This is a genomic window from Pseudotabrizicola formosa, from assembly GCF_002900965.1.
In the GTDB taxonomy this organism is placed as follows: domain Bacteria; phylum Pseudomonadota; class Alphaproteobacteria; order Rhodobacterales; family Rhodobacteraceae; genus Pseudotabrizicola; species Pseudotabrizicola formosa.
The window spans coordinates 1,083,282-1,305,717 of sequence record NZ_PJOM01000002.1 but is presented as its reverse complement, the minus strand read 5'-3'; the positions used below and the strand labels follow the sequence as shown (position 1 = coordinate 1,305,717).

The window sequence follows — 222,436 nt, the reverse complement described above, 5'->3', positions numbered from 1 at the left end:
CGCAGGGCATCGCGTGCATCGGTCAAATGAATCATCCTGCCACCTCTACCCCGTCAACCCTGCTGCCCGGCGTCAGAGCGGCGGCGCAAGCTTGCGGGTCCGCGCCGTCGCAGGCCGACACCCCGTTCAGCAGCACCTGTCCCAGATCATCGCAGGCCAGCCCTGCCACATCAAACTGCCGTACCCTCTGCCGCCCCTGTGGCAGGGCGGCGAAATCGAACAGCGTGAATTGCGCCACCTGACCCGCCTTTGTGAACAGGACCGCCTCGATCACCAGACGGGTGATGTCGGTCGTGGTTTCGTTGTCGGCCACGAAGGTCAGCCGGCAGGCCTCTGGCTGCGCCTCCACGGTGTTCAGGCTGATCTGCAGATCCTGCGGCACGTTTTGTGCCTGGACAGGGCCTGCGGCGATGGCAAATGCCACCGCCGCCCCGGAAAGCCGGGTTACCATGTCAGCGCCTTGGCAAAGCTGACCTTGAAGGTCCGCCCGCGCCCACGGTCTGCCGACAGGTTGTTGCGGAAATCGCGGTCCAGCACATTTTCGACCGCAAGCTGCACGTCAAAGCCGTCCAGCGCCCCCGACTGCGGTTTGAACGAGACGAACAGATCATGCGTGGCATATCCGGCATAATCGGTGGTGGTAATCGCCCCGGTGCCGTTGTTGCGGCTGGATGTGGTGATGCCGTCGACAAAGGTTCCGCGCCAGCCGTATTCGATGCCCCGATCCGGAACGCGGCCCCCAAGGGTCAACGCCAGCTGATCTGCCGGGGTGGTGTTCAGGGTATAGCCGAAATCGCGGTCCTTGCCCGACACATGCGAATAGGCGATGCGGCCAAAGAGGCGCTCGGCCTCATACCCGGCCTCGATCTCTGCGCCCTGAAACTTTGCCCGGGCCACGTTGCGGTGGAAGACGGTATCGCTATTGGCCGTGGTGGTGATCAGATCATCGATGCGGTTGTGGAACAGCGTCGCCTTGATCTGCAGGCTGTCATCGGCCGCGAACAGGCCCTGACGGGTCCATGACAGGCCCAGTTCGACGTTGGTGGCCTGTTCCTTGTTCAGGTCCAGCGCCGCAGCCTTGGTGGCGGAGTAGGAATAAAGCTCGTCCAGTGTCGGCAGCCGTTCGGTCCGCGCAACCGAGCCGAACACCGACAGGTCATCGGTGATCTTGTAAAGCGCCGCGAATGTCAGGGCGGTCGCATTGTCCTTGACCTGAGCACCACCCGGAATCGCTTCCCCCGGCTTGCGGTTGCCAAAGTCCACCCGCGCCCCGGCGATCAGGGTCAGGCGGTCACCCAACAGCAGTTCGGACTGGGCATAGACCCCGACCTTGCGGTCGCTGCCTTCGGGGTGAAAGCCCAAGGGGCCCGCGCTGTCGGCGATGCGCTTCTGGTCTGTGGCCTGCAGGCCGAAGGTCAGGAAATTTTCCCATCCGGCCCCTTGCATGCTGGCTGTGTTCTCCACCTTCAGCATCGTTGTGCGATAGGCGTAATCAACGTCACAAAAGACGTTCGCCTGCGACAGCACCGGCAAACAGACCTGCGGCGCGCCGGTCAGATCACGGGCATTGCGTTGCACCACACGCGTGTCGGACCACGCCAGCTGGACCTTGGGGTTCAACCAGTCCAGATCGGTTGTTGCCTGCCATTCCGCGCTGACGGTGGTATCGGTCGTGTCCCGGTCCACGATGCCGAAGGCATTGGCAATGGCATTGCCGCCGCCGGTCTGCGACAGGGTGGCATTGTCGTTGTCGGACTCGAAACGCTGCATCGACAGGCGCAGCGTCTGGGTCTCGCCCAGCTGGAACGCCCCTTTGACAAGCGCCGAGGGTGAAGACCCTTCGGTGCCGCGCAAGGTGTTGCCAGCCCCGTCCTTGTAATCGTTCGATGTGCGGTAGCCCAAGGCCGCCAGAAACTCGGCGCCCGGTGCCGTGCGCAGCGCCAGGATGCCCTGGGCCATCAACCCGTCGCCATTGCTGTCATAGCCGAATTTCAGCCTGGCCGCGCCAGTCTTGCCTTCGGGGATGAAATCGGAGGCATCCTTGGTTTCGAAATTCACCGTGCCGCCGATGGCCCCCGAACCGTAGAGCACGGCTGATCCCGGCCCGCGCAGCACCTCGACCCGGCGATAGAGTTCTGGGTCGGTGAAGAAAGATCCCATGCGGTATTGCTCGTAGAACTTCGGCACCCCATCGACATTGACAATGATGCGCGCCTCGCTGGCGGTCTGTTCGGTGGTGCCGATGCCGCGGATGTTGAAGGCGGTGCCCAGCGGACGGTCTGATCCTGCGGTCTGTACCCCCGGCACATTGCGGAAGATCTGGCCAACGGTGGCGGGCTGTTCGCGGTCGATGTCTTCCTGTTCCACCGAGGTCACGGCTTGCGGTGTGTCGATCGCCACTTTCTGCTGGCCGGCCCCCAGGATCAGGCGGCCCAGAAAGGTGCCGCCCTCTGAGTCTTGTGCGGTGGCCGGTGCGGCGATGGCGATGATGGCGGCGGTGGTCAGCAGGCGGGCAAGCCCCGGAATGATGGCGTGCCCCGGCATGTGCGGTTGCATTCAGTGTCCCCTTGGTCGCGACGGTTGTGGTCGGCTGGCGGAACGCTGGCACCCTGCGGGATCGCTCTTGACCCCGTTCGACTCGGCTTCTAGATTGTCCGAGTAAATTCGTCAAGTATTGCGCCGCGCCATCCAGCCGTGGGGTCACCCCCCCGCCAGACATGCGACAGCCTTCCCGCGTCACAGCCCATGTCCAAGGATGACCCCATGCTGCTTTCCCCCGATGTGATCGAACGGATCACCCATGCCCGCACCGAATTTCCCAAACTGCGCGAGCGCGATCTTGCGGCTGCCATTGGCTTGTCAGAGGCGCAGCTGGTTGCGGCCGAGGCCGGCGGCGCGGCGACCCGGATCAACGCCGATCCGGCGCTTTTGCTGCCACATGTCTGCCAGATGGGCGATGTCATGGCTCTGACCCGCAATGACAGCGCGGTGCATGAACGCCGCGGCGTGTACAAGAATTTCCACTCCGGCGCGCATGCGTCGATGGTGCTGGGCGACGAGATTGATCTGCGGATCTTTCCGCGCCATTGGGTGCATGCCTTTGCCATCCGGCGCGAAACCGATCAGGGCGTGAAGCGCAGCCTTCAGGTGTTCGATGCCGCGGGTGATGCCGTGCACAAGGTGCATCTGGGAGCAGAGTCTGACAGTGCCGCCTTTGATGCGGCGGTGGCCGATCTGGCCTTGCCGGTGGATGCCCCGTTCGAGATCACCGCCCGCGCGGCCCCGGACGCGGCGCGCATTGCCGAAGACAAGATCGACGCGCTGCGCAGCGAATGGGCGCAAATGACCGACACGCATCAGTTTCTGGCGATGGTGCGCAAGCTGAAGATGAACCGGCTGGGGGCGAACCGCGCTGTCGGGGCCGATTTTGCCAGGCAACTGCCGGTCGAGGCTGTGTCCTGGGCCCTGGAGCGGTCCGCGCAAGAGGCCCTGAAGATCATGATCTTTGTCGGCAACGACGGCTGTATCCAGATCCATTCCGGCCCGGTGCAGCGCATCGCGCCAATGGGGCCATGGCAGAATGTGCTCGACCCCCGGTTCAACCTGCATCTGCGCGCCGACCACATTGCCGAGGTCTGGCTGGTGTCCAAACCGACCAAACGTGGTCCTGCCATCTCGGTCGAGGCCTTTGACGCCAAAGGGCAGCTGATTTTGCAGATGTTCGGCAAGCGGGCGGAAGCCGACACCGATACCTCGGGCTGGGACCGGATGGCGCAGGGGCTGGCCGCAGAGGTGGCGGCATGAGTCGCTTGCGGTTTGTAACAGTGGGCGGCATTCATGCCGCGCTGACGGGCGCTGTCTTGGTGTTGGCCCTGTCCGGCCTTGCCCGTGCCGAGGAAGGTCCGCGCCGCGTGATTGCCGCAGGCGGATCGGCGGCGGAAATCGTGTTTGCGCTGGGGCAGGGGGATCGCCTGATCGCCCGGGATACCACGTCGAGCTTTCCCGAAGCGGTGCTGGCCTTGCCCGATATTGGCTATGTCCGTCGGTTGTCCCCGGAAAACCTGATCGCGATGGCCCCGGATCTGATCCTGGCTGAACATGATGCCGGACCGCCGGAAACCATTGATCTGCTGATCCGGGCCGAGGTGCCGTTGGTGAGCCTGCCAGAAGCAAAGACTCCGGCGGATGTGCTGGCCAAGATCACGCGCGCCGCCGAGGCGCTTGGCGTCCCACAGGCCGGAGCGGACCTTGCCGCCCGGACCCAGGATGACCTGGATGCAGCGGCCCGGGCGGCGGCAGCGATGCCCGCGCGCCCGCGTGTGCTGTTCGTGCTGTCCTTGCAAGGCGGGCGGATCCTGGCGGCGGGCACGGATACGTCAGCGGGGGCGATGATCGCGCTGGCCGGGGGCGTCAATGCGGTGGAGGGGCTGTCTGGCTACAAACCCCTGACCGACGAGGCGGTGATTGCAGCGGCCCCCGATGTCATTCTGGCGATGGACCGCGGTGGCGAGTTGGCGGTGGAAGCGGCGGACTTGCTGGCGCACCCCGCGCTGGCCCTGACCCCGGCGGGGCAAAGATCGCAGGTGGTGCGGATGGATGGGCTTTACCTTCTGGGCTTTGGCCCAAGGACGGGTGCTGCCGCGCTGGAACTCAACGCGGCCCTGCGCCAAGCCCTTGCTGCGGAGCGCGGGTGATGGTGGCGCTGGATGCTGTGCGCCTGTCCGGCGACCGCGACGCGCAGGCGCGCAATGCGATGCTGGCGCTGTCGGTGGCGTTGCTGCTGACCGCGGGTCTCAGCCTGTCGCACGGGGCCTCGGAGGTTTCGTTGGGGTCTTTGCTTCACGTTCTGGTGTCCGGACAGGCCATGGCCGATCAGGACAGGCTGATCCTGTGGGAGATCCGGCTGCCCCGGATGCTGACCGGTGTGCTGGTGGGCGCTTCGCTGGCGGTTGCGGGGGCGGTGATGCAGGGTCTGTTTCGCAACCCGCTTGCCGACCCTGGGCTGGTGGGCGTGGGTGCGGGCGCGGGGCTGGGTGCGGTGCTGGCCATCGTGCTGGGCGGGCTTGCGCCGGTCTGGATCACGCAGGCCATGGGCTATCATCTGGTGCCTTTGGCGGCCTTCTTCGGCGGCTGGGTGTCGACCCTGCTTTTGTACCGGGTGGCCACACGGTCGGGGCGCACCTCGGTGGCGACGATGTTGCTGGCAGGAATTGCGCTGGGCGCGCTGGCCGGGGCGGCGACCGGGGTGCTGGTCTATATCGCTGATGACCGGCAGTTGCGGGATCTGACCTTCTGGGGCCTTGGCAGCCTTGGCGGTGCAAGCTGGCCCAAGGTGCTGGCGGCAGGACCGGTGATGGCGCTGGCGCTGCTGGCCGCCCCCTTTCTGGCGCGGGGCCTGAACGGGTTGGCGCTGGGCGAAGCTGCGGCGCATCACATCGGCCTGCCGGTGCAGCGGGTCAAGGCCGTGGCGATCCTGACCGTGGCGGCAGCGACCGGGGCGGCGGTGGCCGTGTCGGGGGGCATCGGCTTTATCGGCATTGTCGTGCCGCATCTGCTGCGGCTGGCGACCGGGCCAGACCATCGGTTCTTGCTGGTCAATGCCGGACTGGCGGGGGCGACGCTGTTGCTGCTGGCCGATCTGATCGCGCGCAGCATTATCACACCGGCCGAACTGCCCATCGGTATCGTCACCGCCACGCTGGGCGCGCCGGTGTTCCTGTGGATACTGCTGCGCCGTCGTGGATTGGTGGATCTGTAAATGCTGAGCGCAAAGGATATCCGGGTGTCTCTGGGCAAGACGCCCGTGCTGCACGGCATCAGCGCAGAGGCGCTGCCGGGCGAGGTGACGGTGATCGTTGGCCCGAATGGATCAGGCAAGACCACCCTGTTGCGTGCCCTGACCGGCGATGTGCCTTTCGCCGGGCAGGTCCAGCTGAACGGAAAGGATTGCGCGCGCCTGCGTCCGTGGGAACTGGCCGCGGTGCGCGGTGTGCTGCCACAGGCGTCTGTTATGGCCTTTCCCTTCACCGTGGCCGAGGTCGTGCGCCTGGGCCTGACCGCCGCTGCCCATGCCGGGCGGGCCGATCTGGTGCCACGCGCCCTCGCCGCCGTTGATATGGAAGGGTTCTCGGCCCGGTTGTATCAGGAACTCTCGGGCGGCCAGCAGGCGCGCGTGCAACTGGCCCGCGTGCTGGTGCAGGTCTGGGAGCCGGTGGTGGACGGCGTGCCGCGCTGGCTGTTTCTGGATGAACCTGTCGCCAGTCTGGACATCGCGCATCAACTGGGCGTGGTGCAGCTGATGCGCGCCTTCGCCCGGCGCGGGGGCGGGGTCGTGGCGGTCCTGCACGATCTGAACCTGACGGCGATGGTGGCCGATCGCGTCTGGCTCATGGACCAGGGGCGGCTGACCGGGCAGGGCAGGGTGGCAGAGGTTCTGACCGACGCCGCGCTGGAACGGGCCTATGGCTGCCCGCTGCGGGTCGGACGTCTGCCACCGCAGGGTGGTTGGTTCGCGCTGCCGCAGGCGGCCGGCGCAGCCTAGGCGGCCACACCCCTGCGTCACACCAGGCGCAGGGGAGGTTGGCCTGTCGTGCCGTCACGGGCTTTGCGACACGCCGATCACCGTGCCATACAGGCCAAACGCGGTGGACCAAAGCGCTGCTGCAACACTCATGACCGCAAATCCGCCACACAAAAGCACAGGCTCGCGGGGCACGCCGTCGCGCCCCGCTGAAGGTTTCATCGCCGTGGGCGCAGGAACAGCCGGGCTATGGGCGCGATCAAGGCGAACAGAACCGCCAAGACGAGAACGGCAGATATCGGGCGCTCGACAAAGATCATCGGACTTCCGAAGGACAGCAGCAATGCCTGCCGCAGCGAGGTTTCCATCAGGGGGGCCAGGACCAGGGCCAGAACCAGCGGTGCCCGGGGGATGTCCAGTTTCATCATCACCCACCCCAACAGACCAAAGAAGATGCACATCCAGACGGTCGCCATCGTCAGGGTTGCAGCATAGGCCCCGACCAGAGAGATCACCAGAATCCCGGGGGCGAGATAGACATAGGGAATGCGCAACAAGGCCGCGAAGACAGGAGCCATGGGCAGGTTCATGATCAGAAGAAACACATTGCCCAGCACCATCGACGCGATCAGCGCCCAGACCAGAGTGCTTTCCTGTGTCATCAGCATCGGTCCGGGTTTGATCCCATGCAGGATGAGCGCAGCCAGCAGCACGGCAGAGCTGGCATTGCCCGGAATCCCAAGCGACAGCATCGGGATCAACGCGCCGTGCGCTGCCGAGTTGTTTGCCGCTTCGGCGGCCGCCACACCGTCAATGGCCCCGGATCCGAACTTTTCCGGCTGTTTCGAAAACTTGCGTTCGGCAAGATAGGACAGCAAGGATGCGACAGAGGCACCCGCACCCGGCATGATGCCAACAAACAAGCCGATGACGCCGCCGCGCAGGATGGAAAACCGGCAGGTTGTCCAGTCCTCTGCGGTCAACCACATATCCTTGAGCCGGGTCCGGATGGGCTCCAGCTTCTCGGTGCGCTCCAGCGAAGACAGCACCTCGGCGATTCCGAATACACCGATTGCAACGGGTATGAAGTCGATCCCCTGGTACAATGCCGGTATGCCAAAGTTCAGGCGCGGCGTTCCAGTCAGGGGGTCAACCCCCACCAAGGCCACCATCAGTCCCAGCACCCCGGCCAGCAACGACCTGATCGGGGTGCCACCCAGACTTCCCACCGCGATGATCCCAAGCAAGGCCAGCAAAAAGTATTCAGGCGCGTTGAACCTGAGCCCGACGCTGGCGAGCGGCGGCGTGATGATCGCAACCGCAATGACGGCTCCGACACCCGCGATAAAGGAACCGATGGCGGCAATCGACAATGCCGCGCCGGCCCGGCCCTGGCGCGCCATGGCATGGCCATCCATCGCCGTCATCACGCCGGAGGCTTCGCCGGGGACATTGATCAGAACCGACGTAAGAGTGCCGCCATATTGGCCGCCATACATGATCCCGGCCAACATCATGATCGCCGTTGCTGGTTCCAGACCAAAGGTCAGCGGGAGCAAAAGCGCCATTCCGGCCGCCGGGCCGAGACCCGGCAACGCCCCCACAACTTGCCCCATCAAGACACCGAGGAAGATGAACAGCAGGTTTTCGGGCAAGAAGGCAACGGCGAACCCTTGCATCAAGGCGTCTATCATCAGTTGGCTTCCCTTGGATGAATCGGCATCAGAAGAACGGCGCGGGCAAAGGCACGCCGAGCCAGCGCGCAAAGATCATCTCTATCCCGACCGAGATGATCCCGGCGGTCACCAGCGACGGCAGAGCGGCGGCCCGCTGAACGATCAGCAGCTGGAACAGAATGAAGATTGCAACCGCAGGGACCATCCCAAGCACCGGTATCATCAATCCAAGGATGATGAGCGCGATCAGGGTGGCCCCCACCCGACGCGCCCCCGGCGCGTCGGGCAGGTCTGGCGCTCCTGCGTCGGTGCCACGCCACTGCGTGAGCAGCAGCGTGGCAGACAGAACGATTGCAGCCCCTGCCAGCCATCCGGGAAGGAACCGCGCCCCAGGCGTCATTCCATCCCAGAACCGCAACCCCTGGGTTCCCAGGATCACACCAAGCGCGAGGGTGATCATGAAAATGGCAGGTGCCGCCATAAGGAACTTTGTCATGGGCCTTTCCCCGCCTGCACCCGGCCTATTTTGCCAGTCCGATCTGTGTCAGGACTGAGCGGAACGTGTCCTGTTCCGCCGCAAAATAGCTTCCGGCTTCGTCGAGCGCGTAGAAGTTGCCAAGCTGCAGGTTTGCGGCCAAACCGTCTTTCCAGCGCTGGGTTTCGGTGGCCTGACGGAATTTGTCAGCCCACCAGGCTGCCACCGCAGGGTCCAGATCGGCGGGTCCGCCCACGCCCCAGAACTGGGTATAGACCACATCCACCCCCTGTTCGGTTGCGGTCGGAATGTCGGCGACGCCCGGCTCGCTCCGGCGCTCTGCCGACAGAATACCGAGCGGCTTTGCCGTTCCCGCGCCGATCTGTTCCATGCCTTCCGACAATGTGGCAAAATGCAGTTCCACATTGCCGCCAAGGAAGGTTGCCCGGGCCGCACCACCGCTTTCGTGCGGAATATAGGTGAGCGTGATGCCGGCGGCCGTTTCGATCAGACCGGTCGCCACATGATCATTGCCGCCCGATGCCCCACCGGCCACGCGCACGCGGCCCGGATTTTCCTTGGCAAAAGCAACCATGTCCTGCAGTCCGGCCCAGTCGCTGCCAGGCGTCGTCAACAGCATCAGCTCCGACTGGATAAATCCCGCAATCGGCGTGATCTGGTCGATCACCGAAGGCGTCCCCTGCACAATCGGCGTCGTGAACACCGGGGATGCCAGGGTCAGAAGGGTGTTTTCATCGCCCGGTATCCCCAGAACATGATTGTAGGCGTTTGAATGGCCAGCACCGCTGCGGTTCTGAACCACGATCGGGTTCTCCACGATGCCTTCTTCATTCATGATCTGGGCCACCGTGCGCATGATGACGTCCGGCGATCCGCCCGCGCCTGCGCCGACGGTGAATTCAATCGGCCCGACAGGTGCGCGCATTTCCTGCGCGACGCCCGTGCCAACAGACAGGGCCAACGCCATTGCAACGGTAAGTGTCAGTGTCTTGCTCATAGCCATCTCCTCCCAAAGACTGCAGTTGATCTTCTTCCTCCGTCCGCTCCTCTCGGAGCATGGGAATTCATGTATCGTGAACCGACTCGTGAAACAGTTCCGCGGGGCTCAGCCTCCTGTGTGCCAGATGTTGCTCTACAGAATAGCGGCAGACTGTCTCCAGCTCTGGCAAAGCGGCTTGATAGCCGTAGGGCCAGTAATTCTTGCCCATCGTTCCCAATGTGCGTTCCATCGCCGCGTTGAACCACGGCAGGCTCAGACGGTTGGCAGACCCCAGCCAGATATCCTGCAGCCGTGTCAAAGCCATGTCGCGCGCTTTGCTGAAGGCGTTGAAAAGCGCCCGTGGCAGATCTGGATGCGCCGCAACCAGCGATTTGCGCACGGCCAGCAAATGCATGATCGGGAAGAACCCGGTCCGGCGGTGATATTCTTGCTCGGCCGATGCAAAGTCCGGGATGATGCGGGTGATTGCGGGGTTGCCGTCCAGAAACGCCCGGGGTGGGTTCGGCGCCAGCAGGGCATCTATCTTGCCGTCCAGCAAAAGGCCTTGAAGGGTCTGGCCATCCTGAATGGGGGTGATGGACAGCGATGGCGGTGCGTCAAGCTCCAACCGTTCGTGGCGCACGCCCTGATCAAGGGCTCCCGTTCGCCAGATGATATCAGATGCGTTGAGACCGTGATCATCCTTAAGGATGCCCCGCATCCACAGCGCCGCAGTCATCTGGTATTCGGGCACACCGACGACCCGCCCCTTCAGATCGGCCAGGGTCGCGATACCACTGCCGGTGCGGGCAAAAAAACCGTTGTGTCGGAAAGAGCGGGCCAGAAACACGGGGATCGCGGTATAGGCACATTCTCCGCGTGAGGTTTGCAGCACATAGCTCGACAGCGAAATTTCCGTGACATCGAACCGTGCTTCCCGAACGGCGATAGGAAACAGCTTGCTGGTTGGCAGGATATGCGGGTCTACCTCGAAGCCCGCGACGGGAACCTCGCCGGTCAGAACCGGCATCGCCCGGTCGTGGTCCCATGAGGCAAGGGTCAGGCGGGTCATTAAACCCTCCCCTTGGTCGGACGGGCCGCCGTCTGCGCCCGCAATGTCTTGCTGAATGATGACCCGATGCGCATCGCGATAAGCCTCAACCTGAACTGGAACACTTGGCTGACCCTCTGCAGCCGTGGAGCCTTAATCTTGCGCAGCTTGAGGGGCCGGACAACTGGTGAATATTGACAGCTGCTATGCAGATCGTGCACATCAAAGGACATCCTCGGGAGGCACGTGACGTGGGACGATCAAAGATCACGGGGGTTTTGCCCCGTATGCCGCTGGAAGTCCTCCGCTACGTTGTTCTGGTTGCAGAACACGGATCGTCGCTGGCAGCCTCTCAGATCGTCAACCTGACCCCATCCAGTCTGAGCCGAAAGATCGCCTTGCTGGAAAGTGAACTGGGTGTCGTGCTGTTCGACCGCCATTCGCGCGGGATGCGGCTGACACCGACAGGGCATCTGGTTGTCGAAGCGGCGCGCCAGATGCTGCATCGCATGGACCGGCTGGCCGCCGACATTGACGAGGTCGAATCCGAGGGGCACGGGACGGTGCGCATTCACGTCTCGCAATCGCTGGTCGAGCGGTTTTTGATGCCCTGCCTGATCCGCATGGCCAAATCCTATCCTCTTATGCGCACCCAACTGCACATCGCGGCGGGGCGCCAAGCCGAACGCGCCTTGGTGCATGATCTGGCGGATTTCGCCTTGGTGGTTACTGCGCCCGACCACCCGGATATCGAAATAGTGGCGGAACGACCCAACCGGATCGTCGCCGTCGTCGGCGAGAGCCATCCTTTGGCCGGTGCCAGCAGCATTAATATTGCGGAACTTGTCGCGCTGCCGTTTGCGGCCATGCCGCCAAGCTATACCAGTCGCGTCGCCTTCAACTCGATCGTCCCAAATCAGCACCGGGATGGTCAGCCGCACATGACGGCAAATTCCATTCCCGCTCTGAAAGCCTATGCCCGGTCTGGCATCGGAATAGCGGTAATGCCGGAAGTGGCGGTCTGGGAAGAGGACCGCGACGGGGACCTGATACCGATCGCGATTTCCGGTCTTGATGATTCCTCGACCCGGATGTGTCTGTGTCGGCGAAAATCACGCACCCTCGGTCCGGCAGCAGAGCGGTTTCTGACGGCGCTGGTGGCCGAGTTTCAACTGGCGTCACCCAGTGCCATGCCACCTGATCGGGGCAATGGCGCGGGCCGGCCGTCCGAAGGTGGTCGGGTGACTCTCAAATCCCGCGCTGCGGCAGAATGATCTAGGAATGCGCCACCGCGGTCGGCATGCATCTCGAATGGGTGAAGATCAACATTCCCGCGCGGTCATGCGGGCAGCGGAGCCGGTAGACCGCTCCCCAAAACCTGCCCCCCGCGAGCAGATGCTGAGGGGGGCAGTGATCGAGGTGCGAGCGCTTTCGGATTAAAGCAGATCCAGCAGTTTTCGTGCCGCTTCTTCCGATGATGCGGGGTTTTGGCCGGTGACCAGCTTGCCGTCGGTGACGACGTAAGATGCCCAGTCTGCACCTTTCTCATACAGGCCACCGTTGGCTTTCAGCATGTCTTCCACCAGGAACGGCACCACATCGGTCAGGCCGGCGGCGTCTTCTTCGGTATTGGTGAACCCGGTCACGGTCTTGCCCGATACCAGCGGCTTGCCCTCGGCATCTTTGGTATTCTTGAACACCGCTGGCGCATGGCAGACTGCGGCGACGGGGCGGTTGGCTGCGGCGAAGGCTTCGATCAGCTTGATACTGTCGGCATCCTCGGCGAGATCCCAAAGCGGGCCGTGACCGCCGGGATAGAAGACCGCATCAAAGTCATGCGCCGAAACCGTCGACAGCACGACAGTATCCGCCAGATCGGCCTGCGCTGCCTTGTCGCCCTTGAAGCGTTTCGTGGCATCGGTCTGTGCATCTTCCGCGTCGCTGGTGGGGTCCAGCGGCGGCTGGCCGCCCTTGGGCGAGGCCAGTGTCACCTCCGCCTTTGCATCCTTGAAAACATAATAGGGGGCAGCGAATTCCTCGAGCCAAAAGCCGGTCTTCTTGCCCGTGTCGCCGAGCGTGTCATGTGAGGTCAGAACCATAAGGATTTTCATCGAAAAGCAGCCTTTCAGAATGCTGTGATTAAGACGGCGCGCGTGACGACAGGTGTGCCGAAGGCCTCGCCCTTGCGCAGACCAACGCGTGCCGACGGTGCGCGTTCCAACCTGTCGCGCATTTCCTCGCGATCAAGACCCACAGCTGACCAGAGCCACGCGGCAACCTGCGCAAGTGTCAGGTGCGCGCCGCCCGGTCCGCCGCTATTCCATCGGCAGCCAGCGGCCCTGGCCGGGCGTGCCCTCAAGGACACGGCGACGGATCACACATTTGCCGCGCGACAAGACCGTGACCGGCAGGCCAGTGACCGTTGTGCCCTCAAAAGGGTTGTAACCCACATTGTCGCTCAGATCGTTGGCCTTGTAGGTGTAGGAAAGGTCTTTGTCCCAAAGCGCCAGGTCTGCATCAAAGCCCGGCGCGATCTGACCCTTGTGGCGAAGCCCGAAAGCCCGCGCAGGGGCAGTGGCGGTGACAAAGACAAAATGCTCCAGCGACATCCGCCCTTTTGTCACCATCGCGTCAAACATCAGCGGCATACGCGTTTCAAGACCCGGCATGCCATTGGCGATGCGGTTGAAGGGTGCCTCCCTGCCATTGGCAAATTTTCCGGTCTCGTCCATGCGGTACGGGGCGTGATCCGATGTGACAAGGGTGATCGTCTCGTCGCTGAGCCCGTCCCAGAGTGCGGCCTGGTCATCGGCGGTCCGCTGCGGTGGGGAGCAAAGAAAGCGCTCTGCTCTGGGCTGGTTCAGGATATCGCTGGTCATGAACAGGTAATGGGGGCAGGTTTCTGCCTGCACTGGCACCCCTCGGGCAATCGCATCGCGAATGATGGCAACGCCTTCACGGGTCGAGACGTGAAAGATCATGATCCGCGCGCCGGTGAATTCCGCAAAGCGGCACATCCGGTCAATCGCTTCGATCTCGGCCGCGCGCGGGTGCGAGGCGGCGTGATACCTGGCGGCTGTCTTGCCCTCGGCAATCAGTTTCTCGGTCATATGGCGGATCAAGCCGTCATTTTCGGCGTGGAAACAGACAAGCGCCCCGTGGTCTTTTGCAACGCTCAGAATGTCGAGGATGGATTTGTCATCCTGCCGGACCTTGTCATAGGTGGTGAAGATCTTGATCGAGCGATGCCCTTCGGCGATCAGCGCGGGAATGTCATGCTCCAGATTGCCATTGGACGTGTCCGAGACGATCATGTGAAACGCATGGTCGATCAGCGCACCCTTGCGCGCAAGCGCGGCATAGTCTTTGACCACCGTCGCCATCTTGTGGCCGGGGTGTTGCGCGGCAAAGGATACGACGGTCGTTGTGCCGCCCATCGCAGCCGAGCGGGTTGCCGTCTCGAAGGTGTCTGCATTCAGCAGACCCGCGCCTGAGACCTGTTCGATATGGCAGTGGGTGTCTACACCGCCCGGCAAGACCAGAAGGCCGGTTGCGTCGATTTCGGACTCTGCCCTGACATCGATCCGGTCTGCGACCGCCCTGATCTTGCCGTCAAGGATGCCGATATCCGCAGGGCCGGTGCCTTGGGAGTGCACGACAGTGCCCCCCCGGATGATTGTGTCATAGAGCTGCTTTTCCATCATCGACCGCCGCTGCGTTGCATGCTGATATACCAAGTGTATACTAAATTGTGTCGCATTTATATGCTAGGTGCAAGCAACACGGCGGTATCGGGATGATCAGGGGGAATGCGATGGCCGAAACAGCGAAAACTTTGGGCAGTTCGGCCTATGAGCGGATGAAGGCGATGATCCTGGATGGGACTTTGTCGCCCGGATCACCGCTGCGCGAAAACCATTTTGCGGACCAGCTTGGCGTGTCCCGCACGCCGGTGCGCGAAGCGATCAGCCAGCTGATCAGCGAAGGGCTTGCAACCCGCACGTCCGGCGGTGCCCCCGCCGTAAACCGGGTGTCGTTGCAAGACATCATGGAAATCCTTCATGTCCGCAGTCTATTGGAATGCGAGGCGGCCCGAAAAGCCGCCGTTTCGGGAAAAAACACGGATGATTTGGTGGAAATGCGGGCAAGGGTCAGCGCATTTCTGGCCGGTCCACGGCCCAGCCCGGGCGATCATTACGCGCTGGATAAAGAGCTGCATCTGAAGATTGCCGAATTGGCGGGGTCGCGTCTGCTGGGGGAACTGATCGAAGGCTTGAAGATCAAGACGCGGATGTATGACCAAGGCTCCATTCCGGAACGATTCGAGCCCGGCTGTCATGAACACATCGCCATTATCGATGCGATTATGGGCGGCAACGCCGAAGGTGCAGCCGAGGCGATGCGACTTCATCTCAAGAAAGTGCGCGAGTCGATCATTTCGCACATTTATCACCCGTTCTGACGAAATTCACAGGGCCTCTGACCGCAGAGGGGGCACAGCTTTGTTGACTCGGTGTTCTTCGTGTATACAGTCGGGATACATGAACCAGCACCGGGTGGACAGATGACCTTGCCAGCACCACAACGACCCGCAGACGGGATCGTGCTTGCCATCACCTTTCAATATTACCGCGACCTGAAGACCGCGATGGCCTTTTACGAGGATGTGCTGGGCCTGACGCTGGCGATTGATCAGGGATGGTCGAAAATCTACCGGATCGACGGTCAGGCCCATATCGGTCTGGTCGATGAAACCCGCGGCATGCAGAACTGGGCAGCGGCCAAGACCTGCCAGCTCTGTCTGCGCGTGCCCGATGTTGACGCCTGGCATGCATGGGCCGCTCACTGTGGCGTCGATGGCCTGACTGCACCGCGTGATAGCGCCGAACTTGGTATCCGCGCCTTCGTGATGAACGATCCCGAAGGCTATCAGATCGAAGTGCAGACGGCCAAGCCCGGCCACTGATCCTCTTTGCCTTCAACAATAATCACGAGAGGCGGCAAACCGTCTCCTCCTTACCTCGCGATGCGCGACCAACAATGGAGTGTCTATGAAGATCCTGTCTCAAACAGCTTGGCGGTGTTACACGCTTGGCGCAGCGATTGTGGTCGTTGCGGCCGGCGCGTCTTTCGCCCAGACGAAATCGCTGACCATCGGCCTGACCGCGGACCCCAGCCATCTTTACCCGCTTGCCGGGGAAGAGCTGTCCTCCAACATCATGTATTACCATCTGTATGATCCGCTTGTGTCCCGCAGCGCCGATCTGGAATTCGGCCCCGGTCTGGCAGAAAGCTGGGAGCGGGTGGATGACACCACCTGGCGGTTCAAGCTGCGCGAAGGTGTCACCTTCCACAACGGCAATGCCTTCACCGCCGCAGATGTGGTGTTTTCGGTGGAAAAGGCGCGGGCATCCATCCGGCCCGATCTGGTGGCAAGCATCGCATCGGCCACGGCGATCGACGATCTGACGGTGGAAATCAAGACCCCGCAACCCTATGCGGTCTTGCCAAACGATCTGGCCGAATTGCTGATCCTGGACGAGGAATACACCACCGCCACCGGCGATCAGGACATGGACCTGAAGCCGATGGGGACGGGGCCTTACAAGCTGCAGGAATGGATCAAGGAGGAGCGGCTGGTTCTGTCGGCCTTTGCCGACTACTGGGGCGGCGCGCCAAAGATCGAAACCGTGACCTTCCGGCCCATCACCAACCCGGCCACACGCACGGCGGCCTTGCTGACCGGTGAAGTGGATGTGGTGCAGGATCTGGCGGTCCGCGACGTTGACCGGGTCCGCAACGAGGCCGGTTTCGAGGTGGTGACGCGGCCAAGCCTGCTGAACGTGGTCCTGGGCATGGATACGCGCGAAACATCGCCCACCATCGACGGCCCCAACCCGATGACCGACCAACGGGTGCGCGAAGCCATTGCGCGGGCCATTGATGTGGATGCGATCAACAAGATCGTCATGAACGGTCTGGCCACGCCAAGCGCGCAATATGTGCCGGACTCGCATCTGGGATTTGTCGAGGGCATGGATTTCCGCCAGATGTATCCGCTCGATATCGAAAAGGCCAAGGCACTGCTGGCCGAGGCGGGGTATCCTGACGGCTTCACCATGACCCTGGACGCGACCAACAACCGCTATGTGAACGACGCGCAGATTGCACAGGCCTTGGCGTCAATGCTGGCGCAGATCAATGTCACGCTCAATCTGAACATCATGCCGAAGTCGAATTTCTGGGGCTACATCCGTGTGCCCTCCGAAAATTCCAGCTTCATCATGAGCGGCTGGGATGTGCCATCGGGCGATGCCGGGTCAATGTATCAGGCCCTGTTCTACAGCCGTGACAAGAAGGAAGGCTATGGTCAGGTGAACCGTGGATCTTACTCGAACCCGGCGCTTGATGATCTGGTCGATCAGGCGGATTCCACCCCCGATGTGACCGAGCGGGATGCAATCCTGCAAGAAGCGACCAAGCTGCTGATGGCGGACATTCCGATGATCCCGCTGCATTATGAACAGGATATCTATGGTGTGCGGGACGGTGTCACCCTGACCCCGCGCGCAGACAAGTTCCTGTCTGCCTTTGAAATGGACGTTGAATAATCCCGATCGTCCACGGCCCCGGCCTTGCCCATGGGGAAGGCCGGGGCCTTTCCTGACCCCGCAGACAAGAAAAGTCAGTATTCTGATATGCTTGGATATCTTATCAAAAGACTGATCCAGATGCTCTTGGTGCTCTGGATCGTGTCTCTGGTCGTGTTCCTGATGATGAGCTTTACCGGCGATCCGGTGTTCATGATCGTGCCCATCGACGCAACCGATGACCAGATTCAGCAGGCACGGCGTATTCTGGGCCTCGATCAATCCTTGCCGGTGCAATACTGGATTTTCATCAGCAGTCTGGTGCAGGGCGATTTCGGTCAGTCCTATGTGTTCCGCCAGCCGGCCCTGGCGCTGATCCTGGAACGGATGCCCGCCACGGTTGAAATGGTTCTGGTGGCGATGGTTCTGGCCGTCGTGGTGGCGATCCCGCTTGGGGTCTATGCGGGGGCAAATCCGAACGGCAGGCTCAGCCGCATCATCATGGCCGGGTCACTCTTGGGCATATCCTTGCCGGGCTTCTGGGTCGGCATGGTGCTGATCTACTTCTTTGCGGTGCATCTGGGCATATTTCCCTCTTCCGGGCGCGGTGAGACCGGCGAGGTGTTCGGGGTGCGGACCAGCCTTGTCACCTGGAACGGCTGGCATCACATCATTCTGCCTGCGGTGACCCTTTCCCTGGCGACCATGGCCATTCTGTTGCGGATGACGCGTGCCGGAATGATGGAGGTGGCGCGGCAGGATTACATGAAATTCGCCCGCGCCAAGGGAGCAACCCGTCAGGATGTGCTGTACAAGCACGGCCTGAAAAACGCGCTGATCCCGGTTGTCACCATCTTTGGCCTGCAGCTGGGGGATCTGATTGCCTTTGCGACCATCACCGAGACGATTTTCTCATGGCCGGGGATGGGCAAGCTGTTGATCGACTCGATCTACCGCGCCGACCGCCCGGTGATCGTGGTCTATCTGATGCTTGTGGCCCTGATCTTTGTTGTCATCAACTTTCTGGTCGATCTGGTCTACACGCTGATTGACCCTCGCATCACATTGAAATGAGGGGCGCATGACCAGCTTCGTCCAGACTGAATTCTTCCACAACTACCGGCGCAGCACCTCTGCCGTCGTGGGCAGCGCGCTGATGCTGGCCTTTGCTTTCGCGGTGACGGCGGGGCCGTTTCTGGTGGATCAGAACCCCTATGACATTGCCGCACTGAACCTGATGGACAGTTACAAACCGCCGGTCTGGCTGGAAGGCGGCGATCCGCGGTTCTTGCTGGGCACCGACGGGCAGGGGCGCGATGTCTGGGCATCGATCCTGTATGGCGCGCGGATTTCGGTGTTCATCGGGCTGGTGGCGATGATCGCCTCCTGCGTGATCGGCACGGTGCTGGGGCTGATCGCAGGGTTTTATGGCGGGATTGTCGATTCCGTCATCATGCGGATCGCCGATATCCAGCTGTCGTTTCCGTCAATCCTGATTGCGTTGTTTCTGATGTCGGCCGTGGGAACGGGCGTGGACAAGGTGCTGATCGCACTGACCGCCGTCGGCTGGGTGGTCTATGCCCGCACGGTGCGTGGGGCGACCCTGTCCGAGATCAAGAAGGAATATGTGCAGGCGGCCAAGGTGGCCGGGCTGCCCAACTCCAAGATCATCCGCAAGCATGTGCTGCCCAATGTGATGACACCCCTTATCGTGATCGCCACCATTCAGGTCGGAACCTTCGTGCTGATCGAGGCATCGCTCAGCTTTCTGGGGGTGGGAGTGCCGATCACCCAGCCGTCGCTGGGGCTCTTGATCAAGAACGGGTTTGACGTGCTGTTCAGCGGGTTGTGGTGGACATCAGTGTTCCCCGGTCTTGCCATCATGACGCTGGTCTTCGGCATCAACCTCTTTGGTGACTTCTTGCGCGACGAATTGAATCCGAGGCTGAAATGACGGTGCAGACCCAACATGCCCTATTGGCGGTGCGGGATCTGCGCACCTATTTCCATACGTTTTCCGGCACGGTCAAAGCCGTCAACGGTGTCAGTTTCGACATCGGCGAGGGCGAGATCATGGGGCTGGTCGGGGAAAGCGGCGGCGGAAAATCCGTGGTCGGCTTTTCGATCCTTGGGCTGATCGACAGCCCCGGTCAGATCATGGGCGGCCAGATCCTGCTGAACGGCGAGGATCTGGTGACCGCCGGCGAAGACCGCTTGCGCCAGATCCGGGGCCGCGAGATTTCGATGGTGTTTCAAGACCCGATGACATCGCTGAACCCGCTGCACACGGTGGGCCAGCAGATGGATGAAGTGTTGCGGCTGCATTCCGATCTGGATGCGGCAGCGCGCCGCAAGGCCTGTGTCGAGATGTTGGAAAGCGTCGGCATCAGCCGGGCGGCAGACCGGTTGGGGGCCTATCCTCACCAGTTTTCCGGCGGGATGCGGCAGCGGGTCGTGATCGCCATTGCCATGCTGGCAAAACCGCGTCTGATCATCGCGGACGAGCCGACCACAGCGCTGGACGTGACCATCCAGAGCCAGATCCTCAAGCTGATGCGCCAGCAGATCGCGGCGCGCGGGGCCTCGATGATCCTGATCACCCATGATCTGGCCGTTGTGTCGGAAATGGCTGATCACATCACGGTGCTGTATTGTGGCAATGTGGTCGAACGCGGTCGCACACGCGACCTGATCGAAACCCCGGCGCACCCCTATACCCGCGGCCTGATCGACAGCATTCCCGATCCGGCAAATCGCCACCCGCGGCTGAAGCAGATCCCGGGAACGGTGCCCGATATCCGTAACCTGCCGAAAGGCTGCAATTTCCGCGACCGCTGCCCGCGCGCGCAGGCGCTTTGTGCAGTGGAAGAGCCACAGTTGCGCCCACAGAACGCCTCGCAATGGGCGGCCTGCCATTACCCCTTGCAGCCGGGAGATCTTGCGTGAGCGATGCCCTGCCCATACTCGAGGTCCGCGACCTCAAAATGCATTTTGACATCGGCGGGGGGCTGCTGGATCGGCTGAAGATCAGCGGCTCCGGCGTCAGGATCGACAAACCCGTTGTTCATGCGGTGAACGGCATCAGTTTCTCGATCCGGCGCGGAGAGATCATGGCGCTGGTCGGGGAAAGTGGCTGTGGCAAATCGACCGTCGCCAAGACGATTGCCCGCATCCATCAGCCCACGCAGGGCGAGATCCGCATCGATGGCGAGGATATTGCCAGCTACGGCTTTGCCAAGATGCTGCCGGTGCGGGCGCGGATGCAGATGATCTTTCAAGACCCCTATGCCTCGCTCAACCCGCGGCAGCGGGTCAGGGATATTGTTGCCGAACCCTTGCTGCAGCAGACCCGGACGGCCGAAGAGCGCAAGGCTGTTCCGGCCCGGATTGAAGCACTTCTGGCCAAGGTCGGGCTGAGCGTGGAACACGGCGGGCGCTATCCGCACCAGTTTTCGGGCGGGCAGCGGCAGCGGATCGGCATCGCACGGGCGCTGTCGGTGATGCCGGGGCTGATCATCGCGGATGAGCCGGTGTCGGCGCTTGATGTCTCGATTCAGGCACAGATCCTGAACCTGATGATGGATCTGCGCGACGAATTCGGGCTGGCCTATCTGTTCATCAGCCATGATCTGTCGGTGGTTCACCACATCGCAGATACGATCGGGGTGATGTATCTTGGGTTTCTGGTCGAAACTGCGCCGCGTGATGTGCTGTTCTCCCATCCGCGCCACCCCTATACCCGGGCTTTGCTGTCAGCGGCGCCCAGCATCAAGGAACGGCGCGATGTTGATGAGATCACGCTGAACGGCGAGGTGCCCTCAGCGCTGACCCTGCCATCGGGCTGCTGTTTCCGCACCCGCTGTCCCTTTGCATGGGAGCGCTGCGCGCAAGAACGGCCTCGGCTGGCCGATGTTGGTGGGGGGCAAAAGGTGGCCTGCCATCTTGTGGAAGAACCGGACAGGGACAGACCATGACACGCATTGCTCAAGCCAGGGTCGGGCTGCAGGACCCGCATGATTGTACCGATGCCAGCGACACGCTGACGATGTATCACGCGGTCTATGACACGCTGGTGCGCCGGGTCGGGCAGGACTATGTGCCGCATCTGGCGCGAGACTGGCAAGTGTCGGACGACGCGGTGCAATGGACCTTCCACCTGCGCCCCAACGTCACCTTTCATGACGGAACGCCTTGTGATGCATCTGCGGTTGCCGCGTCGCTGGCGCGCATGGCCCGCGAAGACAAGGGCTATACTTTGGGGGCTCCTGCGGTATGGCGGCAGTATCTGGGCAATGCCGGGCTGAAGGTGGCGGATGCGGTTACCCTCGTGGTGACATTGCAGGCCCCGATGGCCGATCTGCTGGACGTGCTGGAGCAGGCCTTCATCGTCGCCCCCTCAGCCTTTGCGGCCTTGGATGCGGGGGATCATGGGTGCCAGATCGGGTCTGGCACCTATCGCATCACCCAGACTCTGCCCGGGCAGATCACGGCAGAGCGCCGGGATGGGCATTTCGCCGGGACGCCCGCCAATCCGGGAATCACATGGCTGGCCGTGCCAGACCCGGCGGAGCGGTTGGCCTTGCTGGAAAACGGCACGGTTCAGGTGGCAAACGGGCTGGACTTTGTGCAATCACAACGACTTGGTGCCATGCGGCACGTCTATTTGTCGCCGGTGGCGATCATCTATCTGCTCAACGCGGCCCGGGGTCCGTTGGCCGATGCGCGGGTGCGCAAGGCTTTGACGCTCTGTGTGGATCGTGACGCGCTGGTGGAAACGGTCATGTCCGGTGCCGCCCAGCCTTTGCACGGTTTCGTCAGCCCGGTCCATTACGGGGCAGGGCAGGGTGACGGCGCGGGGCTGGACCGCGACACTGCCCGCGCCCTGCTGGCCGATGCGGGCTATGGCAATGGCCTGACGCTGGAGGTCGACTGCCCGACTCGTCTGCCTGATGAGGCCGAACGCCTGACCGCCGCGCTTGGCGATCAGCTGGCCGAGATTGGCATCACCCTGCGCGTGCACGTTCACACCGAGCGCGAAGACTATGCCCATATGGTGCGCCGCAAAGAGATCCGCGATTTATGCGTCTTCGATTCAAGCCCGATGAGCACCTACCGGGTCCTTTATGAAAAGATCGACTCGCGGATCGCGGGGGCGTGGTGGCAGGGCTATGCCAATCCGCAGATAGAGGCCTTGATCGACAAGGGCCGCGTCACCCCCGACCGCGCCGCCCGCGCCGACATCTGGCGCGCGGCTTATGCGCTGCTGCAGGATGATCCGGCCTGGCTGACGCTGTACAACCCGCTGCGGGTCATCGGATTGGCGGGCAGCAACCCGGACTTTGCAATGCCCGCAGACGGGGTAATCGACGTGGCGCGGTTGCCCGAACTGAGAGAGGGTTGAGGATGCGCGCAGATACTCTGGTAACAGGCGGTGTTGTGGTCACGATGGACCCGGCCCGCCGTGTGATTGCAGATGGTGCGGTTGCGGTTCTGGATGGTAAGATCATCGCCATCGACACCGCGCAGGCCTTGCGCGGGTCGGTCGAGGCGACCGAGACGATTGACGCCAGCGGCCATATCATCATCCCCGGCCTGATCGACGTGCACGCCCATGCGGGCCACGGTCTGGTGAAATCCATGGGAATGCACGGCGGCGCGCGCTGGGAAGACATCTGCGGCGAAGTCTACACCCAGGCCTCGCCCCCTGCGTTCTGGTATGCCGAGGCGCGGCTTGCCGCGCTGGAGCGGCTGCGGTTCGGCGTGACAACGGGGGTTTCGCTGCTGGGCGGTGGCGATACCATCATGCGGACCGATGATCCCGCCCATGCCGCCGCGCATTGCCGCGCCGTGGTCGAGGTCGGCACCCGCAGCATGGTCGCGGTCGGTCCCACCCGCCCGCCCCATCCGCGCAGCTATGCCGAGTGGTCGGATGGCACGCGGCAAAGGTACGACGTCGGCTTTGACCGCCAGTTCCAGACCTGCAGCGAGATCGTCGATGCCTGGCACGACACCCATGACGGGCGCATCCAGATTGCGATGCTCTACCCGGTGCTGCGTGATGAGCATGAGCGGGACATGACAGCCCAAGACTATGCCGCCGCCTGTGATCAGGTTCAGCGCATCAGGGCGTTCGCCCGCGACCGCGGTCTGGTCTTTACCCAGGACGGGCACTGGCGCGGATCGGTGCGGCGCGCCGAAAAGCTGGGGTTGCTGGGGCCGGATGCCTTGCTGTCGCATTGCATTGACCTGCATGATGACGAGATTGCCCTTGTAGCACGAACCGGCACCAAGGTGGCGCACAACCCCTCGGCCATTGCATCGATCATGGGGCGCTGCCCCGCCACCGAACTGATGGCGGCAGGGGCCTGCGTGGCATTGGGGTCGGATGCAACGGCACCAGACCGCTCGGGCGACATGTTCCGCCACATGCAGCAGGCGATGCATTATCACCGCACCTTCTTTCGTGATGCCTCGGTGCTGCCCATCGGCAAGGTGCTGGAGATGTGCACCATTGGCGCTGCGCAGGCGCTTGGCCTGGCCGACCGGATCGGATCGATCGAGACGGGCAAGGCCGCTGATCTGGTCATGGTGGACCTGCGCAAGCCCCATCTCTACCCGCCAAACATGCCGCTGCACCGGCTGGTGTGCTTTGCCAATGGCAATGACGTGTCTTCGGTCATGGTTGGGGGCCGGATGGTTTTGCGGGACGGCCGGGCCACGCAGGTCGACGCGGCGGACGTGTTGAACGATGCTGCATCACAGGCCGCGCAGATGATCGCGCGGATCGGGGCGGCGGCAGATCTGGAATTGCCCGCAGACTTCTGGGGCGAAAAGGGGCATCAGCGATGACGATCTATGTGATCAATCCCAACAGCAGCCAGCATGTGACAGATGGCATTACCCAAGCCGTCAATCCGATGCGGGCCATCAGCCACGTGCACATCGAGGCGCGCACCCTGGCCGAAGGACCGCCGGGCATTGAAACCCAGGCCCATGTCGACGGGGTGGTCGGCCCCTTGCTGGCCCATTGTGCGGCGCTGGAGGCCGAGGCAAGCGCCTTTGTCGTCGCGTGCTATTCCGATCCGGGCCTTGCCGCCCTGCGCGAGCAATCGGCGCGGCCTGTGTTGGGCATTGCCGAAGCCTCGATCCTGACGGCGATGATGATGGGGCAGCGCTTCGGCATCCTGTCGATCCTGTCACGCAGCATTCCGCGCCATATGCGCTATATCGGTGCCATGGGGGTGATGGACCGGCTGGCGGCCGATCTGCCGCTGGAGCTTGGGGTGCTTGACCTGCAAGACAAGGCGCGCACCTTCGAGCGGTTGACATCGGTTGGCACCCGCCTGCGTGACACTGCCATGGCGGATGTGGTCATTCTGGGCTGTGCGGGAATGACGGCCTTTCGCACCGATCTGGAAGAGCATCTTGGCATTCCCGTGGTGGAACCCTGTCAGGCCGCCGTCGCCATGGCGATCGGGCGCGTCGCATTGCAAAAGACACTGAAGGACAGAACATGACCCAGCTTACCATCACTGCGCGCGGCGTTTTCGTGATTGCCGTCACACCGTTTCACCCTGATGGCCGCATCGATATGGAAAGCTGCGATTCCATGGTTGATTTCTACCTTGAGGCTGGCGCAACAGGGCTGACCGTTCTGGGGATGATGGGCGAGGCCCCCAAGTTGACGGTTGAGGAGTCGCGCGACGTGGTTGCGCGCATTCTGGCGCGTGTGGCGGGGCGCGTGCCCGTGGTGGTGGGCGTCTCCGCCCCCGGCTTTGCGCAAATCAAGACCCTGACCACGATGGTGATGGATCTGGGGGCCGCTGCCGTGATGGTGGCCCCCCCTTCCAGCCTGCGCACCGATGATCAGATCCTGACCTATTTCCGACAGGTGGCAGAGCTGATCGGCGACGTTCCGTTCGTCTTGCAGGATTTTCCCTTGGTCACGAACGTGCAGATGTCGGCAGGAGTGATCGCGCGCATCGTGAATGAGCATGAGACCTGTGTCTGCCTCAAGCACGAGGATTGGCCGGGTCTGGAAAAGATCACCACCCTGCGCCGCGATGGTGTGTTGAACCGCCGCATCTCCATTTTGTGTGGCAATGGCGGGTTGTTCCTGCCCGAAGAAATGGCACGCGGGGCCGATGGCGCGATGACCGGATTTGCCTATCCCGAAATGATGACCGGGGTTGTCAGGCTGTTTGACGCGGGCCAGATGGACGCCGCGCGCGATCTGTTTGACGCCTATCTGCCGCTGGCCCGCTTTGAACAGCAGCCGGGTCTGGGGCTGGCGATCCGCAAATACGTTCTGGCCAAGCGCGGTGTGATCGCGCATGACAGCCTGCGCAAACCCGGGGCTGCGCTTTCGGCGCAAAGCCGGCAAGAGGTCGATGCCTTGATCGCACGGCAGGACGCACGACTGAAGGAGCTGAACTGATGGATCTGGGACTCGCCGGAAAACGCGCGCTGGTGCTGGGCGCCAGCCGGGGCCTTGGCAAGGCGATTGCGCAATCGCTGGCCTCTGAAGGGGCTACGGTTTTCGCCGCCGCCCGCAGTGTCGAGAAAATTGAGGCCTGGTCGGCTGGGCTGGCTTCGGTCCACCCGGTGAAACTTGATCTGTCGGATCTCAGCACCGTCGATGCGGTCGCGGACAGGCTGTTGGCCGAGGGGGGTGTCGACATCATCATCAACAACAGCGGCGGCCCGCCGCCCGGAACCGCGCAAGGCGCAGAGCGCGGGGCATGGATCTTGCATTTCGAGGCCATGGCGGCCAATCTCTTTCATCTGACCGCCCGCTTGCTGCCGCCGATGCAGGACCGCAAATGGGGGCGGGTGATCTCGATCACCTCATCGGGTGTCGAACAGCCGATCCCCAATCTTGCCTTGTCAAACGGGGTGCGCTCGGCGGTGGTGGGCTGGTCCAAGACCCTTGCCAACGAAGTGGCCGCTGATGGCATTACCGTGAACGTGGTCCTGCCCGGCCGCATCCATACAGAACGGGTGGACGAGCTGGATGCCGCCGCCGCCAAGCGGACACAGACCGATGTTGCAGAGGTTGCGGTGAAATCCCGTGCGACGATCCCGGCGGGACGCTACGGCAAGCCCGAGGAATTTGCCGATGTCGTGACCTTTCTGGCGTCAGACCGCGCGGGATATGTCACGGGGTCCCGCATCCGGATCGACGGCGGCGCGATCAAGGCAATCTGAAGCGTTGTCTATGCCATCGACACAGGTCACGGTCTAGCACGGCCCTGCGCGAATCCGAGAGGGTGGCGTCCTGTGTAATGTGCAGAAGGGCCTTGGGCGCAGCACAGTGCGTCGCCCGAGGCAGAGGAAAGGCCAGACTTATCCCCGTTGCTGCCTCTCGCTGCAACGGGAAGACCGCGTATCTGATGCCAATGCAGGACAGCGCCTGCCGTGGATAGGCGGCAAGCGCCTCTTGCTCAGACTAGCCCAGCATACGCTTGAACGCGCGCTTGGTGATGATTGCGGACATATCCTTGGGCACTCTCCGGCGATACTGACCGCCGCCCGATTTGGTCCGTTCAATGTGCGTCAAGGTGAGCCCAATGTGTGCCTCGCATGTGCTCGAATGTGCACCGAGAGGGACCGCAAGTCACTCAAAACCTTGATATATTTCCATCTTCTTTGGGAAAATGGCTCCGGCGGTAGGGATCGAACCTACGACCAATTGATTAACAGTCAACTGCTCTACCGCTGAGCTACGCCGGAACACGTGGGCCGTATAGCAAGTGGTTTTGGGGGCGTAAAGGGGCATTGGGGAAAAATCGTCATCCAGCATCAGTTGGTGTGAAGATTGTGTCGGGGCCGGGCAGGTCGGTGCATGCCAGAAGGTTTCTGTGTTCGAGATCAATAAGATGGGCCAGAACGTTCCTTTGGGCGGCGGGCAGCAATGCGGCCGGTGTCCCGTGATATATGCTGCGGGCAAGCGTCGCCGCGTTTGCGGGCCTGGTGCGCAGCGCGGCCAGCACCTCGGCTTCGCGGGCGCGGCGATGGTCTGCAAGCGCCTGCAGTCGCCCCGCCACGTCGCAGACCGGATCGCCATGGCCGGGCAACATCAGACGCCATCGCTCCTCCATCAGGCGGTAGAGTGAGGCCATATAAGCCCCCATATCCCCATCGGGTGGCGAGATCAGGCTGGAGGCCCAGCCCATGGCGTGATCGCCCGACAGCAGCACATCGCCAAAAGCGACACAGATATGTCCGCCCATATGACCCGGCGTGTGCAGGATGCGCAGGCCCTTTCCGGCGCAGGGCAATACCGCGCCATCCGCCACGCACCGGTCGGGACGGAAGGCGTGATGCGCCCCTTCACCGCCACCCGCAAGCCCGCCTGCCACCAGCCTCGCCATGACCGGGCTGCGCCCCGATGCGGCATCGCCAAAGGCAAGCACCGGAGCAGAGGCCAGGGCCGCAAGAGGACGGGCCGCAGCAGAATGGTCCTTGTGCGCATGCGTGACCACAATGGCCGTGACCCGCTCTGCCGGGGCCAGCGCGGCCAGGATCACAGCGATATGCGACGGATCTTCCGGGCCGGGATCAACCACGATCACATCGGTGCCGCGCCCAAGGATATAGGTGTTGGTGCCCGGCCCGGTCATTGGCGAGGGGTTCGGGGCCAGAATGCGCCGGATATCGTCTGTGATCCAGTCCACCACACCTGCCTGCACCGTGTTGCCCGCTTTCATTTGCCCGTTTGCCCGGCTAGGCTAACGCCATGCGCCTCAGCCTCAAGCCCTTTTTGCCCCGCAGCCTGTTCGGCCGTGCCGCGCTGATTCTGGTGGTGCCGATCGTTACCGTGCAGTTGATCGTCTCGGTCGCCTTCATTCAGCGGCATTTCGAAGGGGTCACGCGGCAGTTGGTGCATGGCGTGGTGGTCGAACTGACCCTGCTGCGCAACGCGGTGGAACAGGCCGACAGCCCCGAAGCCGCCCGTGCCGCGGTGCGGCCCCTTGCCCGGACGGTGGAGATGACCGTTGTTCTGCCCACCCCAGAAATTGCAGCCTCCGATCTGCGCGGCTGGGCCGATCTGACGGCGGGGCCGGTGATCACGGAATTGCGCAACCGCTTGCCGAATATTCTGTCGATTGATCTGGCCAGCCGGAAGGGCACCGTGCTTTTGGCCGAACAGACGCGGCATGGCCCGATGCTGGTGTCCTTGCCGCGATCGCGGGTGTCGGCGTCTAACCCGCATCAGTTGCTGGTCATCATGATGTTGTCTTCGGTTCTGATGACATTGATCGCCTATATGTTCCTGCGCAATCAGCTGCGTCCCATCAAGCGATTGGCCGAGGCGGCGGCGGCTTTTGGCAAGGGGGATGCCGTGCCTTACCGCCCGCGCGGCGCGTTGGAGGTGCGGGCGGCCGGGGCGGCGTTTCTGGACATGCGCGCCCGGATCGAGCGGGCGATCGAGACACGCACCTTGATGCTGTCAGGCGTCAGCCATGACTTGCGCACGCCGATCACCCGGTTGCGGCTAGGTCTGTCGATGCTGCCCGAGGATGAAGATACAGCGGCCCTGCTGTCGGATGTGCGCGAGATGGAGCGGCTGGTCGATGCGTTTCTGGCCTTTGCCCGGGGCGACGCGATGGAAGAGCCGGTGGCCGCCGACCCGGCCGAGATCGGCCGCCAGATCGTCGAAAACGCCGAACGCTCTGGCCAGAGCATAGACTACGAGTCGCTTCTTGCCGGTCCGGTCGAGATGCGCATGCGGCCGCAAGCGGTGCAGCGGGCAGTGGAAAACCTGATCGGCAATGCGCTGCGCCACGGCACCTCGGTCAGGCTCACGCTGTCTGCCACCGAAAGGGGGGTGCGCTTTGTGGTCGAAGACAATGGCCCCGGGATTCCCGAAACCCAGCGCGAGGCGGCGATGGCCCCCTTTGCCCGGCTTGGGGCCGCGCGCGACCCCAACCATGGCGGTGGGGTCGGTCTGGGCCTGTCGATTGCGGCCGATGTGGCGCGCAGCCATGGCGGGCGGCTGATGCTGGGCCGGTCGGACGCCTTGGGCGGATTGCGGGCGGACCTGTTTCTGGCGCGTTAAAGCGTGACCGCCTCGCCAAGCGGGGTCACAACATGCCCCCCGGCGGCATGGGCATCCTCGGCGTCATGGGTGACCAATATGGCGGGAAGCCCTTCGGTCCGGATCCGCGACACCACAAAGTTGCGGATCTGCACGCGCAATGATGCATCGAGACGCGAGAAGGGTTCGTCCAGCAGCAGGGCACAAGGTCTGGCCAGCAGCGTCCGCATCAAGGCCACGCGGGCGCGTTGACCGCCTGACAGGGTGGCCGGATCGCGCGGCGCAAAGCCGGACAGGTCGGCCTGATCCAGCGCGGCATCGATTGCGGCCCGGCGCGCAGCCCGGCCCTTGACCGATGGCGGCAGCGCAAAAGCCAGATTGTCGCCCACCGACAGATGCGGAAACAGCACATCATCCTGAAACAACAGGCCGACGCCGCGCTTGTGCGGGGGCAGGGTGGTGATATCGCGTCCGGCCAGCAGGATCTGCCCCTCTGCACGGAAGGCTGGGGCGAGCGTGCCCATCATCGCGGCAAGTGCCGTGGACTTTCCAGATCCCGAAGGCCCCATGATCGTCAGGACGTCGCCGGGGGCGACCTGCCGGGTCAGATTGACCACCAGCCTGCTGCCAGTGGTGATGCGCAGTCCGTTCAGCTGCAATGTGCCGGTCATGCCGTCACCGCCATACCGCGCCGGTTGCGAAACAGCCAGGCAGGGACCAGCAAAGCCAGGGCAAACCCCGCGGCAGGCAGCAGCATCTGCAGCAGGGCATAGGTGCCGATCAGCCTGCGATTGCCCCCGGATGACAGGGCAACAGCTTCGGTCGTCACTGTCTCGACCCGCCCGCCACCGATCAGCAGCGTCGGCAAGTATTGTCCGACCGACACAGCCATCCCCACGGCTGCCGCCGTCAGCACCGGGCGCAGCAGCACGGGCAGGCGCAAGCGCCAGAACACCCGCGCCGGTGTGGCCCCCAGCGACAGCCCGGCCACCGACAGGCGTGTGTCCCACGCCCGCCAGCTTGGGGCCAGCGACAAAAAGACATAAGGCAGCACAAACACCAGATGGGCGGCAGCCACGGCCAGCCAATGCCCTTCGATCCCGCTGCGCAGGGCTGCAAATTGCAGGCCCGGCAAAAAGGCCACCTGCGGCACCAGAAGCGGCAGGTACAACACCCAAAGCGACCGCGCGTCGGGAGAGAGGGCATAGCGGTGTTCTGCCTCCAGACAGGCGAGCACCAGGGCCAGCGACAGGGTTGTGGCGGTCACCGCGATGCCAAGCGTCAGCGCCCCGGTGCGCGCCAGATCGGGGGCAGCGCGCGCCCATGTGGTCAGCGTCAGAGTATCGGGCAGGGCTGCTGGGAACGACCACAACCCGGCCACCGACCAGGTCGCCAGCCCCGCCAGACCCAGACCCAGCGCCCCCGCCGTCACCGTTCCGGCACCGATCGCAAGGCTGCGGGCGATGGCGTCCAGCGCATGGGCGCGCAGACCTGCCCGTGCCAACGACACCATCCCCCGGCGTGCCAGACGCTCCAGCCCCCGCCAACCCGCCAGCGCAAGCACCACCAGCCCCAACTGCAGCACCGCCCCGGCAGCGGCCGTGGCCTGAAAGCGCAGCGTGGGGTCGGCCATCCAGATCACCACCTGCGCCGACAGCGTGTTGGGGCGCGTTGGGCCAAGGATCATCGCCATTTCGACAGCGGTCATCGAATAGGCCAGAACTGCGTAAACTGGCAGCCGCAATTGCCTGTAAAGACTTGGCAATACAGAAATCACAAAGGCCGCGATCCGCCCCGCGCCCAGACTTTGCGCCACATTCATCCGCCGCGCCCCATCGGTCTGGGGCAAGGCGGCAAGGGCCATCAGAAACAGAAACGGCACCTCTTTGGTGACCAGTCCAAGCGTCAGTGACAGACCATATGGGTCATTCAGGATCAGCAAATCGGGTGGTTGCTCCCATCCGGTGGCCCAGGGTGACAACAGCCGGACAATCCAGCCCGATGGCGCGATCAGAAAGGCCAGCCCAAGCGCCGCGGCCGCATGCGGCACCGACAGCAAAGGGGCCAGCACATGCTGGATCAGCCCGAAAAACCGCGTGCCCCAGAGGCTTGCCACCAGCACAAGCGTGATCGCGAGCGACATCGCCGTAGCGCTGACCCCGGTGGTCAGCGAGAGCAGGGCCGCAGGGCGCAGGCCGGGCCAATCAAGAAGGGCGTGAAACCCGTTGGCATCATTGGCAAAAGCCGGAATCAGAGTGCCCAAGAGACCTGCCGCCACCGGCAGGATCAGCAAGGCAAGTGTCAGGCGGGGGGCCCACCGCAGCAGGCCGCCCGTGATCATTGGGCAACGCCGTAGCGTTCCACCCAGTCCTGCCCGATCCGCACCATCCAGCTGGCATGCGGTTCCAGCAAAGCAGGGCCCAGATCTTCGGGCGACAGGGTGGCCAGGCCAAGTTCGAGCGCGTCAAACCGTGCGCGGTCGGCGTCGGAAAGTGAAGAAAGGTCCAGAACCGTTTGGAATCCAATCACATTCGGATCTTGCGCCCGGGCCTGGATCTCGGGGTCGAGGAGCAGGTTGGCAATCACCTGCGCCCCTGCCTGATGCGTGGCGTTGAACGGGATGGCGACGAAAGACGCGTTGCCGATGGTGCCGCTGTCGAAGGTGAAGGTGCGCACGGTCTCTGCCAGAGTGCCCGCCGCAATCTCGGCGCTCGCCCGGCCGGGGTTCAGGGCAAAGCCGATGTCCACCTCGGCATCGGCCAAGAGCTGTCCCAGCGCGGGTTCGTTCTGCGGATAGGCTGCACCCGAGCGCCACAGCGCCGGGGTCACGGCATCCAGCCAGGCCCACAGTGGCGCCACGGTCGCCTCATAGGTGGCCTCATCCAGCGGTAGCTGCATCACCGACGGATCAGAAAGCGTGCCGTAGGCCACCTGCTTGAGAAAGGTGGTGCCCAGATAATCGGGCGGCTGCGGATAGGTGAAGCGGCCCGGATTTGCAAGGATCCAGTCCTTGAGCGCCGCAAGGCTGCGCGGCGGTTCGGCCAGGCGGGTGCTGTCATATTCAAACACCAGCTGCGCCATCGCCCAGGGGGATTCGTACCCCATCGTCGGCAGGGTGAAATCAGTGACGACGGCAGGCTTGCCGGCCACATCCACCAGCGGCCAGTTCGGCAAATTTTCCGCAAAGGGGCCAAACAGCAGGCCCTGATCCTTCATGGCGGCAAAATTCTCACCATTGATCCAGATCAGGTCAACCGCCCCTCCGGCCACGGTACCTGCGTTGCGCTCGCTCAGCACCCGCGCGACCGCATCGGCGGTGGAGGCAAGTTTGACATGCGCCACTGTCACCCCATGGCGGGCCTCGGCCTGTTCGCCAACGAAGGTGATGAAATCATTGATCTTCGGATCACCGCCCCAGGCATGCCAATAGACCGTCTGGCCGCGGGCCTGTTGCAGAACATTGTCCCAATCTGCCTGCGACTGTGCCTGCGCCGGCAGGGCCAGCAGGGCGGCGGCGGTGATCAGGAAATGGCGTCTGTGCATGGAAAACCCCTTTGGAAGGGCCTCATCCGGCCCGGTCTGCGTGTCGCAGGATACAGCTTCGGGATAGGCAGGGCAGGGCCGGGCACGCAAGTGAAATTCTTTGCAGACAAGTCTTCGTGACGCCCGGACACAGTTGCGCTACCCGATGTAACGATCGCATGCTTTGTTCCGAAGGCAGGGGGCGACAGGGCAAGGACGGAGTGCATACCATGCTTGACGGAACCATGCGGCAGTTGATCGACCCCCCGCTGAACAAGGCCGGCCGCTGGCTGGCCGCACGCGGGGCGACGGCGGATGGGGTGACGCTGCTGGGCCTTGTGGCCGGGCTGGTGGCGGCGGTGATGCTGGCCCTGGGCCTTCCGGGCTGGCTGGCGCTGCTGCCTTTGTTGACAGGGCGGCTGCTGGATGGGCTGGATGGCGCCGTGGCGCGGGCCACCTTCAAGACCGACTTTGGCGGCTATTTCGACATTTTCTGTGATTTCGTCTTTTATGCCGCGATTCCGCTGGCCTTTGTCATCCGCGACCCTGCGGCCAATGCCGTGGCTGGCGCATTTCTTTTGGCCGCATTCTATACAAATGCTGCCAGTTTTCTGGGCTATGCCATCATCGCGGCCAAACGCCGCATGACCACAACCCAGCAGGGGGAAAAGTCGCTCTATTACGCGGTTGGCCTGCTGGAGGGAACGGAAACCATCGCCTTCTTTGCGCTGATCTGCCTGATGCCGTCGCTGTTTGCGCCCGCCGCACTGATCTTTGGCGGCCTGTGTCTGATCACTGCTCTGGCGCGGGTGGTCCTGGCGCGCCGTGCCTTTTTCGATGCGCCGTCAGGGCGGGATTAGACCAGTCTGCGCGCGGCCTGATGAAAGCGGAAAAACCCGTGTGTGGCATGCGGCCAAAGGGAAGCATCATAGGGCCGCATCGCCCGGATCAGCCGGATATTCTCGGCCGCCAGCCGTTTGTCGAGCGAGGCCAGCAGCCCCGCCACCGGGCCGACCGGGGCAAAGGGCGTTACCACCTGCAAGGCGGCGCTCTGCCGCGCCCAGGCGACCAGCGCGTCAACCGCGCCCGGCCCCTGAACCGGGCCGTGCAGGCTGGACAGATCCGGTGCCAGACGGCGGCTGCAATCTTCCACCGCGCCGCGGACGAAGGTCTTGATCAGCGGCGAGACGGGCCGGGGCGAGCGGGCATCCGGGGCCACCAGAAAGGCCGTGGACTGCGGCCGCAGGCCAGAGGTCAGCAACCAGTCGGGCGACAGGTCCTCTTCGTGCAGCAGCAAGGCGGTCGGCAGGTGCCGGTCCCAGGCGCCGCCCTGCGGGCAGGGGCCGGGCACCGGGTTTGACGGGCCGGCAACGGCAAAGGACTGTTCCGCAAGCCCTTTGGGCCAATGTGCCCCATCGCTGAGCGATGTGATCACCTCGGCTTTGGCAAGATAGGCTTTGCCGGGGGTGTGCAGCCCCGCAACCCAGCGCCAGGACAGGGTGTTCGAGGCCGGATCGCCATCCAGCAGGTGGCGCAAGAAGAAATCCGCCCCCAGTTCCCAAGGCAGATGCAAGGTGAAGATCCAGATCGAGGCAAAGCACATCCGCTGGTGATTGTGCAGATAGCCCGTGGCGGTCAGCGCGCGGGCCCAGTCATCAAAGCCGTCAATCCCGGTGCGTCCTTCGCAGGCGGCCTCATAGGTATGGGCAAGATCGCGGTCGCGGTCCAGCCTGGCCAGCCCGGCGTAAACCCCGGCCTGGGTTTCGCGCCAGACCTGAGGGCGCATTTCCAGCCAGCCTTTCCAATAGGCCCGCCACAGGATTTCGGCCACAAACACATCGGCATGCGCCCCATGCCGGGCGCGGGCCTGATCGATCACCTCGGCCTCTGTCAGCAGCCGGTGCCGCAGATAGGGGGACAGGCGTGAGACGTGATCATGGCCCGGACGGTGCAGGTTGCGCAGCTTTGCATAGTCCTCGCCCGCCATCGGCAGAAATTGTGCAAGCCGGTCAAGGCCGCTGGCGCGCGTTGCGGCTGCAGGGGGAGGGGTCATCATCATTGTCGTCGACAGGTAGTGCAGGTACCGGCGTGATCAAGCCTGCGCGCGCCCGCTGACCAAGCCGGTGATCCGAGGAAAACACCACCTGCCCTTGCAGCCCCCGCATCGCACTACTAAGACTCTGTCAACCACCGCCCGATATTCACCGATCAGACATCCAAGAGGCAGGCCCCCCATGCGCGATCCCGTTGATTACTTCACGAATAACCTTGTCCCCATGGTTGTCGAACAGACCAGCCGGGGGGAGCGTGCCTATGATATCTTCTCGCGCCTGCTCAAGGAGCGGATCATTTTCGTGAACGGGCCGGTCCATGATGGCATGTCCACCCTGGTGGTGGCGCAGCTTCTGCACCTTGAGGCCGAGAATCCGTCGAAGGAAATCTCGATGTACATCAACTCGCCCGGCGGGTCGGTTGTGGCGGGGATGAGCATCTATGACACGATGCAATACATCCGGCCCAAGGTCTCGACCCTGGTCTGCGGGTTGGCGGCGTCGATGGGATCGGTGATAGCCGTGGGTGGGGCCAAGGGGCAGCGTTTCTCGCTTCCGAACGCGGAATTCCTGGTGCACCAGCCTTCGGGCGGCATGCAGGGCACGGCGGCGGATATCATGATTTCGGCCCGCCACATCGAACAGACGCGTGAGCGGATGTATCAGCTTTACATGCGCCACACCGGGCAGGACTACGACACGGTCCGCGCCGCGATGGAGCGGGACAAGTGGATGACCCCGGAAGAAGCCAAGGAATGGGGCCATGTCGACGAGATCGTGGCCAACCGCGAAAAGCTTGACGACACATCGAAGTGACGCTTTGCCCTCCGGGCGTTCGGTCCGGGGGGCAATTTGACATTGTGGAGGGTCCGGGCTTGGCCTAGACTTATCCAGACAAGGCTTGAGGAAACCCATGGCGAACAATTCCGGCGACAGCAAGAACACGCTTTACTGTTCCTTCTGCGGCAAGAGCCAGCACGAGGTGCGAAAGCTGATTGCCGGGCCCACAGTGTTCATCTGCGATGAATGCGTGGAACTGTGCATGGACATCATCCGCGAAGAGACCAAGGCCACTGGCCTGAAATCGACCGACGGGGTGCCCGCGCCGCGCGATATCTGCAAGGTGCTGGATGATTACGTTATCGGCCAGGTCCATGCCAAGCGCGTGCTGTCAGTTGCGGTGCACAACCATTACAAGCGGCTGAACCATTCGTCGAAGTCCGATATCGAACTGTCAAAGTCCAATATCCTGCTGATCGGCCCCACCGGCTGCGGCAAGACGCTGCTGGCCCAGACGCTGGCACGGATTCTGGATGTGCCCTTCACCATGGCCGATGCGACAACTTTGACCGAGGCAGGCTATGTTGGCGAGGATGTCGAGAACATCATCCTGAAATTGCTGCAAGCCTCTGAATATAACGTGGAGCGTGCGCAGCGTGGCATCGTCTATATCGACGAGGTCGACAAGATCACCCGCAAGTCCGACAATCCGTCGATCACCCGCGATGTGAGTGGCGAGGGCGTGCAGCAGGCGTTGTTGAAGATCATGGAAGGCACCGTGGCATCGGTGCCGCCACAGGGCGGGCGCAAGCATCCGCAGCAGGAATTCCTGCAAGTGGACACCACCAACATTCTGTTCATCTGCGGCGGGGCCTTTGCAGGTCTGGAAAAGATCATCGCACAGCGCGGCAAAGGGTCGGGCATCGGCTTTGGGGCCGATGTGAAAGACCCGGATGGCCGCGGCGTGGGCGAGTTGTTCAAGGAGCTGGAGCCGGAAGACCTGCTGAAATTCGGGCTGATCCCGGAATTCGTCGGTCGTCTGCCGGTGCTGGCCACCCTGACCGATCTGGATGAAGCGGCGCTTGTCACCATCCTGACCGAGCCGAAGAATGCCTTGGTCAAACAGTATCAGCGCCTGTTCGACATCGAAGGCGTCAAGCTGACCTTTACCCCCGATGCGCTGATTGCCATTGCCAAGCGGGCCATCAAGCGCAAGACCGGTGCACGCGGTCTGCGCTCGATCATGGAAGATATCCTGCTGGACACCATGTTCGAACTGCCGGGGATGGAGGGCGTTCAGGAAGTCGTCGTCAAGGAAGAGGCGGTGAATGCCGGGGCCAAGCCGATCATGGTTTACACCGAGGCACCGAAAAAGAAAGAAACGGCCAACGCTGGCTAAAGGTCGGCTGGCGCGATCGGGCTGACAAAAGCGCGGGGGGCCTTTCCCGCGCTTTTGGTTTTTTTGCAGAAAGTCTGTGTGAAACATAAGGCTGATTTTTCGCGTTAAACCCGCCCATCCCTCTGCCAAAGGCACCCGTCAGTCGTCTGCAGACCCTAGACCTTTCCCGTCCTTTCGGCCATATCAGGGGCAAGCAACCGGAGGCTCCCGATGTATTTCCTCAAGCGCCTGCTCACATGGTGGAACAGCCAGACCATCGGCACCCAGATCTTTACGGCCCGCAAAGGCATAAAGGTGGGCGAGGATGATCAGGGAAACCTGTATTACCAGACCGCCGATGCAAAGAAGCGCTGGGTGATCTACAATGGTGAGATGGAGGCGACCCGCGTCTCGCCCGACTGGCATGGCTGGCTGCACTTCACCTGGGATCAGCCGCCCACCAAGGCTCCGCTGACCCATAAGGTCTGGGAAAAGCCGCATCAGGAAAACCTGACCGGAACCCTGGGGGCCTATGCGCCTGCCGGGTCTCTGCGGCGCACGGCCCCCGTGGCGCGCACCGATTACGAAGCCTGGCAGCCGGAATAATGGCGTCGGAACGGGCTGAAATACTGGCAGGCGCGGCCGTGCTGGCCGTGGCGGTCGGGTTTATGGCCTATGCCGCTCAGTCTGCCGGTCTGCTGGCCCGCGGGTCTGAGACCTATCCGCTGACGGCCAGTTTTCGCGCGATGGACGGAATCAGTGTGGGCTCTGACGTGCGCCTGGCTGGCATAAAAGTGGGCAGCATCAGCGATCTGCGCCTGAACCCGCAGACCTTCTTTGCCGATGCCACGATTCAATTGCGCAACGACATTCTGCTGCCCGATGACTCTGCGATCCTGATTTCCTCCGAGGGGCTGTTGGGCGGCAATTTTGTCGAGATCCTGCCCGGCGGGTCGCTGGACAATTACGCGCCCGGAGATGAGATCGAAGACACCCAAGGCGCGGTCAGCCTGATCACCTTGCTGATGAAATTCGTCGGCGGTGGGTCTGATGCGGCAGGAGGTGCGGAATGATCCGGATCCTGGCTTTGGCCCTTGTTCTGATCTGCCCGTTGCAGGCTGGCGCGCAAGAGATGGAAACCGCCCCCGGCGGCACTCTGCGGTTGCTGGACAAGGTGACCGGGCGGGTGGTGGATCTGGCCCTGTCACGCGGGCAATCGGTCCAGCAGGGTCGTGTGGGCGTTCAACTGGACGAATGCCGCTATCCCCGCGACAACCCCGCCGCAGATGCGCAGGCGCATCTGACGGTGGTGGATATTGCGGCGGGCACCACGGTGTTTTCCGGTTGGATGCTGGCCTCCAGCCCGGCGCTGTCGGCGATGGACCATCACCGCTATGACATCTGGGTCTTGTCTTGCGACTCGGGCTTTGTGGCCCCCGATGTGACCGCACCAGAGGAAGACCCAGACGCGCCGCTGGAAGAGATCAACGAAGGATAGGGCGCATAGCCGGGCGGGTCGAAGCGGGCCACCCGTCCAAGGGCGTGTTGCAGCCGCGCATGATAGGCCGCGCGCGAGATTTCCTTTGCGCCAAGGCTGGCCAGATGCGGCGTCAGAAATTGGGTGTCAAACAGGGTGAAGCCACCCGCGCGCAACCGGTGCACCAGCCAGGCCAGCGCGATCTTTGACGCATTCGTGCGGCGCGAGAACATCGACTCGCCAAAGAACGCCGCGCCCAGCACCACACCGTAAACCCCGCCAATCAGGTCTTCCCCCTCCCACACCTCCAGGCTGTGGGCATGGCCCTGGCGGTGCAGGGTCTGGTAAAGCTCGGTCAGCCGGTCGTTGATCCAGGTTTCCGGCCGGTCGGCGCAGGCCGCCAATACGCCCGCGAAATCGGTGTTGACCGTGACCTGGTACCTGTCGCGCAAAATAGCGCGGTGCAGGCTGCGCGAGATATGGAAGCCATCGAGCGGAAACACGCCCCGTCTGCGCGGGTCGATCCAGTGCATCTCCGGGTCGCTGGCGGACTCTGCCATCGGAAACACACCCATGGCATAGGCGCGCAGCAGCATGTCGGGGGTTATGGTCTGGACAGGCATCATCCTTGTCCTGGCACCGGGCAGGGTGGAAAAGGGGGCCGCTGGCCCCCTTTCATCACTGGCCGAACTGGGCTGCCAGCCATTTTTCCAGCCAGTGAATGTTGTAATCCCCGGCTTGAATGTCGGGCTCGTTCAACAGCGCTTCGAACAGCGGGGTGCTGGTGTCAACGCCGTCGATGATCAGCTCGCCAAGCGCGCGGCGCAGGCGCGCCAGCGCCTCGGGCCGGTCACGGCCATGCACGATCAGCTTGCCGATCAGGCTGTCGTAATAGGGCGGGATCGAATAGCCGGAATACAGCGCGCTGTCCATCCGCACGCCAAAGCCGCCCGGCGCGTGGAACATCTTGACCTTGCCGGGGCAGGGCGAGAAGTTCGGCAGTTTTTCTGCGTTGATCCGCACCTCGATGGCATGGCCGTTGATTTCCAGCTCGTCTTGCGTGAACGACATCGGCAGGCCAGAGGCGACGCGGATCTGTTCGCGCACAAGGTCAACCCCGAAGATATATTCGGTGACCGGGTGTTCAACCTGCAGGCGGGTGTTCATCTCGATGAAATAGAACTTGCCGTCTTCGTACAGGAACTCAACCGTGCCTGCGCCGATGTAATTGATCTTGGCGACCGCATCCGCGCAGATCTTGCCAATCTCGGCCCGCATCTTGGGGGTGATCGACGGGCCGGGCGCCTCTTCAAACACCTTCTGGTGGCGGCGCTGCAAGCTGCAGTCACGCTCCCCAAGATGCACAGCGTTGCCCTTGCCGTCGCCAAAGACCTGAATCTCGATATGGCGCGGTTTTTGCAGGTATTTCTCGATATAGACTTCGTCATTGCCAAAGGCGTTCTTGGCCTCTGACCGGGCGGTGCGGAAGGCAACCTCCAACTCGGCTGCGTTCTTGGCCACCTTCATGCCGCGCCCGCCGCCCCCGGCGGTCGCCTTGATGATGACCGGAAAGCCGATTTTCTCGGCCACGCCAATGGCTGTTTCAAAATCGGCCACCCCGCCATCGGACCCCGGCACAACCGGTATCCCCAGCTCCATCGCGGTGACCTTGGCGGTGATCTTGTCGCCCATGATGCGGATATGTTCGGCATTTGGGCCGATGAAGGTCAGGCCATGATCTTGCAACGCCTGTGCAAAACTGGCGTTTTCCGACAGGAAGCCATAGCCCGGGTGCACGGCTTGGGCACCCGTGATCTCGCAGGCCGAAATGATCGCGGCCTTGTTCAGATAACTGTCCGTGCTGGCGGCAGGCCCGATGCAGATCGACTCATCGGCCATCCGCACATGCATGGCATCGGCATCGGCGGTGGAATGGACGGCGACCGATTTGATCCCCATTTCGCGGCAGGCGCGGATCACGCGCAGGGCGATTTCCCCCCGGTTGGCGATCAGGATTTTTTCAAACATCGGCGTCACTCGATGATCAACAGCGGTGCGCCGAATTCAACGGGCGTGCCATCCTCGACCAGAATGCGCTTGATGGTACCGGCGCGTGGGGCGGGAATATGGTTCATGGTCTTCATCGCTTCGATGATGAGCACGGTCTGACCCTCGGCCACGGTGGCCCCGATGGTGATGAAGGGCGTGGCACCGGGTTCGGCGGCCAGATAGCAGGTGCCGACCATGGGCGAGGTCACCGCACCCGGATGCTGGGCCGGGTCTTCCATCGCCGCCGGTGCGGCTGCGGGGGCTGCGGCGGTGGGAGGGGCTGCGGCATAGACCGGGGCGGGGCCAGCCACCTGCGTGGTCACGATATTGGCCTGCTTGACCACACGCACCTCAAGACTGTCGTCTTCGCCATATTCGCGCTTCACGCTCAGCTCGGTCAGCTCGTTCTTGTTCAGAAGTTCTGCAAGGGCCGAGATAAAGGCCACATCTGCGTCGGGGGAATGTTTGCTCATGCCGTCCTCTGGTTGGCTTTTGTGCCAGTTGGTGACCGATCTGTCCGGGCGCAAGGGCCGGGTGTCGGGGCTGTCCGCTTATAGCCCGCGTTTTCCGGCGAGAAAAGCACCCATTCGGTTGCGCAATTTTTGGGCAGTCTGGCGCGCAAGTCCCGGAATTTTGCTGCGCGCCAAAATTTACCGTTTGATAAAAAAATGGACCTGTGCCAGCTTTTTTCCAAAGAACAACCAAAAAGGGGAGACGACCGCCCATGACCAACAGCCCGCTGACGCCCGGCATTGTGCCCAGCCGTCTGCCAGCCGACCGGATCGCCCGGAACTTTGCCGACCACACGCCGCCGCTGGATGCGCATGAGGCGCTGGTGGCCGCGGACCGCTGCTATTTCTGCCACGACGCGCCTTGTGTCACGGCGTGCCCCACCAGTATCGACATTCCGCTGTTCATCCGCCAGATCGCCACCGGCACGGCCGAGTCTGCGGCGACCACGATCTGGACCCAGAACATTCTTGGCGGCATGTGCGCCCGGGTCTGCCCGACCGAGACGCTGTGCGAAGAGGTCTGCGTGCGCGAGGTGGCGGAAGGCAAGCCGGTGGAAATCGGGCGGCTGCAACGCTTTGCCACCGATACGGCGATGGCGCGCGGGTTGCACCCGTTCACCCGCGCGGCCCCGACCGGAAAAACGGTGGCCGTGGTGGGGGCGGGGCCTGCGGGGATGGCCTGTGCGCACCGGCTGGCGCTGCACGGGCATGATGTGGTGGTCTATGAACGCCGCGCCAAACCGGGTGGGCTGAACGAATACGGCATTGCCAGCTATAAAACGACGGGCGGGTTCGCGCGAAGGGAGGTGGATTGGCTGCTGCAGATCGGCGGCATCACGATAAAGACCGGGGTGGAACTGGGCCGCGACATCTCGCTCGACGGGTTGCTTGCACTGCATGACGCGGTGTTTCTGGGCATTGGTTTGGGTGGGGTCAACGCCCTGCGCGCAAGTGGCGAGGACAAGGCGGGCGTCACCGATGCGGTCGATTTCATCGCCGAGCTGCGTCAGACCACCGACCTGACCACCCTGCCGATTGGCCGCGATGTGGTGGTGATCGGCGGCGGTATGACGGCGGTGGACGCCGCCGTGCAAAGCAAGCTGCTGGGGGCGGAAAATGTGACCATCGTCTATCGCCGCGGGCAGGAGAAGATGGGCGCCAGCACATATGAGCAGGAGCATGCCACCAGTGCAGGGGTGCGCATCATCTGCAATGCGGCCCCGGTGGCCGTGCATGGCAATGGCGCGGTGCGCGAGGTGGAATTCGGCTATATGGCCGACACGCCCGAAGGGCTGAAAGCCACCGGAGAGACCTTCCGGCTGAAGGCCGATCAGGTGTTCAAGGCGATTGGCCAGACCTTGACCGGCGCGCCTGACGGCGCGGCGCTGGAGGGCGGCAAGATCGCGGCACTGCCCGCACGGGTCTGGGCTGGCGGCGATTGCACCGGCGGCGGCGAAGACCTGACGGTGACGGCGGTGGCGCAGGGGCGCGACGCGGCAGAAGATATTCACATGTTTCTGAGGGGGTAAGCACAATGGCCAACCTGACAACCGACTTCATCGGCATCAAATCCCCCAACCCGTTCTGGCTGGCCTCGGCCCCGCCCACGGACAAGGAATACAACGTCCGTCGCGCGTTTGAGGCAGGCTGGGGCGGGGTGGTATGGAAAACCCTTGGGTCCGAGGGGCCGCCGGTGGTGAACGTCAACGGCCCGCGCTACGGTGCCGTCTGGGGTGCCGACCGCCGCCTTCTGGGGCTGAACAACATCGAGCTGATCACCGACCGCCCGCTGGAGGTGAACCTGCGCGAGATCAAATCGGTCAAGCGCGATTACAAGGACCGGGCGCTGATCATCAGCCTGATGGTGCCTTGCGACGAGCAGTCTTGGAAGGACATCCTGCACCGGATCGAGGATACCGAGGCCGACGGGGTGGAGCTCAACTTCGGCTGCCCGCATGGCATGGCCGAGCGCGGGATGGGCTCTGCCGTGGGGCAGGTGCCCGAATATATCGAGATGGTCACGCGTTGGGTGAAACAGCACAGCCGGATGCCCTGCATCGTCAAGCTGACACCCAACATCTCTGACATCCGCAAACCGGCAGAGGCGGCCAAGCGTGGCGGGGCGGATGCGGTGAGCCTGATCAACACCATCAATTCGATCACCTCTGTCAACCTTGACAGCTTCAGCCCGGAACCGATGATCGACGGCAAGGGCACCCATGGCGGCTATTGCGGTCCGGCGGTCAAACCCATCGCGCTGAACATGGTGGCCGAAATTGCGCGGTCTCCCGAGACCCATGGCCTGCCGATTTCCGGCATCGGCGGGGTGACGACATGGCGCGATGCGGCAGAGTTCATGGCGCTGGGGGCAGGCAATGTGCAGGTTTGCACCGCAGCCATGACCTATGGTTTCAAGATCGTGCAGGAAATGATTTCTGGCCTGTCGCAGTACCTGGATGAAAAGGGCATGGCGTCGACGGCCGATCTGGTGGGGCGTGCGGTGCCAAATGTCACCGACTGGCAATTCCTGAACCTGAACTATGTGACCAAGGCGCAGATCGATCAGGACGCCTGCATCAAATGCGGACGCTGCTATGCCGCCTGCGAGGACACCAGCCATCAGGCCATCGCCATGAAACCGGGCCGGGTGTTCGAGGTGATGGATGACGAATGCGTTGCCTGCAACCTTTGCGTCAATGTCTGCCCGGTGGAGAATTGCATCACCATGGTCGAGATGCCCAAAGGGGCGGTGGACCCGCGCACGCAAACGCCCGTGGGCGACTATGCCAACTGGACGACGCATCCGAACAACCCGAGCGTCGCAGCAGAATAGGGCGGGGGTCGCCCCGCAGCACCCTTTTACCTCACCGCGCGCCGGGGTTTTGCAACCTGCGGCGCGCGGCATCCACCATCCGTTTCTGCGTGGTGGCGGTGCGGTTGCGCAGATGCATCGCGGCATAGACCGGCTGGCGGATCACCGGTGCGTCGGTGACCATGTGAAACCCGCCCGCTGCCACCAGACCCTGCGCATGGCTTTCCATCACATAGCCCGCCCCGCCCAAACTGTGCAGCAACAGCGCCACGGCACTGCTTTGCCCGACGGACAGCGGGGCGGCATGCAGGAATGGCAACAGCTGCCGGTGCGCGGCCTCGAATGCGGGGGAAAAGTTGGCGCAAATATAGCGGTCCGGGGTCAAGTCTGACAGGCTGGTGGGCTCGGTGCAAATCAGCCGGTAGGGAATGTCGGGCAGCGACTGGAAAAACAGGTCCGGCTGTGGTTTCGGGGTGAAGAGGATGGCGAAATCCAGCGCCCCCGTGACCAGATCGGCGCACATCTGGGTGGAATAATCGGGTTCGACATAGAGCGCCGCCTGCGGCAACATTCCCCGGAACGCCGCAATCAGCGCCCCCAGATGGTCGGCCACCAGATCGTTCTGAATGCCGATCCGCAAGGTCAGCGCCGCCGTGCCGGAATCGGCCACCGCGCGCCGCGCCATCATCCATTCCTGCCGCAAAAGCCGCGCATGCGGCTCGAACTTCAGCCCTTCGGTCGTAAGCTGCGTGCCGGCGCGCGACCGGGTGAACAGCCGCGCGCCAACCGCCTGCTCCAGCGCCACCACCCGGCCCGAGACCGTGGATTGCGTCAGGCCAAGACGCTCGGCACTGCGGTTGAAGCTGCGGGTCTCGATCAGGTCGAGGAAGGTGTCGATCAACTCGATCTGCATCGCGGGCTCCTGCGGCTGGCCCCGGGCCTTGCCGACCACTCCGGGGGGGGCCGGGGCGTGGCAAGCCTGATCGGGATTTCCGATTAATAGGGGCAAAAGGGGCGAATTGAAAGGCTGTGCCAGCGCGCGCAGACTGGCGGCGCAAGTCAGCGGAGAAACGGTATGGCAGGTCTGCCCGGCAGCGCGCGTGTGGTGATTATCGGAGGGGGCGCTGTGGGGGCGTCTGCCTTGTATCATCTGGCCTTGGCTGGGTGGCGGGACGGCGTGCTGCTGGAGAAGAACGAGCTGACGGCAGGCAGCACCTGGCATGCGGCAGGCAATGTGCCGACCTTTTCGGCCAGCTGGTCGATCATGAACATGCAGCGCTATTCGGCGAGCCTCTACCGGACCTTGGGCGACCGCGTCGGCTATCCGATGAATTACAACGTCACCGGGTCGGTGCGGCTGGGGCATTCTGCGGAACGCCTGCTGGAATTCCGCCGTGTGGCGGGGATGGGGCGCGCGCAGGGGATGGATCTGACGGTGCTTGGGCCGGAGGAGATTCGTGCGCGCTATCCATTCGTGGAAACCCATGACCTGACCGGCGCGCTGTACGATCCCTATGACGGCGACATTGACCCGGCACAGCTGACACAGGCGCTTGCCAAGGGCGCGCGCGACATGGGCGCGCATGTGGAGCGGTTCTGTCCGGTGACGGCGGCGGAATGGACCGGAACCGAATGGGTGCTGACCACACCCAAAGGGCAGATCCGGGCAGAATATGTGGTGAATGCGGGCGGCTATTATGCGGCCGAGGTCGGCCGGATGTTCGGCCGCCGGGTGCCGATGATGGTGATGAGCCATCAATACATGCTGTTTGATGCCATCCCGGAACTGGAGGCCTGGACACGCGAGGTCGGCCACAAGCTGCCGCTGCTGCGCGATGTGGATTCCAGCTATTACCTGCGTCAGGAAAAGATGGGCTTCAACCTTGGCCCTTATGAAAACCCCTGCCGCGCGCATTGGGCGACGCCCGATGACCCGATGCCCGACGACTTCAGCTTTCAGCTGTTCCCCGACGATCTGGAGCGGCTGGAGTTCCAGATCACCGACGCCATGGCGCGGGTGCCGTTGCTGGCCGGGGCCCGTCTGCAAAAGGTGATCAACGGGCCAATCCCCTACACGCCCGACGGCAACCCGCTGATCGGGCCGATGCCGGGGGTGCCCAATGCGTTCGAGGCTTGCGTCTTCACCTTTGGCATCTGTCAGGCCGGCGGAGCGGGCAAGGTGTTGGCGGAATGGGTGACGCAAGGCGCGACCGAATGGGACATGTGGTCCTGCGATCCGCGCCGCTTTACCGGGTTCGAGGATCACGATTACTGCGTCGCCAAGGGGATGGAGGTCTACGGGCACGAATATGCCATGCATTTCCCGCACCATGTCTGGCCTGCGGGGCGGATGAAGAAAGTCAGCGCCGTGCATGACCGCGTGGCGGCGCTTGGTGCGCAGCTCGGGCCGTATAATGGCTGGGAACGGGCGCTTTGGTACGCGGGTGATGGGGATGACACCTCGGAGGCCGCTCAGCGGACATGGGCGCGCAAGGGGCCTTGGTTCCGCGCGGTGCAGGCGGAATGCGCGGCGGTGCGCGACGCCTGCGGTATCCTCGATCTGCCGGGGTTTTCGCGCTTTGTGATCCGGGGGCCGGGGGTGGCGGAGTGGCTGGGCCGCCAGATCACCGGCAAGGTGCCATCCGTGGGGCGGCTGGGGCTGGCCTATTTCGCCGATGACAAGGGGCGGATCGTGACCGAGATGTCTGTGGCGCGGTTGGCCGAGGACAAACTCCTGCTGATCACCGCCGCCACCGCGCAGGCGCATGACAAGGACTGGCTGCTGCGGCATCTGGATCCGGGGCTGGCGCTGGAGGATCAGACCGAGGCCTGGTCCACGCAGATCCTGACCGGGCCGAAGGCGCGGGCGGTGCTGGCGGGGGTGACGGAGGCAGACCTGTCGCGGCCCTGGCTGACGTGGCAAGACGCACGGATTGCCGGGGCGGAGGTGCTGCTGATGCGGGTCAGTTTCGCGGGGGAGCTGGGGTGGGAGATCCATTCCCGCACGGAAGATACGCCAGCGGTCTGGGACGCGATCTGGGGCGCAGGTCAGGGGCATGGGTTGCGGCCCTTTGGCATGTTCGCGCTTAATGCCTTGCGGATCGAAAAGGGCTATCGGGCATGGAAGGGCGATCTGTCCACCGATTACACCGTGCTGCAAGGCGGATTGGAGCGGTTTGTGGACTGGTCTAAGCCGGAGTTCCGGGGCCGGGCGGCGTTGATGACGGAGCGGCAGGCGGGCGTGACCAAGCGGTTTGTGACCCTGCGCATCGACGCGGGCGATCTGGACCCGCCCTATATGGCGACCCTCTGGAAGGGTGATGCAGTGGTGGGCGAAGTTACCAGTGCAGCCTTCGGGCACCGGGTGGGGGCCTGTCTGGGCCTTGGCATGCTGCGCGCCGATCTGGCGGTGCCGGGCCTGGTGCTGGAGGTGGAGGTGTTCGGCGACAGGGTGGCGGTGGAGGTGCTGCCGGAGGGGCCGGCGTGGGATCCGGGGAACCTGCGGTTGCGCGGCTGAGAGGACAGGACCGGGGGTTTCACACCCCCGGACCCCCGTGGGATATTTTTGAACAGATAATGAGGTTTGACGTGGGTTTGCCGGACAAGGCGCGGGCGGTGATCATCGGGGGTGGCATTTCGGGCTGTTCCGTCGCCTATCATCTGGCGAAGGCCGGGTGGACCGATATTGTGCTCTTGGAGCGCAAGCGGCTGACGAGCGGCACGACATGGCATGCGGCGGGTCTGATCGGCCAGCTGCGCGGCAGTGCCAACATGACCCGGCTGGCGCGCTATTCGGCAGGGCTTTATGTCGGGCTGGAAGCGGAGACCGGGATTGCCACGGGCATGCGGCAGGTGGGGTCGATCTCGGTTGCCTTGACGGCAGACCGGATGGAGGAGCTGCGCCGGCAAGCGACGCTGGCGCGGATCTTCGATGTCGAGGTGGGGGAGGTTTCGCCCAGCGAGATCAAGGCGATGTATCCGCATCTTGAAGTGGGCGATGTGCTGGGCGGGGTGCATCTGCCGTTGGACGGGCAGTGCGACCCGGCCAATATTGCCATGGCTTTGGCCAAGAGCGCGCGGATGCGTGGCGCGGTGATCGCCGAAGGGGTGGTGGTGACCCGGGTCACCACGGCAGGGGGCCGGGTGACCGGGGTGGAATATACCGGGCCGGAGGGGCCGGGGCATATCGCCGCCGATGTGGTGATCAACTGCGGCGGCATGTGGGGGCGGGATCTGGCGGCGCTAAATGGGGTCACGGTGCCGCTGCATGCTTGCGAGCATTTCTATCTGGTGACAGAGCCGGTGACGGGTCTGGGACATCTGCCGGTGCTGCGGGTGCCTGATGAATGCGCCTATTACAAATCCGATGCCGGCAAGATGATGCTGGGGGCCTTCGAGCCCAAGGCCAAGCCCTGGGGGATGGGTGGTATCCGGGCGGATTTCGAATTCGATACACTGCCCGAGGACTGGGATCATTTCCAGCCGATCCTGGAGGCGGCAATGGCGCGCATGCCGCTGTTCCAGAGCGCTGGCATCCATACCTTCTTCAACGGGCCAGAGAGTTTTACGCCCGATGACCGCTATTATCTGGGGGAGGCACCGGAACTGGGCGGCTATTGGGTGGCGGCGGGGTATAATTCCATCGGCATCGCCTCATCCGGTGGGGCTGGGATGGCGCTTGCGCATTGGATTACCGAAGGCGAGCCGCCGTTCGACCTGTGGGAGGTGGATATCCGCCGGGCGCAGCCGTTCCAGAAGAACCGGCGCTATCTGAAAGAGCGGGTGAGCGAGACGCTGGGGCTTTTATATGCCGACCACTACCCGTACCGGCAGATGGCGACCAGCCGGGGTGTACGGCGCAGCCCGCTGCACGAAGCGCTCAAGACGTGCGGCGCGGTCTTTGGCGAGGTGGCGGGATGGGAGCGGGCGAACTGGTTTGCCGATGCGGGGCAGGAGGCGGCCTATCAGTATGGCTGGGGCCGGGCGAACTGGTGGGGCAACCAGCGCGCCGAGCATCTGGCGGTGCGCACAGGCGTCGGCCTGTTTGACATGACCAGTTTCGGCAAGATCCGGGTCGAGGGGCGCGACGCCTGCGCCTTTCTGAACCGGGTCTGTGCGGCGCAGGTCGATGTGGCGCTGGGCCGCGTGGTCTACAGCCAGATGCTGAATGCGCGCGGCGGGATCGAGAGCGATCTGACAGTCACCCGCCTGTCGGAGACGGCGTTTCTGCTGGTGGTGCCGGGGGCGACCTTGCAGCGTGATCTGGCCTGGCTGCGGCGGCATCTGGGAGACGATTTTGCCGTGATCACCGATGTGACAGCGGCGGAAGCGGTGCTGTGCCTGATGGGGCCGCAGGCGCGTGAGGTGCTGGGCCGGGTGTCGCCGCAGGACTTTGGCAATGGTGCGCATCCCTTTGGGACGGCGCGGGAGATCGAGATCGGCATGGGTCTGGCCCGGGCGCACCGGGTGTCTTATGTGGGGGAACTCGGCTGGGAGCTTTATGTGCCCACCGATCAGGCGGCGCATGTGTTCGAGGCTTTGCGCGAGGCCGCGCCGGAGATGAAACTGTGTGGGCTGCATGCGCTGGATTCGTGCCGGATCGAGAAGGCCTATCGCCATTTCGGCCATGACATCACCGATGAGGATCACGTGCTGGAGGCGGGTCTGGGCTTTGCCGTCAGCCGCAAGAAGCCGGCATTCATCGGCCGCGACGCCGTGCTGCGCAAGGCGGAGGCAGGGCTGACCCGGCGGATGGTGCAATTCCTGGTGCGCGATCCGGGGGCGATGATCTTTCACAACGAGGCCATCGTGCGGAATGGAAGGATCGTCGGGCCGGTGACAAGCGGCAATTATGGTCATGCTTTGGGCGGAGCCGTGGGCTTGGGCTATGTGCCGTGTTCGGGGGAGACCGAGGCGGATGTCCTGGGATCAACCTATGAGATCGAGATCGCCGGGCGGCGCTATGGGGCGGAGGTGTCGCTGGTGCCGATGTATGATCCGGGGTCTGAACGGATGCGCGCGTGACCGGTGTTGGACCGGGGGTTTTCCACCCCCGGACCCCCGGAGGATATTTACGAACAGATATTGAAACAGGGGCGTGGCAATGAGTGATCTTGGCGAAGTGTGTGAGCCGTTGCGTGCGAAGCGGTCGGGCGGTCGGGGGGCGCGGGTGGCGTTGCGCGCGGCACCCTTGTCGGAAGCGATGCGCCCCATCCGGCCCGGAATGCCGGGCGGGCAGTACCGGCCGCTGACCGATGCGGGCATGGCGCGCATTCACCAGGCGGCCTTGCAGGCGCTGGAAGAGATCGGGTTGTCACAGGCCCCACCCTCGGGCGTGGCAGTGATGACGGCGGCGGGGGCGGTGCTGGGAGATGACGGGCGGCTGCGCTTTCCGCGCGCGCTGGTCGAGGACATGCTGGCGGTGGCGGCGCGCGACATCACGCTCTATGCCCGCGACCCGCGCCATGACATGCATCTGAGCGGCAGCAAGGTGCATTACGGCACGGCGGGCGCGGCGGTGCATATCGTCGACCCGTTCACGCTGGAGTACCGCGACAGCACAGCGCAGGATCTTTATGATGCCGCAAGGCTGGTGGATAACCTCGACAACATCCATTTCTATCAGCGCACCATGGTCTGCCGCGATGTGGTGGACAACCGCGACATGGATCTGAACACGCTTTATGGCTGTCTGGCCGGGACCGTGAAGCATGTCGGCACGTCCTTCAGCGACCCGTCCCATGTCGCCGATTGTTTTGACATGCTCTACATGGTGGCGGGGGGCGAGGAGAAATGGTTGGAGCGGCCGTTTGTCAGCAATTCCAATTGCTTTGTCGTGCCACCGATGAAGTTTGCCGAAGAATCCTGCATCACCATGGAAGACTGCATCCGGCGCGCGATGCCGATGCTTTTGCTGAGCGCGGGGCAGGCCGGGGCGACGGCACCGGCACCGATTGCGCTGACCATCGTGCAGGCGGTGGCAGAATGTCTGGCCGGCGTGGTCTATGCCAATGCGATCAAAAAGGGCGCGCCCTGCATCTTTGGCACCTGGCCCTTCGTCAGCGATCTGCGCACCGGGGCGATGTCGGGCGGATCCGCCGAGCAGGCGCTGCTGACCGCGGGCTGCGCGCAGATGCACCGGTTCTATGACCTGCCCGGCGGGGCGGCGAGCGGGATTTCCGACAGCAAGCTGCCCGACATGCAGGCCGGGTGGGAGCAGGCGATCACCAACACCCTGGCCGGTCTGGCGGGGTTGAACCTGTGCTACGAGGCGGTGGGGATGCATGCCTCGCTTTTGGGGTTCTGTCTGGAATCGCTGGTGCTGGGGGATGATCTGCTGGGGCAGGCGATGCGCTGTGTGCGCGGCATCGACGTGACCGAGGACTCGACCTCCATCGAGGCGATGAAAGAGGTCTGCCTGGGCGGGCCGGGGCATTACCTTGGGTCAGACCAGACCCTGCGCTTGATGCAGACCGAATACACCTATCCGATGGTGGGCAACCGGATGAGCCCGAAGGAGTGGAACGAGGCAGGCAAGCCGCAACTGCTCGACAAGGCGGTGGAGCGCAAGAATGCGATCCTCGCCAAGGCCGGGTGCCGGGTGGCCCCCGAGATCGATGCGGCGATCCGTGCGAAATACCGGATCCATTTCCAGTGAGGCGTATCATGGGCGGAGAAACAGCGTGAAGATCGGCTATATCGGGCTTGGCAATCTGGGCGGGCATCTGGCGGCCAGCCTGATCCGCGCGGGGCATCAGGTGGTGGTCCATGACCGTGACACCGCGCTTGCCGAACGGCACCGCGCAATGGGGGCAGGGGTGGCGGACAGCCCGGCCGATCTGGCGGGCCGCGTGGATCATGTCTTCACCTGCCTGCCCTCTCCGGCCGTGTCCGAGGCGGTGCTGGCGCAGGTGTTGAGCACGGCGCGGCCCGGGATGACATGGGTGGAAAATTCCACCCTTGGCCGCGATGACGTGATCCGGCTGGCGGAAGTCGCGCAGGCGGCTGGCCTGCGGATGCTGGAGGCACCGGTGACGGGCGGCGTGCATCTGGCGGCGCGCGGGGAAATCACCGTGCTGGTGGGCGGCGACGCCGATTTGCTAGATCTGCACCGCGCCGCGCTGATGGCCATCGGCAACCGGCTGTTCCACATGGGGCCGCTGGGGTCGGCGGCGGTGATCAAGGTGATCACCAATATGCTGGCCTTCATCCATCTGGTCGCGGATGGCGAAGCGCTGATGTTGGCTCGCCGCGGGGGCTTGGATCTGAAAACCGCATGGGAGGCGATTGCCGCCTCATCGGGCAGCAGTTTCGTGCATGAAACCGAAGGCCAGCTGATCCTGAACGGCAGCTATGACATTGCCTTCACTATGGATCTGGCGCTGAAGGATCTGGGCTTTGCCATGGGGTTCGGGCAGGAATTCGGCGTGCCGCTGGACCTGGCGGGCCAGACCATGCAGACCTTTGTCAAGGGTCGTGCGGCCTATGGCGGGGCGGCGCAATCGACGCAGATCGTGAAGCTGCTGGAAGACGCGCTTGGCACCGATCTGCGGGCCGAAGGGTTCCCGGCCCGGCTGGAGTAGATGGCCCCATACTCCCGGAGGGTCTGCCCCCGCTCCACCAGCCTACCGCCAGATCGGATTGGACCAAGCCCGCTTGCCCGCACTGTCCATCAGCGTCACCCGCAGCCAGGGGCTGTTGCCAAAGCGGGAGAGGTCCATCTCGGCGCTGGTCATCGAATGGCCATGGACCGCGCGGGCAGCGGTGCCTTGACCTTGCACGATCATGGCGGCGACGGCGCTGCTCTCGACCTCGATCCGGTCATCGAACAGGCGAATGTCGCGCAGTTCTGGGCCCTGGCTGGAATAGAAGTCACCGGCTTTGAGGGCCGAGAGCAGGGCCTCGGGCGTGTTTTCGGGCGCTTTCACCATCACCCAGCCGCCAAAATGGTCCGGCTCATGGAAATGCGCGTCGTCTGTGGCGATCATGGTCAGGCGGCGGCCTTCAGACAGCAGCAGGTCGGCGATGGCGGCGCCATCGGGGCGGTCGCAGCCCATGGCGCAGCCGTGGTTGTAGATCTCCACCGCATGGGCGGCGGTCACGCCGCGCGCGTCCGCCAGTGTCAGGCCAGACCATTGCGGATGGGCAATGGCGACAAAGGCTCCGGCCTCGACTGCACGAGCGGCCAGCGCGGCGGCGGATTCCTGCCCGGGTTTGGCGTGAAAATCCGGGCTGTCAGAGGGCGGAAAATCCGCGGGCAGGCCGACGGCGAGGATATGCCACAGCTCGCCATTCGCCATCGCACCGGAATGGAGTTCGGCCCCAAGGATGGTCGTGAACCCTTCGGTCCGGTACGGCAACGTATCAACGATCGGAAAATCATAACACCCGACGAAATGATCGGTCAGCGCCAGAAAATCATAGCCTTCTGCACGATAGCGACGGCACACCTCTTCGGGCGGCAGCACGCCATCGGACCGGGTGGAATGGGTGTGCAGATTGCCGCGCCAGAAACGACCGGCGGTGGAAAAGGCGGATGGACGGATCATGGGCGGCGGCTTTCTGAAAGGGCACTGCCGCGGCACGCTAGCCGCGGCAGGTGACCGTTTCAAGACGCTGTCACCCCAGTGTCACCAGCGCATGCCGCTTTTTCCCCGCCGTCAGTTTGAGCGGTTCGGCCAGATCGCCCGCGCCAAAGCGGCGGCCGCTGTCGGTTACGATGTCATCATTGACCCGCGCCCCACCTTCCGAGATCAGGCGCTTGGCGTCCTTGCCGCTGGCCGACAGGCCCGCGCGCACAAAGAGCTGCACGATGCCGATGCCATCCGCGATTTCTGCAGGTGCCAGGGTCACCGTGGGCAGATCGTCGCCGATGCCGCCCAGTTCGAACACCTCGCGCGCGGTGGCTTCGGCGGCCTGTGCGGCCTCTGCCCCGTGCAGCAAAGTTGTGACCTCATTGGCAAGAATGACCTTGGCCGCGTTGATCTCGGCCCCTTGCAGGGCACCCAGACGCTCACACTCCTCCACCGGCAGTTCGGTGAACAGCTTGAGGAAGCGCCCCACATCGGCATCGGTGGAGTTGCGCCAGAATTGCCAGAATTCATAGGGCGACAGCATCGCGCCATTGAGCCAGACCGCGCCATTGGCCGATTTGCCCATCTTGCGCCCGTCGGATGTGGTCAGCAGCGGTGTGGTCAGCCCATAGACTTCATGGTCCACCACCCGGCGCGTCAGATCGACACCATTGACGATATTGCCCCATTGATCCGACCCGCCCATCTGCAACAGGCAGCCATAGCGGCGATTGATTTCAAGGAAATCATAGGCTTGCAGGATCATGTAGTTGAATTCAAGGAAGGACAGCGATTGCTCCCGGTCCAGCCGTGACTTCACCGAGTCAAAAGACAGCATCCGGTTGACGCTGAAATGCCGCCCGATGTCGCGCAGGAATTCGAGGTAATTCAGATGATCCAGCCATTCGGCATTGTTGAGCATGATGGCGTCGGTCGGCCCGTCGCCATAGCTCAGGTAGCGGGCAAAGACCTGCTGCATGCCGGCGATGTTTTCGTCGATCTTTTCCGGCGTCAGAAGCGGGCGTTCCTCGGCGCGGAACGACGGATCGCCCACCTTGGTGGTGCCGCCGCCCATCAGGGTGATCGGCTTGTGGCCACATTTCTGCAACCAGCGCAGCACCATGATGTTGAGCAGATGCCCCACATGCAAGGATGCCGCCGTCGCATCATAGCCGATATAGGCGGGCACGACCCCGGATCGAAATGCCTCGTCCAGCGCCTGATAATCCGTGCAATCGGCCAGAAAGCCCCGGGTCATCATCACGCGCATGAAGTCTGATTTCGGATGGTAGGTCATGTCGTCCTCGTGTCATAGACTGTGGGGGGGTATAGCGGCGGCCGGCGGGTTTGAACAGATGGGGGGGCTTGGAAAGATGCGAGTGACAGGGGCCATCTGGGCTTTGGGGGCGATGTCAGGCACCTCGCTGGACGGGGTGGATGCGGCGATGGTGCTGACCGACGGGCAGTCGATTGCACAATTCGGCCCAGATGCCTACCGGGCCTATAGTCAGGCAGAGCAGGATGTGATCCGCGCCGCCTTTGGCCACTGGCCGGGGGACGCGGGGGTGGATGAGGCGGCGGCGGTGGTGGAAACCGCCCATGCGCAGGTGCTGTCGCGGTTTTCGGGGGCGGATGTGGTGGGGTTCCACGGCCAGACATTGGCGCATGACCCCGCCGGGCGCGGCACGCATCAGGCTGGCAGCGGGGCCTTGCTGGCGCAGGTGCTGGGGGTGCCGGTGGTCTGGGATTTCCGCAGTACGGACGTGCAGATGGGCGGGCAGGGCGCACCGCTGGCCCCGTTCTTCCACCACGCCTGCGCCCGCTTTGCCGGGCTGGATGCGCCGGTGGCCTTTCTGAACCTTGGCGGGGTCGGGAACCTGACATGGGTGGACCCAAGGGTTGCGCGGCCCGAAGATCCGGGCGCATTGCTGGCCTTTGACACCGGGCCTGCCAATGCGCCGGTCAATGATCTGATGCTGCAGCGGCGCGGCCTGGGGCAGGATCTGGGCGGGGCACTCGCCGCTTCCGGGATGGTGGACGAGGCCGTGGTAGAGGCCTTCCTGTCGCATCCGTATTTCTTCAAGATGCCGCCAAAGTCGTTGGACCGGAATGGTTTTCCCGGCCTGTTGTCCGCCGTCGCGCCCTTGTCTGATGCCGATTCCGCCGCCACCCTTGTCGCCTGTGCCGCCGCCGCAGTCGCGCGCGGGGCCGAGCATTTTCCGCATCCCGTCTCGCGCGTTCTGGTCTGTGGCGGCGGGCGGCACAATGCGGCGCTGATGGCGCAGCTTGCCGCACGACTGGGGGTGGAGGTCGACCCGGTAGAGGCCATCGGGCTGAACGGCGACATGCTGGAGGCGCAGGCCTTTGCCTATCTGGCCGTGCGGGTGATGCGCGGCCTGCCCACCTCGGGCCCGGCCACCACCGGCGTGCGCGCGGCGGTGGGGGGCGGCCAGATCAGCCGGCCCTAGGCTTTCAGTCTTCGGTCAGCGGCAGGTCGGGCAGGCGGCGGGCGGCCTCTTTGCGGGCAAAGGTTTTCAGGCCCAGACCGGGGCCATCCATGAATTCGGCGGCGCGGGCGGGGTCATGCTTGGCCAATGTGTCGATCCAGTCGGCAATCGCCTTCTGGATGAACCAGTTGCGATCTGTCACCAGATGCTCGGCCCAGATCAGCCCGGTTTCGCGCGCGTCATATTCGGCGTCTTTCAGATTGTTCAGCTTGGCAAAGGGCAGCAGCATCTGCAGCGCAGCGCGCCGTGCCCAATGGCTTTCACTCTCGACCCACTGTTCCAGATCGGACAGACGGGTCAGGTCGGCCACCACCCGCTTTTGCCCAGCAGTGGTGACCAGATCGGCCAGTGCCCAGACATCCAGCTCCTCCACCCACATGCAGATCACCGTCCACGCCCGGTTGTCGGGGCGCAGGCGGGCTTGGCTCAACAGCTTCGCGGCAGCAACGCGCGCGTCATGCACATTGGTGTTCCACAATCCTTCGGCCAGCGACACCCGCCCCTCGACCGACAGATCGGCACGCCATTGGGCCACATGCGCGTCGATCTGCGCCGGGGTCAGCCCCAGATAGCGGCGCCCCGAATCTGCGGGGGCCTTGTGATAGGCGGCGGCTTCGGCGGCCTTGGCCGGATGGGCCACAGTCTCCAGCGCTTCCAGCGCCTGGTAGGGGGTCATGGGCGCTTGCCCCGTGCTGTCTGTGCCACCGATATTTCCCTTTACTGCCGGATTTCGAACCGGATGGACCCTACAGGAATACCGGCGCGGGAGACAACCGCATCATTCACGATCACCCCGTCCTCGCGCAGATAGATCACATCGGCAAAGCCGAGCCGGGTGACGCCTTCATTTGATTTGAAATCGGCGGTGTAGGTCAGCCGCACCTCGCCGTTTTCCTCGATCACGGTGGCTTGCCCCACCGTATCCTCGCGCCGCCCGGTCCAGCGGCCGGGGCCGTTGCGGTCAAACACCCAGGTCAGACGGTCGGTCTGGCCGTCGTCATAGACAAAATCCTCGACCACCGTCATTCGCTGGCCGCCGCGCGACAGCCGCCCGTCCAGCCGCGCATCAAAGCGCCGCTCATCCCCGGTCAGCCAGACGCGGAACAGGCCCTTGCCGCGTTTGCGCCCGACAAAGGCCGCGTCCAGCGTTACGGGGCGGGTGGGAACAGTGGGCGAGGCCGGGGCCGAGGCGCAGCCGCCAAGGGCCAGCGCGCCAAGCAGGAACAGGCGACGGTGCATCTTATCCTCCGGGTTGTTGCCTCGCGCAGATAGCGCGCGCTATTCCACAGTCACGGATTTGGCCAGATTGCGCGGTTGGTCCACATCGGTGCCCTTGGCGATGGCGGTGTGATAGGCCAGCAATTGCGCCGGTACCGCATAAAGGATCGGCGCAAAGATCGGGTCCACCGCGGGCATGGTCAAGGTGGCCCAGGTGCCGGGCCCTGCTTCGGCCAGCCCGGCGGCATCCGAGATCAAGAGCACCTTGCCGTGCCGCGCCATCACCTCTTGCATGTTCGACACGGTCTTGTCGAACAGCGCATCGCGCGGGGCCAGAACGATGACCGGCACCTGTGCATCAATCAATGCGATGGGGCCGTGCTTGAGTTCCCCCGAGGCATAGCCCTCGGCATGGATATAGCTGATTTCCTTGAGCTTCAGCGCGCCTTCCAATGCCATCGGATACATCGGGCCACGTCCCAGAAACAGGATGTCCTGCGCCCGGGCCAGCTCTTCGGCGAGCTTGGCAATCTCTCCCGATTGGCCAAGCGCGTGGTTCATCAGCCCCGGAAGCGCGTGCAGCGCCGCCAGATGCGCGGCAAGGGCAGCTGCATCAAGCCGCCCCCTGTCCACCCCGGCCTTGAGCGCCATCAGCGCCAGCACCATCAGCTGCGAGGTGAAGGCCTTGGTCGAGGCCACCCCCACCTCGACCCCCGCCAGGATCGGCAGGGTCAGATCGGATTCGCGCGCAATGGAGGAGGTGGGCACGTTGACCACCGAGACAACCTTGGCCACCTTTTCTTTCGCATAGCGCAAAGCTGCCAGCGTGTCGGCGGTTTCGCCCGACTGGCTGACGAAGACGGCCCATTGATCGGGGGACAGCGGCGGCTCACGGTAGCGGAATTCCGACGCAATATCGATGTCGCAGGGCAGGCCCGCCAATGCCTCAAACCAGTATTTGGCGACATGGCAGGCGTAGGAGGCTGTGCCGCAGGCGACCAGCACCAGACGGTCCACCCCGGTAAAGTCCACGCCTGCGGGCAGGTGTAGGGCGGGGTTCACCCCGCCCTGCGAGGCGCCTTGCGTATAATGCTGCAACCCTGCCGCCAGCACCACCGGCTGTTCGGCGATTTCCTTGGCCATGAAATGCTTGTAGCCGGCCTTTTCGATCCGGGTGGCGTCGATCTGGATGCGGGTCTCGGCGCGGTTGGCGCGGCGGTCGTGATCGTCAAAGATTTCGGCCCCGGCACGGGTGACCACCGCCCAGTCCCCTTCTTCCAGATAGGTGATGCGGTCGGTCATCGGCGCAAGCGCGATGGCATCCGAGCCCACGAACATCTCGCCCTCCCCATGGCCAATCGCCAGCGGGCTGCCCTTGCGCGCGGCGATCAGCAGATCATCCTGACCGTCGAACAGAAAGCACAGCGCAAAGGCCCCGTGCAGGCGCTTGACGGTCTGGCGCGCGGCCTCTGTCGGGCTGGCCCCGCCGTCCATCGCCTGCTGCACCAGCAGCGCCACGGTTTCGGTGTCGGTCTGGCTTTCCTGCGCATAGCCCGCCGTTGCCAGGTCCGCGCGCAGCTCCCGGAAGTTTTCGATGATCCCGTTATGCACCACCGCCACCGGCCCGGCCTTGTGCGGATGCGCGTTGACCACCGTGGCGGCCCCATGGGTGGCCCAGCGGGTATGGCCAATGCCCGCCTTGCCCGCCAAGGGGTCATGCACCAGCAGGTCCGACAGATTCACCAGCTTGCCCACCGCGCGGCGCCGGTCCAGCCTGCCGTGGTTCACCGTGGCGATGCCTGCGGAATCGTAGCCGCGATATTCCAGCCGCTTGAGCGCCTCGACCAGCAGGGGGGCCACTTCATGATTGCCCAGAACGCCGACAATTCCACACATGGTTTATCCTTTGGCCTTTGCGGCCTTGAGGGCGCGCAGCCGCGCAAAAAGCTTGGTCGCAAGTCCGGGTTTGGTCACCTGCCGGGCGCGGCCTACCGCCAGTGCCTCGGCCGGCACATCTTCGGTGATGACAGAGCCAGAGGCGGTCATCGCATGGTCGCCCACGGTAACAGGGGCCACCAGCATGGTGTCCGACCCGATGAAGGCGTTCTTGCCGATCCGGGTGCGGTGCTTCATCACACCATCATAATTGCAGGTCACCGTGCCCGCGCCGATATTGGTATACTCACCGATATCGGCATCACCGATATAGGTCAGGTGGCCGATCTTGACGCCTTCGTCCAGAATGGCGTTCTTGATTTCGACGAAATTGCCGACATGCACATCTTCGGCCAGTTCGGCCCCCGGGCGCAGGCGGGCGAAGGGGCCGACGGTGGCGCCGCGGCTGATGTGGCAGCCTTCCAGATGGCAGAAGGCTTTGATCTCGGCCCCGGATTCCACGGTGACGCCGGGCCCGAAGATGACATTCGGCCCGATGATGGCATCGCGGCCCACCACAGTGTCGAGCGCAAAGAACACGGTTTCCGGTGCGGTCAGGGTGACGCCGTTTTCCAGCGCCTCGGCGCGGGCGCGGATCTGAAAAGCGCGTTCGGCGTCAGCCAGTTGCGCCCTTGTGTTCACACCAAGCGTTTCCTCCTCGGGGCAGATCACCACGCCTGCCGACAATCCGCGTTTGCGGGCGAGTTCCGGCAGATCTGTCAAGTAGTATTCCCCCGCCGCATTGGCGTTGCCGACTTGGCCCACAAGGTCGAACATCAATTTCGCATCGGCACAGATCACCCCGGAATTGCAAAGGGTTATCGCGCGTTCTTCATCTGATGCGTCCTTGTACTCGACAATCTTTTGCAGATTTTCCCCCTCGGCCACCAAACGGCCATAGCGGCCCGGATCGGCGGCGTGAAAGCCCAAGACCACCACCGCATGGCGGGCGCGGGCGGCCTGCATCGCCTCCAGCGTCTCTGGCCGCACGAAAGGCGTGTCGCCATAGAGCACGATCACATCACCCGAGGCATCGGCCAGCAGGGGGGCGGCTTGCGCCACGGCATGGGCGGTGCCCTTCTGTTCGGCCTGCACCACGGTCAGCGCGTCTTCGTCAAAGGCCAGCGTGGCCTTGGTCACCGCATCCGCCCCATGCCCGGTGACCACCACCACCCGCTCGGGTGCCAGCGCGCGGCCCGCCTGCATTGCATGATGCAACAGGGGGCTGCCCGCCACAGGGTGCAGCACCTTGGGCAGGTCGGAATTCATCCGCGTGCCCTGACCTGCTGCCAGAATGACCAAGGATACCGGCATACTGCCCCTTTCTTTCTTGTTGCCTCCGTTTTACCCATGGGGCCGGGGGCCGCAAGGCCCGTGTTCCTCACGCAAGGTTACAGTCTATGCGCACTGTCGTTTTCGATCTGGACGGCACCCTTGCCGATACCAGCGATGATCTTCTTGCCGCTGCAAATGCCTGTTTTCAAAGGCTGGGCCATGGCGACATGCTGGGCCCCGACGATAGGCTGACGGCCTTTCACGGCGGGCGGGCGATGCTGCGCTTGGGCTTTTCGCGGCTGGGGTCGGTCGAGGAGGGGCAGATCGACGCGCAGTACCCGGTGCTGCTGGAGGCATATGGGCAGGCGATTGCGGTGCATACAAAGCTGTATCCGGGGGCGGTCGAGGCGGTGGAGGCCCTGCGCCGCAAGGGCATTGCCGTGTCGATCTGCACCAACAAGCCCGAAGCTCTGGCCGAAGAGCTGACGCTGCGGCTTGGCATTCGCGGCCTGTTCGGGGCGCTGATCGGCGCCGATACCCTGCCCACCCGCAAGCCCGATGCCGCGCCCTATATTGCGGCGGTGCGGCAGGCAGGCGGCACGGTCGGCCGGTCGATGCTGATCGGCGACACCGAGACCGACCGCAAGACCGGGCTGGCCGCCGGGGTGCCGGTGGCGCTGGTCACCTTTGGCCCTGAAGGGCGCAGCATCGCGCGGCTGCAGCCCGAGGCGCTGCTGGATCATTTTGACGATCTGCCCGAGCTTGCGACGCGCCTTTTGGCCTGAGGCTCAGGGCAGGAAGCTGCGCCGGCACCACAGCGCCGTATCGCCGTATTCCTTGACCAGTTCTGCGGGTGTGCGGCTGGTCATGATCCGGTCAAACCGCTGCACCATCGCCCGGCGGCGCTGCTCTTCGGTGCCCGGTACCTGATCGAGGATCACCAGTGCCGCCCGCTGCGCCGTGTCGCGCATATTGCGCGCAATTTCGCCCATGTCATACAGGGTCGAGGACACGATGAACAACATGGCCGAGCAATGCAGCGCCTGCGCCGCGCGGCCTTCGATGATCAGATCGGCCTGCGCCGGCGCTGATTGCGCGGCATTGGCGAAGGACAGCGCCAGACAGGTGGCGATGCAGAGGTGGCGCATGGGGTCTTCCTTTTTCCTGAACCTACCGTGACACAGTGACCCCTCCGCGCCAAGCCATTGACGATCCGGCGATTGCGACACATGTTCCCCGGCATGGAACGGTTCACCGGCAGCTTTACCCAACAAGAGCCCATCCCCGAAGCGGGGATCGCGGCAGCGATGGATATTCTGCGGCACGGGCGGCTGCACCGCTATAACACTGCGCCCGATGAAATCGCGCAAACCGCGCTGCTGGAACAGGAATTTGCCGCCTTTACCGGCGCGCGCTACTGCCTTGCGGTGGCTTCGGGCGGCTATGCGATGGCCACCGCCTTGCGCGCCTTGCAGGTGGGGCCGGGGGAGGCGGTGCTGACCAATGCCTTCACGCTGGCCCCGGTGCCGGGGGCGATTGCCAGCATCGGCGCGCGTCCGGTGTTCATCGAAACCACGCCCGACCTGACCATTGATTTTGCCCATCTGGAGTCGATGGCGCTGTCTACCGGCGCGCGGGTGCTGATGCTGTCGCACATGCGCGGGCATCTGTGTGACATGGACCGGCTGATGGCGCTGTGTGACCGTCTGGGCGTGAAGGTGATCGAGGATTGCGCCCATACCATGGGTGCGGCGTGGAACGGCGTGCCTTCGGGCCGGCATGGGGTGATCGGCTGCTATTCGACGCAGACCTACAAGCACATGAACTCGGGCGAGGGCGGTTTGCTGGTGACGGATGACGCCGATCTTGCGGCGCGGTCGGTGCTGCTGTCGGGCAGCTATATGCTGTATCCCCGCCACCGCGCGGCCCCCCCGCCCGAGGTATTTGAGGGCTTGCGGCTGGACATTCCCAATATTTCGGGCCGGATGGACAATCTGCGCGCGGCGATCCTGCGGCCGCAGATTGCATTGCTGCCAGACCGCGCGGCGCGGTGGCTGGCGCTTTACCGCGCGGTGGAACAGGGGCTGGAGCAGACCAACGGCTTGCGCCTGATCCCCCGGCCGGATGCCGAACAGTTTGTGCCCTCAAGTTTCCAGTTTACGCTGCCGGGGTGGGAGCCTGCACGGGTGGCCGCGCTGATCGCGCGCTGTGCGGCACGCGGGGTAGAGCTGAAATGGTTCGGTGCGCCGGACCCGGTGGCCTTCACCAGCCGCTATGACCATTGGCACTATGCGGCCCCCCGGCCCCTGCCGCAGACCGATGCGGTGCTGGCGGGGCTGATCGACATGCGGCTGCCGCTGACCTTTACCCCGGCGGATGCGGCCATGATCGCAAGGATCATCCGGGCCGAAGTGCTGAGCCTGAGGCAGGGCGAGATTTCCCCGGTTGCGGCGCTGCCCTTGGGCGACTGACGGGCCGTTCCCTGCGTCGAAACAGTTAACCTTACGATTCGCGTGCCGCAGCGCAGCAAGTATCTGGAACTGCAAGGCATGCCTTGTGCCCGGTTTTCGGGGTGTGACGATTTTCACCCTGTATTGTGGCGTGTTTTCGATACCCTGTCCGTTGACCCCGCTGGGGGAGCAGAGTAAACGGGTGCGCAAGAGTGCAAGCGGGTCGCCAGCATCCGCAGCTCGCAGTCGCCAGCCGAAGGAGCATCTCGTGGACGCACTTCTCCGAGAGTATTTTCCGATCATCGTTCTACTTGCACTTGCAATCGGACTGGGGCTTGTTCTGCTTCTGGCCGCCGCAGTGCTTGCTGTCCGCAATCCCGACCCGGAAAAGGTGTCGGCCTATGAATGCGGATTCAACGCCTTTGATGATGCCCGGATGAAATTTGATGTGCGGTTTTACCTCGTGTCAATCTTGTTTATCATCTTTGATCTGGAAGTCGCCTTCCTGTTTCCCTGGGCGGTTGCCTTTGGTGAAATCAGCATGACGGCGTTCTGGTCGATGATCGTGTTCCTGGGCGTGCTGACGGTGGGCTTTGCCTATGAATGGAAGAAGGGGGCCTTGGAATGGGAGTGATGGCAGGAGCCAACACGGCGGGCGGCGACATGGAGGTTGCCACCCAGGCCCTGAACCGTGATCTGCAGGACAAGGGGTTCTTGCTGACCTCGACCGAAGACATCATCAACTGGGCCCGGATCGGCTCTTTGCACTGGATGACTTTTGGCCTGGCCTGCTGCGCGGTAGAGATGATGCACACCTCGATGCCGCGCTATGATGTGGAGCGCTTTGGCGTGGCACCGCGCGCCAGCCCGCGCCAGTCTGACGTGATGATCGTGGCGGGCACGCTGACCAACAAGATGGCCCCGGCGCTGCGCAAGGTTTACGATCAGATGCCAGAACCGCGCTATGTGATCTCGATGGGCTCCTGCGCCAATGGCGGCGGCTATTATCACTACAGCTATTCGGTGGTGCGCGGTTGTGACCGGATTGTGCCGGTCGATATTTATGTGCCCGGCTGCCCGCCCACGGCCGAGGCTTTGCTTTACGGCATTTTGCAGCTGCAGCGGAAAATCCGCCGCACCGGCACCCTGACCCGCTGAGGAGAACATCATGTCCGAAGCCCAAGTCTCGGAAGCGCTGCAAGAGTTGGCCGCCCATATCGCGATGCGCCGGCCCAATGATGTGCTGGCCTCGCATGCTGCCTTCGGCGAGCTGACGCTGGAGGTGGTGAGCAGCCACATCGCTGATTTTGCCGATTTTCTGCGCACCGATGCGGCGTGCCGCTTCTCATCATTGGTGGATATCACGGCGGTGGATCACCCCACGCGCGAGCGGCGCTTTGATGTGGTGTACCATTTTCTGTCGATGTATCAAAACCACCGCATCCGGGTGAAAATCGCGGTGGGTGAGGCGGATATGGTGCCATCGCTGGTCGGTGTGCACCCCAGCGCCAATTGGTTCGAACGCGAAGTGTTCGACATGTTCGGCATCCTGTTTTCCGGCCACCCCGATCTGCGCCGCATCCTGACCGATTACGGCTTTCGCGGTCACCCGCTGCGCAAGGATTTTCCGACCACCGGTTATACCGAAGTGCGCTATGACGAGGCGCAAAAGCGCGTGGTCTATGAGCCGGTAAAGCTGGTGCAGGAGTATCGGCAGTTTGATTTCATGTCCCCCTGGGAAGGCGCGCAATATGTGCTGCCCGGGGATGACAAGGCGGGGGCCAAATAGATGGCCCGCGACCAAAAGGGAGCAGTCTGATGGACGGCGATATCCGCAAGAACAGCTATGACGACGGTTCCACCGATTTTGAGACCGGTGAACAGAAGATCCGCAATTTCAACCTGAACTTCGGCCCGCAACACCCTGCGGCGCATGGCGTTTTGCGTCTGGTGCTGGAACTGGACGGTGAAATTGTCGAACGCTGCGATCCGCATATCGGCCTGCTGCACCGTGGCACCGAAAAGCTGATGGAGAGCCGGACCTATCTGCAGAACCTGCCGTATTTTGACCGGCTGGACTATGTGGCGCCGATGAACCAGGAACACGCCTGGTGTCTGGCGATTGAAAGGCTGACCGGTACAGTTGTGCCGCGCCGGGCGTCGCTGATCCGGGTGCTGTATTCCGAGATTGGCCGGGTGCTGAACCATCTGTTGAACGTGACCACCCAGGCCATGGATGTGGGCGCGCTGACCCCGCCGCTTTGGGGGTTCACCGCCCGTGAAGAGCTGATGGTGTTTTATGAACGGGCCTGTGGCGCGCGTCTGCATGCCGCCTATTTCCGGCCCGGCGGCGTGCATGTTGATCTGCCCGATGCGCTGGTGGAGGACATCGATCTTTGGGCGACCAATTTTCCCAAGCTTCTGGATGACATTGAAACCCTGCTGACCGAAAACCGCATTTTCAAGCAGCGCAATGCCGATATCGGGATTGTCACCGAAGAGGATATCCTCAAATGGGGCTATTCGGGCGTGATGGTGCGCGGGTCCGGTCTCGCCTGGGACTTGCGCCGCGCGCAACCCTATGAATGCTATGACGAATTCGACTTCAAGATTCCGATCGGCAAGAATGGCGACTGCTATGACCGCTATCTGTGCCGCATGCAGGAGATGCGGGAAAGCACGTCGATCATCCGGCAGGCCTGTGCCAAGCTGCGCGTGGAAAAGGGCGATGTGCTGGCGCGCGGCAAGATCACCCCGCCCAAGCGGGGCGAGATGAAGACCTCGATGGAAGCGCTGATCCATCACTTCAAGCTCTATACCGAAGGCTTCCACGTGCCCGCCGGAGAGGTCTATGCCGCCGTTGAAGCCCCCAAGGGCGAATTCGGTGTTTATCTGATGGCCGATGGCACCAACAAACCCTACCGCGCCAAGATCCGCGCGCCGGGGTTTTTGCACCTGCAATCCATGGATTATATCTGCAAGGGGCATCAGCTGGCTGATGTCTCTGCCATCATCGGCACGATGGATGTCGTGTTCGGGGAGATCGACCGCTGATGCTGCGCCGCCTTCACAAAGACCAGCCTGCCTCGTTTGAATTCACGCCCGCAAACCTTGCCTGGGCGCAGGGGCAGATTTCCAAATACCCCGAAGGGCGTCAGGCATCGGCCATCATCCCGCTGTTGTGGCGTGCGCAGGAACAGCATGGCTGGCTGACGCGTCCGGCGATCGAATATGTGGCCAACATGCTGGGCATGGCCTATATCCGCGCGCTGGAAGTGGCGACCTTCTACTTCATGTTCCAGCTGCAACCGGTTGGATCGATTGCGAATATCCAGATTTGCGGCACCACGTCCTGCATGATCTGCGGGGCCGAGGATCTGATCGCCGTCTGTCAGGAGTTAATTGCCAAACAGCCGCATACCGTCTCAGTTGATGGCAAGTTTTCCTGGGAAGAGGTGGAATGTCTGGGGGCCTGTTCCAACGCCCCGATGGCCCAGATCGGCAAGGATTACTATGAGGATCTGACGCCCGAAAAGCTGCGTGATCTGATCGCGCGGTTCAGCGCCGGAGAGGTTCCGGTACCGGGGCCACAGAATGGGCGCTATGCCTCCGAACCGTTGACCGGGCTGACCAGCCTCAAAGAGCATGAGGCGGGGCGCAAGCCCTATAACGCAAGCGCACAGCTGGCGGTGGATATCGGCGAAACCGTCAAGCGCATTGACGGGACTGAAGTGCCACTGACCACGCCCTGGATCGCCCGGCCCGAAGCGCCACACGGCTCTGGTGCGCCCGATGATCTGCCCAGCGAACCGAAACCCGGCGCAGGCATCCCTGCGGATGCAACCGGTGCCACTGTGCAGGAGGCCCCGGCGAAATCCGCCGGCAGGCCGATTTCAAAAGGTGAGCCAGCCAGCACGCCGACCGAGGTTGCGGCCGCGCCAGAGACCGTGCCGTCCAAGGATACGCAAGACGGCGTGGCCCTGCCGCCGGAACCCGGCATTGCGCCGCACGTGCCTGCGGGCGAGAAGCCGCAAGGTCTTGCCGAGCCACGCGGTGGGGCAGCCGATGATCTGAAGATCATCGAGGGCATCGGCCCGTCGCTGGAAAAGCTGTGCCATGACCTGGGGATCTTCCATTTTGACCAGATCGCCGCCTGGTCTGAGGCGGATATTGCCTGGATGGACCAGAACCTCAAAGGCTTCCGGGGCCGGGTCAGCCGGGACAAATGGGTGGCGCAGGCAAAGATCATCGTAACCGAAGGTCTGGACGCATTCCGCATCCGGGCCAAGACCAACGATTACTGAGGGCATGGCATGACCCGGCCAGATCCGAAGCGTGACATGAGCACGGCTCACAAGGCCCGGCTTGTGGCCTTTGTACTGGCGGGGACGATGGTGTTGTGGATGGGCGCGCAATTTGTGGGCGGACAGATGGGGTGGGATCCCCGCTATGTCTTTCTGTTCGATTTTGCCGCGATTGCCGCGTTCTTCTGGGCGCTGGTTGTGACGTATCAGATCTGGCGCAGTCGTCAGGGTTGAAGGAAGGGGCAAGCAATGCTCAAGGATAAGGACCGCATCTTTACCAACCTTTACGGGATGCATGACCGCAGCCTTGCGGGGGCAAAGGCGCGCGGCCATTGGGATGGCACCGCCGAGATCATCGCGCGCGGTCGCGACAAGATCATCGAGCAGATGAAGGCATCGGGCTTGCGCGGGCGCGGCGGGGCAGGGTTCCCGACGGGTCTGAAATGGTCATTCATGCCCAAGCAGTCCGATGGGCGGCCCGCCTATCTGGTGATCAACGCCGATGAGTCGGAGCCGGGAACCTGCAAGGACCGCGAGATCATGCGGCATGATCCGCATACGCTGATTGAAGGCGCGTTGATCGCGTCTTTCGCGATGAATGCCAATGCCTGCTACATCTACATTCGCGGCGAATACATCCGCGAGAAAGAGGCGCTGCAGGCGGCAATCGACGAATGCTATGACGCCGGGATGCTGGGGCGGAATGCCGCAAAATCCGGCTGGGATTTCGATCTGTACCTGCACCACGGGGCCGGGGCCTATATTTGCGGCGAAGAAACCGCGTTGCTGGAAAGCCTTGAGGGCAAGAAGGGCATGCCGCGGATGAAACCGCCGTTCCCGGCGGGTGCAGGGCTTTACGGCTGCCCGACCACGGTGAACAACGTCGAGTCGATTGCGGTTGTGCCCACCATTCTGCGGCGCGGGCCGGAATGGTTTGCGGGCTTTGGCCGCCCGAACAACGCGGGCACCAAGCTGTTTGGCATCTCGGGCCATGTGAACGCACCTTGTGTTGTCGAGGAGGCAATGTCGATCCCGCTCAAGGAACTCCTGGAACGGCATTGTGGTGGCGTGCGCGGCGGGTGGAAGAACCTCAAGGCGGTGATCCCCGGCGGGTCGTCGGTGCCCTTGCTGACGGCGGCGCAATGCGATGATGCGATCATGGATTTCGACTGGCTGCGTGAGCAGCGGTCAGGTCTGGGCACGGCGGCGGTGATCGTGATGGATCAGTCCACCGATGTGATCAAGGCGATCTGGCGCTTGTCCAAATTCTACAAGCACGAAAGCTGCGGCCAGTGCACGCCCTGCCGTGAAGGCACTGGCTGGATGATGCGGGTGATGGACCGTCTGGTGCGCGGTGAGGCCGAGGTGGAGGAGATCGACATGCTGATTTCCGTGACCAAGCAGGTTGAGGGGCATACGATCTGTGCCTTGGGCGATGCGGCGGCCTGGCCCATCCAGGGTCTGGTGCGGGCGTTCCGCGATGAGATCGAAGACCGGATCAAGGCCAAGAAAACCGGGCGCATCAGCGCCGTTGCTGCGGAGTGATGCGGATGGCGGCAGCCCTTTCCCTGACGCTGGCCCTTGGGGCCTGCGTGCAGCCGGCCCCGCAGGGGACCGGTCAGGGTGCGGTTGCGCCAATGCCCTTGCGGGTGACCAATAATGGCCAGCCGTTCGGGATGCATGAAGGCGCTGCCGCGCGCCGGGTGGCGGATGCCACCTGTGCCGCCGAAGGCCGGCGCTTGCGCCCCGGGATCTATGACCGGTTCGAGGCAGGTACCTGGGTCTATGTCGGGGGGTGCGCCTGATGCGCTATCCGATAACGGCCCAAGATCGCGTGATGGAACAGGCTTGTCATCGCATATCCGGGGCGGCAGTGCCTATGTCCTTGGCATGGACTGCCAAGGAGGCCGTGATGAAACTGGTTCCGATGATGATTGCCGCCCTGATGCTGGCCGCGCCTGCTTTTGCGCTGGTGCCGATCAATCAGGAAAAGCGGATCAATGACACGCTGCGCAGCGGGTTCATTGCCGATGCGATTGCCGACAATTGCCCGACGCTGGAACCGCGCCGGTTGCGCGCGCTCAATGAGCTGTTGAAGCTGCGCGACTATGCCCTGTCGCAGGGCTATAGCGCCACCGAAGTGCGCGCCTTTGTGGAAGACAAGACGGAAAAGGCACGGGGCAAGGCAGAGGCGGCAGCCTGGCTGGCCAGCAAGGGTGCCGTTCCGGGTGAGGCTGGCGCCTATTGCGCCGCGGGTGAGGCAGAGATTGCGCGCGGCAGCCTTGTCGGCGCATTGCTGCGGTCAACCAGATGACCGGGACAGAGAGATTTCGCCGGGCGCAAAGCCAGGCACAGAACACGGCACAGAACAGGGCGCCGGGGCGGGTGATCCACCCCAGCGCCACGATGGCTGCGGAGTAAGCAGATGACGAACCTGAAAAAGATCAGCATTGACGGCATCGAGGTCGAGGTGGATGGCGCGATGACCATCATCCAGGCGGCCGAGGTGGCAGGCGTGGAAATCCCGCGCTTCTGCTATCACGAACGTCTGACGATTGCCGGCAACTGCCGCATGTGTCTGGTCGAGGTTGTGGGCGGCCCGCCGAAACCGGCGGCAAGCTGTGCCATGCAGGTCCGCGATCTGCGCCCCGGCCCGAATGGTGAGGCGCCGGTGGTGAAAACCAACAGCCCGATGGTCAAGAAGGCCCGCGAAGGGGTGATGGAATTCCTGCTGATCAACCACCCGCTGGATTGCCCGATCTGCGATCAGGGTGGCGAATGTGACCTGCAGGATCAGGCCATGGCTTACGGCGTCGATTTCAGCCGCTACCGCGAGCCGAAGCGGGCAAGCGAAGACCTGAATCTTGGCCCGCTGGTGGCCACCACGATGACACGCTGCATTTCCTGCACCCGCTGCGTGCGTTTTACCTCGGAAGTGGCTGGCATCACCCAGATGGGCCAGACCGGGCGGGGCGAGGATGCCGAGATCACCAGCTATCTGAACGAGACGCTGAACAGCAACCTTCAGGGCAATATCATCGATCTGTGCCCGGTCGGCGCGCTGACCTCGAAACCCTATGCGTTCACGGCGCGGCCGTGGGAGCTAACCAAGACCGAATCCATCGACGTGATGGATGCGCTTGGCAGCAACATCCGCATCGACACCAAAGGGCGCGAGGTGATGCGCATCCTGCCCCGTAACCATGACGGCGTGAATGAGGAGTGGATTTCCGACAAGACCCGCTTCATCTGGGACGGGTTGCGCCGCCAGCGGCTGGACACGCCCTATATCCGCGAGAACGGTCGGCTGCGCAAAGCCGGTTGGGGGGAGGCCTTGGCCGCCGCAGCCGCTGCGATGACCGGCAAGAAGGTGGCGGCGATTGTCGGCGATCTGGCCCCGGTGGAGGCTGTGTTCAGCCTCAAGCACCTCGTCGAAGGTCTTGGCGGCCGCATCGAATGCCGCACCGATGGCGCGAAACTGCCGATCGGCAACCGCTCGGCCTATGTCGGCACGGCGGCGATTGAAGATATCGACACGGCACGCGCGATCATCCTGATCGGAACCAATCCCCGCGATGAGGCCCCGGTGCTGAACGCCCGCATTCGCAAGGCGTGGAGTGCGGGGGCAAACGTGACCCTGATCGGTGCCGCCGTGGATCTGACCTATGACTATGGCCATGCCGGCGATGACCGCGCGGCACTGGTCAAGGCGGTGTCTGAAGCTGCGGCAACCGAAGGGGCCGTGGTGATTGTCGGTCAGGGGGCCCTGAACGAGGCTGATGGCGAGGCGGTGCTGTCGCAGGCGATGAAACTGGCCGAAGGCATGGGCGCGAAACTTCTGGTGCTGCACACCGCCGCGGCCCGGGTGGGGGCAATGGACGTGGGTGCCGTGACCGATGGCGGTCTGTCTGCCGCGCTGGATGGGGCAGAGGTTGTCTATAACCTTGGCGCCGATGAGGTGGACATCAAGGCCGGTCCCTTCGTGATCTATCAGGGCAGCCATGGGGATCGGGGCGCGCACCGCGCCGACCTGATCCTGCCCGGTGCCGCCTATACCGAGGAAGGCGGCCTGTTCGTCAACACCGAGGGCCGCCCGCAACTGGCGCTGCGCGCCGGTTTTGCGCCGGGCGAGGCCAAGGAGAACTGGGCGATCCTGCGGGCGCTGTCGGCGGAACTGGGGGCCACGCTGCCTTGGGATTCTCTGGCGGGGTTGCGGCGGGCGCTGGTCGCGGCGCATCCGCATCTGGGCAAGATCGATCAGCTGGCCGAAAATGCCTGGACCCGCATCCCCCTGCGCGAACCTGCCCGCGCCAGTTTCCGGCTGCCGGTGCAGGATTTCTACCTGACCAACCCGATTGCGCGGTCCTCTCAGGTGATGGCAGAAATGTCAGCGCTTGCGAAAACCCGGCACGCGTCCCCTTTGGCGGCGGAATAACAGATGCCCCACGCAACCGCCCTTGCCAGCCTGACCGCCGCTTTTGCGGCGCTGTCGGCTTGTGCCGGGACCGGGACCGTGGCACAGGGCGGCATCAATCCGTCCTATCAGGGCATTCAGACCGTGCTGCTACAAGATGACATGGTCAGCTTTCGTGTCGCGCTGGATGGCGCGCGCGGGAATGAGGATGTCGAGGCTTATGGCCGCTGTGCCGCCGCACAATATGCGCTGATCCGGGGCTACGGTTTTGCGCGGCATGTGCGCACCACGGTGGCGAAGGCTGGAAATACCTGGCGGGGGGACGCGGTCTATTTGATCTCGGCCGCCCTGCCACCCGGGCTGAAAACAATCGACGCCGAGGTGACGGTGCGCGATTGCGGGGCGCTCGGGATACCGACGATATGAAGATGAGAGGCTGAGAATGTCTGATTTTCTGGCAACGCCAATGGGCACGCTGGTTCTGGTCGCGGCGCAAAGCCTGCTGATCGTGGGCTTCGTGATGATCAGCCTGTTGTTTCTGGTCTATGGGGACCGCAAGGTGTGGGCCGCCGTGCAGATGCGGCGCGGGCCCAACGTGGTGGGGGCCTTTGGCCTGCTGCAATCGGTGGCCGATGCGCTGAAATATGTGGTCAAGGAAATCGTGGTGCCTGCGGGGGCCGACCGCGCGGTGTTCTTCATGGCACCGATGCTGTCTTTCGTGCTGGCGATGCTGGCCTGGGCGGTTATTCCCTTCAACGCGGGCTGGATTCTGGCCGATATCAACGTGGCCCTTCTGTTTGTGTTCGCGGTGTCCTCGCTTGAGGTGTACGGCGTGATCATGGGGGGCTGGGCGTCCAACTCCAAATACCCGTTCCTCGGGTCGTTGCGCTCTGCGGCGCAGATGATTTCCTATGAGGTGTCGCTGGGTCTGATCATCATCGGCATCATCATCTCGACCGGATCGATGAACTTTTCGGCCATCGTGGCGGCGCAGGACGGGGCTTACGGCTTGTTTTCGTGGTACTGGCTGCCGCATCTGCCGATGGTGGTTCTGTTCTTCATCTCTGCCCTGGCCGAAACCAACCGTCCGCCGTTCGATCTGCCAGAGGCTGAATCGGAACTGGTGGCCGGGTTCATGGTGGAATATTCCTCGACGCCTTACCTTTTGTTCATGGCGGGCGAATATATCGCCATCTTCCTGATGTGCGCGCTGATGAGCCTGCTCTTTTTCGGCGGCTGGCTGTCGCCCATTCCGGGGCTGCCTGATGGCTTCTTCTGGATGTTCATCAAGATGGCGTTCTTCTTCTTCCTGTTCGCCATGGTGAAAGCCATCGTGCCACGCTATCGCTACGACCAGCTGATGCGGATCGGCTGGAAGGTGTTCCTGCCGCTGTCATTGGCTTGGGTCGTGCTGGTGGCTTTCCTTGCGAAATTCGAAGTTCTGGGCGGCGCTTGGGCCCGCTGGACGATTGGGGGCTGATCATGGCAAACATCGACTGGAACCGCGCAACCCGGTATTTCCTGTTGCAGGATTTCATCAAGGGCTTTGCTCTGGGGTTGAAATACTTTTTCGCACCGAAAGACACGCTGAACTATCCGCATGAAAAGGGGCCCTTGTCGCCCAGGTTCCGCGGTGAACACGCGCTGCGCCGCTATCCCAATGGTGAAGAGCGTTGCATCGCATGCAAGCTGTGCGAGGCGGTCTGCCCGGCGCAGGCCATCACCATCGATGCCGAACCGCGTGAAGACGGCAGCCGCCGGACCACGCGCTATGACATCGACATGACCAAGTGCATCTACTGCGGATTTTGCCAGGAAGCCTGCCCGGTGGATGCCATTGTCGAAGGCCCGAATTTCGAATTCAGCACCGAAACCCGCGAGGAGCTGTTCTACGACAAGGAAAAGCTGCTCGACAATGGCGCGCGTTGGGAGGCGGAGATTGCCCGCAATCTCGAACTCGACGCGCCCTACAGGTGAGCGCGATGACCGAAGCCTATACCAGAATGCTGCAGCAGATGATGGAGCAGGGGCAAAAGATGGCAAGCGCCTTCATGCCCGGCATGGACACCATCGATCCGAAGGCTTTTGAAAAGCTGTTTCCGGCGATGCCGAAAGAGCTGCTGGAAATGTGGTTCGGCAAGACCTTCAACCCCGAAGGTCTGGATGCCCGCACCCGGTTTCTGGTGACCATCGCCGCCCAAACCGTGCTTGGCCCGATCGGTGAGCCGCAATTGCGGGTGACCATCAAGAACGGTCTCGCCGCCGGGGCCACGCAGCGCGAGATTGCCGAAGTGATCTGGCAGATGAGCATGTTCGGTGGCCTGCCCGCCACGCAAAAGGCATTGGAAATCGCGCAGAGCGTCTTTGCCGAGACTGAGGAGAGTGACACATGACTGTCGCGGATTATGCCTTTTATGCCTTTGCCATCGTTGTGGTGGCAGCCGGGCTGATGGTGACCCTCAGCCGCAACCCGGTGCATTCGGTGCTGTGGTTGATCTTGGCCTTTCTGTCCTCTGCGGGGCTGTTCGTTCTCTTGGGTGCAGAGTTTGTGGCGATGCTGCTGATCATCGTCTACGTCGGTGCGGTCGCGGTGCTGTTCCTGTTTGTGGTGATGATGCTCGACATCGACTTTGCCGCACTCAAGGGCGAGATTGCCCGCTACATGCCACTGGGTCTGCTGATTGGCGTGGTGCTGCTGATGCAGCTGTCCTTGGGCATCGGGGCCTGGGTGCAGGCCGAGGGCGCAATGGGGCTGCGGCAGGCGGTGGCACCGGAGATGGATCAGGTGGAAAACACCCGCGCCTTGGGGCTGCTGATCTATGACAAGTATCTGCTGTTGTTCCAGCTCTCGGGTCTGATCCTGCTGGTTGCCATGATTGGGGCGATCCTGCTGACCCTGCGCCACCGCAAGGATGTGAAGCGCCAGAACGTGCTGCATCAGATGTGGCGCGATCCGGCGAAGGCGATGGAGCTGAAGGATGTGAAGCCGGGGCAGGGGCTCTGAGGCTTGCGAAAATGGGGTAGGGCGGGGTTAACCCCGCCTCTGCGACAAAGACAAAACGGGGCAAACACCCGGAGGGACTAGGATATGGTTGGTCTGGAACATTACCTGACAGTCGCGGCGGCGCTGTTCGTCATCGGCATCTTCGGCATCTTCCTGAACCGGAAGAACGTGATCGTGATCCTGATGTCGATCGAGTTGATGCTGCTGGCCGTCAACATCAACATGGTCGCGTTTTCAAGCCATCTGGGCGATCTGGTCGGGCAGGTGTTCACCATGTTCATCCTGACCGTCGCGGCCGCCGAGGCGGCGATTGGCCTTGCGATTCTGGTGGTGTTCTTCCGCAACCGTGGAACGATCGACGTCGAAGACGTCAACGTGATGAAAGGCTGACCCCATGGCAACGATCATCCTTCTTGCGCCGCTGATCGGCGCGCTGATCTGCGGCTTTGGCTGGCGCATCATCGGTGAACGCGCCGGGCAGATCATCGCCACGGCGCTGGTGTTTTTGGCGGCGTTCCTGTCTTGGGTCATCTTCCTGACATTCGACGGCGAGATGTACCGCGTGGTGCTGCTGCGCTGGATTGAGAGCGGATCATTGGGCAGCGAATGGGCGATCCGCATCGACCGGCTGACCGCGATCATGCTGGTGGTGGTAAACTCGGTTTCGGCGCTCGTGCACCTGTATTCCTTCGGCTACATGGCGCATGACGACAACTGGACCGAGCGGGAGCATTACCGGGCGCGCTTCTTTGCCTATCTGTCGTTCTTTACCTTTGCCATGCTGATGCTGGTGACATCCGACAACCTTGTGCAGATGTTCTTCGGCTGGGAAGGCGTGGGCGTCGCGTCCTATCTGCTGATCGGGTTCTATTACAAAAAGCCAAGCGCCAATGCCGCTGCCATCAAGGCTTTTGTGGTCAACCGGGTGGGCGACTTTGGTTTCGCCCTTGGCATCATGGCACTGTTCTTCCTGACCGACTCGATCCGCTTTGATGAGGTCTTCGCGGCCGCACCAGCGCTTGCGGAAACCAGCATCCGTTTCCTCTGGACCGATTGGAATGCGGCAAACCTGATCGGGGTGCTGTTGTTCATCGGCGCGATGGGGAAATCGGCGCAGCTTGGCCTGCACACCTGGCTGCCCGACGCGATGGAGGGGCCGACCCCGGTGTCGGCGCTGATCCACGCGGCAACGATGGTGACGGCGGGTGTGTTTCTGGTCTGCCGCATGTCGCCGGTCTATGAATATGCGCCAAGCGCCATGGTGATGATCACCGTGCTGGGGGCTGCGACCGCCTTTGTCGCTGCGACCATTGGCCTTGTGCAGAACGACATCAAGCGCGTGATCGCCTATTCGACCATGTCGCAGCTGGGCTATATGTTCGTGGCGGCGGGTGTGGGGGTCTATTCGGTGGCGATGTTCCACCTGTTTACCCACGCCTTCTTCAAGGCGATGCTGTTCCTTGGCGCAGGCTCGGTGATCCATGCCACGCATCATGAACAGGACATGCGCAACTACGGCGGTCTGCGCAAAAAGATCCCCTACACCTTCTGGGCCATGATGATCGGCACGCTGGCCATCACCGGGGTGGGCATTCCGCTGACCCATATCGGCTTTGCCGGTTTCCTGTCGAAAGATGCGGTGATTGAATCGGCCTTTGTCGGCAATCAGGGCGCGTTCTGGTTGCTGGTGGTTGCGGCCGGGATGACCAGTTTCTATTCCTGGCGTCTGATGTTCCTGACCTTCTATGGCAGCAACCGGGCCGGAACGGTGGGGCATGGGCATGGTCACGGCCATGACGATCACCACCACGAGCCGCATGAAAGCCCCAAGGTCATGCTGATCCCGCTGGGGGTTCTGGCGCTTGGCGCGATGTTTTCGGGCATGATCTGGTACAGCGTGTTCTTTGGTGACGAAGACAAGGTGCGCAACTGGTTCGGCATGGACGCGGCGCATCATCAGGCAGAAGAGCATGCCGCCGCCCCGGTTGAAGGCGCTACAGCGCCGGCCCCGTCAGAAGGCGCTGTGGTTTCGACCGAGGCTGCGCCCGTCGCAGGTGCCGCAACTGCTGTGGCAGATGTCCCTGCGGTTGCGACCGAAGAGGTGGCCACGGCAGAGGCCGCGCATACCGCCAGTGTTGCCCCCAAAGGCGCCATCTTCATCGGGCCGGACAATACCGTGCTGCATGATGCGCATTATGTGCCGAAATGGGTGAAGGTCAGCCCGTTCATCGCCATGGTGCTTGGCTTTGCGCTGTCCTGGCTGTTCTACATCAAGAACCCGTCGCTGCCCGGCCGTCTGGCCGCCAACCAGCGACCGCTCTACCTGTTCTTGCTGAACAAATGGTACTTTGACGAGCTTTATGACTGGGTCTTCGTGCGCCCCGCCAAGTGGCTGGGTGGCTTCCTGTGGAAGCGCGGCGATGGGGCAGTGATAGACGGGTCGATCAATGGTGTGGCCATGGGGCTGATCCCTTTGCTCACCCGCCTCGCCGGTCGGGCGCAGTCCGGCTATGTGTTCCACTATGCCTTCGCCATGGTGATCGGGGTTGTGGCCCTGATCACCTGGCTCACGCTGTCCGGCGCGCAGTAAGGGGGCGAAAGAGACTTTATGGACAACCTGCTTTCCATCATCACCTTCATCCCCGCCGTGGCCGCCGTCATCATGGCGCTGTTCCTGCGCGGCAATGACGCCGCTGCGCAACAGAATGCCAAATGGCTGGCGCTCTTGGCCACCGCAGCCACGTTCCTTGTGTCGCTGTTCCTTTTGGCCGGGTTCGAACCTGCCAATACCGGCATGCAATTCGTCGAGGAATATGACTGGATCCTTGGCCTGCAGTACAAGATGGGGGTAGACGGCATCTCGGTCCTGTTCGTGATGCTGACCACCTTCCTGATGCCGATCACCATCGCGTCGTGCTGGACGGTGGAAACCCGCGTCAAGGAATACATGATCGCCTTCCTGATGCTGGAAACCCTGATGCTGGGCGTGTTCTGCGCGCTGGATCTGGTGCTGTTCTACCTGTTCTTCGAGGCGGGTCTGATCCCGATGTTCCTGATCATCGGCATCTGGGGCGGCAAGGAACGCATTTATGCCGCCTTCAAGTTCTTCCTCTACACCTTCCTCGGCTCGGTGCTGATGCTGGTGGCGATGATCGCCATGTATTGGGATGCAGGCACGACGGATATTCCGACTCTGCTGACCCATAATTTCACGTCAGATACGTTCAGCCTGTTCGGCATCCCAATCATCGGCGGGTTGCAGACCATGCTGTTCCTGGCCTTCTTTGCCAGCTTTGCGGTGAAAATGCCGATGTGGCCGGTGCACACCTGGCTGCCCGATGCCCACGTGCAGGCCCCGACGGCAGGCTCGGTAGTGCTGGCGGCGATCCTGCTGAAAATGGGCGGCTATGGCTTCCTGCGGTTTTCCCTGCCGATGTTCCCGGTCGGCTCCGATGTGATGGCCCCGCTGGTGCTGTGGATGTCGGCGATTGCGATTGTCTACACCTCGCTCGTGGCACTTGCGCAGTCGGACATGAAGAAACTGATCGCCTATTCGTCCGTCGCCCATATGGGCTATGTGACCATGGGGATCTTTGCCGCCAATCAGCAGGGGATTGACGGCGCGATTTTCCAGATGATCAGCCACGGCTTCATCTCGGGCGCGCTGTTCCTCTGCGTCGGCGTGATCTATGACCGGATGCACACCCGTGAGATCGACGCCTATGGCGGTCTGGTCAACAAGATGCCGGCCTATGCGATGATCTTCATGTTCTTCACCATGGCCAATGTCGGTCTGCCGGGCACCTCCGGCTTTGTCGGCGAATTCCTGGTGCTGGTGGGGATCTTCCAGGTCAACACCTGGGTTGCGGCGGTGGCGACCACCGGGGTCATCCTTTCGGCGGCCTATGCCCTGTGGCTGTATCGCCGGGTGGTGATGGGTGAGCTGATCAAAGAGGCGCTGAAGTCGATCACCGACATGACCCGCCGGGAGAAGGCCCTCTTTGCGCCTTTGGTGGCGATGACCCTGCTTCTGGGCATCTACCCGGCGCTTGTCACCGACATCATCGGCCCCAGCGTCACCGCTTTGGTGACAGATTATCAGGCCGCGATCCCCGTTTCGGGTGCATCGCAGCTTGCGCAGCAGTGAAGGAGCGGGGATCATGACCGCAGTCGATTTCAATACGATCCTGCCGGAATTCCTTCTGGCTGCCTTCGCGCTTGGGGCGCTGATGTTCGGGGCCTATTTCGGCAAGGACAAGACCGCCGCCACCCTGGTCTGGGCGACATCGGGCCTGTTCATCGCCCTGGCCCTCTTCATCGGCTTTGGCACCGAGGGCGAGCGGATGGCCTTTGGCGGCCTGTTCACCGATGATCCTTTCGCGCGCTTTGCCAAGGTGATCATCCTTGTCTCTGCCGCCTGCGTCATGGTGATGGCGCAGGACTATATGCAACGGCGTGACCTGCTGCGCTTTGAGTTTCCCATTCTGGTGACGCTGGCCGTGATCGGGATGATGGTGATGGTCTCGGCCGGCGATCTGATGACGCTGTACATGGGGCTGGAGCTGCAGTCTCTGTCGCTGTATGTCGTGGCCGCCATGCGCCGTGACAGCACCAAATCGTCGGAAGCGGGGCTGAAATATTTCGTCCTTGGCGCACTGTCGTCTGGCCTTTTCCTCTACGGTGCCTCACTGGCCTATGGCTTTGCCGGCACCACCCAGTTTGCCGGCATCCTGTCGACGCTGGGGGGGGATACCCCGGTCGGCCTGACCATCGGCCTGGTGTTCATGCTCGCCGCCCTGGCCTTCAAGGTCTCGGCAGCACCGTTCCACATGTGGACGCCCGATGTCTATGAAGGCTCGCCCACACCGATCACCGCTTTCTTTGCCACCGCGCCCAAGGTGGCCGCCATGGCATTGATCGCGCGGCTGGTGCATGATGCCTTCGGCGGCATCCCCGGCGAATGGACCCAGGTGCTGGCAGCACTTGCCGTGGTGTCGATGTTCCTCGGCGCGATTGCGGCAATCGGGCAGCGCGACATCAAGCGCCTGATGGCCTATTCCTCGATTGCCCATATGGGCTATGCGCTGGTTGGCCTTGCCTCGGGTACAGCCGAAGGCGTGCAGGCCATGCTGATCTACATGGCGATCTACGTCACCATGAACGTCGGCACCTTCGCCTTCATCCTGTCGATGGAGCGGGATGGTCGCCCGATCACGGATATCCAGTCGCTGAACATGTTTTCCAAAAAGGAACCGCTCAAGGCGCTCGCCCTGCTGGTGCTGATGTTCAGCCTTGCCGGTGTGCCGCCGATGCTTGGCTTTTTCGGCAAGTTCTATGTGCTGAAAGCGGCGGTTGATGCGGGCATGGTCTGGCTGGCGATTGCCGGGGCGGTCGCCTCGGTGATCGGGGCGTTCTACTACCTGCGGATCGTGTTCTTCATCTACTTCGGCAAGGACGGCGAACCGGCGGACAGCAACATGGCTCCGGTGCAATGGCTGATGATGGTCGGTGTGGCGGTCATCATGGTGCTGGGCATCGTCAACCTGTTCGGGATCGAGCCTGTTGCAGCGCTCGCCGCCGAAGCCCTTGTCCGATAGACCTTGGCCGGCAGGCGTTGGACGCAGCCTCCTGCCAGAGGTTGACAGCACCAATGCCGAGGCCTTTCGTCGGGCCCCGCAATGCGCGGGGCCCGAATGGATACTGGCGGCGACACAGTCCGCAGGCCGGGGCCGCCGGGCCCGGCCCTGGGCCAGTCCGCGCGGCAATTTTTACGCGACCTACTGCATGCAAAGCAGGGAGTCGCCGCAGTCTCTGGCCTTGCGCAGCTTTGTCGCCGCCCTTGCCCTGCATGACGCCTTGAGCGCGGTGACCGGCACGCCGGAGGCGCTTGCGCTGAAATGGCCCAATGACGTGCTGTTGTCGGGCGGCAAGGTGGCGGGCATTCTGCTGGAATGCCAAAGCGGGCTGGGCCGCCAGACCCTTGCCATCGGCATCGGCGTCAATCTGATCGGCCATCCGGATGCGGCCCAGGTCGAACCCGGGGCCACCCCCCCGGTCTCGGTGCTGTCGGAAACCGGTCAGCGCGTTACGCCCGAGGCGTTTCTTGACGCCCTCGCTGCCGCCTACGCCCGGTGGGAGGCTACCTTTACCACCATGGGCTTTGCCCCGATCCGCAGCGCCTGGCTGGCCCATGCTGCCCGTCTGAATGAGCCGATCCGCGCCCGCACCGGCACAACAGACCATCATGGCATCTTCGAGACCATCGACAACTCCGGCAACCTGATCCTGCGTACCCCGCAGACCAGGCTTGCCATCCCCGCTGCCGAGGTGTTCTTCTGATCCTCGACCTTATTATCTGTTCTGAAATATCCCACGGGGGTCCGGGGGTGTGAAACCCCCGGTCCTGTCCGATCTGCAAGACCAAACGCCCGGAATCCATGCCCATGCTTCTCGCCATCGACTGCGGCAATACCAACACCGTGTTCTCCGTCTGGGATGGCGCGCGCTTCATTGCCACCTGGCGCATCGCCACCGATCACACCCGCACGGCGGATGAATATTTCGTCTGGCTGTCGTCGCTGATGATGATGACGAAGACCGAAGCCACAATCACCGAAGCCATCATCTCCTCTACCGTTCCGCGCGTGGTGTTCAATCTGCGGGTGCTGTGTGACCGCTATTTCGGCTGCCGGCCGCTGGTGGTGGGCAAGCCGGACTGTCGCCTGCCGGTGCCGCCGCGGGTGGATCAGGGCACGACCGTGGGCCCCGACCGGCTGGTCAACACCGCGGGCGCGCATGACCGCCATGGCGGTGATCTGATCGTGGTCGATTTCGGCACCGCGACCACCTTTGACGTGGTCGATACCGATGGCGCCTATGTGGGGGGTGTGATCGCGCCCGGTGTGAACCTGAGCCTGGAGGCGCTGCATATGGCCGCCGCCGCTTTGCCGCATATTGATGTGGCCAAGCCCGCCAAAGCCATCGGCACGAATACGGTGGCCTGTATGCAATCCGGGGTGTATTGGGGATATATCGGGCTGGTCGAGGGCATCGTGCGCGAAGTGCGCCGCGAGCGCGACCGTCCCACCAAAGTTATTGCGACCGGGGGGCTTGCCTCCTTGTTCGCGCAAGGCACCGATTTATTTCACATGATCGAGGATGATCTGACCATGCATGGCCTCGTCCTGATCCACGACTACAACAAGGAAACTGCATGAGTGTGAACCGTCTGATCTATCTTCCCCTCGGTGGCGCGGGTGAGATCGGGATGAACTGCTATGTCTATGGTTATGGGCCCGAAGGGCGCGAACGGCTGATCGTCGTTGATCTGGGGGTCACCTTCCCCGATATGGATGGCAGCCCCGGCGTCGATCTGATCATGGCCGATATCTCCTGGCTGGAGGCGCGGGCCGACCGGATTGACGGTATCTTCATCACCCATGCGCATGAAGACCATATCGGTGCCCTTGGCCTGTTGTGGCCCAAACTGAAATCCCGCGTCTATGCCCGCCGCTTTACCGCCAGCATCGGCAAGCTGAAGCTGGATGAGATGGGCCTGCCGCTGGATGTCATCACCACGGTCGATCCGCGCCCTGCCATCGTTCAGGCCGGCCCGTTCGACGTGCAGTTCGTGCCGGTCAGCCATTCCATTCCCGAGGCGAGTGCGCTGGTGATCGATACACCCGCAGGCCGTATCTTCCATTCGGCCGATTTCAAGATCGACCCCAATCCGGTGGTGGGCGAGCCGTGGAGTGACGAAGCGATCAAGGCCATCGCCGAAGAGCGCCCGATCAAGGCGTTGATGTGCGATTCCACCAATGTGTTTTCCACCCATCCGGGGCGATCGGAATCCACGCTTGGCACCGCCCTGCGTGAGCTGATCGCGTCGCGTAGCGGCATGGTGGTGGCCACCACCTTCGGGTCCAATGTGGCCCGGTTGAAGACGCTGGCGGAGGCCGCGCGCGCCTCGGACCGGTCGATCTGTGTGCTGGGCCGGTCGATGCGGCGGATGTTGTCGGTCTCGGAAGAAACCGGCGTGCTCAACGGCTTTCCGCGTCTGGTCTCGCCCGAAGAGGCGCTGGATATTCCGCGCGGCAACCTCATGTTGCTGGTGACCGGCAGCCAGGGTGAGCGGCGGGCCGCCTCGGCGCAGCTGAGCCGTGGCAAATATCTGGGCTTGCAGATGAAGGAAGGGGATACCTTCCTGTTTTCGTCCAAGATCATTCCGGGCAATGAACGCGGCGTCTACAAGATCATGAACGCGTTTTCCGAAATGGGCGTTGACGTGGTGGACGATTCGAACGGGCTCTATCACGTATCGGGCCATGCCAACCGCCCCGATCTGGAGCATGTGCACCGTCTGCTGCAGCCCGACATGCTGATCCCGATGCATGGCGAACACCGCCATCTGCGTGAGCATGTCAAGATTGCGACCGAGGCCGGCATTGCCGCCGAAGTCGCCACCAATGGCATGATGATGGACCTAACCGGAGATGCGCCGACCGTTGTCGAATATATCGAAACCGGCAGGCTGTATCTGGATGGCAATGTGCTGATTGGCGCGCTGGATGGCGTGGTGCGCGACCGTATTCGCATGGCGCTCAACGGGCATGCGATGGTGACGGTCATTCTGGACGAGTCGGATGAACCGCTGGGCGAGGCCTGGGTCGAACTTTCCGGCCTGCCGGCGGTTGGTCGCGGGGAACGCAATCTGGCCGAAACGCTGGAAGCCGACCTGTCGGCCTATCTGGACTCCGCCGGCCCCAAGGTGCTGCGCGATGACGCCAAGCTGGACGAGGCCCTGCGCCGGATCGTGCGCCAGGTGTCGATGGAAGAGATCGGCAAGAAGCCGGAAGTGACCGTGGTGGTCAGCAGGTTGCAGGCCGAATAGCTGGCCCCCTACGGCAGCACATAGAAAAAAGGCCCTGCAGCGATGCAGGGCCTTTGGTCATTCTGAGGATGCGAAGTGCCGCGCCTCAGCCATCGGTGCCGGTGGCCGGTTCCTCTTCGGCGTCATCCGCCGTGACAGAGGTGATCTTGAAGCTGCGCAGGATGAAATCGGGCACATGATCGCCCATGCCCACCACGGAATGCTCGCGGCGGTCACGCCCGCCATCGCGGCGATCATCACGACGGTCATCCCGGCGGTCGCGCGCGGGCGCGTCCTCCCGACGGTCACCGCGGCGGTCTTCACGCACCGGGGCATCATCGCGCCGTTCAGATCTGCGCTCTTCGCGGCGCGGGGCAGGGGCGGCTGCGGGGGTTTCCGCCACCACCTCCACCGCGACGGGCTGTGCAATCGGTTCCATGCTGGCGGGGGCAGCGTTTTCGTCGCGCTTGGGTTTGCGGTTGCGGTCACGCTCACGCGGTTTGCCACGCCCTTCGCCCCGCGCCTCGCGCGGTTTGTCGGAAGATGCTTCGTCCAGCCCCGTCAGCGCGCCCTCTGGCACCACACCGCGCGGAATCGGCAGTTTTACCAGCGATTCGATGGCCGACAGGTATTTGTCATCGTTTGGCACGGCAATCGTATAGGCCTTGCCCAGACGCCCGGCGCGTCCGGTGCGGCCGATGCGGTGCACATAGTCTTCGGGGTGCGACGGCACGTCGAAGTTGAACACATGGCTGACCGCCGGAATGTCCAGACCGCGCGCGGCAACATCAGAGGCCACCAGCAGGTGCAACGACCCGTCGCGGAAGGCATCCAGCGTCTTCATGCGCTGCGACTGTTCCAGATCGCCATGGATGGGGGCCGCGTTGAAGCCATGCGCCTTCAACGACTTGGCAACCACATCCACATCCATCTTGCGGTTGCAGAAGATGATCGCGTTGGTACAGCTATCGCCTTCGCCCTTGATCAGGCTGCGCAGCACGGCGCGCTTTTCGGTAAAGCTGCGGTCGCGGCGGGTGGGGGTGAACTGGATCAGCGCCTGTTCGATGGTGGTCGAGGCCGAATTCTGCCGCTCTACTTGCACCCGGGCCGGGTTGGTCAGGAAGGTGTTGGTGATCCGCTCAATCTCCGGTGCCATGGTGGCGCTGAAGAACAGGGTCTGGCGGCTGAACGGCGTCAGCTGGAAAATGCGTTCGATATCAGGAATGAAGCCCATATCCAGCATGCGGTCGGCTTCATCCACCACCATGATTTCCACGCCGGTCAGCAGCAGTTTGCCACGCTCAAAGTGGTCAAGCAACCGGCCCGGCGTTGCAATCAGCACATCGACGCCCCGGTCGATCAGCTTGTCCTGTTCGCCAAACGACACGCCGCCGATCAAGAGCGCCTTGGTCAGCTTGGTGTGCTTGGCATAGGTGTCGAAGTTTTCCGCCACCTGGGCCGCCAGTTCGCGCGTGGGGCACAACACCAGTGACCGTGGCATCCGCGCGCGGGCGCGGCCACGGCCCAGCCGGGTGATCATCGGCAGGGTGAAGCTGGCGGTTTTCCCGGTGCCGGTCTGGGCAATGCCCAAGACATCACGCCCTTCAAGCGCGAAGGGAATCGCCTGTTCCTGAATGGGGGTCGGGGTTTCATAGCCGGTATCAATAACGGCTTGCAGAACGCGCGGGTCCAGCGCGAGGTCAGAGAATTTTAGCATCAGCGTCCTTTGGTTGCGGGATCGGCCCGCAAATCATGAAAAGGGACGCATGCAATCCGGCGCCCCGGCAATGGCCCGCCGTATACGAGCATGGCACCGCTTATCGCAAAACCCGCCTCAGGTCAATGTGGCGGATTTTAAGGCAGATGACGCAACCAAAACCTTGATTATGCGTTAATGGCCCAAGTGCGATTAGGACCAGTCGCCCGCGCATGCTACGCTTTGTTTGCGATACAGGCGCGCAGCCGATTGAAAGGGCCTCTATGCTGATCCGTTATGGTTATGACTTTACCCTGTTCTGCGCGGCCGAAACCCCGGTGGTGACCATGGTCAGTGCCCGCCCCGAGCGCAACGGTGACATGCAACGGCCCGAAGTTCACACCCGTTCGCCCGATGTGCCCGAAGAGGTCTATACTGACAGCTTCGGCAACATCTGCCGCCGCTTCACCGCACCGGCCGGAACCATACGGCTGCAAGGCGAAGGGTTCATGTATGACAGCGGCGCACATGACCCTGTCTGCGCGGATGCGGAAGAGCACCCGGTGTCTGATCTGCCGGATGAGGCGCTGATGTATCTGCTCTCCTCGCGCTATTGCGAGGTGGACAAGCTGAGCCAGGTTGCCTGGGACCAGTTTGGCCATCTGGCCCCCGGATGGGGCAAGGTGCAGGCAATCTGTGATTATGTGCATAATCAGATCCGGTTCAACTATGCCGATGCGCGCAACAACCGGACGGCCTTTGACGCATGGCAGGAAGGCAGGGGCGTGTGCCGCGATTTTGCGCATCTGGCCATCACCCTGTGCCGGGCCATGAACATTCCGGCGCGCTATGTGAACGGGCAGTTGGGCGATTTCGGCATCCCCTATACCGCCGACCCGATGGATTATGCGGCCTGGATGGAAGTGTATCTGGGCGGGAAATGGCACACCTTTGATCCGCGCAACAACAAGCGGCGGATCGGGCGCATCGTCATTGCCTATGGCCGCGACGCGGTGGATGTGCCGATGATCACCTCTTTCGGTCCGCATGAGTTGCGGAATTTCAAGGTGATCACGGATGAGGTGACTGAAAGCAACATGCCGCAGACTGCGGCGCAATAGGGGCGTCTGCCCCTTTTGCTTACACCATCATTTCCTTGGTCGCGGTCAGCCGCAGCTCCGGGTAGTCGCGCACCACGCGGTCGATATCCCATTGCAGCCGGGTCAGGAACACCACATCGCCATCGTGATCGGTGGCCATGTGCTGTTTGTTGATGTTGGTCATCCGCTCGACCTCGGCCTTGGGCCCTTGGACCCAGCGGGCAGAGGAGAACTGGCTGCCCTCAAACCGGACGGGCAAAGAGTATTCCGCCTCGATCCGGCTGGCCAGCACATCAAACTGCAAGGCCCCCACAACGCCGACGATAAAGCCAGAGCCGATCATCGGTTTGAACACCTTGGCGGCCCCTTCCTCGGCAAACTGCATCAGCGCCTTTTCCAGATGCTTGGCCTTCATCGGATCGCCCGCCCGCACGCCCTGCAACAGTTCGGGCGCGAAGGACGGAATGCCGGTAAAGCGCAAGGCTTCGCCTTCTGTCAGCGCGTCGCCGATGCGCAGCTGGCCGTGGTTCGGGATGCCGATGATATCACCGGCCCAAGCCTCTTCGGCCAGTTCACGGTCAGCAGCGAGGAACATCACCGGGTTGGCGATGGCCATCTGTTTCTTGCTGCGCACATGGGTCAGCTTCATGCCGCGTTCAAAGTGGCCCGAGGCGAGCCGCACAAAGGCCACGCGGTCGCGGTGTTTCGGGTCCATATTGGCCTGCACCTTGAACACAACGCCGGTCACGGCGGGCTCCTCGGGCGCAACCTTGCGGGTGGCGGTGGGTTGCGGCTGTGGTTCAGGCCCGAATTTGCCGATGCCGTCCATCAGTTCCTTGACGCCAAAGGAATTGATCGCCGATCCGAACCAGATCGGCGTCATCGAGCCATTGAGCAGCGCCGCGCGGTCAAAGGCGGGCAGCAGTTCCTTTGCCATCTCCAGCTCTTCGCGCAGTTTCGCCAAGGCTTCCGCCGGGACGTGTTGGGCCAGCAACGGATCGTCCAGACCGTTGATCTGAATGGTTTCGGCCACCCGGTTGCGGTCGGCGCGGTCCATCAGCTCCAGCCGGTCGTTCAGAATGTCATAGCAGCCCAGGAAATCACGGCCCGAGCCGATGGGCCAGCTGGCGGGGGACACGTCAATCGCCAGATTTTCCTGAATCTCGTCGATGATCTCAAACGTGTCGCGCGCCTCGCGGTCCATCTTGTTGCAAAAGGTCAGGATCGGCAGATCGCGCAAGCGGCAGACCTCGAACAGCTTGCGGGTCTGGCTTTCCACCCCCTTGGCCCCGTCAATCACCATGACGGCGGCATCAACGGCCGTGAGCGTGCGGTAGGTGTCTTCGGAAAAATCCGAGTGGCCGGGGGTATCGACCAGATTGAAGCGGAATTCGCGGAAATCGAAGGACATGGCGGAAGCCGAGACGGAAATCCCGCGCTCTTGCTCCATCTTGATGAAGTCAGACCGTGTGCGCCGCGCCTCGCCCTTGGCGCGGACCTGTCCGGCCATCTGAATCGCCCCGCCGAACAGCAGGAATTTTTCGGTCAGCGTGGTCTTGCCGGCATCGGGGTGGGCGATGATGGCAAAGGTGCGCCGGCGGGCGATTTCGGGCGGAAGGGTGGGGCGATTGTTCAACATGCCGCGCGTTTATCGCAAAGTGCCGCGCCCGTCCATTGCCTGCGATCTCAAGGGCAGCTACCTGTCGTCGCCCCCGCGCCTGCGGGGGGCATAGAGTGCGGCGCGCCCCACCTCATCCAGAAACTGGCGGCTGGCCTCGGTGCCGAAATGCTGCACCTGCGCCAGCCCGGGAAAGCGTGCCTTCACATCTTCGGCCATGCCTTCGGGCAGACGCGACAAGGTGGCATCATTGACCATCAGGCTCTCGGCCGGCACGCCTTCGGCATAGATGATCTCGTGCTTGTCGAACACCAGCGAGTAGTAATCGACAAAACCGCCCTCACGCTGAAACACCCGTTCGTCATCGACCAGATGCCGGGCCTGCACCAGCAGTTCCGAAGTTTGCAGCCCCGCCCGCCGCTGGCGTTGATAGAGGAAGATCCGGTGATGCGGGCTGACGATCAGATCGCCTGCATTGCCCAGCGTGCCCGAGGTGATGACCACCGGTGCAAAGGCCCCCTGCGCGCGCAACGTCGCCTTGCCCAACCAGCGCACCGCTTGCGGCCCGTGGTCGCGGGTCAGCACCTTGTCGCCGGGGCGCAGCGCCTCGATCGGCTGCTGGCGGCCATCGGCAAGGGTGATCATGGTGCCGCGCGCGAACGAGACGCACAGCAGATCGGCCAGCCGCGCCGCCTGGGGGGCGGCGTCGATGGCCACCAAGGTGTAATCGGCGGCGGCAGACATGGGCGACATCGGCAGTACCACGCGCATGCCGCTGTCAAGCTGCATCAGCAATACATCGATCCGGTCGCCATCGGGGGCGATCAGGGTATAGCGCGCCGCAAGCAGGACGCCCTCGCCGGGTTGGCCGATCTGGCTGCCCGGGGCCACGCGCTGCCCGCCGGCTGCATGCGACAGGATCAGACGCAGCGGCTGTGCATCCTTTTCCAGCGCATAGATGTCGCCTTCGCAGACCTCGTCCGGGCCGCCCAGCCCGTCGCCACTGTTCACCCCATGGATCACATAGACGCAATCGGCAGCAAACACCTGACAGGCATGGCCGGGAAGCGGGGGAGGGGCGGGGGAAGCGGGGGTCATGCAGAGCCAGTCCGTTGTGTCGGTCAGTGGCTGCCCCCACAGACCACAGCACTTGGCTTAGCCCGAAGCGCCCCCTTGCGTCAACGCGTCACCGGCTGCTAGGCACGGGGCAACAACCAGTCACAGGGGGCGGATATGGATCTGGGGATCAAGGGCAAGCGGGCATTGGTATGTGCCGGATCAAAGGGTCTGGGGCGCGGCTGCGCCGAGGCCCTGGCCGCCGCGGGGGTAGATCTGGTGCTCAATGCGCGCGGGGCCGAGGCGCTGGAGGCGACGGCTGCGGCCATCCGCGCCGCGCATGGCGTATCGGTGGTGACTGTAGCCGCCGACATCACGAGCGATGATGGTCGTGCGGCGGTGCTCAAGGCGGCGGGGATGGTCGATATTCTTGTCACCAATGCCGGTGGCCCGCCGCCAGGCCTGTGGAGCGACTGGGGCCGCGACGATTTCATGCGCGCGCTGGACGCCAACATGCTGACACCGATCGCGCTGATGACCGCGCTTTTGCCCGGGATGATCGAGGCCGGGTGGGGCCGTGTGATCAACATCACCAGCCAGTCGGTGAAGGCCCCGATTGCGCAGCTGGGCCTGTCGAATGCGGCCCGCACCGGGTTGACCGGCTATGTCGCGGGCACCGCGCGGCAGGTGGCCCCGCAGGGGGTGACGATCAACAATCTGCTGCCCGGCATCCATGACACCGACCGGGCAACCGCGCTCGACGCCGGGGTGATGAAGGCCGAAGGGATCACCGCAGAAGAGGCGCGTGTCCGCCGCGCCGCCACGATCCCGGCCCGCCGCTATGGCACCGCCGCCGAATTCGGCGCGGCCTGTGCCTTCTTGTGCTCGGTTCATGCGGGCTTCATCGTCGGCCAGAATATTCTGCTGGACGGTGGTGCGACCAACGCCACGATCTGAGCCTGGTGCCGGACGTGATCTGACGGAGCGCGCAAGCGCGCAGGCTTTTTATCTCGTCGCGCGCCTGCGGCGCGTCTCCTCGGCGAAGAGCCTCCGGCGGGGATATTTGGGAACAGGAAATGGGCAGGGGGCGACCCTTGCACGGGCTCTGGCGGGCTGCTAGGGGAAGTTGACGGAAGCGCTAGGATACCAATGCAGCCCCCGGAGCCCCGCCTTGTTGTGGAACATCTGAGCCGGTCTTTTACAGGCCGGGCGGTGGTGGATGATGTGTGTCTGGTTGTTGCGCCGGGGCAGGTGACTTGTCTGCTGGGGCCGTCGGGCTGCGGCAAATCCACCACCTTGCGGATGATTGCCGGGGTGGACCGGCCCGATGGCGGGCGCATCCTGATCGACGGGGCCGAGGTGGCGGGACCAGGGTGCCATGTGCCACCCGAGCATCGGTCGGTCGGGCTGATGTTTCAGGATTTCGCGCTGTTCCCGCATCTGACGGTGCAGGACAATGTGTCCTTCGGTCTGAAGGGCGACCGGGCTGCGCGGGCCCGCCGGGTGGAGGAATTGCTGGAGCGGGTGAACCTGAGCGGCTTTGGCAAGAAGCATCCGCATGAGCTGTCGGGCGGCGAGCAGCAGCGGGTGGCCTTGGCGCGGGCACTGGCCCCGCGGCCGAAGGTCATGCTGATGGATGAGCCGTTTTCCGGCCTCGACAACCGCCTGCGCGACGGCATCCGCGACACCACGCTGGATATTCTCAAGGATGAGGGCACGGCGGTGGTGCTGGTCACGCATGAGCCCGATGAGGCGATGCGGATGGCGGATGAGATTGCGTTGATGCGCGGCGGACGGATCGTGCAAAGCGGCGCGCCCTATAACATCTACAACACCCCGGTTGACAAGGCCGCGGCAGCGTTTTTCAGCGATATCAATGTGATCCGCGGCACTTCGCGCGGGGCGCTGACCGAAACGCCGTTCGGGGCCTTTCTGACGCCGGGGCAGGCCGATGGCGCGGCCGTGGACATCGTGATCCGGCCGCAGCATCTGAAGATCGATTTTGACCGTGCCGGGCGCGGCCCGAACCCGACGCCGCTGGAAGGCAGTCCGGCCAGCGGCACGGTGATCCGGGCGCGCTATCTGGGCCGCGAAAGTCTGGTGGAGTTCCGGATGGCCTTTGACGGATCGACGCTGACGGCAAGCGTGCCCGGGGTATTCCTGCCCAAGCCCGGCACCCTGCTGTGGCTGATGATCCGACGCGACCGCTGTTTCGTCTTTCCGGCAAAATAGCGATTTTCAGCCGTCTTCCATCAACCTGCGGTAATCGGCAAGGTCTCGACCCGGTTCGGGGACAAAGGTCTCTCCGGTCTCTGCAAGTGCCATGATCCGGTCCACCCGGAAGCTGCGAAAGCGGTTGTGCTGATCACACCACGCTGCCAGCGACCAGACCCGCCCGGTCAGGTCCAGCGCCAAGGGGCGGATGTCACGGTGGGTCTCGCGCCCTTCCGGGTCGATATAGGTCAGCGTCAGGCGCTCCCGGGCCTTGATCGCGCGGCGCAGCAAGGGCACATGCGCCGGGGCACGGTTGGCCTCTTTGCCGGTGAAGACGAAGAGATCGTCATCTCCGGCCTCGGGCGGGGCGGGGGTGACGCTGGCGATCTTGGTCGCCAGCATGCGCGCGGCCCGCGCCAGTGCCGGGTCGGCCCCGTCGGCGACCAGCCGCACGCCCGCCCGCAGCGCGTCGAGTTCCGCCCCGGTCAGGATCATCGGTGGCAAGGTGATGGGCGCGCGCAGGATGTAGCCAACACCCCGCTCGCCTTCGACCGGCAGGCCAGAGGCCATCAGCGTGGCCATGTCGCGCCAGATCGTGCGCACCGATACCCCCAGCGTATCCGCCATTTCGCCCGCGCGGTGCAGCCGCCCGTCGCGCAGGATCTGGATCAGGTCAAACAGGCGGTCGGTGCGGCGCATGGGGTTGGTCCTCTTGGGGCAACTGACATATAGCTGTCAGGTATCTGGGGGGAAAGCCCCGGTCAGGCCGCTGAATCAGGCTAGGAACCAAGCGCTTGCGGCAGTAGGGATAACGGCAGGCGACACTGGGCGACATGACGCCCCGGTCAGCAGGAGGATTTGACATGCTCAACAACATCGGCCTTCCCGGCCTTCTTCTTATTGCAGTGGTGGTGCTGGTCCTGTTCGGGCGCGGCAAGATTTCGTCCTTGATGGGCGAAGTCGGCAAGGGCATCACGGCCTTCAAGAAAGGGGTGAAGGACAGCTCGGAAGAGATTGAAAACACATCGACCCCGGTCCGCGACGTGACGCCCCAAGCGGAAAAAGACAAGGTCTGAACCGCTTGTCGGGCCCAGCCGTCTGACCATAAAGGAAGCCCCGCGCCATGTTAGACCTCGGCATGTCCGAATTGCTTGTCATCGGGATCGTCGCGCTCATCGTGATCGGCCCCAAGGATCTGCCCGGGCTGTTTCGCAGCCTAGGCCAGTTCACCGGGAAAATGCGCGGCATGGCCCGTGAGTTTTCGCGTGCGATGGAGGCGGCGGCAGACGAGTCTGGCGTGAAAGATGTGGCGCGCGACCTGAAAACCGCAACCTCGGCCAAGTCGATGGGGCTGGAAGCGGTCAAGGATGCGGCCTCCAAGTTTGAAAAATGGGACCCGCTCAAGAATGCGGCCCGCCCCAGCACGGCACCACCCGCGCCCGATCTGCAGCCTGATCCGCAGGCCGTGCCGCCAGCAGAGCCGCAACCGGCCGTCGCCCTGGGGCCAGAGACACAGGCGCTGGTGGCCGCCAAGGCCGAGCGTCAGGCGATCGTGAAGGACGCGGCCGAAAAGCTGAAAGCCGCCAAGCCCGGAAAGGCGGCGGCCCCGGATCCCGCACCGGCGGTGGAACCGGCCAAAAAGCCGCGCGCACCGCGCAAACCGAAATCCGACAAGACCCCCAAGGCCGAAGCATGAGCAAGTCAGACGAGATCGACGACAGTTCTGCCCCCCTGATCGAGCATCTGGCCGAATTGCGCAACCGCCTGATCTGGGCGGTCTCTGCCTTTATCGTGGCAATGGTCCTGTGCTTTCTGGTGGCCGAGCCGATCCTGAGCTTTCTGCTGCGCCCCATCGAAGAGGCGATGCGCGCCTTGGGCAACCCCAATCCGATCATGCAATACACAGCCCCGCAGGAGTATTTCTTTACCCTGATCCACATTTCTGTGGTGGCCGGTCTGGCGCTGTCTTTTCCGGTGATCGCCTACCAGCTCTGGCGGTTTGTGGCCCCGGGCCTTTATCGCAATGAAAAGAATGCCTTTCTGCCCTTTCTGATCGCGTCGCCGCTGCTGTTCCTGCTGGGGGCCCTGTTTTCGCATTATGTGGTCACGCCGCTGGCCATGGCGTTCTTCCTCGGCTTTGCCGATGCCACATCTGTGGTCTCGGCCTTGTTGCCTGCCGTTTCGGACGCCCCCATCGCCGATGTACCGGTGGCCACACCGCTGACCGAGGCGGTGAGCAGTCAGGGCATCGACATCGTCTTCCAGGGCAAGGTCAATGAAACGCTGGATATCTCGCTCAAGCTGATCATTGCTTTTGGTCTGTGCTTTCAGTTGCCGGTGTTGCTGACGCTGATGGGCAAGGCAGGTCTGGTGTCCTCGGCCGGTCTCGCGGGCACGCGCAAATATGCCGTGGTGCTGATCCTTCTGGTCGCGGCCCTGGTGACGCCTCCCGATATCATGAGCCAGCTGATCCTGTTCCTGGCGGTCTATCCGCTCTATGAGGTGTCGATCTTCCTGATCCGCCGGATCGAGAAGAAGCGCGAGGCAGAGCTGCGCGCACAAGGCCTGTGGGATGACCCAGAGGCGGAAGAGGAAGACCACAAGGCATGAGCGCAGACACGCTGGCCCGCATCGCCGCCGCCCTGGAACGGCTGGCCCCCGCACCGCAACCGGCTCCTGATTTCAGTGTCGCCGATGCCTTTGCCTGGCACACCGACCCCGACCGGCTGGAGCCGGTGGCGCGGGTCGCGCGGGTGGACCTGTCGCTGCTGGTGGGGGTGAACCGGGCGCGTGACACGCTCTTGGACAACACCCGCCATTTCGCGCGCGGTCTGCCGGCCAATAACGCCCTGTTGTGGGGCGCGCGTGGCATGGGAAAGTCCTCGCTGGTCAAGGCGATCCATGCGGCAGTGCTGGCCGAAGGTCTGCCGCTGAAAATCGTCGAACTGGCGCGTGAGGATCTGCCCTCGGTCCAGCGCCTGCTGGCCCTTCTGCGTGGGTCTGACGCGCGCTTCATCCTGTTTTGCGATGATCTGTCCTTCAGCCATGATGACCAGCACTACAAATCCCTCAAGGCAGTGCTCGATGGCGGCATAGAGGGGCGGCCCGACAACGTGCTGCTCTACGCCACCTCCAACCGCCGTCACCTGATGCCGCGTGACATGATCGAGAACGAACGCTCTACCGCGATCAACCCTTCCGAGGCGGTGGAGGAAAAGGTGTCCCTGTCAGACCGCTTCGGCCTCTGGCTCGGCTTCCATCCTTGCAGCCAGGACGACTACCTCGACATGATCCGGGGCTATTGCGCGGCCTACGGCGTCACCACCTCTGAGGACCGGCTGCGCGCCGAAGCCATCGAATGGCAGGCCACGCGCGGCGCACGCTCGGGCCGGGTGGCCTGGCAGTTTTTCTGCGACCTCGCCGCCCGCGAAGGCATACGCCTTTAGGCGCGCGGCCGCTGCCCCATTATCTGTTCTTAAATATCCCCGCCGGAGGCTCCGACGGGGATCACAGTCACCTCTATTGCAGGAATGGCACCGGATCGGTGCTGTCCACCCCGCGCCGCACCTCGAAATGCAGGAAAGACGGCGTTCCGGCGCGCACCTTGGCGATGTTTTGTCCACGGCTGACGCTGTCGCCCTTCTTCACCGTGATCGCATCCACCCCGGCGTAAACCGTCAGCAGATTGTCGGCATGGCGCACCACGATGATCGGCGTCTGCGCCGTGTCCGTGGTGATCGCGGCGACGGTGCCGGCGGCGGCGGCCTTGACGGGGGTGCCCGCGGCGGCAGAAATGTCGATCCCGTCGTTGCGCCCCTTGGCATAGGGCCGGATGATCGATCCCTGCACCGGCATCTGCATACGCGCCGATGTGGTGGCCTGCGATCCCAGATTGGGTGAGGCGGGGGTATCCTTGGGTTTGGCTGCGGCCGGCGCTGTCGTTTCGGCAGGCAGCGGCCGTGTGGCCGAAGGGGGGGTCGGCGTGGCAGACCCGGCCCCGGGCGGGGCCACGGTTTGTGGGGCGGCGGGGGGGGCGGCACTGGCGACCGGGATGATCAGGTACTGCCCTTCGCGCACGTCAAGGTTGGGACCAAGCCCGTTCCATTCCCCCAGCGCCTTGGCCGAGATGTTGTAGCTGCGCGCGATGGAAAACGCGGTCTCCCCACGCCGCACCTGATGCCGCACGGGTTCGCTGCCGCTGGCCGGGCGCGTGGTTGCCGGTGGGGTCGGGGTGCCCACACGGTCCAGCGCCGTGGTGGCGATGCTTGACACATCAACCGGCGCGGGGGCCACACCGGCACCGGCACCGGCACTCAGGCCGCCATCCGGCACACGGCGCGGCAGGGCCACGATTTCGCCGTCGCGCAGCGGATCGGTCGGCATGATCGCATTGTAGCGGGCCAGCTCATCCGCGCCGATGCCGACGCGGGCTGCGACCGAAGCCACGGTATCGCCGCGCCGGGCCACCGCCACCTGATAGCCGGGATAAGAGATCACGCCCCGCCCATCCGGCGCGGGCCGCCGTTCGGTGGCGCTCAGGGCTGCATCTGCGGTGGTCAGCACGCCGGGGCCGTTGCGCATGTCCCAGTCCATGCCCTCAAACGGATTGCCGCCACTGGTGGGGGTACAGGCGGACAGGGCCGCCAGCGCGCCTGCGGACCACAGGATACGCAGACGGGGGGCCATCAGGGCCGGAGAGATGCGGGTCATGCTCTGCCTCTTATACTTGTCGGGCGGTGTTTCCCGCCCCTTGTTACGCCACTTATTCGGCGCCCAGACCTTCGATCAGCGGCACGAAACGCACCGGGCGCAGTTCTTCGTAGTCATAGCCGCTGATGCCGCGGGTCACTTTGATCAGGCTTTGCACGGTATCGGACTGTCCGACCGGCAGCACCATGATACCCCCAACCTTGAGCTGCGCCAAGAGGGGCCCGGGCGGGTCTTCGGCGGCAGCGGTCACGATGATGCGGTCAAACGGGGCCTGATCGGGCAGACCATGGCTGCCATCGGCGGTAAAGGCGGTGATGTTGACCAGCCCCAGGCCCTGAAACACGCCCTGCGCCTCGCGCACCAGACGGCGATGCCGGTCCACTGTATAGATCCGCCGCGCCAGATGCGACAGGATTGCGGCCTGATAGCCAGACCCGGTGCCGATCTCCAGCACCGTATCGCGCGGCTGCACGTTCAAGGCCTGGGTCATCAGCCCCACCACCGAGGGCTGGCTGATGGTCTGGCCACAGGCGATTGGCAGGGGCATGTCATCATAGGCGCGGTCGGCGAAATGACCGCGCACGAACAGGCCCCGGTCCACCCGTTCCATTGCGGTCAGCACGCGGGCATCGGTGACGCCCCTTGATCGAAGCCCAAACAAAAAGCGCATCTTGCGTTCGGCGTCCGTCTCTTCCGGGCCGCCGTGTCCCATCATGCCAGCTGCGCTTCCAGCCGCGCCAGCAGGTCATGCGCGGTCAGATCGGCCCGCATCGGCGTGATCGAAATCCAGCCGTCAAGATTGACCGCCGCATCGGTGCCGGGCAGGGTCGGCGTGTGCTGCGGCCCGCCCTTGATCCAGAGAAACCGCCGGCCGGTGGGGGAGATCTGCGGCTCGCAGGAAAACGAGGTTTCGCGGCGAAAGCCGATGGCGGCCACTTTGGTGCCCCGCACCTTGTCCGCCGCACAGGGCGGAAAGTTCACATTGTAGAACACGCGAAAATCATCCTGTGTCCAGATGCCCTTGTCCAGCAGCAGCCGCACCACCGCGGCCCCATGCCCCACCGCAGCCTCAAACGGCGTGTCCAGATCAGCGGTGCCGCGCCCCATGTATTGCGACAGTGCAATGGCCGGAATGCCCTGCAAGGCCGCCTCCATCGCGCCGCCGATGGTGCCCGAATATAGCGTGTTTTCTGCCGCGTTGTTGCCCCGGTTCACCCCCGACAACACCAGATCGGGCTTGGCCCCGTCCAGCACATCGTAAATCGCCGCCAGCACGCAATCGGCCGGGCTGCCTTCGGCCGCATAGCGCCGGTCAGACAGGCGCGCGACCATCATCGGATGCGCATAGCTGATGCAATGGCCGACACCGGATTGTTCAAATGCGGGGGCGACGGTCCAGACTTCACCCTCTGGCCCGGCAATCTCATGGGCGATGGCGGTCAGAACCTCCAGCCCCGGAGCGTTGATGCCGTCGTCATTTGTGATCAGAATGCGCATGAAACCGTCCTTTTCCCCTGCTTAGACGAGGCAGGCACAGGCGGCAAGCACTTGCGCCCGCTTTGCTTGACATCGGGGGCAGGCCGTTGTCGGCTGGCCGCACCAAAAGGGATCACCCATGATGCTGACAGCCGAAGACATCGCCGATCTGACCCGGCTGCGCCACGATCTGCACCGCCACCCCGAGGTGTCCGGGGCCGAGGCCGGCACGGCGGGGCGGGTTGGAGCGGCGCTTGCCGCGCTCGCCCCCGACCAGCTGGTGGCGGGGCTGGGCGGGCATGGCGTGGCGGCGGTGTTTCAGGGCGGCTTGCCCGGCCCGACGGTGATGATCCGCGCCGAACTGGACGCGCTGCCAATCCTGCAGGCGCCCGGCCCGGTCTATCGGTCGCTGACGGATGGCGTGGCGCATCTGTGCGGGCATGACGGGCATATGGCGATCCTGCTGGGGGTGGCCCGTGGCCTGTCGCGGCAAAGACCGGCCTCTGGCCGCGCGGTCGTGATGTTCCAGCCTGCCGAGGAGGATGGTTCGGGGGCCGCCGCCGTGCTCGCCGACCCGAAATTTGCGCCGCTGCGGCCTGACTGGGCTTTCGCGCTGCACAACATGCCGGGTCTTCCGCTGGGACAGGTACAGGTGTCAGCGGGGCCGATGAACTGTGCCTCTTGCGGGCTGCGCCTGCGCCTGACCGGCCGCACCGCCCATGCCGCCACCCCGGATACTGGCCTGTCACCCACGCCGGCCCTGTTTGATCTGATCCCCGCGTTGCAGGCGCTCGGGCCGGGTGGCGCACTGATGCCCGGCTTTCGGCTGGTCACGCTGACCCATGCGCGCCTTGGGCACCCCAGTTTTGGCATCGCACCGGGGGAGGGTGAGCTCTGGGTCACGCTGCGCAGCCTGACCGATGCGGATATGCTGGAGATGAAGACAGAGGCGCAGGATCTGGCGCAACGGGTGGCGGCGCAGCACGGGTTGCGGCTTGACCTGTCCTGGCACGATGACTTTGCCGCTTGCCACAACCATCCGCAGGCGGTGGCGCAGGTCGAGGCGGCGCTGACGGATGCCGCCATTCCCTTCGGCCCCACGGGTGGCCCGATGCGCCCGTCCGAGGATTTCGGTCGCTTCGCGGGCTCCGGCGCAGGCTCTGCCATGTTTTTGCTGGGCGCGGGCGAGGCATGCCCGGCGCTGCACGACCCGGGCTATGATTTTCCGGACAGTCTCATCGCGCCGGGGGTGTCGGCCTTTGCCGCCATTTTGCGCCGCATTCTGGGCTGAACGGTGCTATTGCGCACAATTTCCGCGCGACCATAGGCGAAGACGCACAGGGAGATCACGCCTAGCTTGGGGACAAAGGAGAACAACATGAGCTGGAACCCTGTCCTTGACCCGTCCATCCCGATCGGCGACGCCGTGGATGCCATTGAAACCGTGATCGTCCCGCGCGCCCGTGATCTGGGCGGGTTCGAGGTGCGGCGCGCGCTGCCTTCGGCGGCGCGGCAGATGGTGGGGCCATTCATTTTCTTTGATCAGATGGGCCCCGCCGAATTCCTGACCGGCAAGGGCATCGACGTGCGCCCGCATCCGCATATCGGCCTTGGCACCGTCACCTATCTGCTCAAAGGGCGCATCCATCACCGCGACAGCATCGGCACCAATTCCTGGATCGAGCCGGGGGCGGTGAACTGGATGCTGGCGGGGCAGGGGATCACCCATTCCGAACGGCAGGACGGCGCGATCCGCGAGACCCCGCATGATCTGTTCGGGTTGCAGACCTGGCTCGCCTTGCCAAAGGCGATGGAGGATGACCCGGCTGCCTTTGTGCACGCCGGGAAGGCGGACCTGCCGGTGCTGGAGGGGGAGGGCAAGCAGGTGCGGCTGATCCTTGGCTCGGCCTACGGTGCAAAGGCCCCGATCCCGACCGGCATCGAGGTGTTCTATGCCGATGCCGACCTGGCCCCCGGTGCCGCGATTCCTCTGCCCGATGATCATGAGGATCGCGGCGTCTATATCCTGGCAGGTGCGGTCACGGTGGGCGGGCAGACGTTTGAGGCGGGCCGCATGCTGGTGTTCCGCCCCGGCGACAGGATCTCGGTCCGGGCAGGCGATCAGGGCGCGCGGGTGATGTTGCTGGGCGGGGCCACGATGGACGGGCCGCGCCATATCTGGTGGAATTTCGTGGCCTCCAGCAAGGACCGGATCGAGGCCGCCAAGGAGGCGTGGCGGGCGGGCGACTGGGCGCATGGGCGGTTCCGTCTGCCGCCCGATGATGCGGGCGAATTCATCCCGGCTCCCGAGCATTAGGGGCGCGCAAAAAAAGCGGTGCTTTGCGTCTGGTCCCGCTTGACGCCCCCTGCGACTGCCCCTAAAAGCCCCCTACGGCGCGGGGGTGACCTTGGGCCGGACGGAATGTGCGGTTGTAGCTCAGTTGGTTAGAGTACCGGCCTGTCACGCCGGGGGTCGCGGGTTCGAGCCCCGTCAACCGCGCCATTCCTGCCTTGAAAGGGCCCCTGCGAGAGCAGGGGCCTTTTGGTTTGGCAGGGGGGACTTCCCCCTGTGTTACAGGGCGTGTGTTTCAATAAAATCAATGACTTGCACCTATGAAATTAGGGATTTGTTAAGTCTTTGACCCAGGCAAGCATCGCCCCACTTTCCCGCTTGACGCCCCCTGCCGGCATCTATATCCACCCCTCATCGCGCGGTTGTAGCTCAGTTGGTTAGAGTACCGGCCTGTCACGCCGGGGGTCGCGGGTTCGAGCCCCGTCAACCGCGCCACTTTCCTTTTTGCCGATGAACACCGCCTGTACCGTCTTGGTGCGGGCGTTTTGCCGGTTCCGCCCCCGTCCCGACGCGAAACGGGCCGATCAGTCTGCACAATGGGGGGCGGTCAGGCCATCGGGGCGCATGCCGCCCTCGGGGAAGAACCGGGGGAAGGTGGTCTTCAGCGCCAGATCCAGATCATCCATCGTGACCGGCAGGCCCAGATCGACAAGGCTGGTCACGCCCGAGTCGCGGATGCCGCAGGGCACGATACCGGAAAAATGCGACAGATCCGGTTCGACATTGATCGAGATGCCGTGAAAGCTGACCCAGCGCCGCAGTTTGACGCCAATGGCGGCAATCTTGTCTTCGGGCACCGTGCCGTCCGGGCCGCGCCGGTCGGGCCGGGGCACCCAGACGCCGACGCGGCCGGGGCGGACCTCTCCGCTCAGGTTGAACTCTGCCAGCGCGGCGATCACCCAGTTTTCCAGAGCGCGCACAAAGCAGCGCACGTCGCGGCCACGAAGGCCTACGTTCAGCATCACATAGACCACGCGTTGCCCCGGCCCGTGATAGGTGTATTGCCCGCCACGCCCCACCGCATGCACCTCAAACCGGGCCGGATCTGTCAGGTCCTGGGCCTTTGCGCTGGTGCCTGCGGTGTATAGCGGCGGATGCTCCAGCAGCCAGATCGCCTCGGGCGCGTCGCCGCGGGCAATGGCTTCGGCCCGGGCTTCCATGGCCTCCAGCGTTGGCAGATAGGGCGAAAGTCCGGAAAAATGCTGCCATTCGGGCATGAGGTGCCTTTGGGTAAGGAAAAGAGGACTAGGCATATCGCGGGATCGTGATAGCCTTTTGCCCAATTGAAATTGAGTCTGTCATTTGAGGAGAGATGTGATGAAGTTGAAAGCAATTGCAACAGCCGGGATCGTCGCGGCCCTTGGACTTGCGCCTGCCGACCCGGTTCAGGCCGATGCGGGCGACGCCATTGCCGGGGCGCTGATCGGCGGTATCATCGGCCATGCCATCGCCAATGATCAGAACAAGCGCCGGGTGACCACGCAGCGGCGCTCGACCAAATCATCCGGCATCTCTTCTGCCCAGCGTGAAGCCAACCGCGAGGTGCAGACCGCGCTGAATCATTTCGGCTATCCGGTCGGGGCGCCGGACGGGGCGATCGGGCCGCGCAGCCGGGGCGCGATTTCCAGCTATCAGGCAACCCTGGGCTATCCGCCCACCGGGCAGCTGACCGAATATGAGCGGACGGTGCTGGTCAGCGCCTATCACCGCGCGATTGCGGGCGGGCCGATGGTGGCGCAGGCGGCTGCGACCCATCCGATGGGCATGCGCGGCCTGCTGCTGATGCAGCGCGACGAAATGGCGGGCATACCGCCCGCGATGGCGGCGGCGCCATCGGTGCCGGTGGCCCCCCCCGCCATGCCGGTGCTGGTGACACCTGCCGCCCCGGCGGCGGTGATGGCGGCCGCCCCTGCGCTGCCCGCATTGATGCCAGAGGCTCCGGCCGCCACCACCGCCGCCGCCCCGGCCCTGCCCAGCTTCATGGGCTCGGGCACCGCACAGGTCTCGCTGGCCAGCCAGTGCAACAAGATCAGCCTGATGACCAATACCAACGGCGGTTATGTGACCGAGGCCAGCATGACCGACCCGACCTTCGCCCTGGGCGAACAGTTCTGTCTGGCGCGGACCTATGCGATGGCCACCGGGGAAGAGCTGGCGGGCAAGGTAGCGGGGTTCACACCGGCCCAGATTGCCGAACAATGCTCCGGATTCGGCCCGGTCCTGGCCGAGCATGTTGCCGGCCTGTCGATGAAGACCCGCGATGAGGTGCTGACCGGCGTCAAGGGCTTCATTCTGGAATCCGGCATGTCGCCGGCGCAACTGTCGGGCACGGCCAAGGTCTGCCTTGGCGTGGGGTATACCACCGATGCGATGGATGTGGCGGTCGGATCGGCCTTGCTGCTGACCGCGATGGGCGAGGCGGGTTATGCCGAGCTGCTGGGCCACCACCTGAGCCAGGGGTTTGGCGCCACCGTGCGCCCCGAGCTGGCGCTGGACTGGTATGACATGGGGCTGACGGCGATCGGGCAGGGGCAGGCGGTGTTTGCGCCGGGCCTTGGCGGCGACCGGGGGGCTGTCATCCGCAAGGCGGCCTATACTGCGGCCGGGCGCGCGGGCGATCTGACCCCAGCCGTGCCGGCAAGCCTGCCGCAGTTCGCGCTGGTGCCACAAGCTGCGCCGCAAGCCTCTGTCGAGCAGGTGGCCGCCAATAGCGACGCCCCCGCCACGATGGTGCCACGGGTGGTGTCGGCGGCCAAGCTGTTGTCGCTGCTGCCGGGCAACTGAGCCGCCAGACCGACCGGGGCAGAGCGAGGGTGCCTGAAAACCCCGGGGTGCGCAGAAAGCGGGAAGGGGGCGTAAAATCCCCCTTCCCTTCGCAGCAGACCTTCGGTAAAAGCCCGCCATCCAGGTCGTGTCTGCGGATGTGGCGGAATTGGTAGACGCGCAGCGTTGAGGTCGCTGTTCTTTAATCGGAGTGAAAGTTCGAGTCTTTTCATCCGCACCACGTCCTGGCAAAACCCAAAGAAGGCGCCCCTGATCCGGGCGCCTTTTGGTTTTGATGGCCCCCGACCATGCCGCCGGGACAGGATCAACCCCGATCTGGTGCCGCGCTGACGGGCAAACCGCCTGAGATCTGCCCGCCAACTGCCGCAAGAGGCGGCGAAAGCGGCGCAATATGACTGATTTTCCCGCATATGCTGTGACATGCCTTATTATGTGACAAGCCGGTTGCATTGCGAGGCAGCATTGGTTTTAGTCATCATAACAAGTGCAGAAAATCTGCCGGACCACATGGGGAGACCAGCGCGGTGAGCGTAAGCCACAACGACGCTTTTGTTGCCTTTGACCGGGTGCAAAAAAGCTATGACGGCGTCAGCCTTGTCGTCAAAGATCTGAACCTCGACATCGCCAAGGGCGAGTTTCTGACCATGCTCGGCCCGTCAGGCTCGGGCAAGACCACCTGTCTGATGATGCTGGCCGGGTTCGAGACCGCCACCAATGGCGAGATCCGGCTGGACGGCACCAATATCAACGCGGTGCCGCCGCACAAGCGTGGCATCGGCATGGTGTTCCAGAATTACGCTTTGTTTCCGCATATGACGGTGGGCGAGAATCTGGCCTTTCCGCTGGAAGTGCGCGGCATGGGCAAGTCGGACCGTGACGCCAAGGTGCAGCGCGCGCTGGACATGGTGCAGATGGGGGCCTTTGCCAACCGCCGCCCGGCGCAACTGTCGGGCGGGCAGCAACAGCGGATCGCTTTGGCGCGGGCATTGGTGTTTGATCCCAAGCTGGTCTTGATGGACGAGCCGCTGGGCGCGCTGGACAAACAGCTGCGCGAACATATGCAGTTTGAAATCAAGCACCTGCACGAAAGCCTTGGCATCACCGTGGTCTATGTCACCCATGATCAGGGTGAGGCGCTGACCATGTCTGACCGGATTGCCGTGTTCAACGACGGGCGCATCCAGCAACTGGCCCCGCCCGCCGATCTGTATGAACGCCCCGACAACAGCTTTGTCGCGGGCTTTATCGGCGAGAACAACAAGCTGCCCGGCACCTTGGAGCAGCTCTCTGGTGACAAGGCGCTGGTGCGGCTGGCAACCGGTGAGGTTATTGACGCCACCGCCGTCAACGTCACGCAGAAAGGCCAGGCAACCCTGGTGTCCATCCGCCCGGAACGGGTGGAGTTCAAGCCCGAGATGATGCCGCCCGGCGCCCATATGATCGGGGCCGATGTGCTGGAGGTCATCTATATGGGCGACATCCTGCGCGCCCGGCTGCGCGTGGCGGGGTCGGATGATTTCGTGATGAAGATGCGCAATACCCAAGGCCAGACCCGTCTGAGCCCCGGGCAACAGATCAAGGTTGGCTGGCATCCGCAGGATGCCCGCGCGCTCGACCCGGTCTGACGACATCCCCGGCATAAGGGGAAGGCCGCACAAGGCCAATCCGCCAACGACAACCAATATGGGAGACTGCCAATGAAGAAACTTCTCGTTCTGTCTACGGCCCTTTCGGGCTTTGGTCTTGCCGCTTCGGCACAGGAAATCGCGGTCATGTCCTGGGGCGGTGCCTATGCCACCAGCCAGATCGAGGCCTATCACAAGCCCTTTACCGCCGAGACCGGTATCAAGGTGGTGAACGTCGACGCCGACAACCCGGCCGCGCCCATCAAGGCGCAGGTCGAGGCCGGCAATGTGACCATCGACGTGGTCGATCTGGAATATGCCGATGCGGTGCGCCTGTGCGACGAAGGCCTGCTGGAAGTGCTGGACCCCGCCATCCTTGCCCCCGGCACCGATGGCACCGCGGCCATGGATGACTTCCTGCCCGGCGCGGTGACGGATTGTTTCGTCGCCACCATCGTGTTTTCGACCAACTATGCCTATGATTCCACCAAGTTCCCCGAAAATCCGCCGACCACGATCGCGGATTTCTTTGACACCGCCACCTATCCGGGCAAGCGCGGCATGCGCAAAGGGGCCAAGGTCAACCTTGAAATGGCGCTGATGGCCGATGGCGTGCCAGCGGATGAGGTCTATGCCCTGCTGGAAACGCCCGAAGGCGTGGAGCGGGCCTTTGCCAAGCTGGATACCATCAAGGGCGACATGATCTGGTGGGAGGCTGGCGCACAGCCGCCGCAACTGCTGGCTGATGGCGAAGTGGTGATGTCCACCGGGTATAACGGGCGTTTCTTCTCGGCGGCCGTGACCGAAGGCAAGCCCTTCGTGCAGGTGTTTGACGGGCAGGTCTATGAATACGATGGCTATGCCATTCCCAAGGGCGCGCCGAACATGGAAGCCGCGCTGCAATTCCTGACCTATGCAACCACGACGCAGGCGCTGGCCGATCAGGCCAAGTGGATCGCCTATGGTCCGGCGCGGGTGTCCTCTGGCCCGCTGGTCGGGTTGTTCATGGATGGCAAGACCGAGATGGGCCCCAACATGCCCACCAATGCCGCAAACCTGACGAATGCGCTGCCGTCTTCTTATGAGTTCTGGGTCGACCGTGACACCGAGCTGAACGAGCGCTTCAACGCGTGGCTGGCCTCGAACTGATCTGAACGTGACCTGAACGGGTCCGGGGCGGCGCCCAGCCGCCGCCCCGGACATATGCCAAGGGGATGACTGATGGCTGACATTTCTGCCTCCGATGCCGGGTTGCTGAAGACCAGCGATGGCCGCCCGCTCAAATCGGCGCTTGCCACCGCGCAGCAGCGGTCAAAGCGGCGGGCCTTCCTGCTGGTGCTGCCGCTGCTGGCCTTTGTCATCATCACCTTCATTGTGCCCATCGGGCAGCTGATGCATCAGGCGATCTACAATGACGGGTTTTCCGCCAACATGCCGCGCACCACGGCCTGGTTTGCCGAGACCCCGCCGGGCACCGTGCCCGATGACGCCGCCTGGGAGGCGCTGGCGCTGGACCTGAAAGACGCGGCTGCGGCGCGGTCTGTGGGCGTGGTCGGCACAAGGGTGAATTACGAAATGTCGGGCACCCGGTCGCTGTTCACCTCGACCGCGCGGCGCGCCGATGATTTTGCCCCGCCCTACCGCGACGCCTTGCTGGCCGCGAATGAAAAGTGGGACGATCCCAACCTGTGGGGCACGATGCGGCAGGTGTCGGATGCCTATAGCGCCAATTTCTTTCTGGCGGCCCTGGACATGACCCGCGATGTGAACGGCGATATCGTGGCAATGCCGGAAGACCGGCAGATCTATGTCAATCTGTTCGTGAAGACATTCCTGCTGGCGGCCCTGATCACCTTTACCTGCTTTGTGCTGGGGTTCCCGATTGCGCATCTGCTGGCGACCCTGCCGATGAAATGGTCGAACCTGTTGATGATTCTGGTGCTGCTGCCGTTCTGGACCTCGCTTTTGGTGCGCACCACCAGCTGGATGGTGTTGTTGCAACAGCAAGGCGTCGTCAACAACACGCTGGTCGCAGCCGGGGTGATCGGGGACGAAAGCCGGTTGCAGATGATCTACAACCAGACCGGCACCATCATCGCCATGACACATATCCTGCTGCCCTTCATGATCCTGCCGCTTTATTCGGTGATGCGGCCGATTCCGCCGTCTTACGTGCGTGCGGCGCGCAGTCTGGGGGCAACCAGCTGGACCGCCTTCCGCCGGGTCTATCTGCCGCAAACCCTGCCGGGGGTGGGGGCCGGGTCGCTTTTGGTGTTCATTCTGGCGGTTGGCTATTACATCACGCCCGCGCTGGTGGGCGGGGCCAGCGGGCAGCTGATTTCCAACCTGATCGCCTTTCACATGCAGGACAGTCTGAACTGGTCCCTGGCCTCGGCGCTTGCGGCGCTGCTTTTGGGCGCGGTGCTGGTGCTGTACTGGATTTACGACCGGCTGGTCGGCATCGACAACCTCAAGCTCGGGTGATCTGAATGGCGCTTCCTGTTTACGCATCGCCGCTGGAGCGGATCTGGCATTACACAAGGCTGGTGATCTGCGCGCTGATCTTTCTGTTCCTGATCGCGCCGATCCTGATCATCATCCCGCTGTCGTTCAATGCCGAGCCTTATTTTACCTTTACCGAAAAGATGCTGGCCTTTGATCCGTCCGGCTATTCGCTGCGCTGGTATGATCTGTTGCTGACCCAGCCATCGATTCCCAATGACGTGCCGCGCGATGCGGCATGGTGGGGGCAGGTCTGGACGGAAAGCGCCTGGGTCCGGGCGGCGAAGAATTCGGTTCTGATCGGGTTCTTTTCCACCGTGGTGGCCACTGTGCTGGGCACGATTGCGGCCCTGGGCCTGTCGCGGCCCGAGATGCCCTATCGGCGGCTGATCATGGCGATCCTGATCTCGCCGATGATCGTGCCCATCATCATCACCGCGACGGGGCTGTTTTTCTTTTATTCCTCGCCCTGCGCGCTGATCGGCTGGACCGGGCTAGAGCCGTATTGCGGGCGGTTGACCAGCAGCTATACCGGTGTGGTGCTGGCCCATGCCACGCTGGGCATTCCCTTTGTGATCATCACCGTGACCGCCACCCTGATCGGCTTTGACCAATCGCTGAACCGGGCGGCGGCCAGTCTTGGCGCACCGCCGACCACGACCTTTTTCAAGGTGACCATGCCCCTGATCCTGCCCGGCGTGATTTCAGGGGCGCTGTTTGCCTTTGTCACCTCGTTTGACGAGGTGGTGGTGGTGCTGTTTGTCGCGGCCCATGACCAGCAGACCATCCCGCGCCAGATGTGGAACGGCATCCGCGAGCAGATCAGCCCGGCGATCCTGTCGGTGGCGACGATTCTGGTGGTGATTTCCATCGGGATGCTGGCCACGCTGGAGATCCTGCGGCGCCGGTCCGAACGGCTGCGCGGTGTGACACCGATGTGAGCGGTCAGCCTCAGGGCAGGATGGCCAGCCACATCCAGACCGACCCGATTGACAGGGCGGTGCCGATCAATACGGCAGAGGCGTTCACCCGTTTGGCCACGCCATACATATGGGCGAACAGATAGGCGTTGACGCCGGGGGCCATGGCGGCGGTCACCACGGCCGAGCGCAGGCTGGCGGTATCAAGGGTGAACAGCTGACTGCCCAGGACCCAGGTCACCCCCGGATGCACGATAAGCGAGGCGGCGCAGACCATGGCGATGGTGGCGCGGTCGCCCTCGGGCTTGTAGCGCAGCAGCACCCCGCCCAGCCCGAACAGGGCCGCGGGAATGGCGGCGCGGGTCATCAGGTCAACCCCCGCCCAGAACGCCCCCGGCAAGGGCAGGCCGGACAGGTTGACGATGAACCCCAGCGCAATGCCGATGACCAGTGGCTGCGAGAACACCGCCCGCCCGATCTGGCGCGACAGCGCTGCCGCAGACAGCCCCTGTCCGCGCGTGCGGGCCCATTCCATCAGCCCGATGCCAAAGCCATAGAGCATGGGGGAATGGACAGAGATGATGGCAAAGTTGCCCTGCAAAGCCTCGACCCCATAGGCCCGCTCGGTGATCGGCAGGCCCAGAAGCAGCGAGTTGGAAAACAATCCGGCAAAGCCGATCGCGACGCAATCGGTCAGCGGTCGATGAAACAGCCAGCGCGCCCCGGCAAAGCAGAGCGCAAAGCCGGTGAAGGCACCGATATAGAAGGACACCAGCAACCCGGTGTTATAGGCCCCTGACAGATCCAGCGTGGCGATGGATCGAAACAGCAAACAGGGCACCGCGAAATTCTGCGCAAAGCGCATCAGCCCGTCGACCGCCGAGTCGGAAAACAGGCCAAAGCGGGCTGCGGCATAGCCAAAACCGATCACCATGAAGACCGGCAGGATCACGTCGAGCAGGGCGGTCACGCAGCGATCTCGATCACCATGCCGTCGAAGGCGGGGCGGATATGGGGGGGCAGTTCCTTGAGCAGCGTCGCATGATCCATGTCGTTGTGCATATTGGTCAGCACGGCGCGGGTGGGCTGTGCCCGTGCGATCCAGTCCAGCGTCATGTCCAGATGGGCATGGGTCGGGTGCGGCTTGCGGCGCAGCGCATCGACCACCCAGACCTGCAAGCCCTTGAGCAAGGCCCAGTGCCGTTCCGGAATGGCCACAGCGTCCGGCAGATAGGCCAGGCCGCCGATGCGGAAGCCCTGCGCATCCATGCTGCCATGCTCACACATGAAGGGGACGAAGGTCAGATCCCCGCCCGCGCCGGCAATCGTGAAGGGCGTATCGTCGGTGATGCCGTTCATGTCCAGGATTGGCGGATAGGGGCTGGCTGCGGGCTGCACGAAAGCATAGCCAAAGCGCGCGATCAGCGCGTCCTGTGTGGGACCATCGGCCCAGATTGGCAGGCGACCGCCGGTGTTGTAGACCACCTGCCGCAGATCATCGATGCCATGGGTATGGTCGGCATGGGCATGGGTGAAGACCACGCCATCGAGCACGCCCACCCCCGCCGCCAGCAGTTGCGCATGCATGTCGGGCGACGTGTCGATCAGCACCCGGGTGATGCCGCCAGCCCCGATCCGTTCCACCAGCATCGAACAGCGGGTGCGGCGGTTTTTCGGGTTGGCAGGGTCGCAGCTGCCCCAGTCCGGTGCCTCAACCCCAAGGCGGGGCACCCCACCCGAAGAGCCGCAGCCCAGAATGGTAAAGCGCAACCGGTCTGTCATGCCGCCTTGTCCTTCAGGCGGGCGCGGGGGAACAGCCGGTCGAAATTCGCGGTGGTCTGTTCGGCAAACTCTGCCTCGGTCAGATTGAACAGGCCGGCCCCGACCTTTGCGGTATAGCTGGTATAGGCCGGTTCGTTGCGCCGTCCGCGATGCGGCGGCGGTGCCAGATAGGGGCTGTCGGTTTCCAGCAGGATGCGGTCCACCGGCGCGGCGGCGAAGATGCGGCGCAGATCATCGCTGCGCGGAAAGGCGGCGATGCCCGACATCGACAGGTAAAACCCCAGATCGAGCGCGGCCTTGGCAAGCTCGGCACTGCTGGAAAAGCAGTGCATCACGCAAGAATAGGGCCTTTGCCGGTAGGTTTCGGTCAGGATGGCGGCCATGTCGTCATCGGCCCCGCGTGCGTGGATGATCAGCGGCAGGCCGGTCTCTTGGGCGGCGGCAATGTGCAGGCGCAGGCTGGCCTGCTGCACATCCTTTGTCTCGACCGTGTAGTGATAGTCGAGCCCGGTCTCGCCGATGCCGACGAATTTCGGGTGCTGGGTCAGGGCCACCAGCTGATCCACCGTCACCAGCGGCTCTTCATGCGCGCGCATCGGATGAACGCCTGCGGCATAAAACACCGAAGGATGCGCCTCGGCCAGCGCGCGGACCTTTGGTTCTGCGTCCATCCGGGTGCAGATCGTGACCATGCGCTGCACACCTGCGGCATGGGCGCGGGCGATGATCTGATCGACCTCGCCGTCGAAATCAGGGAAATCGAGGTGGCAATGGCTGTCCACGATGTGGATGGGGCGTCTTGTCGGCATCACGCTTACCTTTGGGCGAGCTGTGCCGCCGTCTCGTCAATTCTGAGCAAGCTATCCATCAGAAGCGCGGCAGGGTCAAGGTTGACCGCCTTGCCCCGGCGCGCCCGCAACGACAGGGTTTGCGCCAGGTCAGCCCAGGCCCGCGCGGCCTGCTCGGAGGGGGCCAGACGGGCAAACAGATCGCCTTCGCCACGCGCAGCCTCGGCGGGCAGCTGGCGCAGGGTGCCGGCCCGCGCAAGGCGCGCAAGAAACAGATCCAGCAGGGTGACGATGAGATCAAACCGCTCTTCCGCCCCCTTGCCCGCACCGGTCTCGGCCAGGGCCAGCGCACGCGGCCGGTCCAGCCGGGGCAGGGTGGTGAACAGCTGGGTCAGGCTGGCATAGGTTTTCAGCCCGTCCAGATTGGTCAGCCGGAACGCCTCTCCCACAGATCCGCCTGCCAGCTCCCCCAAAGCCTGCACATCATCGGGGTCCACGGCGCCGCCCGCCTGTTCCAGCGCGCGGGTGAGCGGTGCGGGGGGCAGGGCGGCCAGCCGCAGCTCGCGGCAACGTGATCTGATGGTGGGCAGCAGGCGGTGCGGCTGATGGGCGATGACAAGAAAGGTCACGCCTGAGGGTGGTTCCTCCAGCAGCTTGAGCAGCGCATTGGCGGCGCCGGTGTTCAGGTCATCGGCGGCATCAATGATCGCCACCCGGCGGCCGCCATCGGCGGCGGACAGGGCGAAAAAGGATTTCATCTTGCGCACCTCGTCCACGCGGATATCGGCAGACAGGGCGGTTTCCTTGTCATTCGGCCCACGGCGCAGCAGGAACAGCCGGGGTTCGGCCAGCTGCAGCATGCGCCGCGCCACCGGGGCCTCGGCGGGGATGGTGAGCGACTCGGGCGGCGGGGCGGCGAACATGCCGCCATCGTCTTCCGGCGTGGCCAGCAGAAAGCGGGCGATGCGCCAGGCCAGGGTGGCCTTGCCCACGCCCTTTGGCCCGGTGATCAGCCAGCCATGGTGCAACCGGCCCGAGGTAAAGGCGTTCAGAAAGGCGCTTTCCGCCGCCTCATGCCCATAGAGCCGCAAAGTCTCACGCGGGTGGGGGGCACCCTCGATCCGGTCGGGTTCGGGCAGGTCTGCTGTGGCCATCAGCGGCCCCCGATGGCTGCCAGAGCGGTTGCCAGCACATCGGCGGCCACCGCCGCGGGGGCGCGCGCGCCGTCAATCAGCCGAAAGCGGGGATGGTGGGCGGCGAGCGCCAGAAAACCAGCCCGCGCCCGGGTCTGGAACGCCAGCCCCATGTCTTCAAACCGCATCTCGGCCCCGGCGCGGGCGGTGGCGCGGGCCAGGCCCTCGGCCGGGTCCAGATCGATCAGCAGGGTCAGGTCGGGTTCCACCCCGATCATCAGGGCGTGCAGCGTATCGACCGTGGCGGTCAGATCGCCCCGGGTGATGCCCTGAAAGATGCGTGTTGAATCGGCAAAACGGTCGGTGATCACCACATCGCCGCGCGCCAGCGCCGGGCGGATGGTCTTTTCCAGATGATCGCGGCGGGCGGCGGTGAACAGCAGGATCTCGGTTTCCGGCGACCAGCGGTCGGTGGCGCCTTCCAGCACCAGGCGACGGATTTCTTCGGCCCCCGCGCTGCCCCCCGGTTCGCGGGTCAGCGTCACGCCATGGCCCAGAGCGCGCAAGGCATCGGCCAGCAGGCGCGCCTGCGTCGATTTGCCAGACCCGTCAATGCCTTCAAAGCTGATGAACATTCCCGCCATGACCCCCGCCTATCAGGAGGCGGGTGTCCCGTCGAGGTAGCGCGCGCGCAAGGCATCGATCGCCGTCATCATCCTTTTGCCAAAGCCGCCGCGGGCCACATCCGTCTCCACCACCAGCGGCACCCGGGCATCGGGCAGGCCGGGGATATGGATGATCAACTCGCCCGCCGGCGTGCCAGCGGTCAGCGGCGCGGTCAGCGGGCCGGTATAGATCACCTCGGCGGTGGTGGTTTCCTGCACCAGGGCGGGCACCAGCTGGCGCACATCGGCGGCAGGCACCAGACCGACCGACTCGGCGGCCCCCATCCAGACCGGCACATCGGCCACGCGCTGCCCGGCGGTCACCAGCGTTTTCTCGGCAAACTGGCGAAAGGCCCAGGACACGATGCGCTCTGCCTCTTCGGCCCGCTCCCGCTCGCTGCTCAGGCCGGTGATTACAAAGATCACCCGCCGGTTGCCCTGCGCCGCGGACCCGGCAAGCCCATAGCCCGCCTCGGACGTGTGCCCGGTCTTCAGCCCGTCGGCGCCGACGCCAAGGGCCAGAAGCGGATTGCGGTTATTCGCATTGGCGGGGGCGCGGCCTTTGTAATCAAAGGTGGTTTCCGCAAAGATCGGATAGAATTCCGGGAAATCGACGATCAGCCGCTTTGACAGAATGCCCAGATCGCGCATCGACATCACATGACCGGCAGCAGGCCAGCCGGAAGAGTTCTTGAACACCGAATTCTGCATCCCCAGGGCCTGTGCGCGCTGCGTCATCTGCTCGGCAAAGGCCTCTTCGGTGCCCGCCAATCCTTCGGCCACCACCACGCAGGCGTCATTGCCGGAATTCACGATCATGCCATGGATCAGATCGTTGACCGTGGGCCGGTCGGATTCCTGCAGGAACATGGTCGAGCCGCCCATCGCGGCGGCGCGCGACGACACCGGGAACTGGGTGTCCATCGTCACCCGGCCATCGCGCAGGGCTTCGAACAGCATGTTGATGGTCATCAGTTTCGACATGCTGGCGGGCGGCAGCGCCTGATCGGCGTTCTTGTCCATCAGCACGGTCTGGGTCGTGACATCATAGACCCAGGCGGCGGTGGCCCGGGTTTCAAAGGCCTGTGCCACCGGGGCCGCAATCAGCAGGGCCAGCGTCAGGGCGGCCCGGAGCAGACGGGTGGTCAAAAGGCCTGTGCGGACCAGGCTGTGGGGGTGGCGGCTTCTGATGCGCATCGGATCTGCCTCTAGCGGTTCAGGAAATAGGCATCGGGAAAGCCTGCGCCCTTGGCGCGGCTCAGGGCGGCGGCATCCCCGGTGGTGGTCACCGACCACAGCGGTTTGCCCTGGCTTTCCTCACGCCGGACGGTGCCTTGCAACCCGGCCGCGCCCAGCGACGCGGCAGCGCGGGTGGCATTGGCCTCAACCGAAAAGATGCCGATCTGGATGGTGCGCCCGCCCGTGGCCGGGGCGGGGCTTGCCACCGGCGCGGCGGCGACCGGAGCAGGGGCTGCTGCGCCGACTACCGGCGCGGCCGGGCCGGGTGCAACCGGCGCAGCTTCGGCCCGGTCAATGGCCGCTGCGGCCCCGGCGATCGGGTCAAGCGACTGGGTTTCCACCGTTTCCGACGAATCGAGGATCGGCTTGCTGGCATCCGGGGTGACCGTCGCTTCTTCACGGCGCAGCGCGATCACGCTGACATCAGCCGGGGCACCTGCCAGAATGCCAAGGGCTGCGGCGGCATCGGAGGAGATCTGCAGCTTTGGCCCGGGATTTTCAATCTCGCGCCGGAACAGCGCGCCGATGACGAACTTGCCATTGGCGGTGTTGCGGATGATCACGCGCTCGGGGTCTTTGGCATCGGGGGAGGCTACCCAGACGCCGCCCAGCGAGGGCCGGCCATCCCACAGCGCCTTGTCGGTGGTCTGAAACACCTCGGGTGCCTCGACATCGCGGTCGACCAGCCGGGTGGAGGTTGACGCCGTGGGTGTGGCCCCATCCTGGGTGCCCGCCCCGCGAAACGGGTTTGCGCCATCGACGCAAGCGGCCAGTGCCGAGCTTGCGACTGTCATCAGGATAAGCGCCCTGATCCGTGCCTGTGCCATGTCTTGCCCCTGATACCGCAGGTTTATCCTGCGCTTGTTACCCTTGGTTGCGTCGCACGGGCCATGCCCCGGCCCGACGCTTGATCTGGCCTTATCATATCGCCGCAGGTCTTGCGAGGAAAGGGTATGTGGAACTTTCGGCACAGATCGACACGGACAGTTGACCATTCGGCATTGCGCCCGCTTGAATTCCCCGCCACGGCCCGCTATCGGGGGGCTGCTGGAAGTGTGGCCGAGTGGTTTAAGGCTCTAGTCTTGAAAACTAGCGTGCGGGGAACCGTACCGTGGGTTCGAATCCCACCGCTTCCGCCACCTGCCGCACAAAGAGGCGCAGCCAGCAGCGCAGGCATGGACCGTCAGGCGCTGGTGCCGCGCGGGTCAACGGATGACAAAGATCGGCACATGAACCCCTCTCACGCCCACAGGCTTTCCGTCGCCCCGATGATGGATTGGACAGATCGCCATTGTCGGGTGTTCCACCGGATGATGACGCGGCGTGCCATGCTGTATACAGAAATGGTCACCGCCCCGGCGATCCTGCACGGGCCGCGTCCCAAGCTGCTGGATTATTCTGCGCCAGAGCATCCGCTGGCCTTGCAGCTGGGCGGGTCGGTGCCGCAAGAGCTGGCGCAGGCGGTGCGCATCGCGCGCGACTGGGGGTATGACGAGATCAACCTCAACGTCGGCTGCCCGTCAGACCGGGTGCAATCGGGCTGTTTCGGCGCGGTGCTGATGGAACGGCCCCAGCTCGTGGCCGACTGTGTGGCCGCGATGATCGCGGAATCGGCGGTGCCGGTGACGGTGAAATGCCGGATCGGGGTGGATGACCAGATCCCCGAGGATGTGCTGCCCGGTTTCCTTGACACCGTGTCGCGCGCCGGGGTGCGGCACATCATCATCCATGCCCGCAAGGCCTGGTTGCAGGGCCTGTCGCCCAAGGAAAACCGCGAGATTCCGCCGCTGGACTATCCGCTGGTGTTGCAGATGAAGCGTGATTTTCCGGACCTCACGATCTGCCTCAACGGCGGGGTCACCTCGCTTTCACAGGCCAAAGACCTGCTGGATCAGGGTTTGGACGGCGTGATGATCGGGCGGGCGGCCTATCACGACCCGGCGGCCGCGCTGATCGGGGCGGATGCGCTGTGGGGCGATGATTTCGCCCCCGACGCGCACAGCGTGGTGCAGGATATGAAACCCTATATCGCCGCGCATCTGGCGGCAGGGGGCCGCTTGCATCAGATCACCCGGCACATGCTGGGCCTGTTCACCGGGCGGCCCGGGGCGCGAGGCTGGCGCCGCGTGCTGTCGACCGGGGCCACGCGGGAAGGTGCGGGGCTGGATCTGCTGGATGAGGCCCTGGCGCAGGTTCAGGCGACGGCGGCCTGAACCCGGACAAAGCGCGACAGAGCCAGGGCGATCGCCCCGCAGAGCGCGATGGCCAGCAGCATCGGCAGGGCGGTGCCATCAAAGAACGGCGCGCTCACCGCGATCATCACGCCGCCCGCCAGCATCTGCAACGTGCCGCCCAGCGATGAGGCCAGGCCCGCGATGTCGCCATGCTCTTCCAGCGCCAGCACCATCACCGTGGGGATCACCAGCCCGAGGAAGGCATTGGCAAGGAACAGCCCCACCATCACCACCGGCAAAGTGGCCAGCCCCAGCACGCCAAGGGCCGCCAGACAGGCGGTGCTGGCACAAAAGCCCAGCACCGCCCCCCGCACCACGCGGGCCGCGCCAAAGCGCTGGCCAAAGCCTGCGGCCAGTTGCGAGGCGGCGAAGAACCCGATGGCATTGACCGCAAAGGCCAGCGAAAACCCGGTCGGGGACAGGCCGAAGGCCTGGGTATAGACAAAGGGGCCCGAGGCGATGAAGACGAAAAAGCTCGCCATGGCAAAGCCGCCCAGAAAGGTCAGCGCCATGAAGCCGGGGTCGCCCAGCAGGCGTCTGGCCCCGCGCAGCGTGTCGTTCCAGTCAAAGCGCTGGCGCTGTGCGGCGGGCAGGGTTTCGGCCAGCACAAAGCGGATCATCAGCAAGGACAGCAGCGCTGCAATCGCCAGCACACCAAAGATCCAGCGCCAGCTTGCCACCGCCATCACCCCGGCCCCCGCCAGCGGCGCCAGCATGGGTGAGACGGAAATCACCAGCATGATCGCCGCCATCAGCCGTGTGGCCTGATGCCCGGTCGCCATGTCGCGGATGATGGCGCGCGGCACCACCATCACGGCGGCCCCGCCAAGCCCCTGCACAAAGCGCCCCACCATCAGCCAGGTGATGCTGGGGGCCAGCGCACAGATCAGCGTGCCCAGCAGAAAGACCGCAAGCCCGGCATAAAGCGGCGGTTTGCGCCCGGCCTGATCGGCCCAGGGGCCATAGACCAGCTGCGCCAGGCCGAAGGCCAGGAAATAAGCGGTGATCGTGCCCTGCATCGCGGCCACCGATGTGCCAAGCCCGGCCCCGATTTCGGGCATCGCGGGCAGATACATGTCGATGGCAAAGGGACCGACGCAGGACAAAAGCCCCAGCACCAGCGCGGGTCGCAGCAAGGAAGCGGTCATGGAAAGGGTCTCGCATCGGAACAAATGGTGCGGCCCGAATACACCGTTCCGGCAAGAATGGGTAGCCGTGCACTGGCACCTGTGCGCGCAGCGCAGTATCAGCACCTGGCGCGCCCCTGACCGCGTGACAGTTCAAGGAGCTTTCGATGCCCGACGCCAGCCTTCTCATTCCGATGATCGGCCTTCTGGCTGTGATCGGGGCCCTTGCCGGGGTGATTGCCGGACTTCTTGGCGTCGGAGGGGGCATCGTGCTGGTGCCGGCGTTCTTTTACGCCTTCGGCTATCTGGGCTATGGCGGGCCACAGCTGATGCAGGTCTGTCTGGCCACCTCGCTTGCCACCATCGTGGTCACCTCGCTGCGCTCGGTTCTGGCGCATCACAAGAAGGGCGCGGTAGACTGGCAGATCCTGCGCACCTGGGCCCCGGCCATCGGTGTGGGCGCGGTGATCGGGGTGTTCACCGCCACGGCGCTCAAATCGGTGACCTTGCAGGCGATCTTCGGGGTGCTGGGCATTGTCGTGGGGCTGTACATGGCCTTCTCGCGGTCTGACTGGCGGCTGGGGTCTGAAATGCCCAAGGGCGCAAAGCGCATCGGGCTTGGCGGCATGGTCGGCTTTCTGTCGGTGCTGATGGGCATTGGCGGCGGCAGTTTCGGCGTGCCGCTGATGACGCTGTACAACACCCCGATCCACCGGGCCGTGGCCACCGCCTCGGGCTTTGGCATGACCATCGCGGTGCCTTCGGTGCTGGTGTTCCTGTTCCTCCCCGTGGACGGCGCGCCACCCTATACGCTGGGCGCGGTCAACCTGCCGGCCTTTGCCCTGATCTTTGCGATGACGATGATCACCACCCCTTGGGGCGTGAAACTGGCGCATGCCATGGACCCCAAGCCGTTGAAGCGGGTGTTTGCCGTGTTCATCACGCTGGTGGCGCTGAACATGCTGCGCAAGGTTCTGGGGTATTGACCGGAGCCGCGGCCCTGACCCGCCGGGGATGGGGCCGGATCGGCCCCGACCCTGCCATCGCGGCCTGGGCAGAGGCGGCCTTGCCGGTGGCGCAGCAACAGATCAGCGCCAGCCAAGAGCCCTGGCGCTGTGGCGGCACCTGGTTTGTCGGCGTCGATGCCTTGCCCAACGGGCCCGATGGGGCGGTGGCGGGCGTGGCCTTCCCCTGGTCTGCCCTGCCGCTGCAGCCCGTTGCCCTGCATCCGGGCCAGTTGTCGGTGATCCGGCGCGGCTATCCGCAGCCCTCGCCCGACGAAACGGCCTCCGCCTTTGCCTTTCGCCAGAGCCGCGACGCGGCCCATCTGGACGGCTTGCTGCCCGTCGGTCCTGACCGGCGCCGCATGATCCGCGAGCCGCATGGCTGGATTCTGGGCCTGCCGCTGACCGGCATTCTTGCCTCACCTCTGGTGGTCTGGGAGGGCAGCCACAAGATCATGGCGGCGGCACTGGCAGCGGCCCTGCGCCCGCATGCGCCCGAAACCTGGGCCGATATCGACGTGACGCAGGCCTATCAGGCCGCCCGGGCGCAGGTGTTTGACAGCTGCCCGCGCATCGAGCTGCCTGCGCGCCCCGGAGAGGCGACCCTGCTGCACCGGATGACCGTTCATGGTGTGGCCCCCTGGCAGGGCAGCGCACAGGGCGACCGGATCATCGCCTATTTCCGTCCGCTGCTGGCCACAGTGGCAGAGTGGATGGCGGCGCCGTAGCGCGAGGGTGTCAAGCGGGGCGTTGCGCCGGTGCCTGGCCCGGTGCGGTCAGCCCTGCAACCGCGCGGCGCGGCCACCCCGGCGCGTGGCGATGCGCGGCGCGCGGGCGGGCAGCTCTGCCATGATCGCCTCGCGCGCCTGCGGTGACAGGCGCGACCATTGAGTGATCTCGTCAATGCTGCGCAGGCAGCCGATGCACAGACGGGCTTCGGGGTGAACGACGCAGAGCTTTACGCAAGGCGAGGCGATTTCATCGCGTTTCCAGATCTCGTCCGTCACTGCTCCTCCAGCCTTGCCATATACGCCATGCGGTCCAGCGCCCCTTGCAGGATATAGCCGGCGGCCACCTTGTCGATCACCTCTTTGCGACCCTTGCGCGACGTATCCGCCTCCAGAAGCGCCCGTTCGGCGGCAACGGTGGACAGACGCTCATCCCAGAAGGTGATGGGCAGGGGGGTCAGCTTTTCCAGATTGCGCGCAAAGGCGCGGGTGGATTGCACGCGCGGGCCTTCGGACCCGTCCATGTTCAGCGGCAGGCCAAGAATGATGCCCGCCGCCCCGCGCGCCGTCAGCAGGGCCAGCAGGCGGGCGGCATCAAGGGTGAATTTCTCGCGCCGGATCACCTCGACCGGGGTTGCGACCTGACGGCGCAGGTCGGACAGGGCGACGCCGATGGTCTTGTCGCCCAGATCAAGGCCCGCAATGCCGCCGGACCGGGGCAGGGTGGGGATGAAGGCGGCGATATCGGGCAAGATCATTCGCCGACCCCGGCCTCGACCGCGGCCTGACGCAGGCCCGACAGTTCCACCGTGCGCCCGGCAAAGCGGGTCTGCGCCTCGGCATAGATCGCACGGGCCTGATCGGTGCGGCCTATCTGCGCCAGCGAGGTGATCAGCCGGGCCCAATCCTCGGCCGGTCCGCCCTCCTGCGCCAGCCGGGCGCCAAGCTGATCGACCATGCCCTCGATCATCGCCTGACGCTCCTCGGCTGTCATTTCGGCGGCGGCGGCGATGTCGTCCCCCGTCGGGCCGGGGCCGGTTGAGGCGGGCGGCAGGCTGTAGCGCACACCGGCGCGCGCGGCGACCTCTGTGATTTGGCCACGGATCGGGGCGACCCAGGGCGCATCCGGCGGGCTGTCTGCCAGCAAGCGTTGCCACAGGGTAAAGGTCCGGTCAAAGCGGCCGATCTGGGCGAACATCGTGCCCGTGTAATAGCGTGCCGTGCCATTGCGCGGATCGGCCTCCAGCGCCCGGACCAGCGCCTGTTCCGCCTCTGGCGACACATATCCCCCCGCAGCCATGATCATCAGCTCGGCCAGCGCCGCGTGATCTTCGGCGGTGGCGGCCACACCCTTGAGCGTGATCAGCGCGGCCTGCGCGTCCTTGGCCGCTGACAGATTGCCCATCGCCGCCTCATTGCGGGCCAGGAGTTCCAGCCCTTGCTGATCATCGGGGCGGTCCTGCACCGCCTGGCGCAGTCTGACCATCAGCTCCAGAAAGGACGGATCTATATCGGTGCGCGGGGCGACGCTGGTCTGCGCCTCGGCATCTGCCTGCGTCGGGCGGTTGGCGCGGATGTCTTCGCTCATCGCAAGCCGGGCCTGCAGCGGCAGGTCAGGGTATCCCGGCGCGCCAAGATGCCAATAGCCATAGGCCCCCGCCGCAAGGATCAGCGCGATCAGCACCGCCACGACCGACCCGCCGAGCTGTTGCGGGGCAGGGGCCGTCTTTGCCGCATTGCGGTCGGCATCCAGCAGGCGGCGCTGAATTTCGGTGCGCAGCCGCGCGCCTTCGTCAGAAGGAATGGTGCCGCGGGCGATGTCGCGTTCAATCTCGGTCAGCTGGTCACGATAAACGGCCAGATCAAACTCATGCGCGCCGCGCGCATCGGTCTGGGCCCGCGACATGGCGCGCAGCAACGTTGCCAGAATGCCCACAACCAAAAGGGCCGCCGCTGCCCAGAATCCCCACGCCTCCATGCCATAGCCCTCTTTTGCCTTGCCCCCTTCATGTAAGGGGTGATTGCCCCGGACAAAAGGCGCGAATTGGCCGCAGCTGGATTGGCCTGCGGTCTGCGACACCCGCCTGCGACAGCAATCGGGCGCGATGTCGCAATTTTCCCTGTTGTGCCGCTTGGGGTGGCGGCGGCAATCCGGTATCACGTCACACAGACGCAACTGCCTGCCCGTCCGAAGGAATGCCGCCATGAAACGCTATTCGGTCTTTGCCATCGCGCGTGAGGCGCTGAGCCACCATCAAGGCTGGGAACGGGCGTGGAAATCGCCACTGCCCAAGGCGTCCTATGACGCGGTGATCATCGGCGCCGGCGGGCACGGGCTGGCCACGGCCTATTACCTTGGCAAGAACCACGGCATCCGCAATGTGGCGATCCTCGAAAAGGGCTGGCTGGGGGGTGGCAATACCGGGCGCAACACCACGATCATCCGCTCGAACTACCTGCAGGACCCGTCTGCCGCGCTTTATGAAAAGGCGCGGTCCTTGTATGAAACCCTGAGCCAGGAGCTGAACTACAATATCATGTTCAGCCCGCGCGGGCTCCTGATGCTGGCGCAGACCCATCACGAGGTGCGCGGCTATCTGCGCACGGTGCATGCCAACAACCTGCAAGGGGTCAGCACCAAATGGATCACGCCCGAGCGGGTCAAGCAACTGGTGCCGATCATCAACATTGACGGGCCACGCTATCCGATCCTGGGCGCGCTCTATCAGGCGCGCGGCGGTACGGCGCGGCATGATGCGGTGGCCTGGGGCTATGCGCGGGCCTGTTCCGACATGGGGATGGACATCATCCAGCAATGCGAGGTCACCGGGGTGCGGTCGGAAAATGGCCAGGTGACGGGGGTCGAGACCAGCAAGGGCTATATCGGCACCAAAAAGCTGGGCATCGTGGTGGCGGGCCATTCCGGGCAGGTGGCCGATATGGCGGGGTTCCGCCTGCCGGTGGAATCGATGGCGCTGCAGGCGCTGGTGTCAGAGCCGATCAAGCCCTGCATGGATGTGGTGGTGATGGCCAACACGGTGCATGGCTACATGAGCCAGTCCGACAAGGGCGAGATGGTGATCGGCGGCGGCACCGACGGATTCAACAACTACACCCAGCGCGGGTCTTTTCATCATATCGAGGAAACGCTGCGCGCATTGGTTGAGACTTTCCCCATGATTTCAAGGCTCAAGATGCTGCGGCAATGGGGCGGCATCGTGGATATGACCGGCGACCGCTCGCCCATCATCTCGAAAACCCCGCTGGGGAATTGCTTTATCAACTGCGGCTGGGGCACCGGCGGGTTCAAGGCCATTCCCGGCTCTGGCTGGGCCATGGCCGATCTGATGGCGCGCGGCGAGCCGGGGCCGCTGGCGGCCGAATTCGACATGTGGCGTTTCCGCGAAGGCCGGTTCATCGACGAGTCGGTGGCAGCCGGGGTGGCGCATTAATGATTTCCGGGAACCTTCCTGTGATCGACCGCGTTTGTCCTCCAATCACGTATTGCAAGGAGGACCAGTCATGGCCGAACCGCACACCCCACCGACCAACACCACCTACACGACCAGCTCCGCCGTCCCGCCCCACGCGACCAATACCAGCACCACCACGCATATCCGCGAGACACCCGCGTCGACCAACTGGTTCGCCTATCTGCTGGGCGGCGCCGTTATCGCCGTCGGCATCGGCGCGCTGGTCCTGTCTGGTGGCGATGACGCAACCGTTGTGCCCGCCGATGGCAGCAACAATGTCACCATCGAAGCCCCTGCAACTGCGCCTGCCGCAGAAGCTCCGGCAACAGCACCGGCTCCTGCTCCGGCAACCGAAGCTCCGGCTGCAACCACGCCTGACGCAACCGCTCCGGCAACCACGCCCGACGCAACCGCTCCGGCGGCCCCTGCCGATCCTGCCCCTGCGCCAGAGGCTGGCAGCACCGTGCCGCCCGCAAGCGGCGGCTGATAGGTTTCTTTCTCTCATGACTTCCCGTCACGGCGGGCGCTGTACAGCGCCCGCCGTTTCCATGTTCACAGGTGTGCCATGCTGATCCTTTCCTGCCCCTATTGCGGCATCGACGCCGAAGAAACCGAACTTGCCCCGGGCGGTGAGGCGCATCTGAAGCGGTTCGGTCCGGGGTCGGATGACGACGCGTTCGAGGCTTATATGTTTGCCCGCAAGAACCCCAAGGGCGTGCACTTCGAGCGGTGGCGCCATGCCTATGGCTGCGGCAAGTGGTTTCTGGCCGCGCGCTGTACCGCCACGCTGGAAGTCTTCGGCACCTATCCGGCACAATCGACCGAGCCGCCCGTCGAGATCGTCGAAAAAATCAAGGCCAAGCGCCCCGAGTGGAAGGGCTTTTCATGAGCACGCGTCTGAAATCCGGCGGCCGGTTGATCGACCGGTCTGCCCCGCTTGACTTCACCTTCAACGGCAAACGCCTGCGCGGTTGTGCGGGGGATACGCTGGCCTCGGCGCTTCTGGCCAATGACCAGATGCTGCTGGGCCGGTCGTTCAAATACCACCGCCCGCGCGGCCTTGTGGCCAGCGGGGCGGAAGAGCCCAATGCGCTGGTCAATCTGGGGCAGGGCGCGCGGCTGGAGCCCAACCAGCGCACCACCACGACCGAACTGTTCGACGGGCTGGAGGCACGCAGCCAGAACCACTGGCCCAGTCTGGACTTCGATGTGGGCGTGGTGAACAACTATGCCGCACGCTTGCTGCCGGGGGGGTTCTATTACAAGACCTTCATCCACCCGCGTGCGGCGTGGAAACATTTCTTTGAACCCATCATCCGGCATTCGGCGGGCCTTGGCTCTGCCCCCAAGGACCGCGATGCCGACCGCTATGAACAGGCCTATGCCTTTTGCGATCTGCTGATCGTCGGCGGCGGCGTGGCCGGGTTGCAGGCGGCGCTGGTGGCGGGGCGGGCTGGCGCGCGGGTCTGGCTGGTGGAACAGACCGCCCATTGGGGCGGGCGCGCACCGGTCGATGGCGATGTCGTGGGCGGCATGCCTGCGGCGGACTGGGTCGAGGCGGCGGTGCTGGAGCTGTCGGCGATGGACAATGTCACCCTGCGCCTGCGCTGCATGGCGGCGGGGTCTTACGACCACGGCTATGTCCTTCTGGATGAAAAGCTCGCCGACCACACCCCCGGCGACGGGCGCCCCCGGCACCGGCTGTGGCGGATGCGGGTGGGCAAGATCCTTGCGGCCACGGGTGCGATCGAGCGGCCGCTGTCCTTTGCCGGCAATGACATTCCGGGCGTCATGCTGGCGGGGGCGGTGCGCGATTACGCGGTGAACTGGGCGGTTTCCCCGGGCGACCGAACCGTGGTGGTCACCAACAATGATGACGCCTATCGCACCGCGATTGTGCTCAAGGAAGCAGGGCTGGAGGTTGCGGCGGTGATCGACGCGCGCAACATCGCCAACGGGCCGCTGCCGGAACGCGCCCGCGCCCTTGGCATAAGGGTTGAAACCGGGCGCGCCATCGCGCGGGTCAAGGGTGGCAAGCGGGTGGAGGCGGTCGAGATCTGCCAGCAGGCGGGCGAGGGTGCGGCCAGCACGACGCTGTCCTGCGACGCGGTGGCCATGTCCGGCGGCTGGTCGCCGGTGGTGCATTTGTGGAGCCATTGCGGCGGCAAGCTGATCTGGGACGAGTCCGAGGCGATGTTCCGCCCCGACGCCACCCGTCCGCCGCTGCATGCCGATGGCACGGCCATGGTGCTTTGCGCCGGTGCCGCCAATGGCGCGCTGCGCCAGGCGGTGGCAGATGCTGATGCGCAGGTTAAGATCGCGCTGCAAGCCCTTGGATTTGAAGCGGAGTCAGAGGAAGTGCCCGCCCATGACGTGGCGGACGAATCTGCGCTGGAACCGGTCTGGATCATGCCGCAAGGCGCTGGCATCGCGCTGCGGTCCAAGATGTGGCTGGATTTCCAGAATGATGTGAAAGTGTCAGACGTGCAACTGGCCGCGCGCGAGGGCTATGAAAGCGTCGAACACACCAAGCGCTACACCACGCTGGGCATGGCGACGGATCAGGGGAAGCTAAGCAATATCAATGGTCTGGCGGTGCTTGCTGACTCTTTGAATGCGCAGATCCCACAGGTCGGCACCACGACCTTCCGCCCGCCATATACCCCGGTGCCGCTGGGGGCCTTGGCGGGTGAAGCGCGGGGCGAGATCTTTCAGCCGCTGCGCAAGACACCGATGCATGACTGGCACCAGCAGAACGGTGCCTATTTCGAACCCGTGGGCCATTGGCGCCGGCCATATTGCTTCCAGCGCCCCGGCGAGACGCCGGAACAGGCGGTGCACCGTGAGGTGAAGAACACGCGTGAAGCCCTTGGTTTGCTTGATGCATCGACCCTTGGCAAGATCATCGTCAAAGGCCCTGATGCCGGGCGATTCCTTGACATGCTTTACACCGGCGTGATGAGCACCCTGCCCATCGGCAAATGCCGCTACGGGTTGATGTGCAATGAACAGGGCTTCCTGTCGGATGATGGCGTGGTGGCGCGCATCGACGCCGACACCTGGCTGTGCCACACCACATCGGGCGGGGCGGATCGCATTCATGCCTGGATGGAAGACTGGCTGCAATGCGAATGGTGGGACTGGCAGGTGTTCACCGCCAATGTGACCGAGCAATATGCGCAGGTGGCGGTTGTCGGGCCAAATGCCCGCAAGCTGTTGGAAAGCCTTGGCGGGATGGATGTGTCGAAAGAGGCGCTGCCCTTCATGCACTGGGCCGATGGCACGCTTGGTGGCTTTGCCTGCCGGGTGTACCGGATCAGTTTCTCGGGCGAGCTGTCCTATGAAATCGCCGTGCCTGCCAGCCAGGGTGCGGCGTTCTGGGCCTTGTTGCACAAGGCGGGGGCGGCGTTCGGCGCAATGCCCTATGGCACCGAGGCCCTGCATGTGATGCGGGCCGAAAAGGGCTTTATCATGATCGGCGATGAAACCGATGGCACCATCATCCCGCAGGATCTGGGTCTGGACTGGGCCATCTCGAAGAAAAAGCCCGATTATCTGGGCAAACGCGGGCAAGAGCGCAGCTTTCTGGCAAATCCCGACCGCTGGAAACTGGTGGGGTTCGAGACGCTGGACGGATCGGTGATCGAGGATGGCGCCTATATCCCCGAGCATGGGGTGAACGCCAACAATCAGCGCCGCGTGCAGGGGCGCGTCACCTCGACCTATCATTCGCCGACCTTGGGGCGCGGCATTGCGATGGGGCTCTTGCGCCAGGGTCCGGCGCGGATGGGCGAAGTGGTGGAGTTCACCAGAATGGATGGTGGTGTCACACCGGCCCGGGTGGTGGACCCGGTGTTCTTTGACAAGGATGGGGAAAAGCAGAATGTCTGATCCGGTCAGCGCGTTGCAGGGCGCAAGCTATGATGGGTTTGCGCAACTGCGTGAGATCGGCCCCTTGGGCATGATCACGCTGCGCGCCAAGGCGGGCACACCGGGGCTGGAGGCGGCGGTGCAGGCTGCCACCGGCTGCGCCATGCCCCAGATGCGGCGCATTGTGCGGCAGGGGCCATGTGCGGCCGGATGGATGAGCCCGGATGAGCTGTTGCTGATCCTGCCCTATGCAGATGTGGCGGGCGCTCTGGCCCGGATCGGTGAGGCCTTGCAGGGCCAGCACCATCTGGCGGTCGATGTCTCTGACGCGCGCGCGGTGTTCCGGATCGAGGGCGCAAAGGCCGATCAGGTGCTGCGCAAGCTGTCGCCGGTGGATTTCGACCGGCTGGAGCCGAATGAGCTGCGCCGCAGCCGCGCGGCACAGGTGGCGGCGGCGTTCTGGGCCGAGGAGGGCGGCTTTACGCTGGTGTGTTTCCGCTCGGTCGCGGGCTATGTGATGGGGCTGTTGAGCGTCTCCGCCCGGCCGGGGGCTGAACTCTAGGCGGTGCACCGCGGGGCGGGCGTTGCACTGGGGGTTTTCCACCCCCAGACCCCCGGAGGATATTTAGAAAACAGATAATGGTTACAGACCGACGAGGGCGCGGATATCCTGCGGCGTCGCCCCTTCGGCGCGGTATTTTGCCAAGGCGCGGGCGTCATCCCGCTTGGCCAGCCGTTTGCCCTGATCATCGCGGATCAGGCGGTGGTGGTGGTATGTGGGCGTCGGCAGGCCGAGCAGGTGCTGCAGGATCACCTGCACCGGGGTGAAATCAAACAGATCCTCCCCCCGTATCACATGGGTCACGCCGTGATCGGCATCATCCAGGGCCGAGGCGAGGAAATAGGCGACGATCTCTTCGCCCTTGCGTGACAGGACCACATCGCCGATGCGGGAGATGGCCTCGGCGGGGTTGAGGATGTGCTGCCCCGCATGGGCCGCCCCGGTTTCGGCAAAGCCGATGCCCGGGGGCAGTTGGGCGAGGGCGGCGGCAAGGTTGATCCGCAGCGCATCGCCGGGCTGGCGCGACTCTATCGGGCGGTGCCGGCAGGTGCCGGGATAGAAGGGGTGGATGCTGCCCTCTTGCGGTGCGGCAAGCGCTGCGCGGATATCGGACCGGGAGCAGGCGCAGGGGTACAGCAGGCCCCGGGCCACCAGCGGCTCCAGCCGCGCGGTGTACTCCGCGATATGGTCGGACTGGCGGTGCACCGGGCCATCCCATGTCAGGCCAAGCCATGCGAGATCATCGAGGATCTGCGCCTCCCAGGCGTATTTGCTGCGTTCGGTATCGGTGTCTTCCATCCGCACCAGGAAGCGGCCCCCGGCGGCGCGGGCCATGTCATGCGCGAGGAGGGCGGAATAGGCGTGGCCCAGATGCAGCGGGCCGGTGGGCGAGGGCGCGAAGCGGGTTGTGAACCCGCCTGACGCCGGGGCCGCTACCCCAGCCATGCCGTGAACGCGTCTTTGGCGCGGTCGGTATAGGCCTTGTAGCGGTCCTTGCGGCCACGCCGCCCGCCGCGGGCGTCGATCGGGGGGAAGAGGCCGAAGTTGACGTTCATCGGCTGAAAGGTTTTTGCCTCAGCCCCGCCGGTGATATGGGTGATCAGCGCGCCTGTGGCGGTTTCGGGTGGGGGCGGCGGCAGGGTGGTGCCCTTGATCTCTGCCGCCGCCATCCGGCCTGCCAAGAGGCCCATGGCGGCGCTTTCGACATAGCCTTCCACCCCGGTGATCTGCCCGGCAAAGCGGATATGCGGGTGCGATTTCAGGCGCATCTGATCATCCAGCAGGGTGGGAGAATTGATGAAGGTGTTGCGGTGAATGCCGCCCAGACGGGCAAAGCTGGCATTGGTCAGACCTGGAATGCGTTTGAACACATCGGTTTGCGCGCCATATTTCATCTTGGTCTGAAAGCCCACCATATTGAACAGCGTGCCCAGCTTGTTATCGCGACGCAGCTGAACCACGGCATAGGCCTTCACATCGGGCTGGTGCGGGTTGGTGAGGCCCACCGGCTTCATCGGGCCAAAGCGCAGGGTTTCGCGGCCGCGTTCGGCCATCACCTCAATCGGCAGGCAGCCGTCGAAATAGCCTGCGGTTTCGCCTTCCTTGAATTCCGTCTTTTCTGCCGCCAGCAGCGCGTCGATGAAATCCTCGTACTGTTCGCGGGTCAGCGGACAGTTGATATAGGCGGTCTGTTCTTCAACCGTTTCGCCCTTGTCATAGCGCGACTGCATCCAGGCCACCGACATATCGACGGTGTCGGCATAAACGATGGGAGCAATGGCATCAAAGAATGCCAGCGCCTCGGCCCCGGTGGCGGCGCGGATGCTTTCGGCCAGCGCGCCCGAGGTCAGCGGGCCGGTGGCGATGATCCAGTGGCCATCGGTCGGCAGGTCGGTGATCTCTTCATAGGAGACGGAAATCAGCGGATGCGCCATGATGCGGGCGGTGACGCTTTGCGCAAACGGGTCACGGTCCACTGCCAGCGCGCCGCCCGCAGGCAGGCGGTGCGCGGCGGCCTGTTCCATGATCAAGCCGCCGGCTGCGCGCATTTCCCAATGCAACAGGCCCACGGCATTGCTTTCATGGTCATCGGACCGGAAGGAGTTGGAGCAGACCATTTCGGCCAGATGCCCGGTGCGATGGGCAAAGGTGCCTGTTTTGGGCCGCATTTCGTGGATGACGACCGGCACACCCTGTTGCGCCGCCTGCCATGCCGCTTCTGTCCCGGCCATACCGCCGCCGATGATGTGGAGTGTCTTGTTCATGCGCGGGAGATATCCCGCCGGCCCCCCGCTTTCAAGCGGGCGCGTCACACCAGCGCAATCCGTTCACGTTGAGAGGCATCGGGGTAGGGACGGTAGAGGCCGACATCGACATGCGCGATCATCTGATGCATCAGATCATAGCGGCGGCCCGCCTCTTCATCTGCGGCGGCGAGCGCGGCAAAGGCGTCATCCAGCGCGGCCATGCCCTTCACCTCCACCTCCAGCAGGAAATCGGGATGGGCGCCCGAGGCGAGGCCGAACTTGCGCCGCATCAGCCGCCAGCCGGTGATCAGCCCATGCGTTTGCAGATAGCCCATCCAGTTATCGACCGCCTTGGCAAAGGCCAAGGCGCGGCTGTCTTGCCGCAATTCGATCATGCAGTGATAAAGGTTCATCCGTGCCATCTCCCTTTGCGGTGAAGATAGGCACGGCCCTGTTGCCAAAGGGTTAAGCGCTGCGGCTCAGCCGCCGGGCAACAGGTCGATGATGCTGCGGCGCTCAAAGCTGGTGCCGCGCTTTTCGCCGAAGGTCACCTTGACGCCGACCGAGACATAGGGTTCGGACCCCAATCCCTCGATCCGGGCGCGGCCCAGTTCACCGGTGACCGTCACGCCGGGCAGCGCATCCACTGCGCCGGTCAGACCAAAGCGCGTGGTATCGGCGCCTTCGATGTTCAGGTTGTCAAGGCGTGCCCCGACCATCGCGGTCCCGGTCAGGGCATAATCGCCCTTGATGCCGATGACGGTGCCATCGGTGCCCCCATCCTTGGCGAAGGTCACATAGCCTTCGGCGTCGATCAGCCCGGCCTGATGCCCGACCTCGAACCCGAAGTAATTCAGGTTCTGCCCTTCAAACCGGTCGCGCCCGACATAGGCCCCGACAGAGGTGCTTTCATTTGCATGAACAATGGCATGCAGGCCGAAGTTGAGGTTGTCGGTATTGGAGGCATCAAGCTGGGTCAGGGCAAAATCGCCTTGCAGCGCAAATTGGTGCGACAGGGCAAATTCCATCGAACTGCCCAGTGACAGCTTGCTGACATCGGTGGCCTCGCTGCTGCCGACAAAGCTGGAATAGCCCAGCGAGAGCGAACCGCCGGTAACCTCGAATGCCTGCGCGCCCGTTGCGCAGAACAGGCCGGCCAGAGCCAGGGAAAGGGAATGCTTCATAGGTGCCTCAATGGTTATTGCATCGCGCTTTGTCGCGCGTTGCCCGATGGATACGCGGTCGGGGGACAGGCTGTAAACCGGTGCGATCAACCAGCCCCGGACTGTGGCGGAGGGGCAACATCGGCGCTGTAAAGCGCGGCACGGTGCTGTGCGGTGAAAGCGGCGGGGTCGCCGATGGCAAAGCCAAGCTCTGCCGCCTTGTCGAAAAACCCCCGGGCGGGAAGGCCAGCCGAGAGGCGGGCCTCGCACAGCGCTGCGCGCAACGGCTGGCCGTTGCGCGCATCGGTTTCCATCAGCGCCTCAAGGGCCGCGGTCAGCTGGCCCATCCGCCAGCCGAGATCGCGGGCAAGCTGGCCATAGGTGATGGTCTGACCGGCAGCGGCGAGGCTTGCCAGCCGGTGGTCCAGGTCATTCATCGCCCTGTTCGGCGACGCGGGCGACCGAGACCACCACTTCGTCGCGGCCGACGTTGAACACCCGCACGCCCCCGGCAGAGCGCGAGCGGAAGCTGATCTGATCGACCGGTACCCGGATCGACTGGCCGGTGGAGGTGGCCAGCATGATCTGATCCGACGGATCGACCGGGAATGACGCCACCAGCCGACCGCCGCGCATCGCCTTGTCCATCGCCATCACCCCCATGCCGCCGCGCCCGCGCACCGGATAACCGTGGCTGGACGACAGCTTGCCCGCACCGCCTGCGGTGATGGTGAGGATCAGGTCTTCGGATGCTGACATTTCACTGTAACGTTCCGGGCTAAGTTGGCCCACTGCAACGGTTTCTTCGTCTTCATCTGCTTCGGCCTCATCCTCCACAGCCCCTGCCATCAGGCGGCGCTGCTTGAGGTAAGCCTCCCGCTCCTCGGGCGTGGCCTCGAAGTGGCGGATGATGGCCATCGACACCACCTTATCCCCCTCGGCCAGACGGATGCCGCGCACGCCGGTGGACCCGCGCGATTTGAACACGCGGATTTCGGTGGTGGAAAAGCGGATGGCGCGGCCAAGGGCGGTGACCAGCATCACATCGTCATTTTCATCGGCAATCGCGGCATTCACCAGCAGCACGCCCTCGGGCAGGTTCATGGCGATCTTGCCGTTACGCTTGACGTTGGTGAAGTCCGACAGGTCGTTCTGTCGCACATCGCCATCGGATGTGGCAAAGACGATCTGCAGGGTTTCCCATTCATCCTCTGGCACATCCACCGGCATCAGGGCTGCGATGGAAACCCCGGGCTGGATCGGCAGGATATTGACGATGGCCTTGCCCTTGGCGGTGCGGCCCGCCAGCGGCAGGCGCCAGGTTTTCAGCTTGTAGACCATGCCATCTGTCGTGAAGAACAACAGCCAAGTGTGCGTATTGGCAACGAAAAGTGTCGTCACCACATCATCTTCCTTGGTCGCCATCGACGACAGGCCCTTGCCGCCCCGGTTCTGCTGGCGGAATTCGGCCAGGGGGGTGCGCTTGATATAGCCGCCGGAGGTGATGGTGACGACCATATCCTCGCGCTCGATCAGATCCTCGTCTTCCATATCGCCGGCCCAGTCGACGATTTCAGTGCGACGCGGCACGGCGAAAAGCTGTTTCACCTCGCGCAGCTCGTCCGAGATGATGGCCATGATCCGGTCACGTGAGCCCAGAATCTCAAGGTATTCCTTGATCTTGCCGGCCAGTTCTTCCAGCTCGTCGGTGACTTCCTTGACGCCAAGCGCGGTCAGGCGTTGCAGCCGCAATTCCAGAATGGCGCGGGCCTGCACTTCCGACAGGTTATAGGTGCCATCCTCGTTCATCGTGTGGGAGGGATCGTCGATCAGCAGGATATAGGGCGCGATGTCGGCGGCAGGCCAGCGGCGTGTCATCAGCTTTTCACGCGCTTCGGCGGCATCGGCAGAGGCGCGGATGGTGCGCACCACCTCATCCACGTTGGACACGGCAACCGCCAGACCGCAGAGGATATGGCTGCGCTCGCGTGCCTTGCGCAGCTCGAACGCGGTGCGGCGCGCCACAACTTCTTCGCGGAAGGTGATGAAATGCGTGAGGAAATCGCGCAGCGTCAGTTGTTCGGGGCGGCCGCCGTTCAGCGCCAGCATGTTGCAGCCGAAGCTGGTCTGCATGGGCGTGAAGCGGAACAGCTGGTTCAGCACCACATCCGGCGTTGCGTCGCGTTTCAATTCGATCACCACGCGAATCCCGATCCGGTCGGATTCGTCGGCGACCGCTGAGATGCCTTCGATCCGCTTTTCGCGCACAAGTTCGGCGATCTTCTCGATCATCGCGGCCTTGTTGACCTGATAGGGCACCTCATCAATGATGATGGCGTAGCGGTCCTTGCGGACCTCTTCGATATGGGTTTTCGAGCGGATGATGACCGAGCCGCGCCCTTCCAGATAGGCTTTGCGCGCGCCCGACCGGCCAAGTATGGTGGCGCCGGTGGGGAAATCCGGGGCGGGGATGATCTCCATCAGCGCCTCGGACGACAGATCGGGGTTGTCGATCAAGGCCAGCGTGCCGTCGATCACTTCGCCAAGATTGTGCGGCGGGATGTTGGTAGCCATGCCGACGGCGATGCCACCCGCACCATTGACCAGCATGTTGGGAAAGCGCGCGGGCAGGACCGTGGGTTCCCGGTCTTTGCCATCGTAATTGTCTTGAAAATCAACGGTTTCCTTGTCGATATCGGCCAGCAGGAAGGCGGCGGGCTTGTCCATCCGCACTTCGGTATAGCGCATCGCAGCGGCGGAATCGCCGTCCATCGAGCCAAAATTGCCCTGACCATCGAGCAGTTTCAAAGACATCGAAAACGGCTGGGCCATCCGCACCAGCGCGTCATAGATCGCGCTATCGCCATGGGGGTGGTATTTCCCCATGGTATCGCCCACGGGCCGCGCCGATTTGCGGTAGGGTTTGTCGTGGCTGTTGCCCGATTCACTCATGGCAAACAGAATGCGCCGGTGGACGGGTTTGAGCCCGTCGCGCAGATCGGGGATCGCGCGGCTGACGATCACGCTCATCGCGTAATCCAGATAGGCGGTCTTCATCTCGGCGGCGATGTCGATCTGCGGGCCGGTGTAGACCGGCTTTTCGTCTGTTTTATCAGTGTCTTCGGGCGTATCGCTCATGGGGCCGGGCCTTCCTTACGGGGGGCTATATCTTGTTGGGGCAACCTTACACCATGCAAGGGATGGGGTGCAATGCCGCCTCGGCATGCGATCTGGCAGCCGGGTCGAGGCAGTGATAACAAATTGAAATCATTGATTTTTAATCTGAAGCTGGCATGATTCTGTGACAGGCATGACACAGGAGAGTCATATGGAGAGAACCGAGACCGAACTGATGCTGAAAGGCTATGGGTTGACCACGGCAGAAATGTTCTATCGCTTGCCCGATTATCGTAATGTTCTCAATACCTTCATCTGGCAGGACTATGATCTTGCCCCCGATTATCCGCGCCTGTTCAAGTTCATTGAATATTGGCAGGACAAGATTGAAGGCCCGCTGCATTCGGTGCGGTTCAGCCACAAGCGGCTGATCGGTCCGAATGAATGGCGCAATGTGGTCGGAGAGTTCCGGTTGCATTAAGCAAGCACTGGTCCCGCCGCAGGACGGTCGTTAAGGTCTGCTCCGTAGCATACGGGAGGAGACCACATGGCACAGCGCAGCATTCTGATCACCGGGGCAGGCTCGGGCATTGGCCGGGCCACGGCGCGGGCGTTCATCGCGGCAGGCTGGCAGGTGGCACTGGTGGGCCGCAGAGAGGACGCTTTGCGCGAAACCGCTGGCACGCATGACGCGCTGGTGCTGCCCACCGATGTCACGGATGAGGCGCAGGTCGATGCGGCCTTTGCGCGGGTTGCGGCACAGTTCGGGCGATTGGATGTGTTGTTCAACAATGCCGGCATGTCGCTGCCGGGCAAACCGATTGACGAGATTGCGGTGGCCGACTGGCTGGCCCTGTCGAATGTGAACATCACCGGCATGTTCCTCTGCGCCCGCGCGGCCTTTGGCCTGATGCGGCGGCAAGACCCGCAGGGCGGGCGGATCATCAACAACGGGTCGATCAGCGCGGACCGCCCGCGCCCCGGATCTGCCCCCTATACCATGTCAAAACATGCGGTCAGCGGGCTGACAAAAACCCTCGCGGTCGATGGGCGGCGGTTCGATATTGCCTGCGGCCAGATCGACATCGGCAATGCTGCCAGCGAGATGACGGCCGGGTTTTCCAGCGGCATGCCGCAGGCCAGCGGCGAGATGCGTCCCGAACCGTTGATGCCGGTGGTGCATGTGGCCGAGGCGGTCTTGCATATGGCCAATCTGCCGCTGGATGTGAACGTGCCCTTCATGACCATCATGGCGCGCGACATGCCGTATCTTGGGCGGGGCTGAGGCGCGTCACCGCACCCCCGGTTTCATCGCAGGACAGGCGGCACAGGCCGCCTGTCGCGTCAGCGCCCCCTGATCCTTGGGTCCAGTGCATCGCGCAAGCCGTCACCAATGTAATTGACCGACAGCACGGTGAGAGAGATCGCCACACCGGGCCAGATCACCCGTTCGGGATATTGCTGGATGTAATCCACCCCGTCGAACAACAGCCGCCCCCAGGTCGGGAAATCGGGCGGAAAGCCAAGGCCGAGGAAAGACAGAGCGGATTCGGTGATGATGGCCGAGGCGATGCCCAGCGTGGCCGAGACCATGATCGGGCTGACCACATTGGGCAGGATATGGCGCAGGATCATCCGGCGCGACGGGGTGCCGATGGACCGCGCGGCCAGCACGAATTCACGCTCTTTCAGCGCCAGAACCTCGCCGCGCACGATGCGGGCGGCCTGCATCCAGCTGGTGACACCAATGGCAAAGACGATCAGCAGGAAGGTGCCACCCTCTGGCCCCAGGGTACGCGAGAGGGGATCGCGGAACAGCATGACCATGACCAGCAGCAAAGGCAGCAGGGGCAGGGCCAGGAACAGGTCGGTCAGCCGCATCAGCGGACCGTCAAGCCGGCGGAAATAGCCCGCCGTCACCCCCACCAGCGTGCCCAGCAGGATGGAGATGGTCATTGCCACCAGCCCGACCGCGATGGAAACCTGCCCGCCCTTCATCATCCGGGCCAGCATGTCGCGGCCCAGCTGATCGGTGCCAAGGGGAAAGTCCCAGCTTGGCGGCTTGTTGCGGGTGCGGATCATCTGTGCCGCATCGGGGTTGATATAGGTGGGATCGGCGGTCCAGATGAAGGGGCCCACGGTCACGAACAGGATCAGCAGCACAAAGACCGTCAGCGCCGCAACCGCGCCCTTGTGGGTCTTGAACTGCGACCAGACATCCGACCACTGGCTGCGGGGTTTCTCGATGGCGGAGATGTCAGTCATAGCGGATCCTCGGGTCGAGCATGCCGTAGAGCACATCGGCAATCAGGTTGAAGAGCACGATCAGCACGGCAAAGATGAAGGTCAGGGTCTGCACCATCGGCAGATCCGACCCCTGGATGGCATTGATCAGCAGCGCACCAAGGCCGTTCACCTTGAACACCTGTTCGGTGATGATCGCCCCGCCAAAGATGGTGGGAATGCCAAGCGCGATGACGGTGACCACCGGGATCAGCGAATTGCGCAGCACGTGTTTCAGGACGACCACCCGTTCCGACATGCCCTTGGCGCGCGCCGTGCGCACATAATCCTGCGCCAGATTGTCGAGCATCGATGACCGCATGTAGCGGCTGATCTGTGACGCGTTGTACAGCGCCAGCACCGCCACCGGCATGGCCATCTGCCGCACCTGCTGCAAAAAGCTGTCCCAGTCGGTCACCCGCAGGCTGGTGTTGTAGATTGACGGGAACCAGCCCAGATTGACCGAAAACACCAGGATCAGCACCACCCCGGTAAAGAAGGTCGGCACCGAAAAGCCGATCATGGCGATGAAGGTGCCGATCTGGTCGAACCAGCTGTATTGCCGGTAGGCCGAATAAATGCCGATCGGCACCGCGATCAGAACGCCGATCACATAGGCCGAGCCGACCACGGTCAGGGTCTGCGGCATGCGTTCGGCGATGATATCCATGACCGGGCTGCGCGACTGCCAGCTGACGATGCGCTGCATCCCCTCGGACCAGGTGGTACCGAAGATACCATCGATCATCACCAGCGGTTCGACCCAGAAGAATTGCTTGAGCCACAACAGGTAGCGCACAAAGATCGGCTCGTTGGCCCCCATCGCCTCGATGATGCGCAGCCGCACTTCGGGCGGTACCGTCAGGGGGATCTGGCTCATCGGTGAGCCGGGCGCGAAATCGACCAGCAGGAAAATCACCAAGGAGATGAACAAGAGCGTCGGGATCGCCAGCAGCAACCGGCGGATCGTGAAGGTAAGCATCGGCGACGCCTCGGTTGTGCAGTCGGGCGGGCATGAATTTTTCTGTGAAAATTCAGACCCGCACGAGGGTTGAGGGAGAGGATGGAAAGGGAAGGGGCGCGCCCTTTTGAATTTTCACCGAAAATTCGATCAGGCGCGCCCCGGATGTCAGATCACTTGATGCGGAACCAGTCGCTGGCGTTCCACAGTTCGGAATCCCAAGTGTTCAGCACCACGCCGCCCAGCGTGTTGGAATGGGCCGACAACCGTCCACGATCCACCAGCGGCACGATGACATAGCTGTCCTTGGTCAGCATTTCGTTCAGGCGGATGGCGATTTCGCTGCGCTTTTCCGGCTCGCGGGTGCTGGCCAGTTCGGCCACCAGCGCATCATAGGCCGGGTCGCAATAGCGGTTGATGTTTTCCCCCTGCCAGCCATTGGCCGGGCTTGGGGCCTTGTCGCACAGGTATTGCGCAAGATAGGGCTCGGGGTCGGTGCCATCGAAGTTGTTGGCATACATTTCCACATCGGCATAGAATTTCTGGAAGGTGTCGGGCGAGCCCGGGTCGCCGCCAAAGAACACACCGCCGTCGACCGATTTCAGCTCGACCTCGACGCCCAGCTCATTCCACCAGCCCTTGATCAGCGCCTGGAAGTCCTGCCGCACCGGGTTGACCGAAGTCTGGTACAGCAGCTTCATCGGCACGCCATCCTTGGCGCGCATGCCATCTGCCCCCGCGACCCAGCCGGCTTCGTCCAGCAGGGCTTTGGCCCCTTCCATATCCTGAGCGATGCAGTCGGTGTTGGGCGAGGCGAATTGCGCCGGTGCCGGCACCAGATTGCAGGTCGGGCGCCCGGCATTGCCATAGCCGACTTCAACCAGCAGGCTGCGGTCGATGGCCATCGACAGGGCCTTGCGCACGCGGATGTCCGACAGCATCGGGTGCGGGTGCATGGCGGTGGAGCGCTCGCCTTCTGGCAGATCCGGCGACGGATCGGTCATGTTCATCTCGATCCGCTCGACCAGCGTGCCGAAGGCGGACACGAACTTGCCCTGACCGCCAGCCTCCATCTGGGCCTGCAGTTCGGGGTTGATCTGGGTGTTCCAGGCGTAGTCGAATTCGCCGGTTTCCATCACGGCGCGGGCTGCCCCCGCCGCATCGCCGCCGCCCTTGACGGTCATCGTGGCAAAGGCCGGTTTGGCCGGGTCGCGGTAATTCGGGTTGGCGGCCAGTTCGACCACGTCATTCACCTTGAAATCGGTGACCATGAAGGGGCCGGTGCCAATCGGGCGGAAGTTCTGTTCGGTGCAGGTGGGGGCGGCGGTGCCAAGGCAATTGGCAAATTGCGCGGCCTGCAGAATGGGCGAGGTGGCACCGACAAAGGCGGTGAAGGGGTTGGGCTTTGGCCCGGTCCAGGTGATCTTGACGGTCAGATCATCCAGCGCCTCGACCTTTTCGATCCCTTCATAGCGCGCGGCCTGCGCGCAGCCGCCTTCGGGATGGGTGCAGTATTCATACGAGAAGACGGCATCCGCCGCTGTCACCGGCGTGCCATCCGACCACAATAGGCCGGGGGTCAGTTTCCAGGTGATCGTGGTCAGGTCTTCGGAGATGCCGCCGTTTTCCACCGATGGAATTTCGGTGACCAGACGCGGGATGACATTGCCATCCTGGTCGAAACCGGCCAGCGGCTCCAGCACCAGAGAGCCCACTTCGACATCCTTGGTGCCCGAAGACAGATAGGCGTTCATGATCGAGACGGCTTGCGAATACAGGACGTTGACGTTGCCATCGGCCCCGCGTTCCGCAAATGCGGCAGGCGCAAAGGCCAATGTGGCGGCCGCGCCCAGAAGGGCGGTTTTCAGTTTCATAGGGACACTCCTTGTTGGTTGTGCTCGTTGGCAGTGGACGCGCCGGTTGATCCGGCGGCGGTAGGATCGGAATACAGATGGCAGGCCACAAAGCGGCCCGGTTCCACCTCGGCCAGCTCGGGTTTGACCTGACGGCACAGGTCGAACACCTTGGGGCAGCGGGTGCAGAAATTGCAGCCCTTTGGCGGATTGGCGGGCGAGGGCACATCGCCTTGCAGGATGATGCGTTGACGCGACCGCGCCAGCGTCGGGTCCGGTTCGGGCACCGCCGACAAAAGCGCCTCGGCATAGGGGTGCAGCGGGCGGGCATAAAGCGCATCGCGCGGGGAAAGCTCGGCAATCCGGCCCAGATACATCACCGCCACCCGGTCGGCGATATGGCGCACCATCGACAGATCATGGCTGATGAACAGATAGGTCAGGCCGAACTTTTCCTGCAAATCCTCCAGCAGGTTCACCACCTGCGCCTGAATCGAGACATCCAGGGCCGCAATCGGCTCGTCACAGACGATAAAGCGCGGGTTGAGGGCGAGGGCACGGGCAATCCCGATCCGCTGGCGCTGCCCGCCGGAAAATTCATGCGGGAAGCGGTTGGCAAAGCGGCGGTTCAGACCCACGGCATCCATCAGCTCATAGATCCGGGCCAGTTTGCGGTCACCGTCCCAGTCTGTGTGTTCGTTGAGCGGCTCGCCGATGATATCGGCCAGCGTCATGCGCGGGTTCAGGCTGGCCTGCGGGTCCTGAAACACCATCTGCATCTGCGGCCGGGCCTTTCGCAGATCTTCGGTGCCAAGGGTCGCCACATCGGTGCCGTTGATCTCGACCGTGCCACCCGTGATCTCGTACAGCCGCAGCAGGGCGCGGCCCACGGTGGATTTGCCGCAGCCCGATTCGCCCACCAGCCCAAGGGTTTCGCCCGGCATGATGTCAAAGCTGACCCCATCGACCGCTTTCACATCGCCGGTGTGGCGGCGCAGAATGCCGGAATAGATCGGGAAATACATTTTCAACCCGCGCACCTGCACCAGTGGCGTGATCGGTTTGGCCACATCAAGCATGCGCCACCTCTGCCACCCAATGGCAGGCCACGTCATGGCCCTTGCCAACCTCGCACCCGTCAATCGCGCGGCGTTCGGGGTTTTCCACAAAGCAGCGGGCGAAGGCATGCGCGCAACGGTCCCGGAAGGGGCAGGCGGCGGGCGCGCCGGTCATGATCGGCGGCTGGCCTTCGATCACCTGCAACCGCGCCTCACGCTCCCCGGTCAGCGACGGAATGGTTTTCAGCAAAGCGCGGGTATAGGGGTGTTGCGGATTGGCAAAGAGGTCCTTCACCGGGGCCTGTTCAACCACCTGACCGCCATACATCACCATCACCCGGTCGGCGATGCCCGCGATCACCCCCAGATCATGGGTGATCCAGACAATCGCCATGCCCAGTTTCTGGCGCAGGTCTTTCACCAGTTCCAGAATCTGCGCCTGAATGGTAACGTCCAATGCCGTGGTCGGTTCATCCGCGATCAGCACATCGGGGTCGCAGGCGAGTGCTATGGCGATCATCACCCGCTGCCGCATGCCGCCGGAAAACTGGTGCGGGTAGGATTTGAGCCGCGCCGCCGCATCGGGGATGCCGACCAGCGCCAGCAGTTCCGCCGCGCGCACCTGGGCTTGTTTCTTGCTCATCCCCATGTGGCGGATCAGCGGTTCCATGATCTGGTTGCCCACCGTGAACACCGGGTTCAGGCTGGTCATCGGGTCCTGAAAGACAAAGCCGACCTTTGCGCCGCGCACATCGCGCAGCTCATCCGCACTGATTTTCAGCAGATCGCGGTTGCCCAGCATCACCGTGCCCCCGCGCACATCTGCGGGCGGCGAGGGCAACAGCCCGATCAGCGACATCATCGTTACAGACTTGCCGGAGCCGCTTTCTCCGACAACGCCCAAAAGTTCACCGGGGTTGAGGTGGAAGCTGACTGAATTCACGGCATGCACTTCGCCCCCACGGGTGCGAAATACAGTTTTTAACCCCCGGACATCAAGGACGGGCGCGGCCCCATCGGCCATATGGTAACCCCCAAGTGGTTCTTTTTATTTATTATTCCGGTGTCATAGCCAAGGCTCGCCCGGTGATTTGACCAAGTGTTAGAGATTTTTGTGCATCCCGCAAGCGGCATGTTTGCCATGCCCTTGCGGCAGCGGGTCCGGGCTTGACCTTGCCTGTTTAAGCGGCGCACCTTCGACGCGAACGCATCAAGGACAGACCGATGACAAACCCGCTTTCCGCCCGCCAGATCCTTGACCAACTTGTCAGTTTTCCGACCGTCAGCCGGGATACCAACCTGCCGCTGGTTGACTGGGTCGAGGGCTATCTGGCCAGTCAGGGCATCACCGCACACCGGCACTGGAACGAGGACCGGACCAAGGCCGGGCTGTTTGCCCATGCCGGTCCCCTGGTGCCGGGCGGGGTGATTCTGTCGGGCCACACCGATGTGGTGCCGGTGGACGGGCAGGCCTGGACGTCGGACCCTTGGGTGGTGACAGAACGGGACGGGCGGCTTTACGGGCGCGGCACCTGCGACATGAAGGGGTTTGACGCGCTTGCCATCTGGGCCTTGGCGGAGGCGCACCGGCGCGGGCTGCGCCGCCCGTTGCAGATTGCGCTGTCTTATGACGAGGAGATCGGCTGCATGGGCGCGCCGCCGCTGATTGCGGCGTTGCAATCCGAATATCCCAAGGCCGCGCTTGCCATCATCGGCGAACCCAGCCGGATGAAGGCGGTCAACGGCCACAAGGGCGGGGCCGGTTACCGCGTGCATCTGCGCGGGTTCGAGGTGCATTCGTCGCTGCTGCCCCAAGGTGTCAGCGCGATCATGGAGGCGGCGCGGCTGATCATGTGGGCCAATGACCGCAATGCCGAGAATGCGGCCAAGCCCGCATCGGCCGTGGCGGCGCTGTTCGACCCGCCCTTCACCACGCTGCACACCGGCATGATTTCGGGCGGAACCGCGCATAACATCACCGCCGCCGACTGCCGCTATGTGATGGAATTCCGCGTCGTGCCCGGCGAGGCGCCGGAAGACTGGTGTCAGGCCTTCGAGGCCGAGGTGGCGGCCCTGCGCAGCGCCATGCAGGCGGTGCGGCCAGAGGCGGATGTGGTGCTTGAACGCTTCTTCGACGTGCCGCCTCTGGTGCCCGAAGCGGATGGCGAGGCCGAGGCCCTGGTGCGCCGATTGACCGGCGACAATGCCACCCATGTGGTCAGCTATGGCACCGAAGCCGGGCATTTTCAGGCAGCGGGCATTTCCAGCCTGGTGTGCGGCCCCGGTGATATCGCGCAGGCGCATCAGGCCGATGAATATCTGGAGATCGCCGAATTTCAGGCGGGGCAGGCGTTCATGGAGAAACTGCTGGCGGATCTGGCATGACCTTTCCGATCAGCTTGCAAAGCCCGATCCGTTTTCCCGGCCCACTGCCGCAGGCGGCGGATGTGGTGGTGCTGGGCGGCGGCATCATCGGGGTGATGACCGCCTATTATCTGGCGCAGGCCGGGCAAAAGGTGGTCCTGTGCGAAAAGGGCCGGATTGCGGGCGAGCAAAGCAGCCGCAACTGGGGCTGGATCCGCCAGCAGGGCCGCGACAAGGACGAATTGCCGATCGTGGTCGAGGCCATGCGCCTGTGGCAAGGCTTTGCGCAGACCTTCGGCGCTGCGCTGGGGTTCCGCCAGACCGGGGTGGTCTATCTGGCCAATACCGAGGCCGCGCTTGCAAAATACGCCGACTTCCTGCCGCAGGCGCAGGCCAATGGCGTCGACACCCGTCTGATGAGCCGGGCCGAGATTGCGGCGCTGCTTGGCACCTCGGCCGGATGGAAGGGCGGGATGATCACGCCTTCTGACGCGCGGGCCGAACCCTTTGTCGCGGTCCCGCTGCTGGCGGATCTCGCGGTTCAGGCGGGGGTGTGCGTGGTCGAGCAGTGTGCGGTGCGCAGCCTTGATCTGCAGGCCGGGGCGGTGGCCGGGGTGGTGACCGAACAGGGCCTAGTGCGCGCGTCGCGCGTGGTGGTGGCGGGTGGTGCCTGGTCACGGCTGTTTCTGGCGGCGCATGGGGTGGACATTCCGCAACTGTCGGTGCTGGCAAGCGTTGCGCAGACCGAACCGATGGCGGAGATCTTTCCCGGGGCGGCGGCGGATGATCATTTCGCCTTTCGCCGCCGGATGGATGGCGGCTACAGCATCGCGCCGGGGTCCGAGCATGACTTTTTCATCGGGCCGGATGCGTTTCGCAGCGTCGCGCCTTATCTGCCGGTTCTGAAACAGGATTTCCGCTCCACCCATTTCCGCCCGGTCGCGCCCAAGGGCTTTCCCGACGCATGGGGCACCAAGCGCCGTTGGGGCGATGGCCCCAGCCCCTTCGAGGCGATGCGCATTTTGAACCCGGCCCCGAACCGCACCACCCTGTCCCGCGTGCAGGATCGCTTTGCCGCCGCTTTTCCTGCGCTGGGCCGCCCGAAGATCAAGACCGCATGGGCCGGCATGATCGACACCATGCCCGATGTGGTGCCGGTGGTGGATCACGCGCCGATCCCCGGCCTCTCTATCGCCACCGGCATGTGCGGCCATGGTTTTGGCATTGGCCCCGGCCTCGGACGCGTGATGGCCGATCTGGTGATGGGCCGGCCAACCGGCCATGATCTGCGCCGGTTCCGCCTGTCGCGCTTCAGCGATGGCACGGCCCCCGAGGTGGGGCCGGCCCTGGCCTGATGCCTTATTTTTGATCAAAAGATCAGGATGCGGCGCTGACCCCCTTGAAGGGGGCGGCATTCCGGCCCACCATTCCGCCACCCTGACCCAGAGGAGGCCATGATGCCCGTCAAGAACCGCTTCGCCGAGATGCTGCCCGAAATCACCCAATGGCGGCGTGACTTTCACACCCATCCGGAACTGTTGTTCGAGGTGCACCGCACGGCGGCCAAAGTGGCCGACCTGCTCCGCGATTTTGGTTGTGACGAGGTGGTGACCGGCATCGGCCGCACCGGGGTGGTGGGCGTGATCCATGGCAAGACCGATACATCCGGCCGCGTCATCGGGTTGCGCGCCGATATGGACGCTCTGCCGATCCATGAACAGACCGGGGTCGACTATGCCTCCACCACGCCGGGCGTGATGCATGCCTGCGGCCATGACGGCCACACGGCGATGCTGCTGGGGGCGGCCAAATATCTGGCCGAGACGCGGAATTTCGACGGCCGCGCCGTGGTGATCTTCCAGCCGGCAGAGGAAGGCGGCGGCGGCGGGCGCGAGATGGTCGATGATGGCATGATGGACCGGTTCGGCGTGCAGGAAGTCTATGGCATGCACAACATGCCCGGCATTCCGCTTGGCACCTTTGCCATCCGTCCGGGGGCCATCATGGCGGCGGCGGATCAGTTCGAAATCACCGTCACCGGCAAGGGCGGCCATGCCGCCAAACCGCATGACTGCATCGACACCACGGTGATCTCTGCCCATATCATTGTGGCGCTGCAGACCATCGCCGCGCGCGGGGTCGATCCGATGAAACAGGTGGTGGTCAGCGTCTGCACCGTGCAGACCGATTCCACCGCGCATAACGTGATCCCGCAGGTGGTAAAGCTCAAAGGCACCGTCCGCACCATGGACCCGTCGGTGCAGGATTATGTCGAGCGCCGCATTTCCGAGATCGCGCAAGGCACCGCCATCGCGCTCGGGGGCAAGGCTGAGGTAAACTATCAGCGCGGCTATCCGGTCACCGTGAATGCCGAAGACAACACCCGCCACGCCGTGGCCGTTGCGCAAGCCGTCTCGGGGCAGGTCGATGACAACACGCCCCCCCTGATGGGGGCGGAGGATTTCAGCTTCATGCTGAACGCGCGGCCCGGCGCCTATATCTTCCTTGGCAATGGCGATACCGCGATGGTGCACCACCCCGCCTACAACTTCGACGACAATGCCATCCCCTTCGGCTCAAGCTGGTATGCCGGCATGGTCGAGGCCCGGATGCCTGCCGCCTGACCTTGACCGCCTCCGCGTATTATCTGTTCACAAATATCCTCGGGGGGGCGCGGCACGCGCGGGGGGCAGACAGCCCCCCTCAACGGTCCCAGTCATAGCTGAGGTTGGTCGCCTTGCCCCGGAACACGGTGTAGGACAGCACCGTGTAGCCAATGATCATCGGCAGCACGAACAGGGCACCCACAAGAATGATCTTCAGGCTCTCAGGGCTGGACGCCGCCTCATAGATCGTGAGCTGTTCCGGCACGATGAAGGGGTAGAAGCTGTAGCCCATGCCGAAAAACCCAAGCACCATCAGCGTTGTGGCCCCGGCAAAGGGGAACCAGGCGAAATGGTCGCCCTTGCTGGGCAGATGGCGCAGTGAGAGCCAGAGCAGCACGATCAGCGCGACCGACATCAGCGGCAGCGGGGCCAGCAGGACCACTTCGGGAAAGCTGAACCACCGCTCAAAAATCCTGGTGCTGACGAAAGGCGTGGCCAGCGATACCGCCCCAAGCCCCAGTGCCATGCCCCAGATGCCGCCGCGCGCCCAGGCCACCGCCTTGATCTGCAAGGCCTCATCGGTTTTCAGGATGAGCCAGGCCGCACCGATAAAGCTGTAGGCCACGGTCAGCGCGCCGGCGGTCAGGGCGGCAAACGCCACATGGAACAGCGTCCAGTCCAAGCCCATCACATACATCCCCAGCATGAACCCCTGCGCGCCCGAGGTCATCAGGCTGCCGCAAAAGAACGCCCGGTCCCAGGATTGCTTGTGCGCCAGCGGGGCCTTGGCGCGGAACTCGAAGGCCACACCGCGCAGGATCAGCCCCACCAGCATGACGGCCACCGGCAAGTACAGCGCGGTCAGGATCGTGCCATGCGCGGTCGGAAAGGCCACCAGCAGAATACCGATGGCCAGCACCAGCCAGGTTTCATTCGCATCCCAGAACGGCCCGATGGACGCGATCATCCGGTCCCGCTCCTCTGGCGTGGCCAGCGGAAACAGCAGGCCGACGCCCAGATCAAAGCCGTCAAGAATGACATACAGCAGGATCGACAGCCCCATCAGGGCGGCAAAGATCACCGGCAGGGTGGTGGCATCAAGCGTCATGGTCCTACTCCGCCGGGACAGGGATGGGGGCGTCGCGCGGTTCTTCGCGGGTCGGGCGCTTGCCCGCTGCGGCGCGCTTGGCCAGATGGAAGATCACGCCGATATAGGCGATCATCAGCGCCAGATAGACGGCCAGATAGGTCATCAGGGTGGCCATCACCATCGGGGCGGCGACATCGCCCACCGCGGCCTCGGTCGTCAGCACCCCGGTCACCAGCCAGGGCTGGCGGCCGATCTCGGTGACATACCAGCCCGCCAACGTCGCCAGCCAGCCGGAAAAGGCCATGCCGGTGGTCGCAAAGAGGAAGGGCCGGGGCAGGGCATCTGCTCCGCGCCGCCACAGCAGCAGGGCACCTGCCCATGACAGGGCCAGCATCGCCATGCCGGTGCCGACCATCACCCGGAAGCCCCAGAACACAGGGGCCACGGGCGGGTGCATCACCGTGCCATCCTCGGCCACGAAGTCGTTCAGTCCCGGCACCACACCATCAGCGGAATGCTTCAGGATCAGGCTTGCGCCGCTTGGAATGGCAATCTCGGCATGGTTGGTGCGCGCCGCCTCATCGGGGATGGCAAACAGCAGCAGCGGCACATTCGGCCCGGTTTCCCAGTTGCCCTCCATCGCCGCCACCTTGGCCGGCTGATGGTCCAGCGTGTTCAGACCATGCAAGTCGCCCATCAGGATCTGCGCCGGGATCAGCATGGCCCCAAGGATCAGGCCAAAGCGCAGCTGGGTCAGGGTCGACTCCTCCCGGTCGCCGATCAAGCGGCGGAAGGCTGCGATACCCGCGATCAGGAAGGCCACGGTCAGGCCCGAGGCCAGCAGCATATGGCCCAGCCGGTAGGGCATCGACGGGTTGAAGATGATGGCAAACCAGTCGGTTGCGTGCACGATACCGTCGCGCAATTCATAGCCCTGGGGCGTGTGCATCCAGGAATTCAGCACCAGGATCCAGAAGGCGCTCATCGTGGTGCCAAAGGCCACAAGGAATGTCGCCAGAATATGCAGCCAAGGCGGCACCCGGCGCGCGCCAAACAGCATGATCCCAAGGAACACCGCCTCAAGGAAAAACGCGGTCATGATCTCATAGGCAAGCAGCGGGCCCGCCACATTGCCGACCGCTTCCATGAACCCCGGCCAGTTGGTGCCGAACTGGAAGGACATGGTGATGCCCGAGACCACGCCAAGCGCGAAGGACAGGGCGAAGACCTTGACCCAGAACATATAGGCCTCCATCCACTTCGCCAGCCCGGTGCGGGCATAGCGGTAGCGGAAGACCAAAAGCACCCAGCCGAGCGCAATCGTGATCGTCGGAAACAGGATGTGAAAGCTGATATTCGCCGCGAACTGGATGCGCGAGAGGAGGAACGTGTCCATCAATACACCTTTGCTGTTGCGCCCAATCTAGGGGGCGCCAGCAGGTTCGGGAACCCGGTGCGACCAGCGGTCACGGCATGGGGGTCAGCCGCCGGTATGGCTCATGTGGCGCGTCATCTGCCCGGCCACGCCGGTATGGCTGTAGTCGAAATCATGGCCCTTTGGCTTGTGGCGGATGGCGGCGCGGATGGCGGTGGCCAACGCCTCATCGTCTGCACTGGCCCGCAGCGGCGCGCGCAGGTCGGCCATGTCTTCCTGACCAAGGCACATATAGAGCTCGCCGGTGCAGGTCAGCCGCACCCGGTTGCAGCTTTCGCAGAAATTATGGGTCAGAGGCGTGATGAAGCCAATTTTCTGCCCGGTGTCCTCCAGCCGCACATAGCGCGCAGGCCCGCCCGACCGCTCTGTCAGATCGGTCAGGGTGAAGCGGTCTGCATAGCGGGCGCGCAGATCCCTGAGGCTCCAATACTGGTCCAGCCGGTTTTCATTGCCCAGATCGCCCATCGGCATGACCTCGATCCAGGTCAGGTCATGGCCATTGTCGGCGCACCATTGGGTGATGCTGAACTGTTCATCCTCATTGAACCCCTTCAGCGCCACCGCGTTGATCTTGACGCGCAGCCCCGCCGCCTGTGCCGCCGCAATCCCGTCCAGCACCTGCGGCAAACGGCCCCAACGGGTGATCTGCGCGAATTTCTCTGGGTCCAGCGTGTCGAGTGACACGTTGATCCGCCGGACCCCGCAAGCCGCCAGATCCGCGGCATGTTTTGCAAGCTGGCTGCCATTGGTGGTCAGCGTCAGCTCTTTCAGCGCCCCCGAGTCCAGGTGCCGGGACATGGCGCGAAAGAAGGTCATGATGCCCTTGCGCACCAAAGGCTCGCCGCCGGTGATGCGCAGCTTTTCCACGCCCAGACGAACAAAGGTGGTGCACATCCTGTCCAGTTCTTCCAGCGTCAGCAGGTCGGCCTTCGGCAGGAAAGTCATGTTCTCGGCCATGCAGTAAACACAGCGGAAATCGCAGCGATCGGTGACCGAGACCCGCAGATAGGTGATTGCGCGGGCAAAAGGGTCGATCAAGGGTGCTGTCTTGTCCATATGCCGAAGGTAAGACCCCGCCGATGCGCTGACAAGCGGTGATCGGGCCATTGCGGGCGGCGACGGGGCAGACTAAGGTCTGATCATGCAAAAGATCATCCTCCTGAGCCTTGCCCTGTCTGCCCTGTCCGGATGTGCGGCGATTGACCGTATCACGACCCGGGCAACGCCGGCTCCTGCCGCCGCCGCTCCGGCGGTGACCGCACCGCCGCCCGTGCTGGGCGCGGGCGCGACCGCTGCCACGCTGGACACCACCACCGAGGAGGAAAAGCAGGCCGCCCTCGCCGCGCCCGCCGCCAGTGGCGAACGCGCGCTTGGCACGGTGTCTGTCAGCCTGGGCGGGCCGGCGGAACCGGGCATCTGGCTGCGCTCGGCATTGGTCACGGCGGCGGGCAAGGGCCGGGTGGTCACCGCCTCGGGCCAGTCGGTTGCGGTCGATCTGTTGCCGGGGCAGGGGGCGGCGCAACTGTCCCTTGCCGCCTATGTCGCGCTTGGCCTGCCGCTGACCGCGCTGCCAGAGGTCACCGTTTTCGCCAATTGAACCGATTTAGGGCTGGCCAGTCCGAGACGCAGGCTCCATCCTGATACCACGTCAGGTGAGGAGGTCGGGATGCGGATGTCGGGATGGGTTTTGGTGCTGGGCGCGGGGCTTGCCGGTGCCGCGCAGGCGCAGACGCTGGATTGCAGCAACGCCATGACGCAGAGGGAGATCAACGCCTGTCTCGGCAGGGCGTTCGAGGCGGCGGACGCGGATCTGAATGCCGCCTATGGGCAGGCCCGCGACCAGATGCGCCAGATCGACAGCGGATTGTCCCCCGACCAGCAAGGGGCAGAGCTTGCCCTGCGCGATGGGCAGCGGGCCTGGATCAGTTTTCGTGACAATGCCTGCGCGGCAGAAGGATTCCAGATGCGCGGCGGCTCGGGGGAGCCGATGCTGGTGCTGGGCTGCAAGGCGCGGCTGACGCAAGTGCGAGCGCAGGATCTGTGGACCCTGGCCGCAGGTATGGAGGGCTGACGAAACCTGAGGCGCAGCCATTAGGCCGGGGGCCTCAGGGGGCCCCGTCCTTGAGCGTTTTTGCAACCTCGGCCGCCAGAATATCGGCCAGACGCTTGCGAAAGCGCGGCGCGTTCAGGCGCGCGGTCACATTCTTGCAGATCATCTTCTCCAGCTCGGTGCGGCCTGCGGTCTGCGCCTGCATCAGCAGAACCCGCAGATAGGGGCCAAAGTTGCGCCGGCCGCGCCACAACCGGGCAAAGCGGTTGCGGGTCAGGGTTCCGGCCATGGCCGCTTGTGCCAGCGGCACGACAATCTGCATATGGGCCAGCGCCGCATCCAGCCGGCTGCCAAGCCGGGGGCAGCGCAGATGGGTCACATGGCTGCCCTCAAACAGCGCCGCATGCATCGCATCTTCCATCACCTCGGGGTCGTAGAGGATGTAGACATGCTTGGCCCCGTCAACCATGTCGGGCGCATAGCCATAGCGGCTGGTGAAATCCAGCTTGCGCGCCTGCACCGCGCGCTTGTCCCAGCCCGCCTTTTCCGGCCGCAATGTGGCGCGCGGGCTCATCGCGATGACCGAAGCACCTGGGGCTGCGACAGAAAACGCCGCCGCTGCATAGCCCTGCGCGCCAGATCCCATGAAAAGCACGGAATCGAAATCTTCAAAAAACGCATCATCGACCAGCCGGTCGAAAAAGCCATAGACCCGCGGGTCGCGATAGAAGGTGTCGCCATCGGCAATCAGGCACAGGTGCGACCAGCCATTCTGCTTTGCAATATCATAGCCCAGCGGCATCTGGCCGGGCCGGGACATGATATCTGCGGCCTGTTCAAAGGTGACCAGCAGGGTCGGGGCCTCATCGATGAAAAATGCCCAGTGCCGGGTACCAAGCGCGATGAAATACCCCGCATCCTCGCCGATCCGGTCCATCAGCGACAGCCAGGCGGCACGGCTGTCGGGTGGGGTGGCATCAATGGGGGTCACGGTTTCTTGGGGGGTCTGGGGTTGCACGCCGGTTGACGCCTGTGATGCTACAACCGCCAAAATCAGCGGGGGGAGCCGTTCCGACATGATACTCTCCGTTCACGGTGCAAGCAAAGATTGCACCGAACTTTACTGGTTACACAAAATCTACACGTCGACTTTGGCCGATTTGAGGCAAATCCAATCGCTGCGTCAAGGGTTTTATCTCCGGCACCGGGACCGTGCCGGAGACCGCTGCTAGGGCTCGACCGCCCCGGCGGGATCAACGGTGAAGAAGAACCCCGGCGGCAGATCGCGCAGGTGCAGATCATGCGGAATCACCTCTGGCCCGGCGGCAAAGACGGCAGAGCCGAAGTGATGCTGCATCCGGCACAGGCTTTGCATGCGCGCGCCCGTCAGCTCGGTGTACAAGCGGCTGTAGGTGTCGGTCTGGAGCAGTTCGTCGATCTTGGCGCGGTGACAGGCGACCGAATGGTCATGCGCCGCCCGGATCTGCGGGTCGGCCAGCAGCCGGTCATATTCGGCCCGCAAGGCAGGGATCATCCGTTGGAGGGAGGTGTCGCGCTCTGCATTGTGATTCATCCGGAACCAGTAGTTCAGCCCCTGATCGCGGTCGACATGGTTGACCCGGCCCCGGTCACGCTTGACCAGAAAGCTCTGTGCCGAGCGGACCGCATAATGGTTGAGCTGCACCCAATCATACCCATAGGTCTCCAGCGTCGATCGCCAGCCGTTGCGGAACAGCTCCTTGGGCATCGGCTGGCCCGAGCCGTTGAGCCATTTCACCTGATCCCACAGGTCCGGACGCAGCCCCTTGGGCCGGTGCACGCCCAGTTTCTTGTAGATGTCGATGTTGCGAAACAGCGTCTTGAAGCCCCAGGCCTGATGCGGTTTGCGGATCACCTGCGGCGCGCAGGCGGTGAACTGGTCCAGCATGAAGCGGTCTTCATAGCGCGCCACATCGGCATTGCCGAACAGCCGCCAGGTCAGACTGATCATATTGGCGTCGCCCATCGCGGCATAAAGCGCCCGCAGCGTGCCGTCGCCCAGCTTGATGTTGATGAATTCATCCACATCCATGCAGATGCCCCAGCCGCAATTCTGCATCACGGGTTCGCTTTCCGCCGCCTGCAAGGCAGCGTGCTGCGGTTTGAGCGCACCGCCCGGCACCCAAGGGTTGGGGCGATGCTGGCACAGGCCTTTTTCCTGCAACAGATCCAGCATGGTATCGGTGCCATCGGTGCAGTCATTGGTATAGATCAGGAAGTCATCAACGCCGATGGCGCGGTGATAGGCGATCCATTCCAGAATGAACGGGCCTTCGTTCTTCATGGTGGTGACAATCGCCGTACGTCCGCCCAAGGAGGCCGGGCGCGGGGCGGCGCGCGGGGCAGAGGCGGGCGCGCGCACCGGCTTGTGGTGAAACATCTGCTCCGACAGGGCCAGCAGGGCAGGATCTTCGATCAGCGAGGTTTTCGGCGCAAGCTCGCCCGGCTGCCGCCCCGGCACGCGAAGCGCCATGGCGCGCAGGAACGGCACCACCTCGGCGGGGTCGGGCTTGGCATAGGCCACCCGCACCATGCGCCAGGTGTTTTGCAGGCCCGCGCGTGCCGGGGCCACGCCCCAGCGCGCAATGCCGCGCCGTGCGTCGAACTGGCGGCAGATGTGGTCGCCAAAGCGCGCCTCGCCCTGCGCCCGCAGCCGCCAGGGATAGATGCGCCGGCCTGCCAGCAAGATCACCCCATGCCTTGCGGTCAGACAGCGGTCAAAGGCGTTCGGACCGTCCGGGGCCAGCAGATCACAGACATCCAGCGTCAGCACCGCCCGGGCCTGCGACAGGAACCGCCATTTGAGATGTTCGAACAGGATCTGCTCGGCCAGATCCGACCGCCAGGGGTCGGGGGGCGGCGGCTCCATCCTGTCCTTGCCGGGGGCATCGGGCGCATGCCAGGGGTGGGTCATCGGGCCCTGGTCCGGCTTGCCCAGGGGAAGGGGGCTGTCCAGCACGACCACGGTCAAAGCCAGATCCGCCACTCTGCGGCGCAACGCGCAGGCAAAGTCCGCAGCATCCGAAGTCCGGCAGACAATGAGGGCCGCCTGCAAACCGTGGTGCAGCGCATGGTAGCGCAGCCCTTCGGCCACCTGTTCCGGCGTCTCGTCAAGACGGAACCCAAAGATCGTGTTCAACCCGGCAAAGAGCCCGGGTTCGGCCGGCACCGGGTTTGCCTCGATGCGTCCCCCCGTGGTCAAGGCCAGCGCCCCCGGGCCGGCGGTGACCACCAGCGCGGCCTCCGAAACCTCGCGCAGCTCCAGCGGCATGGCGCAGCCCGCTGCCCCATCGGGCAGGAATGCCGCCGGATGCGTGCCGGTGCCAAAGGTGGTGATCACCTTTCCCTCCGGCAGCTGAATGCAGTCAAGCAGCCGCGTCAGCCCGTCCTGGCCCAGATCCCGCGCCCCAAGACTGCGGCAAAGCACGGTCGCGCCTTTTGTCCTCTCGCTGACCAAGCCTATCCCCCTGCTGTCGGCTGTGCGTGTCGCCGGTGGCATAGCATGGCGCCCGATCACGGCAAAGCAAAGGCCGGTCCGGCGTGGCACGCGCTTGGCAAAGCGCGGTAATATCGTCAGACTGGGAAAGAGCGGTCTGCACGGACAGGTCGGATTTGGGGTTGGCGTCAGGCATGGGCAGGGTCAGGGAGGTCGGCACCTTATGGATTGGCGGCAGCCTGTCCTGGCTGGAACAGCTGTGCCTGAAATCCTTTGTCGACCGGGGGCAGCCGATTACCCTGTTCTGCTATGAGCCGATTTCCAATGTGCCCGCCGGTGTCACCTTGCGCGACGGGCGCGAGGTGCTGGAGACCGAGAGCTTTCTGAAATACGAGAAGAAAGACAGCTACGCCCTGTTTGCCGACCTGTTCCGTCTGCACATGATCGCGTGCAATCCCGGCATGATCTGGGTGGATACCGATGTCTACTGCCTTCGGCCCATCACCTGTGACGATGATCATGTGATGGGATTTGAGCTGCCTGGTGACTCGCGGGTTAACAACGCGGTGCTGGGCCTGCCGGCAGAGGGGGCACTGTTGCGGGCGATGCTGGACTATACGGCGGATGGTCATGCCGTCCCGCCCTTTGTGAAGGGCAAGCTGCAGGAAGAGTACCGCGCGGCGGCGGCAGCGGGACATCCGGTGCATGTCAGCCAGCAGCCCTGGGGCGTCTGGGGGCCGATGATGATCACCCATTTCACCCATGCGCTGGGGCTGGCAGACAAGGTGCAACCGCTGGATGCCTTTTACCCGGTTACCTTTCCCGACCGGCTGAAATTCCTGCGCCCGGCAGAGGTGGCAGAGCGCATGATCACGCCGCGCACCACGGCGCTGCACCTCTGGGCCTCGAATAAGCGCGAGTTGGGACTGCGCCATCACGGGGTGCCGCCCGTGGGAAGTTATCTGCATAAACTTCTGGCATTGCACGATATTTCAGCGCAGGCCGCGCCGATCAAGGGCCGCGGCAAGCGGGTGTTTGATGCCGGTCTGATCGACCGGCTTGACGGGGTTGCTGTCTCTGTCTTTGCCGATGTGGGCGGCAATGCGCAATCGGTGGCTTTGGCCGCCTGGCATCGCTGGGCCTGTGACATTGATCTGATCGATCTGGACCACAAGGGTACCTGGCCGGGCACGCCGTCACCATGGGTGGCGCCCTATGTGGATTTCCTGACAGCGCAGGGCGTGCCTTCGGCCAAGATCAGGCGTATCGCAAGCCCTGCCGACCTGCGCCCGGCGGGGGTGATCGCCAATCTGTCCGGTTTTGGCGATGTGAACAAGATCAAGTACCTGCAGCCCGTTCTTGACGCTGCACTTCAGCCGGAAACACGGATGCTGACCGATATCCGCAAAGGATCTGGCAGCTATCCGCTCTTGAACGCCTATGGCCGCTGCGAGACCCTGTCCCTGCGCGAGGCGGAGGGGGTGACCATCACCCGCGCCCTGTTCCGCGCCGGACCGGAGGCGGCAGCGACAGCACCCGAAGAGGGCAGCTGGGCGGCGATTGCCACCACGCTGGCCGGACAGGACGGGTTCTTTCGCGAAAGTCCGGACCATTCGTTTCTGTTCATCGGTCGGTCAGACACGCTGGTTGTGACCTTTGACAACCTTGATATCGCCATGGGCAAGCGCGAAGACCGACGCCCCTGGGGGTTTTCCTTCATCGAAAAGCAGGGCTGGTCGATGCTGGGGGTGATGGCGAACGGCTGGACATGGTACCGCGACCCCTGGGTCTGGCAGCAGTTCAACGACCTGCGCGACACGGGATTTTTCCAGCCGTTCAAGCGGGTGGTGTTCTATGGGGCCTCGATGGGGGGCTATGCCGCCTGCGCCTTTGTCGCCGCCTGTCCGGGGGCGGATGTGGTGGCGATCTCGCCGCAATCCACGCTGGACAAGGCGCTGGTGCCCTGGGAGACGCGCTATCACACGGCCTGGGGCCGCGATTTTTCGGGTCCCTACGGTGATGCGGCGCAGGTGGCACAGGCGGCGGGCCGGGTGTTCCTGCTCTATGACCCCTACGAGCCGCTGGATACCGCCCATGCCGACCGGTTCACCGCAGCCAATGTCGTCAAGCTGCGCACGCCTTTGCTGGGCCACCGGCTTGGGTCCAGCCTGCACCAGATGGGCATTCTTGCGCCGATCACGCTGGCCGCGCTGAACGGCACGCTGACGCAAGCCGAGTTCTACCGCACCCTGCGCGCCCGCCGCAGTTTTGCGCGCTATCAGCGCGAACTGTTCAAACGCGCGCTGGACCGCGGCCGCCCGGATCTGGCGCGAAAGGTGGGGCGCTGGGTGCTGACGCGGGGCGATCACCGCTATATCCGGCAGGGCATGCTGAACCTGTAAGGGCTGCGGGCGCACGTCGCGCGAGGCGCATGGGACACAGGCAGCAGTCCGAGCGCAGACTACTGCCTTGGTCGTAGCCCTGCACGTGCCTGCTTGACCCCGCCAGGGGTTCTGCCCAGCATGTCGCAACCCAAGGGAGGATGCCGTGTGACAGCCGTTCCGGCCACGATCGATGCGACAGAGGCCATGCTGTCCAGCCAGAGTTATGTCGCCAGCCGCGCGCTGGCGACGGTGGTGTTCTTGTCGCTGAAACTGGGACGGCCGCTGTTTCTGGAAGGCGAGGCCGGGGTCGGCAAGACCGAGATTGCCAAGACATTGGCCAGGGCCCTGGGGCGGCGGTTGATCCGGCTGCAATGCTACGAGGGGCTTGATCAGGCCTCGGCGGTGGCAGAATGGAATTTTGCCGCGCAGATGGTGGCGATCCGCGCTGCCGAGGCCACGGGCACCAGCCCCGCACGGGCGGATCTGTTCAGCCAAGACTTCCTGATCGAACGCCCGCTGCTGGCGGCGATGCGCCCGCAACCGGGTGGCGCACCGGTCTTGCTGATCGACGAGATCGACCGCACCGATGCGCCGTTCGAGGCGTTCTTGCTGGAGGCCCTGTCCGAGGCACAGGTGACGATCCCCGAGATTGGGACCATCCGCGCACCAGAGCCGCCCATCGTGATCCTGACATCGAACCGCACACGCGAGGTGCATGACGCGCTCAAACGCCGCTGTCTCTATCACTGGGTGGACTATCCCGCCTTCGACCGCGAGATGCAGATCCTGCAGGCCCGCGCGCCAGAGGCGCAAGACGCGCTGAGCCGCGAGATCGTGGGCTTTGTCCAGCGCCTGCGACGCGAAGATCTGTTCAAGAAACCCGGCGTGGCCGAAACCATCGACTGGGCCAAATGCCTGCTGGCGCTGGATGTGATCGCGCTGTCGCCCGAAGTGATTGCCGACACGCTCGGCGCGATCCTGAAATATCAGGACGACATCCAGAAGATCCAAGGCTCCGAAGCCAAGCGCCTGCTCGACCAGGTGCGCAAGGAGCTTGCGCCGGCATGAGGAGCATAAGCCCGTCTTTTGCCCATTATCTGTTCTTAAATATCCCACGGGGGGTCCGGGGGGTGTGAAACCCCCCGGTCGCAGCCATGGCCCCCTACGCTCCGCTGACCCTGCCCGAAAACGGCCAACTGGCTCAGAACATCACCCATTTTGCCCGGGCCCTGCGCAAGGCCGGGTTGCCGATCGGGCCGGGCCGGGTGCTGGAGGCCATCCGCGCGGTGGAGGTGGCCGGCTTTACCGAACGCGCTGATTTCTACTGGACCTTGCAGGCCTGTTTTGTCAGCCGTCCCGAAGAGCGGGTGGTGTTCGAACAGGTGTTCCGGCTGTTCTGGCGCGATCCGAAGTATCTTGACCATATGATGAGCCTGCTCTTGCCCTCGATCCGCGGTCTGCAGGAGGACCGCCCGGCGCAGGCTGCGGAGCAGCGGGCGGCGCAGGCGCTGCTCGATGGGGTAGAGCGGGACATGCCCGCGCCGGCTGATCCCTCAGAAGACCGGATCGATATCGACGCCTCGGCCAGCATGAGCCAGGAAGAACGGCTCAAGACGCTCGATTTCGAACAGATGTCGGTGGAAGATATGGCACAGGCCAAGGCCATGCTGGCGCGGCTGTCGCTGCCGGTCAAGCCGCTGATCACGCGGCGCAGCCGGGCATCGGCGGGTGGGGCACAGGTCGATCTGCGCCGCACCTTGCGCGCCAGCCTGCGCCAGGGCGGCGAGATCACGCAGCTGGCGATGCGGGCCCCGCGCCTGCGCTGGCCGAACCTGGTGGTGCTGTGCGATATTTCCGGCTCGATGAGCCAGTACAGCCGGATGGCGCTGCATTTCGTGCATGCGGTGGCGAACCGGCAGGGGCAGGGCTGGGCGCAGGTCCATGGCTTTACCTTTGGCACGCGGCTGACCAACATCACCCGCCACCTGAAGGCCCGCGATGTTGATGCCGCGCTGCGGGCGGCGGGGGCCGAGGCGCAGGACTGGTCGGGCGGCACGCGGATCGGGGCCAGCCTTGCCGCCTTCAACCGCGACTGGTCGCGGCGGGTGCTGGGGCAGGGCGCGGTGGTCTTGCTGATCACCGATGGGCTGGACCGCGACGACAGCGGGCAGCTGGCCACGGCGATGGAGCGGTTGCACCTGTCCTGCCGCCGTCTGATCTGGCTGAACCCGCTGTTGCGCTGGGAAGGTTTTGCGCCGAAGGCCCAAGGCATCCGGGCGATGCTGCCGCATTGCGATGTGTTCCGCGCTGGGCATTCGGTGGCCTCGCTGGAGGGCTTGGGCGCGGTGATTTCCGGCGCTGGCGGCGGTGCCGGCGGCGCGGACGGCGAGAAGACGCGGCTGCTGCGGCTGTTGTCGGGAACCTGAGGCACAGGCTGCGCGTTACAGGCGCAGAGTTGACAGGTGTTATGCCAAAACCCGGGGCCGATATCGCATAGCACTGCGCTTCACCCTAGGAATTGCCCCTGCTCAACGGCGGCCCGAATCGCATCAGGCGACCGGGCCGATCCCATGCGAAAGGAAGACCATGAAACGTTTGCTCTCCACCACTGCGGTTCTGTCGCTCGCCCTGACCCCCATTCATCCCTGGCCGTTGATGGCGCAGGACATCAGCGCCAACCTGACGGTGGCCGAGGATGGCTCGGTCCTGGCCGAGGACGGCGCGCTCTTGTGCTCGGTGGCTGCCGGTCAGACCTGCGACGTCGCGCTGATCACCGAACAGGTTGTGGCCGGCAATGCTGACCAGCTGATCGCCGAAGTGGCGGCAGCCGAGGAAGCGGCCCTTGCCGAAGCGCTGGCGGCAGAAGAGGCTGCAGCGGCAGAGGCGGAAGCCGCAGGTGCGGCAGAAGCGGAGGCTGCGGCTGCGGCAGAAGCAGGAGCGGCAGAAGCGGAGGCTGCGGCTGAGGCAGAAGCGGCCGCTGAGGCCGAAGCTGCGGCAACGGCAGACGCAGAAGCAGAGGCTGCGGCGGCAGAAGTGGAGGCAGCAGAGGCTGCGGCGGCAGAAGCGGAAGCTTTGGCAGCGGCGGAGGCTGCAGCGCTTGACGAGGCCGCAACGGCTGCCGCAGCAGAAGACGCGGCGGCGGCCGAGGCTCTGGCGCTGGAACAGGCGCTGGCGGCAGAAGAGGCGGCGGCGGCTGAGGCAGAGGCAGAGGTCGCGTCTGACGCAGAGCCCGCAGCCGAGGCCGAGGTCGCTGCGGAAGAAGAGGCAGAGGCTGATGCTGCGCCCGAAGCTGCGGCAGATGCAGAACTGCCCGTCGAACCCGAGGCTGGCGCCGGAGCCACCGCCGAGTCCGAAGCCCCGGCTGACGCGCCGTCCGAGGCAGAGGCCGCCGAGGCCGCCGCGCCGGTGGAGCCCGAGGCGACCACGGAGGCTGAGGCCACGGCTGAAGTTCCGTCCGAGGCAGAGACCGCTGAGGACGCCGCGCTGGCCGAGCAGGATGCCATAGCCGCCGAGCAGGCCGCCATCGAGGCTGAGGCTGCCGCCGCAGCCGCTGCCGAGCGCGAAGCACAGGCGCTTGCCGAGGCCGAGCCGGTAGAGGCACCGGTCGTCACCGAGGAGGAAAACCAGACCCTGCTGAATCTGCTTGCCGCCCCTGCTGCGAGCGATGCGGAACCGGACAGCAGCGACACGGTAACTGGCATTGCCGCCGCCGCTGCAGCCGGGCTGATCGCAGGCACCACAGCCGATGGCACCGCCCCGGCAGAGGCCCCGGCGGACCAGCCGGAGCCAGAGAGCGTCACCACCACTACCGTGACCGAGGCCGATGCCCGGTCTTCGGCGCAGGAATTTGCCGCAGCACCCACCGCCGTGGGGGACAATCAGCGCTCGGGCCTGTCGAACTTGGAAAAGGTCGGCCTGCTGGCGCTGGGTGCCCTTGTGGTGGGTGCCGTGCTGAACGATGGGCGCGAGGTGGTGGAGAACACCGGCGACCGAGTTGTGGTGCGCGATCCACAGGGTAACTTCCAGGTGTACAAGGATGACGACACCCTGCTGCGCCGCCCCGGATCGACCGTGCAGACCGAGACCTTCACCGATGGATCGACCCGCACCACCGTGAACCGCGATGACGGTGCCCAGGTGGTGACCATCCGCGATGCCTCGGGCCGGGTGCTGCGCCGGGCGACCTATGACAGCCGTGGCAATGAGATCGTGCTGATTGACGATCTGGTGCGCGAAGAACGGATCGATGTCTCGACCCTGCCACGCCCGCGGCCGGACCGGGTGACGATTTCGACCAATGACAGCAATGCCGCGCTGAAAGCAGCCCTTGCCCGGGATGAGGCGCGCGCCATTGGCCGCACCTTCAGCCTGCGTCAGATCCGCGAGATCCCGCAGGTGCGCGACCTTGCCGCGACCATCGACGTGGACAACATCACCTTTGCCTCCGGCTCTGCGGTGATCCGGCCAAGCGAGGCTCGCAAGCTGGCCTCGATCGGGCGCATCATGGATGACATCCTGCGCGACAATCCCGGCGAGGTGTTCCTGATCGAGGGGCATACCGATGCGGTCGGCTCGGCATCCTATAACCTGACGCTGTCTGACCGGCGCGCGGAATCCGTGGCTTTGGCCCTGACCGAGTATTACGACATTCCGCCGGAAAACATGGTGGTGCAGGGCTATGGGGAAACCGAGTTGCGCATTGACACCCAGGCCGATGAGGTCCGCAACCGGCGGGCGGCGGTGCGGGTGATCACACCGTTGATGCGGTCTGCGTCCTTGCGCTGACCGGCTGAGACCGCCTGACACACACGAAAAACGCCGCAGGGAAACTCCCCTGCGGCGTTTGCCTTTGGCTTGCGGCACTTTTTGCCAATGGCATGGCTGACCGGTATCGCCCATACTGCGAGTATGGCCACACCCGGCCTGCCGAACCGAGGAAGACATGATCGCTGCCGACCACGACCATATCCCCGAAACCGCGCTGGGCTGGCACCGCGACGGGCTCGGTGCCGCGCTGGCCACGGTGGTCGAGACATGGGGATCGGCACCGCGGCAGGCGGGCAGTCAGCTCGCGGTGTCGGGGGCGGGCCAGATCATGGGGTCGGTGTCGGGGGGCTGCGTCGAGGGCGCTGTGGTGGCCGAAGCGCTGGAGGCGATGGCCGATGGTGTGCCGCGCCTGATGACCTTCGGGGTCAGCGATGACAGTGCCTTTGCGGTGGGGCTGGCGTGCGGCGGCACCATCCGCGTGCTGGTGGAACCGGTGGGAAAAGGTGGCAACCGCCTGCCGCCCGAGATGCTGGAAGCATTGGTCGCAGCGCGGGCCGCGCGGCAGCCGCTGGGCTATACGGTCGCGCTGGACAGCTGGGCGCGGTGTCTGGTGGCGGTGGGGCAGGACGCGGCAGTGGACGCGCGGCTGCGCTCGGACAAATCGGGGTTGGAGGAGGATGGGCGCTTTGTCGCGGTGCACAACCCCGGTCTGCGGCTGATCGTGGTGGGGGCGGTGCATATCGCGCAGCCGCTGCTGACCATGGCGCGCGCTTGTGGCTATGCTCCGGTCCTGATCGACCCGCGCGCCGCCTTTGGCAGTGCCGAGCGGTTTCCGGGCGAGGTGATTTCCGAAGACTGGCCGGATGAGGCGATGGCAGCACTTGCCCCCGATGCGCGCACGGCGGTGGTGACGCTGACCCATGATGCCAAGCTGGACGATCCAGCAATCATGGCCGCCCTGCAAAGTCCGTGTTTCTATCTGGGCTGTCTTGGGTCCACCCGCACCCATGCCAAACGGTTGGAGCGGTTGCGGGCCGCGGGGGTGACGGAGGCGCAGATCGCGCGCCTTCACGCGCCGGTGGGGCTGGCCATCGGGGCAAAGACGCCGGCAGAAATTGCGGTCTCGATCCTGGCGCAGATTACCCAGGTCTTGCGGAGCCTGCCGTGATCTTTGCCGAAGTGCCGCTGGAGCAGGCCGAGGGGGCGGTGCTGGCGCATTCGGTGCTGGAGGGCGCGGCGCGGCTGCGCAAGGGCGTGGTGCTGGGCGCGGGCGAGCTTGCGCAGTTGCGCGTGGCCGGGGTGACCCGGGTGACAGTGGCACGGCTGGAACCCGGTGACGTGGATGAAGATCGCGCCGCGACGCTGCTGGCACAGGCGCTTGCGCCTGATCCTGCGGCGGCAGGGCTGACGCTGACCACCGCCTTTACCGGGCGGGTCAACCTGAATGCGCTTGGGCCCGGGGTGGTGGGCCTTGATACGGCGGCGATCCATGCGCTGAACCGGGTGGACCCGTCGATCACGCTGGCCACGCTGGCCCCCTTGACCCGGGTAGAGGCGGGCACCTTGGTGGGGACGGTCAAGATCATCAGCTACAGCGTGCCAGAGGCGCTGCTTTTGCGGGCCTGTGATCTGGGGCGCGCGGCGGTGAAGGTGCATCCGGTGGTGCTGCCCGATGCCGGGCTGATCCTGACCGAGGTGCCCGGCCTGCCGCCCAAGCTGGCAGCCAAGGGGCGCGTCGCGGTAGAGGCGCGGTTGGCTGCCTTGGGCATGCGCCTGGCGGGCTGTGAGGTGGTGGCGCATGACGAGGCGGCACTTGCCGATGCCCTGGGCCGCATACCCGGGGCGCTGGTGCTGATCCTGACCGGATCGGCCACGTCAGACCTGTTTGACACCGCGCCGCAAGCCTTGCGCCGCGCCGGGGGGCAGGTGGCTCGTTTCGGCATGCCGGTGGACCCGGGCAATCTGCTGTTCCATGGGCACCTTGGCGCGCGCCCGGTGATCGGCCTGCCGGGCTGTGCGCGCAGCCCGGCGCTGAACGGGGCCGATTGGGTGCTGGAGCGGCTGGCCTGCGGGCTGGCGCTTGGGAATGACGACATTGCCGCCATGGGCGTGGGGGGGCTGCTCAAGGAGATCCCGATCCGCCCGCAACTGCGCGAACCGCGCCTCCGGGCATGAAAACGGGGGCCAGACTGGCCCCCGCGCTCTGCTTTGCAGGGTCTGTGACCATCAGGGCCCTTATTTGGGACCGATCATCATCACCATCTGCCGGCCTTCCAGCCGGGGCATCGATTCCACTTTGCCATTGTCGCCGACATCGGCCGCCACACGGTTGAGCAGTTCCATCCCAAGGTTCTGGTGCGCCATTTCGCGGCCCCGAAAGCGCAGGGTGACCTTGACTTTGTCGCCCTCACTCAGGAACTTGAGGACAGAGCGCATCTTCACGTCATAGTCATGGGTATCCGTTCCGGGGCGGAACTTGATTTCCTTGATCTCGATGATGTGCTGCTTCTTGCGGGCTTCCGCCTCGCGCTTCTGCGTCTCATACTTGAACTTGCCGAAATCCATGATCTTGCAGACCGGCGGCTCGGCATTCGGGCTGATCTCGACCAGATCAAGACCGGCCTCTTCGGCCATCGCCATGGCGCGGGCGGGCGTCACGACGCCGACATTTTCGCCATCCGCCCCGATCAGGCGGATTTCCGGGCTGCGGATGCGATCATTGATACGCGGGCCGGTGTCACGTTGCGGCGGGGCGTTGTGGGGTCTGCGGGCTATGGTTTTCGTCCTTTGGTGGTTTACACAAGCGCAGGCAAGATAAACGCCCTGCGCCTTGGGTTCAATGTGATTCACCGCGATTTTGTTCCCAAGACATGCAGAAAAGCGGCCAGGCCCGGCCAAATCCTTGGCGCAGCGCGGCGCGCGTCTTTTCAACCCGGTGTTCAGCTGCCATATGGGCCGTGCAACCGGGCGGGACACCCGGATATGGGAGTATGGAAGATGAACAAGACTGTAATCATTGGTGCCGTTGTCATTCTGCTGGCCGCGGGCGGATATTACCAGTTCAGCTATGTGCCGGCACAACAGGCGGCTGAACAGGCCGCTGCCGCTGCTGCCGCCGAAGCGCAGGCGGCCGAAGAGGCTGCGGCTGCCGCCGCCGCCGAAGCCGAAGCTGCCGCTGCTGCGGCCGCCGAAGAGGCCGCTGCTGCCACCGCCGCCGCCGAGGCTGAAGCTGCCGCCGCTGCGGCAGAGGCCGAAAGCGCCGTGACGGACGCGGTTGAAGCGGCCGCCGCCGCTGCCGAAGCCGCCGCTGCTGCCGCCGCAGAAGCGGCCCAGGGCGCTGCCGCTGCCGCTGCCGAAGCGGTCGAAGATGCGGGTGAGGCTGCCACCGACACGGCGACCGATGCGGCAAATGCCGCCAATGTGGCCGCCGAATCCGCAGCCGATGCCGCAGAAGAGGCCGCGACCAGCGCCTCTACCGCCGGGGCTGCTGCCCTTGATCCGGAAAACTTTGATGCCGATGCGGTCAAGGCCCTGATCGCCAGCTCGTCGCTGGATGGCGCGACCAAGACCACGCTGACCTCGGCCGTGGATGCCGCCGCCTCCAATCCGGCGCTGCTGGACGGCGTGATCACGCAGGTCAAATCGGCCCTCGGCCTCTGATCCGGGATCAGAACAGGAAAAGGCCGCGCAGAGAGCGCGGCCTTTTTCATTGCGGATCGATCCGTCAGATCCCGTCGCCGACAAAGGCCTTTTCCACCACATATTCCAGTGGTTCGGAATTGGCCCCTTCGCGCAGGCCAAAGCCTTCGAGGATCGCCTTGACATCAACGTTGAACGCCAGCGACCCGCAGACCATGGCGCGATCAGTGGCCGGGTCCATCGGCGGCAGGTCAAGATCGGCAAACACCTTGCCAGAGGACAGGTTATCGGTCACCCGGCCCATGCGCGGAAACGGCTCGCGGGTGGTGGTGGGGTAATACAACAGCTTGTCACCCACCATCTCGCCGATCAGCGGGTCATCCTTCAGGCTTTCCACCAACTGGCGGCCATATTCCAGTTCCGCCACCTCGCGGCAGGTGTGCATCATGATGATCTGGTCGTATTTCTCGTAAGTATCCGGCTCGCGCATCAGGCTGGCGAAGGGCGCGATGCCGGTGCCGGTGGCCAGAAACCACAGCCGCTTGCCCGGCAGCAGCGCATCATGCACCAGGGTGCCCACGGGTTTGGGACGCAGGATGATCTCATCCCCGACCTTGATATGCTGCAGCTTGCTGGTCAGCGGGCCATCGGGCACCTTGATTGAATAGAACTCCAGCTCTTCATCCCAGGCGGGCGAGGCGATGGAATAGGCCCGCAACAGGGGTTTGCCGTTGTCCCCGATCAGGCCGATCATCACAAACTCGCCCGACCGGAAGCGCAAGGTGCGCGGGCGTTCGACCCGGAAGGAAAACAGCCGGTCGGTCCAATGAGTCACAGAAGTGACCTTTGCCGCATCGGGCAGGTGCGGTTTTGCGGCCGGGGCGGGGGCGGGTGTGGCAGTGGTCATCGGGGTCACTTCGGTCATGAGAGTTGTGTCCGGCGATATACCGGCATCTTCCTTCTAGCTATGATCCGGATCAGTGGAAAGCATCGGGGTGTCTCAGGCGCGCAAGCGGGCCTGATAGTGGTGGGCCTGCCAGTCGGCGCGGAACTGCCATTGCTCGGCCGGCTGGCGCGCGGCCAGTTCGTCGGGGATTTCGACCGAGTCAAAGCCCACGCGCCGCGCCATCGCATATTGGTCGGCAATCACCGGTCCGGTGGCGCGCAACTCGCCGGTGTAGCCCAGCATCCGCAAGCGGCGGGCGACGGTAAAGGCGCGGCCATCGCTGAAGGCGGGAAAGGAGATGCGGATCAGGGTGAGGCCAGCGAGGTGCGGCGCAACTGCCGCCGGATCATCGGTATGGGCCAGATCCAAGGTGCCCTGATGGCTGGCAATATCTGCCAGGGTCACGGCATCGACGGGGGCGGCGGGCGCAAAGCCCGTATCGGTGACGATCACGCTCATGCGGCACTGTCCTTTGTGATGCGAACCGGCTTGCCATCGATGAAATGGATGCCGCATTCGGTTTTTTGTGTACCCCGCCAACGGCCTGCGCGCGGATCTTCTCCCGGTTTCACCGGGCTGGTGCAGGGCGCGCAGCCGATGGAGGGATAGCCTTTGGCCACCAGCGGATGCCGTGGCAGGCGGTTGTTGACGATGTACTCCTCAAGGTCTTCGCGGCCCCAATGGGCCAGCGGGTTGACCTTGATGCGGGTGTCGCCTTCGGATTCGAAAAAATCCACCGTGCCGCGCGTGTTGCTTTGATAGCGTTTGCGCCCGGTGATCCAGCCGTCAAAGCCGGACAGCGCGCGTTCCAGCGGCTCCACCTTGCGCACGGCGCAGCAGGCATCGGTGTTGAACTGGTGCAGGGTGCCGTCCGGATCTTCGAAGGCCACACGCGGTTGCGCCGCCCGGATGGTGCGCACGTCGCACAGGTGGAGTTTGTCGGCCAGTTGGCGCTGATAGTCGAGCGTCTCGGCAAAGAGCATCCGCGTGTCGATGAACAGCACCGGTGTTTCGGGTGCTATCACAGAAACCAAATGCAAGAGCACCACTGATTCCGCGCCAAAGGATGACACCAGCGCCACCCGGCCCAGATCGGCATCCTTGAGGCTGTGTTCCAGCACGGCGGTGGCAGAGTGGTGCTTGTAGCGCGCGTTCAGCGCCGCCACCCGCTCTGCCACCGGGCCGGCGTGCAGATCACGCGGCATCCTGAGCGCCTTCGGCCTCATACAGGGCCACCTTGAACGGCTCCAGGCCCAGACGGCGGACGGTTTGCAGGAAGGTTTCCTGCGGTGCCTCGCGCACCGCAAGATAGGCGCGCATAATGCGCTCTATCGCGGGCACAATCTCGTCATAGGCAAAGCCCGGGCCGGTCTTGTCGCCGATGGCAGCGGTTTCCGTGCCGTCGCCGCCAAGGGTGATCTGGTAGTTTTCCACCCCCGCCCGGTCGAGCCCCAGAATGCCGATATGGCCGACATGATGGTGTCCGCAGGCGTTGATGCAGCCCGAGATCTTGATCTTCATCGGCCCGATCTCATGCTCCAGATCCAGCGCCTTGAAGCGTTCGGCGATCTGGGTGGCGATGGGGATCGACCGCGCGGTGGCAAGGGCGCAGTAATCCATGCCGGGGCAGGCGATGATGTCGGAAATCAGGCCAACATTGGCAGTGGCCAGACCGACTTGCGCCAGTGCCGCATGCACGGCTGGCAGGTCGGATTTGTGGACATGCGGCAGGATCACGTTCTGCTCATGGCTGATGCGCAGATCATTGTGGCCGTAACGCTCGGCCAGATCGGCCATGACCCGCATCTGATCGGAGGACGCATCGCCCGGGGTCTGGCCATGCGCCTTCACGCTGATGGTAACGATGGCATATTGGTCATTGCGGTGTGGGGTCAGGTTGGTATCGGCCCAGGACCGGAACACCGGATCGGCCTTGTAGAAGGCGTCATAGGCATCGGTGGGCGCGTTGCGGAAGGCGGGCGGTGCGAAGGCGGCGCGGATGTCTTCCAGCAGCGCCTGATCATGGCCACCAAACAGCGGGCGCAGCTCGGTGAACCGCTGTTCAATCATCCGGGAAATTTCTTCTTTTCCAGTCTCATGCACGGTGATCTTGATGCGTGCCTTGTATTTGTTGTCGCGCCGTCCCAGCGTGTTGTAGACGCTGAGCACAGCTTCGACGTAAGGAAGCAGATCGGCGATCGGCAGGAAGTCCCGCACGGTATGCGCGATCATCGGCGTGCGGCCAAGGCCACCGCCGACCATCACCTCGAACCCCGACTCGCCAGCGGCATTCTTCACCATGCGCAACCCGATGTCATGCGCGCGGGTTACGGCGCGGTCATTGGGGCTGCCGGTGATGGCGATCTTGAACTTGCGCGGCAGGAACTGGAATTCCGGGTGATCGGTGGACCATTGCCGCAGCAGTTCGGCATAGGGGCGGGGGTCTTCAATCTCATCCGCAGCCGCCCCGGCGAAATGGTCCGCCGTCACGTTGCGCACGCAATTGCCCGAGGTCTGGATGGCGTGCATTTCCACATCGGCGAGGGCCTGCAGGATGGCGGGCACATCGGGCAGTTTGGGCCAGTTGAACTGGATGTTCTGCCGGGTGGTGAAGTGGCCATAGCCCTTGTCATAGGTATCGGCGATCATCGCCAGCTGCCGCATCTGGCGCGGGCTGATCGTGCCGTAGGGAATCGCCACCCGCAGCATATAGGCGTGCAATTGCAGATAGAGCCCGTTCATCAGGCGCAGCGGGCGGAACTCTTCCTCGGTCAGCGATCCGTCCAGCCGCCGTTCGACCTGCTGGGTGAACTGGGCGACGCGGGCACGGACGAAGGACTCGTCAAAGTCGGAATAGGAATACATCTTTACGCCCTCAGGTCTGCTTGCTTGCCGTGGTCATAATTCGACGGGCCACGGGTGCGGAACGCCTCGCGAAAATGCACAGGTTCCGGCCCGTTCGGGCCGGCCTTCGCATCGGCCAGATAGGGGCCGACGATCAGCAGCTTCTGCGCTGAGGCATGCAAGAGGCGCAGCTGCGCATGCGCCTCATCCTCGATCAGCTCTGCCTCGTGATGCAGCAGCGTCCATTGGTCATCGGCGGTCAGATAGACCACATCGCCTTCACGCAGGCGGTTGGCGGTAACGACTTTCGGGGTGAACTGGCGGCTCATGCGGTGGCTTCTTTCAACTGGTCAAGAGAGGAGGCAGCCGCGCGCGGGGCGAGGCCGAACAGAATGATGGCAGGCCCGTCGCAGGTGGCAACCGCGTCGGGCAGTTGGGCCAGCGTGATGCCGATGATGCGCTGATCCGCGCGGCTGACATTTTCGACGATGGTGATCTCGGTGCCGGGGGCGGCACCATGCATCATCAGCCGGCCCTGAATGAAGCGGGCGGATTTCTTGCCCATGTAGATGGCCGCCACTTCACCCGCCCGGGCCATGCCGCGCCAGTCCTGTTCGGCAAAGCCCGCCATATCATGCCCGGTCAGGATGCGCAGGCTGGCGTTGCGCCCGCGTTTGGTCAGGCTTTGGCCGATGCTGGCGGCAGCCACCGTGGCCGAGGTGAGACCGGGCAGGATGCGGAACGAAAGCCCTGCCGCTGTCAGCGCGTCCATCTCTTCATCCAGCCGGCCAAAGATACCGCAGTCGCCGCCCTTGAGCCGCACCACCCGCGCGCCGGTCATCGCATGGGCCACCAGCGTGGCGTTGATCGTGGCTTGCGCTGTTGTGGGGCCAAAGCCCTCTTTGCCGACATCGACGCGGGCCGCGGTGGCCGGGATCAGCGCCAGCACCTCGGCCCCCACCAGACGGTCATGGATCACCACCTGCGCCTCTTGCAGCGCGCGGTAAGCCCCCAGCGTCAGATGCTCGGCCGCACCGGGGCCTGCGCCGACAAAGGTGACGGCGGGCAGCAAGGGCTGGTGCAGCGTGGGCATGGCGGATTCCTTTGGCTGTGCGCGGTCAATATAGGATATTTTCCCTGTCGCCTGCCATGCCCCCTTGCAGATAAGGAAACCTGTTCCGATACTGCGCCAAAGCGGGGCAGGGGTTCTGCAAAACGAAGGAAATGGTGAATGGCGGCCCAACTGGATGAACTGGACCGGAAAATCCTTGGCGAGTTGCAGCTGGATTCCAGCCAGTCGCTGGATGAAATCGCGCGCAAGGTGGGGTCGTCGAAAACGCCGGTGTGGAACCGCATCCGCCGGATGCGCGAACAGGGCGTGATCACCCGCCAGACCGCCATTCTGGATGCCGAGGCACTGGGGCTGGAGGCCTGTTTCTTCGTGCTGATCCGCACTTCGGAACATGAGGCGGAATGGCAGCGCAAGTTCCTGAAAACGCTGCGCGAACGCCCCGAGGTGCTGGAGGCGCATCGCTTGGCCGGGGATATCGACTATATCCTGAAAGTGCGGGTCAAGAATGCCCGCGCCTATGACCAGTTCTATCAGGCGCTGATTTCTGAAGTGAAGATCTACAACGTCACCGCACTTTTGAGCATGGAAGAGATCAAATCGACCACCGTGCTGCCACTATAGGGCCGCCACAGGGGCGGGCGCGTATCAGCGCGCCAGCATCAGCCGGTCCAGCCCGTGGAAATGGTAGACATCTGCGTAACGCGGCGGTTCGGCCAGCCGAAGCCCGGGCAGCCGCTGGAACAGGATGGGCAGGGCCACCTGCAATTCCAGTCGCGCCAATGGTGCGCCCACACAGAAATGCAGGCCGGCACCAAAGGTCAGGTGGGGCTTGGCTGTCCGCTCCGGCAAGAACCGCTCCGGGCGGTCCCACAGCGCCGGGTCGCGGTTGGTGGCCCCCAGCAGCAGCGCCACCTGATCGCCGCGCGCAAAGGTATGGCCCATCACCTCGACGCTTTCATAGGCGGTGCGGGTGAACATGTGCAGCGCCGGGTCAAAGCGCAGGATCTCTTCAACCGTACCGGGCAGGGTTTCGGGCGACAGGAGCTGCGGCACCGATCCGGTCTCCAGCAGGGTCTTCACGCCATTGCCGATGGTGTGCACCGTCGCCTCATGCCCGGCGTTCAGCAAAAGGATGCAGGTGGTGATCAGCTCATCGGTCGACAGCCGCTCGCCTTCGGATTCGGCCGCGATCAGCTGGGTGATGAGGTCGTCGGCAGGGGCTTTGCGGCGCTCTTCGACATAGCCGCGCAGGAAATCGGAAAAGTCGCGGGCGGCGTTGCTGGCGGCCAGTTCCATTTCATGCGTGCGCCGGGCCTGATACATGCCGACCATGGCATTGGACCAGTGCAAAAGCTGATCCGCCATCGCCTCGGGCACGCCCAGCAGGCGGGCGATGATGATCACCGGCAGGGAGCGGGCAAAACCGCTGATCAGGTCGAAGTCGCCTTCGGGCAAGGCGTCGATCAGGCTGTGGCTCAGGCTTTCGACATCGCCATGCAGGTTGGCGATCCGGCGCGATGTGAACGCCCGCAGCACCAGGGACCGCAGGCGGGTGTGGCGCGGCGGCTCCAGCTCCAGCATCGAATGCGCCTCGACCGCGTAGAAGGGCGCTGTGTGCGGGGCAATGGGGCGCGCCAGATCCGGCGGAACCTCGCGCCCGAAGCGGCGGTCGCGGAAGATGGCATTGGCGGCGGCGGCACTTGGCGTGCAGATCAGCCCATAATCCTGCCAGTGAAAGAACGGGCCTGCCTTGCGGGCGCGTTCATAGAACGGATAGGGATTCTGGACAAAATCCGGCGCGGTCGGGGATTGGGACAGGGTCTTCATGGGCCCTCGCTTACCCGCGCCGGGGGCGCCGGCGCAAGGGTCCTTGCGCCACCATCACCCCCACCACCACCAGCGCAGCCCCCAGCACCTGATGCCAAAGCCATGGCCCGCCAAGGACAAACAGGATCAGCATCACATAGAAGGGCGTGGCATTGATGTGCAGCGAGGCCATCCCGATGCCCAGCCGTCCGACAGAGACGATCCACAAAAGCTGCGACAGGGCCAGGGCGGCAAAGGCATAGACCAGCATCGCCCCCGCCTCTGGCAGGCCAAGCGCCGACCAGTCGGGTGCCGGCAGGCCAAAGACCGTGGCCACCCCTGCCGTGACCACAGCGGCCAGTGCGCCGCCGCAGAGCGTGATGGTGGTGCGCCCCAAAGGCGACAGGCCCGGGTATGCGGTGACCGTCAGGCGCGAGCCGAAGGTAAAGATGACGATCGCCCCAAGGCACAAGAGCGCCCCCAGCACCGTGCCTTTGCCCGACGCCCCGCCGTCCAGCGCGATCAACCCGCCCACCAGCGACAGCCCGATGCCAAGCACCAAAGCGCGCGTGATGCGGCGGCCGTCGAACACCACCTCTATCCCCATGCCGACAATCGGCATTGCGGCGGAAACGATGGCCACCGTCACCGCATCCGACCTTGCCTGCCCGAGGATCAGCCCGAAGGCCCCAAGGCTGTTGATCGCCCCGATCAGCAGGCCGATCCCCCAGGCCGCCCCCAAAACGGCGCGGTGCCCATCCAGCAGCCACCAGAACGGCAAGAGCGCAAGCGCGGCAATGGTCATGCGTGCGGCGGTCAGGGTCAGCGCGGGGACATGCGGGATCAGCAGATCTGCCGCCGGAAGTCCCGCCGCCCAGACCAGCATCGACCCCGCACAGGCCAGATGGGCAAGGGCGAGCGAGGGCTGGGGCAGGGTGGCGGGGGCAAGGGTCATTCCCCCCTTGATGCCCGCCTCCTCTCCATCAGGCTTGCCTGCCCGCGACGGCACAATGCCGCAAACGGCCGACCGGTCAGGCTGCCGACAGCGCCGCGACAATCGCGCCGAAATCGGCGGCCTTGAGGCTGGCCCCGCCGACCAGCGCGCCATCCACATGCGGCACGGCAAAGATCTCGGCGGCATTCGACGGCTTGACCGACCCGCCGTACAGCAGCCGCACGCCCTCTGCCTGCGCCCCGATCCGCGCGGTCAGGCGGGCGCGGATAAAGGCGTGCACCTCGGCAATCTCGGCAATCGTGGGCGTGCGCCCGGTGCCGATGGCCCAGACCGGTTCATAGGCAATCACCAGATTTTTCGACGTAGACCCCTCGGGGACGGACCCCAACAGCTGCCGCCCGATCACATCGAGCGTTTCATGGGCATCGCGCTGTGCTTCGGTCTCGCCGATGCAGACCACCGCGACCAGACCGGCCAGATGGGCCGCCTCTGCCTTGGCCAGCACCTGCGCATCTGACTCGTGATGGTCGGTGCGGCGTTCGGAATGACCGACGATCACATGGCTGGCCCCGGCATCTGCCAGCATCGCTGCCGAGACATCGCCGGTATGCGCACCGCTGCCGTTTGCGTGGCAGTCCTGCCCGCCCAAGCGCAGTGCGGTGCCGCGTGCCAGATCGGCCATCCGCGCAATCAGCGTGGCGGGCGGGCACAGCAGCATATCGCAGGCCGGGGCAGGATGCGCGCTCAGCAGGGCCGCCACCTCGGACAGGCTGGCCTGCGTTCCGTTCATCTTCCAGTTTCCCGCTGCCAGCTTGCGCATCTCGATTCCCTTACAGTGCAGAATGACCGGGGGCGATCATAGAAGCCGGGACTCATGACACAAGCGTCAATCGCAGGCTGACCGCCCCATGACCCGCGCAAACCCGGACGGAGCGGCCTGTCGGGAATAATGTAAAAATGTTTTACATCCCCTCTTGAACGACACGCCCCGCATGGGCATCTTGCATCATGTGAAGGGCGTTTACATTACCCGTCACACCCGCAACCGCCGAGATGGAGAGACGCTGATGACCTATTCCCCTGAGACCACCGCCAAAGCGCCTGCGCTCGGCGGCCTGATGGACAGACTGCGCCGTGCTGAGGACTGGATGGATTCCCGGGGCCGGGGGGCGTGGATCGCCGCCATGGTGCTGGGCTTCATCTTCGTCTGGCCGGTCGGACTGGCCCTTGTGATCTACATGACCTACGCCAACAAATGGAGCAAAAGCATGTTCAAAGGTAAATTCTGCGCCAGCCGCCGCGAGGGTGGCATGGGCCGGCACGCTGCCTGGCGGTCTTCGGGCAATTCGGCCTTTGACGCCTACAAGGCCGATACGCTGCGCCGTCTGGAAGATGAACAAGGTGCCTTCGAATCCTTCCTGCAGCGTCTGCGTGACGCCAAGGACAAGCAGGAGTTCGACAGCTTCATGGAAGACCGCGCCAAAGGGGCCACGCGCCCGGCGGTTGCTGCCGAAGACGCTCCGCGCGGCGAATATTGATGCCAGTGACGTGGCGGCCCGGGGTCGGGCCGCCGCCTTTTCCGCCCGAAACCTCTTGTTCAGGACCGATTGCCATGCGCACAATCTCTTCGATGACGATATCCGATATGCAACCCGACCCCGAGCGCCATGCCGCGTTTTACGAAGGTGTCCTTCCCAAGCGGTTCCTGGCCTGGGTGCTGGACCTTGTGCTGATCGGTCTGGTGACCGCACTGATCGTGCCATTCACCGCCTTTACCGCGCTGTTTTTCCTGCCGGCACTGTTTCTGGTGGTGGGCTTTGTCTATCGCTGGTTCACCCTGTCGGGCCGCTCGGCCACCTGGGGCATGCGGCTGATGAACATCGAATTTCTGGACCGCAACGGCCAGCGTTTTGATGGCGCCACCGCGTTGCTGCACACGCTGGGCTATACGCTGTCGATGGCCTTTGTGATGCCGCAGATCCTGTCGGTGGTTCTGATGCTGACCTCGTCGCGCGGGCAGGGCCTGAGCGATCTGGTGCTGGGCTCTGTGGCGATCAACAGCCCGTCCACGCGCTGAAGCAGGCAAGTCTGCGCGACCGCTGTCCTGAAGTGCTGTCTTGCGACAAATGCCGTCTTGGCGACCGGCGCGCGGCTTGCTAACGTGACGCATCTTTCACAATCAGTCAGTCATGCGCCACACCCTTCCCATCGCGCCCCAGTTCTATGTGACGGCTCCGCAGCCCTGTCCGTACCTTGAGGGTCGGATGGAGCGCAAGCTGTTCACGGCGCTGCAAGGGGAGCATGCGCAGCGGCTGAATGATACGCTGTCCAAGCAGGGATTCCGCCGCAGCCAGAATGTGCTCTACCGCCCGTCCTGCGCCGAATGTTCGGCCTGCCTGTCGGCCCGGATCCGGGTGGCCGATTTCGAACCCAGCCGGACGCAGCGCCGGATCATGCGGCGCACAGCCCATCTGCGCCGCAACGCCACCAGCCCCTGGGCCACGGAAGACCAGTTCGCCCTGTTCCGCCGCTATCTGGATGCGCGCCATGCCGATGGTGGCATGGCCGATATGGATATCTTCGAATTTGCGGCGATGATCGAGGAAACCCCGATCAAAAGCCGGGTGATCGAATACACCGCCCCGCGCGGGCCCGGTGAACGGTCGGCGGCTTTGGCGGCGGTCTGCTTGACGGATGTGTTCGATGACGGGCTGTCGATGGTCTACAGCTTTTACGACCCCGATCTGGTCGATCTGTCCCTGGGCACCCATATCATCCTGGATCACATCGCCATCGCGCGTGAGGCCGGGTTGCCCTATGTCTACCTGGGCTATTGGGTGCCCGGCAGCCGCAAGATGGGTTATAAGGCCGGGTTTTCCGCGCTGGAGATCTACAAGGGCGGCACATGGCAGGATCTGGGGGATCCGGCCGCGCACCGGGCCGAGTTGCACCCGCTGTCTATGGACCCCATTGCCGAACAGGTTGCCCGTATCAACCTGCCCGAAGCCCGCCCGCACCGCGATTGATCTGCCGCAGCAGAGGGCCTTGCCGGCGGCGTTTCAGACGAAGACTGGACGGGGCGGGCCGGATTTCCTATATATTCGCTCAACAACCCCTGATGAGGCCGGAATGAACAGCGAAGCAAAGATCGAGGGCACCCCGCTCATCAAGCCATCAAGCACCGATCATCCTCTGTATGACTTGGTGGTCGAGGCCTGCCGGACGGTGTTTGACCCCGAAATCCCGGTGAACATCTTTGATCTGGGCCTGATCTACACCATCGAGATCGACGCGGAAAACGCGGTCGGCATCATCATGACCCTGACAGCCCCCGGCTGCCCCGTCGCCGGAGAGATGCCGGGCTGGGTTGCCGATGCGGTGGAGCCTTTGGCGGGGGTCAAGCAGGTCGATGTGCAGATGACCTTCGATCCGCCCTGGGGGATGGAGATGATGAGCGATGAGGCCCGTCTGGAACTGGGCTTCATGTAAAGATCCATCAGGGTATCGAATGTAATGCAAGCCAAATGGCTTGCATTTTTCATTTGAAACCCTTTCGGCTTGCGCATTCCCCGCATGGTTTTGGGGTTGCTTCTCGAGATCGAAAGCCATTTGGCTTTCTTGATTGAAGTGCAGGCCAAATGAATTGCATTTTCGACATGCAAGTTGTATGGCTTGCGTATGATCCAGCGGCACGCAGTCCTTACCGGCGATCTGATCCTGTCGACCCGCAGCACGGCGGCGCAGGTTGATGACACGATGATGGTGATCGAAGAGGCTATTGACCGGCTGGGCAGCACGGCCCGTTTTCATCGTTACCGGGGTGACGGCTGGCAGGCCTATGTCGGCGCGGCGGCGCAGGGCCTGGAGGTCATGGTGTTTCTGGCCGCACAGTTGCGCGCCATGGATCTTTTATCCAGCCGGATGGCCCTGGGGATCGGCGATGCCACCGGTTTTGACAAGGGTAATCTTGGCACTGCGGGCGGCATGGCCTTTGTGGCCTCGGGCCGGGCGCTGGACGCGATGAGCACGGGCCAGTGGCTGGCGCTGGCGGGGGCAGGGACTGACCCGCTGCATCAGGCGCTGATGGCCTATCTTGATGCGCAGGTGCAGGGCTGGTCGCCGGAACAGGCCGAAGCGGTCGCCCTGTCGCTGGACCCGGATGGGCAGCAGAGCCAGCAGGTGCTGGCCGAGCGGCTGGGAATTTCGCGGCAGGCCTTTGGGGCGCGGCTGTCGGCGGCCGGATTTGATCTGACGCGGCGCGCGATCCGGGCCTTTGCCACGCAGTTCGCGCAAGGGGACACCGATGGCTGAAACCCTGGCCCTGCTGATTGTGGCGCATGTCCTGGCCGATTTCGTGCTGCAACCGGACCGCATGGCGCAGGCCAAGGCCGGGGGGCACATTGGTTGGATGGCCGCGCATATCGGGGTGGTGGGCGTGGTCACGTTGCTGGTGCTGGGGGTGCAGACGCCGCAGGCGCTGATGGGGGTGGCGATCCTGAGTGCGGCGCACCTGGCGATCGACGTGGCAAAGGTGTTGCTGGGCAGGCACCTGTCAGGAATTGCCGCCTTTCTGGCCGATCAGACCGCCCATTTTGCCACCTTGCTGCTGATGGCGGGGCTCTGGCCCGGCCTTTGGATGCAGGGGGCCTGGGCCGCGCATGCGCCGCTCTGGCTGCCCGCTGCCGCCACCGTCATTGCCGGTGCGGTGCTGGCCACGCGGGCGGGTGGCTTTGCGCTTGGCCTGTTGATGCGGCCCTGGAGCGAGGTGGGCCTGGACGGCCTGCCCGGGGGCGGCCGGATCATCGGCATGCTGGAGCGCGGGATCATCTTTGTGCTGATCCTTGCGGGTGAACCCGGCGGCATCGGATTCCTGATCGCCGCCAAATCCGTGCTGCGCTTTGGCGCGGTGAAGGAGGAGGCGCGGCTGTCGGAATATGTCATCATCGGCACGCTGGCGTCGTTCGGCTGGGCCATGTTGATGGCGATTGGCACGGTGATGGTGCTATCATCGCTGCCAGCGCTTGGAATTCCCGACCTTTCGCCTTAGATTGAAGCGAGAGAGCAGGAGTACCCCCATGTTTGGCATCCCCGGCAAAGCCGCCGTCACCCTGACCCCGATTGCCGCAAAGCAGATTGCCCGGCTGATGGAAAAGGATGGCCGTCAGGGCCTGCGCATCGGCGTCAAGAAGGGCGGCTGCGCGGGAATGGAATACACCATGGATTACGTGTCCGAGGTGAACCCGCTGGATGAAATTGTCGAACAGGACGGGGCCCGGGTGATGATTGCGCCCATGGCGCAGATGTTCCTGATCGGCACCGAGATCGATTATGATATCGACCTGCTGCACGCAGGGTTCAAGTTCCGCAATCCCAATGTGGCCGAAGCCTGCGGCTGCGGCGAGTCGATCAAGTTCAAGGATGCGCCCGCCGCCTGAGCGCGCCTTGAAGAAAATAGAGCGGCTGCGCCGCGTTGTTTTTCAAGTCGCCTCTGGCCTGCGGCCAACCGGCTCCGGCCTGCATCCGCTCAAGGCCGTTGGGAAAGCTGCATCTGCTGCACGACAGAATTTTTCTGATCCCCGCCTGATAATAGGACTGTTGCAAGTCCCACGCCGGGGCAGCGCCTTTTCTGTGGTGCGCGTCGGCGATTGACCCTGCTTGCGCAGTTGGTCAAAGCTGCGGGGATGATGACCGATTTTGCAGCACGGCTGACCCGCTCTCCGCATGCCTTTGACCGCGCCACCGGCGATGAGGTGCGGGCGGCGTTTTCCGATCTTGGGTCAGAGGTGGCCGGTCTGATGGGGGGGGTGGCGGGGTGCAGTCCCTATCTGCGTGGATTGATGGGGCGGGAGGGGGCGTGGCTGCGCCTTGCCCTGGCACAGGGGCCGGAGGAGGCCGTGACGGAGGAGTTCGTCCGGATCGAGGCCTTGGCGCTGGAGGATCTGGGGTCGGGCCTGCGGCAGGCCAAACGGCGCATCGCGCTGCTGACCGCGCTGTGCGATCTGGGCGGGGTCTGGACGCTGGAAGAGGTGACCGGGGCCCTGACCGGGCTTGCCGACCGCGCCGTGCATCTGGCGATGGTCCGGCTGGTGGCGGATGAGATCCGGCGTGGCAAGATCCCCGGTGCGCTGCCCGAGGATGCGGCGACAGCGGCAGGCATGGTCGCGCTGGCCATGGGCAAGATGGGGGCAGGGGAGCTGAATTATTCCTCTGACATCGATCTGATCTGCCTGTTTGACGAGACCCGCTACCCTGGGCAAGAGCAGGAGGCGCGGGCGGCCTTTATCCGCGTGACCCGCAAGATGACGGCAATCCTGTCGGACCTGACCGGGGATGGCTATGTGTTCCGCACCGATCTGCGGCTGCGCCCGGATGCTTCTGTGACCCCGGTCTGCCTGTCGATGGCGGCGGCGGAAAGCTATTATGAAAGCGTGGGCCGGACATGGGAACGCGCGGCCTATATCAAGGCGCGGCCCTGTGGTGGTGATCTGGCGGCGGGGGCGCGGTTTCTGAAAACACTGACACCCTTTGTCTGGCGCAAGCATCTGGATTTTGCCGCCATCCAGGACGCGCATGACATGCGGCTGCGCATCCGTGAGCATCGCGGCCTGAACGGCCGGGTTGTGGTGGAGGGCCACAACATGAAGCTGGGGCAGGGCGGTATCCGCGAGATCGAGTTCTTTACCCAGACCCGGCAGCTGATTGCGGGGGGGCGTGACCCTGACCTGCGCGACCGCACCACGCTGGGGGGGCTTGCGGTGCTGGCAGCCAAGGGCTGGGTGCCGCCGGATGTCGCGGCGGAGCTGACCACGCTGTACCGCGCGCACCGCGAGATGGAGCACCGCTTGCAGATGGTGGGCGATGCGCAGACCCATGATCTGCCGGTCACGGCAGAGGGGGTGGCGCGGATTGCGGCCTTTTGCGGTGAGGAGGTGGCGGCGTTTCGCAGTGGTCTGCTGGACCGGATTGCGCGGGTGGATACGCTGACCGATGCCTTCTTTGCTCCGGGTGAGGCCGAGGCCGGGCCGGAACTGTCCGAGGCTGCGGCAAAAATCGTCGCAGGCTGGATGCATTATCCGGCGCTGCGGTCAGATCGGGCGCAGGCGATTTTCCGGCGGTTGCGGCCGCAGCTTCTCAGGCAACTGCACCGCGCCGCGAACCCGGATGAGGCGTTGCGCGCGCTGGACGGCTTCATGGCGGGCTTGCCCGCGGGGGTGCAGATTTTCTCGCTGTTCGAGGCCAATCCGGTTCTGATCGAGCTGATCATCGACATTGTCGGCACCTCTGCGTCGCTCGCGCGGCATCTGTCGCGCAATGCGGGGGTGCTGGATGCGGTGATCGGCGGCAGTTTCTGGACCGCGTGGCCGGGGACGGTGGCGCTGCGGGCCGATCTGGCGCGGGTGCTGGACGAGGTGGCCGATTACGAGAAAAAGCTCGATACCGCGCGGCGCTGGATGAAGGAATGGCATTTCCGGGTGGGGGTGCACCATCTGCGCGGGTTGAAGGATGGGTTCGAGGCGGGCAAGGCCTACGCTGACCTCGCCGATGCGGTGGTGGGGGCGCTGTGGCCGGTGGTGACGGCAGAGTTTGCCCGCAAGCACGGGCCGATGCCGGGGCGGGGGGCGGTGCTGATCGGCATGGGGTCGATGGGGGCGCAGCGGCTGAATGCGGGGTCGGATCTGGACCTGATCATGATCTATGATGCGGCGGGGGTCGAGCAATCCGACGGGCCAAAGCCGCTTGCCACGCGGCCCTATTATGCGCGCCTCACGCAAGGAATGGTGACTGCGCTGACGGCGCAGATGCCCGAAGGGCGGCTCTATGAGGTCGACATGCGCCTGCGCCCATCCGGGCGGCAGGGGCCGGTGGCGACGGGATGGCAGAGTTTCACCGGCTATCAGGAGACCGAAGCCTGGACCTGGGAGCATCTGGCGCTGACCCGGGCGCGGGTACTGGCGGGCGATGCGGGGCTGGCGGCGGACTGGGAGACGTTCCGCCGCGACCTTGTGCTGCGCAAGGGCAAGGGGGCCACCGTCCGGGCCGATGTGGCCGCCATGCGGCAGCGCTTGCAGGCGGCCAAGCCTGCGAAGGGGAGTTGGGAGGCCAAGAACGGCGCGGGCCGCCTGATGGATGTGGAACTGTGCGCCCAGATGCTGGCGCTGCTTGCGGGCAGCCCCGCACGCGGGGTGGAACGCCAGATCGCGGCGGGTTCGGTGGCAGGGGTGTCGCAGGCGGATCAGACCGCGCTCCTGGACGCCTACAGACTGCTGTGGCGGCTGCAATGCGGCACAAGGCTGCTGACCGAGGGGCCGCTGGACATGGACGATCTGGGCATCGGGGGCCGGGCCTTCTTGCTGCGCGAGACGGGAGAGGCCAGTGCCGAGGCGCTGACCGCCCGGCTGGAGGCGGTGACGGCACAGGCGGACCGGGTGATCAGCAGACTGATGGGGGATCTGGATGGGGAGAGCGGTGATGCGGCAGGATGAGGCGGACCCCAAGGGGCTGGTGCGCGAAAGCTACCGGATCGAGGGGATCACCGGGCCGGAATGCCGGTCGATTTTCATCGACTGGGCGCTGAGCTTGGCCCCGGGGGTGGATGTGACTCAGGCGTTGCGGGCGGTGCTGGCCGAATATGCGGTGGCCGCACCAGAGCATCCGATGAGCCAGGTGCTGACGCAGGCGCTGGTCCGCCCCGACCCGCCGCGTCGCAGGGGTGGACGGGCGGCACGCTTGGGGGCATAGGGGACGGGGGGCACAGGGTGGCCACAGAGCCGGTGCATTGCGCCGGTATTCAGGATGGCCTGGCTGGCATCCGGCGATGCTGGGCGCGGGTCTTGCAGGGGCAGGGTGAATTAAATCGGATATGCGATGAAAACCCGCCGCCGCATGCTGCATCCTCTGCGTCTGGCGCGGGCCATTGTGACGCATCGGCGGTCTGCCGGGAACGATCTTGTGCTGGCTACGGTTCTGGCGGCAGTTGCCGGGGCGGTGAATGCGGGCGGATTTTTTGCGCTGGGCCAATACACATCGCATATGACCGGATATCTGTCGCAACTGGCCGACAATCTGGTGACCGTGAACTGGTGGATTGCCTTTGTCAGTGGTCTGGCCATCACGGGTTTTGTCGCCGGTGCAGGCTTCAGCACCATTCTGATCCATGTGGCCCGCCTGGCCGCGATCCGGCAGCAGTTTGCCTGGCCATTGGCCGTGCAGGGACTGTTCCTGTTCTGCTTTGCCTTTGGCGGCACCCTGACCAGCGAGGCAGGCCGGATGTTCGCCCTGGCGTGCCTGTGTTTCATCATGGGCATGCAGAATGCGACGATCACCAAGATTTCGGGCGCGCGCATCCGCACGACGCATGCAACCGGCATGATCACCGACATCGGGATCGAGCTGGGGCGCGCCTGTCTTTCGCTGCTGCGGCCCGGACTTGGCGTGCGGGTGGACAGTGCCAAGCTGCGCATCCTGCTGCGGCTTGTCGCGGCCTTTCTGGGTGGTGGGGTGATCGGGGCGGTCGGATATGGCCAGATCGGTTTCTTCTTCTCGATGCCGCTGGCGCTGATCCTGCTGACGATCAGCGTGCCTGCCCTGTTGCAGCAAAGGCGCTGACCGGATCGCCTGACGCCCACAGCTTTTGAGGCTGGAACTGCCTGTCCTCGGCCGCGTTGTGAGTTGATACCTATGGAGTATTCCCCAAATTGACCCAACCCCAGATGCTGCTGTTCGCCTTGTTTGCGGCAATTATCCTGCTGATGATCTGGGGGCGATTGCGGCATGACATCGTGGCCTTTGCCGGGTTGATCGTGGGGGTGCTGATCGGCGTTGTGCCGGTCGATGACGCCTTCTCTGGCTTTGCGCATCCGGCGGTGGTGACGGTGGCGCTGGTGCTTGTGGTGTCGGCCGGCCTGATCCGGACAGGGGCCATCAATGCTCTGGCGCGGGTGCTGTCGAACCCTGATCTGCCGGTGTCGCTGCATGTGCTGCGCTTGGGGGCAGTGGGCGGTCTGCTGTCGGCGGTGATGAACAATGTGACCGCGCTGGCCCTGCTGATGCCCGTCGATGTGGCGACAGCGCGCAAGGCGGGGCGGGGGGCAGGCCTGACGCTGATGGCGCTGGCCTTTGCCACCATTCTGGGGGGAATGGTCACGCTGATCGGTACGCCGCCGAACCTGATCGTGTCGGGCTTTCGTGCCGATGCAACGGGGACGCCCTTTGGCTTTTTCGACTTTGCCTGGGCGGGCGGCATTGTGGCGGTGGCGGGCCTGCTGTTCGTGGCCTTTGTTGGCTGGCGGCTGGTGCCACACCGGGACGAGGGCAGCACACCCGCCGATACCGAAGCGCGGATGCGCCATTATGTGACCGAGTTGGTGGTGCCCGAGGATTCCAAATCCATCGACCAGAGCAAGGCCGATCTGCGCGCCGCCTGCGAAAAGCTGGGGGCGACACTGATCGCGGTCAAGCGCCGGGGCCGGCGGGTTTACGGCGCTCCGGCCAGCATCGTGCTGGAGATTGGCGATATCCTGCTGGTCGAGGCGAACCCGACCTTGCTGGAGGAGGTGCGGGTGGAACTGCAACTGGCCTACCCTGATGGCTTGGCGGCAGATGCGCCGCGCATTTCCCTGGCCGGTGAGGTGATGGTGGAATTTGTTGTCACCGATGCGTCGCGCATCGTGGGGCGCACGGCGCGTCAGGCGCGGCTGGCGGTGGACCACGATTCGGTGTTGCTGGGCATCATGCGGCGCGACCGCACCTTGCATGACAAGCTGCGCGACACCAAGATCCTTGCGGGCGACATCCTGCTGGTGCTGATCCCCGAAACCGAGGCCGAGGCCATCGCCGATGCGCTGCGCCTGCTGCCGCTGAGCCGGCGCGAGACAGTGACGATGGAAAAGCGTGCGGTGGGGGCGGTGCTGATGTTCGTCGCCGCGATTGCGGCGGTCAGCCTTGGGCTGGTGACGATGCCGGTGGCGCTGGGGGCGGTGGTGATTGGCTATGTGCTGTTCAAGGTGCTGGGGGTAGAGGATCTGTATGACCATATCGACTGGCCGGTGATCATCCTTCTGGCGGCGCTGATCCCGCTGGGGATGGCAATGGACAGCACCGGCGCATCTGGGCTGATTGCAGGGGCGCTGGCGGCTGCGACATCGGGACTGCCGGCCTGGGTGGGTCTGCTGGTGCTGATCGTCTCGACCATGTTCATCTCGGATGTGCTCAACAACAATGCCACCGCCATTCTGGCCGCCCCGGTGGGCATCCGGCTGGCCGAGGCGACGGGGACGAACCCGGACTCCTATCTGATGGGGGTGGCGATTGCCGCATCCTGCGCGTTCCTGACGCCGATCGGACATCAGAACAACACCATCGTCATGGGGCCGGGGTCGTACCGGTTTTCGGATTACTGGCGGATGGGCTTGCCTCTGGAGGCGATCGTGATAGCGGTGGGGATGCCGGCGATCCTGTGGTTCTGGCCGTTATAAGCGGGCAATTAATCGCCGAGGCACGCAGATTTCATGCAACCCAAGCCGCGGTTGTGGCGTTGACACCGGACTTCACACAGTTGTCGGACACTGGCGCAGATGCCGCCTCTGTCCCTGTTTCCGGAGATCCGAACAATGGCCAGCATGGTGAGCGACGCAACGCAGGATGAGAGATCTGCCAACCTGGTGACCCTTCTGCTCGCCGGGGGGCGCGGATCGCGTCTTTATGAGTTGACCGAGCGGACCTGCAAGCCGGCGCTGCCTTTTGCGCGACGGCGGCGGATTGTGGATTTCACCCTGGAAAACATCGTGCGGTCAGGTCTGCAGCACGTGATCGTGGCCAGCCAGTACCGGGCCGAGCCGCTGGAAGACTATCTGCAGGCCGCCTGGAGCGGGCGGCTGGGGGATGGGGCGCTTCGGCTGCGGCGGGGGTCAGACCTGCCGGATGCGGAGTTGGGTTATACCGGCACGGCGGATGCGGTGTGGAAGAACCGGGCCGATCTGGACGGGCTTGGCGCGCGTGAGGTGCTGATCCTGTCGGCGGATCATGTTTATGAAATGGATTATCGCCCGCTGATCGCGGCGCACCGCGCCTCTGGCGCGCGCATCACGGTGGCAGCGCAGCCCGTACCGCGCGAGGCCGCGCGTGACTTTGGCGTGATCACAGCCGATGACGGCGGCCAGATCCGCGCCTTCGTCGAAAAGCCCGCCGCGCCCCGCGGGATGCCGGACCGGCCGGATCAGGCGCTGGCCAGCATGGGCATCTACATCTGCGACTGGCGTTGGCTGCGCGACATGCTGGCGCGAGATGCGCAGGTGGCGGGCAGCGGCCATGATTTCGGCCATGACATACTGCCTCAGGCGGTGGCCGCGGGCGATGCTTTTGCCTGGGTCTGGAACAGCGAGCGCGGTCAGCCCGCCTTCTGGCGCGATGTGGGCACGCTGGACAGCCTGCGCGAAACCGCCCTGCTGTTCGAGACCGGTGAGGTGCCTTGCGCCTTGCCATCCCCCGATCTGGCCGATCTGGAGCCGGTGCTGTCGCGCTTTGGCATGTCGACTACGGTGGGTGGCCTGCGGCTGTTTGCGCCGCTGCACAGCCCGTCCGGAAAACCGGGCTGGGGCGTGGTGGAGCAATCGGTGCTGATGGATGGCGCGCGATTGTCGCCGGGCTGCCGGTTGACGCGGGCGCTGATTGCGCCGGGTGTCACCCTGCCCGAAGGGCTGGTGGTGGGCGAAGACCCGGTCGAGGATGCGCGCTGGTTCCGGGTGACCCCGGGGGGGACGACGCTGGTGACCACACAGATGTTGTCGCGCCGGGCCGCGAGCTTGCCGCGCACAGCGCGTCAGGGACGGTTCAGATTTTTCCAACAGATGGTGTCATGATGCTAAAAGCCGTTACGCAGGATGTGGCCTTTGACCGGGACGCAGGCCATCCTGATGCCCTTGGCGCCGAACCCAATGGAGATGGCGTCAATTTCGCGCTGTTTTCAGACCATGCCGAGCGGGTGGAGCTGTGTCTCTTTGGCCCTGACGGGCAGACCGAAACCGCCCGTATGGACATGCCCGATATGGAGGGCGGGGTCTGGTTCGGCTTTGTGCCGGGGCTGATGCCGGGCCAGGCCTATGGCTACCGCGTTCATGGCCGCTATGCCCCGGAAGAGGGGCACCGTTTCAACCTGAACAAATTGTTGCTGGACCCTTATGCCCGGCAGCTGACTGGCACGCTGACTTGGGATGATGCGCTGTTCGGCTATCCTGTCGGCGGTGAGGATACGGCATTTGATGACCGCGACTCCGCCCCATTCATGCCGCGCGCCTTGGTGGTGGACCAGAATTTTGACTGGTCGGCAGACCGCGCCTTGCAGACGCCCTGGGACAAGACCGTGATCTACGAGGCGCATGTCAAGGGACTGACGATGCGCCATGACGGGGTGGTGCAGGCCGATCAGGGCACCTTTGCCGGGCTGGCATCCGCCCCGGTGATTGATCACCTCAAGGCACTTGGGATCACCGCCATCGAATTGCTGCCGGTGCAATCCTTTGTGCAGGACCGGCATCTGCTGGAAAAGGGGCTGTCGAACTATTGGGGGTATAACTCGCTGTCGTTCTTTGCGCCGAATGCGCCTTATCTGAAGACCGGCAAACTGTCGGAAATCAAGGATGCGATCCGCCGCTTCCATGATGCCGGGATCGAGGTGCTGCTGGATGTGGTCTACAACCACACGGCGGAAGGCAATGAGATGGGGCCGACCCTGTCGTTCCGCGGGATCGACAACGCATCCTATTACCTCCTGTCGCCCGAAAACCCGCGCCACAGCTTTGACACCACCGGCTGCGGCAATACGCTCAATGTTGCGCATCCGATGGTGTTGCGCATGGTGCTGGACAGCTTGCGCTATTGGGTGCAGGTGATGCATGTCGACGGGTTCCGCTTTGACCTTGCCTCGACCCTGGGGCGCGAAAGCGCGGGCTTCGAGCGGGAAGGCGCCTTCTTTGCCGCGATCCGGCAAGACCCGGTGCTGAGCCGCGTCAAGCTGATCGCCGAACCATGGGATATCGGCGAGGGCGGCTATCAGGTGGGCGGTTTCCCCTGGCCCTTCCGGGAATGGAACGACAAGGCGCGCGATGACCTGCGCAGCTTCTGGCGGCGCGATGCCGGCCTGCGCGGCGATCTGGCGCAGCGCCTGCTGGGGTCACCGGTGCAGTTTCACCACTCCCGCCGGCCGGCGACCTCTTCGGTCAACTTTCTGGCGGCACATGACGGTTTTACCCTGTGGGATTGCCTGTCTTATGATGACAAGCACAACGAGGCCAATGGCGAAGACAATGCCGATGGCCACGACAACAACCTGTCGCACAACATGGGGGCCGAAGGTCCGACCGATGACCCCGGTATCCTGCATGGCCGCTTGCGCCGCGCCAAGGCGATGTTGGCCAGTCTGCTGATGTCGCAGGGCGTTCCGATGATCCTGGCGGGCGACGAGCTGGGCCATTCGCAGCAGGGCAACAACAACGCCTATTGTCAGGATAACGAGCTGGCCTGGATCAACTGGGCCGAAGCGAAAGCCGAACTGGTGCAGGCCGTGGGTCAGATGACGGCGCTGCGCAGCGATCTGGGTCTGGCGCGACGGCGCTTTGCCGTTGGGGCCGGGGATGGCGACGGCATGGCCGACGAGGCGGTGTGGCTGCACGCCGAAGGGCGCGAGATGCAGGACGGCGACTGGCAGCAGGAAGGGCCGCTGGGGCTGGTGCTGCGCCGGGCAGAGCGGGCCGATGTGCTGGTTGTGCTGAATGCGGGCGATGACGCAGATTTTGTCTTGCCCGAGGGCGACTGGACCCTTCGGCTCGACAGCGCGGCCGAGGCCGTCGTGCCGCAGGAGGGGGCCGATGCCTCGCGTTCGGGGCAGGTGATGGTGCCGGGGCAGGCGGTTCTGGTTCTGGTGCAAAGCTGACCGCTGCGCCGGAACCCCAGCCGGGGGACCGGCGTTGTATCTGCACAGGGTCGGGCAGCCGACCCGGCAGAATCCCTGCAACCGCGTGAAAGGAGTTTCCATGCTCACCCCGACAACCGCCGCGATGATGCTTGATACCGAAACCGGCACTGCACCCGAAGCGGCCCCGGATGCCGCCGATGCCTTGCTGGCGCTGCAACGCCGGACGGCGGATGCGTTGGCCGGTTATGTCACCATGGTAGACAAGGCCGAACCAGAGTTCCGCCCGGTGGCCGAACGGTTCCGCGCGATTCATGACCGCCACAATGCGGCCCTGACCGCCATGTTGATCCGCCACGGCGTCGAACCCGATGCCGACGGCAGTTTCATGGGCACCGTCAACAAGGCTGTGGTGTCACTGCGCGCTTTGTTCGATGACATTGATGCCGATGTGATGGACAGCATCCGCGATGGTGAAAACCACGTGCTGGAGGCCTTTGACGACGCCATTGGCGCAGCTGGCATGCCGCCAGCGGACGTAACCCAGCTGCGCGACATGCGCGATGAGCTGACAGTGCTGTTGCAAGACACCCGCCATCTGGACTGAGGGTTTGACGGGCTCGGGCCGGCCTTATGCGCTGCACCCCCGTCATGAACTTGCGCTACAGGATCCGGTGCGGGGCTTTGCCCTGTATCGGTTGGTAACAAGTTGTCTGATTTCCGTTTGGTATTTCACGAGTGGCACTGCGCCGGGGGAAGGCCTTCCCCCGGCGTAATTTTTTCACCGTATCCGGCTGGAAGGGGTTCGCGATGCTTGGCTCCAGGTCAGGGGAACCTGCCGGTGCTGATGCGCGTTTGCACGGTGCCGGAGCCTTTGCCGGTCAGGAGTCTGTCAGCATGAAATCTGTCGCGATCATCGGCACCGGGCCGACCGGCCTTTACACCTTTGCCGGGCTGAGTGCCGGACCGGCCTGCCGGATCACCTTGTACGAAAAGGGCGACACCATCGGCGTCGGCACGCCCTATTCCCTGGACTCGGCCACCAAGGCAATGCTGGCCAATATCGCAAGTATTGAAATTCCACCACTGGTGACAGGCTATCTGGACTGGATGCAGGCGCAATCCGATGCCGATCTGGCGCGGTTCGGGCTGGTGCGTGCCGATCTGGATGAACGCCTGTTCACGCCGCGCCTGATGCTGGGGAGCTATTTTCATGACCAGTTTCAGCAGCTGATCGCGCGGGCGCAGGCGGCAGGCCATCAGGTGGTGGTAAAAACCGGGGTCGAGGTGACCGATATCGTCGCGCAAAGCACTGGCTTGCGGCTGGTGGTGGCGGCGGCACCGTCTGAAACGGCGGTGTTTGACCATGTGATCGTGGCCTCGGGCCACAGCTTTGCCGAGGATGATCCGGGCACAGGGCGCTATTTCCCCAACCCTTGGTCCGGGCTGATTCAGACCGACATTCCCGCATTGCGCGTGGGCATTCTTGGCACCTCGCTGAGCGCGATCGATGCGGCGATGGCGGTCGCAACCCAGCATGGGCGCTTTCGTCTCAGCGGGCGTGGTGAAGACCTGACCTATGACCTCGACGATGCAGCAGCGGATGGCACCGGCCTGCAGATCACCTTGATGTCACGCAGCGGGGTGTTGCCAGAGGCGGATTTCTATTGCCCCATTCCCTACAGCCCCTTGCAGGTGATGACCGACAGCGCGCTGACGCAGGCGCTTGCCGGGCCAAGGCCGCTGGATGCGGTGTTCGATCTGTTCCGGGCCGAGATTGCAGTGGCGGACCCGGAATATGCCGAGAAGATCGGCCTTGACCAGTTGACGGCGGATGATGTCGCGCAGACCTATTTTGCAGACCGGATGGCGCGCGATCCCTTTGGCTGGGCGCGGGAAAACCTGCGCGAGGTCGAGGCGAACAAGGCCAATAAGGTGACGGTCGGCTGGCGTTATGCCATCTTGCGCATGCATGAACAGGTCGAAGCGGTTGTGGCCAGCTTACCCGAGGCCGACCGCGCCCGGTTTGATGCGGGGCTCAAGCGGGTGTTCATCGACAATTACGCCGCCGTCCCACCGGAATCGATCCGCCGTCTGCTGGCGCTGCGGGATGCGGGCGTGCTGCGGGTGGTGGCATTGGGCGAGGATTATGATCTGGAGCCCGGGCCGCAAGGCACGGTGATCACCTTGGCACCGGATGCAGATCAGGCCGCGCCGGCGCGGCAGATGCGGTTTGACGTGTTCATCGACGCGCGCGGCCAGCGCCCGATGGCGGCAGAGGATATGCCCTTTCCCGGGCTGCGCCGCGCCGTGCTGGAAGCGGGGCAAGAGGTGCCGGATCTGGACGCTGCCTTCGCGCTGACCGGCGTGCCGGGGTTCGAGGGGCGCTTGGTGCTGGCGGCCTTGCCGTACCTGATGCACGACCGGCCGTTCGTTCAGGGCATCACCGCCTCGGCCGAAATCGGGGCGGTGATTGCCGAAGCCCTGGCAGAAGAGATGCGGGCCGAGACCCCGCGCGCGGCGCGGCGCAAACGGCGCATCGATCAATGGGGCTGGGCGGCCTGAGGCTAGCCGTTTTGTGCACAGTGTCGCGCGCTGGCCTGGACCTAGCCGCGCAAAGCGCGTGCTTCGGCCGCAAGGGTGGTGACGGTGGCCCAGTCGCCCTTCGCCATTGCCTCTTTGGGCGCGACCCAAGAGCCGCCGACGCAGAGGATGTTCTTGAGTGACAGATAATCGGCCGCGTTTTTCAGGCTGATGCCCCCTGTAGGGCAAAAGCTGACCTGCGGGATCGGCGCGCCGATGGATTTGAGAAAGGCCGCCCCCCCGGATTGTTCGGCGGGGAAGAATTTCTGCACCGTGTAGCCCTTTTCCAGCAAGCGCATCACTTCGGATGCGGTGACCGCGCCGGGCAGCAGAGGCAGATCAAATTCGGCGCAGGCGTCGAGCAGAGCCTCGGTTGCCCCCGGCGAGACGCCGAAGGTGGCCCCGGCCTCCTTGGCGGCCTTGACATCCGCGCGGGTCAGCAGCGTGCCTGCCCCGACGACGCCGCCCGGAACCTCTGCCATCACTCGGATTGCGTCCAGCGCGCAAGCTGTGCGCAAGGTGACCTCCAGCGCAGGCAGACCACCCGCGACCAGCGCTTCGGCCAAGGGGCGGGCATGCGCCAGATCGTCGATCACCAGCACGGGAACGACGGGGGCAAGGCGGCACACGTCAAGCGCGCGGGCGGATTGTTCGGCGGGGGTCATGGGCATGGTCCTTTGGCGGCAGAGAGGCGGGGAGGGCAGGAGCCTCCGGCGGGGATATTTAAGAACAGATAATGAGACAAGAGGGTGCTGCGTCAGACCACCACGCCGGCACCGGTGTCGGCGGTGCCGACGGTCTGGCGGAAGACGTTGAAGAGTTCGCGCCCGATGCCATGATTGTTGGCCGAGAGATCGGCGGTGACGGGGGGGCGGCTGTCGAAATCCTCTGCCAATACGCACAGCGTGCCTGCGACCGCATCAAGGCGGACGATGTCGCCGTCGCGCAGGCGGGCGAGGGGGCCGCCCTTGGCGGCCTCGGGGGAGACGTGGATGGCGGCAGGCACCTTGCCGCTGGCCCCCGACATGCGGCCATCGGTGACCAGCGCCACGTTGAGCCCGCGATCTTGCAGCACCATCAGGGTGGGGGTCAGCGAGTGCAGTTCGGGCATCCCATTGGCGCTGGGGCCCTGAAAGCGGACCACGACGATGGTGTCAGAGGTGAATTCGCCCGCCTTGAAGGCGGCCTTGACCGCATCCTGGGTGTGAAAGATGCGGACCGGGGCCTGCACGATATGGCGCTCGGGGGCGACGGCGGAGACCTTGATCACGCCGCGCCCAAGATTGCCGGACAGCTGTTTCAAGCCGCCGCTGGAGGCAAAAGGATCAGAGGCGGGCCGCACGATTTTGTCGTTCAGGCTGATGCGCGGGCCGTCCTGCCAGCCGAGCTTGCCCTCTTTCAGCGTGGGTTCCTGACGGTAGGCCTCCAGCCCGTCGCCCTGAACCGTCTTGGCATCGGGATGCAGCAGCCCTGCGTCCAGCAGCTGGTTGATCAGGAATTGCAACCCGCCGGCGGCGTGGAAATGGTTCACATCTGCAAGGCCGTTGGGATAGACCTTGGCCATCAGCGGGACCACATCGGACAGATCGGCAAAATCCTGCAGATCAAGGATCACCCCGCTGGCCCGCGCCATCGCCGGCAGGTGCAGCACAAGATTGGTGGAGCCCCCCGTGGCCATCAACCCCACCAGACCGTTGACATAGGCCCGTTCGTCGAGAATCTCGCCGGCCGGCCGGAAATCATTGCCAAGTGCGGTGATCTGGGCCGCGCGTTCCACCGCTGCCGTGGTCAGCGCGTCACGCAAAGGCGTGCCGGGGTTGATGAAGCTGGAGCCGGGCAGGTGCATCCCCATGAATTCCATCAGCATCTGATTGGTATTGGCGGTGCCGTAAAAGGTGCAGGTGCCCGCGCCGTGATAGCTGGCCATTTCCGCCGCCATCAGCTCGTCGCGGCTGGCCTTGCCTTCGGCATAGGCGTTGCGGACGGCAGATTTCTGATCATTCGGGATTCCGCTCGTCATCGGTCCGGCGGGCACGAACACCGCCGGAATATGGCCGAAGCTGGCGGCGGCGATGATCAGGCCGGGCACGATTTTATCGCAGACGCCAAGGTAGAGGGCAGAGTCGAAGGTGTTGTGGCTCAGCGCCACGCCTGCGGCCAGCGCGATCACATCGCGTGAGAACAGCGACAACTCCATCCCCGGCTGGCCTTGGGTGACGCCATCGCACATCGCAGGCACGCCACCGGCCACCTGCGCGGTGGCCCCGGCGGCACGAGCGGCGGCGCGGATCAGGTCGGGGTAACGTTCAAACGGCTGATGCGCCGAGAGCATGTCATTATAGGCGGTGACGATGCCGATATTGGGGGCGCGGGTGGTGGCCAGCGTGTCCTTGTCCTGCGCCATCGCAGCATAGGCATGGGCCTGATTGCCACAGGTCAGATGGCTGCGCGCGGGGCCGGCGGCCACGGCAGCGCTCATCTGGCGCAGGTAATCGCCCCTTGGTCCATGGCTGCGCGCGCGGATGCGGTCGGTGACGCGGGCGATCGTGGGATGCAGGGTCATGGCGGGCCTTTGCGTTGTGGCTGGCGGTGGCATCAGCGTATCAGAATTTGTTAGCGCTAACAAGAGCGGGTGCCCCCCCAGCCGCTGCCAGAGCCCCAGGGGGCCCGCCGCCAGGCAAGGCGAGGCGCTTCTACAGGGGCTGTGGCCCGCCCCGCAGACACCACAAAACCCCGCTTTTGCACAGATTTGCGCGTAATCGTGCCATTTTTGGCAGCTATGCCTGCAAAGACAAGGGGAAGACCTCCCCGGAGGATTTGGTGATGAAGACACTGCTTATACCGGTTCTGTCTGTGGTGATGGCTCTGTCGGCCTGTGGCACCGGGCCGGAGGTTATGCAGGCGGACCGGAGTCAGATGACGCTGGCCACGCAGGGGCCGGGGGCGGTCCGCCTCCCGGCCGGAGCGCAGGTGATGGCGGCGCAATACGATGTGCAAGAGGTCCGCGTCGCGGTGCCCGACAGTCTGAAGGTGTCGGAAGCCAATATGTTCTATCCGGTGGCCGATATCGTCTGGCGCGGCGAGCCGAGGGGCAATCGCCATGCGCAGGTGGCGGCGATGGTCCGTGAGGCGATGGAGCGCGGCACCAGCGCGATGACCTCGGGTCGCCGCGTTGTGGTGGATGTCGAGGTGACACGCTTTCACTCGGTAACGGAAAAGACCCGTTATACAGTGGGTGGCACCCATTCCATGCGCTTTGACCTGACGGTGCGCGATGCTGAAACGGGCGCGGTGATCGACGGGCCACGTGCGGTGGTGGCCGATGCAAAGGCTGCTGGCGGCAAACAGGCGGTGGCCGAGGAATTGGCAGGTCGCACCCAGCGGGTGGTGGTGGTGGACCGGCTGGCGCAGGCAATCCGATCTGAACTCTCGGCGCGGGTGACAGACCCGATGCTGCTGGCCCGGGCCCTGACGCAGCCGGATATCGTGACCCTGCGCTGAGGGGCATTTCCCAAGCGGGGCGTTTGCGGTAAGGGAAGGGGATGATGACCCCTCCCGTTGCGCATGACGCCCCCGACTCCGTTTCTGATGCCGATGCCCGCACCCTTCCCGTGGTGCGGCTGAAACCCAAGGCCGAGGCCCGGGCGATCCGGCACGGCTTCCCTTGGGTCTATGCCGATGAGCTGGTCACCGACCGGCGGACCCAAGGTCTGGCCCCCGGCACGCTTGCCGTGCTGGAGGATGGTGAGCGGCGGCCCCTGGGGCTGGTGACGGTAAACCCCAAATCAAAGATCATCTGCCGAATGCTGGACCGTGACCCGGCAGCGGTGATTGACCAAGCCTGGTTCGAGCTGCGGATTGCCCGTGCGCTGGACCTGCGCGCGCGGCTGTTCGACGCGCCCTATTACCGGCTGGTGCATGCCGAGGCCGATGGATTGCCCGGTGTGGTGATTGACCGCTTTGGCGATGTGGCCGTGGTGCAGCCGAATGCGGCCTGGGCCGAGGCGCATCTGGATGTGCTGGTGGCGGCGCTGATGGCGGTGACGGGTGTGGCGTCGGTGGTCAAGAACGGGACGGGCCGGTCACGCAGTCTGGAAGGGCTGGCCGAAGAGGTCGTTGTGGTGCGCGGCGCGGTGGACGGGCCGCTGACAGTGCCAATGAACGGGGCGCTCTACATGGCCGACCTTGTGGGCGGCCAGAAGACCGGGTTGTTTTATGACCAGCGCCCGAACCACGCCTTTGCCGCGCGTCTGGCACGGGGCGCGCGGGTGCTGGATGTGTTTGCCCATGTCGGCGGCTTTGGCCTTGCCTGTCTGGCGGCCGGGGCAGAAAGCGCCTTGTCGGTGGACGGATCGGCCCCGGCGCTGGCTTTGGCCGCGCAGGGTGCTGCTGCAATGGGGGTAGAGGCACGCTTTGCCACCCGCCAGGGCGATGCCTTTGACGTGCTGGAGGCCTTGGGGGCCGAGGGCGCGCAGTTTGATCTGGTCATCTGCGACCCGCCCTCCTTTGCACCGGCCAAACCTGCGCTGGAAGCAGGCTTGCGCGCCTATGAGCGTGTGGCGCGGCTGGCAGCGCCGCTGGTCGCACCGGGAGGTTACCTGGTGTTGTGTTCCTGTTCTCACGCTGCCGATCTGGCCTCGTTCCGCAATGCAAGCGGTCGGGGCATCGGGCGCGGCGGGCGGCGGGCGCAGCTGATCCACACCGGCTTTGCCGGGCCAGACCACCCCATGCTGCCGCAATTGGCAGAATCGGGCTATCTGAAGGCGCTGACCTTCCGGCTGGACGGGTGACGCGCTTGCGGGCGGTTCTGGACGCCTGCGTGCTCTATCCGACCGTGCTGCGGGAGATCCTGATGGGATGTGCTGCGGCGGGGCTGTACGAGCCTTTGTTTTCCGAACGCATCCTGCGCGAATGGGTGCGGGCGACGGCCAAGCTGGGGCCGGTGCAGCAGGCTGTGGCGGAGGGGGAGGCGGCACTGTTGCGGGCGCGCTTTCCGGCGGCGATGCTGCGCGAGCGGCCAGAGATCGAGGCCCGGCTGATGCTACCGGACCCTGATGATGTGCATGTGCTTGCGGTGGCCATCGGTGGATCGGCCGACTGTATCATCACCTTCAACGCCATGGATTTTCCGCGCCAACTGCTGGCCGAAGAAGGGGTGGAGCGGCGCGATCCCGATGGGATGTTGTGGGAGTTTTGGTCGCACAACCCGCAGGACGTGGCGCAGGTTGTAGAAGATGTCCACGCGACCGCCTGCCGGCTGGCAGGACAAACGTTCAGCCGCACATCGCTGTTGAAGCGGGCGCGGCTGAACCGGTTGGCAAAGGCATTGGACAGGGCAGGGGTCTAAACCCATGCGAAAGATTACTCTGCCGGCGGAGCATCCACTGCCGGAACATCGGCGGGCGTGAGCGGGTCAACATTCTGCGCCGGTACGCCGGGCGATGACTGTTCGGCCCGCGGCACCAGTGCCGATTCGGCTTCGGTTGCCGATGGGGCGGGGTCCGTTGTCTGGCCGGTGCGGCTGTCGATCTGGGTCTGTTCGCCCTGCGGCGGATTAGATTCCGAGACTTCGTAGCCGACCCACCACAGATAGTAGAGGCCGACGGCAAGGACCACGACGATCATCCCGATCAGCGGGCCGCGGTGACGGCGCTTCTGTTTTTCGATATTGGTTTGCGGGGCGGACATAAGGCCTCCTGTAGAGTGTCAAATTACACAGAGGCAACGCAAGACCCGGCCATGGGTTCCATCAAAACAACGGTCAGCGGGCTTGCCAACGGATTTCCGCCGCCTCGATCGCCCTGATGCGGTCATCCGTGCGGGGGTGGCTGAGCAGCCAGGCCGGCACGCCCGGGCCTGATGTATTGGTCAATGCTTCCAGTTTGCGGAACAGCGATTTTTGCGGCGCCGTGCCAATGCCCGCCTTGACCAGCAGGGCCGAGGCATAGGCATCTGCCTCGAATTCATCGCGGCGCGACATGCGGGCCATCAGCGCGGTGGAGATCAGGTTGGCAATCCAGACCCCCAGCACTGGAATGAATCGGTTGAGCAGCGCCGACAGCATCACGAACACGGCATTCTGCCCGGTGAAGTCGATCATCCGGCGGCGGGTGTGGCCCAAGGCCACATGCCCCAGTTCATGCGCGATGACACTGGCCAGTTCTTCGGCGCTGACCTCGCCACGGGCCTTGCGGTTCATAAAGCCGCGGGTGAGGAAAATGCGGCCGTCGGGGGCGGCAAGGCCGTTGACGGCGTCAATCTCGAACACGTTGACCTTGATGGTGGGAATCTCCAGCGCCTGTGCCATCCGGTCGGCCAGGCGGGTGATGGCAGGGTCGGTCAGGGGCTGGCTTTGGCTGTCGAGCATCTTCCCCGTACGCCAGACCGAGAACCGCCACATGAGAAGGGCGTATCCGATGGCAAGGAGGATGGGCAGGAATTTGATCATGCTTTGGAATATGGGGCGGGGCGCGGCAAAGGGAAAGGGTCACTCACCGCGTTTGGCCAAATGCCACAGCCACCAGCCAAGCGCGGCGGCGATGGCCCCTGCGGCCAGAAATCCAACGATTGACCCGGCGAATTCGGTCGCAGCTTCCAGATTGTCGCCAAAGGTATAGCCTGCACCGACATAGACGCCCACCCAGACCAGTTCTCCTGCAACGGCGGCGGATGCAAAGGGCAGCCAGCGCATGCGGCTGGCCCCGGCGATCAGGTTGGCATAGGGCGCAAGCGGGCTGATCAGCCAGCGGGTGAGGAACACCGCCAATGTGCCCCGGGCGGCCACCTGGGCGCGGGCACGGTCCAGCAGCTGTTCCCGGGCACCGGTGGCAATGCGGTCGACCAGCGGGGCACCCCCCTTGCGCGCCGCCCAATAGGCGGTCTGGTCGCCGACCCCCGCGCCCAGCAGCGCGGCGAATGCCACCTGCCAGACCTCCAGATCACCGGCGGCGGCAAAGCCCCCTGCGGCCAGCATCAGCATCGACGCAGGCACCGGCACCCCGACACAGGACAAGAATGTGACCAGCGCCACCAGCCAGGGCCCATAGGTCGGCACGGCAGAAAGCATCCAATCGGTCACGGTGCCGCCACCCCGTCGCGCGCTTCGGTCAGGCGGTCGATGGCCGCCTCGACCTCGGCAATCAGGGTGGGCAAGGGGATGCCGCGGTCTTCGGCCAGTTGTTCCAGCGTCATCGGCTGGCGCCGCGTCGGGCCGGGCAGTCCCGCAGCGTCATACAGATCGCGCGGCGGCAACTGCCAGCTGCGGGCAATATAGCGCAGGGTCATCCAGCCTTCGACATCCTGCTCCTGCCGCGCCGGGTCGGACCAATAGATCACCTGCGCCACGAAGCGGCCGGCAAACACCAGTGTCAGGATCAGGGCCAGGGCGAAGAGGCTGGCCAGAAGCGGATGGCGGCGCAGCAGGGTCATCGGATCAGCCTGATGCCCCGGGTCAGGCCCTCAATGGTCATCGGCACCATGCGGCCCGCGAAAATGCTCGAAATCAACTGGGTGGATTGGGTATAGGACCAATGCGCCTCAGCCACCGGGTTGATCCACAGATGCTGCGGCCACTGCGCACAGGCGCGTTCCAGCCAGACCTGGCCGGATTCCGGGTTCCAGTGTTCATTCGCACCTCCGGGGTGCAAGATCTCATAGGGGGACATGGCCGCGTCGCCGACAAAGATGCACCGGTAGTTCGGGCCATAGCTGCGCAGCACATCCCAAGTGGGGGTCTGCGCGTCCCAGCGGCGGGCATTGTCACGCCAGACGCCTTCGTACAGGCAGTTGTGGAAATAGAACGGGACAAGGTGTTTGAACTCTGACCGCGCGGCAGAAAACAGCTCTTCCATCACCCGCACATAGGGGTCCATGCTGCCGCCGATGTCAAAAAAGATCAGCACCTTGACCGCATTGCGCCGTTCGGCCCGGGTCTGCACATCCAAAAAGCCCGAGCGCGCGGTGGACTGAATCGTGCCATCAAGATCAAATTCCTGCGCTGCCCCATCGCGGGCCCATCGGCGCAGGTTGCGCAGCGCGATCTTGATGCTGCGGGTGCCAAGCTCGGCCTTGTCATCCAGGTTGCGGAATTCGCGCTTGTCCCAGACCTTGACCGCGCTTTTGTGGCGGCTTTCGTGCTGCCCGATGCGCACGCCTTCGGGGTTGTAGCCATAGGCCCCGAACGGCGAGGTGCCGGCAGTGCCGATCCATTTGCTACCGCCCTGATGGCGGCCCGTCTGCTCTTGCAGCCGTTTCTTCAGCGTCTCCATCAGCGCGTCAAAACCGCCTAGCGCCTGAATTTCCGCGCGTTCTGCGGCCGTCAGGTGCCTTTCGGCCAGCTTTTCCAGCCAGGCGCGCGGCAGGTCTATGGCGTCCAGCACCTGTTCTGGGGTGATCTGCTCCAGCCCTTGGAAACTGGCTGCAAAGGCGCGGTCGAACCGGTCGATGTGGCGTTCATCCTTCACCATCGCCGTGCGGGCAAGGTAATAAAACGCATCGGCATCGTAGGTGGCAAGCCCTGCCGCCATGCCCTCCAGAAAGCCCAGATATTCGCGCAAGGACACCGGAACGCCGGTTTTTCGAAGGCAGTCGAAGAACGGCAGGAACATCGCTCAGCCTTTCCGCACGCCGGGCATCAGGATAAGGCGCGCTCTATGAAAATGGTCACGAACAGGCCCAACAGCATCAGCGCGATGGCATAGCCTGCAGCATATTGTGCCATGTCCAGCCGGTTGCCGCCGCGTTTGCGCGCGGTATAGGCCCCCAACACGACCCCAAGGACCAAACCCGCCAGAACGATCATCCGCTTTCCCTTGCCTGCTGTCCGGGGGCGGTCCCGCCTTAGCCCCGTGCGCCGCGCCGGGCCAGGGCCGCGATATCCGCCATCCGGGCCCGCACCTTATCTTCCGAGCCGAACGCATAGCGTGCCCAAGCCAAACTGTCGAGACGCGCCAACCGTGCCTCCGCCCCGCGGCCAAGCCTGCCCAATGCTTCGGCCTGCATCGCCAGCAGCGACGCCAGCAAAGATGCGTTCTGGTGGCTGCGCGCAACCGGCAGGGCGCGGGAGGTCAGGAACAGCACGGCGTCATCCTGCCCCGATGACAGGGCGAAGGCGGCCAGCTGCATATCGACATGGGCGGCATGGATCTGGCCGCCGGGCAGGCTGCGCCAGATCTGCGCCGCCTGCGCATAGGCCTCGGTCGCGGCGACGCTGTCGCGCGCGGTCAGGGCGCGGCCCTGGGCATAAAGGCTGAAGGCCAGACGGCCATCGGTCCAGCCTTCCGCCCGCGCGAGTGTCAGCATGCGGGCCGCGCCACTGGCCCGCGCGCCGGCATTGGCGCCAAAAGCGGTCTGGGTTGCCGAAAGGAAGGCGCGCGGGCTGATGCCCTTGGGGCGCCCCGCGACATTTTGTCCGGCGGGGTTCAGGCGGGCAAGGATCGCGGGCAGCCGTGCGGCCACCTGCGCCTCTGTCATCCCCGACCGCAGCGCAGAATCGTAGTGAACACGCAGCATCAGCATGTCGAAGCCGGTCAGAACCGAATGGAAATTGTCATCGTTGAACACGGAATCGGGCAGGCGGAACAGGTCGTTGAGCGGACCCAGCGCCTGCGCCAGTTCTTCATGCAGACAATCGCGCAGCTCTTGCGGGCTGGAATCCGACGCCAGCATGACGGCAATCTGCGTGCGACTGGGCAGCCGGCCCCAGTCCACTGCGGCGCTTCCCCGCTTTTTGCGGTAATCGGCCAGCCCTGTCACGTTCGGCACCACGAAACAGGCCGCAGAGGGAACAGCGCGCGACAGGGCGGATCTGGGCTGAAAATCAAGGGTGATCGCGGCGGGGCCATTGGTCTGGCGGATCGCAAGGCCGGCCTCGCTCTGCAACCGGGACAGCAGCGCTGACAAATCGCTCTGCGCGCTGGCAGGAACATGGCCAGTCAGCGCCACGGTGACAGGTGTTTCGAACCGGGTCAGCACGGGCAGGCTGCGCCCGCTTTCCATGCGGAAATTCAGGTCGAGAAAATCCTGCGCCATCTCGGCATTGCTGCGCTGCGCCGCAGGTGCCTGCGTGGGTGCAAAGCTGCGCAAGGGGACAGGGCCGGGCAGGGCAAGGGGTGGGTTGAACGCGGCCTTGCTGACGTCAGAGCCGGGTGCTGGCGCGCAGCCGGTAAGGCCGATGGCAAGGGCGGCGAGCAGCATGGGAAGACGCATGGCAGGGCGACCTGTGACAAAAGGGACGGCAGAGTGCAGACAGCAAGGGAAGATCAGCCCCCTTTGTCGGCAAAGGGGCGGCGGCGTGTCAACGCAATGACGCCGCATGTGTCAGCCCCGCGGCGCGCGATGTAGCTGACCCTTGCCGCCTTGCCGCCGGTGGGGGAGGGGCAGGACTGATCGGGCATTTAAAAAATCCCGCGCGCCCCGGCGGAACAGCTATGAGACGCGGATCGACGCAAAGGCCTAGCGGGTGCTGCGCGACAAAAAGGCGAGGCGTTCGAACAGCTGCACGTCCTGCTCGGTCTTGAGCAAGGCGCCGTGCAGTTTTGGCAAGGCAGATTTCGCGTCACCGCGCAGATCTTCCGGGCTCAGATCTTCGGCCAGCAGCAGTTTGAGCCAATCGAGCACCTCGGAGGTTGATGGTTTTTTCTTCAGCCCCGGCGTCTCGCGGATGTCGTAAAACTGCGTCAGCGCCGTGGTCAGCAGCGCCTCTTTGATCTGGGGGAAGTGCAGCGACACAATGGCACGCAAGGTCTCGGGATCGGGGAAGCGGATGTAATGGAAAAAGCACCGGCGCAGAAAGGCATCAGGCAGTTCTTTTTCGTTGTTCGAGGTGATGATGACCACGGGCCGATGCAGCGCGCGGACGGTTTGCCCGGTTTCATAGACGTGAAACTCCATTCGATCCAGTTCCTGCAACAGATCGTTCGGAAATTCGATATCGGCCTTGTCCACCTCGTCGATCAGCAACACAACCCGCGCGGGTGCGGCAAAGGCCTGCCAAAGCTTGCCCTTGCGGATGTAATTGGCCACATCATGCACGCGCGCATCGCCAAGCTGGCTGTCGCGCAGCCGGCTGACGGCGTCGTATTCATACAGGCCCTGCTGCGCCTTTGTCGTTGATTTCACATGCCATTCAATCAATTCCATCCCCAGGGACGCCGCCACCTGCCGGGCCAGTTCGGTCTTGCCGGTGCCGGGCTCCCCCTTGACCAGCAGCGGCCGTTGCAGGGTGACGGCAGCATTGACCGCCACGGTCAGATCTTTGGTGGCGACATAGCTCTGAGTCGAGGTAAAGGTCATTGCGGGATTTGCTCTTGCTGCGGGAAGGTGGCGTGCAGGCTATCTGCGACCACAAATTCTCGCAACAGCTAGTGACAACGGCTGCGAAAAGAGCTAGGTGCTGCGCCAACAGGAGTGCGCAACGACAGAAAGCCCGCCTGTCTGTGCGATCCGACCAACTGGAGAGTGCTGCGATGAAGCCAGAAGCCTTCCTCCCGGATGATTATCGTCCCGCCGAGAGTGAACCTTTCATGAATGACCGGCAGCTGGAGTATTTCCGCCGCAAGCTGGTGACCTGGAAGCAGGAGCTGATGGATCAAAGCGCGGAAACCCTTGGCAACCTGACCGAAAGCGGGCGCAATGTGCCCGATCTGGCCGACCGCGCCTCGGAAGAAACCGACCGCGCGCTGGAACTTCGCACCCGCGACCGTCAGCGCAAGCTGATTTCCAAGATCGAAGCCGCGCTGCGCCGGATCGACAATGGCGAATTCGGCTATTGCGAGATGACCGGCGAGCCGATCAGCCTGAAACGGCTGGATGCGCGGCCGATTGCGACGATGACGCTGGAAGCGCAGGAAAAGCACGAGCGTCGGGAAAAGGTCCACCGCGAGGATTAGGCCCGTCGCAAGATTTGCTGGTCTCCTGTGGGCCGACGAAGACATGACGCCGGGCCGAGGGTCCGGCGTTTTTGCATTGAAAGACGGGGGAGAGGCGGATGAGCCTGATCGGGCAAAGCGTGACGGTTCTGGGTGGCGGCGTGGCCGGGCTTGCGGTCGCGCGCGCTCTGGCAATGCGTGGGGCACAGGTGGTGGTGCTGGAGCAGGCCGATGCCATCCGCGAGGTGGGGGCGGGCCTGCAGATCAGCCCGAACGGTGCGGCGGTGCTGCGCGCTCTGGGCCTGGGCGATGCGCTGGCGGCAGCCTCGACACGCGCGTTGGCGGTCGAGTTGCGCGACGGGCCATCAGGGGATCTGGTGACACGGCTGGATGTGTCGGGCGCGGCGGGCGGCTATCACTTCGTGCACCGCGCCGATCTGATCGCGCTCTTGCTGGACGGCGCGCGCGAGGCCGGGGTCGAACTGCGCCTGCTGCAAAAGATTGCCTCTGTCGACCTGGCCGGGGCGCGACCCCGCTGGCACAACGCACAAGGTGCAACGGGGGAGTGCGATCTGCTGATCGGGGCGGATGGGCTGCACTCGACCCTGCGCGCGGCGCTGAGCGGCAAGGTGGCCCCGTTCTTCACCCATCAGGTGGCCTGGCGCGCGCTGATCCCCGAGGCGCCGGGCGTGGAAAACCGGGCCGAGGTGCATATGGCACCGGGGCGGCATCTGGTCAGCTATCCGCTGCGTGGCGGCGCCTTGCGCAACATCGTGGCGGTGGAAGAGCGTCGGGCCTGGGTGGAGGAAGGCTGGACCATCCGCGATGACAGCATGGATATGAAGCTGGCCTTCGAGGGATTTTCGCCGCGCGTGCGCGGGTGGCTGGACCAGGTCGAGGATGTCTGGCTGTGGGGGTTGTTCCGGCATCCGGTGGCAAAGCAATGGTTTGCGCTGCAGGATGAGGGGGCTGCGGTCATAATGGGCGATGCGGCCCATCCGACGCTGCCGTTTCTGGCCCAGGGGGCCTGCATGGCGCTGGAAGATGCCTGGGTGCTGGCCGATTGCCTCGCCACGCATGACAGCCTGGCGGCAGGGCTGGCGGCCTATCAGGCCGCGCGCTTGCCGCGCTGTGCCCGCACTGTGGCGGCGGCCAATACCAATGCGCGGCTGTATCACCTGTCGGGTCCGGCGCGCGGCATCGCGCATCTGGGCCTGCGGTTGGGGGCGGTGGTTGCACCGGGGGCGGCGCTCAAGCGGTTTGACTGGCTGTACAAGCAGGATGTGACGGCCTGAACCTGGGAGGGGCCCGGTAGCCCCCATTGGTCTGTTTCAGCCCAAGGTGGCGCTGATGGCATCGGCAGTGACGCTGATGATGGTGTCGGCCTCTGCCGTGGTCAGGCACAGCGGCGGGGCAAAGCCGAGGATTTCGCCTTGCGGCATCGCGCGGGCAATCACGCCGCGTTCAAGCATGGCGGCGGCAATCCGGGGGCCGATCTTCTGCGCCGGGTCGTAAAAGCGGCGGCTGTCGCGGTCGGCGACCAGTTCCACGGCGGCCAGCATGCCTTCGCCCCGGACATCGCCAACATTGGGGTGGGCGCAAAGCGCGTCCTGCAAGCCTTTGCGCAGATAAGCGCCGGTGGTGCCGGCATTGTCCACCAGACCCAGATCGTCGATCAGTTTCAGGTTCGCCAGCCCGGCAGCAGCGCAGACCGGGTGGGCGGAATAGGTCCAGCCATGGCCCATCGGCCCCATCCGGTCGGCCCCTTCGACAAGCACCTGCCAGATCTTGTCTGACACGATCGACCCAGACAGTGGCGCATAGGCCGAGGTCAGCCCCTTGGCGATGGTGATCAGATCGGGCGTCATGCCGTAATGATCCGACCCGAACATGGTGCCCAGACGGCCAAAGCCTGTGACCACCTCATCCGCGACCAGCAGGATATCGTATTTCGTCAGCACAGCCTGAATGGCCGGCCAATAGCCTGCCGGTGGCGGCACGATGCCGCCGGTGCCGAGCACGGGTTCGGCCCAGAAGGCGGCGATGGTGTCGGGGCCTTCCGCCACGATCATGTCCTCAAGCCGCTGCGCACAGCGGGCCGAAAATTGCTCCTCCGTCAGCGACAGGTCATCGCGGCGGAAGTAATAGGGCGCGTCACTGTGCAGGATCGGCGCGCGGGGCAGGTCGAAATGGTCGTGGAAGATCTGCAACCCGGTCAGGCTGCCAGTCATCACGCCCGACCCGTGATAGCCACGCCAGCGGCTGATGATCTTTTTCTTCTCGGGCCGGCCAAGGATATTGTTGTAATACCAGACAAGTTTGATGTTGGTTTCATTCGCATCAGAGCCTGACAGGCCGAAATACACCCGGCTCATGTTCGGGGGCGCGCGTTCGATGATCATGCGGGCCAGCGTGATGCTGGCCTCGGTGCCGTGGCCGGCATAGGCGTGGTAATAGGCCAGATCGCGCGCCTGTGCGGCCATGGCATCGGCGATTTCCGTACGACCGTAACCCACGTTGACGCAATACAGCCCGCCAAAGGCATCAAGGCTGCGTATGCCAGCGGAATCCACGATATGCACGCCATCGCCGCCCACAATCTGGCGGCGCGGGCTGTCTCCGCGCGCATGCTGGCCTGCCGGGGTGGAGGGGTGAAAGAAATGGTCACGGTCCCAGGCGGTCAGGTCATTGGCGCGGTCGGTCATGCTGCGTTCCTTTGTGCTGGGCGCAGCATGGCAGGCCAGACCCGGAGAAGGGGACCAAACATCCGGGTTTCGCAAAAGGTTTGGTCTGTAAATCAGATCAGCTGTAGAGAGAGTCTCTAGCCCAGCAGGGCAAGCGGGAAATCAGGGTCGTCTTTCACCGTGCGGGTGACGACATAGGTGAAATAGCGCTCGATCCCGATGTCACTGGCAAGCCAGTGATCGACAAGGCTTTGATAGGCCTCGATATCCGGGGTCAGGATTTTGAGGAAATAGTCCACCTTGCCCCCGACGGACCAGATCGCCACCACCTGCGGCGCGGCCTTCACTGCACGCTCGAACCGGTCAAAATCGGCCTGACGGTGGTTTGACAAGGTGATTTCCATGATCACGGCCGCAAAGGGCGTGACTTTGCGCGGGGCCAGCCGGGCATGATAGCCCGCGATCAGCCCCGATTGCTCCAGCCGCCGCAGGCGCAGCCAGACCGGGGTCGGCGACAGGCCCGCCGCTTCGGCCAGCCGCAGCTTGGTGATGCGACCGTCGCGCTGCACGGCATCCAGGATTTTCAGATCAATCGCATCCAGCCGCATCGTCAGGCCCCTTTGCGGAGCAGCCAACACCATCACGACGCTGGGTGCAAGCGGGGGGCTTGACGGGCAGGGAAACGGGCGCAAGCCTTGCGCATACGCATGTGTGAGGGGCCGATGATCACGCCAAAGCTGAAATTTGACCGAGAAGAATTTGCCACCCGACTGGAACGGGTGCGGACCGAGATGGCAGCCCGGGGGCTGGACTGTCTGATCGTGTCAGATCCAAGCAACATGAACTGGCTGACCGGCTATGACGGCTGGTCATTCTATGTGCATCAGGGCGTGGTGGTGCCGCTGGAGGGTGCCGTGTTCTGGTGGGGTCGGGGAATGGACCGCGAGGGGGCGCGGCGCACCGCCTGGCTGGAACCCGGTGATATGCTGGCCTATGCCGACCATTATGTGCAGTCCACCGAACGGCATCCGATGCAGGACCTGTGCGCGCATCTGGCGGCGCGTGGTCTGGCGCGGGGCAGGATCGGGGTGGAGATGGACAATTACTGGTTCACCGCCGCCGCTTACCGCACGTTGCTGACAGGTCTGCCGGGGGCAGAGCTGGTGGATGCAACGGCGCTGGTGAACTGGCAGCGTGCAGTGAAATCTGCGCGTGAAATCAGTTATATGCGCGATGCAGCTAAAGTGGTTTCTGAAATGCACCGCCGCATTGTCGATGTGGCGGAACCGGGCATGCGCAAATGCGATCTGGTGGCCGAAATCTATGACGCATCCTTGCGCGGTGTGCCGGGGATCGGCGGCGATTATCCGGCGATTGTGCCGATGCTGCCGTCGGGGGCCGATGCGGCGGCCCCGCATCTGACATGGGATGACAGCCCGCTGAAATCGGGTGAGGGCACCTTCTTTGAAATTGCGGGCTGCGTGAACCGCTATCATGTGCCGCTGTCGCGCACGCTGTTTCTGGGCAAGCCGACGGATGCTTTCCTGCGCGCCGAAGAAGCGGTGCTGGAGGGCATGGCGGCGGGCCTGGCGGCGGCCAAACCGGGCAATACCTGCGAGGATATCGCGGTCGGCTTCTTCGACACGCTGGCGCGGTTCGGGTTCCAGAAGGACAGCCGCACCGGCTATGGCATCGGCGTCAGCTATCCGCCGGACTGGGGCGAGCGCACGATGTCGTTGCGCCGGGGCGATCACACGGTGTTGCAGCCGGGGATGACCTTCCATTTCATGACCGGGCTGTGGCTGGAGGATATGGGGCTGGAGATCACCGAAAGCATCCTGATCACCGAGACGGGCGTCGACTGTCTGGCCGATGTGCCGCGCCAGCTGTTCGTGAAAGGGTAGGGGATGCGCGACTCTCCGATCACCGCGACGGTGGATTTTGACGCCGATGGTGTGCAGCACGGCTTTCTGCGCCTGCCCTACAGCCGGGACGATGCGGCCTGGGGGTCGGTGATGATCCCGGTCTGTGTGGTGAAGAACGGGGCAGGGCCGACGGCGCTGCTGACCGGGGGCAATCATGGTGACGAATATGAAGGGCCGGTCGCGCTGTTCGATCTGGCGCGCAGGTTGCGGGCCGAAGACGTAACGGGGCGTGTCATCCTTGTGCCCGCGATGAACCAGCCCGCCTTCGCGGCGGGGACGCGGACCTCGCCCATCGACCGGGGCAATCTGAACCGCAGCTTTCCGGGGCGGCCCGATGGCACGGTGACGGAAAAGATTGCCGATTACTTTCAGCGCGTCCTGTTGCCGATGGCCGATGTGGTGGTGGATTTCCATTCGGGCGGCAAGACACTGGATTTTCTGCCATTCTGCGCGGCTCACATCCTGCCCGACAAGGCGCAGGAGGCCGAGGCCTTCCGGCTGGTGCGGGCCTTTGGTGCGCCCTATTCGGTGCGGATGCTGGAGATTGATGCGGTGGGCATGTATGACACCGCGGCCGAAGAGATGGGGCGCGTCTTTGTCACCACCGAATTGGGCGGCGGCGGTACGGCATCGGCGCGGACTGTTGGCGTTGCGGTGGATGGCTTGCGCAACCTGCTGATGGCGGCGGGGATCTTGCGCGGCTTGGTGCAGGCGCGACCGACGCAATGGCTGGATATGCCGGATGGGGATTGCTTTGCCTTTGCCGAAGACGGCGGGCTGATCCGGTTTACCGCCGATCTGGGCGACCGGGTGGCGGCGGGTCAGGTGATTGCGCTGATCTATCCCACAGGGCGCACCGGGGCAGAGCCCATGGAGGTGCGGCTGCGCCGGGGCGGGCTGTTCACCGCGCGGCATTTTCCGGGAATCGTGAAGCCGGGGGATTGTGTGGCGGTGGTGGCGGTTGAGATGCCGGGCTAGCGAAAGAGTCGCGCCACGATCGGCGCAGGCAGGATCACCAGGATGATGCGCAAGAGGTGATAGCTGACCACATAGGCCAGATCTGCCCCGGCGAAGATGGCGATGACCACCATTTCGGCCTGAGTGCCGGGCAGGAAGGCCAGGAAAGCGTTCAGTGCGGGGGCAAAGCCCGCGAGGTAGATCACTTCAAAAACCTGCGGTTGTTGGTCGCCGGGCGGCGGCCATCGGATCGGACAGCGCCACATCAGGAAGCGCGCTGCGATCGGCGGTGGTGCAAGAGGGGGACAAGCTGCGCGTAGGCCCTCCGACCGGAGATGTCTTGCAGAGCGGGACGTTCAGGGCTCAAGGCTTTGCGGCGGGCCACATGTCCGGCGGCCATTTCTGCGCGCCAGGCTGGCACCGCATGCTGTGGCGCTACCTGCCAAGGGGAGCGGGCCACTGGCGGGCAACGGGGCGAGCTTTGTCCGCACCCCGCACCTGCGCCCGATGCAGCTTGACCCCGTGTTTGAGGCCCATCCGGCGCCTGTGGCGCACAACCCCGTTCTGGGCAGATGACGCGCCGCGACAGGGCCGCCCCGGCCAGCCATGTCGGTAAGCAGAGCGCTGCAGATTATTTCGACACAGCCCCTTGCCCCCGCCGCGCCGCCTCTTTAAACGGGTCGGTGGAGTGGTGGCCGAGTGGTCGAAGGCACACCCCTGCTAAGGGTGCAGACGGCAACGTCTCGAGGGTTCGAATCCCTTCCACTCCGCCACATTCAGATACTGAATCCGTCCAAGGGCCCCGATTGGGGCCTTTTTTCTTTTGGTTTCAAAGGGCGTTGGCAGCGCCATCCGCCCTTCGGAGACTGGGCGCTTGACGCAGAATGGGTCTCCGAATTGCCCGTGTCTCTCTTCGAGCGCCCCTCGATGGTCACGGGACGGCGTAAAACATCCACGAAATTCCAATGGGTTGCCGGGTTCATGGGTTCGCCCCGTTCGCGAGATAATCCGGTGGCGGAGACTGACACGAAGGCGCAGGGCGGTCGGAAGGACGGCTCCGCGGCGGCCGATCCCCAAGTCCGGCGGAAGCGTCCGAAGCGAGCCAGGACCCTGCCGGAAGTCTCTGATGACAAACAGACTTCGCGCCCATAGCCTGGCGCAATGTCGAACGGGCCCTGGACGGATGAAGAGAACGACCTGATCGTCGCGGATTACTTCGCGATGCTGGCCGACGACATCTCCGCGCGCCGCTACAGCAAGGCCGAGCACCGCCGCGCGCTCCTGCCGCTGCTGAACGACCGGTCCGAGGGGTCCGTCGAGTTCAAACACCAGAACATCAGCGCAGTGCTGAAGGGGCTCGGCGAGGACTGGATCCCCGGCTACAAACCCGCGTTCAACTTCCAGATGACCTTGGTGGTTGCCGTTGCCCGATGGCTGGCGCTGAACCCGGCCTGGCTCGGGCGCCAGCCGGGGCTGCAACCGGCCGTGGCCCTACGCGAGGCGGCGCAAATCTGGATCGGACCGCCGCCGACGCTGTCGAACCAGCCGCCGCCGCAGGAACTGGACCAGATGCTGCACATCGCCCGCAAGTTCGACGTGGCGGGCCGGGACGAGCGCACCCGGGCCCTCGGCCGCGCTGGCGAGGAACGCGTTCTCGCGCATGAACGGGCGGCATTGCGGACGGCAGGACGTGACGATCTGGCGCGCAAGGTGCGCTGGGTGTCGGAGGAGGATGGCGACGGCGCGGGCTACGACATCGCGAGTTTCGCCCTAGACGGGCTACCCCGGCTTATCGAGGTCAAGACCACGAACGGCTGGGAGCGCACGCCCTTCCACATCACCCGCAACGAACTGGCCGTGGCCGAGGAGCGCCGGTCGGAATGGCGGCTATTTCGGCTGTGGAATTTCTCGCGCGAGCCGAAGGCGTTCGAGCTGCACCCGCCACTGGACGCGCATGTCTCGCTGACGGCGACAACGTTTCAGGCGAGCTTTCACTGAGGCTCAGTCGAACACCCGCTCCGGCTGTTCGTGCCACGGCAAGGCCGCGACATCGGTCAGTTTCAACAGGGTCACGGCGGGCACCTCCCGCTTGTAGACCAAGCGCTTGAGAACCCCCGGGGCGAGATATGCGAGCCGCAGCTGTCGGCTGACATGGCGTTCGGCCAAGGGCAGCGACTTTCTCGCTCGATGCCTCTCTGGCCGTCAGCACGATGATCGGGACGAGTTTCTCGCGGAACGCCCCGATCAGTTCCAGCCCGTCGCGGTCGGGTAGACCCAGGTCCAGAAGCACGAGCTTCGGCACGGACCGTCGAAGGGCATCGAGCGCGGCCGCTCCGCAATCCGCCTCGACGGTCGCATATCCGCTGCGCTCGATGGCAACACGAAGAAGGCGGCGGATCGGCATTTCGTCGTCGACGATCAGGATGTGTCCGCTCACGCGATGTCCTCCATCGACACGTGGACTGTAGCCTCATGGGGGATACGGATGGTGAAGCGTGATCCGCCGCCCTGGCGCCGCGCGGCCTCGACCGTGAAGCCCATCGCCTCTGCAAAGCCCTTGACGATGGCAAGGCCGAGCCCCGATCCGCCGGTGCGATCCGATGTCTCGCCGCGGGCGAAGCGGTCGAAAATGCGCTGTTCGCTGCCCTGGGGAATGCCGGGGCCACCGTCGAGCACGTCGATCACCGGGCCGCGCCGCCCCATCCGCGCGATAATCTCGATCGGTTCCTCCTGCGGCGAATACTTGGCCGCATTGTCGACCAGGTTCAGGAGCGCGTGGTTCAACAGAACCGCGTCGGCCCGCACGAGAGGCAGGTTCGGGTCGATTGAGGTCTGTACCTTGCGCCCTGCCAACGTCTTGGCCAGGTCGCCGACCGCAGAGGCGATAACGTCGGTCAGATCCGTCGGGACAAGATCGGGAGTGACGGCCCCTTCTTCGATCCGGGTCAGGTCCAACAGGTCGGACAGGAAGCGGTTCAACCTGCGGGCCTCGCTGCGCACCGTCTCGACAAGTTCAGCGCCGTCACGGCCGTCAGAGGTGTGCGCAAGTCGTGGCTGAGCGACGCGAGCAACGCCGCACGCAGGCTGTCGCGTTGGCGGACCACCTCCATGTCGCGCATGTCGGTTTCCAGCTTCAGACGCTCGTGGGCAAGTGCTGCCTGGTCGATCAGGCTCTCTGCCAGTGCTGCGCGCTCGGTGGGAATGGGATCGCGACCCGGTGGTCCGCGGAACCCCAGCACCGCAAGCGTCCCGAGTGACGTCTTGAGGGGGCGGAACTGCCACTCGCTGGCCGTGAGTGTGTTGGTTGCCAAGCCGGCGTCTTCGCCGTGCTCCATAACCCACTCGGCCGCCGCTTGATCAATGGGGGTGAGTTTCGGCTTTGTTTGTCCGAACGCGCTGATCTCAACGCTGTCCCCGGAGCGGTGCAGCACGATCGTCTGCACCGCCAGCAACGACCGTAGCTCATCTCTGATAAGTTGTGCCGTCTCTTCCGTGGTGCTCGCAGCGCCAAGGCGCGTGGCGAAACGGGCGAGACCGGCGTTCTCGCGGGCGCTGCGCATGGCAAGTGCCGCGGCGGCCCGTGCGCGGGCCGCGAGTTGACTGGTGATGACCGCCACGATCACCAGCAAGACTGCCGTGATGACATTGGCGGGACTATAGATGATGAAGGTGTAGACCGGGGCGAGGAAGAAGAAGTTGTAGGCGATCCCGGCAGCGATAGCCGCGACAAGGCCTGCGCGGGAACCGTAAAAGCTGGCGGTCGCAATGACCGGCACCAGATACAGCATGTCGATCGGACCCCGCCCGATCCAGCCCTGCGCGAGATAGGCGATCAGTGTCAGCACCCCCACCGATGCGATCCCAACTACGTCCCCGGTCCAGTTTTCGCGGGGCAGCAGTCGCCGCCAGTCGCGCGCGCGTGGGGTTTCGTCGAAGCGGATGACATGGACTGCGATGCCGGTCGTACGGTCCAGGATGTCCTGAACGACCCGGTCGCGCCTCCTGAACCAGCCGCCGCTGCCGCGCGACCTGCCGAGGACCAGCTGTGTTGCACGCATTTCCCTGGCTTGTGAAAGTATGGCTTCCTGCGCCGAGGTTGCGGGGACCGATTGCAGGGTGGCCCCCAATGATGCCGCGAGTGACAGGTTGCGGCCGAGTTGCGTTTTTTCGGGATCGCTGAAGCGCGCAGCGGCCGGAGTTTCGACGTAGAGAGCGATCATCGGGGCTTTCAGCGCATCGGCGAGCCGCTTTGCAGAACGCACCACCTGCTCGCATCCGGCCGCCTGGGAGACGGCAACCAGAAGCCGCTGCCCACCGGTGTAGCCGTTCTCCTTGCCGGTGACGTTCTTGTGCTCCTGAATGCGGGCATCGACATATTGTGCGGCATGGCGCAGGGCGAGTTCCCGCAGCGCCAGCAGATTGCCCTTCGAGAAGAAGTGGTCAAGCGCGTGGCGGGCCTGGTCTGGAACGTAGACCTTGCCGGCGTCCAGCCGCTTGGATCAGGTCCTCGGGCGGCAGGTCAATCAACTCGATCTCGGCGTTCTCGAACACCTTGTCGGGTACGGTCTCCCGCACGCGGACATGGGTGAAGCTGCCCACGATGTCATTGAGGCTTTCGACGTGCTGAATGTTGACCGTGGTCATCACGTCGATGCCTGCGGCCAACAACTCCTCGATATCCTGCCATCGCTTGGGATGCCGACTTCCGGGCGCGTTGGTGTGGGCCAATTCGTCGACCAGGACAATCTCCGGCCGCCGCTCAAGGACTGTATCGAGGTCCATCTCGGTCAGTGTCTGGCCCTTGTAGTCGATGGTCTTGCGAGGGATCACTGGCAGGGGCGAGACCAGCGCCTCGGTTTCTTTCCGGCCGTGGGTCTCGACGATGCCAATCACCACATCCGCGCCAGCCTCAAGCTTTTCTGCGCCTTCGAGAAGCATTTCATAGGTTTTCCCGACACCGGGGGCGGCACCGAGAAAGATCTTGAGGGTGCCACGCCCCTCGCGTTGCGCTTCGCGCAGCAGGGCATCGGGCGAGGGGCGGGCATCATCTGTCATGGTACTGTTTTACTCTGTACTGGCGGGACTTACCAATTCCGCATCGAGTGCGAGGTTCAATTCCAAGACGTTGACGATCCTGGCCGCGGTGAAGATCCCGCCGGGCCGTTCGGCCAACCGGTCGACAATCGCCCGGATGGCAGCAGGCTCGACCCCGCGCGCCTCGGCCACGCGGGTCACTTGAAAGAGCGCACCCTCTCGCGAGATGTGGGGGTCCAGCCCCGCGCCCGAGGCGGTCACCAGATCCGCGGGGATCAGGGTGCCGTCGACTCCGCCATGGGCCGTGATCAGCGCCTCCGCCCGTTCTGCCAACTCGGGGTTGGCAGGAGAGAGATTGGAGCCCCCTGCGCCATCGGCGGCGTAGTCCACCGCCGATGGTCGGGGCCAGAAGTATTCCGGAAAGGTGAAGCCCTGCGCGATCAGGCGGCTGCCAATCACTGTGCCGGTGTCATCAGTGATCAGCGATCCGTTGGCCGTCGCCGGTGTCACGGCCTGCGCAAAGCCGAGGATCACCGTGGTATAGCCTGCGACGCAGATCGCCATCGTTGCGGCCGTGACGCGAAGCCCTGAGATGATGTCATTCATGGTTCTGTCTCCTGTCAGCGCCGGTCAGGGCAGCGAGAAGTGTTCGGCCAGCGGACCAAGAGCAGCCGCCGGCAGGAAGGTGAGCGCGCCGAAGATGACGACCGTCAAGCCAAGCATCGTGCCGAAGGTCGCATCCTCGACGCCAAGCGTGCCCGCGCTTTCCGCCGCGCGGCGCTTGGCCATCAGGCTGCCCACAATGGCGAGCGGCAAGATGATGGGGAGGTAACGGCCCAGCAGCATCACGATGCCTGTGGCGATGTTCCAGGCCCAGGTTCCGTCGCCCAAGCCCTCGAAGCCCGAGCCGTTGTTGGCCGCAGCCGACGTGAACTCGTAAAGAATCTCAGAGAAGCCGTGCGCGCCCGGGTCCTGAACAGTGGCCTGGCCCAGCGAGGTCGCGGCGAACAGCGCCGTGGGCCCGAGGATCAGGACCGCGTGAGAGAACAGCGCCAGAATGGCCAGCCGCACCTCCTTGGCCTCGATCCTGTGGCCGAGGTATTCAGGGGTGCGCCCGACCATCATGCCCGCGACGAAAACCGCGACGATGATGTAGAGGAACATGTTGATCATCCCCACGCCGACGCCGCCGAATGTCGCGTTCAGCCACATGCCCGCCATGGCCGTGGTGAACATCACCGGGTTGCGGATCAGCTGGCGCGGGTCGAGCTTGGTGAAACTGTCCCGGATAGCTGGCCCGACGAGGTCGGCGGAAAAGATCGATGTGTTTTGGTGTTGTGCCATGCCACGCCCCTCAGAACCGTTCCGGCCGCAGGAGCACGGCCAGCAGGTACACAAGGAGCGCTGCGGCAACGATGCCGCCGAGCACGAGATCGAAGCCCATGTATCAAACCTCCAGATACCGTTTCGTTTCGGATATGTGCGCTTGATGGGCGTAAAGCCGCCATGTGAAGTTCAGCGGTCGGGAATAAGGGCAACATAAAATACGTTTTTATTCAATGGCTTAAGGTGGAGAAGGTTCGACGTCAGACCCACTCCCTCCGCCACCTTCAGATACCGAATACTTACGAGAGCCCCAGTTGGGGCTTTTCCCTATTTCGGTTCAGAGGGCTTCCGCGCGACCATCCGACTTTCGGAGCCTGGCGTTAGCGAAGAAGCACGGCGATAACCGTAGTCGCGCGTCGCGGCCACATTATGCGGTTGCGCGTCCTTGCGTGCTGGGCATGATCGGCGACAGCCGGCCGCCGTGGATGGTGTGACTGCAAGTAAAACCAATGGTTCATTGCAAGCAGTTTCTTGATATGTCTGAACTCCGCCCAAGGGTCGCGGGGCAGCGTTTAGAGCAGCCAGACTGCGCAGTGGACCCCCGCAATGGCCGTTCTTCAGGCAGGCACAAGCCTCACATCGTCGAGCCCAAAGCCCAGATGCACCGTCTCGCCCTGACGGAAGGGCAGGGGTTGTGGCGCGCCGATGGCGAAGATCGACCCCACCTCGGTGGACAGCGTATACTGCACCGAATTGCCCAGCCATGCGGCATAGGTGACCTCGGCGGGCAGAGCGTGGGAGCCTGCATCCCGTGACAGCTGGATGTGATGCGGGCGCAGAACCATCCGCGCTGCGCCTGCCGACTGGCTGGTCAGGGGGAGGGTCAGTTGCCGGCCCATCAGTCTGATTTCGGTCGGCGTCCCGGCCTTGGTGACCTCGACATCGATCAGGTTCGCGTCGCCGATGAAATCGGCAATGAAGGCATTCGCGGGCCGGTCGTAAAGATCAAACGGCGTGCCTTCCTGCGCGATCTCGGCATTCTTCATCACGATGATCCGGTCTGACACTGCCATCGCCTCTTCCTGATCATGGGTGACGTAAACCGCGGTCAGGCCAAGGCGTTGCTGGATCTGGCGGATCTCTTCGCGCACATGGCGGCGCAGCTTGGCGTCAAGGTTCGACAAGGGCTCGTCCAGCAGCAGCACCTCGGGTTCCAGCACAATGGCGCGGGCGACCGCCACACGCTGTTGCTGGCCGCCCGACAGTTCCGACGGCAGCCGCGCGCCAAAGCCTTTCAGGCCCACGGTTTCCAGCCCGGCCTCGGCCCGGTCGCGCACTTCGGTTTTCGACATGCCCTTGACCGACAGCCCGTAGCCGACATTTTCCAGCACGGTCATATGTGGAAACAGCGCGTAGGACTGAAACACCATCGACACGCGGCGATAGGTGGCGGACAGATGCGTCACATCCTCACCGCCGATCAGGATGCGCCCTTCGGTTGCGCTTTCCAGCCCCGCGATCAGCCGCAGCGTCGTGGTCTTGCCGCAGCCCGATGGCCCCAGCAGGGTGACCAGCGTGCCGGGCGCAATATCCAGAGACAGCGGCTTTAACGCGACCACATCGCCGAATTTCTTCGTGACATTTTCAAACCGGACAGAGCCTTTCATGGCATCCTCCTTCAATGGGCTTCGATGCGGTCGGCCCGGCGCAGTTTGCGTCGTCCGATGATCAGTTGCAGGGCAAGGATGGCAGCCAGCATGGTGACGATCAGCACGGTCGCGTAGGCAATCGCGATGCCGAATTCGCCATTCTCCACCCGTCCGACGATAAAGCTGGTGGCCATGTTATAGCGCGCCGACACCAGAAAGATCACGGCAGAGACCGAGGTGATGGCGCGCACGAAACTGTAGGTGAGTGCCGCCAGAATCGCAGGCCCCATCAAGGGCAGGATCACCCGGCGCAGGGTGGTGGCGGAATTCGCGCCCAGCGTGATCGACGCCTCATCCAGCGATTTGTCCAGCTGGCTCATCGCCGCGATGCCGCCACGCACGCCCACCGGCATGTTGCGGAACACAAAGACGATGATCAGGATCAGTCCGGTCGCCGTCAGTTCGATGGGCGGGAAGTTGAAGGCCATCACATAGGCCACCCCGATCACCGTGCCGGGAATGGCAAAGGACAGCATGGTGGAAAACTCGAACGCGTCCTTGCCGGTGAACTTCTGCCGCACCAGCAGATAGGCGGTCGCCAGACCCACGGCGGCGGTCAGCGGGGCGGCGATGGCCGCGATGGTCAGCGTGGTGAAATAGCTGCTCCAGGCCGCCCCGATGAAGTGGATGCCGTTGCGGTAGACGATGCCGAAGGCGCGGGTGTAATGCTCGAAGGTCAGGGTATGGTCATAGCCCCAGAGCTTGACGAAACTGCCAAAGAAGATCAGCCCATACAGCACCAGCGTGAAGGCGGCCCATGGCAGGGCTACGGCATAGCAGGTCCAGCGCAGCCCGTCGTTCAGCGCGGCATTGCGGCCTGAATCGCCCTTGCCGGTCACGGTGGCATAGTTCTTGCGGCCCAGCCATTTGCGCTGCGCCAGAAACGCCCCCAGCGTCAGTGACAGCAGGATCAGCGACAGGATCGCCGCCTTGGCCGGGTCGGCCACGGTGCCGACGATGGCAAAATAGATCTCGGTCGACAGCACGTTGAAATTGCCGCCCAAGACCAGCGGATTGCCGAAATCGGCCAGGCTTTCGATGAACCCCAAAAGGAAGGCATTGGCCAGACCCGGGCGCATGAGCGGCAGGCTGATGAAGCGGAAGGTTTGCCAGCGGTCGGCGTCCAGCGTCTGGCTGGCCTCTTCCATGCTGGGGCTGACGCCTTCGACCACGCCGATCAGAACCAGAAAGGCAATCGGCGTGAACGACAGCATCTGCGCCAGCCAGACCCCCCAGAAGCTGTACAGCCAGCGGGTTTTTTCCCAGCCAAAGGCGTCGGCAAAGAATTCGGTGATGGTGCCCGAGCGGCCAAAAAGCAGGATCAGCACCAGCCCGATGACAAAGGGTGGGGTGATGATCGGCAGGATGGTCAGCACGCGCAGCAGTTTCTTGGCGCGAAAATTGGTGCGGGTGAAGATCAGGGCAAAGGCCAGCCCCATCAGCGTGGTGCCGGTGGCCGTGGCCAGCGCCAGCATCAGCGAATTGAGCGCAGCACCGCAATAGCCAAGCCCGGTCAGGCAGGCGGGCGACCAGATTTCCCCTGCCAGAAAACGGGGCAGGAACTCACTCACCCCCAGCCCCGCACCGCCGCGAAGCTCGAATGCGCGCACCAGGATAAAGCTCATCGGGTAGAAGACAAAGATGCCGACCAGCGCCACGATGGCCCCGATCATGCCGGTGATGAAGGCGTCGCCCCGGCCGCGGCCAAGGCCGGAAATGCCGGTGGTCAGCAAAAACAGCAGCGCCGCCCCCACCACAAGCGCGCCTGCGCCCATGCCGGGTTGCGTGGCTCCTTCCAGCAACCCGAACCGGGTGCCGTTGCCAAGGATCACCAGACCCTGCGCCGCCATCAGCGCCAAGCCCAGCGCCCCGGCAATCACCAGCCCCCGCGCCATCGCCAGCTGTCCGCGCGCAAGCACCAGAGTGGCCCCTGCGACCGCAAAGCCCAGCAGCGGCAGCCACAGCCAGCCCCGCCCACCCAACGACCACAAGAGCGCCGATTGCGCCTCGCCGCCCATCTGCATCATCCAGCCAAGGGACCAGAAGCCCCCCGCCACCATATACCAGGGCAGCAGGCCATAGCCCGCCAGCCCGGCCAAAAGCCAAAGCCCCGCCGTGCGCCGCATTGCATCAATCTCCCGGAAGTCTTGCCGTGACGGCAGATTGGCCCGCCCCGAGGGGGCGGGCCGGTCAGGCAATCATTCCTCGAAATTGCCGCCCTTGGATTTCACTTCGGCTTCCCACCGCGCCAGCAGACGCTCGCGCGTCTCAGACGAGCCATAGGTGGCGAAATCGTAGTCGATCAGCTTGACCCCTGCCATGTCGGGCGCTTCGGGGTCGGTCGCGGCTTCGGGGTTGGACGGGATGTTGAACACACCCACCTCCAAGCCTGCCGATTGCGCCTCGGCGCTGATCACATATTCTACCCACTGCCTGGCCGCCTCAAGGTTCGGGGTGCCGTTGATGACGGACACGGCCCCCACCTCATAGCCGGTGCCTTCGCAAGGCGAGACGATCTCGACCGGGAAACCCTGCTTTTTCAGGTTCACCATGTCATGCATGAAGCCGACCGCGATGGTGGTCTCGCCACGCGCGGCCATCTTGCCGGGGGCGGAGCCGGATTTGGTGTTCTGGTTCACGTTGGCCCCGATCTCGGCCAGCATCTTGAACGCCTCATCTTCACCAAACAGCTGCACCAGCGTGGCCAGCTGGGTATAGGCGGTGCCCGAGGATTGCGGGTTCGAGACCGTCACTTCGCCCTTGTATTCGGGCTTGGCCAGATCCTTCCAGCAGGCTGGCGCGGGCAGCCCCTTTTCGGCCAGAACTTCGGTGTTGTAGAGCATGCCCAACAGGCCGACATGCACGCCCACAGCCTTGCCGCCCGACATTTCGGTCATGTTCTGCGACCAGCCGAGCTGGCCCGACACATCGACGCCGGTCGGCACGGTGAGGTCTTCATTGGCGGCAATCAGATGCGGGTCGCCGGTTCCGCCCCACCAGACATCAATCTTGGGGTTGCCCGCTTCGGCGCGGATCTGCGCCAGCACCTCGCCGGTGGATTTGCGCACCATGGCCACATCGACGCCGGTGTCGATCTTGAAGTTCTGTGCCATCAGATCGCACCAGGCCTGCTCGTTCGAGCAGACCACGTTCAGGCTTTGGGCCTGCGCCGCACCTGCGGCCATGGCAGCGCCCAGTGCCAGCGCACTGATCATCGAAACTTTCATTGTCATCCTCCCAGATAGACCACCTCTCCCTGGTGGTAGGCGCAAAGACTGGCACGAGATCCGGCCTCAGGCGAAGGGGTGTCCGGGTTAACAGCCTGTCCGAAGGCCGGGCTTTTGATGAACAGTGTTACAAAACCCCGCCAAACCCGGAACTTTGCTAACCTGAATTGGATTGCGCCGCCCTGCAGTTTGGCCATCATGGCCATGGGGAGGAAAAGGCAATGGAACAGGCGTCCATGCCGCAGGGGGAGATGCCTTTGGGCAAAGACCCGGTCGTGGCCATAATCGATGATGACGCCGACCTGCGCCGGACAGTCGCCGAATTGCTGGCCGGCAACGGCTTTACCCCGTTGCCCATGGCGGACGGGGCGTCCTTTCTGGCCCTGGGCCCGCGACCGGCGGTGGACCTTGCGTTGATCGACCTGCGGCTGCGGGGCGAAAACGGCCTGACCCTTGCGATCCGCATCCGCGAGACGACCGGGATTCCGGTGGTGATGCTGACCGGGCGCGGCGATGAGATGGACAAGATCATCGGGCTGGAAACCGGGGCTGACGACTACATGATGAAGCCTTTCAACCCGCGTGAACTGATTGCCCGCCTGCGCGCAGTGCTGCGCCGCGTGGGCCATCCGGGCGTGCTGCCCCCCGACCGCAGCAGCAGCATGATCCGGGCCTTCGGACAGATGCGGCTGGACCAGACCCGGCGCGAGTTGCTCGACCCGATGGGGGCAGAGATTGCGCTGACCAATGCCGAATACCGGCTGCTGGAATATTTCCTGCGCCATCCGGGCCGCATCATTCCGCGCACCGAATTGCTGACCGAACTGGGCAATGATCTGTCGCAGTATATGGACCGCACCATCGATGTTCTGATCCTGCGCCTGCGCCGCAAGATCGAAGCCGTGCCGTCAAAGCCGGTCCATCTGCAGACCCGCCGCGGGCAGGGCTATATCTTTGTCACCGGTGTGATGGCATGAAACGGTTTTCCGTCCGCAGCCGCCTGCTGGTGGCGCTGGCGTTGCTGGCCGTGGCGGTGCTCACGGTAGGGGGGATTGCCTGGGGCGCGCTGTCGCGCGGCAATGACCGGATGGACCGCTTGCTGGCCGAAACCCTGACAGGGGTCGATTCCGCGCTGACCCTGTCGCGGCAGGCGGCGGATCTGGCGACACTGGCCCCCTATCTGCTGACGCTGGAAAGCCCGTTCCGCATTGCGCAGGAAGGGCAGGCAGCCACCGCGCTGGTCGACGGGTTGCTGGCGGGGCTGCCCGCCGACGACCCGCTGCGCGCGTCATTGGGGGTGACGCGGTTGGCGATTGCCGGGCTGGTCCGCGACACCTCGCTCCGCGCGGGATTGCGCGACCGCACCCTGCGGCTGAATGCCGAGCTTGCCGTTGCCGAACGCCGCTATGCGGCGCAATCGGCCCGCGCAACCGCCCCGTTGCAGGAACGGCAGGACTGGCTGGTGCTGCAACGCACCGCTGCCGCCTTGCTGGGGGCAGGGCGGGCGGAAAACCTGATCGGCGTGGGCGAGTTCCAGCGCGAATACACCCGACTGACCCGCCCCCTGACTCTGGGCCTGACCGGCCAACGCCCGGTGGCTGAGGCGGCAGAGCTGGGCCGGCTGAAGACAATTGCCGAAGGCGAGGCCGGCCTGTTCGAGCTGCGCCGTCTGGAACTTGCCCGCCAGATCGGGGCCGAGGCGGCGCTGGTGCGCATCCGGCTTGGGGCCGCTGCCGTCACCGCCCATGCGGCCAATGCCACCTTGCAGGCGCAGGCGGCGATTGCGGCGGAACGTGCCAGCACCACCACCGCCATCGCGCTGGCCAAGTCCACGTTGCTGCTCGTGGTGCTGGCCAGTGCCGCGCTGGCGCTGGTGGCCGCCCTCTATGTCTCGGGCTATGTCACCGCCAACCTGCGGGCGATTTCGGATGCGATGATCCGCCTTGCCGCCGGCGACCGCCAGACAAAGCTGCCGCGTGGTGAGGGGCAGGGGGATGAGATCGGCAAGCTGTTTCACGCGTTCCGGACCTTCCGCGCCAATGCGTTGCGACTGGACCGGTCGCATCGGCAGATGGCGCAGCGCACCGCACTTTATGAAAACATGATGGCAGGTATCAGCGACGGGGTGGCGATCCTGTCGGATCAGGGCCAGATCGTCGCGCAGAATGCCCGCCTGGCACCCGTTTTGCGGGTTGATCCCGCGCGCCTGACCGGCCGCCCCCGGCTGACCGATGTAATCGCCGATGCAGGCTGGCAGTCCGGCGCGCAGCAGGCCGGTTACGCAACCCTGTCACTCGGCGGCGTTCACCATACCGAATTGCGCGAAAGCCCGCTGCCCAAGGGCGGCGCGGTGGTGCTGCTGTCCGACGCGACCGAACGGCGGCAGCTGGAAGACCGCTTGCGCCAGATTCAGCGGATCGAGGCGCTTGGCAAGGTTTCGGGCGAAGTGGCGCATGATTTCGGAAATATCCTCTCTACCATCTCGGGCAGCCTGCACTTGATGGACTCGGCCCCGCCCGAGCGGCAAAGCATCCTGCGCCAGTCCATCGCCTCGGCGGTCGATCTGGGCACGGCCCTGACCGTGCGGTTGCTGGCATTTGCCCGGCGCCAGCATCTGGAGCCGGAACTGCTGGATCTGCCGGGGCTGGTTGATGGCATCGTGGATCTGGTGAGCCTTGCATTGCCCGAGGAAGTAGAGCTGATCGTCCGGAACGCGCCGATTGCGTTGCCAGTGCGGGTTGATCCGGGGCAGTTGGAAAGCGCCATCCTGAACCTGTGCCTGAATGCCGGTCAGGCCATCGCGGCCAAGGGCCGGGTTACGCTGACGGTCTCGCAACTGGACGATCTGGCAGTGGTGGAGGTGGCCGATACCGGTGCGGGCATGCCGCCCGAGGTGCTGGCCCATGCGATGGAGCCATTCTTTACCGCCCGCGCCGATGGCACCGGTACCGGGCTTGGCCTTGCCATGGTTTACGGCTTCATCCGGCAATCGGGCGGCGATATCGCCATCACCTCTGCCCCCGGTCAGGGCACCACGGTGCGCCTGACGCTGCCGCTGCAACGCGCCGCACTGGCCCCGGAGTCGTTGGATCTGGGACCGGTGCTGCTGGTCGAGGATGATGCCGCAGATCGCAAGGCCGCCGTCACGCTTCTGGCGCCGATCGCCGCACCCTTGCTGCTAGCGGGCGATGCGGCAGAGGCGCTGGACCAGATGGCCGACCCCTTGACCCTGATCGTCACCGATCTGACGCTTGCAGGCCGGGTTGATGGCTGGCGTCTGGCGGAAACCGCGCTGACCCGCTGGCCCGAGGCCCGGGCCATCGTGGTCTCGGGTCATCTGCCGCAGGTTGACCCGCTGTCGCCCCGATTTCCGGGTCGCATTGCCACAGTTCCAAAGCCGTTGACCGCCGATGCGCTGTCATCGGCGCTGTCCACCCTGTTCAGAAAGTCCGAGGATGCCAAAGTCGCACAGCGATGATTTCGCCGCTACATCTGCCCCTGCCGCCCTGCTGTTCGATTGCGACGGCACGCTCCTGCTGACCGCCGATCTGCATTTTACCGGGATGGCGCAGGCGATGCAGCTTCAGGGGCTGCCCTTGCCCCGCGCCTGGTACATGGGGCTGACCGGGTTGGACCGGACCCGGCTGTTTGAACGCTTCCTGACCGATTTCGGGGGGACCGGCGATCTGCCGCGCTTTGTTGCAGACAGCGTGGCGCTGACGGTGACGCTTGCGGATCAGGCGCGGGAAAACCCGCGCGTGGCAGCGCTGGCGCGGGCTGCCGCCGGGGTGGTGCCGATCGCCGTGGTGACCAACAGCGAAGGTGCCATTGCCCGCGCCTTTCTGCGCGAGACGGCGCTGGCGGCTCTGTTTGACGACATCATCACGGTTGAGGATGCGCCCTTGCCGAAACCGGCACCTGATCTTTACCAGATCGCCGCCGCGCGGCTGGGGGTGGCGGCCTGCGACTGCCTTGTGCTGGAAGACAGTGATCAGGGTATTCAGGCCGCACAGGCCGCTGGAATGCGATGGATCGACGTACGCGACCCGCATTGGCCCGAGGGGTGCGATGCCCTGCTTGCTGATCACGAGATCAGCATGGTTTCTCTGCGATGACATGTTCGCAGGGGACTAGGTGATGCCAAGGTTTCGCCGTGAGGGCTTTCCCTGTGGCTGTGCCTGCCCCTTTCGCGGTCAGAGTCGCGCTCATGCGTCGGACGAGAGGATCATCCCGTGCTTGGCCAGCTGGGCCAGCAGACGTGCGGTGTCCGTCAGGATGGTGGTCATGGGGTGTTCGGGAAACACTTCCGCCAGAGCCTCGGCCAGATCGGTCGCAGAACCGGGAATTTCCAGCAAGGCCCAGATCGCCGCGCCCAGCGGGTTGAGATGGTGCAGAACCGTGTCGTCGGGCATCCACAGGAAAGAGGACTGGCCGACCTGTCGCCGTGCCACCTGTGGGTGATGCCGCCAGACCAGATGCGGATCGACCGGGTCGATTGGCGCGGCGGTCGCGGGCGGATTGCTGTCATCGGGTGCAAGGGGCAAAGCCGGGTTCAGCCGACCTGGCCCGCCAAAGGCCGTGTGCAGCAAGGCCACCGCCTCTTCCAGATCGGCATAGACCATGCGCAGGCAAAGCGTGCCGCTGACCAGGGCGTGCATCTGCGCAAAGGCCACCTCGGCGCTGCCAAGATCGGCCAGATTTCGCGCCAGCACATGGCGCAGCGCCATATCCGTCGCAATAGGGTGCAGCCGCGCAGCACCGGCGTCGCGTCGGTCCAGCACGACAATCACTGACAGCGGTGCGGTCGTGCCATGCGGGGCCTGGCCGGGGGCAGAGACATAGGCATAGCGGTCATCATGCAAAGACACATGGCGTGCCACATGCGTTCGGAACCGGGTCGAGACGCGTTCGGGCAGCGGAAGCCGCAGCCGGGGCGAGATCCCCAAGGCAAGCCCCTGCCCATCCGGGAGAATCGGCAGCACATCATCGCAGAACACCCGCATCTGCGGCTCGGCCGTCAGACGGGCGATCAGGGTGCTTTTGCCCGCCCGGTGTGCCCCGGTCAGCGCCACCAGCCTTCCGTTGACCTCGACCGCGCCACAATGCAGGGCCCCCAGATCTGGCCGGTGATCGACAAACCCTTGCGACAGGTCGGCGGCAAGGGCGCAAGCGGCAGCAGCCAGAGACAGGCCGGGCAGGGGGCTGTCGGCATAGCGCGACTGCAGGGTGAGGCCGTCTTCCAGTGCCGTGACACTGGCGAGCACATCGGCAGCCTCCGGCGCGACTCGCGTCTGCTGCGCTATCTCACAGGGCCAGTCGGGTGCAATCCGGCGCAAGGCCGTGACCAGATCTGGCGCGGCCTCGATCAGGACAGATCCAGCAACGCCGTCAAAATCAAGCCGCTGCACTGGCTTGCGCGCGGGTCTGCGAACCCGCGCAGGGCGGGTTCGCAGAGGGGCAGGCACCATTGGCGTCCCCGTCATGAGATTACAGACCGATGCTGCGCAAAAGCCTGTTCATGTCGCGGCCCAGGTCGCCGGTTGCGTCCGTCCGACGGGCCCCGCGCGACGGGCGTGACTGGCGCGACGGGCGTGACTGGCGCGAAGGCCGCGACAGGCCAGAGTTGCGCGAGGGCCGCGACGCGCCGGAAACGCCCGACCCGCGTGATGCGCCAGAGGTGCCGCCACTTGCGCCGCCGGATGTGCCGCTGCCGCTGGTGCCGCTGGCGCGCGCCGCATTGAAGCCGGCGAGAGTGGGGGCAACATAGGCCGCACCTGCAACCAGACCGATACGGCCCAGCAGGGCCCGGCGCGAGATCAATGTCTTGGTGTCGTTGGACATGGGATTTTCCTTTTCAGGTTGGGCCGGTTCTGTGGTCCGGCACTGTCAGGAAAACGGACGCATCCGCGCTTTATTCCCCGCTGATGGTAAAAAATTCTGATTTGTCGCGTGTGCATTGCCCTGG

At 64.2% G+C, this 222,436-nt stretch carries 215 protein-coding genes, 6 tRNA genes and 1 pseudogene (2 of these 222 only partly in view); 123 read left to right on the top strand and 99 right to left on the bottom strand.

Going from position 1 to position 222,436, the window contains the following annotated elements:
- The 3 genes in view from CXR43_RS10205 to CXR43_RS10195 are tightly spaced (each overlapping or abutting the next) and all read right to left on the bottom strand, a layout consistent with a single transcriptional unit that may run on beyond the window.
- Window positions 1-35, bottom strand: the start of a protein-coding gene (locus CXR43_RS10205) for a MotA/TolQ/ExbB proton channel family protein (protein ID WP_103333828.1). Its footprint begins 637 nt before the window's first position; 35 of the gene's 672 nt are visible here — the first part of the coding sequence; the start codon lies at window positions 33-35; its stop codon lies off the left edge, out of view.
- Complete coding sequence (locus tag CXR43_RS10200; protein ID WP_103333827.1) at window positions 32-451, bottom strand: hypothetical protein; 420 nt, start codon at window positions 449-451, stop codon at window positions 32-34. The genes CXR43_RS10205 and CXR43_RS10200 overlap by 4 nt, the downstream gene beginning before the upstream one ends.
- Window positions 445-2,556: a TonB-dependent receptor domain-containing protein gene (locus CXR43_RS10195; RefSeq protein WP_246831335.1), complete on the bottom strand. Its 2,112-nt coding sequence runs from the start codon at window positions 2,554-2,556 to the stop codon at window positions 445-447. Before CXR43_RS10195 ends, CXR43_RS10200 begins: the two co-directional genes overlap by 7 nt.
- Before the next feature lie 207 nt (window positions 2,557-2,763).
- Here CXR43_RS10195 and CXR43_RS10190 point away from each other — a divergent pair, with 207 nt between their 5' ends.
- Genes CXR43_RS10190 through CXR43_RS10175 form a run of 4 tightly spaced genes read left to right on the top strand, consistent with a single transcriptional unit; the run spans window position 2,764 to window position 6,541 of the window.
- Entirely contained in the window at window positions 2,764-3,804 is a 1,041-nt protein-coding gene (locus CXR43_RS10190; protein ID WP_103334185.1) for a hemin-degrading factor, read from the top strand.
- The gene (locus tag CXR43_RS10185; RefSeq protein WP_103333826.1) at window positions 3,801-4,694 is read left to right on the top strand and encodes a heme/hemin ABC transporter substrate-binding protein; all 894 of its coding nucleotides are present in this window, start codon (window positions 3,801-3,803) and stop codon (window positions 4,692-4,694) included. Before CXR43_RS10190 ends, CXR43_RS10185 begins: the two co-directional genes overlap by 4 nt.
- Entirely contained in the window at window positions 4,694-5,758 is a 1,065-nt protein-coding gene (locus CXR43_RS10180; protein ID WP_103333825.1) for a FecCD family ABC transporter permease, read from the top strand. The genes CXR43_RS10185 and CXR43_RS10180 overlap by 1 nt, the downstream gene beginning before the upstream one ends.
- Complete coding sequence (locus CXR43_RS10175; RefSeq protein WP_103333824.1) at window positions 5,759-6,541, top strand: heme ABC transporter ATP-binding protein; 783 nt, start codon at window positions 5,759-5,761, stop codon at window positions 6,539-6,541.
- 54 nt (window positions 6,542-6,595) lie between these two features.
- Here CXR43_RS10175 and CXR43_RS17905 read toward each other — a convergent pair whose 3' ends face one another.
- The 5 genes from CXR43_RS17905 to CXR43_RS10155 form a co-directional block, all read right to left on the bottom strand.
- On the bottom strand, window positions 6,596-6,742 hold the full coding sequence (locus CXR43_RS17905) for a hypothetical protein (protein WP_168219798.1): 147 nt from the start codon (window positions 6,740-6,742) through the stop codon (window positions 6,596-6,598).
- Window positions 6,739-8,214: a tripartite tricarboxylate transporter permease gene (locus tag CXR43_RS10170; RefSeq protein WP_103333823.1), complete on the bottom strand. Its 1,476-nt coding sequence runs from the start codon at window positions 8,212-8,214 to the stop codon at window positions 6,739-6,741. The genes CXR43_RS17905 and CXR43_RS10170 overlap by 4 nt, the downstream gene beginning before the upstream one ends.
- Window positions 8,215-8,242: 28 nt before the next feature.
- Complete coding sequence (locus CXR43_RS10165; RefSeq protein WP_103333822.1) at window positions 8,243-8,692, bottom strand: tripartite tricarboxylate transporter TctB family protein; 450 nt, start codon at window positions 8,690-8,692, stop codon at window positions 8,243-8,245.
- Window positions 8,693-8,717: 25 nt separating this feature from the next.
- Entirely contained in the window at window positions 8,718-9,689 is a 972-nt protein-coding gene (locus tag CXR43_RS10160; RefSeq protein WP_210402076.1) for a Bug family tripartite tricarboxylate transporter substrate binding protein, read from the bottom strand.
- Window positions 9,690-9,756: 67 nt separating this feature from the next.
- Complete coding sequence (locus CXR43_RS10155; RefSeq protein WP_103333821.1) at window positions 9,757-10,743, bottom strand: substrate-binding domain-containing protein; 987 nt, start codon at window positions 10,741-10,743, stop codon at window positions 9,757-9,759.
- A 266-nt stretch (window positions 10,744-11,009) separates the two neighbouring features.
- On the opposite strand from CXR43_RS10155, the gene CXR43_RS10145 reads away from it, so the two are divergent.
- Entirely contained in the window at window positions 11,010-11,996 is a 987-nt protein-coding gene (locus CXR43_RS10145) for a LysR family transcriptional regulator (protein WP_168219797.1), read from the top strand.
- 162 nt (window positions 11,997-12,158) lie between these two features.
- On the opposite strand, the gene CXR43_RS10140 is transcribed toward CXR43_RS10145, so the two are convergent.
- Entirely contained in the window at window positions 12,159-12,833 is a 675-nt protein-coding gene (locus CXR43_RS10140) for a type 1 glutamine amidotransferase domain-containing protein (protein WP_103333818.1), read from the bottom strand.
- 204 nt (window positions 12,834-13,037) lie between these two features.
- Window positions 13,038-14,426 carry a dihydropyrimidinase gene (gene hydA, locus CXR43_RS10135; protein ID WP_246831334.1) on the bottom strand — a complete coding sequence of 463 codons (1,389 nt, stop codon included), beginning with the start codon at window positions 14,424-14,426 and terminating at the stop codon, window positions 13,038-13,040.
- A gap of 110 nt (window positions 14,427-14,536) precedes the next feature.
- On the opposite strand from hydA, the gene CXR43_RS10130 reads away from it, so the two are divergent.
- From CXR43_RS10130 to CXR43_RS10075, 12 genes are all read left to right on the top strand, one after another.
- A complete protein-coding gene (locus tag CXR43_RS10130; protein WP_103334182.1) occupies window positions 14,537-15,184 on the top strand; it encodes a GntR family transcriptional regulator in 648 nt (215 codons plus the stop codon).
- A gap of 102 nt (window positions 15,185-15,286) precedes the next feature.
- A complete protein-coding gene (locus tag CXR43_RS10125; RefSeq protein ID WP_103333817.1) occupies window positions 15,287-15,688 on the top strand; it encodes a VOC family protein in 402 nt (133 codons plus the stop codon).
- A gap of 85 nt (window positions 15,689-15,773) precedes the next feature.
- A complete protein-coding gene (locus CXR43_RS10120; RefSeq protein ID WP_103333816.1) occupies window positions 15,774-17,333 on the top strand; it encodes an ABC transporter substrate-binding protein in 1,560 nt (519 codons plus the stop codon).
- Between the two features lie 30 nt (window positions 17,334-17,363).
- Complete coding sequence (locus CXR43_RS10115) at window positions 17,364-18,386, top strand: ABC transporter permease (protein WP_354001011.1); 1,023 nt, start codon at window positions 17,364-17,366, stop codon at window positions 18,384-18,386.
- Between the two features lie 7 nt (window positions 18,387-18,393).
- A complete protein-coding gene (locus tag CXR43_RS10110) occupies window positions 18,394-19,266 on the top strand; it encodes an ABC transporter permease (protein ID WP_103333815.1) in 873 nt (290 codons plus the stop codon).
- Entirely contained in the window at window positions 19,263-20,258 is a 996-nt protein-coding gene (locus tag CXR43_RS10105; RefSeq protein ID WP_103333814.1) for an ABC transporter ATP-binding protein, read from the top strand. The genes CXR43_RS10110 and CXR43_RS10105 overlap by 4 nt, the downstream gene beginning before the upstream one ends.
- Window positions 20,255-21,286 (top strand): ABC transporter ATP-binding protein, encoded by a 1,032-nt coding sequence (locus tag CXR43_RS10100; RefSeq protein ID WP_103333813.1) that lies wholly within the window; start codon window positions 20,255-20,257, stop codon window positions 21,284-21,286. Before CXR43_RS10105 ends, CXR43_RS10100 begins: the two co-directional genes overlap by 4 nt.
- Window positions 21,283-22,713: an ABC transporter substrate-binding protein gene (locus tag CXR43_RS10095; protein ID WP_103333812.1), complete on the top strand. Its 1,431-nt coding sequence runs from the start codon at window positions 21,283-21,285 to the stop codon at window positions 22,711-22,713. The genes CXR43_RS10100 and CXR43_RS10095 overlap by 4 nt, the downstream gene beginning before the upstream one ends.
- Before the next feature lie 2 nt (window positions 22,714-22,715).
- Window positions 22,716-24,161: an amidohydrolase family protein gene (locus tag CXR43_RS10090; RefSeq protein ID WP_103333811.1), complete on the top strand. Its 1,446-nt coding sequence runs from the start codon at window positions 22,716-22,718 to the stop codon at window positions 24,159-24,161.
- Window positions 24,158-24,829, top strand: a complete 672-nt coding sequence (locus CXR43_RS10085; protein WP_103333810.1) for an aspartate/glutamate racemase family protein — start codon at window positions 24,158-24,160, stop codon at window positions 24,827-24,829. The genes CXR43_RS10090 and CXR43_RS10085 overlap by 4 nt, the downstream gene beginning before the upstream one ends.
- The gene (locus CXR43_RS10080) at window positions 24,826-25,749 is read left to right on the top strand and encodes a dihydrodipicolinate synthase family protein (protein ID WP_103333809.1); all 924 of its coding nucleotides are present in this window, start codon (window positions 24,826-24,828) and stop codon (window positions 25,747-25,749) included. Before CXR43_RS10085 ends, CXR43_RS10080 begins: the two co-directional genes overlap by 4 nt.
- Complete coding sequence (locus tag CXR43_RS10075; protein WP_103333808.1) at window positions 25,749-26,519, top strand: SDR family oxidoreductase; 771 nt, start codon at window positions 25,749-25,751, stop codon at window positions 26,517-26,519. Before CXR43_RS10080 ends, CXR43_RS10075 begins: the two co-directional genes overlap by 1 nt.
- 450 nt (window positions 26,520-26,969) lie before the next feature.
- Here CXR43_RS10075 and CXR43_RS10070 read toward each other — a convergent pair.
- Both CXR43_RS10070 and CXR43_RS10065 read right to left on the bottom strand, forming a co-directional pair.
- Window positions 26,970-27,044 (bottom strand) — tRNA-Asn (locus CXR43_RS10070).
- A gap of 59 nt (window positions 27,045-27,103) precedes the next feature.
- Complete coding sequence (locus CXR43_RS10065; RefSeq protein ID WP_246831332.1) at window positions 27,104-28,021, bottom strand: MBL fold metallo-hydrolase; 918 nt, start codon at window positions 28,019-28,021, stop codon at window positions 27,104-27,106.
- Window positions 28,022-28,050: 29 nt separating this feature from the next.
- Between CXR43_RS10065 and CXR43_RS10060 the strand changes: the two genes are divergently transcribed.
- Window positions 28,051-29,373: an ATP-binding protein gene (locus tag CXR43_RS10060; protein WP_103333807.1), complete on the top strand. Its 1,323-nt coding sequence runs from the start codon at window positions 28,051-28,053 to the stop codon at window positions 29,371-29,373.
- Here the strand turns inward: CXR43_RS10060 and CXR43_RS10055 are convergent.
- Genes CXR43_RS10055 through CXR43_RS10045 form a run of 3 tightly spaced genes read right to left on the bottom strand, consistent with a single transcriptional unit; the run spans window position 29,370 to window position 32,895 of the window.
- A complete protein-coding gene (locus tag CXR43_RS10055; RefSeq protein ID WP_103333806.1) occupies window positions 29,370-30,023 on the bottom strand; it encodes an ATP-binding cassette domain-containing protein in 654 nt (217 codons plus the stop codon). The two genes, CXR43_RS10060 and CXR43_RS10055, sit on opposite strands and share 4 nt — an antisense overlap.
- The gene (locus CXR43_RS10050) at window positions 30,020-31,693 is read right to left on the bottom strand and encodes an ABC transporter permease (RefSeq protein WP_103333805.1); all 1,674 of its coding nucleotides are present in this window, start codon (window positions 31,691-31,693) and stop codon (window positions 30,020-30,022) included. Before CXR43_RS10050 ends, CXR43_RS10055 begins: the two co-directional genes overlap by 4 nt.
- The gene (locus tag CXR43_RS10045; RefSeq protein WP_103333804.1) at window positions 31,690-32,895 is read right to left on the bottom strand and encodes an ABC transporter substrate-binding protein; all 1,206 of its coding nucleotides are present in this window, start codon (window positions 32,893-32,895) and stop codon (window positions 31,690-31,692) included. The genes CXR43_RS10050 and CXR43_RS10045 overlap by 4 nt, the downstream gene beginning before the upstream one ends.
- Window positions 32,896-33,104: 209 nt before the next feature.
- Between CXR43_RS10045 and CXR43_RS10040 the strand changes: the two genes are divergently transcribed.
- Window positions 33,105-33,734 carry a CDP-alcohol phosphatidyltransferase family protein gene (locus tag CXR43_RS10040; RefSeq protein WP_103334179.1) on the top strand — a complete coding sequence of 210 codons (630 nt, stop codon included), beginning with the start codon at window positions 33,105-33,107 and terminating at the stop codon, window positions 33,732-33,734.
- Here the strand turns inward: CXR43_RS10040 and CXR43_RS10035 are convergent.
- The gene (locus CXR43_RS10035; protein ID WP_246831331.1) at window positions 33,731-34,927 is read right to left on the bottom strand and encodes an FAD-binding domain-containing protein; all 1,197 of its coding nucleotides are present in this window, start codon (window positions 34,925-34,927) and stop codon (window positions 33,731-33,733) included. The two genes, CXR43_RS10040 and CXR43_RS10035, sit on opposite strands and share 4 nt — an antisense overlap.
- Window positions 34,928-35,108: 181 nt before the next feature.
- Between CXR43_RS10035 and CXR43_RS10030 the strand changes: the two genes are divergently transcribed.
- The 5 genes from CXR43_RS10030 (at window position 35,109) to CXR43_RS10010 (ending at window position 38,581) form a co-directional block, all read left to right on the top strand.
- Window positions 35,109-35,741 carry an ATP-dependent Clp protease proteolytic subunit gene (locus CXR43_RS10030; protein ID WP_103333802.1) on the top strand — a complete coding sequence of 211 codons (633 nt, stop codon included), beginning with the start codon at window positions 35,109-35,111 and terminating at the stop codon, window positions 35,739-35,741.
- A gap of 97 nt (window positions 35,742-35,838) precedes the next feature.
- Window positions 35,839-37,104, top strand: a complete 1,266-nt coding sequence (clpX, locus tag CXR43_RS10025; protein ID WP_103333801.1) for an ATP-dependent Clp protease ATP-binding subunit ClpX — start codon at window positions 35,839-35,841, stop codon at window positions 37,102-37,104.
- A gap of 210 nt (window positions 37,105-37,314) precedes the next feature.
- The gene (locus CXR43_RS10020; RefSeq protein WP_103333800.1) at window positions 37,315-37,689 is read left to right on the top strand and encodes an NADH:ubiquinone oxidoreductase subunit NDUFA12; all 375 of its coding nucleotides are present in this window, start codon (window positions 37,315-37,317) and stop codon (window positions 37,687-37,689) included.
- Window positions 37,689-38,156, top strand: a complete 468-nt coding sequence (gene mlaD, locus CXR43_RS10015) for an outer membrane lipid asymmetry maintenance protein MlaD (RefSeq protein WP_103333799.1) — start codon at window positions 37,689-37,691, stop codon at window positions 38,154-38,156. Before CXR43_RS10020 ends, mlaD begins: the two co-directional genes overlap by 1 nt.
- A complete protein-coding gene (locus CXR43_RS10010) occupies window positions 38,153-38,581 on the top strand; it encodes a DUF2155 domain-containing protein (RefSeq protein WP_103333798.1) in 429 nt (142 codons plus the stop codon). The genes mlaD and CXR43_RS10010 overlap by 4 nt, the downstream gene beginning before the upstream one ends.
- Here CXR43_RS10010 and aat read toward each other — a convergent pair.
- The 3 genes from aat to accB are packed head-to-tail and all read right to left on the bottom strand — an operon-like array spanning window position 38,476 to window position 41,082.
- Entirely contained in the window at window positions 38,476-39,183 is a 708-nt protein-coding gene (aat, locus tag CXR43_RS10005; protein ID WP_103334178.1) for a leucyl/phenylalanyl-tRNA--protein transferase, read from the bottom strand. The genes CXR43_RS10010 and aat overlap by 106 nt on opposite strands.
- Before the next feature lie 55 nt (window positions 39,184-39,238).
- Window positions 39,239-40,588, bottom strand: a complete 1,350-nt coding sequence (gene accC / locus CXR43_RS10000) for an acetyl-CoA carboxylase biotin carboxylase subunit (protein ID WP_103333797.1) — start codon at window positions 40,586-40,588, stop codon at window positions 39,239-39,241.
- 5 nt (window positions 40,589-40,593) lie between these two features.
- Entirely contained in the window at window positions 40,594-41,082 is a 489-nt protein-coding gene (gene accB / locus CXR43_RS09995) for an acetyl-CoA carboxylase biotin carboxyl carrier protein (RefSeq protein ID WP_103333796.1), read from the bottom strand.
- A gap of 251 nt (window positions 41,083-41,333) precedes the next feature.
- Here accB and CXR43_RS09990 point away from each other — a divergent pair, with 251 nt between their 5' ends.
- Together CXR43_RS09990 and preA are read left to right on the top strand one after the other, a co-directional pair.
- Window positions 41,334-42,650, top strand: coding sequence for an NAD(P)-dependent oxidoreductase (locus CXR43_RS09990; RefSeq protein ID WP_103333795.1), 1,317 nt, complete (start codon window positions 41,334-41,336; stop codon window positions 42,648-42,650).
- A gap of 5 nt (window positions 42,651-42,655) precedes the next feature.
- Window positions 42,656-43,954, top strand: a complete 1,299-nt coding sequence (gene preA, locus CXR43_RS09985; RefSeq protein WP_103333794.1) for an NAD-dependent dihydropyrimidine dehydrogenase subunit PreA — start codon at window positions 42,656-42,658, stop codon at window positions 43,952-43,954.
- 31 nt (window positions 43,955-43,985) lie between these two features.
- Here preA and CXR43_RS09980 read toward each other — a convergent pair whose 3' ends face one another.
- Entirely contained in the window at window positions 43,986-44,846 is an 861-nt protein-coding gene (locus tag CXR43_RS09980; RefSeq protein ID WP_103334177.1) for a LysR family transcriptional regulator, read from the bottom strand.
- Between the two features lie 162 nt (window positions 44,847-45,008).
- On the opposite strand from CXR43_RS09980, the gene CXR43_RS09975 reads away from it, so the two are divergent.
- The 4 genes from CXR43_RS09975 (at window position 45,009) to CXR43_RS09960 (ending at window position 52,515) form a co-directional block, all read left to right on the top strand.
- Window positions 45,009-47,450 (top strand): GcvT family protein, encoded by a 2,442-nt coding sequence (locus CXR43_RS09975; RefSeq protein WP_103333793.1) that lies wholly within the window; start codon window positions 45,009-45,011, stop codon window positions 47,448-47,450.
- 71 nt (window positions 47,451-47,521) lie between these two features.
- On the top strand, window positions 47,522-49,957 hold the full coding sequence (locus CXR43_RS09970) for a GcvT family protein (protein ID WP_246831330.1): 2,436 nt from the start codon (window positions 47,522-47,524) through the stop codon (window positions 49,955-49,957).
- A 79-nt stretch (window positions 49,958-50,036) separates the two neighbouring features.
- Window positions 50,037-51,590: a trimethylamine methyltransferase family protein gene (locus CXR43_RS09965; protein WP_103333791.1), complete on the top strand. Its 1,554-nt coding sequence runs from the start codon at window positions 50,037-50,039 to the stop codon at window positions 51,588-51,590.
- A gap of 25 nt (window positions 51,591-51,615) precedes the next feature.
- Window positions 51,616-52,515: an NAD(P)-dependent oxidoreductase gene (locus tag CXR43_RS09960; RefSeq protein WP_103333790.1), complete on the top strand. Its 900-nt coding sequence runs from the start codon at window positions 51,616-51,618 to the stop codon at window positions 52,513-52,515.
- A gap of 42 nt (window positions 52,516-52,557) precedes the next feature.
- Here the strand turns inward: CXR43_RS09960 and CXR43_RS09955 are convergent, their stop codons facing one another.
- Complete coding sequence (locus CXR43_RS09955; protein ID WP_435530792.1) at window positions 52,558-53,481, bottom strand: CehA/McbA family metallohydrolase; 924 nt, start codon at window positions 53,479-53,481, stop codon at window positions 52,558-52,560.
- Between the two features lie 70 nt (window positions 53,482-53,551).
- Window positions 53,552-54,802, bottom strand: a complete 1,251-nt coding sequence (gene tyrS / locus CXR43_RS09950) for a tyrosine--tRNA ligase (protein ID WP_103333789.1) — start codon at window positions 54,800-54,802, stop codon at window positions 53,552-53,554.
- A gap of 76 nt (window positions 54,803-54,878) precedes the next feature.
- Between tyrS and CXR43_RS09945 the strand changes: the two genes are divergently transcribed.
- Entirely contained in the window at window positions 54,879-55,973 is a 1,095-nt protein-coding gene (locus tag CXR43_RS09945; RefSeq protein ID WP_103334175.1) for an anhydro-N-acetylmuramic acid kinase, read from the top strand.
- A 4-nt stretch (window positions 55,974-55,977) separates the two neighbouring features.
- Here CXR43_RS09945 and CXR43_RS09940 read toward each other — a convergent pair whose 3' ends face one another.
- Genes CXR43_RS09940 through glmU form a run of 4 tightly spaced genes read right to left on the bottom strand, consistent with a single transcriptional unit; the run spans window position 55,978 to window position 60,479 of the window.
- Complete coding sequence (locus CXR43_RS09940; protein ID WP_103333788.1) at window positions 55,978-56,688, bottom strand: DNA alkylation repair protein; 711 nt, start codon at window positions 56,686-56,688, stop codon at window positions 55,978-55,980.
- A gap of 41 nt (window positions 56,689-56,729) precedes the next feature.
- Window positions 56,730-57,251, bottom strand: coding sequence for a DUF3833 family protein (locus CXR43_RS09935; RefSeq protein ID WP_103333787.1), 522 nt, complete (start codon window positions 57,249-57,251; stop codon window positions 56,730-56,732).
- 39 nt (window positions 57,252-57,290) lie between these two features.
- Window positions 57,291-59,126, bottom strand: a complete 1,836-nt coding sequence (gene glmS, locus CXR43_RS09930) for a glutamine--fructose-6-phosphate transaminase (isomerizing) (RefSeq protein WP_103333786.1) — start codon at window positions 59,124-59,126, stop codon at window positions 57,291-57,293.
- A gap of 3 nt (window positions 59,127-59,129) precedes the next feature.
- Window positions 59,130-60,479 (bottom strand): bifunctional UDP-N-acetylglucosamine diphosphorylase/glucosamine-1-phosphate N-acetyltransferase GlmU, encoded by a 1,350-nt coding sequence (glmU, locus tag CXR43_RS09925; protein WP_103333785.1) that lies wholly within the window; start codon window positions 60,477-60,479, stop codon window positions 59,130-59,132.
- 86 nt (window positions 60,480-60,565) lie between these two features.
- Between glmU and CXR43_RS09920 the strand changes: the two genes are divergently transcribed.
- Entirely contained in the window at window positions 60,566-61,225 is a 660-nt protein-coding gene (locus tag CXR43_RS09920) for an HAD hydrolase-like protein (protein WP_103333784.1), read from the top strand.
- 3 nt (window positions 61,226-61,228) lie between these two features.
- Here CXR43_RS09920 and CXR43_RS09915 read toward each other — a convergent pair whose 3' ends face one another.
- Window positions 61,229-61,588 carry a hypothetical protein gene (locus tag CXR43_RS09915; protein ID WP_103333783.1) on the bottom strand — a complete coding sequence of 120 codons (360 nt, stop codon included), beginning with the start codon at window positions 61,586-61,588 and terminating at the stop codon, window positions 61,229-61,231.
- Window positions 61,589-61,681: 93 nt separating this feature from the next.
- On the opposite strand from CXR43_RS09915, the gene CXR43_RS09910 reads away from it, so the two are divergent.
- From CXR43_RS09910 to CXR43_RS09800, 23 genes are all read left to right on the top strand, one after another.
- Window positions 61,682-62,911, top strand: a complete 1,230-nt coding sequence (locus CXR43_RS09910) for a DegT/DnrJ/EryC1/StrS family aminotransferase (protein ID WP_103334174.1) — start codon at window positions 61,682-61,684, stop codon at window positions 62,909-62,911.
- A 247-nt stretch (window positions 62,912-63,158) separates the two neighbouring features.
- Window positions 63,159-63,524: an NADH-quinone oxidoreductase subunit A gene (locus tag CXR43_RS09905; RefSeq protein ID WP_103333782.1), complete on the top strand. Its 366-nt coding sequence runs from the start codon at window positions 63,159-63,161 to the stop codon at window positions 63,522-63,524.
- Complete coding sequence (locus CXR43_RS09900; RefSeq protein ID WP_103333781.1) at window positions 63,515-64,048, top strand: NuoB/complex I 20 kDa subunit family protein; 534 nt, start codon at window positions 63,515-63,517, stop codon at window positions 64,046-64,048. Before CXR43_RS09905 ends, CXR43_RS09900 begins: the two co-directional genes overlap by 10 nt.
- Window positions 64,049-64,058: 10 nt before the next feature.
- Window positions 64,059-64,679, top strand: coding sequence for an NADH-quinone oxidoreductase subunit C (locus CXR43_RS09895; RefSeq protein ID WP_103333780.1), 621 nt, complete (start codon window positions 64,059-64,061; stop codon window positions 64,677-64,679).
- 29 nt (window positions 64,680-64,708) lie between these two features.
- The gene (locus CXR43_RS09890; protein WP_103333779.1) at window positions 64,709-65,944 is read left to right on the top strand and encodes an NADH-quinone oxidoreductase subunit D; all 1,236 of its coding nucleotides are present in this window, start codon (window positions 64,709-64,711) and stop codon (window positions 65,942-65,944) included.
- A complete protein-coding gene (locus CXR43_RS09885; RefSeq protein ID WP_103333778.1) occupies window positions 65,944-67,194 on the top strand; it encodes an NADH-quinone oxidoreductase subunit E in 1,251 nt (416 codons plus the stop codon). The genes CXR43_RS09890 and CXR43_RS09885 overlap by 1 nt, the downstream gene beginning before the upstream one ends.
- Before the next feature lie 9 nt (window positions 67,195-67,203).
- Window positions 67,204-67,428: a DUF5337 domain-containing protein gene (locus CXR43_RS09880; RefSeq protein ID WP_168219796.1), complete on the top strand. Its 225-nt coding sequence runs from the start codon at window positions 67,204-67,206 to the stop codon at window positions 67,426-67,428.
- A gap of 15 nt (window positions 67,429-67,443) precedes the next feature.
- Window positions 67,444-68,739: an NADH-quinone oxidoreductase subunit NuoF gene (gene nuoF / locus CXR43_RS09875; RefSeq protein WP_103333776.1), complete on the top strand. Its 1,296-nt coding sequence runs from the start codon at window positions 67,444-67,446 to the stop codon at window positions 68,737-68,739.
- Between the two features lie 5 nt (window positions 68,740-68,744).
- Window positions 68,745-68,999 (top strand): hypothetical protein, encoded by a 255-nt coding sequence (locus tag CXR43_RS09870; RefSeq protein WP_146036501.1) that lies wholly within the window; start codon window positions 68,745-68,747, stop codon window positions 68,997-68,999.
- Between the two features lie 107 nt (window positions 69,000-69,106).
- Complete coding sequence (locus CXR43_RS09865) at window positions 69,107-69,508, top strand: DUF5333 domain-containing protein (RefSeq protein ID WP_146036500.1); 402 nt, start codon at window positions 69,107-69,109, stop codon at window positions 69,506-69,508.
- 111 nt (window positions 69,509-69,619) lie between these two features.
- On the top strand, window positions 69,620-71,629 hold the full coding sequence (gene nuoG, locus CXR43_RS09860) for an NADH-quinone oxidoreductase subunit NuoG (RefSeq protein WP_103333773.1): 2,010 nt from the start codon (window positions 69,620-69,622) through the stop codon (window positions 71,627-71,629).
- Between the two features lie 3 nt (window positions 71,630-71,632).
- Window positions 71,633-72,034, top strand: coding sequence for a YNQ4 family lipoprotein (locus CXR43_RS09855; RefSeq protein ID WP_103333772.1), 402 nt, complete (start codon window positions 71,633-71,635; stop codon window positions 72,032-72,034).
- 16 nt (window positions 72,035-72,050) lie between these two features.
- Window positions 72,051-73,088: an NADH-quinone oxidoreductase subunit NuoH gene (gene nuoH / locus CXR43_RS09850; RefSeq protein ID WP_103333771.1), complete on the top strand. Its 1,038-nt coding sequence runs from the start codon at window positions 72,051-72,053 to the stop codon at window positions 73,086-73,088.
- Window positions 73,089-73,090: 2 nt separating this feature from the next.
- A complete protein-coding gene (gene nuoI / locus CXR43_RS09845; protein ID WP_103334173.1) occupies window positions 73,091-73,585 on the top strand; it encodes an NADH-quinone oxidoreductase subunit NuoI in 495 nt (164 codons plus the stop codon).
- A gap of 5 nt (window positions 73,586-73,590) precedes the next feature.
- Window positions 73,591-74,001, top strand: coding sequence for a carboxymuconolactone decarboxylase family protein (locus CXR43_RS09840; RefSeq protein ID WP_103334172.1), 411 nt, complete (start codon window positions 73,591-73,593; stop codon window positions 73,999-74,001).
- Window positions 73,998-74,612 (top strand): NADH-quinone oxidoreductase subunit J, encoded by a 615-nt coding sequence (locus CXR43_RS09835; protein ID WP_103333770.1) that lies wholly within the window; start codon window positions 73,998-74,000, stop codon window positions 74,610-74,612. The genes CXR43_RS09840 and CXR43_RS09835 overlap by 4 nt, the downstream gene beginning before the upstream one ends.
- A gap of 84 nt (window positions 74,613-74,696) precedes the next feature.
- Window positions 74,697-75,002: an NADH-quinone oxidoreductase subunit NuoK gene (gene nuoK, locus CXR43_RS09830; protein ID WP_103333769.1), complete on the top strand. Its 306-nt coding sequence runs from the start codon at window positions 74,697-74,699 to the stop codon at window positions 75,000-75,002.
- Between the two features lie 4 nt (window positions 75,003-75,006).
- Complete coding sequence (gene nuoL, locus CXR43_RS09825) at window positions 75,007-77,202, top strand: NADH-quinone oxidoreductase subunit L (RefSeq protein ID WP_103333768.1); 2,196 nt, start codon at window positions 75,007-75,009, stop codon at window positions 77,200-77,202.
- Window positions 77,203-77,220: 18 nt separating this feature from the next.
- A complete protein-coding gene (locus CXR43_RS09820) occupies window positions 77,221-78,759 on the top strand; it encodes an NADH-quinone oxidoreductase subunit M (RefSeq protein ID WP_103333767.1) in 1,539 nt (512 codons plus the stop codon).
- Window positions 78,760-78,772: 13 nt separating this feature from the next.
- The gene (nuoN, locus tag CXR43_RS09815) at window positions 78,773-80,209 is read left to right on the top strand and encodes an NADH-quinone oxidoreductase subunit NuoN (RefSeq protein WP_103333766.1); all 1,437 of its coding nucleotides are present in this window, start codon (window positions 78,773-78,775) and stop codon (window positions 80,207-80,209) included.
- Window positions 80,199-80,951, top strand: a complete 753-nt coding sequence (locus CXR43_RS09810) for a biotin--[acetyl-CoA-carboxylase] ligase (RefSeq protein WP_103334171.1) — start codon at window positions 80,199-80,201, stop codon at window positions 80,949-80,951. The genes nuoN and CXR43_RS09810 overlap by 11 nt, the downstream gene beginning before the upstream one ends.
- Before the next feature lie 104 nt (window positions 80,952-81,055).
- Entirely contained in the window at window positions 81,056-81,829 is a 774-nt protein-coding gene (locus CXR43_RS09805; RefSeq protein WP_103334170.1) for a type III pantothenate kinase, read from the top strand.
- Window positions 81,826-83,502 carry a ribonuclease J gene (locus CXR43_RS09800; RefSeq protein ID WP_103333765.1) on the top strand — a complete coding sequence of 559 codons (1,677 nt, stop codon included), beginning with the start codon at window positions 81,826-81,828 and terminating at the stop codon, window positions 83,500-83,502. Before CXR43_RS09805 ends, CXR43_RS09800 begins: the two co-directional genes overlap by 4 nt.
- 85 nt (window positions 83,503-83,587) lie before the next feature.
- Here CXR43_RS09800 and CXR43_RS09795 read toward each other — a convergent pair whose 3' ends face one another.
- Complete coding sequence (locus CXR43_RS09795) at window positions 83,588-85,198, bottom strand: DEAD/DEAH box helicase (protein ID WP_103333764.1); 1,611 nt, start codon at window positions 85,196-85,198, stop codon at window positions 83,588-83,590.
- A gap of 263 nt (window positions 85,199-85,461) precedes the next feature.
- On the opposite strand from CXR43_RS09795, the gene CXR43_RS09790 reads away from it, so the two are divergent.
- A complete protein-coding gene (locus tag CXR43_RS09790; RefSeq protein ID WP_103333763.1) occupies window positions 85,462-86,298 on the top strand; it encodes a transglutaminase-like domain-containing protein in 837 nt (278 codons plus the stop codon).
- 19 nt (window positions 86,299-86,317) lie between these two features.
- Here the strand turns inward: CXR43_RS09790 and CXR43_RS09785 are convergent, their stop codons facing one another.
- Together CXR43_RS09785 and CXR43_RS09780 are read right to left on the bottom strand one after the other, a co-directional pair.
- The gene (locus CXR43_RS09785; RefSeq protein ID WP_103333762.1) at window positions 86,318-87,916 is read right to left on the bottom strand and encodes a peptide chain release factor 3; all 1,599 of its coding nucleotides are present in this window, start codon (window positions 87,914-87,916) and stop codon (window positions 86,318-86,320) included.
- Between the two features lie 57 nt (window positions 87,917-87,973).
- Window positions 87,974-88,993, bottom strand: a complete 1,020-nt coding sequence (locus CXR43_RS09780) for a Hint domain-containing protein (protein WP_103333761.1) — start codon at window positions 88,991-88,993, stop codon at window positions 87,974-87,976.
- A gap of 135 nt (window positions 88,994-89,128) precedes the next feature.
- On the opposite strand from CXR43_RS09780, the gene CXR43_RS09775 reads away from it, so the two are divergent.
- Both CXR43_RS09775 and CXR43_RS09770 read left to right on the top strand, forming a co-directional pair.
- On the top strand, window positions 89,129-89,908 hold the full coding sequence (locus tag CXR43_RS09775; RefSeq protein ID WP_103333760.1) for an SDR family oxidoreductase: 780 nt from the start codon (window positions 89,129-89,131) through the stop codon (window positions 89,906-89,908).
- Window positions 89,909-90,100: 192 nt separating this feature from the next.
- On the top strand, window positions 90,101-91,183 hold the full coding sequence (locus tag CXR43_RS09770; protein ID WP_103333759.1) for an ABC transporter ATP-binding protein: 1,083 nt from the start codon (window positions 90,101-90,103) through the stop codon (window positions 91,181-91,183).
- A gap of 6 nt (window positions 91,184-91,189) precedes the next feature.
- Here the strand turns inward: CXR43_RS09770 and CXR43_RS09765 are convergent, their stop codons facing one another.
- Window positions 91,190-91,864, bottom strand: coding sequence for a helix-turn-helix transcriptional regulator (locus tag CXR43_RS09765; protein WP_103333758.1), 675 nt, complete (start codon window positions 91,862-91,864; stop codon window positions 91,190-91,192).
- Between the two features lie 164 nt (window positions 91,865-92,028).
- Between CXR43_RS09765 and tatA the strand changes: the two genes are divergently transcribed.
- The 4 genes from tatA to CXR43_RS09745 are packed head-to-tail and all read left to right on the top strand — an operon-like array spanning window position 92,029 to window position 94,611.
- Window positions 92,029-92,241 carry a twin-arginine translocase TatA/TatE family subunit gene (tatA, locus tag CXR43_RS09760; RefSeq protein ID WP_103333757.1) on the top strand — a complete coding sequence of 71 codons (213 nt, stop codon included), beginning with the start codon at window positions 92,029-92,031 and terminating at the stop codon, window positions 92,239-92,241.
- Between the two features lie 47 nt (window positions 92,242-92,288).
- A complete protein-coding gene (gene tatB, locus CXR43_RS09755; RefSeq protein ID WP_103333756.1) occupies window positions 92,289-92,861 on the top strand; it encodes a Sec-independent protein translocase protein TatB in 573 nt (190 codons plus the stop codon).
- Window positions 92,858-93,775 (top strand): twin-arginine translocase subunit TatC, encoded by a 918-nt coding sequence (tatC, locus tag CXR43_RS09750; protein ID WP_103333755.1) that lies wholly within the window; start codon window positions 92,858-92,860, stop codon window positions 93,773-93,775. Before tatB ends, tatC begins: the two co-directional genes overlap by 4 nt.
- A complete protein-coding gene (locus CXR43_RS09745) occupies window positions 93,772-94,611 on the top strand; it encodes an ATP-binding protein (RefSeq protein ID WP_103333754.1) in 840 nt (279 codons plus the stop codon). The genes tatC and CXR43_RS09745 overlap by 4 nt, the downstream gene beginning before the upstream one ends.
- A 73-nt stretch (window positions 94,612-94,684) precedes the next feature.
- On the opposite strand, the gene CXR43_RS09740 is transcribed toward CXR43_RS09745, so the two are convergent.
- The 3 genes from CXR43_RS09740 to surE are packed head-to-tail and all read right to left on the bottom strand — an operon-like array spanning window position 94,685 to window position 97,372.
- On the bottom strand, window positions 94,685-95,875 hold the full coding sequence (locus tag CXR43_RS09740) for a peptidoglycan DD-metalloendopeptidase family protein (protein WP_435530791.1): 1,191 nt from the start codon (window positions 95,873-95,875) through the stop codon (window positions 94,685-94,687).
- 52 nt (window positions 95,876-95,927) lie between these two features.
- On the bottom strand, window positions 95,928-96,587 hold the full coding sequence (locus CXR43_RS09735) for a protein-L-isoaspartate(D-aspartate) O-methyltransferase (protein WP_103333753.1): 660 nt from the start codon (window positions 96,585-96,587) through the stop codon (window positions 95,928-95,930).
- The gene (gene surE, locus CXR43_RS09730) at window positions 96,587-97,372 is read right to left on the bottom strand and encodes a 5'/3'-nucleotidase SurE (protein ID WP_103333752.1); all 786 of its coding nucleotides are present in this window, start codon (window positions 97,370-97,372) and stop codon (window positions 96,587-96,589) included. The genes CXR43_RS09735 and surE overlap by 1 nt, the downstream gene beginning before the upstream one ends.
- Before the next feature lie 118 nt (window positions 97,373-97,490).
- Here surE and CXR43_RS09725 point away from each other — a divergent pair, with 118 nt between their 5' ends.
- The 4 genes from CXR43_RS09725 (at window position 97,491) to CXR43_RS09710 (ending at window position 100,139) form a co-directional block, all read left to right on the top strand.
- A complete protein-coding gene (locus CXR43_RS09725) occupies window positions 97,491-98,642 on the top strand; it encodes an amidohydrolase (RefSeq protein WP_103333751.1) in 1,152 nt (383 codons plus the stop codon).
- 87 nt (window positions 98,643-98,729) lie between these two features.
- Window positions 98,730-99,668, top strand: coding sequence for a pirin family protein (locus CXR43_RS09720; RefSeq protein WP_103333750.1), 939 nt, complete (start codon window positions 98,730-98,732; stop codon window positions 99,666-99,668).
- A gap of 109 nt (window positions 99,669-99,777) precedes the next feature.
- Window positions 99,778-99,854 (top strand) — tRNA-Asp (locus tag CXR43_RS09715).
- A 208-nt stretch (window positions 99,855-100,062) separates the two neighbouring features.
- Window positions 100,063-100,139: transfer RNA gene (locus CXR43_RS09710), tRNA-Asp, on the top strand.
- Window positions 100,140-100,228: 89 nt separating this feature from the next.
- Here the strand turns inward: CXR43_RS09710 and lipB are convergent.
- The gene (gene lipB / locus CXR43_RS09705; protein WP_103333749.1) at window positions 100,229-100,921 is read right to left on the bottom strand and encodes a lipoyl(octanoyl) transferase LipB; all 693 of its coding nucleotides are present in this window, start codon (window positions 100,919-100,921) and stop codon (window positions 100,229-100,231) included.
- Between the two features lie 100 nt (window positions 100,922-101,021).
- Between lipB and CXR43_RS09700 the strand changes: the two genes are divergently transcribed.
- The 6 genes from CXR43_RS09700 to CXR43_RS09675 all read left to right on the top strand — a co-directional run bounded on the left by CXR43_RS09700 (window position 101,022) and on the right by CXR43_RS09675 (window position 107,556).
- Window positions 101,022-102,488 carry a peptidoglycan-binding domain-containing protein gene (locus tag CXR43_RS09700; protein ID WP_103333748.1) on the top strand — a complete coding sequence of 489 codons (1,467 nt, stop codon included), beginning with the start codon at window positions 101,022-101,024 and terminating at the stop codon, window positions 102,486-102,488.
- Window positions 102,489-102,621: 133 nt separating this feature from the next.
- A tRNA-Leu gene (locus tag CXR43_RS09695) sits at window positions 102,622-102,708 on the top strand.
- 304 nt (window positions 102,709-103,012) lie between these two features.
- Window positions 103,013-104,113 carry an ABC transporter ATP-binding protein gene (locus CXR43_RS09690; RefSeq protein ID WP_103333747.1) on the top strand — a complete coding sequence of 367 codons (1,101 nt, stop codon included), beginning with the start codon at window positions 103,013-103,015 and terminating at the stop codon, window positions 104,111-104,113.
- Window positions 104,114-104,185: 72 nt separating this feature from the next.
- The gene (locus CXR43_RS09685) at window positions 104,186-105,262 is read left to right on the top strand and encodes an ABC transporter substrate-binding protein (RefSeq protein WP_103333746.1); all 1,077 of its coding nucleotides are present in this window, start codon (window positions 104,186-104,188) and stop codon (window positions 105,260-105,262) included.
- A gap of 72 nt (window positions 105,263-105,334) precedes the next feature.
- Window positions 105,335-106,597, top strand: coding sequence for an ABC transporter permease (locus tag CXR43_RS09680; RefSeq protein WP_103333745.1), 1,263 nt, complete (start codon window positions 105,335-105,337; stop codon window positions 106,595-106,597).
- A 5-nt stretch (window positions 106,598-106,602) separates the two neighbouring features.
- Window positions 106,603-107,556: an ABC transporter permease gene (locus CXR43_RS09675; protein ID WP_103333744.1), complete on the top strand. Its 954-nt coding sequence runs from the start codon at window positions 106,603-106,605 to the stop codon at window positions 107,554-107,556.
- Between the two features lie 10 nt (window positions 107,557-107,566).
- On the opposite strand, the gene CXR43_RS09670 is transcribed toward CXR43_RS09675, so the two are convergent.
- The 7 genes from CXR43_RS09670 to CXR43_RS09640 are packed head-to-tail and all read right to left on the bottom strand — an operon-like array spanning window position 107,567 to window position 113,969.
- On the bottom strand, window positions 107,567-108,505 hold the full coding sequence (locus CXR43_RS09670) for an AEC family transporter (protein ID WP_103333743.1): 939 nt from the start codon (window positions 108,503-108,505) through the stop codon (window positions 107,567-107,569).
- On the bottom strand, window positions 108,502-109,317 hold the full coding sequence (locus tag CXR43_RS09665) for an MBL fold metallo-hydrolase (protein WP_103333742.1): 816 nt from the start codon (window positions 109,315-109,317) through the stop codon (window positions 108,502-108,504). Before CXR43_RS09665 ends, CXR43_RS09670 begins: the two co-directional genes overlap by 4 nt.
- Window positions 109,314-110,126: a TatD family hydrolase gene (locus CXR43_RS09660; RefSeq protein WP_103334168.1), complete on the bottom strand. Its 813-nt coding sequence runs from the start codon at window positions 110,124-110,126 to the stop codon at window positions 109,314-109,316. The genes CXR43_RS09665 and CXR43_RS09660 overlap by 4 nt, the downstream gene beginning before the upstream one ends.
- 5 nt (window positions 110,127-110,131) lie before the next feature.
- Window positions 110,132-111,259: a DNA polymerase III subunit delta' gene (locus tag CXR43_RS09655; RefSeq protein WP_103333741.1), complete on the bottom strand. Its 1,128-nt coding sequence runs from the start codon at window positions 111,257-111,259 to the stop codon at window positions 110,132-110,134.
- Window positions 111,259-111,882 (bottom strand): dTMP kinase, encoded by a 624-nt coding sequence (gene tmk / locus CXR43_RS09650; RefSeq protein WP_246831329.1) that lies wholly within the window; start codon window positions 111,880-111,882, stop codon window positions 111,259-111,261. The genes CXR43_RS09655 and tmk overlap by 1 nt, the downstream gene beginning before the upstream one ends.
- Before the next feature lie 12 nt (window positions 111,883-111,894).
- Window positions 111,895-113,100, bottom strand: coding sequence for a D-alanyl-D-alanine carboxypeptidase family protein (locus CXR43_RS09645; protein WP_103333739.1), 1,206 nt, complete (start codon window positions 113,098-113,100; stop codon window positions 111,895-111,897).
- 11 nt (window positions 113,101-113,111) lie between these two features.
- Window positions 113,112-113,969 (bottom strand): SPOR domain-containing protein, encoded by an 858-nt coding sequence (locus tag CXR43_RS09640; RefSeq protein ID WP_103333738.1) that lies wholly within the window; start codon window positions 113,967-113,969, stop codon window positions 113,112-113,114.
- A 222-nt stretch (window positions 113,970-114,191) separates the two neighbouring features.
- Here CXR43_RS09640 and CXR43_RS09635 point away from each other — a divergent pair.
- Window positions 114,192-114,281 (top strand) — tRNA-Ser (locus CXR43_RS09635).
- 90 nt (window positions 114,282-114,371) lie between these two features.
- Entirely contained in the window at window positions 114,372-115,355 is a 984-nt protein-coding gene (gene dusA / locus CXR43_RS09630; RefSeq protein WP_168219795.1) for a tRNA dihydrouridine(20/20a) synthase DusA, read from the top strand.
- On the opposite strand, the gene CXR43_RS09625 is transcribed toward dusA, so the two are convergent.
- The gene (locus tag CXR43_RS09625; RefSeq protein ID WP_103333736.1) at window positions 115,337-116,524 is read right to left on the bottom strand and encodes a multidrug effflux MFS transporter; all 1,188 of its coding nucleotides are present in this window, start codon (window positions 116,522-116,524) and stop codon (window positions 115,337-115,339) included. The two genes, dusA and CXR43_RS09625, sit on opposite strands and share 19 nt — an antisense overlap.
- A gap of 146 nt (window positions 116,525-116,670) precedes the next feature.
- On the opposite strand from CXR43_RS09625, the gene CXR43_RS09620 reads away from it, so the two are divergent.
- Together CXR43_RS09620 and CXR43_RS09615 are read left to right on the top strand one after the other, a co-directional pair.
- On the top strand, window positions 116,671-117,489 hold the full coding sequence (locus CXR43_RS09620) for a sulfite exporter TauE/SafE family protein (RefSeq protein WP_103333735.1): 819 nt from the start codon (window positions 116,671-116,673) through the stop codon (window positions 117,487-117,489).
- A complete protein-coding gene (locus CXR43_RS09615) occupies window positions 117,486-118,235 on the top strand; it encodes a hypothetical protein (RefSeq protein ID WP_103333734.1) in 750 nt (249 codons plus the stop codon). The genes CXR43_RS09620 and CXR43_RS09615 overlap by 4 nt, the downstream gene beginning before the upstream one ends.
- A 48-nt stretch (window positions 118,236-118,283) precedes the next feature.
- On the opposite strand, the gene CXR43_RS09610 is transcribed toward CXR43_RS09615, so the two are convergent.
- Genes CXR43_RS09610 through ccmI form a run of 3 tightly spaced genes read right to left on the bottom strand, consistent with a single transcriptional unit; the run spans window position 118,284 to window position 120,213 of the window.
- Window positions 118,284-118,514, bottom strand: a complete 231-nt coding sequence (locus CXR43_RS09610; RefSeq protein WP_103333733.1) for a DUF1289 domain-containing protein — start codon at window positions 118,512-118,514, stop codon at window positions 118,284-118,286.
- Window positions 118,511-118,993 carry a Holliday junction resolvase RuvX gene (ruvX, locus tag CXR43_RS09605; protein ID WP_103333732.1) on the bottom strand — a complete coding sequence of 161 codons (483 nt, stop codon included), beginning with the start codon at window positions 118,991-118,993 and terminating at the stop codon, window positions 118,511-118,513. Before ruvX ends, CXR43_RS09610 begins: the two co-directional genes overlap by 4 nt.
- Window positions 118,990-120,213 carry a c-type cytochrome biogenesis protein CcmI gene (ccmI, locus tag CXR43_RS09600; protein WP_103334167.1) on the bottom strand — a complete coding sequence of 408 codons (1,224 nt, stop codon included), beginning with the start codon at window positions 120,211-120,213 and terminating at the stop codon, window positions 118,990-118,992. Before ccmI ends, ruvX begins: the two co-directional genes overlap by 4 nt.
- A gap of 226 nt (window positions 120,214-120,439) precedes the next feature.
- Between ccmI and CXR43_RS09595 the strand changes: the two genes are divergently transcribed.
- The 5 genes from CXR43_RS09595 to CXR43_RS09575 all read left to right on the top strand — a co-directional run bounded on the left by CXR43_RS09595 (window position 120,440) and on the right by CXR43_RS09575 (window position 126,140).
- The gene (locus tag CXR43_RS09595) at window positions 120,440-121,687 is read left to right on the top strand and encodes a sarcosine oxidase subunit beta family protein (RefSeq protein ID WP_103333731.1); all 1,248 of its coding nucleotides are present in this window, start codon (window positions 120,440-120,442) and stop codon (window positions 121,685-121,687) included.
- Between the two features lie 70 nt (window positions 121,688-121,757).
- Window positions 121,758-122,195: a hypothetical protein gene (locus CXR43_RS09590; RefSeq protein WP_210402075.1), complete on the top strand. Its 438-nt coding sequence runs from the start codon at window positions 121,758-121,760 to the stop codon at window positions 122,193-122,195.
- A 78-nt stretch (window positions 122,196-122,273) separates the two neighbouring features.
- Window positions 122,274-122,597 (top strand): sarcosine oxidase subunit delta, encoded by a 324-nt coding sequence (locus CXR43_RS09585; protein WP_103333730.1) that lies wholly within the window; start codon window positions 122,274-122,276, stop codon window positions 122,595-122,597.
- Window positions 122,594-125,599 (top strand): sarcosine oxidase subunit alpha family protein, encoded by a 3,006-nt coding sequence (locus CXR43_RS09580; RefSeq protein ID WP_103333729.1) that lies wholly within the window; start codon window positions 122,594-122,596, stop codon window positions 125,597-125,599. Before CXR43_RS09585 ends, CXR43_RS09580 begins: the two co-directional genes overlap by 4 nt.
- Window positions 125,592-126,140, top strand: coding sequence for a sarcosine oxidase subunit gamma (locus CXR43_RS09575; RefSeq protein WP_103333728.1), 549 nt, complete (start codon window positions 125,592-125,594; stop codon window positions 126,138-126,140). Before CXR43_RS09580 ends, CXR43_RS09575 begins: the two co-directional genes overlap by 8 nt.
- An 81-nt stretch (window positions 126,141-126,221) precedes the next feature.
- Here the strand turns inward: CXR43_RS09575 and gluQRS are convergent, their stop codons facing one another.
- The 6 genes from gluQRS to gyrA form a co-directional block, all read right to left on the bottom strand.
- On the bottom strand, window positions 126,222-127,085 hold the full coding sequence (gene gluQRS, locus CXR43_RS09570; protein ID WP_103333727.1) for a tRNA glutamyl-Q(34) synthetase GluQRS: 864 nt from the start codon (window positions 127,083-127,085) through the stop codon (window positions 126,222-126,224).
- The gene (trmFO, locus tag CXR43_RS09565) at window positions 127,073-128,404 is read right to left on the bottom strand and encodes a methylenetetrahydrofolate--tRNA-(uracil(54)-C(5))-methyltransferase (FADH(2)-oxidizing) TrmFO (RefSeq protein WP_103334165.1); all 1,332 of its coding nucleotides are present in this window, start codon (window positions 128,402-128,404) and stop codon (window positions 127,073-127,075) included. The genes gluQRS and trmFO overlap by 13 nt, the downstream gene beginning before the upstream one ends.
- A gap of 44 nt (window positions 128,405-128,448) precedes the next feature.
- Window positions 128,449-128,799, bottom strand: a complete 351-nt coding sequence (locus CXR43_RS09560; RefSeq protein ID WP_103334164.1) for a DUF6614 family protein — start codon at window positions 128,797-128,799, stop codon at window positions 128,449-128,451.
- A gap of 66 nt (window positions 128,800-128,865) precedes the next feature.
- Window positions 128,866-129,570, bottom strand: coding sequence for a hypothetical protein (locus CXR43_RS09555; protein ID WP_103333726.1), 705 nt, complete (start codon window positions 129,568-129,570; stop codon window positions 128,866-128,868).
- Between the two features lie 86 nt (window positions 129,571-129,656).
- Window positions 129,657-129,986: a hypothetical protein gene (locus tag CXR43_RS09550; RefSeq protein ID WP_103333725.1), complete on the bottom strand. Its 330-nt coding sequence runs from the start codon at window positions 129,984-129,986 to the stop codon at window positions 129,657-129,659.
- The gene (gene gyrA, locus CXR43_RS09545; protein WP_103333724.1) at window positions 129,979-132,687 is read right to left on the bottom strand and encodes a DNA gyrase subunit A; all 2,709 of its coding nucleotides are present in this window, start codon (window positions 132,685-132,687) and stop codon (window positions 129,979-129,981) included. The genes CXR43_RS09550 and gyrA overlap by 8 nt, the downstream gene beginning before the upstream one ends.
- A 190-nt stretch (window positions 132,688-132,877) precedes the next feature.
- On the opposite strand from gyrA, the gene CXR43_RS09540 reads away from it, so the two are divergent.
- A complete protein-coding gene (locus CXR43_RS09540) occupies window positions 132,878-133,147 on the top strand; it encodes an usg protein (protein ID WP_103333723.1) in 270 nt (89 codons plus the stop codon).
- A 66-nt stretch (window positions 133,148-133,213) separates the two neighbouring features.
- The gene (locus tag CXR43_RS09535) at window positions 133,214-133,951 is read left to right on the top strand and encodes an SDR family oxidoreductase (RefSeq protein WP_103333722.1); all 738 of its coding nucleotides are present in this window, start codon (window positions 133,214-133,216) and stop codon (window positions 133,949-133,951) included.
- A gap of 59 nt (window positions 133,952-134,010) precedes the next feature.
- On the opposite strand, the gene CXR43_RS09530 is transcribed toward CXR43_RS09535, so the two are convergent.
- The 5 genes from CXR43_RS09530 to CXR43_RS09510 all read right to left on the bottom strand — a co-directional run bounded on the left by CXR43_RS09530 (window position 134,011) and on the right by CXR43_RS09510 (window position 139,845).
- Window positions 134,011-134,931, bottom strand: a complete 921-nt coding sequence (locus CXR43_RS09530; RefSeq protein WP_210402074.1) for an ABC transporter permease — start codon at window positions 134,929-134,931, stop codon at window positions 134,011-134,013.
- Complete coding sequence (locus CXR43_RS09525) at window positions 134,924-135,931, bottom strand: ABC transporter permease (RefSeq protein ID WP_103333721.1); 1,008 nt, start codon at window positions 135,929-135,931, stop codon at window positions 134,924-134,926. Before CXR43_RS09525 ends, CXR43_RS09530 begins: the two co-directional genes overlap by 8 nt.
- A gap of 152 nt (window positions 135,932-136,083) precedes the next feature.
- The gene (locus CXR43_RS09520; protein ID WP_103333720.1) at window positions 136,084-137,784 is read right to left on the bottom strand and encodes a peptide ABC transporter substrate-binding protein; all 1,701 of its coding nucleotides are present in this window, start codon (window positions 137,782-137,784) and stop codon (window positions 136,084-136,086) included.
- Window positions 137,781-138,842: an ABC transporter ATP-binding protein gene (locus CXR43_RS09515; RefSeq protein WP_103333719.1), complete on the bottom strand. Its 1,062-nt coding sequence runs from the start codon at window positions 138,840-138,842 to the stop codon at window positions 137,781-137,783. The genes CXR43_RS09520 and CXR43_RS09515 overlap by 4 nt, the downstream gene beginning before the upstream one ends.
- The gene (locus CXR43_RS09510; RefSeq protein ID WP_103333718.1) at window positions 138,835-139,845 is read right to left on the bottom strand and encodes an ABC transporter ATP-binding protein; all 1,011 of its coding nucleotides are present in this window, start codon (window positions 139,843-139,845) and stop codon (window positions 138,835-138,837) included. The genes CXR43_RS09515 and CXR43_RS09510 overlap by 8 nt, the downstream gene beginning before the upstream one ends.
- 200 nt (window positions 139,846-140,045) lie before the next feature.
- Between CXR43_RS09510 and argE the strand changes: the two genes are divergently transcribed.
- The 3 genes from argE (at window position 140,046) to CXR43_RS09495 (ending at window position 143,809) form a co-directional block, all read left to right on the top strand.
- Window positions 140,046-141,206 (top strand): acetylornithine deacetylase, encoded by a 1,161-nt coding sequence (gene argE / locus CXR43_RS09505; protein WP_103333717.1) that lies wholly within the window; start codon window positions 140,046-140,048, stop codon window positions 141,204-141,206.
- The gene (locus CXR43_RS09500) at window positions 141,203-142,540 is read left to right on the top strand and encodes an NAD(P)/FAD-dependent oxidoreductase (protein WP_103333716.1); all 1,338 of its coding nucleotides are present in this window, start codon (window positions 141,203-141,205) and stop codon (window positions 142,538-142,540) included. Before argE ends, CXR43_RS09500 begins: the two co-directional genes overlap by 4 nt.
- A 102-nt stretch (window positions 142,541-142,642) precedes the next feature.
- Window positions 142,643-143,809: a M20 aminoacylase family protein gene (locus CXR43_RS09495; RefSeq protein ID WP_103334162.1), complete on the top strand. Its 1,167-nt coding sequence runs from the start codon at window positions 142,643-142,645 to the stop codon at window positions 143,807-143,809.
- A gap of 79 nt (window positions 143,810-143,888) precedes the next feature.
- Here CXR43_RS09495 and CXR43_RS09490 read toward each other — a convergent pair whose 3' ends face one another.
- The 3 genes from CXR43_RS09490 to moaA all read right to left on the bottom strand — a co-directional run bounded on the left by CXR43_RS09490 (window position 143,889) and on the right by moaA (window position 147,372).
- Window positions 143,889-144,899, bottom strand: coding sequence for a cytochrome d ubiquinol oxidase subunit II (locus tag CXR43_RS09490; RefSeq protein WP_103333715.1), 1,011 nt, complete (start codon window positions 144,897-144,899; stop codon window positions 143,889-143,891).
- A gap of 4 nt (window positions 144,900-144,903) precedes the next feature.
- Window positions 144,904-146,277 carry a cytochrome ubiquinol oxidase subunit I gene (locus CXR43_RS09485; RefSeq protein ID WP_103333714.1) on the bottom strand — a complete coding sequence of 458 codons (1,374 nt, stop codon included), beginning with the start codon at window positions 146,275-146,277 and terminating at the stop codon, window positions 144,904-144,906.
- A gap of 84 nt (window positions 146,278-146,361) precedes the next feature.
- Window positions 146,362-147,372 carry a GTP 3',8-cyclase MoaA gene (moaA, locus tag CXR43_RS09480; RefSeq protein WP_103333713.1) on the bottom strand — a complete coding sequence of 337 codons (1,011 nt, stop codon included), beginning with the start codon at window positions 147,370-147,372 and terminating at the stop codon, window positions 146,362-146,364.
- 85 nt (window positions 147,373-147,457) lie between these two features.
- On the opposite strand from moaA, the gene CXR43_RS09475 reads away from it, so the two are divergent.
- Window positions 147,458-147,913 (top strand): hypothetical protein, encoded by a 456-nt coding sequence (locus CXR43_RS09475; RefSeq protein WP_103333712.1) that lies wholly within the window; start codon window positions 147,458-147,460, stop codon window positions 147,911-147,913.
- A gap of 69 nt (window positions 147,914-147,982) precedes the next feature.
- Window positions 147,983-148,387, top strand: coding sequence for a lysozyme inhibitor LprI family protein (locus CXR43_RS09470; RefSeq protein WP_103333711.1), 405 nt, complete (start codon window positions 147,983-147,985; stop codon window positions 148,385-148,387).
- A gap of 34 nt (window positions 148,388-148,421) precedes the next feature.
- On the opposite strand, the gene CXR43_RS09465 is transcribed toward CXR43_RS09470, so the two are convergent.
- Complete coding sequence (locus tag CXR43_RS09465) at window positions 148,422-149,444, bottom strand: phosphoadenosine phosphosulfate reductase (RefSeq protein WP_246831328.1); 1,023 nt, start codon at window positions 149,442-149,444, stop codon at window positions 148,422-148,424.
- Window positions 149,445-149,594: 150 nt separating this feature from the next.
- Entirely contained in the window at window positions 149,595-151,832 is a 2,238-nt protein-coding gene (locus tag CXR43_RS09460) for a glycosyltransferase family 2 protein (RefSeq protein WP_246831327.1), read from the bottom strand.
- A 203-nt stretch (window positions 151,833-152,035) separates the two neighbouring features.
- Here CXR43_RS09460 and CXR43_RS09455 point away from each other — a divergent pair, with 203 nt between their 5' ends.
- The 6 genes from CXR43_RS09455 to CXR43_RS09430 all read left to right on the top strand — a co-directional run bounded on the left by CXR43_RS09455 (window position 152,036) and on the right by CXR43_RS09430 (window position 161,167).
- Entirely contained in the window at window positions 152,036-154,243 is a 2,208-nt protein-coding gene (locus CXR43_RS09455; RefSeq protein ID WP_103333709.1) for a glycosyltransferase family 32 protein, read from the top strand.
- A 186-nt stretch (window positions 154,244-154,429) separates the two neighbouring features.
- Complete coding sequence (locus tag CXR43_RS09450; RefSeq protein WP_246831368.1) at window positions 154,430-155,293, top strand: AAA family ATPase; 864 nt, start codon at window positions 154,430-154,432, stop codon at window positions 155,291-155,293.
- An 86-nt stretch (window positions 155,294-155,379) separates the two neighbouring features.
- A complete protein-coding gene (locus CXR43_RS09445) occupies window positions 155,380-156,651 on the top strand; it encodes a vWA domain-containing protein (protein WP_103333707.1) in 1,272 nt (423 codons plus the stop codon).
- 160 nt (window positions 156,652-156,811) lie between these two features.
- A complete protein-coding gene (locus tag CXR43_RS09440; RefSeq protein ID WP_103333706.1) occupies window positions 156,812-159,010 on the top strand; it encodes an OmpA family protein in 2,199 nt (732 codons plus the stop codon).
- Between the two features lie 157 nt (window positions 159,011-159,167).
- Entirely contained in the window at window positions 159,168-160,160 is a 993-nt protein-coding gene (locus CXR43_RS09435) for an XdhC family protein (protein ID WP_103333705.1), read from the top strand.
- On the top strand, window positions 160,157-161,167 hold the full coding sequence (locus CXR43_RS09430; RefSeq protein WP_103333704.1) for a molybdopterin-binding protein: 1,011 nt from the start codon (window positions 160,157-160,159) through the stop codon (window positions 161,165-161,167). The genes CXR43_RS09435 and CXR43_RS09430 overlap by 4 nt, the downstream gene beginning before the upstream one ends.
- A 60-nt stretch (window positions 161,168-161,227) precedes the next feature.
- On the opposite strand, the gene infC is transcribed toward CXR43_RS09430, so the two are convergent.
- Window positions 161,228-161,842 (bottom strand): translation initiation factor IF-3, encoded by a 615-nt coding sequence (gene infC / locus CXR43_RS09425; RefSeq protein WP_246831326.1) that lies wholly within the window; start codon window positions 161,840-161,842, stop codon window positions 161,228-161,230.
- 147 nt (window positions 161,843-161,989) lie between these two features.
- Here infC and CXR43_RS09420 point away from each other — a divergent pair, with 147 nt between their 5' ends.
- Window positions 161,990-162,652, top strand: coding sequence for a hypothetical protein (locus tag CXR43_RS09420; protein WP_103333703.1), 663 nt, complete (start codon window positions 161,990-161,992; stop codon window positions 162,650-162,652).
- A 64-nt stretch (window positions 162,653-162,716) separates the two neighbouring features.
- Here CXR43_RS09420 and CXR43_RS09415 read toward each other — a convergent pair whose 3' ends face one another.
- From CXR43_RS09415 to cobA, 6 genes are all read right to left on the bottom strand, one after another.
- On the bottom strand, window positions 162,717-163,538 hold the full coding sequence (locus CXR43_RS09415) for a ferredoxin--NADP reductase (protein WP_246831367.1): 822 nt from the start codon (window positions 163,536-163,538) through the stop codon (window positions 162,717-162,719).
- Between the two features lie 93 nt (window positions 163,539-163,631).
- Window positions 163,632-164,036 (bottom strand): DUF934 domain-containing protein, encoded by a 405-nt coding sequence (locus tag CXR43_RS09410; protein WP_103333701.1) that lies wholly within the window; start codon window positions 164,034-164,036, stop codon window positions 163,632-163,634.
- Complete coding sequence (locus tag CXR43_RS09405; protein ID WP_103333700.1) at window positions 164,033-164,782, bottom strand: phosphoadenylyl-sulfate reductase; 750 nt, start codon at window positions 164,780-164,782, stop codon at window positions 164,033-164,035. Before CXR43_RS09405 ends, CXR43_RS09410 begins: the two co-directional genes overlap by 4 nt.
- Window positions 164,772-166,442 (bottom strand): nitrite/sulfite reductase, encoded by a 1,671-nt coding sequence (locus CXR43_RS09400; protein WP_103333699.1) that lies wholly within the window; start codon window positions 166,440-166,442, stop codon window positions 164,772-164,774. The genes CXR43_RS09405 and CXR43_RS09400 overlap by 11 nt, the downstream gene beginning before the upstream one ends.
- A 2-nt stretch (window positions 166,443-166,444) precedes the next feature.
- Entirely contained in the window at window positions 166,445-166,750 is a 306-nt protein-coding gene (locus CXR43_RS09395; RefSeq protein WP_103333698.1) for a DUF2849 domain-containing protein, read from the bottom strand.
- Window positions 166,747-167,514: a uroporphyrinogen-III C-methyltransferase gene (gene cobA, locus CXR43_RS09390; RefSeq protein ID WP_103333697.1), complete on the bottom strand. Its 768-nt coding sequence runs from the start codon at window positions 167,512-167,514 to the stop codon at window positions 166,747-166,749. The genes CXR43_RS09395 and cobA overlap by 4 nt, the downstream gene beginning before the upstream one ends.
- 138 nt (window positions 167,515-167,652) lie before the next feature.
- Between cobA and CXR43_RS09385 the strand changes: the two genes are divergently transcribed.
- Complete coding sequence (locus CXR43_RS09385) at window positions 167,653-168,114, top strand: Lrp/AsnC family transcriptional regulator (RefSeq protein ID WP_103333696.1); 462 nt, start codon at window positions 167,653-167,655, stop codon at window positions 168,112-168,114.
- A 24-nt stretch (window positions 168,115-168,138) separates the two neighbouring features.
- Here CXR43_RS09385 and CXR43_RS09380 read toward each other — a convergent pair whose 3' ends face one another.
- The 3 genes from CXR43_RS09380 to tpiA form a co-directional block, all read right to left on the bottom strand.
- A complete protein-coding gene (locus tag CXR43_RS09380) occupies window positions 168,139-169,320 on the bottom strand; it encodes a cytochrome P450 (RefSeq protein ID WP_103333695.1) in 1,182 nt (393 codons plus the stop codon).
- A 10-nt stretch (window positions 169,321-169,330) separates the two neighbouring features.
- Window positions 169,331-170,254 (bottom strand): DMT family transporter, encoded by a 924-nt coding sequence (locus CXR43_RS09375; protein ID WP_168219794.1) that lies wholly within the window; start codon window positions 170,252-170,254, stop codon window positions 169,331-169,333.
- A gap of 76 nt (window positions 170,255-170,330) precedes the next feature.
- Window positions 170,331-171,074: a triose-phosphate isomerase gene (gene tpiA / locus CXR43_RS09370; protein ID WP_103333693.1), complete on the bottom strand. Its 744-nt coding sequence runs from the start codon at window positions 171,072-171,074 to the stop codon at window positions 170,331-170,333.
- A 298-nt stretch (window positions 171,075-171,372) separates the two neighbouring features.
- On the opposite strand from tpiA, the gene CXR43_RS09365 reads away from it, so the two are divergent.
- The 15 genes from CXR43_RS09365 (at window position 171,373) to CXR43_RS09295 (ending at window position 187,724) form a co-directional block, all read left to right on the top strand.
- On the top strand, window positions 171,373-171,792 hold the full coding sequence (locus CXR43_RS09365) for a DUF2852 domain-containing protein (protein ID WP_103334159.1): 420 nt from the start codon (window positions 171,373-171,375) through the stop codon (window positions 171,790-171,792).
- A 74-nt stretch (window positions 171,793-171,866) separates the two neighbouring features.
- The gene (locus CXR43_RS09360) at window positions 171,867-172,331 is read left to right on the top strand and encodes an RDD family protein (protein ID WP_246831325.1); all 465 of its coding nucleotides are present in this window, start codon (window positions 171,867-171,869) and stop codon (window positions 172,329-172,331) included.
- 112 nt (window positions 172,332-172,443) lie between these two features.
- Complete coding sequence (locus CXR43_RS09355) at window positions 172,444-173,280, top strand: arginyltransferase (RefSeq protein ID WP_103333692.1); 837 nt, start codon at window positions 172,444-172,446, stop codon at window positions 173,278-173,280.
- Between the two features lie 103 nt (window positions 173,281-173,383).
- Window positions 173,384-173,743, top strand: coding sequence for an SUF system Fe-S cluster assembly protein (locus CXR43_RS09350; RefSeq protein WP_103333691.1), 360 nt, complete (start codon window positions 173,384-173,386; stop codon window positions 173,741-173,743).
- Between the two features lie 189 nt (window positions 173,744-173,932).
- Entirely contained in the window at window positions 173,933-174,565 is a 633-nt protein-coding gene (locus CXR43_RS09345; protein WP_103333690.1) for a hypothetical protein, read from the top strand.
- Window positions 174,558-175,301 carry a DUF3307 domain-containing protein gene (locus CXR43_RS09340; RefSeq protein ID WP_103333689.1) on the top strand — a complete coding sequence of 248 codons (744 nt, stop codon included), beginning with the start codon at window positions 174,558-174,560 and terminating at the stop codon, window positions 175,299-175,301. Before CXR43_RS09345 ends, CXR43_RS09340 begins: the two co-directional genes overlap by 8 nt.
- 28 nt (window positions 175,302-175,329) lie before the next feature.
- Window positions 175,330-175,689 (top strand): HesB/IscA family protein, encoded by a 360-nt coding sequence (locus tag CXR43_RS09335; protein WP_103333688.1) that lies wholly within the window; start codon window positions 175,330-175,332, stop codon window positions 175,687-175,689.
- 249 nt (window positions 175,690-175,938) lie between these two features.
- Window positions 175,939-178,737, top strand: coding sequence for a [protein-PII] uridylyltransferase family protein (locus CXR43_RS09330; protein WP_103334157.1), 2,799 nt, complete (start codon window positions 175,939-175,941; stop codon window positions 178,735-178,737).
- On the top strand, window positions 178,724-178,993 hold the full coding sequence (locus CXR43_RS09325) for a hypothetical protein (RefSeq protein ID WP_103333687.1): 270 nt from the start codon (window positions 178,724-178,726) through the stop codon (window positions 178,991-178,993). The genes CXR43_RS09330 and CXR43_RS09325 overlap by 14 nt, the downstream gene beginning before the upstream one ends.
- Window positions 178,994-179,119: 126 nt before the next feature.
- Window positions 179,120-179,860 (top strand): YoaK family protein, encoded by a 741-nt coding sequence (locus CXR43_RS09320; protein WP_103333686.1) that lies wholly within the window; start codon window positions 179,120-179,122, stop codon window positions 179,858-179,860.
- 89 nt (window positions 179,861-179,949) lie between these two features.
- The gene (locus CXR43_RS09315) at window positions 179,950-181,728 is read left to right on the top strand and encodes an SLC13 family permease (protein ID WP_103333685.1); all 1,779 of its coding nucleotides are present in this window, start codon (window positions 179,950-179,952) and stop codon (window positions 181,726-181,728) included.
- Between the two features lie 135 nt (window positions 181,729-181,863).
- Window positions 181,864-183,111 (top strand): sugar phosphate nucleotidyltransferase, encoded by a 1,248-nt coding sequence (locus CXR43_RS09310; RefSeq protein ID WP_246831324.1) that lies wholly within the window; start codon window positions 181,864-181,866, stop codon window positions 183,109-183,111.
- Complete coding sequence (gene glgX, locus CXR43_RS09305) at window positions 183,111-185,180, top strand: glycogen debranching protein GlgX (protein ID WP_103334155.1); 2,070 nt, start codon at window positions 183,111-183,113, stop codon at window positions 185,178-185,180. The genes CXR43_RS09310 and glgX overlap by 1 nt, the downstream gene beginning before the upstream one ends.
- A gap of 100 nt (window positions 185,181-185,280) precedes the next feature.
- Window positions 185,281-185,766 carry a DUF2383 domain-containing protein gene (locus CXR43_RS09300; RefSeq protein WP_246831323.1) on the top strand — a complete coding sequence of 162 codons (486 nt, stop codon included), beginning with the start codon at window positions 185,281-185,283 and terminating at the stop codon, window positions 185,764-185,766.
- Between the two features lie 290 nt (window positions 185,767-186,056).
- Window positions 186,057-187,724 (top strand): FAD/NAD(P)-binding protein, encoded by a 1,668-nt coding sequence (locus CXR43_RS09295; protein WP_103334153.1) that lies wholly within the window; start codon window positions 186,057-186,059, stop codon window positions 187,722-187,724.
- 41 nt (window positions 187,725-187,765) lie between these two features.
- Here CXR43_RS09295 and CXR43_RS09290 read toward each other — a convergent pair whose 3' ends face one another.
- Both CXR43_RS09290 and edd read right to left on the bottom strand, forming a co-directional pair.
- Entirely contained in the window at window positions 187,766-188,407 is a 642-nt protein-coding gene (locus CXR43_RS09290; protein ID WP_103333684.1) for a bifunctional 4-hydroxy-2-oxoglutarate aldolase/2-dehydro-3-deoxy-phosphogluconate aldolase, read from the bottom strand.
- A gap of 92 nt (window positions 188,408-188,499) precedes the next feature.
- Window positions 188,500-190,305 carry a phosphogluconate dehydratase gene (gene edd / locus CXR43_RS09285; RefSeq protein ID WP_103333683.1) on the bottom strand — a complete coding sequence of 602 codons (1,806 nt, stop codon included), beginning with the start codon at window positions 190,303-190,305 and terminating at the stop codon, window positions 188,500-188,502.
- A 260-nt stretch (window positions 190,306-190,565) separates the two neighbouring features.
- Here edd and CXR43_RS09280 point away from each other — a divergent pair, with 260 nt between their 5' ends.
- From CXR43_RS09280 to CXR43_RS09270, 3 genes are read left to right on the top strand one after another with little or no spacing between them, the layout of a single operon-like run.
- Window positions 190,566-191,243 carry a DUF6778 family protein gene (locus CXR43_RS09280; protein ID WP_146036499.1) on the top strand — a complete coding sequence of 226 codons (678 nt, stop codon included), beginning with the start codon at window positions 190,566-190,568 and terminating at the stop codon, window positions 191,241-191,243.
- A 44-nt stretch (window positions 191,244-191,287) separates the two neighbouring features.
- Window positions 191,288-192,532 (top strand): RSP_2647 family RNA methyltransferase, encoded by a 1,245-nt coding sequence (locus CXR43_RS09275; RefSeq protein ID WP_103334152.1) that lies wholly within the window; start codon window positions 191,288-191,290, stop codon window positions 192,530-192,532.
- Window positions 192,533-192,537: 5 nt separating this feature from the next.
- Window positions 192,538-193,089, top strand: a complete 552-nt coding sequence (locus tag CXR43_RS09270; protein ID WP_103334151.1) for an RSP_2648 family PIN domain-containing protein — start codon at window positions 192,538-192,540, stop codon at window positions 193,087-193,089.
- Window positions 193,090-193,103: 14 nt separating this feature from the next.
- Here CXR43_RS09270 and CXR43_RS09265 read toward each other — a convergent pair whose 3' ends face one another.
- The 8 genes from CXR43_RS09265 to CXR43_RS09235 form a co-directional block, all read right to left on the bottom strand.
- A complete protein-coding gene (locus CXR43_RS09265; protein ID WP_103333681.1) occupies window positions 193,104-193,430 on the bottom strand; it encodes a hypothetical protein in 327 nt (108 codons plus the stop codon).
- A gap of 73 nt (window positions 193,431-193,503) precedes the next feature.
- A complete protein-coding gene (locus tag CXR43_RS09260; RefSeq protein ID WP_103333680.1) occupies window positions 193,504-194,190 on the bottom strand; it encodes a M48 family metallopeptidase in 687 nt (228 codons plus the stop codon).
- A gap of 39 nt (window positions 194,191-194,229) precedes the next feature.
- Entirely contained in the window at window positions 194,230-194,820 is a 591-nt protein-coding gene (locus CXR43_RS09255) for a DedA family protein (protein WP_103333679.1), read from the bottom strand.
- The gene (locus CXR43_RS09250) at window positions 194,817-195,170 is read right to left on the bottom strand and encodes a hypothetical protein (RefSeq protein ID WP_103333678.1); all 354 of its coding nucleotides are present in this window, start codon (window positions 195,168-195,170) and stop codon (window positions 194,817-194,819) included. Before CXR43_RS09250 ends, CXR43_RS09255 begins: the two co-directional genes overlap by 4 nt.
- Complete coding sequence (locus CXR43_RS09245; protein WP_103333677.1) at window positions 195,167-196,348, bottom strand: vWA domain-containing protein; 1,182 nt, start codon at window positions 196,346-196,348, stop codon at window positions 195,167-195,169. The genes CXR43_RS09250 and CXR43_RS09245 overlap by 4 nt, the downstream gene beginning before the upstream one ends.
- A 26-nt stretch (window positions 196,349-196,374) precedes the next feature.
- Window positions 196,375-196,542 carry a hypothetical protein gene (locus CXR43_RS17900; protein ID WP_168219792.1) on the bottom strand — a complete coding sequence of 56 codons (168 nt, stop codon included), beginning with the start codon at window positions 196,540-196,542 and terminating at the stop codon, window positions 196,375-196,377.
- A 38-nt stretch (window positions 196,543-196,580) separates the two neighbouring features.
- Window positions 196,581-197,948 (bottom strand): DUF2927 domain-containing protein, encoded by a 1,368-nt coding sequence (locus tag CXR43_RS09240; RefSeq protein WP_103333676.1) that lies wholly within the window; start codon window positions 197,946-197,948, stop codon window positions 196,581-196,583.
- Window positions 197,949-198,194: 246 nt separating this feature from the next.
- On the bottom strand, window positions 198,195-199,034 hold the full coding sequence (locus CXR43_RS09235; RefSeq protein WP_103333675.1) for an AAA family ATPase: 840 nt from the start codon (window positions 199,032-199,034) through the stop codon (window positions 198,195-198,197).
- A 173-nt stretch (window positions 199,035-199,207) separates the two neighbouring features.
- On the opposite strand from CXR43_RS09235, the gene dksA reads away from it, so the two are divergent.
- Complete coding sequence (dksA, locus tag CXR43_RS09230; RefSeq protein WP_103333674.1) at window positions 199,208-199,630, top strand: RNA polymerase-binding protein DksA; 423 nt, start codon at window positions 199,208-199,210, stop codon at window positions 199,628-199,630.
- Window positions 199,631-199,728: 98 nt separating this feature from the next.
- Window positions 199,729-200,904 (top strand): FAD-dependent monooxygenase, encoded by a 1,176-nt coding sequence (locus tag CXR43_RS09225; RefSeq protein WP_103333673.1) that lies wholly within the window; start codon window positions 199,729-199,731, stop codon window positions 200,902-200,904.
- 36 nt (window positions 200,905-200,940) lie between these two features.
- On the opposite strand, the gene CXR43_RS09220 is transcribed toward CXR43_RS09225, so the two are convergent.
- A complete protein-coding gene (locus CXR43_RS09220; RefSeq protein ID WP_103333672.1) occupies window positions 200,941-202,314 on the bottom strand; it encodes an aspartate aminotransferase family protein in 1,374 nt (457 codons plus the stop codon).
- Between the two features lie 116 nt (window positions 202,315-202,430).
- Window positions 202,431-202,901, bottom strand: coding sequence for an Lrp/AsnC family transcriptional regulator (locus tag CXR43_RS09215; protein WP_103334150.1), 471 nt, complete (start codon window positions 202,899-202,901; stop codon window positions 202,431-202,433).
- Window positions 202,902-203,015: 114 nt separating this feature from the next.
- Between CXR43_RS09215 and doeA the strand changes: the two genes are divergently transcribed.
- Window positions 203,016-204,197: an ectoine hydrolase DoeA gene (doeA, locus tag CXR43_RS17895; RefSeq protein WP_168219791.1), complete on the top strand. Its 1,182-nt coding sequence runs from the start codon at window positions 203,016-203,018 to the stop codon at window positions 204,195-204,197.
- A 3-nt stretch (window positions 204,198-204,200) separates the two neighbouring features.
- Window positions 204,201-205,196 carry a N(2)-acetyl-L-2,4-diaminobutanoate deacetylase DoeB gene (doeB, locus tag CXR43_RS17890; protein WP_168219790.1) on the top strand — a complete coding sequence of 332 codons (996 nt, stop codon included), beginning with the start codon at window positions 204,201-204,203 and terminating at the stop codon, window positions 205,194-205,196.
- Here the strand turns inward: doeB and CXR43_RS09205 are convergent.
- Entirely contained in the window at window positions 205,193-205,381 is a 189-nt protein-coding gene (locus CXR43_RS09205; protein WP_246831322.1) for an AbrB family transcriptional regulator, read from the bottom strand. The genes doeB and CXR43_RS09205 overlap by 4 nt on opposite strands.
- A 479-nt stretch (window positions 205,382-205,860) precedes the next feature.
- Between CXR43_RS09205 and CXR43_RS09200 the strand changes: the two genes are divergently transcribed.
- Together CXR43_RS09200 and CXR43_RS09195 are read left to right on the top strand one after the other, a co-directional pair.
- Window positions 205,861-205,948: transfer RNA gene (locus CXR43_RS09200), tRNA-Ser, on the top strand.
- 388 nt (window positions 205,949-206,336) lie between these two features.
- On the top strand, window positions 206,337-207,173 hold the full coding sequence (locus CXR43_RS09195) for a protein NO VEIN domain-containing protein (RefSeq protein WP_103333670.1): 837 nt from the start codon (window positions 206,337-206,339) through the stop codon (window positions 207,171-207,173).
- Between the two features lie 3 nt (window positions 207,174-207,176).
- On the opposite strand, the gene CXR43_RS17885 is transcribed toward CXR43_RS09195, so the two are convergent.
- From CXR43_RS17885 to CXR43_RS09155, 11 genes and pseudogenes are all read right to left on the bottom strand, one after another.
- Window positions 207,177-207,341, bottom strand: a complete 165-nt coding sequence (locus CXR43_RS17885) for a hypothetical protein (protein WP_168219746.1) — start codon at window positions 207,339-207,341, stop codon at window positions 207,177-207,179.
- 58 nt (window positions 207,342-207,399) lie between these two features.
- A pseudogene (locus CXR43_RS09190) lies at window positions 207,400-207,579 on the bottom strand (response regulator); the annotation flags it as partial.
- A gap of 29 nt (window positions 207,580-207,608) precedes the next feature.
- Complete coding sequence (locus CXR43_RS18005) at window positions 207,609-208,154, bottom strand: sensor histidine kinase (RefSeq protein WP_210402073.1); 546 nt, start codon at window positions 208,152-208,154, stop codon at window positions 207,609-207,611.
- Window positions 208,151-209,440: a DUF4118 domain-containing protein gene (locus CXR43_RS18000; RefSeq protein ID WP_210402072.1), complete on the bottom strand. Its 1,290-nt coding sequence runs from the start codon at window positions 209,438-209,440 to the stop codon at window positions 208,151-208,153. Before CXR43_RS18000 ends, CXR43_RS18005 begins: the two co-directional genes overlap by 4 nt.
- A gap of 175 nt (window positions 209,441-209,615) precedes the next feature.
- Entirely contained in the window at window positions 209,616-210,230 is a 615-nt protein-coding gene (locus tag CXR43_RS17990) for a histidine kinase (RefSeq protein ID WP_210402071.1), read from the bottom strand.
- 9 nt (window positions 210,231-210,239) lie between these two features.
- Complete coding sequence (locus tag CXR43_RS09180) at window positions 210,240-210,815, bottom strand: potassium-transporting ATPase subunit C (protein ID WP_103333669.1); 576 nt, start codon at window positions 210,813-210,815, stop codon at window positions 210,240-210,242.
- Window positions 210,816-210,839: 24 nt separating this feature from the next.
- Window positions 210,840-211,553, bottom strand: a complete 714-nt coding sequence (locus CXR43_RS09175) for a potassium-transporting ATPase subunit KdpA (protein ID WP_246831321.1) — start codon at window positions 211,551-211,553, stop codon at window positions 210,840-210,842.
- A gap of 10 nt (window positions 211,554-211,563) precedes the next feature.
- Window positions 211,564-211,653 (bottom strand): K(+)-transporting ATPase subunit F, encoded by a 90-nt coding sequence (gene kdpF, locus CXR43_RS09170; RefSeq protein WP_080517485.1) that lies wholly within the window; start codon window positions 211,651-211,653, stop codon window positions 211,564-211,566.
- Between the two features lie 499 nt (window positions 211,654-212,152).
- A complete protein-coding gene (locus CXR43_RS09165; protein ID WP_103333668.1) occupies window positions 212,153-213,202 on the bottom strand; it encodes an ABC transporter ATP-binding protein in 1,050 nt (349 codons plus the stop codon).
- A gap of 11 nt (window positions 213,203-213,213) precedes the next feature.
- The gene (locus CXR43_RS09160) at window positions 213,214-215,370 is read right to left on the bottom strand and encodes an ABC transporter permease (RefSeq protein WP_103333667.1); all 2,157 of its coding nucleotides are present in this window, start codon (window positions 215,368-215,370) and stop codon (window positions 213,214-213,216) included.
- A 72-nt stretch (window positions 215,371-215,442) separates the two neighbouring features.
- Window positions 215,443-216,471 carry an ABC transporter substrate-binding protein gene (locus CXR43_RS09155; protein ID WP_103333666.1) on the bottom strand — a complete coding sequence of 343 codons (1,029 nt, stop codon included), beginning with the start codon at window positions 216,469-216,471 and terminating at the stop codon, window positions 215,443-215,445.
- A gap of 221 nt (window positions 216,472-216,692) precedes the next feature.
- Between CXR43_RS09155 and CXR43_RS09150 the strand changes: the two genes are divergently transcribed.
- Genes CXR43_RS09150 through CXR43_RS09140 form a run of 3 tightly spaced genes read left to right on the top strand, consistent with a single transcriptional unit; the run spans window position 216,693 to window position 220,586 of the window.
- A complete protein-coding gene (locus CXR43_RS09150; RefSeq protein WP_354001008.1) occupies window positions 216,693-217,448 on the top strand; it encodes a winged helix-turn-helix domain-containing protein in 756 nt (251 codons plus the stop codon).
- Window positions 217,445-219,949: an ATP-binding protein gene (locus CXR43_RS09145; RefSeq protein WP_103333665.1), complete on the top strand. Its 2,505-nt coding sequence runs from the start codon at window positions 217,445-217,447 to the stop codon at window positions 219,947-219,949. Before CXR43_RS09150 ends, CXR43_RS09145 begins: the two co-directional genes overlap by 4 nt.
- Window positions 219,927-220,586, top strand: coding sequence for an HAD family hydrolase (locus tag CXR43_RS09140; protein ID WP_168219789.1), 660 nt, complete (start codon window positions 219,927-219,929; stop codon window positions 220,584-220,586). Before CXR43_RS09145 ends, CXR43_RS09140 begins: the two co-directional genes overlap by 23 nt.
- Before the next feature lie 90 nt (window positions 220,587-220,676).
- On the opposite strand, the gene CXR43_RS09135 is transcribed toward CXR43_RS09140, so the two are convergent.
- The 3 genes from CXR43_RS09135 to CXR43_RS09125 form a co-directional block, all read right to left on the bottom strand.
- Entirely contained in the window at window positions 220,677-221,879 is a 1,203-nt protein-coding gene (locus CXR43_RS09135; protein WP_168219788.1) for a PqqD family protein, read from the bottom strand.
- A gap of 79 nt (window positions 221,880-221,958) precedes the next feature.
- The gene (locus tag CXR43_RS09130; protein WP_103333662.1) at window positions 221,959-222,312 is read right to left on the bottom strand and encodes a hypothetical protein; all 354 of its coding nucleotides are present in this window, start codon (window positions 222,310-222,312) and stop codon (window positions 221,959-221,961) included.
- 70 nt (window positions 222,313-222,382) lie between these two features.
- Window positions 222,383-222,436: the 3' portion of a S8 family serine peptidase gene (locus tag CXR43_RS09125; RefSeq protein ID WP_103333661.1), read on the bottom strand. It continues 1,263 nt past the right edge of the window; 54 of the gene's 1,317 nt are visible here — the last part of the coding sequence; the start codon falls outside the window, past its right edge; the stop codon is at window positions 222,383-222,385.

What these genes read in the sequence shown, in the direction of transcription:
- aat (WP_103334178.1), bottom strand. Translation starts at nt 39,183, where the DNA reads ATGCCTGTCCAGACCATAACCCCCGACATGCTGCTGCGCGCCTATGCC.
- CXR43_RS09340 (WP_103333689.1), top strand. Translation starts at nt 174,558, where the DNA reads ATGGCTGAAACCCTGGCCCTGCTGATTGTGGCGCATGTCCTGGCCGAT.
- glmS (WP_103333786.1), bottom strand. Translation starts at nt 59,126, where the DNA reads ATGTGTGGAATTGTCGGCGTTCTGGGCAATCATGAAGTGGCCCCCCTG.
- CXR43_RS09980 (WP_103334177.1), bottom strand. Translation starts at nt 44,846, where the DNA reads ATGCAGATCGAGTTGATCGACACCTTCCTCGACCTGATCGAGACCCGC.
- CXR43_RS09560 (WP_103334164.1), bottom strand. Translation starts at nt 128,799, where the DNA reads ATGAACCTTTATCACTGCATGATCGAATTGCGGCAAGACAGCCGCGCC.
- accC (WP_103333797.1), bottom strand. Translation starts at nt 40,588, where the DNA reads ATGTTTGAAAAAATCCTGATCGCCAACCGGGGGGAAATCGCCCTGCGC.
- CXR43_RS09945 (WP_103334175.1), top strand. Translation starts at nt 54,879, where the DNA reads ATGCGAGTGACAGGGGCCATCTGGGCTTTGGGGGCGATGTCAGGCACC.
- CXR43_RS10160 (WP_210402076.1), bottom strand. Translation starts at nt 9,689, where the DNA reads ATGAGCAAGACACTGACACTTACCGTTGCAATGGCGTTGGCCCTGTCT.
- CXR43_RS09465 (WP_246831328.1), bottom strand. Translation starts at nt 149,444, where the DNA reads ATGTCGGAACGGCTCCCCCCGCTGATTTTGGCGGTTGTAGCATCACAG.
- CXR43_RS09420 (WP_103333703.1), top strand. Translation starts at nt 161,990, where the DNA reads ATGAACAAGACTGTAATCATTGGTGCCGTTGTCATTCTGCTGGCCGCG.
- nuoI (WP_103334173.1), top strand. Translation starts at nt 73,091, where the DNA reads ATGGCAAACATCGACTGGAACCGCGCAACCCGGTATTTCCTGTTGCAG.
- CXR43_RS10200 (WP_103333827.1), bottom strand. Translation starts at nt 451, where the DNA reads ATGGTAACCCGGCTTTCCGGGGCGGCGGTGGCATTTGCCATCGCCGCA.
- CXR43_RS09395 (WP_103333698.1), bottom strand. Translation starts at nt 166,750, where the DNA reads ATGAGCCGCCAGTTCACCCCGAAAGTCGTTACCGCCAACCGCCTGCGT.
- CXR43_RS10110 (WP_103333815.1), top strand. Translation starts at nt 18,394, where the DNA reads ATGACCAGCTTCGTCCAGACTGAATTCTTCCACAACTACCGGCGCAGC.
- CXR43_RS10175 (WP_103333824.1), top strand. Translation starts at nt 5,759, where the DNA reads ATGCTGAGCGCAAAGGATATCCGGGTGTCTCTGGGCAAGACGCCCGTG.
- clpX (WP_103333801.1), top strand. Translation starts at nt 35,839, where the DNA reads ATGGCGAACAATTCCGGCGACAGCAAGAACACGCTTTACTGTTCCTTC.
- CXR43_RS09175 (WP_246831321.1), bottom strand. Translation starts at nt 211,553, where the DNA reads ATGGCACAACACCAAAACACATCGATCTTTTCCGCCGACCTCGTCGGG.
- tatB (WP_103333756.1), top strand. Translation starts at nt 92,289, where the DNA reads ATGTTAGACCTCGGCATGTCCGAATTGCTTGTCATCGGGATCGTCGCG.
- CXR43_RS09325 (WP_103333687.1), top strand. Translation starts at nt 178,724, where the DNA reads ATGCGGCAGGATGAGGCGGACCCCAAGGGGCTGGTGCGCGAAAGCTAC.
- CXR43_RS09975 (WP_103333793.1), top strand. Translation starts at nt 45,009, where the DNA reads ATGGCAGGTCTGCCCGGCAGCGCGCGTGTGGTGATTATCGGAGGGGGC.
- CXR43_RS09275 (WP_103334152.1), top strand. Translation starts at nt 191,288, where the DNA reads ATGACCCCTCCCGTTGCGCATGACGCCCCCGACTCCGTTTCTGATGCC.
- CXR43_RS09525 (WP_103333721.1), bottom strand. Translation starts at nt 135,931, where the DNA reads ATGCTTACCTTCACGATCCGCCGGTTGCTGCTGGCGATCCCGACGCTC.
- CXR43_RS09435 (WP_103333705.1), top strand. Translation starts at nt 159,168, where the DNA reads ATGATCGCTGCCGACCACGACCATATCCCCGAAACCGCGCTGGGCTGG.
- CXR43_RS10055 (WP_103333806.1), bottom strand. Translation starts at nt 30,023, where the DNA reads ATGACCGGCACATTGCAGCTGAACGGACTGCGCATCACCACTGGCAGC.
- CXR43_RS10060 (WP_103333807.1), top strand. Translation starts at nt 28,051, where the DNA reads ATGCGCCTCAGCCTCAAGCCCTTTTTGCCCCGCAGCCTGTTCGGCCGT.
- CXR43_RS09265 (WP_103333681.1), bottom strand. Translation starts at nt 193,430, where the DNA reads ATGTCCGCCCCGCAAACCAATATCGAAAAACAGAAGCGCCGTCACCGC.
- CXR43_RS09410 (WP_103333701.1), bottom strand. Translation starts at nt 164,036, where the DNA reads ATGAGCGTGATCGTCACCGATACGGGCTTTGCGCCCGCCGCCCCCGTC.
- CXR43_RS09150 (WP_354001008.1), top strand. Translation starts at nt 216,693, where the DNA reads ATGGAACAGGCGTCCATGCCGCAGGGGGAGATGCCTTTGGGCAAAGAC.
- CXR43_RS09870 (WP_146036501.1), top strand. Translation starts at nt 68,745, where the DNA reads ATGGCGGCAGCCCTTTCCCTGACGCTGGCCCTTGGGGCCTGCGTGCAG.
- CXR43_RS17905 (WP_168219798.1), bottom strand. Translation starts at nt 6,742, where the DNA reads ATGAAACCTTCAGCGGGGCGCGACGGCGTGCCCCGCGAGCCTGTGCTT.
- trmFO (WP_103334165.1), bottom strand. Translation starts at nt 128,404, where the DNA reads ATGAACAAGACACTCCACATCATCGGCGGCGGTATGGCCGGGACAGAA.
- CXR43_RS09280 (WP_146036499.1), top strand. Translation starts at nt 190,566, where the DNA reads ATGAAGACACTGCTTATACCGGTTCTGTCTGTGGTGATGGCTCTGTCG.
- CXR43_RS09360 (WP_246831325.1), top strand. Translation starts at nt 171,867, where the DNA reads ATGCGCACAATCTCTTCGATGACGATATCCGATATGCAACCCGACCCC.
- CXR43_RS09725 (WP_103333751.1), top strand. Translation starts at nt 97,491, where the DNA reads ATGATGCTGACAGCCGAAGACATCGCCGATCTGACCCGGCTGCGCCAC.
- CXR43_RS09440 (WP_103333706.1), top strand. Translation starts at nt 156,812, where the DNA reads ATGAAACGTTTGCTCTCCACCACTGCGGTTCTGTCGCTCGCCCTGACC.
- CXR43_RS09520 (WP_103333720.1), bottom strand. Translation starts at nt 137,784, where the DNA reads ATGAAACTGAAAACCGCCCTTCTGGGCGCGGCCGCCACATTGGCCTTT.
- CXR43_RS09785 (WP_103333762.1), bottom strand. Translation starts at nt 87,916, where the DNA reads ATGTTGAACAATCGCCCCACCCTTCCGCCCGAAATCGCCCGCCGGCGC.
- CXR43_RS09675 (WP_103333744.1), top strand. Translation starts at nt 106,603, where the DNA reads ATGGCGCTTCCTGTTTACGCATCGCCGCTGGAGCGGATCTGGCATTAC.
- CXR43_RS10185 (WP_103333826.1), top strand. Translation starts at nt 3,801, where the DNA reads ATGAGTCGCTTGCGGTTTGTAACAGTGGGCGGCATTCATGCCGCGCTG.
- CXR43_RS09215 (WP_103334150.1), bottom strand. Translation starts at nt 202,901, where the DNA reads ATGCGGCTGGATGCGATTGATCTGAAAATCCTGGATGCCGTGCAGCGC.
- CXR43_RS09910 (WP_103334174.1), top strand. Translation starts at nt 61,682, where the DNA reads ATGGAACGGTTCACCGGCAGCTTTACCCAACAAGAGCCCATCCCCGAA.
- CXR43_RS09400 (WP_103333699.1), bottom strand. Translation starts at nt 166,442, where the DNA reads ATGTATTCCTATTCCGACTTTGACGAGTCCTTCGTCCGTGCCCGCGTC.
- CXR43_RS10065 (WP_246831332.1), bottom strand. Translation starts at nt 28,021, where the DNA reads ATGAAAGCGGGCAACACGGTGCAGGCAGGTGTGGTGGACTGGATCACA.
- hydA (WP_246831334.1), bottom strand. Translation starts at nt 14,426, where the DNA reads ATGATGGAAAAGCAGCTCTATGACACAATCATCCGGGGGGGCACTGTC.
- CXR43_RS09495 (WP_103334162.1), top strand. Translation starts at nt 142,643, where the DNA reads ATGCCCGTCAAGAACCGCTTCGCCGAGATGCTGCCCGAAATCACCCAA.
- mlaD (WP_103333799.1), top strand. Translation starts at nt 37,689, where the DNA reads ATGGCGTCGGAACGGGCTGAAATACTGGCAGGCGCGGCCGTGCTGGCC.
- CXR43_RS09365 (WP_103334159.1), top strand. Translation starts at nt 171,373, where the DNA reads ATGGACAGACTGCGCCGTGCTGAGGACTGGATGGATTCCCGGGGCCGG.
- CXR43_RS17900 (WP_168219792.1), bottom strand. Translation starts at nt 196,542, where the DNA reads ATGATCGTTCTGGCGGGTTTGGTCCTTGGGGTCGTGTTGGGGGCCTAT.
- gluQRS (WP_103333727.1), bottom strand. Translation starts at nt 127,085, where the DNA reads ATGGCTGGGGTAGCGGCCCCGGCGTCAGGCGGGTTCACAACCCGCTTC.
- CXR43_RS09165 (WP_103333668.1), bottom strand. Translation starts at nt 213,202, where the DNA reads ATGAAAGGCTCTGTCCGGTTTGAAAATGTCACGAAGAAATTCGGCGAT.
- CXR43_RS09920 (WP_103333784.1), top strand. Translation starts at nt 60,566, where the DNA reads ATGCGCACTGTCGTTTTCGATCTGGACGGCACCCTTGCCGATACCAGC.
- nuoH (WP_103333771.1), top strand. Translation starts at nt 72,051, where the DNA reads ATGTCTGATTTTCTGGCAACGCCAATGGGCACGCTGGTTCTGGTCGCG.
- CXR43_RS09195 (WP_103333670.1), top strand. Translation starts at nt 206,337, where the DNA reads ATGTCGAACGGGCCCTGGACGGATGAAGAGAACGACCTGATCGTCGCG.
- argE (WP_103333717.1), top strand. Translation starts at nt 140,046, where the DNA reads ATGACAAACCCGCTTTCCGCCCGCCAGATCCTTGACCAACTTGTCAGT.
- CXR43_RS09320 (WP_103333686.1), top strand. Translation starts at nt 179,120, where the DNA reads ATGAAAACCCGCCGCCGCATGCTGCATCCTCTGCGTCTGGCGCGGGCC.
- CXR43_RS10140 (WP_103333818.1), bottom strand. Translation starts at nt 12,833, where the DNA reads ATGAAAATCCTTATGGTTCTGACCTCACATGACACGCTCGGCGACACG.
- CXR43_RS09765 (WP_103333758.1), bottom strand. Translation starts at nt 91,864, where the DNA reads ATGCGCCGCACCGACCGCCTGTTTGACCTGATCCAGATCCTGCGCGAC.
- CXR43_RS09310 (WP_246831324.1), top strand. Translation starts at nt 181,864, where the DNA reads ATGGCCAGCATGGTGAGCGACGCAACGCAGGATGAGAGATCTGCCAAC.
- CXR43_RS09990 (WP_103333795.1), top strand. Translation starts at nt 41,334, where the DNA reads ATGACCAACAGCCCGCTGACGCCCGGCATTGTGCCCAGCCGTCTGCCA.
- CXR43_RS09345 (WP_103333690.1), top strand. Translation starts at nt 173,933, where the DNA reads ATGATCCAGCGGCACGCAGTCCTTACCGGCGATCTGATCCTGTCGACC.
- CXR43_RS09475 (WP_103333712.1), top strand. Translation starts at nt 147,458, where the DNA reads ATGCAAAAGATCATCCTCCTGAGCCTTGCCCTGTCTGCCCTGTCCGGA.
- CXR43_RS09355 (WP_103333692.1), top strand. Translation starts at nt 172,444, where the DNA reads ATGCGCCACACCCTTCCCATCGCGCCCCAGTTCTATGTGACGGCTCCG.
- CXR43_RS09585 (WP_103333730.1), top strand. Translation starts at nt 122,274, where the DNA reads ATGCTGATCCTTTCCTGCCCCTATTGCGGCATCGACGCCGAAGAAACC.
- moaA (WP_103333713.1), bottom strand. Translation starts at nt 147,372, where the DNA reads ATGGACAAGACAGCACCCTTGATCGACCCTTTTGCCCGCGCAATCACC.
- CXR43_RS10165 (WP_103333822.1), bottom strand. Translation starts at nt 8,692, where the DNA reads ATGACAAAGTTCCTTATGGCGGCACCTGCCATTTTCATGATCACCCTC.
- CXR43_RS10040 (WP_103334179.1), top strand. Translation starts at nt 33,105, where the DNA reads ATGCTTGACGGAACCATGCGGCAGTTGATCGACCCCCCGCTGAACAAG.
- CXR43_RS10170 (WP_103333823.1), bottom strand. Translation starts at nt 8,214, where the DNA reads ATGATAGACGCCTTGATGCAAGGGTTCGCCGTTGCCTTCTTGCCCGAA.
- CXR43_RS09485 (WP_103333714.1), bottom strand. Translation starts at nt 146,277, where the DNA reads ATGGACACGTTCCTCCTCTCGCGCATCCAGTTCGCGGCGAATATCAGC.
- CXR43_RS10020 (WP_103333800.1), top strand. Translation starts at nt 37,315, where the DNA reads ATGTATTTCCTCAAGCGCCTGCTCACATGGTGGAACAGCCAGACCATC.
- CXR43_RS09220 (WP_103333672.1), bottom strand. Translation starts at nt 202,314, where the DNA reads ATGACCGACCGCGCCAATGACCTGACCGCCTGGGACCGTGACCATTTC.
- CXR43_RS09640 (WP_103333738.1), bottom strand. Translation starts at nt 113,969, where the DNA reads ATGGCACAGGCACGGATCAGGGCGCTTATCCTGATGACAGTCGCAAGC.
- CXR43_RS09555 (WP_103333726.1), bottom strand. Translation starts at nt 129,570, where the DNA reads ATGAAGCATTCCCTTTCCCTGGCTCTGGCCGGCCTGTTCTGCGCAACG.
- glgX (WP_103334155.1), top strand. Translation starts at nt 183,111, where the DNA reads ATGCTAAAAGCCGTTACGCAGGATGTGGCCTTTGACCGGGACGCAGGC.
- CXR43_RS09240 (WP_103333676.1), bottom strand. Translation starts at nt 197,948, where the DNA reads ATGCGTCTTCCCATGCTGCTCGCCGCCCTTGCCATCGGCCTTACCGGC.
- CXR43_RS09455 (WP_103333709.1), top strand. Translation starts at nt 152,036, where the DNA reads ATGGGCAGGGTCAGGGAGGTCGGCACCTTATGGATTGGCGGCAGCCTG.
- CXR43_RS09385 (WP_103333696.1), top strand. Translation starts at nt 167,653, where the DNA reads ATGGCGGCCCAACTGGATGAACTGGACCGGAAAATCCTTGGCGAGTTG.
- CXR43_RS09800 (WP_103333765.1), top strand. Translation starts at nt 81,826, where the DNA reads ATGAGTGTGAACCGTCTGATCTATCTTCCCCTCGGTGGCGCGGGTGAG.
- CXR43_RS09530 (WP_210402074.1), bottom strand. Translation starts at nt 134,931, where the DNA reads ATGACTGACATCTCCGCCATCGAGAAACCCCGCAGCCAGTGGTCGGAT.
- nuoK (WP_103333769.1), top strand. Translation starts at nt 74,697, where the DNA reads ATGGTTGGTCTGGAACATTACCTGACAGTCGCGGCGGCGCTGTTCGTC.
- CXR43_RS09330 (WP_103334157.1), top strand. Translation starts at nt 175,939, where the DNA reads ATGACCGATTTTGCAGCACGGCTGACCCGCTCTCCGCATGCCTTTGAC.
- CXR43_RS10095 (WP_103333812.1), top strand. Translation starts at nt 21,283, where the DNA reads ATGACACGCATTGCTCAAGCCAGGGTCGGGCTGCAGGACCCGCATGAT.
- CXR43_RS09540 (WP_103333723.1), top strand. Translation starts at nt 132,878, where the DNA reads ATGGAGAGAACCGAGACCGAACTGATGCTGAAAGGCTATGGGTTGACC.
- CXR43_RS09250 (WP_103333678.1), bottom strand. Translation starts at nt 195,170, where the DNA reads ATGACCCTGCTGCGCCGCCATCCGCTTCTGGCCAGCCTCTTCGCCCTG.
- CXR43_RS09680 (WP_103333745.1), top strand. Translation starts at nt 105,335, where the DNA reads ATGGCTGACATTTCTGCCTCCGATGCCGGGTTGCTGAAGACCAGCGAT.
- doeB (WP_168219790.1), top strand. Translation starts at nt 204,201, where the DNA reads ATGCGCGACTCTCCGATCACCGCGACGGTGGATTTTGACGCCGATGGT.
- CXR43_RS09660 (WP_103334168.1), bottom strand. Translation starts at nt 110,126, where the DNA reads ATGCCGACAAGACGCCCCATCCACATCGTGGACAGCCATTGCCACCTC.
- CXR43_RS09450 (WP_246831368.1), top strand. Translation starts at nt 154,430, where the DNA reads ATGCTGTCCAGCCAGAGTTATGTCGCCAGCCGCGCGCTGGCGACGGTG.
- CXR43_RS10090 (WP_103333811.1), top strand. Translation starts at nt 22,716, where the DNA reads ATGCGCGCAGATACTCTGGTAACAGGCGGTGTTGTGGTCACGATGGAC.
- CXR43_RS09890 (WP_103333779.1), top strand. Translation starts at nt 64,709, where the DNA reads ATGGACGGCGATATCCGCAAGAACAGCTATGACGACGGTTCCACCGAT.
- CXR43_RS09225 (WP_103333673.1), top strand. Translation starts at nt 199,729, where the DNA reads ATGAGCCTGATCGGGCAAAGCGTGACGGTTCTGGGTGGCGGCGTGGCC.
- CXR43_RS09915 (WP_103333783.1), bottom strand. Translation starts at nt 61,588, where the DNA reads ATGCGCCACCTCTGCATCGCCACCTGTCTGGCGCTGTCCTTCGCCAAT.
- CXR43_RS10050 (WP_103333805.1), bottom strand. Translation starts at nt 31,693, where the DNA reads ATGATCACGGGCGGCCTGCTGCGGTGGGCCCCCCGCCTGACACTTGCC.
- CXR43_RS09645 (WP_103333739.1), bottom strand. Translation starts at nt 113,100, where the DNA reads ATGCGCATCAGAAGCCGCCACCCCCACAGCCTGGTCCGCACAGGCCTT.
- lipB (WP_103333749.1), bottom strand. Translation starts at nt 100,921, where the DNA reads ATGCCCGAATGGCAGCATTTTTCCGGACTTTCGCCCTATCTGCCAACG.
- CXR43_RS09790 (WP_103333763.1), top strand. Translation starts at nt 85,462, where the DNA reads ATGCTGATCCGTTATGGTTATGACTTTACCCTGTTCTGCGCGGCCGAA.
- CXR43_RS09865 (WP_146036500.1), top strand. Translation starts at nt 69,107, where the DNA reads ATGAAACTGGTTCCGATGATGATTGCCGCCCTGATGCTGGCCGCGCCT.
- gyrA (WP_103333724.1), bottom strand. Translation starts at nt 132,687, where the DNA reads ATGAGCGATACGCCCGAAGACACTGATAAAACAGACGAAAAGCCGGTC.
- glmU (WP_103333785.1), bottom strand. Translation starts at nt 60,479, where the DNA reads ATGCCGGTATCCTTGGTCATTCTGGCAGCAGGTCAGGGCACGCGGATG.
- dusA (WP_168219795.1), top strand. Translation starts at nt 114,372, where the DNA reads ATGAACCCCTCTCACGCCCACAGGCTTTCCGTCGCCCCGATGATGGAT.
- nuoL (WP_103333768.1), top strand. Translation starts at nt 75,007, where the DNA reads ATGGCAACGATCATCCTTCTTGCGCCGCTGATCGGCGCGCTGATCTGC.
- dksA (WP_103333674.1), top strand. Translation starts at nt 199,208, where the DNA reads ATGAAGCCAGAAGCCTTCCTCCCGGATGATTATCGTCCCGCCGAGAGT.
- CXR43_RS09840 (WP_103334172.1), top strand. Translation starts at nt 73,591, where the DNA reads ATGACCGAAGCCTATACCAGAATGCTGCAGCAGATGATGGAGCAGGGG.
- CXR43_RS09700 (WP_103333748.1), top strand. Translation starts at nt 101,022, where the DNA reads ATGAAGTTGAAAGCAATTGCAACAGCCGGGATCGTCGCGGCCCTTGGA.
- nuoG (WP_103333773.1), top strand. Translation starts at nt 69,620, where the DNA reads ATGACGAACCTGAAAAAGATCAGCATTGACGGCATCGAGGTCGAGGTG.
- CXR43_RS09900 (WP_103333781.1), top strand. Translation starts at nt 63,515, where the DNA reads ATGGGAGTGATGGCAGGAGCCAACACGGCGGGCGGCGACATGGAGGTT.
- CXR43_RS09885 (WP_103333778.1), top strand. Translation starts at nt 65,944, where the DNA reads ATGCTGCGCCGCCTTCACAAAGACCAGCCTGCCTCGTTTGAATTCACG.
- CXR43_RS10145 (WP_168219797.1), top strand. Translation starts at nt 11,010, where the DNA reads ATGCCGCTGGAAGTCCTCCGCTACGTTGTTCTGGTTGCAGAACACGGA.
- CXR43_RS10125 (WP_103333817.1), top strand. Translation starts at nt 15,287, where the DNA reads ATGACCTTGCCAGCACCACAACGACCCGCAGACGGGATCGTGCTTGCC.
- CXR43_RS09235 (WP_103333675.1), bottom strand. Translation starts at nt 199,034, where the DNA reads ATGACCTTTACCTCGACTCAGAGCTATGTCGCCACCAAAGATCTGACC.
- CXR43_RS09445 (WP_103333707.1), top strand. Translation starts at nt 155,380, where the DNA reads ATGGCCCCCTACGCTCCGCTGACCCTGCCCGAAAACGGCCAACTGGCT.
- CXR43_RS09665 (WP_103333742.1), bottom strand. Translation starts at nt 109,317, where the DNA reads ATGACAGACCGGTTGCGCTTTACCATTCTGGGCTGCGGCTCTTCGGGT.
- CXR43_RS09515 (WP_103333719.1), bottom strand. Translation starts at nt 138,842, where the DNA reads ATGCTTGATGTGGCCAAACCGATCACGCCACTGGTGCAGGTGCGCGGG.
- CXR43_RS09350 (WP_103333691.1), top strand. Translation starts at nt 173,384, where the DNA reads ATGAACAGCGAAGCAAAGATCGAGGGCACCCCGCTCATCAAGCCATCA.
- CXR43_RS09795 (WP_103333764.1), bottom strand. Translation starts at nt 85,198, where the DNA reads ATGCTAAAATTCTCTGACCTCGCGCTGGACCCGCGCGTTCTGCAAGCC.
- CXR43_RS09160 (WP_103333667.1), bottom strand. Translation starts at nt 215,370, where the DNA reads ATGCGGCGCACGGCGGGGCTTTGGCTTTTGGCCGGGCTGGCGGGCTAT.
- CXR43_RS09580 (WP_103333729.1), top strand. Translation starts at nt 122,594, where the DNA reads ATGAGCACGCGTCTGAAATCCGGCGGCCGGTTGATCGACCGGTCTGCC.
- CXR43_RS10195 (WP_246831335.1), bottom strand. Translation starts at nt 2,556, where the DNA reads ATGCAACCGCACATGCCGGGGCACGCCATCATTCCGGGGCTTGCCCGC.
- CXR43_RS09625 (WP_103333736.1), bottom strand. Translation starts at nt 116,524, where the DNA reads ATGACCGCTTCCTTGCTGCGACCCGCGCTGGTGCTGGGGCTTTTGTCC.
- CXR43_RS09745 (WP_103333754.1), top strand. Translation starts at nt 93,772, where the DNA reads ATGAGCGCAGACACGCTGGCCCGCATCGCCGCCGCCCTGGAACGGCTG.
- CXR43_RS09290 (WP_103333684.1), bottom strand. Translation starts at nt 188,407, where the DNA reads ATGACCCCCGCCGAACAATCCGCCCGCGCGCTTGACGTGTGCCGCCTT.
- CXR43_RS09655 (WP_103333741.1), bottom strand. Translation starts at nt 111,259, where the DNA reads ATGGCCACAGCAGACCTGCCCGAACCCGACCGGATCGAGGGTGCCCCC.
- ruvX (WP_103333732.1), bottom strand. Translation starts at nt 118,993, where the DNA reads ATGATCTTGCCCGATATCGCCGCCTTCATCCCCACCCTGCCCCGGTCC.
- CXR43_RS09405 (WP_103333700.1), bottom strand. Translation starts at nt 164,782, where the DNA reads ATGCCGCGTGATCTGCACGCCGGCCCGGTGGCAGAGCGGGTGGCGGCG.
- CXR43_RS09880 (WP_168219796.1), top strand. Translation starts at nt 67,204, where the DNA reads ATGACCCGGCCAGATCCGAAGCGTGACATGAGCACGGCTCACAAGGCC.
- CXR43_RS10035 (WP_246831331.1), bottom strand. Translation starts at nt 34,927, where the DNA reads ATGACCCCTCCCCCTGCAGCCGCAACGCGCGCCAGCGGCCTTGACCGG.
- CXR43_RS17990 (WP_210402071.1), bottom strand. Translation starts at nt 210,230, where the DNA reads ATGACAGATGATGCCCGCCCCTCGCCCGATGCCCTGCTGCGCGAAGCG.
- tatC (WP_103333755.1), top strand. Translation starts at nt 92,858, where the DNA reads ATGAGCAAGTCAGACGAGATCGACGACAGTTCTGCCCCCCTGATCGAG.
- CXR43_RS09295 (WP_103334153.1), top strand. Translation starts at nt 186,057, where the DNA reads ATGAAATCTGTCGCGATCATCGGCACCGGGCCGACCGGCCTTTACACC.
- CXR43_RS09735 (WP_103333753.1), bottom strand. Translation starts at nt 96,587, where the DNA reads ATGGGACACGGCGGCCCGGAAGAGACGGACGCCGAACGCAAGATGCGC.
- nuoN (WP_103333766.1), top strand. Translation starts at nt 78,773, where the DNA reads ATGACCGCAGTCGATTTCAATACGATCCTGCCGGAATTCCTTCTGGCT.
- accB (WP_103333796.1), bottom strand. Translation starts at nt 41,082, where the DNA reads ATGAGCAAACATTCCCCCGACGCAGATGTGGCCTTTATCTCGGCCCTT.
- CXR43_RS09550 (WP_103333725.1), bottom strand. Translation starts at nt 129,986, where the DNA reads ATGAATGACCTGGACCACCGGCTGGCAAGCCTCGCCGCTGCCGGTCAG.
- CXR43_RS09780 (WP_103333761.1), bottom strand. Translation starts at nt 88,993, where the DNA reads ATGACCCCCGCTTCCCCCGCCCCTCCCCCGCTTCCCGGCCATGCCTGT.
- CXR43_RS09375 (WP_168219794.1), bottom strand. Translation starts at nt 170,254, where the DNA reads ATGACCCTTGCCCCCGCCACCCTGCCCCAGCCCTCGCTCGCCCTTGCC.
- CXR43_RS09140 (WP_168219789.1), top strand. Translation starts at nt 219,927, where the DNA reads ATGCCAAAGTCGCACAGCGATGATTTCGCCGCTACATCTGCCCCTGCC.
- CXR43_RS10105 (WP_103333814.1), top strand. Translation starts at nt 19,263, where the DNA reads ATGACGGTGCAGACCCAACATGCCCTATTGGCGGTGCGGGATCTGCGC.
- CXR43_RS09775 (WP_103333760.1), top strand. Translation starts at nt 89,129, where the DNA reads ATGGATCTGGGGATCAAGGGCAAGCGGGCATTGGTATGTGCCGGATCA.
- CXR43_RS10130 (WP_103334182.1), top strand. Translation starts at nt 14,537, where the DNA reads ATGGCCGAAACAGCGAAAACTTTGGGCAGTTCGGCCTATGAGCGGATG.
- CXR43_RS09740 (WP_435530791.1), bottom strand. Translation starts at nt 95,875, where the DNA reads ATGACCCGCATCTCTCCGGCCCTGATGGCCCCCCGTCTGCGTATCCTG.
- CXR43_RS09620 (WP_103333735.1), top strand. Translation starts at nt 116,671, where the DNA reads ATGCCCGACGCCAGCCTTCTCATTCCGATGATCGGCCTTCTGGCTGTG.
- CXR43_RS10180 (WP_103333825.1), top strand. Translation starts at nt 4,694, where the DNA reads ATGGTGGCGCTGGATGCTGTGCGCCTGTCCGGCGACCGCGACGCGCAG.
- CXR43_RS09590 (WP_210402075.1), top strand. Translation starts at nt 121,758, where the DNA reads ATGGCCGAACCGCACACCCCACCGACCAACACCACCTACACGACCAGC.
- CXR43_RS09940 (WP_103333788.1), bottom strand. Translation starts at nt 56,688, where the DNA reads ATGACCCCCTACCAGGCGCTGGAAGCGCTGGAGACTGTGGCCCATCCG.
- CXR43_RS09380 (WP_103333695.1), bottom strand. Translation starts at nt 169,320, where the DNA reads ATGAAGACCCTGTCCCAATCCCCGACCGCGCCGGATTTTGTCCAGAAT.
- CXR43_RS09415 (WP_246831367.1), bottom strand. Translation starts at nt 163,538, where the DNA reads ATGACCACTGCCACACCCGCCCCCGCCCCGGCCGCAAAACCGCACCTG.
- CXR43_RS09855 (WP_103333772.1), top strand. Translation starts at nt 71,633, where the DNA reads ATGCCCCACGCAACCGCCCTTGCCAGCCTGACCGCCGCTTTTGCGGCG.
- CXR43_RS09820 (WP_103333767.1), top strand. Translation starts at nt 77,221, where the DNA reads ATGGACAACCTGCTTTCCATCATCACCTTCATCCCCGCCGTGGCCGCC.
- CXR43_RS09805 (WP_103334170.1), top strand. Translation starts at nt 81,056, where the DNA reads ATGCTTCTCGCCATCGACTGCGGCAATACCAACACCGTGTTCTCCGTC.
- CXR43_RS10120 (WP_103333816.1), top strand. Translation starts at nt 15,774, where the DNA reads ATGAAGATCCTGTCTCAAACAGCTTGGCGGTGTTACACGCTTGGCGCA.
- surE (WP_103333752.1), bottom strand. Translation starts at nt 97,372, where the DNA reads ATGCGCATTCTGATCACAAATGACGACGGCATCAACGCTCCGGGGCTG.
- CXR43_RS09500 (WP_103333716.1), top strand. Translation starts at nt 141,203, where the DNA reads ATGACCTTTCCGATCAGCTTGCAAAGCCCGATCCGTTTTCCCGGCCCA.
- ccmI (WP_103334167.1), bottom strand. Translation starts at nt 120,213, where the DNA reads ATGGAGGCGTGGGGATTCTGGGCAGCGGCGGCCCTTTTGGTTGTGGGC.
- CXR43_RS10080 (WP_103333809.1), top strand. Translation starts at nt 24,826, where the DNA reads ATGACCCAGCTTACCATCACTGCGCGCGGCGTTTTCGTGATTGCCGTC.
- CXR43_RS09490 (WP_103333715.1), bottom strand. Translation starts at nt 144,899, where the DNA reads ATGACGCTTGATGCCACCACCCTGCCGGTGATCTTTGCCGCCCTGATG.
- CXR43_RS10045 (WP_103333804.1), bottom strand. Translation starts at nt 32,895, where the DNA reads ATGCACAGACGCCATTTCCTGATCACCGCCGCCGCCCTGCTGGCCCTG.
- kdpF (WP_080517485.1), bottom strand. Translation starts at nt 211,653, where the DNA reads ATGGGCTTCGATCTCGTGCTCGGCGGCATCGTTGCCGCAGCGCTCCTT.
- CXR43_RS09510 (WP_103333718.1), bottom strand. Translation starts at nt 139,845, where the DNA reads ATGGCCGATGGGGCCGCGCCCGTCCTTGATGTCCGGGGGTTAAAAACT.
- cobA (WP_103333697.1), bottom strand. Translation starts at nt 167,514, where the DNA reads ATGCCCACGCTGCACCAGCCCTTGCTGCCCGCCGTCACCTTTGTCGGC.
- tpiA (WP_103333693.1), bottom strand. Translation starts at nt 171,074, where the DNA reads ATGCGCAAGCTGGCAGCGGGAAACTGGAAGATGAACGGAACGCAGGCC.
- CXR43_RS09575 (WP_103333728.1), top strand. Translation starts at nt 125,592, where the DNA reads ATGTCTGATCCGGTCAGCGCGTTGCAGGGCGCAAGCTATGATGGGTTT.
- CXR43_RS09935 (WP_103333787.1), bottom strand. Translation starts at nt 57,251, where the DNA reads ATGCACCGTCGCCTGTTCCTGCTTGGCGCGCTGGCCCTTGGCGGCTGC.
- CXR43_RS09955 (WP_435530792.1), bottom strand. Translation starts at nt 53,481, where the DNA reads ATGATCCGTCCATCCGCCTTTTCCACCGCCGGTCGTTTCTGGCGCGGC.
- CXR43_RS09895 (WP_103333780.1), top strand. Translation starts at nt 64,059, where the DNA reads ATGTCCGAAGCCCAAGTCTCGGAAGCGCTGCAAGAGTTGGCCGCCCAT.
- CXR43_RS10190 (WP_103334185.1), top strand. Translation starts at nt 2,764, where the DNA reads ATGCTGCTTTCCCCCGATGTGATCGAACGGATCACCCATGCCCGCACC.
- CXR43_RS09145 (WP_103333665.1), top strand. Translation starts at nt 217,445, where the DNA reads ATGAAACGGTTTTCCGTCCGCAGCCGCCTGCTGGTGGCGCTGGCGTTG.
- tatA (WP_103333757.1), top strand. Translation starts at nt 92,029, where the DNA reads ATGCTCAACAACATCGGCCTTCCCGGCCTTCTTCTTATTGCAGTGGTG.
- CXR43_RS09470 (WP_103333711.1), top strand. Translation starts at nt 147,983, where the DNA reads ATGCGGATGTCGGGATGGGTTTTGGTGCTGGGCGCGGGGCTTGCCGGT.
- CXR43_RS09245 (WP_103333677.1), bottom strand. Translation starts at nt 196,348, where the DNA reads ATGTTCCTGCCGTTCTTCGACTGCCTTCGAAAAACCGGCGTTCCGGTG.
- CXR43_RS09335 (WP_103333688.1), top strand. Translation starts at nt 175,330, where the DNA reads ATGTTTGGCATCCCCGGCAAAGCCGCCGTCACCCTGACCCCGATTGCC.
- tyrS (WP_103333789.1), bottom strand. Translation starts at nt 54,802, where the DNA reads ATGACCTACCATCCGAAATCAGACTTCATGCGCGTGATGATGACCCGG.
- CXR43_RS09180 (WP_103333669.1), bottom strand. Translation starts at nt 210,815, where the DNA reads ATGAATGACATCATCTCAGGGCTTCGCGTCACGGCCGCAACGATGGCG.
- CXR43_RS09835 (WP_103333770.1), top strand. Translation starts at nt 73,998, where the DNA reads ATGACTGTCGCGGATTATGCCTTTTATGCCTTTGCCATCGTTGTGGTG.
- tmk (WP_246831329.1), bottom strand. Translation starts at nt 111,882, where the DNA reads ATGGCGGGAATGTTCATCAGCTTTGAAGGCATTGACGGGTCTGGCAAA.
- CXR43_RS10030 (WP_103333802.1), top strand. Translation starts at nt 35,109, where the DNA reads ATGCGCGATCCCGTTGATTACTTCACGAATAACCTTGTCCCCATGGTT.
- CXR43_RS09685 (WP_103333746.1), top strand. Translation starts at nt 104,186, where the DNA reads ATGAAGAAACTTCTCGTTCTGTCTACGGCCCTTTCGGGCTTTGGTCTT.
- nuoF (WP_103333776.1), top strand. Translation starts at nt 67,444, where the DNA reads ATGCTCAAGGATAAGGACCGCATCTTTACCAACCTTTACGGGATGCAT.
- CXR43_RS09720 (WP_103333750.1), top strand. Translation starts at nt 98,730, where the DNA reads ATGAGCTGGAACCCTGTCCTTGACCCGTCCATCCCGATCGGCGACGCC.
- CXR43_RS09965 (WP_103333791.1), top strand. Translation starts at nt 50,037, where the DNA reads ATGAGTGATCTTGGCGAAGTGTGTGAGCCGTTGCGTGCGAAGCGGTCG.
- CXR43_RS10075 (WP_103333808.1), top strand. Translation starts at nt 25,749, where the DNA reads ATGGATCTGGGACTCGCCGGAAAACGCGCGCTGGTGCTGGGCGCCAGC.
- preA (WP_103333794.1), top strand. Translation starts at nt 42,656, where the DNA reads ATGGCCAACCTGACAACCGACTTCATCGGCATCAAATCCCCCAACCCG.
- CXR43_RS10085 (WP_103333810.1), top strand. Translation starts at nt 24,158, where the DNA reads ATGACGATCTATGTGATCAATCCCAACAGCAGCCAGCATGTGACAGAT.
- CXR43_RS10155 (WP_103333821.1), bottom strand. Translation starts at nt 10,743, where the DNA reads ATGACCCGCCTGACCCTTGCCTCATGGGACCACGACCGGGCGATGCCG.
- doeA (WP_168219791.1), top strand. Translation starts at nt 203,016, where the DNA reads ATGATCACGCCAAAGCTGAAATTTGACCGAGAAGAATTTGCCACCCGA.
- CXR43_RS10115 (WP_354001011.1), top strand. Translation starts at nt 17,364, where the DNA reads ATGGGGAAGGCCGGGGCCTTTCCTGACCCCGCAGACAAGAAAAGTCAG.
- CXR43_RS09130 (WP_103333662.1), bottom strand. Translation starts at nt 222,312, where the DNA reads ATGTCCAACGACACCAAGACATTGATCTCGCGCCGGGCCCTGCTGGGC.
- CXR43_RS09770 (WP_103333759.1), top strand. Translation starts at nt 90,101, where the DNA reads ATGCAGCCCCCGGAGCCCCGCCTTGTTGTGGAACATCTGAGCCGGTCT.
- CXR43_RS09260 (WP_103333680.1), bottom strand. Translation starts at nt 194,190, where the DNA reads ATGATCAAATTCCTGCCCATCCTCCTTGCCATCGGATACGCCCTTCTC.
- CXR43_RS10010 (WP_103333798.1), top strand. Translation starts at nt 38,153, where the DNA reads ATGATCCGGATCCTGGCTTTGGCCCTTGTTCTGATCTGCCCGTTGCAG.
- edd (WP_103333683.1), bottom strand. Translation starts at nt 190,305, where the DNA reads ATGACCCTGCATCCCACGATCGCCCGCGTCACCGACCGCATCCGCGCG.
- CXR43_RS09155 (WP_103333666.1), bottom strand. Translation starts at nt 216,471, where the DNA reads ATGAAAGTTTCGATGATCAGTGCGCTGGCACTGGGCGCTGCCATGGCC.
- CXR43_RS09535 (WP_103333722.1), top strand. Translation starts at nt 133,214, where the DNA reads ATGGCACAGCGCAGCATTCTGATCACCGGGGCAGGCTCGGGCATTGGC.
- CXR43_RS09595 (WP_103333731.1), top strand. Translation starts at nt 120,440, where the DNA reads ATGAAACGCTATTCGGTCTTTGCCATCGCGCGTGAGGCGCTGAGCCAC.
- CXR43_RS09300 (WP_246831323.1), top strand. Translation starts at nt 185,281, where the DNA reads ATGCTCACCCCGACAACCGCCGCGATGATGCTTGATACCGAAACCGGC.